Raw genomic sequence first — 224485 nt, 5'->3', positions numbered from 1 at the left:
TCTCGTACTGCGGCGTCTCGGCGTACCCGCCCTGCGAGAGCGGCACCAGGTCGTGCTCGTCCGAGGGCAGGAGGAACAGCCCGGGCGCCTCCTCGGCGTACTGCGCCGCCGTGACGCCCACGACGACGCCGGTCACCGAGTCCGTGCCGCTCAGCAGGAGGGTGGGGTGCGAGGCGACCGGAGGGCGGCCGAGCGTGTCCCAGAGCGCCTCGTTCACGACGACCGCCGGGGCCATCCGCTGGTCGTCGCCCTCGACGAACCAGGATCCCTCGGCCATCGACACCCGGTGCATCTCGCCGTACTCGGGGTCGACGACCTGTGCCGAGACGTCGGTGAGGCCACCGGGCAGCTGGACGGACCTCGTCGTGTAGAGGTTCTCGGACGCCCACGAGATCTGGTAGCGCGACATCGTCGAGCGGAACTCGTCGTCGAGGAGGGCGGGGTCGAGCAGAGTCGCCCCCTGGCTGTAGGCCGAGACCGTGTAGGTGGCGGGTCGCCCGCCGGACTTCTCGGACGACTCGCGCGTGGACTGCTCGGCGAGGCTGCCGAGCCCGACGACGGCGGTCAGCGCGGCGACGGCCACCGCGACCCCGATGAGGCTGAGCAGCACCCGCAGCTTGTTGACCCTCAGCTCGGACCAGGCCTCGACGAACGCTCCCACGACCCCCGACAACAGACTGCTCACGACACGACCTCGACGGGTGCCGGGGCGGAGGAGGAGGGAGCCTCCGAGGCGGAGGCGCCCGCCGGCACGAGGGCCGACGCCCCGGCCAGCCCGCTGCCCAGTCGCGCGGCCGAGAGCACGCCCGCGTCGAGCGAGTAGTGCCGCGCGGCGAGGCCCGCCACGGCCAGGTCGTGCGTGATGGTGACGAGGGCGGCGCCGGTGTCGGACGAGATGTCGTCGAGGAGGCGCATGACCGTCGCCCCCGTCTCGATGTCGAGCGCTCCCGTCGGCTCGTCGGCCAGGATGACGCGCGGGTCGCGCACCAGCGAGCGCGCGATCGCCACCCGCTGCTGCTCGCCGCCCGAGAGGCGGTGCGGCATCGAGTCGACGCGGTGCCCGAGCCCGACCTTCTCGAGCATCTCGGCCGCGATCGCCCGCCGGCGCCAGAAGCGCCGACCGCGGGCGTAGAGCAACGGCGTCATGACGTTCTCGAGCGCCGTGCGCCCCTGCAGCAGGTTGAACTGCTGGAAGATGAAGCCCACCTGCTCGCCGCGGAGCCGGTCGCGGGCCCCCGAGCGCATGCCGCTGACGTCGACGTCGTCGAACCAGTGCGCGCCCGTCGTCGGCGCGTCGATGAGCCCCAGGATGTTGAGCAGGGTCGACTTGCCCGAGCCGGAACGGCCGACGATGCTCACGTGCTCGCCCGCCTCGACCACGAGGTCGACGCCTCGGAGGATGTCGAGCGTCGCGTCGTCGGCGAGGGGGACCGTCTTCGTGACTCCCTCGAGCCGGATCAACGACATCAGCAGTAGACCTCTCCGGTCATCGGGTCGACGCAGCCCTCCTGCGGGGCGACGGCGCCGGGCACGAACTCGAGGACCATGTCGCCCTCGACGAGGCCCCCGGTCACCTCGACGGTCGTGCCGTCGTTGATGCCGAGCGTGATCTCCCGCTCCTCCTCGGTGCCGTCGGCGCCGACCACGGTCACGACGCCCTTGCCCGCGGCGCCCTCGACCGCGGTGAGCGGCACCGTGAGGACGTCGGTCGCGACGCCGGCGGGGATCGTCAGCTTCGTGGCGAGGCCTGCGAAGACCGTGACGTCGCCGGGGACGGCGCACGTCACCGACTGCCCCGAGACGCCCGTGCCCGACGAGTCGCCGGTGTCGCCGGCGGTCGTGGTGCCCGCGCCGGCGCCGGCACCGCCGACCGAGAGACCGGTGCAGGCGAACGGCGCCGGGCCGCCCTGGATGGACGCGGTGCCCTCGGCCGGCCGGCTGACCAGGCGGTAGAGCTGGTCGGCGGCCAGCGCCCCCGTGACGTGGAACGTCGGAGGCGCCACCTTCGCGACCGCGTCGCCCACGGCCACCTCCTGGTCCTTGATGACGGAGAGCTCCGTCACGGTGCCCGCGACGGGCGACGTCACCACCGCGGTCTTGACGATCGGGGCGCGCTCGGTGACGGTGCCGTCGGCCGAGACCAGCGCCTCCTGCGGGGTCTCGGAGCGCAGCGTCGCGATCTTGTCGCCCGCGGCGACGGCCTGGCCCTTCTCGACGACCACGGTCACGACGGTGCCGGCGAGGGTCGCAGGCACGGTCGAGGCGACGTCGGCCTCGACCGTGGCGTCGACCGTCACGTCGTTCGTGACGGTGCCGACGGCCACGGCGATCTGGGGCTCGACGGCCTCGCCAGCCGGGACCGCCACGGAGCCGGTCGCCGCGTCGGGCGCCGCGAAGAACGCGAGCTTGACGAGGGCCACCGCGATCGCGACGAAGATCAGGATGCGGAGGATCGGGAAGATCCAGGTCTTGGCGACGCGCACGGGCGACTCCCCCTTCGGAGCAACGGACGGAACGTGCTCACCATAGGAGGAGGGGGACGACGGAGGCCTCAGCCGTCGGGATGACTTCCCGAGCGAGCTGAGGCCTCGTGCCGAGCCGGGTCAGGCGCCGATGACCACCGGCACGATCATGGGACGACGACGGTGCTGCGTGGCGACCCAGCGGCCCACCGTGCGGCGGACGACCTGGCTGAACTGGTGGGTGTCCCGGGTGCCGTTCTCGGCCGCCTCGGCCAGCGCGGCGAGGATCTTGGGCATGACGTCGTCGAAGACCCGCTCGTCCTCGGCGAAGCCGCGCGACTGGATCTCGGGGCCGACGACGACACGCCCCGTGGTGGCGTCGATCGCGAGGAAGACGGAGATGAAGCCCTCCTCGCTGAGGATGCGCCTGTCCTTGAGGTCGGCGTCGGTGATCTCGCCGACGGTCGAGCCGTCGACGTACACGTAGCCGAGGTCGAGCTGTCCGACGACCTCGGCGACCCCGTCGCGGAGGTCGACGACGACGCCGTCCTCGCCGAGGATCGTGTTCTCGCGCGGCACGCCGGTGCGCTCGGCCAGGGCGGCGTTCGCGTAGAGGTGCCGGTGCTCGCCGTGCACCGGCATGACGTTCTTCGGACGGAGCACGTTGTAGCAGTAGAGGAGCTCGCCGGCCGAGGCGTGGCCCGACACGTGCACCTTCGCGTTGCCCTTGTGCACCACCTTCGCGCCGAGCTTGGTGAGCCCGTCGATCACCCGGTAGACGGCGTTCTCGTTGCCGGGGATGAGGCTCGAGGCGAGGATGACCGTGTCGTCCTGCCCGATCTCGATCTGGTGCTCGAGGTTCGCCATCCGGGCGAGGACGGCCATCGGCTCGCCCTGCGAGCCCGTGCTCATGTAGACGATGCGGTCGTCGGGGAGGTCCTTGGCCTTCTTGGCGTCGATGAGGACGCCCTCGGGCACGACGAGGTAGCCCAGGTCGGCGGCGATGCCCATGTTGCGGATCATCGACCGGCCCATGAACGCGACCCGGCGCCCGTTGGCGTGGGCGGCGTCGAGCACCTGCTGCACGCGGTGCACGTGGCTCGAGAAGCTCGCCACGACGACCCGGCGCGGCGCCCGGCGGATGACGTCGTCGAGGACCGGTCCGATGTCGCGCTCGAGGGCGGTGAAGCCCGGCACGTCGGCGTTCGTCGAGTCGGGGAGGAACAGGTCCACCCCCTCCTCGCCGAGGCGGGCGAAGGCCCGCAGGTCGGTGATGCGGTCGTCGAGCGGCAGCTGGTCCATCTTGAAGTCGCCGGTGTGCAGGACGAGGCCCGCGGAGGTGCGGATCGCGACGGCGAGGGCGTCGGGGATCGAGTGGTTCACCGCGACGAACTCGAGGTCGAACGGGCCGAGGGTCTCGCGCCCGCCCTCCTTCACCGTCAGCGTGTACGGCTTGATGCGGTGCTCCTTGAGCTTCGCCTCGATCAGGGCGAGCGTGAGCTGCGAGCCGATCAGCGGGATGTCCGCGCGGAGGCGCAGGAGGTAGGGCACCGCCCCGATGTGGTCCTCGTGGCCGTGGGTCAGAACGACGGCGAGGACGTCGTCGAGCCGGTCGCGGAGGGGCGAGAAGTCGGGGAGGATCAGGTCGACGCCCGGCTGGTGCTCCTCGGGGAACAGGACGCCGCAGTCGACGACGAGCAGCTTGCCGTCGATCTCGTAGACGGTCATGTTGCGCCCGATCTCGCCGAGGCCACCGACCGGGATGACCCGGAGCGTGCCGTCCTCGAGCTTGCGTGGGGTCTTGATGGTCGTGGGCATCGTGTCCTTCGGGTCGAGGTCGGGGCTCGTGCCCCGGGGATCGAGGTCTCTGTCGACCCGCGCGCCGAGCCGTCGGCACGGCCAGCGGCGTGCCGCGTGGTCAGCGCGTGGTGCCGTGCACCTTGGGCAGGGCGCCGCCGGCCGCCGCGTTGCGGTCGGGGCGGAAGCGGCTGAGGTCGAGCCCGGGGATGTCGCCGACGTGCGAGAGCTCGTCCTCGATGAGCGCCGCCTCGCTGTCCTCCGGGCCGACGAGCGGCAAGCGGACGCGGGGGCTGGAGATGCGGCCGAGGCCGTGCAGGATGTACTTTGCCGCCACCGTGCCGGGCACGTGCGTCATGACGGCGCGCACCAGCGGCTCGAGCATCTGGTGCGCCGCCGTGGCCGTGTGCAGGTCGCCTGCGTTCACGGCGTCGATCATGGTGCGGTACGGCGCGGACACGATGTTCGCCGTCACGCCGATGAGGCCGGAGGCGCCGATCGCCAGGTGCGGCAGCACGTTCGCGTCGTCGCCCGAGAAGTAGAGCAGGTCGGTCTGGTTGATGACGCGGCTGACCTCGGCGAAGTCGCCCTTCGCGTCCTTGACGGCGACGATGTTCGGGTGCTTCGCAGCACGGAGCAGCGTCTCGTACTTGATCGGGATGCCCGTTCGGCCGGGGATGTCGTAGAGGATGACCGGCAGGTCGGTCGCGTCGGCGATCATGCGGAAGTGCGTGAGGACGCCGGCCTGCGTGGGCTTGTTGTAGTACGGCGTGACGATCATGACGCCGTCGGCGCCGGCCTTCTCGCTGGCCTTGTACAGCTGGATGGCGTGGGCGGTCTCGTTCGAGCCGCCGCCCGTGATGATCTTGGCGCGCCCCGCGGCGACCGACTTGCCGACCTCGACGAGCTTGAGCTTCTCGGGGTCGGTCAGGGTGCTGGTCTCGCCGGTCGTGCCCGTGACGACGATGCCGTCGGCACCGGCCGAGACGCAGTCGTCGATGTGCTTCTCGACCGCCGGCCAGTCGACCTCGCCGTCGGCGGTGAAGGGGGTGACGAGAGCGACGAGGACCTGCCCGAAGGGGTTGCTGATGTTCGACACGTCGACCAGCGTACTGTCTCGCCCCGCGCGGATCGCCCCTCGGAGGGTCAGCGTCGACCCGGTCAGGGGGCGACGCGGCCGTTCGTGCCGAAGGCGGCGTAGGTGAGGGGCATGAGCTCGGCCCAGATGTCCTCCATCTTCTCGGCGCACATCTCGATCTCGCGCTGCGGGAACGACGGGAAGTGCGTGCCCTCGCGCTTCGTGCGGAGGCTGAGGAAGTTCATCAGGGACCGCGCGTTCACGGTGACGTACATCGACGAGTAGATGTTCAGGGGCAGGACGATGCGGGCGACCTCGCGGGCGATGCCCTCGTCGAGCATGCGCTTGTAGGCCGCGTAGGCCTCGCGGGAGGTGCGCTCGGTCTCGGACCGGACGAGCTCGCTCTGCTCGGGCGTGCCGGGCAGGAAGTCGTAGGCGCCGGGCTTGCCCACCTGCTGCAGGTTGCGGGTCGCGGCGGGGACGTAGAAGACGGGGTTGAGCTCGCGGTAGCGACCGCTCTCTTCGTTGTAGCTCGCCATGCGGTGCCGCATGAACTCGCGGAACACGAAGATCGGCGCCTGCACGTAGAACGTCATCGAGTTGTGCTCGAATGGCGAGCCGTGCCGGTCGCGCATGAGGTAGTTGATCAGGCCGGCGCCCTTGGTCGCCTGGGCCCCGTCGGCCGAGGCCTGGGCGCCCTCGAGCGTCTGCTCGCCCATCGTCGAGACGCGCGCCGCGAAGAGGACGTCGGAGTCGTGCGCGCTCGAGCGGACCAGCTCGACCGTGACGTCGCTGCGGAACTCGACGGGGTCGGCGGCGGTCTCGGGAGACGAGGAGGCGGGGGTCACGGCGTCGGCATCAGTCACGGCGACGACTCTACCTCCGACCACCGACGAGCCTCGATCGGCGGCAGCCAAGGCCCGGGGGCCGGTGCCCGGGCGACCGGCAGGAGGCGCGGCTACGCTCCCGGGGAGGCGCAGCTCCCCTGCGCCGCACCTCCTCGAGAAAGACCGGGCCCATGACCGCCGACTCCCTCACCGTCCTCGTCTCCGGCGCCTCCGGCCTGGTCGGCACCGAGCTCCGACGTCAGCTGGTGGCCGCGGGCCACACGGTCGTCGCGCTCGTCCGGCGCGAGGCCCGCGACGAGGGCGAGGCGACGTGGGTGCCCGCGGCCGGCATCGTCGACCGAACCCTGCTCGACCGGGCGGACGCCGTCGTTAACCTGAGCGGCGCCTCCCTCGGCCGGCTGCCCTGGACCGCCGCCTACAAGCGCGAGATCCGCGACTCGCGTGTGACGGCCACCGCCACGTTGGCGCACGGCATGGCCGGCGCCGAGCGGCCGCCCGCAGTGTTCCTCAGCGGCTCGGCCGTGGGCATCTACGGCGACCGCCCGGGCGAGCGCCTGACCGAGCAGAGCCCCCGCGGCAGCGGCTTCCTCAGCGACGTCGTCGCCGACTGGGAGGCGGCGACCGCCCCGACGCCCGACGCCACCCGTGTCGTCCACCTGCGCACCGGGGTCGTCGTGGGCCCCGGCGGCGCCATGGCCCCGCTGCTGCCCCTCACGAAGCTCGGCCTCGGCTCGCGCCTCGGCACGGGCGACCAGTTCTGGCCCTGGATCAGCCTGCACGACGAGGCCGCGGCCATCGTGCACCTGCTGACGTCGAGCCTGAGCGGCCCCGTCAACCTCGCCGGCCCCACGCCCGCGACCAGCGACGCCCTGACGCGACGGCTCGCCAAGGACCTGGGACGCCCCTACGCGCTGACGGTGCCCGAGGTCGTCATCAGCACGGCGATGCAGGAGGCGGGTCGTGAGATGCTGCTGCCCAGCCAGCAGGTCGTGCCGGAGGCGCTGCTCGCGGACGGCTTCGCCTTCCGTCACCGCACGGTCGACCAGGCGGTCGACGCGCTCGTCGCCAGCCGCTAGGCCGCGGACCGCATCCGCGACGCCTTGCGGACGGCCTGTCGGGCCCGCCTGCGGTCGCCGCACGCGTCGTAGGCCAGGCCGAGCCGGAACCAGGTACGCCAGTCGTCGGGGGCGTCATCGACTGCCTGGGCCCAGCGCGGGAACGCCGCGTCGGCGGCGGCGCGTTCGTACCGGCCCGAGGCACGGCGCGGGACCTCGTCCACCGGCAGCTCGCCCGCCTCCTCGAGCTCGCGCACCATCTGCTGCGTGTGCACCCCGAAGCGCAGCTCGGCGACCAGGGCGAAGATCCCGAGGACCGGCAGCACGAGCAGCGCCACGCCGAGCACGACGGCCACGGGCTCGCCGGTCATGACGAAGAGGTACGCGCGCTGCGCGACGAGGACGACGTACAGGAGGAGGAACAGCGCCATGACGAGCGCCGCGGTGCGGCCCTTCATCAGTCGAGCGGCAGCACGCTGTCGAGCCCCACGACGACGCCCTCGACCCGGGGCGCCTCGGCCATGGCGACGAGCAGCCCCTGCTCGTAGGCGCGCTGCGAGATCGTGTCGTGCGTCAGGGTGAGCGTCTCGCCCTCGCCCCCGAAGACGACCTCCTGCTTCGCGACGACGCCGCGGAGGCGCATGCTGTGCACCGGGACGCTGGCGACCTGCTGGCCGCGAGCGCGCTGGTCGGAGAAGGGGGCGGAGACCGGGCCCAGCTCGCGGCGCGCCTCGGCGATGAGCTCGGCGGTGCGGACGGCCGTGCCCGAGGGCGAGTCGACCTTGCCCTGGTGGTGCGCCTCCACGATCTCGACGCTCTCGTAGAAGCGGGCCGCCATCGTGGCGAACCGCGTCGCGAGGACGGAGCCGAGGGAGAAGTTCGGGACGACCAGGACGCCGGGGCCGCCGACGTCGGCGACGACGGTGCGGAGCTTGGCCACCCGCTCGGCGTTCCAGCCGGAGGTGCCGACCAGGACGGGCAGGCCCGCCCGGACGACGTGCTCGACGATGCCCGGGCTGACGGCCGGGTGCGTCACGTCGACCACGAGGTCGGCGCCGCGCACGTCGTCGAGGTCGTCGCGGGAGGAGAGGCCGGCGTGCAGCTCGAGGCCGGGGGTGCGCCGGACGAGGTCGACGACGAACGAGCCGAGCGTGCCCGTGGCTCCGACGACGGCGATCTGGGTGGTCATGGGCTCCAGGCTACCCGGCGGCGCCCGGGGGGCCCGCCCGACCTAGCATGGTGCGCATGCCCCGGTTCCGTGCCGTCCCCGTGTCGTCCCCCGCCGCCGCCGACCTGCTCGAGGCGTACTTCGCCGAGCGCCGGGAGACCTTCCCCTCGGGGAAGGGCAGCTACCGCACCGCGTCGCCGTCGGACGCGACCTTCACTCCCCCGGCCGGGTCGTTCCTCGTCGTCGAGGACGACGAGGACGCGGACGCCGGATCAGCCGAGCCAGGCACGGCGCACGCCCTCGCCTGCGGCGGCGTCCGCCGCATCGCCCCGACCGAGGAGGGGCTGGTGCGGTACGAGGTCAAGCACGTCTACGTGCGCCCCGAGGCCCGCGGGCGAGGGCTCGGTCGCCTGCTGATGGCCGCGCTCGAGGAGGTGGCTGCCGACCTGGGCGCGGACCTGGTCGTCCTCGACACGAACGAGAGCCTGCTGGCGGCCGGGGCGCTCTACCGGGCGACCGGCTACCGCGAGGTCGAGCCGTACAACGACAACCCGAACGCGACGACCTGGTTCGCCAAGCCCGTGGCGCCCCGCGAGCCCGTCAGCTAGATCGGCTGCTCGACCGGCAGGCCGGTGCGCAGCTCGACGGGCAGGTGGCCCAGGTCGTTGTGCGTCACGAGCTCCGGCGGCTTCGCCGAGCGGACACGGATGATGGTCAGGCCGGCGTTGGCCTGGTTCACGCCCATCCAGCGCCAGTCGGGAGCCCCGAAGACCTCGCGCACGAACCACCCGATGACGAAGTTGTGCGTGATGAGCAGGTCGTGGCGATCCTCGCGGGAGGGCGTCAGCCACTCGGACACCGCGTCGGCCATCTGCGCCTGGCCCGCCTCGATCTCGTCCTCGGTGACGCCGCCGAAGAACGGCTTGTAGGCGGACGGCATGTCGGCCGTCGGGCCCGAGGGCACGCAGTCGAAGAGCAGGGTGGACGGCTGCGACTCGAGGGCGGGGAGCCGCTCCGTCATGATGCGCGCCGTCTCGGCCGCCCGCTCGAGCGGGGAGTGCCAGGCGGCGGAGAACGGGACTCCACCGAGCCGCTCGGCGAGGAGGCGCGCCTGTCGCTTGCCGCGCTCGGACAGCGGGCCGTCGGGGAGCCCGTGCTCGGCGTCCTGTTGCTCGCCGTGCCGGACCAGGTACAGGTAGTGGGACACCGTCGTCTCCTGACTCATGGGGTGACCGCCGCCGACGTCGTCGTCGGGGGCGTGAAGGAGGATCCGTCGACGTCGCCCACGACCACGGTCGAGAGGGGACCGGACCGGAGCTCGCGAGCGAGGTCGCGCACGTCGTCGAGGCCGACGCGCCCGAGCCGGGCGAGGGAGGCGTCGAGGTCGACGAACTCTCCGGTCGACAGCTCGGCCCGGCCGAGGCGGTTCATGCGGGTGTCGCTGTCCTCGAGCGCGAGGGCGGCGGCGCCGCCGAGCTGGCCGAGCGCCCGCTCCCGCTCGAGCTCGGTGACGCCCGAGTCGGCGACGCGGTCGAGCTCGTCGAGCATGAGCTGCCCCACCATCTCGACGTTGCTCGGCGTGCAGCCGGCGTAGAGGCCGAACAGCCCGGCGTCGGAGTAGCTCGGGGCGAACGAGTAGACCGAGTAGGCCAGGCCGCGCCGTTCGCGGATCTCCTGGAACAGGCGGGACGACATGCCGCCTCCCAGGACCGAGTTGAGGACGGCGAGGGCCGGGCGGCGGTCGTCGGAGGCGGAGATGCCCGGCATGCCCAGCAGGACCGTGGCCTGCTCGAGGGGGCGGCGCACGACGAGGGTCGGCTCGCTGGGCGTCGGCACGACGAGCTCGGTCGAGCGTCGGGGCACGGGAGCGGCTGCCTCGGTCGACCACGGCGACCTCGCGAGCGCCTGCTGGAGCCGCTCGACGACGTGGTCGTGGTCGACGGCTCCGGCGATCGTGACGACGAGGTCGCGGGGCCGGTAGTTCGCCAGGTAGTGCGCGTGCACGTCGTCGCGCCGCGCCTCCTTGATGCTCTCGGGCGATCCTCCGATCGGGCGCCCCAGCGGGTGCTCGCCGAAGACGGACTCGAACAGGCGCTCGCCGGCCACGTCCGCGGGGTCGTCGTCCGCCATCGCGAGCTCCTCGAGGATCACGCCCCGCTCGGTCTCGAACTCGCCGGGCTCGAGGGCGGAGGACGTGAGCATGTCGGCGAGGACGTCGACGGCGTCGTCCAGGTCGACGTCGCGCACCCGGGCGTAGTAGCAGGTGTACTCCTTCGCGGTGGCGGCGTTGTGCTCGCCGCCGACCGACTCGAAGGCGACCGCGATGTCGAGCGCGGAGCGCGTCGCCGTCCCCTTGAAGAGGAGGTGCTCGAGGAAGTGCGTGGAGCCGCGCTCGCCGGGCTGCTCGTCGCGGGAGCCCACGGCGACCCAGAAGCCGACGGTCGCGCTGCGGGCCCCGGGCATCTGCTCGGTGAGGACGCGGACGCCCGTCGGGAGGAGGGTGCGCCGCACGAGTGCGTCGCCCGTCGCGCGGAAGGAGAGCTCGACCGAGTCGAGTGGGAGGGAGACCGGGCCGTTCATCGCGTCGAGCCTACGGGACCGCACCTCGGCACCACCCGACCGTCGGCAGTGGCACCCGAACTGGGGGACGGCCGTGCGGACAAACAGACGGTTCAGTCTGTCCTCCGCGGTGGTAGAGTCGGGGAACCGTCGACGGGACACCCCCCTGCCTCGTCGTCGGCGGCTGGTCGGAGGTCATCCGGCGGCCCGGAGCAGACGTCCCCCGCGCTGCTCCAAGCCGATATGCCTCGAGGAGCCACGCTGTGACGGTCGATTCCCCCCCTCCGGCCGTCCAGCGTCTCCCGGGGCGGCCCCGTGCCGACCAGACGACGCCCGGCGCCCGGGACCGCGTGCTGACGACGGCCGACCGGCTCTTCTACGACGAGGGCGTCCGCGTCGTCGGCGTCGACCGCCTCATCGCCGAGGCGTCCGTGACGAAGGCCACGTTCTACAAGCACTTCGGCGCGAAGGACACCCTCGTGCTCGAGTACCTCCGCGTGAGGCACGAGCGTGCCGTCGCCGGGCTCGAGACCGTCGTCGCCGCGTCCCCGGGCGGCGCCGCGACCGTCCTCGCGGTCGTCGACGAGGTCGTCGCGTCGCTGCAGTCGCCTCGCTTCCGCGGCTCGGCCTTCGCGAACGCCGCCGCCGAGTTCAGCGACCCGACCCACCCCGTCCGCGCCGCCGTGGCCGAGCACCAGGAGTGGCTCACCGACGCTCTCGTCGAGCTGTTCAAGGACGCCGACCACCCGATGCCCGGCGACGCGGCCGACGACTTCCTGCTGGCGCTCGACGGTGCGCTCGTCGGCGCGTACTGCGGCGACGCCATCGCGGCGTCCGCGGCGCTCCGCCGGACGGCCGAGCGCCTCCTGCCGGCCTAGCCCGCCGGTGCCTCCGGGCCCGTCGAACAGATCCGGCCCGTCGGGCTGACCAGGCCCGTCGCACGGACCGGGCTGATCGTTCCGCCAGACGGAGACGCGCCGGGCTGATCGTTCGCTACGCGGACACGCGGTCCAGCTCGAGCACCTGGGTGCGCGTGAGCTTCACCGTGGCCGCCTGCGCGAGCTCGACGACCTGCTTGGCGTTCGTGGCGCTCGCCACGGGCGCCACGACGTGAGGCTTGGCCAGGAGCCAGGCCAGGGCAACGGCCGCCGTCGAGACCTCGTGCGCCGAGGCGACGCTGTCGAGCTCGTGCAGCACGCGCAGCCCCTTCTTCGTCAGGTAGCCGGAGACCCCGCGGCCGCGCTTCGTGCCGGCGAAGTCGGAGCGCGAGCGGTACTTGCCGGTGAGGAACCCGCCGGCCAGGGCGAACCGGGGCATGACCCCGAGGCGCAGCTGAGCGGCGACGCGTGCCAGGCCCTTCTCGTACTCGGTGCGGTGCATGAGGCTGTACTGGTTCTGCAGGGCCACCATCGGGGCCACGCCGAGCATGCCGGCGGCGATGCGCGCCTCGTAGAGCCGGTTGCCCGAGTGGTGCGACCCGCCGAACCAGCGGACCTTGCCGGCGCGGATGAGGTGGTCGACGGCGAGCAGCGTGCGCTCGAAGGCGACCTCGGTGTCGTCGACGTGCAGGTACAACAGGTCGATGTGGTCGGTGCCCAGGCGCTCGAGGGACGCCTCGACGGCGCGCTCGATCGAGCGCGGCGAGAGCCCGGGAGCGTCCGCGCCCTTGCCGACCTTGGTCGAGACGACCATGTCGTCGCGCGATCGGCGCGAGCGCATCCACGAGCCGATCATGACCTCGCTGCGGCCGCCGGCGTAGCTGTCCGCCGTGTCGACGAAGTTGCCGCCGTGGTCGTAGTAGGCGTCGAGGACCGACATGGTGTCGGTCTGGTCGGCCGTCCAGCCGAAGACGTTGCCGCCGAGCGCGACGGGGAAGACCCGAAGGTCGGAGACCCCGAGTCGACGTCGGGGCTGGATGATGCCGAGGTCGACGGGCACGGTCGCGTCTCCGACGGTCTCGGGGAGGCGCGCAGGGAAGTCGACAGGAGGTGCGGAGGGCGTGGTGGGACCGGGGATGCCCGCCGACGTGTTCGTCACTCCGTGCCCTTCGTGGTCGTGGCGTCGTGCGGTCGAGGTGCCGGCCCCTCGCGGCACGATCCTCGGAGGATCGTCGCGGGGGTACGCCGGACGACCACCTCGATGTGCCGCCTGAGATGGCCCGGGAGCACCGTGCTCGCTCCTGGTGCAAGCGTACGTGCTGAGGCCGCCGCGCGCCTGCCGCCGCACCCGATCGTTACGAGATCCGGCACCCCGAGTTCGGGGGCTGCCACGGGACGACGGAGCGCCCGCCCCGACGTGGTCGGGACGGGCGCTCCGGCTGGCTGCCGATCGAGGACTAGACCTCGACGGACTCGTCGTTCGACTGCTCGGCGGCACCGCTCGAGTCGGTGTCCGCCTCCTCGGCGACGACGGGCGCCAGCGACAGCTTGCCGCGGTCGTCGATCTTGGTGATCTCCACCAGGATCTTCTGTCCGACCCCGAGGACGTCCTCGACGGCCTCGACGCGCTTGCCGCCGGCCAGCTTGCGGACCTCGCTGATGTGCAGCAGGCCGTCCTTGCCGGGGAGGAGCGAGACGAAGGCGCCGAACGACGCGATCTTGACGACCGTCCCGAGGAACTGCTCGCCGATCTCGGGGTTGGTCGGGTTCGCGATCGCGTTCACCTGGGCGCGGGCGGCCTCGGCCGAGGGACCGTCGACGGCGCCGATGTAGACCGTGCCGTCCTCCTCGATCGAGATGTCGGCACCGGTGGTGTCCTGGATCGAGTTGATCGTCTTGCCCTTCGGGCCGATCAGCTCGCCGATCTTGTCCTGCGGGATCTGGACCGAGATCACGCGGGGCGCGGTCGGGGCCATCTCGTCGGGCGCGTCGATGGCCGAGTTGAGCACGCTCAGGATGGCGGTGCGCGCCTCCTTGGCCTGCTTCAGGGCGGCGTCGAGGACGGCGGTCGGCAGACCGTCGAGCTTCGTGTCGAGCTGGATGGCCGTGACGAACTCGGACGTGCCGGCGACCTTGAAGTCCATGTCGCCGAGGGCGTCCTCAGCACCGAGGATGTCGGTCAGCGCGGCGTAGCGCGTCTGGCCGTCGACCTCGTCGGACACGAGGCCCATGGCGATGCCCGCGACCGGCGCGCGCAGGGGCACACCGGCGTTGAGCAGCGACAGGGTCGAGGCGCAGACGGAGCCCATCGACGTCGAGCCGTTGGAGCCGAGGGCCTCGGACACCTGACGGATGGCGTAGGGGAACTCCTCACGCGACGGCAGCACCGGCACGAGGGCGCGCTCGGCGAGGAAGCCGTGCCCGATCTCGCGACGCTTCGGCGAACCGACACGGCCGGTCTCGCCGGTCGAGTAGGGCGGGAAGTTGTAGTGGTGCAGGTAGCGCTTCTTGGTGACCGGGCTCAGCGAGTCGATCTGCTGCTCCATCTTCAGCATGTTCAGCGTGGTGACGCCCATGATCTGGGTCTCGCCGCGCTGGAAGATGGCGGAGCCGTGCACGCGCGGGATGACCTGGACCTCGGCGTCGAGCGGACGGATGTCGGCGAGGCCGCGGCCGTCCATGCGGACCTGCTCGGTGAGGATGCGGTCGCGGACGACCTTCTTCGTCGCCGACTTGTAGGCGGCGGAGACCTGACCGGTGGCCTCGGCGGGTAGCTCGCCCGCGTCGACCTTGGCCGAGATCGCGTCCTTGACCTTGCTCTTGAGCACGTCGTCGGCGTCCTGGCGCTCGGTCTTGCCGGCGATCTTGTAGACCTCGGCGAGCTCGGTGCCGGCAGCCTCGGTGACGGCCGCGAGGACCTCGTCCGTGTAGGGCAGGAACACCGGGTAGTCGGCGATCTCCTTGAAGGCCTGCGCGGCCATGGCCGACTGCGCGTCGACGAGCTGCTTGAGGAACGGCTTGGCCGCCTCGAGGCCCTGGGCCACGACGGCCTCGTCGGGCTTGGTGGCGCCGCCCTGGATGAGGCCCCAGGCGTGCTCGGTGGCCTCGGCCTCGACCATCATGATGGCGACGTCCTCGTTGCCCGCGGCGTCGGTGACGACACGACCGGCGACGGTGAGGTCGAAGACGGCCTCCTCGAGCTGCGAGGCCTTGGGGAACGCGACCCACTGGTCGCCGATGAGCGCGAGGCGCACGCCGGCGATCGGGCCGGAGAAGGGCAGGCCCGAGATCTGGGTCGAGGCGCTGGCGGCGTTGATGGCCAGTGCGTCGTAGAACTCGTCGGGCGCGATGCTCAGCACGGTGATGACGACCTGGACCTCGTTGCGGAGACCCTCGACGAACGAGGGGCGCAGGGGCCGGTCGATGAGACGGCAGACGAGGATCGCCTCGGTGGAGGGGCGACCCTCGCGACGGAAGAACGAGCCGGGGATCTTGCCCGCGGCGTACGAGCGCTCTTCGACGTCGATGGTCAGCGGGAAGAAGTCGAAGTTGTCCTTCGGCTTCTTGCTCGCGCTGGTGGCCGAGAGGAGCATGGTGTCCTCGTCGAGGTACGCAGCGACGGCTCCCTGAGCCTGCTGGGCGAGACGGCCGGTCTCGAATCGGATGGTGCGCTTGCCGAACTTGCCGTTGTCGAGGACGGCTTCGCCGAACTTGATCTCTGGACCCTCCATGTGGGGGCTACTCCTCTTTGTTTTGCATCGAGGCCCCGTGTGGGCATCGATGTGCATCGGGAGCGGGCGGCGAGGACGGCGTGAGGACACGCACGTGCAGCAACGCGACGGAGGCGGCGGCACGTCTGGTCAGCGGAAGAAACGGTCGGACCCGCCCCGCGACCCCGTGCCCGGGACTCTCCTGCGTGCACGTGTCGGGGCGTTCCGCCTGTCACCACCGGCGACCAGCAGCCAGACCGGCCTGCTCCGAGGGCGATGGTAGCACCCGGCCCCTCGGCGACCAGGGAGGCGACCCTCTCTCGGGGCGGCGCCCCGGGCCGGAGCCCCGGCTAGGGTCGACGGATGCACGCTCCTCGCCGCCCGCGCCCCGCCAGGACGCGCGCGGCCGGGACGCGCGCGACCTCCGCGGCCGCGATCGCGACCGCGGTCGCCTGCTCGGCCGTGCTCGTGCTCGCCCCCGGCCTGCCCGCCGTCGCCGGGGAGGCGCCGACCGGGGACGCCGCGTCGGTGCAGCAGCAGATCGACACGGTCGTCGGCTCGCTCGACGAGCTGGAGGCCGGCGCCGCCGACGCGAGCGAGCGCGCCGTGGTCGCCGAGGGCGCGAGCACCCGGGCCTCCGACGCCCTCGCTGCGGCTGCGGCTCTCTCGGACCAGCTCGACACGCGGTCCGCCGAGGCCGAGTCGACCGAGGAGGCAGCCCACCGGCAGGCGGGACAGCTCGCCGCGCACCTGGCCCGAGCCGGCAGCGGCGCGTCGACGACCAGCGTGCTGCTCGGCTCGGACCACCCGGACGAGGTGCTGCGCCAGCTCGGCACCCTCACCCAGCTGGGGGACCGCTGGCAGGTCGTGCTGGCGGACGCCACGACGAGCAGCAACGAGCTCGCCTCGCTCCGCGACCAGTCGGAGGCCGCACGCGCGGAACGCGAGCGCCTCGCGACGGAGGCGGCGCAGGAGGCGTCGGCCGCCTCCTCCGCCCAGGCCGCGGCCGACGGCGCGGTCGCGTCGGCGACGAGCCGCACCGACGAGCTCTACTCGCGTCTCGCCGCGCTGCGGCAGAGCACCCCCGACGCCGAGCGCACGGCCCGGCGGGACGCGGCGGTCCGCGCCAGCACCGAGCAGGCGGGCGCCGCAGCGGCGGACCGGGGAGCCGCCTCGAGCGGCAGCGGAGCCGGGACGACGGCACCGCCTGCCGTCGTGCCGGCACCGGCACCGGCCCCAGCGCCCGCGCCAGCGCCGGCGCCCGCACCTGCGCCCGCGCCAGCCCCTGTTCCTGCCCCTGCTCCTGCTCCTGCTCCCCCGGCCGGCGTCGTCAACGACCCGGCGGGCGCGAAGGCCTACGCGGCGTCCAAGATCGGCACGGGGTCCGAGTACACGTGCCTCGTGCAGCTCTGGAACAAGGAGTCGGGCTGGCGGACGAACGCGCAGAACCCCACGAGCGGCACGTACGGCATCCCGCAGGCGAACCCGGGGAGCCTCATGGCCTCAGCAGGGCTGGACTGGCGGACGAACTACCGACCCCAGGTCGACTGGGGCCTCAGCTACATCGCCGACCGGTACGGCACGCCGTGCGGCGCCTGGGGCTTCTTCGTCCGGAACAACTGGTACTGAGCCGGCCTCTCCGGTCTCCGTCGCGTCCGGGCTGCAGGCAGGACGAGAACGGCCCCCGCCCTGCTGAGCAGGACGGGGGCCGGAGTCGAGACTCGGAGGTCGACTAGCGACGCAGGCCGAGGCGACCGATCAGCGTACGGTAGCGCTCGATGTCGACCCTGGACAGGTAGCCCAGGAGGCGACGGCGCTGGCCGACGAGGAGGAGAAGGCCACGACGCGAGTGGTGGTCGTGCTTGTGCTCCTTGAGGTGCTCGGTCAGGTCGAGGATGCGCTGCGTCATCACGGCGATCTGGACCTCGGGGGATCCGGTGTCGCCGGGGTGGGTCGCGTATTCTTCGATGATCCGGGTCTTGACGTCAGGTGCGAGTGCCATTCAGGATCCCCTTCCAGTTCGTTGCGCGGCGCCCGTCACAGGATGTGCGAGCTCTCTTGTTCCGCGGCCGTTCAGACGGCAACCTGGCGAGCTTACCAGACGGGTGCCGGACGAGGTGAGCGACGCCGGGCTCGCGACCGGCGGCTGCTCGGCAGGACGAGACCGACGAACGCGGCACCGATCGCCGCGCCGATCGAGTTCATCAGGATGTCCCGCGGGTCGGAGAACCGCGTCGACGAGAGGGCTGTGGCCTGGTAGAACTCGATGGCGCAGCTCGCGGCGAAGCCGACCACGACGCCGACCCACCAGGCGCGCTTCGGGAGGAGCAGCGCGGGGAACATGCCCATGGGCACGAACATGGCGACGTTCGCCGCAGCCTCGACCCTGGCGAACGTGATCCAGCTCGCCTCCTCGTGCCGGCCGAAGAAGTCGAGGGCGCGCCAGAGCAGCTCCGACGTGCCGTCGCCGTAGACCGACGGGCGCAGCGTCATCCACGCCACCCCGGCGAGGTAGACGAGGCTGAAGAGGAGGAGGACGGCGCGGCGCATCCGTCCATGGTGCGGCACTGCGGCTCGGAACACGCTGCCCGGAGCCGAGGACCATCCTCACGACGGAGGCGGTCGACCCCGGGGAGGGAGGACCGGGAGGCGCCTCCTAGGCTGACGGGATGGACGAGACCACCGCCTCCTTGGCCGCTCTCTGGGCCCGGGTCGCGCAGCGCGCCGACCCGCTCCCCCTGTCGTGGATGCTGCTGGCCGTCGCCGCAGGGGCCGCGCTCGTGCTGCTGCCGGGCACCTGGCACACGGTGCGGCACGCGGTGACCGTCGTGCACGAGGGCGGCCACGGCCTGGCCGCCGTGCTGACCGGGCGGCGGCTGACGGGGATCCGGCTGCACTCGGACACGTCGGGCCTGACCGTCTCACGAGGCCCGCGGTCGGGGCCGGGCATGATCCTCACCCTCCTCGCGGGCTACACCGCCCCGGCGCTGGCCTCGCTGGGCGCCTCCTGGCTGCTCGGCGCGGGCTTCGCCGCCGGGTTGCTCTGGGCGTTGCTGCTGCTGCTCGCGCTGATGCTCGTGCAGATCCGCAACTGGTTCGGCCTGTGGGTCGTGCTCGTGGGCGCGGCCGTCGTCGCGGGCGTCACGTGGCTCGCGCCGGTCGAGTGGCAGCAAGTGTTCGGGCTGGTGCTGGTGAGCGTGCTGGGCCTGGGAGCCCTCCGCGCCTCCGTCGAGCTGCAGTCGAGCCGTCGTCGGGCGGCCCGCCACGGCGCGCGCACGGAGTCGGACGCCGACCAGCTCGCCGGGCTGACGCACGTGCCCGGCGTCCTCTGGGTCGGCGTCTTCGTCGGGGTCGCGGCGGCGTGCCTCGTGGGGGCGTCGCTGCTGCTGTTCCCGGGGTGGCTCGCGCCCTAGGCCCGGCTCGCGCCCTAGGCGGGAGCGCTGCCGAGGGCGTGCACGGGGATGCGCGACGCGAGGCGTTCGCGGCCGGGCAGGCCTTCGAGCTCGAGCAGCACGGCGATGCCGACGACCTCGTAGCCCGCCCGCTCGAGCAGGGTGACCGTCGCGTCGGCCGTTCCGCCGGTGGCGAGCACGTCGTCGACGACCAGCACCCGGGTGCCCGGGGGCAGCTGGCTCGGCCGCAGCTCGAGTGTCGCCTCGCCGTACTCGAGCGCGTAGCTCTCGCTCAGGACCTCGCCGGGCAGCTTGCCGGCCTTGCGCACGGTGAGGACGCCGACGCCCTGCTCGATCGCGATGCCGCCGGCGAGCGCGAAGCCCCGGGCCTCGATGCCCGCCACTGCGGTGAAGGCCCCGTCGAACGGCTCGGAGAGGGCGGCGGTCACGGTGGCGAAGGCGTCCGCGTCGGAGAAGAGCGGCGTGACGTCGCGGAAGAGGATCCCGGGGACGGGGAAGTCGGGGACGACGGCGATCATGCGGTCGACGAGGGCGGAGGCGTCGGAGGCGGTCATCCGGTCGACGCTACCGGCTCGCGGAGGCCGCGCCGCACCTCCTGGGGGCGGCGGTGCCGTGTGGGCCAGCCGCTCGTGACGATCGTGTGAACGGACGGCCCCGATGTCGGAGGCCGGTGACAGAGTCTGTCCATGACCCGCTACATCGTGCCCCCGTACCTGCTCGCCCACCTCGCCGCGGCCGACACCGAGCGCTTCGCACGTGCCCCCGAGGCGGCCCGGCACGGGCTGCTGCAGATCGACGAGGTGCGTGCCGCCCGCAGCGAGGCGCCGCCCGTGCGGCAGGGCGCCGTCGCCCGGGGCGCCGAGGTCGAGCGCACCATCTCCGACGCCCAGGGCACCGAGCAGCTGCCCGGGGTGCGGGTCCGCGGCGAGGGCGAGCCCGCGGGCGACGACGTCGCGGTGACCGAGGCGTACGACGCCCTCGGCGCGACGCACGCGCTGTTCCGCGAGGTCTACGGGCGGTCGAGCATCGACGGCGCGGGCCTGCCCCTCGACGCGACCGTGCACTACGGGCAGGACTACGACAACGCGTTCTGGAACGGCGAGCGGATGGTCTTCGGCGACGGCGACGGCGAGGTCTTCGGCCGCTTCACCGCCTCGGTCAGCGTCATCGGCCACGAGCTGGCCCACGGCGTCACGCAGTACACGGCGAACCTCGAGTACCAGGGCCAGTCGGGCGCCCTGAACGAGTCGGTCAGCGACGTCTTCGGGGCGCTCGTCGAGCAGCACCTGTTCGACCAGACGGCCGAGCAGGCGACGTGGCTGATCGGCGAGGGGCTCTTCACCGAGGCCGTCGAGGGCCGCGCGCTCCGATCGATGTCGGCGCCGGGCACGGCGTACGACGACGACGTGCTCGGCAAGGACCCCCAGCCGGCGCACATGGACGACTACGTCGAGACGACCGACGACAACGGGGGCGTGCACCTCAACTCGGGCATCCCCAACCGCGCGTTCTTCCTCGTCGCCGACGCCCTGGGCGGCCGCGCGTGGGAGCGGGCGGGGCAGGTCTGGTACGACACGCTGGTCGGCGGCGAGCTGTCGCCGACTGCCTCCTTCGCGGAGTTCGCCGCAGCCACGGTCTCAGCGGCGGCGGCCCGGTACGGCGCCGACTCGGAGGAGGCGCGGGCCACGGCCGCAGGCTGGCAGGGCGTGGGCGTGGGCGTCGAGCCGGCAGCCTGAGTCCTGGTCCCCCGAGTGCCGGACCTCACGCCCTCGGCAGCTCGGCGCCGCGGAGTAGCATCGCGGCCATGATGGTGACCGTCCAGAGGTCCGGCGGCTTCGCCGGGCTCACCCGCACCTGGCAGGTCGACGTCGCTGCCGAACCCGACACCGAGTCCTGGCTGGTGCTGCTCGACCTCGTGCCCTGGTCGGAGGCCCCCGCCCCGACCCAGCCGGTGCAGCCCGACCGCTTCGTGTGGGTCATCTCGGCGGAGACGTCGCCGGCGAAGAAGGCCAAGCTGCCCGAGCAACAGGTGACCGGGCCCTGGCGGGAGCTCGTCGACCGGGTGCGCGAGGTGAGCGACGCGGAGGGCGAGGGCGAGCGCGGCGCCGCGCACGACCCCACCGCGCCGGGCCACGGGGCCTAGTCGCGTGCCCTCTCGAGACACCGTCTTCGCGTCCGTGGCCGCACTCGTCGTCATCGGCGGTGCCGTCGGGATCGGGCTGGTCGGATCGGCGCAGCCGTCCCGGGTCGTCGGCGCCCAGAACGCCCCGCCCTGGCCCGTGCCCGCCGTGGGCGACCGGCTCGGCCGTGCCGAGCTCGCGGGCATGCAGAACGTCTGGGGCGAGGACCTCGCGATGCACGTGCACACGCACCTCTCGATCACGGTCGACGGCGAGGCCGTGACGATCCCCGGCGACATCGGGCACGACGCCGACACGAAGCTCGCCGCTCCCCTGCACACCCACGACACATCCGGCATCGTGCACGTCGAGTCGCCCCGACGGGAGTCGTTCGTGCTGGGCCAGCTCTTCACCGAGTGGGACGTGCACCTCGACGCCGTGAGCATCGGCTCGCTCGGACCCGACGACGGCCTCGAGCTGACCGCCTTCGTGGACGGGAGCCGCTGGTCGGGCGACCCGGCCGGCATCCGGCTGAGCGACTTCGAGGACGTCGCGCTCGTGCTCGCGCCCCGGGGCGAGACCGTGACCGCGCCTCCCGCGTTCGGCTGGCCGCCCGACTACCGCTGAGCGTCCCGGCAGAGGTGGCGGCAGGGGCAGGGACGCGGCACGCTGGAGGCATGGACGAGAAAGAGACCCTGCAGCGCTACCTCTCGAAGCAGCGCGCCGACCTGCTGGCGAAGCTCGACGGGCTCGACGAGTACGACGCCCGGCGTCCGCTCGTCGCGAGCGGCACGAACCTGCTCGGCCTCGTCAAGCACGTCGCGAGCGTCCAGCTCGGCTACCTCGGCGAGGTCTTCGACCGGCCGTCGTCGCAGGAGATGCCGTGGCTGACGGACACGAGCGAGCCGGAGGCGGACCTCTGGGCGACCGAGGACGAGACGCGGGAGGCGATCGTCGCGTTCGCTCGGCACTCGGCCGACCACGCCGACGCGACCGTCGCGGCGCTCGACCTGGACTCCCCCGGCGTGGTGCCGTGGTGGCCGGCAGACCGACGCGACGTCACGCTGCACTCCATCCTCGTGCACCTGTGCGTCGAGACCGCGCGTCACGCGGGCCACGCCGACCTCGTCCGCGAGCTCGTCGACGGCAGGCTCGGCAACGGACCGGCCGACCCGAACGTCCCGGACCGGGACGACGAGGGCTGGCGCGCCCATCACGACCGGGTCGAGGCGGCGGCCCGGGCCGCCGGCGCTAGCCGACGACCGTGAGGCGCTGCGTGGGCCGGGTCATCGCGACGTAGAGGCTCGCCGCGCCGCGGGCAGCGCCGGTGCGGATGCCCTCGGGATCGACGAGCACGACGCTGTCGAACTCCAGGCCCTTGGACGTCGCGGGGCTGAGCACCGAGATCGGCCGGGTCAGCGACGCCGTGCCCGGCGCCACCTGCCCGGGGAACAGCGGGTCGAGCCCTGAGACGAGGTCGACCACGAGGTGCTGCGGCGCGATGACCGCGAGCGTGCCCTCGGAGTCGATGCCGCGGTCGGCGGCGACCGCCTCGACGGCCGCGGCGACGAGGGCGTCGTGCGGCGCGCCTCCTCGGCTGACGCCCGCGGCGGCGAGGGCAGGCACCGTGATCTCGCGCACCGGCCACTCGCTCGACCGGACCGACCGGCTCGCCGTGATGGTCAGCCCGTTCTCGACGGCCAGGCGTTCGGCGTGCTCGACGATCTGGCTCGGCGTGCGGTAGTTGACCGTGAGTTCTTCGAGGCGCCAGGGCGCCGTGGTGCCGGCGACGCTCGAACCGCGACGACGGCCGAGCAGGGCCTGGAGCGCCCTGTCCCACGAGGAGGCGGCGGCCGGGCTGGACGCCTGGGCGATGTCGCCGACGACGGTGAACGAGCGCAGCGGGCAGCGGCGGGACAGCAGCCGCCACTGCATGGGCGAGAGCTCTTGCGCCTCGTCGACCACGACGTGCCCGAAGGCCCAGGTGCGGTCGCCCGCAGCGCGCTCGGACGTGGTCATCGACGCGGCGCGCTCGGCGAAGCCGCCGGCGATCTGCTCGGCCGACACCATGCCCTCGACGCCCATGTTCTCGATGGCGCGCTCGGCGTTCTCGATGTCGCGCTTGCGCTGCTGCTTGCGGGCCAGCTTGTCGGGGTCGACCCCGGCCTGGAACTCGCCGAGCAGCTCGGCCGCCTCGTCGAGCAGCGGCACGTCGGAGATCGTGAACTGCGAGCCGCGGGGACGCTGGAGCAGGGCCCGCTGCGCCGGCGTCCAACGCTGGGTGATGGTCGCGAGCCAGTTCGGGCGCGCGAACAGGTCCTCGACGAGCTTCTCGGCCGACAGGGGCATCCACGCGGTGTTGAGCAGCACCCGGACGTCGTGCGACTGCCGGATGTCCTCGCGCAGGACCGCCTCGTCCGACTCGTCGACCGTCGTGCCGTGCTCGCGCATCTGCGACACGAGCAGGCGGGTCAGCGCCGAGAGCGCCGCCTTGTTGAAGGTGACCCGGCCGAGGTTGTGCTGCTTGCCCCGCTCTTGTGCGCGCCGCATGGCCTCGCCGATCAGCTCGGGCTGCACGACGAGCCGCTCGCCGTTGATGTCGATCGTGGTCGCCTGCGTCGGCCGGACCTGCCGCGAGCGCACGGCTCGCTTGATCAGCTCGGCCATCTCGGCCGAGCCCTTGAGCGCCGCGACGTCCGGGGCGTCGTCGACCTGGGTCTCGAGGTCGGGGTAGAGCCCGCCGAGGCTCGACAGCACGACGCCGCTCTCGCCGAGCGACGGGAGGACCTGCTCGATGTACCGCAGGAACGACCGCGACGGGCCGACGATGAGCACGCCGGAGCCGCGCAGGCGGTCGCGGTGCGAGTAGAGCAGGTAGGCGGCGCGGTGCAGGGCGACCGCGGTCTTGCCCGTGCCGGGCCCGCCCTGGACGACGAGGACGCCGTCGAGCTCGGACCGGATGATCCGGTCCTGCTCGGCCTGGATCGTGGCGACGATGTCGGTCATGCGGCCGGTCCGCTGGGCCGTGAGGGCAGCCATCAGCGCGCCCTCGCCCTGCAGCTGCACGTCGTCGCGGTCGAGCAGGTCGGGGTCGAAGACCTCGTCCTCGAGGCGGGTGACGGCGCGGCCGGCGAGCGTGAGGTGACGGCGGGCCCGGACGCCCATCGGCGTCGCCGCGGTCGCCTGGTAGAAGGCGCTCGCGCCGGGCACCCGCCAGTCGAGCAGGATCGGGTGGTGCTGCCGGTCGCGCAGGCCGACCCGGCCGATGTAGCGGAGGGCGCTGCCGGTCTCGTCGGGCCGCTCGAGCTCGAGACGGCCGAACGCGAGCCGCTCGTCGACGGCGCCGAGCTGGGTGATCGTGTCCTCGTAGAGCTTCGCGAACGCGTCCCGCTCGCTGCGGCTCTGGTGGTTGCCGCCCACGGCTTCTCGCCGGGTGCTCTCCAGCCGCACGCGGGCGTCGGCCTTCAACTCGTCCAGACGCGCGTACAGCGTGGCCACGTAGGCGCGTTCGCGCTCGAGCTCAGATGACACCAGGTTTGCTCCACCCCTCGGGAAAAGACGGCACGCCAGTCTACCTGTGCCCGGGCGCGCCTCCGCCCCACCCGCGACGACGCCCGCGCCCTCCGAGGAGGACGCGGGCGTGTCGAGCCGAGCGGGTCGAGACCGCAGGCGGAGCTAGAACTCCTCGTGCGTCTCGGGGTCGCCGTCCCAGAGCCGGCCGCGCTCGAGGCCGCTGATGCGCGCCACCTCGTCGTCGGACAGCTCGAAGTCGAAGACGTCGAGGTTCTCGCGCTGACGGCCGGGGTCGGCCGACTTGGGCACGGGCACGGCGCCGAGCTGGACGTGCCAGCGCAGGACGACCTGGGTGGGCGTCTTGCCGTGGGCTCGGGCGATCTCGGTGACCACCGCCTCCTGCAGCAGCTCGCTCTGCTTGGCGAGCGGGCTCCAGCTCTCGGTGACGATGCCCATGCGCTCGTGCACCGCGCGCATCCCCGCCTGGGGGAAGTACGGGTGCAGCTCGATCTGGTTCACCACGGGCACGACGCCGGTCTCGTCGGCGACGCGCTGCAGGTGCTCCTCGGTGAAGTTCGAGACGCCGACGCTGCCGACGAGGCCGTCCTCCTGCAGCTTGACGAACGCGCGGAACGAGTCGACGTACTTGTCGACCCGCGGCAGCGGCCAGTGGATCAGGTAGAGGTCGACGAAGTCGAGGCCCAGGTTGGCGCGCGTCTCCTCGAAGCTCGCCAGCGTCTCCTCGTAGCCGTGGTGCCGGCCCGGCAGCTTCGACGTCACGACGAGCTCGTCCCGCGGCACGTCGACACGGCGGACGGCCTCGCCGACCGCCGCCTCGTTGCCGTAGTTGAGGGCCGTGTCGAGGAGGCGGTAGCCGGACTCGATCGCCGTGGCGACCTGGCCCGCGCCCTCGTCGCCGTCCATCCCGTACGTGCCGAGGCCGAGGGCCGGGATGGTCCGGCCGTCGGCGAGGCCGATCGAGGGGGCCGTCATCAGCTGACGCCGAGGAGGTCGATGACGAAGATCAGGGTCTTGCCGGAGAGCGGGTGCCCGCCGCCGACGGGGCCGTAGGCGAGGTGGGGCGGGACGACGAGCTGGCGGCGGCCGCCGACCTTCATGCCGGGGATGCCCTCCTGCCAGCCGCGGACGAGGGCCGCGAGGGGGAAGTTGATGGGCTCGCCGCGGCTCCACGACGCGTCGAACTCCTCGCCGGAGTCGAACTCGACACCGAGGTAGTGGACGTTGACGGTCGAGCCGGACTGGGCCTCGTCGCCGTCGCCGACCGTGATGTCAGTGATCTCGAGCTCGGTGGGAGCAGGAGCGGTGGGGGCGTCGATCTCGGGCTTGGTGCTGGGGTCGTGAGTCATGGCTCCATCCAACCACCGCCTCCTCGTGTCGTCGGGAGGAGGCGGGACGTCGACCCTGAACGGTGCGCATCGCGCATGATGGAGCCTTGACCACTCCGACTCCCGCCCCTGGCCCGTCCCGCCGTCCGGTGCTCGTCGACGTCACGCCGCTGCGGCAGAGCCCGGCCTTCGCGCGCCTCTTCGTCGGCAACACCGTCAGCGGCATCGGGACGCAGCTCACCCTCGTCGCCGTCGGGCTCGAGGTCTACGACATCACCCGCTCGACCTTCGCCGTCGCGCTGGTCGGCGTCGTCTCGCTCGTGCCGATGATCGTCGCGGGCCTCTGGGGCGGCATGCTCGCCGACGCGTTCGACCGGCGCAAGGTCGCCCTCGTCGCCGCCGTCTTCGCCTGGCTGTCGACCGCCGCCATCGCCCTGCACGCCTGGCTCGGCCTGCACGAGGTCGGGCTGCTCTACGTGCTGACCTGCGTCAACGCGGTGGCCGGGACGATGATCGCGACGTCGCGCGCCTCGATCGTGCCGCGCCTCCTGCCGGCCTCGCTGCTGCCCGCCGCCGCCGCGCTCGGCGGCATCGGCACGGGGCTGATGCTCACCGTCGGGCCGGCGCTCGCGGGGGTCCTCGTCGCGGGCATCGGCTTCGCCCCCACCTACACGGTCGACGTGGTGCTCTTCTCGTTCGCGTTCCTCGGGATCGTGACGCTGCCGCCGATCCGCCCCGAGGGGAACGCCCAGCGTCCGGGGCTGGCGTCCCTGGTCGAGGGGATGCGGTTCCTGCGGCGGGCGCCGACGGTGCGCACGACCTTCGTCGTCGACATCATCGCGATGACCTTCGGGCAGCCGCGGGTGCTCTACCCCGTGGTCGGGGCGGTGGTGATCGGAGGAGGTGCGGTGACGGTCGGCGTCCTCACCGCCTCCTACGCGGTGGGCGCCCTCCTGAGCAGCGTCTTCTCGGGGCGGCTCGGCCACGTTCGCCTGCAGGGCCGAGCGGTGGACCGCGCGATCACCGTCTACGGGATCTGCATCGCCGCGTTCGGGATCGTGCTGGCGCTCACCTCGCCGCGCGGCGACGGCGGGCTGACGGAGGGGCTGGGACAGGCCGACCTGGTCGCGCTGGGCGCTGCCGCGCTCGCCCTCGCGGGGGCCGGGGCCGCCGACAACGTCAGCTCGATCTTCCGCTCGACCATCCTGCAGACCGCGGCTCCCGACCACATGCGGGGGCGCCTCCAGGGCGTGTTCATCGTGGTCGTGACCGGCGGGCCGCGTGTCGGCGACCTGTTCGTCGGCCTGGTCGCCGCCGCGGGCGTGGCGTGGCCGCCGTTGCTCGGCGGGGCGCTGATCGTCGTGCTCATCGCCGTCGTGGCACGGCTCACGCCGTCGTTCAGGACGTACGACGCGCTCCACCCGACGCCGTAGCGACGGAGGCGGCGCGGCGGCCGTCGGCCTCACCAGCCGGGAGGCGGGAGGGGGCGACCCCAGGGATCGTGCGTGGGCGGGCCGTCCTGCCAGTGGTGCTGCTGGACAGGCTGCTGCGGCACCTGCCGCTGCGCGGGCTGCTGCGGCCAGACCTGTTCGGGCTGCGGCTGCGGCTGCTGCTGCTGCTGCCAGGCCAGCGCGGGCTGCTGCGGCCACCCGACGAAGGCCGCGGGCGGCGCCTGCAGCGCGGACCTGCTCGCGGCGAGCGCCGCCAGCAGGTCGGCCTCGTCGCGGCGTGCGCCCTCGTCGTGTCCGCGCTTGCCCTTGACGAGCCGCTGCCGGGTGAAGGCGAGGCGCGTGGCGTCCGAGACGAAGCGCCGCATGGCGGGCCCCGTCCCGTTCGCGGCCGCCCAGCGGCGTGCTCGACGGCGGCCGGCGCCCGTCGACAGCATCGCGACCTCGTCGGCGCTGAACCAGCCCACCGCGGCGTACTCGGCGAGCCGTGCGTGGGTGACGCGGCGCTCGTTGCGGCGCAGGAAGACGACCAGCAGCACCATCGCGACGAAGATCGGCACCTGCACGAGCAGGTAGTAGACGAAGAAGCCGTCGCCGACGACGACGAGCGCGCCGTTCCAGAGGGCGTGCAGGGCGGCGGCGGGCACGACGCCGAGGGCGAACCAGCCGATCGCGCCGAGCCGGCCGGTGCGTCGAGCCGCCCAGCCGAGCGCGATGCCGGTGCACGCCGTGTACATGACGTGGGCGAACGGCGACATCAGCGCCCGGACGACGAAGACGAACACCAGGCCGTCGCTGCCGAGCGTCAGATCGTCGACGACCTGCAGCGCGAAGTACTGGATGTTCTCGACGAAGGCGAACCCCGCGGCCACGGTCGCGGCGTAGACCACGCCGTCGACGGGGCCGTCGAAGTGCCGCCGGAAGATCCACAGGACCAGCAGCACGCCGAACCCCTTGGCGACCTCCTCGACGATCGGGGCCTGGACGACCGCACCGAAGACCTCTGCGCCTCCTCGCGCCCCGATGCCCACGAGGCCCTGCACCGACCCGACGACGAGGTCGACGATGAGGGCGGTGCCGACCGAGACAGCCGCGCCCCAGAGGAACGCGAACAAGAGCGCGACGCGGGGCTCCGGCTCCCAGCGGTCGACGAGCCAGATGCCCACCATGACGATGGTGAGCGGCACGAAGGCGAGCAGGCTCGCGGCGAGGATCACGCCCGGCGACAGGAAGATCAGGAAATAGACGACCAGGGCGAGGACGAAGACGCCGATCACCGTGAAGCCGACCGCGAGGGCGACACCGCTCGCGACCGGGCGACGTCGCGGCGCAGGCTGCGCGAACACCGGCTGCGCCGGCCACCAGACGGGCTCGGGCGCCCGCGCGGGCTGCCCGGCGATCTGGTGCTGCTGTCCGGAGTCGTCCCACGTCATGCCCCCGACCCTACGGGCCCGCAGGAGGCGCGGGCCGAGGAGGCGCCGGCCGCGACGACGGCCGGGCCCTGGCCGGGCGCCGGCCACGGCGCGCACGGCACGCGCTCCGGCCCCTCCCCCGCTGTACTCTCAGGGGATGTCTGCGACGCGGTCCCTCCCGGAGAACCCGTCGCCGACCCGGTACGTCGTCATGCGGGTGTGGCACGACTTCCTGAGGCACCGCACGATCGACGCCGCCGCCTCCCTGACGTTCTTCTCGACCCTGGCGATCCTGCCGACCGCGCTCGCCCTCGTGTCGGGCGTCGCGCTCTTCCAGGACGGCGAGGCGGCCGTCAACGACATCCTCGAGGTCGCCCGCTTCGTCCTGAGCGCCGACGCGATCGACACCCTGCGGCGACCGCTCGAGCAGATGCTCAGCCTCTCGAACCCGGGCGTCGCCTTCGGCATCGGCCTGTGGCTGACGCTGTGGTCGCTGTCGTCGTACACGACCGCCTTCGGCCGGGCGATGAACACGGCCTACGAGGTCGAGGAGGGGCGGCGCATCTGGAAGTTCCGCGGGCACATGATGATCGTCACCTTCGTGCTGATGGTGTCGTTCGCCGTGATCGCGGCCCTGCTGCTCGTCACTCCGACGCTCTTCGTCGGCATCGGCGAGGCCGCGGGCTTCGGCGAGCCCTGGTTCACCCTCTACAACGTGCTCAAGTGGCCCGTCATCGCCGCCCTCGCGGTGTTCGCCGTCGCGATGCTCTACTACTTCACGCCGAACGTGCGGCCGCCCCGGCTGCGGTGGGTGTCCTACGGCGCCATGTTCGCGCTCGTCATCTGGGCGGTCTGCACCCTCGGCTTCGCCCTCTACGTGTCGACCGTCTCGAACTACGACCGCTTCTACGGCTGGCTCGGCGGCGTCGTGGTGGTGCTGCTCTACTCGTACATCAGCAACTTCGTGCTCGTCATCGGCGGCGAGCTCGACAGCGAGGTGCTGCGGATGCGCCAGCTGCGCCGCGGGGTGAAGGCCGAGGAGGTCATCCCCCTGCCGATGCGCGACACGGCCCGCAACCACATCCTCGCCCGGAACGGCGCGTGGGACGTCCGGGTCGGACGCGCGCTCCGCGAGCGGGCCCTGCGTGAGAACGGGGGCGTGCTCGACGCCGACGAGCTGCGTCACCTGCACGTGCGGGGCGAGCGGCTGCACATCACCGACCGCGACCACGCCCACTCGGCCGCGCTCGAGCTCGACCTGGACGGCGACGGCAGCCGCGAGCCGGAGCGGACGCCCGAGGTCGACGCAGCGCGCTCGCCCGAGGAGTCGGACTCAGCCCGCGCCCCCGAGGTCGACGCCGCCCGCTCCCCCGAGCCTTCCACGCCGTAGCCGCCGCAGGCGTTGCACCCCGTAGTGGACCATGCACCCCCGTCGTCACGGGGTGCATCGTCCACTACGGGGTGTCCCGGCGACGAGGAGGCTCCGGCTCGGGCCACGCCCACTCCGGGAGCAGGGTGCGCAGCGGTGCCGTCCTGCCCTGACCGAGGACGATCGTTGCGTCGATGTTGGACGGGTCGATCTGCCGGATGAACTCGCGGCACCGGCCGCAGGGAGGCAGCACGGTCAGGCGCTCGTCGTCGTCCTGCCAGACGGCCACGATGCGGGCGATCGCGTACTCGCCGCTCGTGACCATGGAGGCGACCGCCGCGTGCTCGGCGCAGAAGCCCGTCCCCGAGCCGGTGTCGATGCAGACGCCCACGTGGATCGCGCCGGTGGTCGTCTCGAGCGCCGACGCGACGTCACCGAAGAGGCGACCGCCCACGCGATGCGGGTTGATGCTGGTCCTGGCGATCTCGATCAGGTCGTCGTGCTCCGTCATCCTCCGAGGATAGGCAGAGCAGCTCTCAGCCCTCAGCCCTCGTCGCGACGACGACACGAGGCCTCCCGCCCCTGGCGACCAGGTGCGACGGATGCGGGAAGATCGAGGCCATGGACTCGGACACGGTGGCGACGACGCCTCGACTGGCGCTGCGCCTCCATCGCTCCAGCGATCTGGACCGGCTCGTGGCGATCCACTCCCGGCCGGACGTCGCGAGGTACCTCCTGCAGGACCCGTGGACCCTCGAGGACGGCGAGGCACAGCTCGAGCGACGCCTGCCCCGGACCGACCTGGCCGAGCCCGTCGGGGCGCTCGCCCTCGTGGTCGAGCGGGAGGGCCTCCTCATCGGCACGGTGTCGCTGTGGCGCACGGAGCAGGAGCGGCGCACCGTCGAGATCGGCTGGACTCTCGACCCCGCGCACGGAGGCGACGGCTACGCGACCGAGGCGGTCGCGGCCGGTCTGCGGATCGCGTTCGGACAGGACGACGTCCACCGCGTCACGGCGCAGCTGGACGCCCGCAACGCGGCGTCCGAACGCCTCGCCGCCCGCGTGGGCATGCGCCAGGAGGCGCACCACCGGCAGGACTTCTGGAGCAAGGGCGAGTGGACGGACACCCTGGTCTTCGCGGTGCTGGCGGACGAACAGCGTCCGAGGCAGGCGCTCGATCGGCGGCCCGACTGACCAGCCCACGACCCGTGCGGGAAGCGGACGCGGGCAGGTGAAGGAGCGGCCGCTCCTCAGGCCGGCAGACGGAGCGCGCCGGTGTAGTCGCGACCGTCAGGGCGAGCTGACGCGAAGAGCCGGAGGTCAGCATGGTCACCTCGACAGACGGCGGCGGCCATCCTGTGGGCGCGCGCGGCGCTGGCGAGCGGTGACCGCCGGCCCTTCTCCGTGCGGACCGCCGCGAGGTCCGCTGCCAGACGGTCGTGGTGTCCCGCGGCGACCTCGAGGCTCCCGCCGGACGACAGGGTGATGCTCGCAGCGAGGCCGAGCTGGGACTGCAGCACCGCGACCGCCTCGTCGTCGCGGCTCTCTGCGGAGAGATCACCGACCAGCACACTGAGAACGCGGATGCGAGCCCACGCCGTGAGCACCGACGTCTCGTCGACGGGGTAGCGCTCGACCAGGCTGGTGATGCGATCGAGGAGCACGTCGGTCATGGGCCGATCCTCGCACGCCGCTGGCCGAGGCTCGGGAACACGGGGACGGCCCGTCGGCCCCCAGACCGCGACCGCCGACGTCGACGTCGACGCGAGGAGGTCCTGACCGGAGTGCGCTGAGAGGATGACCGCATGACGGATCACCTCGGACGACGCATCGAGCACCTCATGACGAGGTACCCGGTCGACGAGTCCTCTCGCCACACAGCCTGGGCTCGGACCACCGCGCTGAGCGAGCTCGTCCGGATCCTCCGGACGAACGAGCCGACCGACGTGGGGGTCGAGACGCTCGAGGCCCAGCTGAGACTGGCGGCGATCATCACCCGCGACTGCGACGGCGACCTCGAGGACGCGGCCGCGCACCACGATCGGCTGGCGTCCGACATCACCGCGGTGCAGCCGGACGCCGACCCCTGGTCCCCCGTGCGGAACGCCGCACGCGCCCACCGGATGGCCGCTGCGATCTGCCGTGGCGACCACTCCGACCTGCGGCTCTTCGCCTCCCCCCGGAAGGACGGGATCGACCGCACCCCGGCACTCCGGCTGCCGTCTGCCGAGGGGTGACCGCCGGCCCCCGCGCGCCGCAGCGGTCCGCCGCTCCGTCAGCACCCGCCGTGCTCGGCCGACGACGTCACGATCGCTCAGGACGGACGCTGTCGGACGTCCTGCCCGCAGCGGGGCGGTCCGGCGAGAAACGATCACCCGAGGCAGGGCTGTAGGCGTACCAGCGGCCACCACCCAGTCTCTCCGTGAAGGCTCGAGCCTCCTCGGCCTGCCGCTCTGCTCGCACGTGCAGGGCCTTCGCCGCCCTGGGGTTGGTCGGCGGCTCCGCAGACCTGAAGACCTGGCGCCCCTCGACCATCAGGTGCACCTCCACGCCGCGCCCGAGCTCGTCGGCGACCCGCCCGGCCAGGGCACCGCCGGTGACGGCGAACTCGTGCTCGTCCTCAGGCGCGTGCGACGGGACGTCCGGATCGAGGCGCGACCGGTGGAACGCGTCCCATGCTCGGAGATCGTCCTGGAGTCCCGGCGACAGGCGGGCATCGTCGAGGTCGACCGCACCGCCGGACCAGAGCACCGTGCCCACGTGATCGGGGAACATCCGCACGATCAGGCGGCCGTCTCGTGAACGCTCGGTCATCCCGAGACCGTATCGTGCCCGCCGGACGGCGCCCAGGGGTTCCCGGCCGGTACCGGGGAGGCGCGGTGCAGGCCGGACCGGAACCCCGCCTCCTGCGGACCGCTCGTCAGCCCGCGGTCTCGTCGCCCGGGTTGCGCACCCCGGTCGCGTTCGCGGCGCGCGCCACGGCGGCCGCCGGGTCGTCCACGTCGATGATCGGGATGGCGCTCGTCACGGCCTCGAGACCGGACAGGCGCGCGGGCGACAGCACCTTCTGCACCTGCTCCTCGCTCATGAGGCCCGCCGCGACGACGAGCCGCGCGATGGGCGCGTTCGTCGTGAGCGCGGTGTGCGCGATCGCGGCGGCGGCCGAGTAGCCGATGTACGGGGTCAGCGCCGTGACGCTGCCGACGTTCGTCTCGACCTGCTGCGTGAGCCGGGCGCGGTTCGCCTCGATGCCGTCGACGCAGTTGACCCGCAGGGTGCGGCACGCGTAGGTCATCCATTGGAGGCTCTGCATCACCGAGTGCGTGATGACGGGCTCGAACGCGTTGAGCTGCAGCTGCCCCGCCTCCGCCGCCATCGTCACCGTCACGTCGGCACCGGCGACGGAGAACGCGACCTGGTTCACGACCTCGGGGATCACGGGGTTCACCTTGCCCGGCATGATCGACGAGCCGGCCTGGCGCGGCGGCAGCGTGATCTCGCCGATGCCGGCCTGCGGGCCCGACGACAGCAGGCGCAGGTCGTTGCAGATCTTCGACAGCTTGATCGCGCTGCGCTTGAGCGCGCCGCTCAGCGTCATGAAGACGCCGGTGTCGCTCGTCGCCTCGATCAGGTCGGGTGCCGTGACGAGCTCCATGCCCGACAGCTCGCTGAGGTGCCGGCGCACGGCGTCCGCGTACTGCGGGTCGGCCGTGATGCCCGTGCCGATGGCCGTGGCGCCGAGGTTGATCTCGCCGAGCAGGGGGATGACGTCGCGCAGGCGCTGCACGTCCTCGCCGAGGGTGTGGGCGAAGCCGACGAACTCCTGGCCGAGCGTCATCGGCACGGCGTCCTGCAGCTGGGTGCGGCCGACCTTGAGCACGTCGTGGAACTCGGCCCCCTTGGTCGCGAAGGCCGTGGCGAGCAGGTCGAGCTCGTCGAGGAGGCGGCGGAGCGTCAGGACCATCGCGATCTTCACCGAGGTCGGGTACGTGTCGTTCGTGCTCTGGCTGCGGTTGACGTCGTCGATCGGGTGCAGGTGCGCGTAGTCGCCCTTGGCGTGGCCCATCAGCTCGAGGGCCCGGTTCGCGATCACCTCGTTGCTGTTCATGTTCGTGCTCGTGCCCGCGCCTCCCTGGATCACCCCGACGGCGAACTCGTCGTGCAGCGCTCCCCCGCGGATCTCGACGCAGGCCTGCTCGATGGCGTCGGCCTTGTGCCGTTCGAGCACGCCGATCTCGACGTTCGCGCGGGCGGCGGCCTGCTTGACGAGCGCGAGCGCGATCACGAGGTCGGGGTAGACGGAGATGGGCCGCTGGCTGATCGGGAAGTTCTCGAGCGCCCGCGCCGTGTGGATGCCCCAGTAGGCGTCGGCGGGGACCTCGCGGCTGCCGAGGGAGTCGGTCTCGGTCCGCGTGCTCGGTCCGGCGCAGCGCCGCCCGCGCGCGGCTGGCAGCTCGCCGGTCTGATCGGCGGGTCGCTCGCCGGGACGCCCGTCGAGGTCGTCGGTGCCGGCACCGTGCTGGTCGTCGGTGCGGGTGCTGTCGGTCGTCACGGTGTCGTGCCTCCGTCGTCGTCGTCGTTCGCCGCCACGACCTCGTGAGCCGTGACGGTCGGCCGCTGCCGAGCCTACCGAGCCGAGGAGGCGCGGGCCGGGCCGAGCGCACATCGTCGACAGGTGTCGACTAGCGTCGCGAACCGTGGGAAGCTTCTCGACGCCGCCCGAGTTGCAGCCTCTGCACCGATGCGTCGCCGCCTTCTCGACGAGCACAGCGGCGACAGAGCATCACCGCAGCGCCACATCCTCGCCGCGCAGGACCGCAGCGCCGCGTGCCGCCCCACCCGACCGCCGCCCCCGGGCCGCCAGCCGAGAAGACGCATGACCACCACGACGCACGACGACGCCCGCCCCGACGCCCCCGAGGGCGACCCTGCTCCCGGAGGCGCCTCGTCGCTCACCCCGGCCGAGCGGCGGCGCCTGACCCGGGCACCCGACCCGCGCGTCGTCACCGCGGTGCTGGCCTTCTCGGGCCTCGTCGCGGCCCTGATGCAGATGCTCGTGATCCCGATCGTGCCGTCGTTCCCCGAGCTGCTCGACGCCGACCCCGCCGACACGACCTGGATCATCACCGCGACCCTGCTCGCCGGCGCCGTCGTCACCCCGATCGCCGGACGCCTCGGCGACCTCATGGGCAAGCGCCGGATCGTGCTCGCCCTGGTCGTCGTGATGATCGTCGGGTCGATCGTCGCCGCCTCCACGTCCGAGCTCGTTCCGCTGATCATCGGTCGTGCGCTGCAGGGCACCGCGCTCGGCATCATCCCGCTCGCGATCAGCATCCTCCGCGACACGTTGCCCGCCGAGCGCCTCGGCGGAGCCGTCGCCCTCGTCAGCGCCACCCTCGGCTTCGGCGGCGCGGTCGGCCTGCCGCTCAGCGCCTGGATCTCGGTCACCTTCGACTGGCACGTGCTCTTCTGGACCGCCGCCCTGCTCGGCGTCGTCGTCTTCGCCCTCGTGGCCTGGCTCGTGCCCGCCAGCACGCTCCGCACCGAGGGCCGCTTCGACCTGCCCGGAGCGATCGGCCTCGCGATCGGGCTCACGGGCGTGCTGCTCGCGGTCTCGAAGGGCAACGACTGGGGCTGGCTCAGCGGCTCGACCCTCGCCTCCGGCCTGACCGGCCTGGCCGTGCTCGTGCTGTGGGGCTTCTACCAGCTGCGGGTCAGCAGTCCGCTCGTCGACCTGCGGGTCGCCGTCCGCCCTGCCGTGCTGCTGACGAACCTCGCGTCGGTCGCGCTCGGCTTCGCGCTCTTCGGCAGCAACGTGTCGCTGCCGCAGCTGCTCGAGCTGCCGGCCGAGACCGGCGTGGGCCTCGGCCAGAGCATCATGGTCGCGTCGCTCTGCCTCGCGCCCTCGGGCGTCGTGATGATGCTGATGGCTCCGGTCGCCGCACGGGCCACCGCCCGCTTCGGCGCGCGCATCTGCCTCGTCGTCGGCGGGTCGATCATCGTCGTCAGCTACGCGGTCGCCGCGGTCGCGTTCGACCAGGTCTGGCAGATCGTGCTCGTGTCGGTGCTGATCGGCTTCGGGATCGGGCTCGCCTACGCGGCCATGCCGACGCTGATCATGCACGCCGTGCCCGCCACCGAGACGGCCGCGGCCAACGGCCTGAACACCCTGATGCGCTCGCTCGGCACGACCAGCGCGTCGGCCGTGGTCGGGCTGCTGCTCACCGCCAACTCGATGCCGTTCGCCGGTGGATCGGTGCCGACCGAGGCCGGCTTCCGACTGACGTTCGTGCTCGGCGGGGCCGTGGCGCTGCTCAGCGTGCTGCTCGCCGTGGCGATCCCGCGACGTGAGCCCGTGTACGCGGACGCGGCACTGCCCACCGGGCCGGTCCGCACGCGCTGACCGGCCGCCGATCGTCAGCGGTGCAGCGCCGGGACGATCAGGTAGATGCCGTAGAGGACGCCGAGGCCGCAGAGCACGAAGCACGCGTAGCCGGCGACCGTGCGGACGACGCTCCGGTCGTCGACCGTGAGGAGGCGGAGGCCCAGCGAGTAGACCGTCACCAAGGCGGCGGCGGAGAACAGCGACACCAGGGCGACGGTGACGAAGGCGGACCAGTCGATGTTCATCGGGTCGTCCCGTCGTCGGTGCGGTCGGTGCGGTCAGCTCGGTCGCCGCGGTCGGCGGTCGTCGTCGCGACGGGCGGGTCGTCCAGCCGGACGAACGGCGCCTCCACTCCCCCGGCGGGCGTGTCGACGCGGCCCTTCTTCTCGGCGCGGCGGGCACGGCGGCGGGACAGGACGCTCGTCGCCGCCACGTCGACCTCCATGGCCGCCGACTGGTCGTGCGGGCGGCGACGCGACAGCAGGAAGATCCCCGCGATGACCGCGACCCCGACGACGGCGTCGACGACGAGCCCGACGATGCCCGCCGAGGCGATGAACGCCGCGACGGCGCCGACCGCAGCGCTCGCGGGCAGGGTGATGAACCAGGCGGCGACGATCTTGCCGGCGGTGCTCCACTGGATCTTGGCGCCGCGACGTCCGAGCCCCGCGCCGATGATCGAGCCGCTCGCGACCTGCGTCGTCGAGAGCGCGAAGCCGAGGTGGCTGGACGCCAGCACGGTGGCCGTGGTCGACGCCTCGGCGGAGAAGCCCTGGGTCGGCTTGACCTCGGTGAGGCCGCCTCCCATGGTCTGGATGATCCGCCAGCCGCCCGTGTACGTGCCGAGCGCGATCGCGAACGCGCAGACCACGACGACCCAGAGGGGCGGGCCCGAGCCTGCTCCGAGGGCGCCCGACGCGATCAGCGTCAGGGTGATGACGCCCATCGTCTTCTGGGCGTCGTTCGTGCCGTGGGCGAGCGCGACCAACGACGACGTGAAGATCTGGCCGTAGCGGAAGCCGCCCCGCTCGCTCTTGTCGTCGCGGCGACGCGTGATCCGGTAGGCGAGCCGGGTGGCCGTGTAGCCGACGAGCCCGGCGATGAGCGGAGCCAGCAGCGCGGGCAGCACGACCTTCGAGAGCACGACCGAGAAGTCGACCGAGCTGAGGCCGGCGCCGACGACGGCGGCGCCGATCAGGCCGCCGAAGAGAGCGTGCGACGAGCTCGACGGCAGGCCGCGCAGCCAGGTGAACATGTTCCAGACGACGGCGCCGATCAGCCCGGCGAAGATCATCTCGGGCGAGATCTGCACCCCGCCGTCGCCCTCGCGGATGATGCCGCCCGAGACGGTCTTGGCCACCTCGGTGCTGAGGAAGGCGCCGACGAGGTTGAGCACGGCGGCCACCGTCACCGCGACCTTGGGCTTCATCGCCCCCGTCGCGATCGGGGTCGCCATGGCGTTGGCCGTGTCGTGGAACCCGTTGGTGAAGTCGAAGAAGAGGGCCAGGACGATGACCAGGACGACGATGAGCGTGAGATCCACCGGGCAACACTCGCACCCCGGTGAACAGCGGTCAACTCGGAGGTGCACGGCCCGCGACGAGGAGGTGGACGGCAGGTGTCCGAGGACGACGCGCGCGGAGTCCGGCACACCCGCTCCGCGCTCTCAGCACGCGGCTCCGACCGGCTCCGTCCGGCTCCGCTCAGACGTGCGGCACGAACTCCTGCCAGGCCCGGCGCCGGTCGCCCCGCGGGTCTTCCTCGACCCGGTCGACGTCGTCGATGACCAGCGTGCGGCGGCGCTCGGGCTCGTAGGTCGGCCAGTCGGCGACCGCCCCGGTGAGGACGAACTCGACCCAGCGTGCGCGCATGCGGGAGGCCGTGCGGAGGAACGCGCGACGACCGCCCAGCAGGCTCATCGCCCAGCCGAACGGCGTGCGCATCCGGTCGTAGAGCGCCCAGAGCTCGAGCCCGTGGAACGCGTCGACCCCGGCGACGCGGAGGATGCGCGGCGCGGCGTCGAAGCGGTAGAAGCGCACCGGCTGGTGGCGCGCGTGGCGCTCGGCGACCTTCACCGACGGGAACCAGAACGCGTAGTCCCCGCCGAAGTCGAGCGCTGCCGGGCGGTCGGGCAGCCCGGGGTAGAGCTTCTTGATCGCCTTGCGGGACGGCTTGGCGGTGGCGGCGAAGATCGCGCGGATGCGCGGCTTGGTCGTCGCGAGGATGTCCCGCCGCCCCGTGAAGACCGAGCCCTCGCGGTCGTTCGTCCCGATGATCAGAGGCACGGGGTGGGCCCGGCCGGCCTTGAAGGCGTCGAGGGGCCGTTCCGGCAGTACGTCGCCGTCGATCACCGGGCAGAAGCAGATCGTGCCCGGCTCCTCGTCCGGGGTGCGGAGCTGCAGCTCGGCCGCCGCCCGCACGATCGAGGCGACCGGCGCCTCCTCGAGCATCTGCGCCGCGTCGTCGAGCGACGTCGACTCGAGGTCGTCGTCGCCGACCTGGTGGCTCAGCAGCTCGAGGAACTCGGCCGCCCAGCGCCGGGTCACCTCGGGCAGGTAGACCGCGTTCGTCGGCGAGCTCTGCGCGATGGCCCGGGCGAAGAGGCCGCGTGCCGACGGCACCGTCATGAGCGTCGTCACCGCGTTGCCGCCCGAGCTCTCGCCCGAGAGGGTGACCGCGCCGGGGTCTCCCCCGAACGCCGCGACGTTGGCGCGGACCCACTCGAGCGCCGCGACCTGGTCGCGCAGTCCCAGGTTCGACTCGACCGGGCGCTCGGGAGTCGACCAGTGCGAGAGGTCGAGCCAGCCGAGCGCGCCCAGCCGGTAGTTGATGCTGACGTAGACGAGCCCGGAGTCGCGCACCAGCGTCTCGCCCTGTCTCGGGTACTCGCGCGACGAGCCGACGCTGTACGCGCCTCCGTGGACGTAGACGAGCACCGGGAGGCGGTCGCCCGGCCGGGAGGCGCGGGGTGCGACGACGTTGACGGTGAGGCAGTCCTCGTCGAGCGGGGTGCGGCGGTCGACGCCGACGAACTGCCCTCGGTCCTGCGGGGCGGCCGGGCCGAACTCGGCGGCGTCGCGGACGCCCGACCAGGGAGCGGCCGGGGCCGGGGCCCGGAAGCGGCGAGCGCCGGTGGGAGCCGCCGCGTACGGGATGCCGCGCCAGGCGAGCACGCCCCGCTCGCGCACCCCGCGGACGAGGCCGCCGGCGGTCTCGCGCAGCAGGGGGTTGTCGTCAGCGGTGCGGGTCACGACCCGACTCTACGAGCAGGAGGCGGAGGCGGCAGACACCGGCGGCGCACCGGTCGCAGGCCCGTCGCGCACCGGTCGTCCGCCCGACGACCGTCGTTCATCCGGAGTTCTCCGAGGTGCCGCCTGAGAGACTGGTGAACGACTTCACACACTGCACTTCTGCACCGACGGAACGGGGACTCACGCCGCATGGAACTCGCCGAAGTGCTGATCATCCTCTCGGGCTCCCTCCTCGTCACCGGCTTCGCGCGCTGGAAGGGCCTGCCGGCCCCGCTGCTCACGGTCGCCGTGGCGCTCGCCGTGTCGTTCCTGCCCGGGGTGCCCGACATCCAGATCGACAGCGAGGTCATCCTCACGGTCGTGCTGCCGCCGCTGCTCTACTCGGCGTCCCTCGACGTGTCGCTGCTGAACTTCCGTGAGAGCCGCGTGCAGATCCAGCGGCTCGGCATCGGCGCGGTCGTCGTCACCGCGTTCGTGGTGGGCGGGGTCGCCTACGTGCTGATCCCCGACATGACGTGGCCGGCCGCCGTGCTCGTCGGAGCCGTCGTCGCCCCGCCCGACGCGGTCTCGGCCGCCGCGATCGGTCGCAAGCTCGGCCTGCCCCGCAAGGTGATGACCGTGCTCTCGGGCGAGAGCCTGATCAACGACGCGGCGTCGCTGACGCTGGTGAAGGTGTTCCTCGCGATCGTGGGGGGCGCCTCATTGACGCTCTGGGAGGACCTCGGCATCTTCGGCCTCGCCATCGGCGTGGGCGTCGCCGTCGGCCTCGTGCTCGGCTTCGTCGCGCACCGCGTGCGGATGCGCATCGACGACCCCGTCATCGAGAACGTGATCGGGCTGCTGCTGCCGTTCATCGCGTACATCACGGCCGAGGAGCTGAGCGGCTCGGGCGTGCTCGCCGTGGTCGCGGCCGGCCTCTTCGTGGGCTTCAACTCGCCCCGCACCGGCTACGCGACCCGCCTGCAGGAGCGCCCGTTCTGGGCCGCCGCCGACGTGCTGCTCGAGGGCTTCGTCTTCGCCCTGATCGGGCTGCAGCTGCGCACGGTCGTCCAGGAGGTGGCCGCGAGCGACCGAGGACTCGGCCAGAGCGTCGGGGTCGCCTTCGTCGTCCTCGCGGTGGTGGTGCTCGTCCGGCCCGCGTTCGTCTTCGCGAGCTACTACGCGGCCCGCGTGCTGCGCTACCTGCTCTTGTCGCGCCTCCTGCGGGGCATGCGCCGGGTGCCGGCGCTGCGACGCGTGCGCTACCACCCGCAGCCGCGGCTGGACTGGCGGCAGCTGAGCGTCATCTCGTGGACGGGCATGCGCGGGGTGGTGACGCTCGCCGCCGTCGTGTCGATCCCCGCCGTGACCGAGAGCGGGGTGCCCGTGCCCGCGCGCGACACCATGTTCCTCATCGCGTTCGTGGTGACCGTGGGGACGCTGCTGCTGCAGGGGCTGACGCTGCCTGCCGTGATCCGCCGGCTCGGCGTCCAGGACACGAGCCAGCGCGACCGCGACCTCGCCGCCCAGCTCGCGCTCTTCGCGACGAGCACCGCCGAGACGCTCGAGCACGTCGAGGCGCGGCGGGCGGCGTGGACGGCGCAGTACGGCCCCGAGCTGACCGAGCGGGCGATCCAGGCGGCCACGGCCAGGCTCGTGCGACAGAACGACGCCCTCCAGCGCGGCGCCGTCGAGGACGCCTCCGACCGCACCGTCACGGGCGCCGAGCGCGACCGCCGACGCGAGGTGCCGCGGGCGATCAGCAAGATCCGGCGCGAGCTGCTCGACAAGCGGCGCGAGGTGGTTCTGCGCGAGCGCGACGCGGGCGCCCTCGACGAGGAGGTCATGCGCCACGTGCTGCTCGGCATCGACGCGGAGGAGCTCGCCATGGACACCAACGCGATGTCGAGCACACGGTCGTGAGGGCCGGGCGTATCGTGACGGCGAGCGAGAAGGAGGACGCGTGACGTCGACGAAGCCCGATCCGGGGCGCTTCCGCCGCTGGTACTCGACACTGCACCCGTCGCTGCAGCTGATCGGGCTGCAGCTCTGGCTGCCGCTGTTCTTCATCGTCGGCTTCTGCCTGTGCTACATCGCCGCGTTCCACGCCCCGCACCCCCACGACGTGCCGATCGCGGTCGTCGGGTCGTCGTCGGAGCTGCAGCAGGCGCTCGACGAGGCGGACCCCGGCGTCTTCGTCGTCCGCGGCGAGACCACCGTCGAGGAGGCGCGCGAGGCCGTCCGCACCGGTCACGCTGCCGTCGCCTGGGACCCGGCCGGCTCGACCATCTACAAGGCGAGCGCGCACCAGTACCAGGTGTCGGCGCTGATCCCCGCGATGCTCACGCCGGTGCTCGAGGCCGGAGGAGCGACGCCCGTCGTCCAGGACCTCGCGCCCTTGCCCGCCTACGACGAGTACGGCACGGTGTCGCTCTACCTCATGCTCGCCTGGTGCATCGGCGGCTACATGGTCGCGATGTTCATCGGCCTGATGGGCGCGCCGCTGCGGCACCGCACCCGGGTGTCGGTGATCGTCGTCGGCGCGCTGCTGATCTCGCTCATCACGAACACCCTTGCCGGGCCGGTGATCGGCGCGGTGCAGGGGCACTACGGCGAGCTGGTGCTGCTCGGCTGGGCCTGGATCACGGCCATCGGCCTGACCGTGAACGGCATCAGCTACTTCGCAGGGCGCTTCGTCGCCCTGCCCGCGATGATCGTCTTCGTCTTCCTGTCGATGCCCGCCTCGGGCGGCGCCTACCCCTCGTGGTTCATGCCGCAGCCCTTCGCCTGGCTGAACACCGTCGTCGTCGGCAGCGGCATCACCGAGATGCTCAAGCGCGTGCTCTACGACGTCGGCCCCGGCTACGGCCGCGGCCTGACGATGCTCGTCAGCTACGCCGTCGCCGGTGTCGTCCTGATGATCGTCGGCAAGGCGTGGTGGGAGCGGCGGCGCATCCGCCGCATCGTCACGGGCCGGACGACCATGTTCGCCGACGCACAGGCCGCGAACCGCGACTTCCTCATCAGCGAGCGCGACGACGTGCTCGCGCGGCACGGGCTCGTCGCGACCGACACGGGCAGCATCGACACGGTGCCCGAGGACGAGCGGAGGCGGTACGAGGCGGGCGCGGACGACGGCTCGGACGTCGACGGCGACGTGCACGGCGACATGTTCCTCGGGGCTCCGGGCGGGCTCGAGGACACGGGGCTCGACACGCGGCCGGTGCGCGTGGTGCCGCGGCGGGACGACGCCGACGGCCGCTAGGTCCCTGCAGACGACGACGGGCCCGTGTGCAGTGCACACGGGCCCGTGTCGCGGTCGGCCGTCGATCGCCTGGTCAGCGGCTCCCGGCAGCGACCGCGGCCGCTCCGCGCCTGGCGAGCAGGGCCTGTTCGGCGGCCCGGTCCGAGTGCGCGAAGCGGACGGCGACGACCGCGAAGCGCGTGAGCACCGCGGCGGTGCCGATCAGGGAGAGTGCGAGTCCCGTGCTCCCCAGCACGGCGCCCACGACGATCGCGGCAACGGCGACGGCCCACCCGAGGGCCACCACCCATCGCGGTGTCGTCAGGGACAACTCGGCCCACCGTCGCGTGCCACCCGTCGTGCGTGTCGCACGGATGGTGACCGCCTGGTGTCCGCTCATGTCGCACTCTCTCCTGATCGTGTTGATCTGTCACCCGAATGACTCGTCTCCATCGACTGTAGGGATCGCGCCCGGAGCGTGCGTCCCCCTCTTGCGGGGGCACCCGAGAGGGGGCAGAACGCGCCGGAGTCCTCCGTTCTGCGGACCGGACGGGGCCTCAGGAGGTGGGCAGCGGCCGGTCGGAGACCACCGTCGCGAGGTCGTCGCCGAAGGTGAACTCGTGGGCCACGTGTCCCCCGACGAGCACGCCGGGCAGCCACTGCCGGGCGTCGTCCCACATCTCGTCGAGGGGCAGGTCGGCCACGTCGTGCCAGGCGGGCACGAGCTCGTCGCTCTCGGCCGGCTCGCCCTGCCAGCGGGTCGTCACGAACACGGACGACCGCTGGCTCCACGACTCGCGGTGGGGGAAGAGGTAGAGCAGCTCGCCCCGGGGGTCGAGGTCGGCAGGGTCGACCGTCACGCCCGCCTCCTCGGCGACCTCGCGGACCGCCGCCTCGACGGCCGTCTCGCCCGGCTCGAGCTTGCCGCCGAGGCCCACGTGGTAGCCGACGCCGAGGCCGGTCTTCTTGCGGCCGAGCAGCACCTGGGCGACCCCGTCGCGCTCGCGCAGCAGGTACGTGACGCAGACGCGGTAGGGCATGCCGCCCAGGGTAGCGACCGGCGGCCCGGCGCCGAGCAGGACCGCGGCACCGGGACGCGGGAGCCGCGCGACGGGCACCGAGGAGGCGTCCAGGGACGCCCCGCGTAGGGTCGTCGTCATGCCCGAGACGCCCGACGCACCCCGCGGCGGCGTGCCGGAGTTCCGCGGCGCCGGCCGGAGCCTCGAGGTGCTGCGGGCCGAGGCGCACGACGAGCTGGCCGCCCTGATCGAGCTGCGCTGCCGCGGAGGCGAGGACCCGTGGGACGTCGTGCCGTCGCTGCCGACCGTCGACGAGCAGGTCGTGATCGGCATCCGCGCCGACGCCCGGGGCGTCGAGGGCGTGCCCGTCGCGGGCGGTCTCGGGGCCGAGGACGAGCTGCGGTTCCTCCGCGGGGTCGCGCTGTGGCACCCGGAGCTGTCGCGCGCCGTCTGGTCGTTGATGGGGCGCATCGACGCGGCGTCGCGCTGAGGGGCTGACCGCGTCTGGGGCGGCGACCTCGCGACGTCTCGTTCTCGGCGTCGCGCTGTCGGGGGTCGCGGCTAGCGTGGCCGCATGATCTGGAGCGACGTCCTCACCGTGACGCTCGGCGCGTTCCTCGGCGCCGGGGCGGCCTTCGCCTCGAACCTGCTCGTGCGGCTGCTCGAGTCGCGTCGGGCCGAGGCCTCGGCCCTCAACGAGCTCGTGACCGAGATCCACTTCCGGCGGGTGCTCCGGCGCATCTCCGCCACGCGCAGCCCCGACGCCGCGACCCGCGACCCCGGCTGGCAGCACGCACGGCGGTCGATCGGCGCGCTGCGGGGCGTGATCCGCGCGGCACGTCGGCGCACGCGTCCGCGCTCGACCGCGTTGCCCGTGCTCAACGAGATGACGCTGGCGTGCAACACGTTCCTCGACGACAGCGAGGACGCTCCCGACCTGTACCGCCTGCACCTCATGCAGCTGCACGCGCGGCTCAACGAGAGCGTCCGACGCCTCCGCGACCCGCGCCGGGCCATCGCCGACCTCGAGCCGGGCGAGGCGCACCTCGCCCCGACCGTCGCGGGGCTGCGGGCCCCGACGACCCTGCTGGCGGACGACGGACTGCGGCCGGGAGGCGCGGGTACCGTCGCCCGCATGACCAGCGACGCGCACGCCGACCAGCCAGCCCCTGCCGACCTGCCCGACCCCGCCGACCTGCCCGACCCCGCAGGCGTGCCCGACGACGACCTGGACGGCCTCGCCACGCTGCCGGGCGTGCGCACCGCCGGCGGCGCCGAGAAGGCCGGCACCCCGGAGGAGGCGGCCGAGATCCGTCGACAGGAGGCGGCCCCCGGCCCCGCCGAGAGCCACGTCGCGTCCGACGAGTACCCCGACGTCCCCGAGCAGGACGGCCTCACGGGGTCCGACCGCGGGGTCTGAGGCGCGAGCCGGAGCACGACGCGGCAGCCTGGCTAGGCTGGCGGGATGGCCTCCCTCACCCCTCCCCGCGCCCCGCAGAAGCCCGTCGTCCGCAGCCACCACGGCCACGACGTCGTCGACGCCTACGAGTGGCTGCGCGACAAGGAGGACCCCGAGGTGATCGCCCACCTCGAGGCCGAGAACGCGTACACGGCCGAGCAGACCGACCACCTGGCCGCCCTGCGCGAGACGATCTTCGAGGAGATCAAGGGCCGCGTGCAGGAGACCGACCTCGGCGTTCCCGTGCGCGAGGGCTCGTGGTGGTACTACTCGCGCACGGCGGAGGGGAAGCAGTACGGCATCCACTGCCGCGCCCCGATCTCCGGGCCGGACGACTGGACTCCCCCGGCGATCGCCGCCGACCGCGCCGCCGAGGGCGAGCAGGTGCTGCTCGACGGCAACGTCGAGGCCGAGGGGCACGACTTCTTCTCGCTCGGCAGCTTCGACGTCTCGGCCGACGGCACCCGCCTGGCCTGGGCCGTCGACACGACGGGCGACGAGCGCTACCTGCTGCGGGTCCGCGACCTCGAGACCGGCCGCGACCTCGACGACCGCGTCGAGGACACCGCTCCCGGCGCCGTGTTCGACGCGACCGGCGAGTGGATCTTCTACCCCACCGTCGACGAGGCGTGGCGGCCCGACACCATCTGGCGGCACCGTGTCGGCACGACGGGCGACGACGTCGTCGTGATGACCGAGCCCGACGAGCGCTTCTGGATCGGCGTCGGCCTCACCCGCAGCCGCCAGTACCTGCTGATCGAGATGGGCTCGAAGATCACCAGCGAGACCTGGCTGCTGGACGCGACCCACCCGACCGGCGAGTTCCGGGTCGTCTGGCCCCGCCGGGAGGGCGTCGAGTACGAGGTGGAGCACGCCGTGATCGCGGGCAGCGACCGCCTCCTGGTCGTCCACAACGACGGTGCCGAGAACTTCGAGCTGGTCGACGTGCCGGCCGACGACCCGACCTCGACGACCGACCGCCAGGTCGTCGTGCCGCACAGCGCCTCCGTCCGACTCGAGTCGGTCGACGCCTTCGCCGGGCACCTCGTCGTCGAGTACCGCCGCGAGGCGCTGCCGCGCTTCTCGGTCGTCCCCCTGGGCCCCGACGGCATCGGCGAGCCGGTCGAGGTCGAGTTCGACGAGCCGCTGTTCTCGGCAGGGGCGTCGGGCGGCCCCGAGTTCGCCCAGCCGACCGTGCGGTTCGTCCACACGTCGTTCACGACGCCCTCGACCGTCGTCGACCTCGACGTGCGCAACGGCGAGCGCCGTGTGCTCAAGCGCCAGGTCGTGCTCGGCGACTACGACTCCGCCGACTACCAGCAGGCCCGCGAGTGGGCGACGGCTGCCGACGGCACCCGCATCCCGATCTCGCTCGTCTGGCGGCGCGACGCCGTCCGCGTCGGCGAGCCGGCTCCCCTGCACCTCTACGGCTACGGCTCGTACGAGCACAGCATCGACCCGGGCTTCAGCGTCGCCCGCCTCTCGATGCTCGACCGCGGCGTGGTCTTCGCGGTCGCGCACGTGCGCGGCGGCGGCGAGATGGGCCGCGCCTGGTACGAGCAGGGCAAGACCCTGTCGAAGAAGAACACCTTCACCGACTTCGTCGACGTCGCCGACCACCTGATCGCTGAGGGACGCACCAGCCCCGAGCTCCTCGTGGCCGAGGGCGGCAGCGCGGGCGGCCTGCTGATGGGCGCCGTCGCGAACATCGCACCGGAGCGGTTCGCCGGGATCGTCGCGGCCGTGCCGTTCGTCGACGCCCTGACGAGCATCCTCGACCCGTCGCTGCCCCTCACCGTGATCGAGTGGGACGAGTGGGGCGACCCCCTGCACGACCCCGAGGTCTACGAGTACATGGCGAGCTACTCGCCGTACGAGAACGTGCGTGAGGGGGCGACGTACCCGCGCATCCTCGCGGTGACGTCGCTCAACGACACCCGCGTGCTCTACGTCGAGCCCGCGAAGTGGGCGGCGCGGCTGCGCGACGTCGGCGCTCCCGTGCTGCTCAAGACCGAGATGTCGGCCGGCCACGGCGGCGTCAGCGGACGCTACGAGTCGTGGCGCGAGCGGGCCTTCGAGCTCGCGTGGCTGCTCGACGTGCTCGGCCGCGCCTAGGCCGACGTGGGGCACCTCGCGCAGGACACGGCCGCGCTCGACCAGGTCGGGCTCGACCACGTCGCGCTGCTGCGCGGGATCAACGTCGGGACGGCGAAGCGCGTGCCGATGGTCGAGCTGCGCGCGGCCGCGGAGGACCTCGGACACCAGCGCGCCGCCACGCTGCTGAACAGCGGCAACCTCGTGTTCTCGGCCGATCGTCCGCTCGGGGCCGAGGACGCCGACGCCCTGCGGGCAGCCGTCCGCCAGCGCACGGGCGTCGACGCCGAGCTCGTCGTGCTCGGCGGCGACGCGTTCGCGCGGATCGCGGCGGCGAACCCGCTGCGCGACGGGTCACGTGAGGCGAAGCTGCTGTCGGTCGCGTTCGCCCAGGCGGGGCGTCCCGTGGTCGAGGAGGCGCCTCCTGCGTCCGACCTCGCCCCCGAGCTGATGGTCGTGACGGGCGAGGCGGTCTACCAGTGGCTGCCCGACGGCGTGCTCGCCAGTCGCGTGCCCGCCGCGTGGTGGCGGTCGCTCGCCGTGCCGGTCACGGCGCGGAACGACGCGACCGTGCGCAAGATCGAGGCGCTGCTCGCCTCCCGCGGCGTCCCCTCCCCCTGACGTCCGTCGCCTGACCTCGAGGGCGCGGGCTCAGGCGGGCTCGGCGCCGAGGCCCCGGGCGAGCTTCGAGCGCGACGTCGAGGGGACGGCGCCGGCGGCGAGCAGGCGCGTCTCGATCGCGTCGAGCAGGGCGTCTCCCGACGGGCCGTCGACGCCGGGGGCGAGCTCCGCCTCCCACTCGCGCCAGCGACGGACGACGGGCTCGGCCCCCTCGCGGCCCGACACGGTCGCCGTGACGACGTCGTCGGCGAGCTCGGCCAGGGGCGCGCCCTCCCGGTCGCGGAGCGTCGTCGCCGTGCGCGTCGTCTCGAGCACGATCACGGGCGCGACCGTCCGGCCGCCGAGCTGCTCCTCGACCCGGGCGAGCAGCTCGGCGGGGACTCCCTCGTCCTCCGAGCCGAGGGGCGCGTGCACCTCGCGCCGCCCCCGGGTGCTGCCGTCGGAGGCTGATGCGGCCGTCGAGTGGTCGGTTCCTGTCCCCTGAGAGGTCTCGGAGGACATCTCCTGACCACTCGAGTCCTCACCACTCGAGGCCGAGCCGGCGGCCGCGGGAGGGAGCTTGAGGTGCCAGCCCTCGTCGTGGCCTCCCGTCCGTCGGCGGAGCGTGATGCGAGAGCCCAGCAGGAGGTGGTCCTCCGTGTCGTGGTAGACGGCACGGAGGTGCGCGGGGGCGGAGCGCTCGACGCGGGCGACCTCGAGGACGGAGCCGGCGCCTCCTGCGGGGTCCGCGACGCTCGAGACGCGGGCGAAGTCGGGGACGACCGCCTCCTCGTCGACGTCGTACTTGCGCTCGATCTCGGTCTGCTCGTTGGTGGTCATGGAGACCGTTCTAACGCACCGGCCTCCGGACCGCCTTCGCCCCGAGCCCGGCGGGTCCGGACCCGCCAGCCTCCGGACTCGCCGGTCTCCGCACCTGCCCGCGGGCGTAGGGTCGGGGCATGAGCGACGTCGCGCCGACCCTTGCCGGATGGATGGCGCGACAGCGCTGGTACGCCACGAAGGGGAGCACGCCCGCGATCCGGGTGATCGGGTCGTTCGAGGCCGACCTCGACGGCGTCCTCGCGATGACGCTGCTCGTGATCGACGAGGCGCCCGAGCTGCCCGTGCTGTACCAGGTGCCCGTGGTCGCGCGCCGCACCCCGCTGCCCGGCGGCGACGCGGCCTTCATCGGCTCGGCCGACGACCTCTACCTCTACGACGCCCCGCACGACCCCGCGTACGCGCGTCACCTCTTCGAGCTGATGTCGAGCCGTGCCCACGTGGAGGGGTCCGACGTCGTCGTCGACGGCACGCCGCTGGTCGAGGCCGGGCGGGTGCGGAGGTCGCGCGTGCTGAAGGGCGAGCAGTCGAACACGTCGATCATCTACGACCTCGAGGGCGGGCCCGTCGAGCACGCCATCGCGAAGGTGTTCCGGGTGCTGCACCACGGCGACAACCCCGACGTCACGACCCAGGCCGCGCTGACCGAGGGCGGCTCGACCAGGGTGCCGACGACGTTCGGGTCGCTGCACGCCACCTGGCCCGACCCCGGCCGCGACCACGGCGAGGCGCGCGGCCACCTCGCCTTCTCGCAGGAGTTCCTCGCCGGAGCCGAGGACGCCTGGCGCGTCGCACTCGACGCCGCCTCCGCCGGCCAGGACTTCACCACCTCCGCCCGCGAGCTCGGGACCGCCGTCGCCGAGGTGCACGCCACCCTCGCCGAGCAGCTCGGCACGGTCGACGCCGACGCCTCGGCCGTCGCCGAGGCCCTCACGAGCATGCGGCGCCGCATCTCGATCGCGGCGCGCGAGGTGCCCGAGATCGCCGAGCACGAGGAGGCGGTCCTCGCGGTCTACGACGCGGCCGAGTCCCTGACGTGGCCGCGCCTCCAGCGGATCCACGGCGACCTGCACCTCGGGCAGGCCCTCCAGTCGCCCAGCCGCGGCTGGACCCTGCTCGACTTCGAGGGCGAGCCTCTCCGGCCGATGCCCGAGCGCTCGCGTGCCGACCTCGTGCTGCGGGACATCGCCGGCATGCTCCGCTCGTTCGACTACGTCGCCGGGTCGCTCGCGCAGCAGTCTCCCCCGGTCGACGCGGCAGCCTGGGCGCACGACTCGCGGGTCGCCTTCGTCGACGGGTACATCGCCTCCTCGGGGGTCGACGTGCGCGCCCAGCGCGCCCTGCTCGACGCGTTCGAGATCGACAAGGCCGTGTACGAGGCCATCTACGAGAAGCGGAACCGGCCGGACTGGATCGGCATCCCGCTCGCTGCGGTCGCTCGACTCGTCGCGCGGTCGGGTCGCCGCGCGGGCTGAGGCCCGCACCGCCGCCTCTGCCTCGCGCCACGCGCGCGGTGGTGACGGAGCGGAGGAGGCGCGGCGCCGGTCCTGGGGACCGGTGCCGCGCCGCCTTCGCGCTGCCGTGCCGGGCCCTACGGCCGCGGCACGTTGCGCAGGTTCGAGCGCGCCATCGACACGACCTCGCCCGCGCCTCCGTTCATGACGATCTTCGACATCGCCAGCGAGAAGCCCTTCACCTGGGCCCCCGTGATCGCGGGAGGCAGCGAGAGCGCCTGCGGGTCGGTCGCGATGTCGATCAGCGCCGGTCCGTCGTGCTCGAACACGGCCTCGAAGCCGTCGCGGAGGTCGCCCGGCTGGTCGACGTGCACCGCGTGGATGCCGATCGACCGCGCGACCGCGGCGTAGTCGACGTAGGGCACGTCGACGCCGAAGTCCGGGTAGCCGTCGACGAGCATCTCGAGCTTGACCAGGCCGAGGGTCGAGTTGTTGAAGACGACGATCTTCACGGGGATCTCGTACATCTTCGCCGTGATCAGCTCGCCCATCAGCATCGAGAGCCCGCCGTCGCCCGACATCGAGACGACCTGGCGGCCGGGGAACGCGAGCTGGGCTCCGAGCGCGTGCGGCAGGGCGTTCGCCATCGAGCCGTGCAGGTACGAGCCGAAGACGCGACGATCGGCCGTCGGCGTGATGTACCGGGCCGCCCACACGTTCGCCATTCCCGTGTCGGCCGTGAAGATCGCGTCGTCGGCGGCGATCTCGTCGAGGATCGACGCCGCGTACTCGGGGTGGATCGGGACGAGCTTCTCGGCCCTCTTCGTGTACGCGCCCACGACGCTGCCCATCAGCTTCTCGTGCTTCTCGAGCGTCTTGTCGAGGAACCGACGGCTCTTCTTGGGCTTCACCAGCGGCTTCAGCATGCGCAGGGTGGGCAGCACGGCACCGTGAACCGGCACGTGCACCGTCGCGCGACGACCGATCACGGCGGCCTCGACGTCGACCTGGGCGACCGTCACCTGGTCGCCGTCGGGCAGGAACTGCGGGTAGGGGAAGTCGGTGCCGAGCAGCACGAGCAGGTCGGCGTCGTGGATGCCCGCGTGCGCGGCCCCGTAGCCGAGCAGGCCCGTCATGCCGACGTCGTAGGGGTTGTCGTGCTGGATGACGTCCTTGCCGCGCAGGCTGTGGCCGATCGGCGCCCCGACGACGCCGGCCAGCTCGATGATCTCGTCGTGGGCGCCGCGGCCTCCCTCGCCGACGAAGAAGGCGACGGTGCCGGCCGCGTTGATCGCGTCGGCGAGGGCCTGCACGTCCTCCTGCGCGGGGACGAGCTCGGGGGCGCGGGTCGTGAGGTGGGGCGGCGTGGCGCCCTGCGCCTCGAGCTCCGCGATGTCGCCGGGCAGCGTCACGACGCTGACGCCGTGCCCGGCCACCGCGTGCCGGATGGCGGAGGCGACGACCGACGGCGACTGGACGGCCGTCGAGATCATCTCGGAGTAGCCCGAGCACTCGACGAAGAGCCGGTCGGGGTGCGTCTCCTGGAAGTAGTCGGTGCCGATCATCGCGCTGGGGATGTGGCTCGCGATCGCGAGCACCTTCGCACGGCTGCGGTGGGCGTCGTAGAGGCCGTTGATCAGGTGCAGGTTGCCGGGGCCGCAGGAGCCGGCGCAGACGGCGAGCTCGCCGCTCATCTGCGCGTCGCCGGACGCCATGAAGGCCGCCGCCTCCTCGTTGCGCACGTGGATCCAGTCGATGCCGCCCTTCGCCGAACCTCCGGTGCGGCGGACCGCGTCGACGATCGGGTTCAGGCTGTCGCCGACGATCCCGTAGATGCGCCGGACCCCGGCGGCGACGAGCTGGGCGATGATCTGGTCGGCGACGGTGTCTGCCACGGTGTGTCCTCCTCGTGTCGTTCCTCCCAGCCAACTCCCCCGTCCCTCACCGCCGACCGGGCATAGCCTGTGCCCATGACCGACACCGCCACCTCCTACGTCCCCGAAGCCGGCTCCATCACGATGTTCAGCACGTCGTGGTGCGGCTACTGCGCCCGCCTGAAGCAGCAGCTCGGCAAGCAGGGCATCGGCTTCACCGAGGTCAACATCGAAGAGGTCGCGGGCACCGCCGAGATCGTCGAGAGCGTCAACGGCGGCAACCAGACGGTGCCGACCGTGATCTTCCCCGACGGCTCGACCGCGACGAACCCGTCGCTCGCCGACGTGAAGGCGAAGCTCGGGCTCTGACAGCCACCAGGCGCACCGGCGCCTGCGACGCGAGAACGCCCCGTCCCTCCCTCAGGAGGCGCGGGGCGTTCTCGTGCGCCGAGTCGCGTCAGCTCTGCGGTGCGGCCGCGAAGAACTCGATCTGGTTGCCGTCGGGGTCCTTGACCATCAGGGTGGTGCCGAAGTCGGGGTCCTCGAGGTCGGACTCGATGCCGACCGACGCGGCGTGCTCCTGCCAGGCGACGACGGCGTCGCGGTCGGCCACGGCGAAGCCGATGTGGTCGAGGCCGGGCACGGTCGGGTCGAAGGGGACTGCCTTGCCCTCGGTGTAGGCGGTCACGCCGAGGATCTGGCCGTTGCCGACCGAGAAGAGGCGACGGTCGAGCCCGTCCAGCACGATCTGCCCGACGGGCGGAGCACCGAGCAGCGACTCGTAGAACGCGAGGCTCGCGTCGAGGTCGGACACGGTGATGGCGACGTGGGCGTAGCCCTGGATCTCGGGCATGGGGTGCTCCTTCGGGTGCGTGCGTGTGGTGGTCACCCGACCCAACTCCCGCCTCCTGGGAGGCGTCCCTCGACGGCGGGCGAGTTCGTCGCAGCCGGGCTGCCATGACGGCCCGGGACCGACGAACTCGCCCGCCGGGGCGGCCGGTGCAGTGTCGAGACGGCAGTCCGGCGCGAGGTGCAGCTACTCGGCGAGGGCCTCCGTGAGGAGGGCGACGAGCGCGCTGAGCTGGATGTCGGTCGAGTCGACCACCTCGCTGTCGTCGCCGTCGAGGGCGCGCGCCGCGAGGCCCGCCTTGCTGTCGATCAGCTCGGCGATCTTCGTGTCGATGGTCTGGGCGGCGATGACGCGCCAGGCGGTGACGGGTTCTTCCTGGCCGATGCGGTGCACGCGGTCGATGGCCTGCGTCTGCTCGGCGTCCGTCCACGACAGCTCGGCGAGCACGACGTTCGACGCGACCTGCAGGTTGAGCCCGACGCCGGCCGCCGTGAGCGAGCAGACGACGACCTCGACCTCGGGGTCGTCCACGAACGCGTCGATCTGGCGCTGGCGCACGGCCGGCGTCTGGTCGCCGCGGATCGACGAGTACTTGATGCCGCGCTTCGCGAAGGTCTGTTCGGCGACGTCCATCACGTCGATGTGCTTGGCGAAGAAGACGACCTTGCCGACGTTGCGGGCGAGCTGCGCGGTGTAGTCCGCGGCGAGCCCGGCCTTGGCCTGGCCGATGCGGCGCACCATGCTGAAGACGTTCTCGCCGTTCTTCGCGGTGGTCGTGTCCTCGAGCTCCCACTTGGCGACCTGGCGCACCAGGTCGTGGTCGATCCCCTCGACCCGGACGCCGGAGGTGCGGGCCGCGAGCGCGGACCGGTACCGGGAGACGAGACGGCGGGCCAGCTCGCGCTCGGCCTCGCGGATGGAGCGACCGGCCTCGTCGTCGAGCTCGACGGGGAGGTCGGCGATGCGGCGGGCCGGGATGTCCGCGGCGACGTCGACCTTGCGGCGTCGGACGATGCCGAGGTCGATGACGATCTCGCGGGCGGACGAGAAGAAGCCGGGATCGGCCGGCGTGAGGCCCGCCTCCTCGAGCTGTTCCATGAGCTCGGCGGCGGGCTTCTTGTCGCCGATCCAGCCGAGGAACTCCCAGATCGCCCGGAAATCTTCGATGTCGTTGATCAGCGGCGTGCCGGTGAGCGCCATCAGCAGCGGGTGCGCCGTGCGCGAGCGGATGCGCTCCGACAGCTGCAGCACGTGCCGTGACCGCTGCGACTCCTTGTTCTTGATGAAGTGCGCCTCGTCGACGATCATGCCCTTGAAGCCGAGGTCGCCCAGCCAGCCGACGTGGCGGTCGAGCACCTCGTAGTTGACGATCACCACGTCGGCGAAGGCGTCGAGGGTGTCGCCGTCGCCGTGGATGACCGTGGCCGTGCGGGTCGGCGTCCAGAGCTGGACCTCGCGGGCCCAGTTCGTCTTGACGACGTTGGGCACGACGACGAGCAGCGGGTAGGCGCCTGCCGCCTGCGCGGCGAGCAGCGACTGGGCCGTCTTGCCGAGGCCGGGCTCGTCGGCGAGCAGGTAGGTGCGGTGGCCCTGGCGGGCGGACTCGACGAGCTGTGCCTGGTGGTGCATGAGAGTCGCGCCGGCCGGGGCGTCGACGGTCGTCGGCTCGGGGAGCGGCATGCACGCGGATCCGCCGCCGGCGCCGTACTCGAACGACTTGAAGAGCGGGCCGAAGAGCTCCCAGTTGGCGAGGCGCACCGGGTGCACCTCGCGGGTGACCTCGGCGAGCGAGAAGTCCGGCGGCAGGAACGGGTTGGCGAGCTGACGCGAGACGACCGACTGCGGCACGACCTGGCGCTCGGAGACGGGCGCGACGGGCGCGGCCTCGCGCACGACGACCTGCTCCTCGGGCGCGAGCTCCATGCCGGCGGACATCTGCATGTCGCGCTTGAGGGCCTTGGCGCTCTCGGACACGACCGCGTCCTCGCCGAGCAGGGCGATGAGCGACGTGTCGCGGGCCGCGGTCTTCGCGAGGATCTGGGCGACGCCGTCGAGGCGCTTCATCTGCTCGGCGCGCTCGGAGTCGCTGATCGCCTTGTCGACCTTGACGCGGGCGCGCTCCTCGCGCATCAGCAGCGCGATGACCTGGAACTTCGTGCGGCTGGAGGGCTTCACCTGCCCGCGCTGGGCGGCGGCCTCCACCTCGCGCACGGCCCGGGCGAGGACGGGGATGAGCCCGTCGTTGTCCACCTCGCGGCGGCGGTGCTTCTGGGGGGCGGTGCGGGTGCCGCCCTGCTGACGCTGGCCTGGTCGAGCCAAGGCTCCTCCTCGTGGTCGACGCGACGGTCGACGGTGCTGTGTCGTCGAGCGACGACGGGTGGTGCTGCGGTGCGGCGCTCCGGCCCGGGGGCTGGCCCCGGCTCTCGTCTGCGCCGGCTCTCGTGTGCCCCGGCCCTCGCCTGCCCCGACGCGACGGACCGCCGCGGTGCGGACACCGGGGCGAGACGAGACACGACCGGACGACTTCGGGTCGGACGGCGGGAAGGCACGGACGGACGGAACCAGCCTCAGACGCGAGGTGCGGAGGAGGCGCGGTGCCGGCGACACGTCACCGGGCCCGTGCAGACCTGGCCGACACGGACCTGGCCGACACAGACCTGCGAGGCGGACGAGCCGCCGCCGGTCGTGTCGGACCCACCGTGTCGGACGACGACACGGACGGTGCTGCGCCCTACTTTACGCGCTCACGCGCCCGCGACGCCACCGGGCGCCGCCGTGTCGCGGGCGGCGGGGGCCGGCCAGCCGCCGAGGGCCCCGGCCGCGGCGCCGAGCAGCTGCTCCGCCTTGCGCCGCCCGGTGTCCGTGCCGAGCGTCGCCTGGCCCCCCGCGTGGGCGAGCAGCTGGGCCGCGGCCGCCGGGGCGAGGCGGTCGGCGAGCTCCGGCGCCGCGCGCGCCCAGGTGCGCGAGAGCTCGTCCGCGAGCCGCTCGCACGCGCGAGCCTCGGACTCGTCGCCGTTGCCGCGGTGCCACTGCCCCGTGACGACGAGGTGGGCGACCAGGGCCGCGGCGTCGCGGGCGGGGTGGCCGAGCCCGGCGGTGTCGATGTCGAGCAGGCCGGTGACGTGCCACGGCCGCTCCGGGTCCACGAAGAGCTGCTCGAGGTGGAGGTCGCCGTGGATGACGGCGAGGGCGTCGCCCGTCCAGGACGACCGCCGACGCTCGATCTCGCCGTACAGGGCGTGGATCTCGGGCGCACGCTGCGGCAGGGCCGTCGACAGCGTGCCGCGGTGCCAGTCCGCGTGGTCGAGGGCGTCCGACTGGGCCCGGTTCGTGATGTGCACGCCGGCGACCAGCCGGCCGAGGTCGACGATCTGCCGCACGAAGCGCGGCTCGTCCGCGAGGTCGGCGACGCGCTGCCCCGCCGGCACGCCGGGGACTCGCTCGAGCACGAGGAGCCCGTCGGGCCGCGACGCGAGCACGCGGGGCACCGGGAGGCCCTGCGCTCGGAATGCCTCGTGCTGGGCGACGATCGGGGCGACGCGGTCGGGGCGGACGACCTTGACGAACACGGTCGTCTCGGGCGAGTCGAGCCGGATGACCGCCCTCTTGCCCGGCCGGTACGCGGCGACGCTGAGGGTCGGCGAGGTGACCACGATGCCGAGCGCGGCCAGCGACTCGGTGACGCGGTCGGGGTAGGTGACGCCGGCGAGTGCCGGGAGGAGCGGGTCGGCCGGGTAGGCCCAGACGGCGAGCTGCTGCCCCGTCGACGGGTCGGTGGTGAGGACGCTCGTCGCGTCCGCCGTCGACACGTCCGTGTCGATGAAGGTCAGGACCGTGTCGGAGGTGCCCGCCTCGTCGACCGTGTCGACCTCGTAGCCGTAGAGGAACCCGTGCCCGGAGGGCTCGACCGAGTGGGGCCGGAAGGCGACGACGGTGAGCCCCGAGCCGGCGAAGGCCGCGGGGAGCACCTCTGCTGAGTTCGGCCACACGCGTTCAGTAAACCCGTCGGAGGCCGCCACCGCGGGCCGACGGCGCGGCACGGTTACCCGATCGTGATGCGGGCGCGACGGTATCCTCGGGAGCGTGCACCTCGTCTCGCGCATCCGTCAGACGCGGCGCACCCCTCTGCTCCAGGTCGCCAAGACGTCCGCCGCGGTCGTCGTCGCCTGGTTCGCGTCGGTCGCGCTGCTGCAGCAGCCCCTGCCGATCTTCGCCGCGATCGCCGCGCTGCTCGTCGTCCTGCCGAGCGTCAACCAGTCGCTCGTGCGCGGGCTCGAGCGGAGCGTCGGCGTGGTCGCGGGCGTGCTGATCGCGTTCGCAGCAGGTCAGCTGTTCGGCGCCTCCACCTGGATCGTCCTCGGCATCGTCGTCGTCAGCCTGCTCGTCTCGTGGGCGCTCCGCCTCACCCCGAGCAGCGCGAACCAGGTGCCCATCTCGGCGATGCTCGTGCTCGCGATCGGGGCGCAGACCCCCGACTACGCGCTCGACCGGGTGCTCGAGACCGTCATCGGCGCCGTGGTCGCCCTGGCGATCAACGCCCTCGTGGTCCCCCCGGTGCTGCTCGCGCCCGCCCACCTGGCGGTCGGCCGCCTCACCCGCGACCTCGCGGCGGTGCTGGACGAGCTCGGCGCCGTGCTCTCGACGCCGAGCGACCGCGACCGTCTCGGCGCCGTGCTCGTGCAGGCGCGAGGCCTGCGAGACCTCCAGGCGAAGGCCGCCGCCGCCGTCGCCGCGGGCGAGGAGAGCCTCATGCTCAACCCGCGCGCGAGCCGGCAGCGGACCGTGCTCGAGGCGGACGCGGCGCTGCTGGTCCGGCTGACGGCGCTCGTGCACCGCGCCGTCGGAATGACCCGCTCCGTGCACGACAACTACGACGTCGAGCTCGTGGACGACCCGGCCGTGGGCCAGATCGCGGAGGAGCTGCACCGGGCGGCACACGACCTGCGGCTCCGGGGACGGAAGGCCGAGGCCGGCTCGGCACCCGCCTCCTCGGGGCCGTCACCGGACGAGCGTCGGCTGCACGGACAGCCCCCGCTCGGCGGCGAGCGCCCGCCGTTCGACGTCGGCGACGCCGACACGAGCCACGACGCCTGGCCCGAGGCCCCCGCCCTGACGGCGCCGGTGCGGGTGCTCCGGCCCGACCCGGAGCACTGGGTGCTGATCGGTTCGCTGCTCGAGGACATCCGCCGGGTGCGCGAAGAGATCATCGACGAGTGACCGGCGACCGGCGGGCGGCCCCCGGCGACCCCTACGCGCCCTTCGGGCTCGACCCCGAGGAGGCGCGCGACCTGGCCGAGGGCGTCGTCGACACCGCCGACGGCCGGGTCGTGCTGCACCGGTCGGCCGTCCTCGACGACGTGGGCGCTGCCGGCGACGCGGCCCGCGCCTCCGCGACGGTGATGCTGCACGGGGCGGCCGGCTCGTGGACGACGTGGCTGCCGCTCCGCCGTGCCGTGCGCGAGGCCGGCGCGGACGCCCCGGCGGCTCTCGCCGGCCCGCTCGTGCTGATCGACCTGCCGGGCTGGGGTGCCAGCCCGGCCCCCGCCGTCGCCCTCGACGTGCACGCGGCGTCCCGGGTCGTCCACGCCGTGGCCGACTCCTGCGGGCTCGACCGCTTCGACCTCGTCGGCCACTCGCTCGGCGCCCTGGTCGCGCTGCACGTCGCCGCCCAGACGCCCGGTCGCGTGCGGTCGCTGGGGCTCGTCTCCCCTACGACGTTCTCCGCTCTCGAGGCCGCGTCGCGGCCGTGGCGCGGGCTGCGGACGGTGCCGGCCCTCGTGCTGCTGCGGGTGGTGTTCCGGGTGCTGCCCCGCGCCTCCGGCCCCCTGCTCGCCGGTGCCGCCAGGGTCGGCCTGCTGCGCACGCTGTCCGCTCCCGTCTTCCGGCACGTGCGTCGGGTGCCCCGGTCGGTGCTCGAGGCGTTCGTCGCCGAGATCCGGCCGCGGGCCTTCGTCGCGGCCGTCGAGTCGGGCGTGGGCTACGACACCGGCACGTGGGCGCGGATCACCTGCCCGGTCGCGGTCGTCGCCGGGGCGGAGGACGCGTTCGCGCGGCCGGACGACCTCGTGCGGCTGCGGGACCTGCTGCCGGAGGCGCGGACGACGGTGCTGGTCGGCTGCGGGCACTTCGCGCACGTCGAGCGACCGCGGGAGACGGTCAGGGCGCTGAGCCCTCGGCGCTGAGGGCGTCGACGGCAGCGTGGGGGTCCTCCCCCTCGACCGCGGCCACGATCATGTCGACGCACGCGGGGTTCCCGAGCGGCCGAAAGTGCCCGTCGACGGGGAACGTCACGTTCTCGGCTCCCGGCAGCTCGCTGCCCTCGGTCACGTGCGCGTCGAAGCCCGAGGCCATCGAGACGATGCGCTCGTTCGCCTCGAGCTGCTCGGCGAGCTGCAGCAGCGCGGCGTCGCTGGGCGAGAACGCCCGCAGCGCGGGGTTCGGCAGCACCCGCGACCAGCGCGTGCCCGAGAACGGGCTGTTGATCGCGACCATCCGCTCGATGCGCCGGTCGACGTCGGTGCCGACCATCATCGACTTGCCGACGAGGCCGCCCTTGCTGTGGGCGACGACGACGACCCCGCGCAGGTCGTGCGCGTCGAGGACGCGCTGCGCCGCCTCCGCGGTCGCCGGGATCGGCTGCCGGTTGTGGCGCATGCCGGGCACGACGACGACCGGGTGCCCGAGGCCGGACAGGCGCTCGCCGATGACCCGGAGGTGCCGCCAGGTCTCGTAGACGCCCGGCAGCAGCAGCACGGGGGCGCGGTCGCCGTGCCGCCACCGTGCGGGGACGACGCGGCCGGACCGCGGCACGAGGTGCACGCGCCAGACGAAGGCGTAGTCGGTCACCACGGTCGCGGCGAAGCGGACCAGGCCGACGCGACGGCGGCCGCGGCCCCGGGACGGTGCAGAGGTCATGGCCCCGACGCTAGGCCGAGGTGCTCAGGCGACGCTGTGCGCCGGAGCCGAGCCGGCAGCGGTCCCGGCGGGCTCGTCGTCGACCCAGACCGGGGCGTCCCGGAACTCGACGGCAGCGCGCGAGGCGGCGAGCGCACGCACCCAGCCGGTGCAGATCGACGCCCACGGCGGCGGGAACTGGGCCGCGTCGTCGAGGAGGCGGAGGGCCAGGCCGGCATGGCCGGCACGGGCTGCGGCGCTGGCCGCGTCGGGCAGCGCTCCGATCACGTAGCGGACGACGAGGACGCGGTGGTCCCACGCCATCTGGTCGATGTCGTCGAACGCGCCCCAGGCGCTCTCGATCTCGCGGCGCAGCCGCGTCACCTCGACGGACTCGAAGCCCTGCGATCCCTCGCTCATGTGCCCCCCTCAGAGCTGGACGGGCGCCGGTGCCCGTCGAAACGCGACCGATCGGTCGCCGTCGAGAAGATACCACGCCACCGGTTTCGAGACGAGGTCGAGGGCTGCAGCGCGCGAGGGCCGATCCGCGCCTGCTCACCTGGGTGTCCCCCGGAAGCTGGACCGCCGCCGGGCGGGACGGGACTACCGTCCACGACGCACCCTCACCGGTGCGACGCAGCGGCTCGACGGCCGCACGCCCCCACGACTGAAGGAGTCCCCGTGTTCCAAGGATCCCCCGCCCTGCGCGAGTCCATGCAGAAGGTCCTCGTCGACCTCATCGAGCTCCACATCCAGGGCAAGCAGGCGCACTGGAACCTGCTCGGCAGCAACTTCCGCGACCTGCACCTGCAGCTCGACGAGATCGTCGACGCGGCCCGCGAGTTCAGCGACGAGGTCGCCGAGCGCATGCGCGCCGTCTACCTCGTGCCCGACGGCCGTTCGAACACGGTCGCGAACGAGACCAGCCTCGTGCAGTTCCCCGCCGGCCCGGTCGAGACCACCTCGGTCGTCGACCTGATCGTCGACCGCATGTACGCCGTCGTCGACACCATGCGCACGGTGCACGACGACGTCGACGACGAGGACCCGACTACGGCCGACGTGCTGCACAGCATCCTCGAGCGCCTCGAGCAGCTCGCCTGGATGACCGGTGCCGAGAACCGCCACCCGGAGAAGGACGCCGCGTCGGCGGACACGCGCGGACGTGACGAGGACGCCATGGCCGAGGGCCAGGACCGCGTCGGCGCCGTCGCCAACTAGCGACCCGCCGCCCGCCCCCCGCCGCCCGCCCCCCGCCGCCCGCCCCCCGCGGGCACCACCGACTGGGCACCGCCCCGGAGATCCCCTACGCGACCTCCGGTGCGGTGCCCTTCCCACGACCTGGAGGCACCACATGACGGACACGAGCGACCGCACCAGCACGGACACCACACCTGACTCCTTCGACCACGTCGTCGTGGGCGGGGGCATGACCGCCGACGCCGCGGCCAAGGCCGTCCACGAGGCCGACCCCGACGCGACCGTCCTGATCGTCAGCGACGACGTCGACGAGCCGTACACGCGCCCCGCGCTCTCGAAGAAGCTCTGGATCGACCCCGAGTACACCGCGTCGGACAACGACCTGGGCACCCGCGAGGCGTCGGGGGCCGAGATCCGCCTGCGCACCTCGGTCACCGCCGTCGACCGCGAGGCCCGCACCGTCACGACCGACGACGGGCGGACCGTGTCGTGGGGGCGCCTCCTGCTGGCGACCGGCGGCACGCCGACCCGGCTCGACCTGCCCGAGGACGACCGCGTCGTGCACTTCCGCACCGCGGGCGACTACCGACGGCTGCGCGAGCTCTCGGGCGAGGGACGCCGCGCCGTCGTCGTCGGCGGCAGCTACATCGGCACCGAGCTCGCCGCGGCGCTCGTGCAGAACGACACCCGCGTGACCCTGGTCACGCCCGACGACGTGCTCGGCGGCTCGGTGTTCCCGGCCGAGATCGCCACGCGCTTCGAGGCGGCCTTCGAGGAGGCGGGCGTCACGCTCGTGAAGGGACGTCGCGTCGAGGGCGGCTCGGCCTCGGACGCCGGGGTGCAGGTCGTGCTCGACGACGGGACGTCGCTCGAGGCCGACGCCGTGGCCGTCGGCCTCGGCATCACGCCGTCGACTGAGCTGGCCGAGGCGGCTGGCCTCGAGGTCGAGGACGGCATCGTCGTCGACGCCTCGCTGCGCACCTCGGACCCGCACGTCTTCGCCGCCGGCGACGTCGCCTCCTACCCGGACCGCATCCTGGGCCGCCGCCGTGTCGAGCACGTCGACAACGCCAAGGAGCAGGGCGCCTTCGTCGGGCGCGTCATGGCCGGGGCCGACGAGACGTACGGGCACACGCCGTACTACTACTCGAGGGTCTTCGACATCTCGTACGAGGCGGTCGGGACGCTCGACGCGTCGCTCGAGACCGTGGTCGACGACAAGGGCGACGGGTCGGCCGTGGCGTACTACCTGTCGGACGGCGCCGTGGTCGGCGTCCTGCTCTGGAACGTCGACGACGCCCGTGACGCCGCCCGCGCCGTCCTGGCCGAGGGCACGGACGTGTCGAGCGAGGGGCTCGTCGGACGGATCTGAGCCGGGACGAGACCGGGCGGAAGGGCCCCGGGGACGCGCACCGCGCCTCCCCGGGGCCCTTCGTCGTGTGTGGACCGTCGGGTCTGGCCTGCGAGCTCAGGCCTGCGGACCGAACAGGAACGGCGCCCGGCCGGCGCGGTCGAGGCCGAGCGCGAACACGCCTCCGCTGAGCGGGTGCTCAGCGAGCTGGTCGTCGTCGAGCCCCTCACGCGCCGACAGGACGAAGAGCGTGCGCAGGTCGGCACCGCCGAACCCGATGCCGGTCAGGAGGGGCACGGGGAACTCGATGCGCTCGACGACCTCGCCGTCGCGGTCGAGGTGGACGACGACGCTCTCGCCGTGGACGGCGCCCCAGAACTCGCCGAGCTCGTCGCGGGCGAGTCCGTCGTGCGACCCGCCCGACGAGAACGGGACGAGCTCGCCGAGCGTCCCCTCGGCGTCCCACGAGGCGCGGTAGATCGTCTCCCGGTCGGTGTCGGTGAGGTAGATCTCGGAGCCGTCGTCGTTCCACTCGAAGCCGTTGGTCGTCGTGAAGTCGTCGCGCAGCATCGTGACGTCGCCGTCGGGCCCGACGCGCCAGAGGCCGGCGACCGGCGCCCCGTCCGGGTCGAGGGCCCCGACGACGAACGCGCCGAACGGGTCGCACTTGCCCTCGTTCAGGCGCATGCCCTCCTTGGCGAGCTCGACGGCCGCGAGCACCTGCAGCGAGCCGCCGTCGTCGTCCGTGAGCACGATCTGGTCCTCGAGGGCGGCGACGAGCCCGCCCCCGCGACGGCGCTGGAAGCTCGGGAGGGGCGGGTCGACCGGCAGGGACCGGTCGCGCAGGCCGTCCGCCGAGGTGCGGTGCAGCAGCCCTGGGGTGATGTCCGTCCAGACGAGTTCCTGTGCGTCGACGTCCCAGACGGGGCTCTCGCCGAGCGTCGCCCTCGCGTCGAGGAACAGGCGGGGGCGGGGTGGGGTGCGCTCGGTCATCCGTCCCGTCTACGCGTCCGGCCTGGCCGCCGCCTCCTCCCCAGGGGTACGGAGAGGTCCCGTTCCGCACAGACCCCTGGCAGCGGCGGGCACGAGGAGGCGCGGGAGAGCACCCTAGACAGCGTGACCGACACCCTCCAGAGCGCCCCCGACGACACCGACGACTTCCACGACGACGCCTGGTCGGCCCCCGACCCCAGGGAGGACGGCTACGTCGCCCTCCGCTCGTACGGGGCGATCGGCGACGGCCGCACCGTCGCGCTGATCGCCCGAGACGGCCAGATCGACTGGCTGCCGTTCCCGTCGCTGCCGAGCGACCCGGTCTTCTCCGGCATCGTCGACTCGGCCGACGGGGGCCGCGTCGAGCTGCGCCCGGTCGACGACGACTTCGAGGTGCAGCGCGCGTACGTGCCCGGCACGAACGTCCTGCGGACCCGGTTCCGCACCTCCGCGGGCACCGTCGAGGTCACCGACGCCCTCGTCACGGGCGTGGCCGGCCGCCTGCCCTGGGGCGAGCTCGCGCGCCGCGTCGACGGCCTCGAGGGCTCCGTCGAGATGCGCTGGGCGGTCGTGCCCGGCAACGCGTTCGGGACGCACCCCATCGTGCGCGTCGACACCGTGCACGGCCCCCTGCTCCGCGCCGCGGACATCAACCTCGCGCTCGTCGGCTTCGAGCACGGCCGCACCGACCCCACCGAGCCCGGCGACGGCCACCCCGACGGTCCCCTCGAGTTCCGCGGGGCGTTCACCACGTCGCCCGGGTCGCGCTCGCTGCTGTGCCTCTGCGGCGTCGAGGACGAGCCGTTGCACCTGCCCGACCCGCACGTGGTCGACGAGGGCATCGACCGCACCATCGAGAACTGGGAGGGCTGGTCGACCGAGTTCAGCTGGGAAGGCCCGTGGGCGGACGCCGTGCACCGCAGCGCACTCGCCCTCAAGCTGCTGATCTACAGCCCCACCGGTGCCATCGCGGCGGCGGCGACCACCGCCCTGCCCGAGAACTTCACGGGCGACAAGAACTGGGACTACCGCTTCGCCTGGGTGCGCGACCTCGCGTACACCGTCGACGCGCTGCTGCGCTTCGGGCTGCGTGAGGAGCCGCACGCCGCCGTCTCGTGGATGCTCAAGGCCCTCAAGGAGAACGGGCGCGAGATGCACATCTTCCTGCGCCTCGACGGGACCGTCTCCGACGGCACGCACGAGACCGGTTCGGAGGGCTGGCGGAGCATCGGCCCCGTCTACAAGGGCAACCCCGCCGGCGACCAGCTGCAGCTCGGCGTCTTCGCCGACATCCTCGCCGTCGCCAGCCAGTACGCCCACGGCGGCAACCTGCTCGACGAGTCCACCCAGGATCTGCTGGCCGGGTTCGCCGACGACGCGTGCCGGCGCTGGCAGGAGAAGGACAGCGGCATGTGGGAGCTGCCGGACGAGCAGCACTACGTCAGCAGCAAGATGGGCTGCTGGCAGGCGATCACCTCGGCCCTCGAGCTGACCGAGCTCGGCCAGATGCACCCCACCGCCGACGACAAGGCCCACTGGGAGGAGAACCGCGACCTGATCGTCGAGTGGATCGACGAGCACGGCTGGTCGGAGGAGCGCGGCGCGTACCTCATGCACCCCGACAGCGACGCCCTGGACGCGTCTGTCCTGCTGCACGCGCCCAGCGGCTTCGACCGCGGCGACCGGATGTCGCGGACCATCGACGCGATCCGCGACGAGCTGGGCGCGGGACCGCTGGTGTTCCGCTACAGCGGCGTCGACGCGGAGGAGGGCACCTTCGTCGCCTGCGCCTTCTGGCTCGCGGGCGCCCTGGCCTGCGTCGGCCGGGTCGACGAGGCAGTGGAGCTGATGGACGAGCTCGTGGTCCAGTCGAACGACGTCGGGCTCTTCACCGAGATGATCAGCGCCGACGACGGGCAGTTCCTCGGGAACATGCCCCAGGGCCTCAGCCACCTCGCCCTGGTCAACGCGGCCATCACCATCGACGAGATGCGCACGGAGCTCGGCATGCAGCCCGGGGACCGACGCGAGGACGCTGGCACGGACCGCCGGACGGAGACCGACGACGACCGACAGGAGAACCGATGACCGACACCACCTCGCCCGCCGCACCCGCCGTGCCCGCGACGCCGGACGACCTCCGGCTCGTCGACGCCTGGTGGCGCGCGGCCAACTACCTGACCGTCGGGCAGATCTACCTGCGCGACAACCCGATGCTCGATCGTCCGATCGCGCGGGACGACATCAAGCCGCGCCTGCTCGGCCACTGGGGCACGTCGCCCGCGCTGAGCCTCGTCTACGCGCACCTCAACCGGGTGATCCGCCGCGACGACCGCGACCTGCTCTACGTCTGCGGCCCCGGCCACGGGGGCCCTGCGATGGTGGCGAACACCTGGCTCGAGCACACCTACTCCGAGCTGTTCCCGCAGGTGCCCCTCGACCGGGACGGCATGCATGAGCTGTTCCGCCAGTTCTCGTTCCCGGGCGGCATCCCCTCGCACGCGGCCCCCGAGACGCCGGGCTCGATCAACGAGGGCGGTGAGCTCGGCTACTCGCTGAGCCACGCCTACGGAGCGGTGCTCGACGACCCCGACCTCGTGGCCGTCTGCGTGATCGGCGACGGCGAGGCCGAGACCGGTCCGCTCGCGACGAGCTGGCACGCCAACAAGCTGCTCGACGCCGTGCACGACGGCGCCGTGCTGCCGATCCTCAACCTCAACGGCTACAAGATCGCGAACCCGACCATCCTCGCCCGCATCCCCGAGGGCGAGCTGCTCGAGCTGTTCCGCGGCTACGGGTACCAGCCGATCGTCGTGTCGGGCGGGTTCGACGGCGAGGACCCGATGGTGGTGCACGCGCAGATGGCCGCGGCGCTCGACGAGGCCTTCGGCCGCATCGACCAGATCCAGCAGGAGGCGCGCTCGGGCGAGAGCACGGAGCGGCCGCGCTGGCCGATGATCGTCCTGCGCACCCCCAAGGGCTGGACGGGCCCGAAGGTGGTCGACGGCAGGAAGGTCGAGGGCACCTGGCGTGCGCACCAGGTGCCGCTGAGCGGTGTCCGCGAGAACGACGAGCACCGCGAGCAGCTCGACGCCTGGATGCGCTCGTACGGCGCCGACGAACTGTTCGACGAGACCGGCGCGCCCGCCGCGTTCCTCGACGAGCTCCGGCCCCGCGGCGAGAAGCGCATGAGCGCGATCCCCGCCTCGAACGGCGGGCTGGTGCGGCGTCCGCTCTCCCTGACCGACTACCGCTCGCACGCCGTCGAGACGAGCGACGACCGACGCACGACGGCCGAGGCCACCCGGGTGCTCGGTCGCTGGCTGACGGACGTCGTCCGCGACAACCCCGCGTCGTTCCGGCTCTTCGGGCCCGACGAGACGGTCTCCAACCGCCTCGACCCGGTCTTCGACGTGACCGACCGCGTGTGGGCGGCCCGCATCGAGGAGGAGGACGAGCACGTCGCGCACGGCGGCCGGGTGACGGAGGTGCTGAGCGAGCACCTGCTCCAGGGCCTCATGGAGGGCTACCTGCTCACCGGCCGCCACGGCCTCCTCAACACGTACGAGGCGTTCGTCCACATCGTCGACTCGATGTTCAACCAGCACGCGAAGTGGCTCGAGAGCTCGACCGACATCGCCTGGCGCGAGCCGATCTCGTCGTTCACGTACCTGCTGTCGTCGCACGTCTGGCGGCAGGACCACAACGGGTTCTCGCACCAGGACCCGGGGTTCCTCGACGTCGTCGTCAACAAGCAGGCGCACCTCGTGCGGATCTACCTCGCGCCCGACGCGAACACGCTGCTCGCGGTCGCCGACCACGCGCTCCGCACGACGGACACGGTCAACGTGATCGTGGCCGGCAAGCAGGAGGCGCCGGCCTGGCTGTCGCTGCCCGAGGCGGAGGCGCACGTCGCCGCCGGCGCGGGCATCTGGGAGTGGGCGGGCACCGAGGGCACGCCCGTCGCGGGCGTCGACCCGGATGTCGTGCTGGCCTGCGCGGGCGACGTGCCGACCCTCGAGACGGTGGCCGCCGCGGACATCCTCCGTCAGCGCCTCCCCGACCTGCGGACCCGCGTCGTCAACGTCGTCGACCTGATGCGCCTGCAGGACGCCGACGAGCACTCGCACGGACTCACCAGCGACGACTTCGACGCGTTGTTCACGACGTCGACGCCGGTGGTCTTCGACTTCCACGGCTACCCGTCGCTCGTGCACCAACTCACCTACCGCCGCACGAACCACGACGGCCTGCACGTGCGCGGCTTCCAGGAGAAGGGCACCACCACCACCCCCTTCGACATGGCGATGCTCAACGACATCGACCGGTACCGGCTCGTGCTCGACGTGCTGCACCGCGTGCCGGGTCTCGCCGAGGCGCACCCCGACCTGGTCGCCGAGTTCGAGGCGAAGCGCGCCGAAGCCCGCGAGTACGCCTACGAGCACGGCGAGGACCTGCCCGAGGTCGTCGAGTGGGAGTTCGGCCGCTAGGTCGTCTCCTGCACGGGGGCGCGCGCCGGTCCTGCCGACCGGTCGTGCGCCTCCGTCGCGGAGTACGGTCTCGGGCATGCCTAAGGACGACACACCCCCGCAGCTGAAGAACCCCGAGATGTACGAAGCCCTGCGCGACGAGGGCAACTCGAAGGAGAAGTCGGCGCGCATCTCCAACGCTGCTGCCCAGAAGGGAAACAGCGAGGAGAAGGTGGCGGCGAAGGGCGGCCGCTCGGGGTCGTACGACGACTGGACCGTCGACGACCTGCGCGGCCGCGCGAAGGAACTCGGGCTCAGCGGCTACAGCGACGCGAAGAAGGACGACCTGATCGAGATGCTGCGCGACCGCTGAGGTCGCGGCCCCTCGCCGAGGCGGGCGTCGTCAGCTCGCCTTCTTCTCCGCAGCGGGCTTGTCCTTCGCCGCGGCGGCCTTCTTCCCGGCCGCAGACTTCTTCGCCGCAGGCTTCTTCGGAGCTGACTTCTTCGCGGCGGGCTTCTTCTCGGCAGCGGGCTTCTTCTCGGCAGGCGCCTTCTCGGCTGCAGGCGCCTTCTTCGCGGCGGGCTTCTTGGCCGGGGCCTTCTTCGCGCCCGACCGACTGCGCTCCACCGACTGGCGGAGCGCCTCCATCAGGTCGATCACCTCGCCGTCGCCGGATCCGTCGCCGTCCTCGTCGTCGTCCCCCGAGCGGCCGAAGGTCGCGTCGGTGTCGAGCGACTCGCCTTCCTCGAGCTTGGCGTCGATGAGCTTCCGGAGCTCCTCCTGGTAGTCGTCGCCGAACTGCGACGGGTCGAAGTCGTCCCCGAGCGACTCGACCAGCGAGCCCGACATGTCGAGCTCCTTTCCGCTGATCCGCACCTTCTCGTCGAGCACGGGGAACCGTGCCTCGCGAACCTCGTCGTCCCAGAGCAACGTCTGCAGCACGAGCACGTCGCCCCGCACGCGCAGCGCGGCGAGCCGGGTCTTCTGCCGCAGCGAGAAGTGCACGATGGCCGTGCGGTCGGTCTCCTCGAGGGTGCGCCGCAGCAGCACGTAGGCCTTGGGCGAGGCGGAGTCGGGCTCGAGGAAGTAGCTGCGGTCGAACATCAGCGGGTCGAGCTGGTCGCTCGGCACGAACTCGAGCACGTCGATCTCGCGCGAGCGCTCCTCGGGCAGGGACTTCAGGTCGTCCGCCGTGAGCACCACCGTGCGGTCACCGTCGTCGAACGCCTTGTCGATGTGCTCGTAGTCGACGACGCGGCCGCAGATCTCGCACTTGCGCTGGTACCGGATCCGACCGCCGTCGGCGTCGTGCACCTGGTGCAGCGAGACGTCGTGGTCCTCGGTGGCGCTGTAGAGCTTCACGGGCACGTTGACGAGCCCGAACGTGATCGCGCCCTTCCAGATCGATCGCATGACGGTCATGTTCCTCCGCATGCGCTCCGAATGACCGACGAGCGGGTACAAGTGCCGGGCACGTCCCCCCGTCTCTCGGGCACCGTGGACCGCATGAGCCAATACGACAAGAAGAGCCCGGTCGACCTGTACCCCGCGCCGCCGTTCCCGAAGCAGGAGCAGTCGCTGCCGGGCGAGGCCTGGAAGATGGACCCGAAGCCCGACCACGGCGAGACCAGCTACGTCGGCAAGGAGCGCCTCGTCGGCTTCCGCGGCATCGTCACCGGCGGCGACTCCGGCATCGGACGCGCCGCCGCGATCGCGCTCAGCCGCGAGGGCGCCGACCTCGTTCTCAGCTACTTGCCGAGTGAGCAGGCAGACGCCGAGGAGGTGCGGGACCTGCTCGAGGGCGAGGGGCGCCGCGTCGTCCTGGTGCCCGGCGACATCTCGGACGAGCAGTACTGCAAGGACCTCGTCGCGAAGGCCGTCGAGGAGCTCGGCGGGCTCGACACGCTCGTCATGGTCGCCGGCCGGATGAAGAGCAACGACGACATCCTCACGCTCAGCACCGAGGACATCGACTCGACCATCAAGACCAACGTCTACTCGCTGTTCTGGCTGTCGCAGGCGGTCATCCCGCACCTCGAGCCCGGCTCGTCGATCGTCACGACCGGCTCGGTGCAGGGCACGCAGCCGAGCCCCGACAAGATCGACTACGCCTTGACGAAGGGCGCCATCGGCGTCTTCACGGCGGGTCTCGCCCAGCAGCTCGCCCCCAAGGGCATCCGCGTCAACCAGGTCTCGCCCGGCCCGGTCTGGACGCCGTTGCAGCCCGGCTCGGACGACGCCGAGACCGTGTCGGAGTTCGGCGGCCAGGCGCCGTACGGCCGCCCCGGCCAGCCGGCCGAGCTCGCCGCCGCCTACGTGCACCTCGTGAGCCCGGAGTCGAGCTACACCTCGGGCGCGACCATCACGATCGCGGGAGCGATGCCGGCGGTCTGACCGGCACCGCACCTCCTCGGCTCCGCTCGCGGCCCGCTCCCCCGCCTCGGCGGGGAGGCGGGCCGTCGCGGTCCGCAGGCGCGGGCGTCCGGGACGCCCCGTACGACGAACGAGCATCATCGAGTCAGGCGAGCAGGCAGACGACACGAGGAGGCGCCGGATGGCCAGCAAGGGACGCGGCGAGCGCGTGCAGGTCGGCGGGCACACGCTGCAGCTCACCAACCTCGACAAGGTGCTCTACCCCGCGAGCGGCACGACGAAGGCGGACGTCCTCGGCTACTACGCCGCCGTGGCGGAGTGGATGCTGCCGCACGTCGAGGGCCGTCCCGCGACGCGGAAGCGCTGGGTGAACGGCGTCGACGGCGAGGTCTTCTTCGAGAAGAACCTGCCCGACTCGGCACCAGAGTGGGTCGCGCGTCACGAGATCGAGCACAAGGACCACGCCAACGTCTACCCGATGGTCAGCGACCTCGCGACGCTGACCTGGCTGGCCCAGGTCGCGGCGCTCGAGGTGCACGTGCCGCAGTGGCGCTTCGGCCCGCGCGGTGCGCAGCGGAACCCCGACCGGCTCGTGCTCGACCTCGACCCGGGCGAGGGCGTGGGCCTGGCCGAGTGCGTCGAGGTCGCCCAGCTGCTGCGGCCCCTGCTCGACGGCATGGGCCTCGAGCTCGTGCCGGTGACGAGCGGCAGCAAGGGCGTGCACCTCTACGCGCGGCTCGACGGGAAGCAGACGAGTGCCCAGGTCAGCGACGTCGCCCACGAGCTCGCCCGGGCCGTCGAGGCCGACCACCCCGACCTCGTGCTGAGCACGATGGGCAAGGCCGACCGCCGGGGCAAGGTGCTGCTCGACTGGTCGCAGAACAACGGCAACAAGACGACGGTGGCGCCGTACTCGCTGCGCGGCCGCGAGCGGCCGACCGTCGCGATGCCGCGCACCTGGCGCGAGCTGGCGTCCAAGAGCCTCGAGCAGCTCGAGTACACCGAGGTCCTGGCCAGGCTGAAGCGCCGAGGAGACCCGCTGGCCGATGTCTCGAGCGGCACGCCCGTGCCGCCGGGTGAGCTCGGCGACGACATGCGCAACACCGAGTCTCCCGAGCACGACCAGACGGCCGACGGCGACGGCGAGACGCGCGAGCGGCGCGACCGCCTCGCGAAGTACCGCTCCATGCGCGACGCGTCGAAGACCGCCGAGCCGGTTCCCGCCGCCGCCCCGCCGACCAGCGACGGCCGCAGCTTCGTCATCCAGGAGCACCACGCCAGCCGCCTGCACTGGGACTTCCGCCTCGAGCACGACGGCGTCCTCGTCAGCTGGGCCCTGCCCAAGGGCGAGCCCGACGACCCCGGCACGAACCACCTCGCCGTGATGACCGAGGACCACCCGCTCGAGTACGGCACCTTCGAGGGCACCATCGCGAAGGGCGAGTACGGCGCCGGCGAGGTCACCATCTGGGACTCAGGCACCTACGACGTCGAGAAATGGCGGGACAGCAAGGAGGTGATCGCCGTGCTGCACGGGGAGCAGCGCGGCACCCGCCGGGTCGCCCTGATCCACACCGGCCACGGCGGCGGCAAGGCCGACCAGAACTGGTTGATCCACCGGATGAAGGACGACGACGCGGGAGGCGCCGACGGGGGCTCCTCGGGCGGTCACGGCACGATGACGGCGAAGAAGGAGGCCGGGAAGAAGTCCAGCAGGAAGGGGCGGACGGTGATCGGCTCGGGGACCGGGTCCGGATCTGCCCGCTCGACCCGCGCCTCCTCGTCGGACCGGTCAGGCGACGATCCCGGCGATGCGCTCGATCCCGTCTCCCCGATGCTCGCCGTCGCGGGCACCGCCGCCGACGTCGACGACGACTGGGCGATCGAGATGAAGTGGGACGGCATCCGCGCGATCGCCGTCGTCCAGGGCGACCGCGTGACGCTGACCAGCCGCAACGGCCACGACCTGACCCCTGCCTACCCCGAGCTGCAGGTGCTGGCAGACCAGGTCGAGAGCGACGGAGGCGCGGTGCTCGACGGCGAGGTCGTGGCCGTCGACGAGGTCGGTCGCCCCGACTTCGGGCTGCTGCAGACGCGGATGGGCCTGACGAAGCCCCGTGAGGTCGAGCAGGCCGCGAAGGGAGCGCCGATCCGGTACCTGCTCTTCGACGTGCTGCACGCCGAGGGCAGGTCGCTGCTGCGGTCGACCTACGACGAACGACGCGAGGTGCTCGAGCGGATCGTGACCTCCGAGGGCCCGGTCGACGTGCCCGCCGTCTTCGACGGCGACCTGGAGGAGGCGATGCGGACCTCGCAGCGCCTCCGGCTCGAGGGGGTGGTCGCCAAGCGCCGCGACGCGACCTACAGCGCCGGCCGACGCTCTCGCGCCTGGATCAAGATGAAGCACCACGCGACGCAGGAGGTGGTGATCGCGGGCTGGCGTCCCGGGAACGGGCGTCGCGCCTCCGGCGTCGGCTCGCTGCTGATGGGCGTGCCCGGCGACGAGGGGCTCGTGTACGTCGGACGGGTGGGCACGGGCTTCCGCGATCGCGACCTCGACGCGCTGCTGACGGAGTTCCGCGGAGTCGAGCGGAAGACCAGCCCGCTCGTCGACGTGCCCGCCGCCGACGCCCGCGACGCGCACTGGATCACGCCGTCACGGGTCGGCGAGGTGTCGTTCGCCGAGTGGACCTCGACCGGCCGCCTCCGCCAGCCGTCGTGGCGCGGCTGGCGCCCCGACAAGTCGCCCGACGACGTCGTCCGCGAGAGCTGACCCGTCTGGCACCCCGGAGTGGACGATGCACCCCGTCGTTGCGGGGTGCATCGTCCACTGCAGGGTGTGAGAGCGGGACCGCGGCCGACACCGGCAGGGAGGAGACTCGGGGGATGACAGACGCCCGCGGCCAGCGCATCGTCCTCGTGGTCGCGGTCCTCGCCTCCTTCGTGGCGTTCCTCGACGGGTCGATCGTGACCGTCGCGCTGCCGGCGATCGCACGAGACCTCGGCGACGGAGGCGCGGGCCCGGCGGGCGGGGCGGACCTGACCCTGCAGCAGTGGGTCGTCGACGCGTACCTGCTCGCCCTCGGCTCGTTGATGCTCGTCGCGGGCTCGCTCAGCGACACGTTCGGCCGGGTGCGGGTGCTGCGAGCCGGCCTCGTCGCGTTCGCGCTGACGAGCGTCCTCGCCGCGCTCGCGCCCGACCCCGGCCTGCTCATCGCCGCCCGCGCGCTGCAGGGCGTCGCGGCGGCCCTGCTCGTCCCGTCGAGCCTCGCACTCATCACGTCGACCTTCAGCGGGCCGGCCCAGGGCCGCGCGATCGGCTCGTGGACCGCCTGGACGGGCGTCGCGTTCCTGATCGGCCCGCTCGCCGGCGGCGCCCTCGTCGACACCCTCGGCTGGCGCTGGGTGTTCGCCGTGGTGGTCGTGCCGGTGGTGCTGACGCTCGCGCTGATGACGCGCCTGCCCGGCGACGCGCACCGGGGCGGGCCCGACCAGCCTGCCCGCGTCGACGTCGGCGGCGCCGTGCTCGCCGCGGTCGGCCTCGCGGGCCCGGTCTTCGCGCTCATCGAGGGCCAGCGCGTCGGGTTCGGCGCCTGGTTCGTCGTCGTGCCGCTCGTCGTCGGCGTCGTCGCGCTCGTCGCCTTCGTCTGGTGGGAGCGGCGGGCGCCGCAGCCGATGATGCCGCTGGATCTGTTCCGCACCCGCGAGTTCGCCGTCGGCAACCTCGCCACCGTCGGCCTCTACGCCGCCATCAACCTCGGCACGCTGACCATCCCCCTCGTCGTGCAGGAGCTCGCCGGCCTCTCGGCCACGCTCGCCGGCCTCGTCACCCTGCCGACGACGATCGTGTCGCTGCTCTTCTCGACGATGTTCGGCACGCTCGCCGCGACGCACGGGCCCCGCCTCTTCATGACGGTCGGGCCGCTGATCACGGCGAGCGGGTTCCTCTGGATGCTGCTCGTCCGTGACCCGATCGACGTCTGGTGGCAGGTCGTTCCCGGGGTCGTCCTCTTCGGGCTCGGGCTCTCCGTCACGGTCGCGCCGCTCACCTCGGCCGTGCTGTCGGGCATCTCGCCGGCCAGGTCGGGCATCGCGTCGGCGGTCAACAACGCGATCTCGCGGGTGGCCGGGTTGGTCGCCGTGGCGTTCCTGGGGGTGATCGCCGGAGGCGCCCTCACGGTCGAAGGGTTCCACCGCGTCGTCGTCGTGGTCGCGGTGCTGCTCGTCGGCAGCGCGCTCGTCTCGTTCGTCGGCCTGCGGGGCACGCGCCGCGCCTCCTAGGGTCGCCGCCCCTGTCGAGCCCTAGACCGGAGGCGGCGGCACCGGCAGCCCGCCGACGAGGTCGCCGAAGCGCCGCCACGACGAGTCCTGCTGCGCCAGCCGCCGGAGCGCCAGCAGCAACGGCTCGACCAGCACCGTGCCCAGCACCACGTACTGCACGGCCGCGTCGACGCTCTCGAGCGGGACACCCGCGATCTCGGCGTCCGCGACGTCGTGCATGGCCCGCGCGTAGCCGTCGAGGCGCTCGGGCGGCAGGTCGAAGCCGGCGGCCTCGAGCCCGTCGACGGCGACCTCGAGCGCGGCGAGCACCGGGCCGTCACCGGGGTCGACGGTCCAGCCCCAGCGCTCGACGAGGCCGCGGGCCCGGGCGTGGTCGACTCCCTCGGGAGCGTCGGGCGTGACCGCGTGCTGGGCGACGCCGAGCACCTCCCCCACCGAGTCGTGTTCCAGGTCGAGGAACTCGAGCACTCCGCGTGCCCGCGCCACGCTCAGCCCGCCGGGGCCGACCAGCGCCCGCACGAGCCTGAGCCGCCGCACGTGCTCGTCGCCGTAGCGGGCCTGCGTCGCCGAGGTGCGCTCGCCCTCGGGCAGCAGCCCCTCGCGCAGGTAGTACTTGATGGTCGCGATCGGGACGCCGCTGACGTCGGCGAGCTCGGAGATGCGCACGGGTCCCCCTTGACATTGGATAGCTGCACTCTCCAAGATGGGAGCGCACTGGAGAGCAACACTATCCAATCACCAGGCACCCACCCGCGCAGACGCGTCGAAGGAGCGAGATCATGGCCCGTGTCATCCCCGGCAGGACGACCCACCGGCACGACGGCGAGCTCGTCGTCTTCCTGATCGGCATGCGCGTCAACAAGGTCTGGCGGCCCGACCAGTGGCTGCCCGTGTTCGCCGCGATGACCCCGATGATCGTCGAGCTGTTCAGGGACAAGGAGTCGGGGCTCCGCGGCCTACGCACCACGATCGGCTCGCGAGGGCCGGTGCTGGTGCAGTACTGGGACTCGCTCGAGAAGCTCTACGCCTACGCCGGCTCGGCCGACCAGGCCCACCGTCCCGCGTGGAGCGCCTTCAACCGCCGTGCCCGCAAGGCGCCGGGCGCGGTCGGCATCTGGCACGAGACGTTCGTCGTCGAGCGCGCCGAGAGCATGTACGTCGGGATGCCCGCCTCCGGCCTCGCCCTGGCGACGGAGGCGGTGCCCGTCGGCCCGCGCGCCGACACGGCCCGCGCGCGCGCCGCCGCCGGACGCACCGCGCCCGGCCCCGCAGCCTGACAGCAGCCGCAGCATGAACCGCGGGTCGGCCCGCAGGAGGCGCGGGTCGGCCGGTCGCCTCCGCTACCGTCGACCCGTGCCCACCACCGACCGTCTCCTCCTCCGCCGCTGGCGCGACGCCGACCGCGAGCCGTTCGCGGCGCTGAACGCGGACCCCGTCGTGATGGAGTTCTTCCCCTCGACGCGCACCCGGGCCGAGTCCGACGCGATGATCGACCGGATCGAGCAGGGCTTCGACGCGGACGGCTTCGGCCTCTGGGCAGTCGAGCGACGCGCCGACCACCAGCTGCTCGGCTTCGTCGGCCTGTCGCGACCGTCGGTCGACGTGGTCGTCGGCGGCCGGCCGCTCGCCGACCAGGTCGAGATCGGCTGGCGCCTGCGCCGTGACGCCTGGGGACAGGGCCTCGCCACCGAGGCCGCGCGCGAGGTGCTCCGCACCGCCCTCGACCCCGACGGGCTCGACCTGCCCGAGGTCGTGAGCTTCACGGCCGCGACCAACCTCCGCTCCCGTGCCTTGATGGAGCGGCTCGGCCTGACGCGCGACCCGGCCGACGACTTCGAGCACCCGGCCCTGCCGCCCGGCCACCGCCTCCGGCCCCACGTCCTGTACCGCGCCACCCGCGCCTCCGGCGCCTGATCGGCAGGCGCATGCCCGATCAGCAGGAGCGCGAACCGACGGGAGAGGTCCTCCCCGAACACGGGCAGGACCTTCTCCGACGGCTCAGGGCGCGCGTGAGGCGGCCGTCGTCAGGCGACGGGCGTCAGGCCGAGCAGGCGGAGCACGTCATCCGCCTCCTCCTCCGGGGTGCGCGTGGCGTCGACGACGACGTGTCGCTCGTCGGCCTGCGGCGGCTCGAGCGTCGCGACCTGCGAGTCGAGCAGCGTCGTCGGCATGAAGTGCCCCGAGCGCTCGGACATCCGGCCGCCGATCAGGTCACCGCTGCCCTGCAGGTAGACGAAGACGACGTTGTGCTCGCGCAGCACGTCGCGGTACTTCCGCTTCAGCGCCGAGCAGGTGATGACGCCGGGCACGCCCTGCATCGCGTGCTCGACGATCCACGACGAGACCGTGTCGAGCCAGGGCGCCCGGTCGTCGTCGTCGAGCGGCTGACCAGCGGCCATCTTGGCGACGTTCTCGTCGGGGTGCAGGTCGTCGCCCTCGGCGAGGTCCCAGCCGAGGCGCTCGGCGACGAGGGCGGCGACGGTCGACTTGCCCGACCCCGACACCCCCATCACGACGAGCACCGGGTCCGAGTCGTGCGCCGGGTGGCGGGCCGACCCCGGCACGAGCGGCGCCGAGGAGGCGGCGCCCGCGTTCTCGAGGGTGGCCATCAGCGAGCCTCGCCCGAGGCCGAGGCCGAGGCGGAGGCGGAGGGGACGGGCGCGGGGCTCGGGGTGGTCATGTCGTGTCCTCTCGAGGTCGCGACCGTGCGATCTCGTCGTCGGATGGGGCTGCGAGCCGACCGGCGACGCAGAGGCGTCGGCGCCGCTCTCGGCCCAATGGTAATACGAATGGGGCGGCGGGTGCCCCCGGCCGCCGGGAGAGGCACCGGCCGGCTGCGCAGGAGACCGTCACCTCGCGTTCACGTGCTCGTCGCTCGCGGGGTGCACGATGCCCGCATGATCGCGATCAGCGCCGAGGTGCGGCAGGCCGACGGCATCGACTCCGTCCGCCAGCTCGAGACGAGCCTGCGGCGGCACTGGGAGAGCATCCCCGTGAAGTCCCACCAGTACCTGCTGCGCTTCTGCGACGGCCCCGTGCTCGTCACCGACGAGCTGCGCTCGCTGCGCCTCGACGTCGTCGTCTCGGACGAGCGCTCCGCCGCGCACTTCGTCGAGTCGTTCCGCAGCGAGATCGAGTCGCGGGTGGTCGGCCGGCCGGTCGACGTCCGCTGGTCACGCCCGGCTGTGGCCCCGCAGCCGCTGCGCTGAGCTCGTGACCACCGCCCTGTTCCCTCCGGCACCGGTGTCGACCTGGCTGGTGCCGCTGGACGACACGGCCGACGGCGTCGTCGCCTCGCTCGGGCTGGCACGGCCGGAGGGCGCCCCGGCGTCGTGGCTCGACGCCGACGAGCGGGCCAGGGCCGCGCGGCTGCACGACGCGACCGACCGCCATCGCTGGCTGGTCTCGCACGTCGCCCTCCGCCTCCTGCTGGGCGCGTCGCTGGAGGTGCACCCGTCGGCGGTCGAGCTCGTCCGTGAGGCGTGCCCGCGCTGCGGCGGCCCGCACGGCCGCCCGGCGCTGGCGTCCGGCCGCCCGCTGCGCTTCTCGCTGAGCCGCTCGGAGGGGCACGCGTTGATCGCGCTCCGCCGCGGGCTCGACGTGGGCGTCGACCTCGAGGCCGCGTCAGCAGGCATCCGCCCGTCAGGCGACCTCGCCCGCTGGGTGCGCACGGAAGCGCTGCTCAAGTCGACGGGCGAGGGCCTGACCCGCGACCCCGACGCGGTGACCCTGCGGCCGACGGCGCCGGGCGTCTGGAGCGAGCAGGTCGAGGGCGACGCTGCCCCGGAGTCGGAGCTCCCCGGCCCGGCCCCCACCGTCGCCGACCTGGCGCTGCCGAGCCCTCTCGTGGCCGCCGTGGCCGGCCCCGGGCTCGACCGCGCGCGCGTCCGCGTTCACCTCCCGGCCACCGCGGCGGCCTAGGTTCCCGAGCGACCACGCCGCCCGCCGCGCGCCGCCCCCACGACCGAGCAGCTCGCTCGATCGATCGGGCAGCCCTCGCCCCGAGCCCACCCGGAGAGCCCGACCGATGCCGGACACCCCCTCGACGCCGACGCCCGACCCGTTCCCCGCCGCGACCTTCCTCCGGTCGCCGCTCGCGGCCGAGCCGCGCACCCTCGTCGACGTGCTGTGGGCGACGACGCTCGCGCACCCCGAGGCCTCGGCCCTCGAGGACGAGCGCGGGGCACTGAGCTACCGCGAGCTCTCGGCGCAGGTCGCGACGGCGGCCGGCGTGCTCGTCGACGCAGGCGTGGGCCGGGGCGACCGGGTCGGCGTGCGGATGCCGTCGGGCGACCGGCGCCTCCACCTCGCGATCCTGGCCGTGCTCACGGCCGGTGCAGCGTACGTGCCGGTCGACGCCGACGACCCCGAGGAGCGCGCCGCGCTGGTCTTCGGCGAGGCCGACGTGGCGGGCGTCGTGGGCGCCGGCGGCGTCTACCGGACGCCCGGGCAGGGCGACCTCGAGGGCGCCGCCCTGTTCAGCGGTCGGGTCCCGCACGCCAGCACGACGACGCAGGGCGTCCCGTCGGTCGCCGCCGCCGCTCCCAGGCCCGCGGACGACGCCTGGGTCATCTTCACCTCGGGCTCGACCGGCACGCCCAAGGGCGTCGCCGCCAGCCACCGGGCAGCGTCCGCCTTCGTCGACGCCGAGGCGCGGCTGTTCCTGCAGGAGGAGCCGCTCGGGCCGGGCGACCGGGTGCTGGCCGGTCTCTCGGTCGCCTTCGACGCCTCCTGCGAGGAGATGTGGCTCGCCTGGCGCAGCGGCGCCTGCCTGGTGCCCGCGCCGCGCAGCCTGGTCCGGTCGGGGGCCGACCTCGGGCCGTGGCTCGTGACGCACGGCATCACCGTCGTCTCGACCGTGCCGACCCTCGCGGCGCTGTGGCCGGCCGAGGCGCTCGAGTCGGTCCGGCTGCTGATCTTCGGCGGCGAGGCGTTCCCGTCCGACCTCGTCGGCCGGGTCTGCGCCGACGGCCGCGAGGTCTGGAACACCTACGGGCCGACCGAGTCCACCGTCGTCGCCACCGGAGCACTGGTCGTGCCGGGCGAGCCCGTCCGCATCGGCGTGCCCCTCGACGGCTGGGACGCGGCCGTCGTGGACGCGGCGGGCCGGCCGGTCGCCGAGGGCGAGGTCGGCGAGCTGATCATCGGCGGCGCGGGACTCGCGCGCTACCTCGACCCCGCGAAGGACGCCGAGAAGTACGCGCCGCACGAGGGGCTCGGCTGGGCCCGCGCCTACCGGAGCGGCGACCTGGTGCGCCTCGAGCGCGAGGGCCTCGTGTTCCAGGGCCGCGCCGACGACCAGGTCAAGGTCGGCGGTCGCCGCATCGAGCTGGGCGAGATCGAGACGGCCCTGCAGGCGCTGCCGGACGTCGCCGGCGCGGCGGCGGCGGTGCGGACGACCGACGCCGGCAACCAGGTCATCGTCGGCTACCTCGCCCTGGTGGCGGGCGCCGCCCTCGACCGCACGGAGGCGCTGGCCCGCCTCCGCACGGAGCTCCCCGCTGCGCTCGTCCCGCTCCTCGCCGTCGTCGACGGCGACCTGCCGACGAAGACGTCGGGCAAGATCGACCGGGAGGCGCTGCCCTGGCCCCTGCCCGAGCAGGGCGCCGCCGAGACGGGGCTGCGCGCCGACGAGGCCGTCCTCTCCGCCGACTGGCAGGCCGTGCTCGGGCTGCCCGTCGTCGACGCGGCCGCCGACTTCTTCGACCTCGGCGGCGGCTCGCTGGCCGCGGCGCAGCTCGTGGCCCGCATCCGCTCGCGCGACCCCGAGTACACCGTGGCCGACGTCTACTCGCACCCGCGGCTCGGCTCGATGGCGGCCGACCTCGCCGCCCGCGCCGAGGAGCGAGGTGAGAAAGGCGGCGGCACCGGAACCGGAACCGGCCGGGACGACTACCGCCGCTCAGCCCCCACGCCGCTGCGCGCGCAGTGGCTGCAGACCCTGCTCGCGCTCCCCCTGCAGACGCTCGGCGGGCTCCGCTGGCTCGTCTGGGCGCTCACCGCGTCGGCGGTTCTGCGGACGGTCGACGGCTTCGAGTTCCTGCCCCGCACCTCCCCCTGGCTCCTGGCCGCCGGCCTCGTCCTGTTCGTGACGCCGCCAGGACGCATGCTGATCTCGGTCGTCGCCGCGCGCCTCCTGCTGCGGGGCGTCCAGGCCGGCGACCACCCGCGCGGCGGCAGCGTTCACCTCCGGCTCTGGGCCGCCGAGCAGGTGCAGGAGCAGGTCGCCGCGGTCGGCCTCGCCGGTGCCCCCTGGGTGAGCTACTACGCGAGGGCGCTCGGCGCACGGATCGCCCCCGACGTCGACCTGCACGCCCTGCCGCCGGTCACGGGCATGCTGCGGGTCGGCCGGGGCGCCTCGATCGAGCCCGAGGTCGACCTCTCGGGCTGGTGGCTCGACGGCGACGTGCTCCGCCTCGGAGCCGTCCGGATCGGCGCGGGCAGCACCGTGGGCATGCGCAGCACGCTGCTGCCCGGCACCCGCATCGGCAAGCACGCCACGGTCGCGCCCGGCTCGGCGGTCTTCGGGCGCGTGCCGGCCGGGCAGGCCTGGTCGGGCTCGCCGGCCGCCCGCAGCGGGCGCGCCAAGGCCTGGTGGCCCGCGGAGCGTCCTCCTCGCGCGACCCGGTGGCTGTGGGCCTACGGCGCCTCGTCGGTGCTGCTGTCGCTGCTGCCCGGGGTCTCGCTCGTGGCCGGCGCCGTCGTGGTCGCGGCCGGCGTGCGCGGCTCGGCGACGCTCGGCGAGGCCTGGTGGCGGGCAGCCGCCTGGATCGTGCCCGGCACGCTCGTCGCCGGCGTCGTCGCCGCCGTCGCGGTCGTCGTGCTGGTCCGTCTGCTCGGCCTCGGCGTGGCCGAGGGGACGTGGCCGGTCCGCAGCCGCGTCGGCTGGCAGGTCTGGAGCACGGAGCGGCTGCTCGACCTCGCGCGGACGTATCTGTTCCCGATCTACTCGAGCCTCGCGACCCCGGTGTGGCTGCGCCTCCTGGGGGCCCGCGTGGGCCGGGACGTCGAGGCGTCGACGGTGCTGCTGCTGCCCGTCATGACGACCGTCCGCGACGGCGCGTTCCTCGCCGACGACACGCTCGTCGCCTCGTACGAGCTCGGCGGCGGGCACCTGCGCGTGGCCCGGGCCGAGATCGGGCGCCGCGCGTTCCTGGGGAACTCGGGCATGGCAGGGCCCGGCCACCGGGTGCCCGACGACGGCCTCGTCGCCGTGCTCTCGGCGGCTCCCCCGAAGTCGCGTCCCGGCTCGTCCTGGCTCGGGTCGCCGCCCGTCCGGCTGCGGCGCACCGTGGCTGCTGCCGACGAGTCGCTCACGTTCCGCCCCCCGACGCGGCTGCGGGTCGCGCGCGCCGCGTGGGAGCTCGGCCGCGTCGTCCCCGTCGTCGTCACCGTGCTGCTCGGCACCGGGGTGCTCTTCGCCCTCGCCGGCCTCGCCGCCGCGTGGGGCCCGCTGCTGGCGGGGCTCGCGAGCGGAGTCGTCCTGATCGCGGCCGGGCTCGTCGCCGCCGTCGTGACCACCGCCTCCAAGTGGGCCCTGATCGGCCGTGTGCGGGCCGGTGAGCAGCCGCTCTGGTCGTCGTTCGTCTGGCGCAGCGAGGTGGCCGACGTCTTCACCGAGATGCTGGCCGCGCCGTGGTTCGCCCGGGCCGCCACGGGGACGCCCGCGCTCGTGTGGTGGCTCCGCAGCCTCGGGGCCCGCATCGGCCGCGGCGTCTGGACGGACAGCTACTGGCTGCCCGAGGCCGACCTGGTCACCCTGGGCGACGGATCGACCGTCGGCCGGGGCTGCGTGGTGCAGACGCACCTGTTCCACGACCGGATCATGTCCATGGACGCCGTGACCCTCGACGCCGGCGCCGCCCTCGGCCCCCACAGCGTCGTGCTGCCGGCGGCCGTGGTCGGCAGCCACGCCACCGTCGGCCCTGCCTCCCTCGTGATGCGCGGCGAGGGCGTGCCCGTCGGCAGCCGGTGGAGCGGCAACCCGATCGGGCCGTGGCGCGAGGTCCGCCACTCCGACTACCACGCGGCCACCTCGTGAGCGGACCGTCCGACGGCACCGCGACCGACGAGAGCGTGTTCGATGGCACTGTGCCCGACGACGCTGTGCCCCGTGACGCTCTGCCCGACCAGTACACGCCGGGCAGCGGCGCTGACGACTTCACCGTCGCCTCCTACGACCTCGAGCTCTCGTACCGGGTCGCCACCAACCGGCTCGACGGCCGGGCGACCGTCTCGGCCGTCGCCACGGCGCCGCTGCGTCGTGCGGTCTTCGACCTCGTCGGCCTCCGCGTCTCGCGCGTGCGCGTCGACGGACACAAGGCCCGCTTCAGCCAGAGCACGACGAAGCTGACGGTGACGCTGCCCCAGGACGCGGAGGCGGGCGCCCGGTTCACCACCGTCGTCGACTACTCGGGCCGGCCGGCCCCACGGCGCGGCCCGTGGGGCGAGGTCGGCTGGGAGGAGCTCACGGACGGGGTCATCGTCGCGGCGCAGCCGGACGGCGCCGCGACCTGGTTCCCGTGCAACGACCGCCCGGGCGACAAGGCCACCTACCGCACCCGGATCGACGTGGAGCACGGCTACCACGTGGTCTGCAACGGCGACCTCGTGTCCCGTCGCTCGAGTCCCGGCAAGGTCACCTGGACCTTCGAGCAGCCCGAGCCGACCTCGAGCTACCTCGCCACCGTGCAGATCGGCCGCTACGAGTCGCGCGAGCTCGCCCTCGGCACCGACGACGCGCCCCTCCGCGGCGCCCTCGTCGGCCCGCCCGACCTGCGCGCGCGGATCGACCACGACTTCGGCGCCGTGCCCGAGATGGTGCGCTGCTTCACGGCCGCCTTCGGCCCGTACCCCTTCGGCGGCTACACGGTGGTGGTGACGGCGGACGACCTCGAGATCCCGCTGGAGGCGCAGGGCGTCGCCGTCTTCGGGGCCAACCACGCCGACGGGCGCTCCGGCAGCGATCGGCTGATCGCGCACGAGCTCGCCCACCAGTGGTTCGGCAACAGCGTCGGCGTCGCCTCCTGGCGGCACATCTGGCTCAACGAGGGGTTCGCCTGCTATGCCGAGTGGCTCTGGTCGGAGTGGTCCGGCGGCGCCTCGGTCGCGACCCACGCCCGCCGCACGCACCTGCGGCTCGCCCTGCCGCCGCACGACATCACGGTCGGCGACCCCGGACCGGACGCGATGTTCGACGACCGCGTGTACAAGCGCGGCGCCCTGACGCTGCAGGCCCTGCGGCTGACGATCGGCGACGACGCGTTCTCCGCCGTGCTCCGCGGCTGGGCCGACGAGAACCGGCACGGCGCCGTGTCGACCGACGACTTCGTGCGGCACTGCGTGCGCGTCAGCGGCCACGACGCCGGCGAGCTCGAGGCGCTCTTCGCGGCCTGGCTCTCCGAGCGCCCGCTGCCGCGCCTGCCCCGCGACTGACCGCCGCGACAGGTGCGGCTCAGGCCTCGGCCGCCGCGATCAGCTTCGCCATGGCGCGGTGCAGCAGCACCAGCTCGTCGCGGGTGACGTCGAGCCGGGTCATCATGCGCTCGGGGATCGACTCGGCCCGTTCGCGAAGGGCGATCCCCGCGCCGGTCAGCTCGATGCTCAGCGCTCGTTCGTCGTCCGCGCTCCGACCGCGGGTCACCAGGCCCTGCACCTCGAGACGCTTCACCAGCGGCGACAGCGTGCCGGGGTCGAGCCGCAGCAGCCGGGCGAGGTCGCGGAGCGCCAGCGGCTGCTGCTCCCAGAGGGCGAGCATCACGAGGTACTGCGGGTGGGTCAGTCCCATCGGCTCGAGCACGGGACGGTAGGCGGACACCACGCTGCGCGAGGCGACGGACAGGGCGAAGCAGATCTGGCTCTCGAGCGCGAGCGGATCGACGGCGGACGGGTCGACCGGCGACGGGTCGACGGCCGACGGGCCGACCGGCGACGGGTCGACCGGCACGGAGGCGCGGGCCGGGCCGCTCACTCGCCTGCGTCCCGCGGGCAGTGCAGCATCGTACGCGGGCCGGAGCGGTCGACGACGTGCTCGTCCATCGGGCGGCCGCAGAGCGGGCACGCTCCGCCGTGCGCCGGGGCCACGACCGGCGCCTCGTCGCGGATGCCGAGCTGCGCGCCGCCGATGTAGGGGCGGAGTCGGGCGTTCATCCGCTCGACCGCGTCGCCGAACCAGCTGCCGTGCTCGTGGTCGGGCTCACGCCCGGCCCGGGAGGATCTCGTCGATGCCATGTCGTGAGTGTACCAACGATTGGTGCCCCACACGATTGTCCAGGAGGCGGTGCGCGCGTACCCCGGCAGGCCCCAGCCCTGAGCAGGCGACCAGCCCGACGGCGTATCACGGGTGCATGACCCGCGATCAGTACACCTTCGACGACCCCCGCACCCGCTATCCCGTGATCAGCCCGGAGGTGCAGCAGCAGCCGGAGCCCGGGCTCCAGTCGCGCATGACGCCCGTCCCCGACCTCGGCGAGGAGACCTACCGCGGCACCGGCCGCCTCACAGGGCGCAAGGCGCTCATCACCGGCGCCGACTCCGGCATCGGCGCGGCCGTGGCCATCGCCTTCGCCCGGGAGGGCGCGGACGTCACCCTCTCGTACCTGCCCGAGGAGGAGGAGGACGCGCGCCACGTCGTGTCGCTCGTCGAGGCGGCCGGGCAGAAGGCCGTGGCCGTCCCCGGAGACCTGACCAGCGCCTCCTTCTGTCGTGAGCTCGTGCAGCAGGCCGTCGACGGCATGGGCGGGCTCGACGCGATCGTCAACGTCGCCGGGGTCCAGGTCTGGCAGGAGTCGATCGACCAGATCACGGACGAGCAGTTCGACCGCACGTTCAAGACCAACGTGTACGCGCCCTTCTGGATCATCAAGGCGGCCCTGCCCCACCTGCAGCCCGGCTCCACGATCGTCAACACGGCCTCGCTCGAGGCCTACACGCCGGCGCCCGACCGCCTCGACTACGCGACCACCAAGGGCGCGATCAACAACTTCTCGAAGGGCCTCGCGCAGCAGCTCGTCGGCAAGGGCATCCGCGTGAACGTCGTCGCTCCCGGGCCGACCTGGTCCGTGCTGCAGGTGACGCAGGGCGTCGACCCCGAGACCCTGCCCGAGTTCGGCTCGAGCGAGTCGCCGATGGGACGCGCCGCTCAGCCCGCCGAGCAGGCGCCCGCCTACGTGTTCCTCACCAGCGCCGAGTCGAGCTTCGTCGCGGGCGAGACGCTGAACGTGAACGGCGGGATGGTCACACCGTGAGGCGGTGACCGTCGGGACGCCCTGACACGACGAAGGGCCCCGCAGATGCGGGGCCCTTCGTCGTCGGTGCACTTCCGGAGGCTGTTGCTAGCCGACCTTGCGACCCTGCGCGAGCACCTGGTGGGCGCGGGCGGAGAGCTCGCCACGGACGAGCACCTCGTAGCGGCCCGCCTCCATCGTCTTGACCGAGGCGAAGTCGCGACGACCACGCGTGGCGGCGTGGCCGACCGCGCCCCACAGGGCGCCCCACAGGGCACCGGCGCCGAGGGCGATGAGCAGGACGCCGATGAACGCGACGCCCGGGGCGAAGATGCTGAAGAGCAGGCCGAGCAGGAGCCCGAACCACGCACCGCCCGCGGCACCGCGCGCCGCGGCCTTGCCGGTGGTCAGGCGGCCGGCGACGTTCTCGACCGTGCGGATGTCGTGGCCGACGATCGACACGCTCTCGACGGGGAAGCCCTCGTCGCTGAGCAGGTCGACGGCGGACTGCGCGTCTTCGTATCGCGTGAAGGTCGCCAGCGTCTGGGGGTGACCCTCGCCGGCGAAGGCGCCGATGCCCTTGGGGCCGGGGGCGCCGGTCGTGGGCGACGACGCGGGCGCGGCCTGCTGCGGGGCACCGTAGGGCGAGCCCTGCTGAGGGGCGTCCTGAGGTGCGCCGGAGGCGACCGGCTGCTGCTCGGACGGCGCGGCGGCACCGCCCGCGGGCGTCGGGGCGTACTCGCCGTACGCAGGACGGGGGCGGTCCGCACCCGTCGGCGTCCCGGAGGCGCGGGTCGCGTCGTCGTCGGGGGCGGGGGTCTGGCCGTGCTGCTCGTTGCTCATGCATGATGTCTACCGCGTCCGCCGCCCGCGTGGAGCCGATGCACAGCGCACGTCCAGACGGTCGGGGCTCTCTGCGGGGGCCGACCCGCGCCTCCTGCGCTCTCGCCTGCTCGGCCCTGACTGGCCTTGCCCCTCATGATCCAGGAGGTGGACCCAGCCGACTCCTGCATCGTGCGCAGCTCAGGACCCGTAGTCCTGCACGACGCAGAGTCAGGCCTCACGTTCCTGAATCGCGGAATACACAGGAACCGTCAGCACAGCAGTCGGCGGCTCAGCAGCGGAACGAAGAATGGCCCCACCCGGAGGTGAGGCCATCTCTACTGTTGTCTTTCTTCTGGTGGATCTGAGGGGACTCGAACCCCTGACCCCCTGCATGCCATGCAGGTGCGCTACCAGCTGCGCCACAGACCCAGATGATGTTGCCGTCTTGCTCGTGTTCCGCTGCCGAAGCAACTCGTCAACCTTACTACAGAATCCAGTGGCGCAAGTACACCCGCCGCCGGGGCCCGCATCGCACTGCGTCGTGCCTCAGAGGTGCCGCAGGTACCGCCCAGGCTCGTCGAGGAACGCCCGCCAGTGCTGCACGAGGTCGAGCTCGCCCCAGGTCGTCCGCTCGATGCCCCGCTCGCCGAGCTGCAGCACCGACGAGCCGGGCAGGGCCGTGAGCACGGGCGAGTGGGTCGCGCAGACGACCTGCCCGCCGGCGTCGGCGACGTCGGCCAGCGTGCCCATCAGCTGGAGGCAGGCCGTGAACGACAGGGCCGCCTCGGGCTCGTCGAGCAGGTACAGCCCCTTCTCGGCGAGCCGGGCATCGAAGGCGTGCAGGAAGCTCTCACCGTGGCTCACGTCGTGGAACCCCGGGTCGCGCTTCTCGTACCGCGCGAACATGTCCAGCGCCGTCTCGGACCGGAGGAAGTATCCCTTCGCCTTGCGGCCGACCATGCGGCTGCCCGTCGGCGTGCGTCCGAGCTCGACCACGGCACCCAGCTCGGACGGCTCGAGCTCGGACGACCACCTGCCGTGCGAGCGACCGCCGCGGACGTCGGCGCCCCACGCCTCGGCGAGGGCCTCGACGATCGTCGACTTGCCGCTGCCGTTCTCGCCGACGAGGAAGGTGACGGGCCCGTCGAGGGACACGCCCGAGCCGACGAGCGCGGCGACGGCCGGGACGGTGAACGGCCACTCGACCGGGTCGGCGACGAGCGCCTCCGGCACGCGGACCCGGTCGATGATCATGTCGACAGGGTCGCACGGACCGCCGACGTCGCGGACGTCATCGACGTCCGGAGACGCGAGGTGCGGGCCTAGGCCTCGGAGGAGGCCGGAGCCGAGGCGACCTCGGCGGAGGAGGCGGTCACCACGTCGAGCGGGATCGCCGGGCAGTCGCTCCACAGGCGCTCGAGCGAGTAGTACTGGCGGTCTTCGTCGTGGAAGACGTGGACGACGACGTCGCCGAAGTCGAGGAGGATCCAACGGCCCTCGGCGCGGCCTTCACGGCGCAGGGTGCGGGCGCCGGCCTCGAGCATCTTGTCCTCGATCTCGCCGGCGATCGCGACGACGTTGCGCTCGCTGCGGCCGGAGGCCAGGAGGAAGATGTCGGTGAGGGCCAGCGGCTCGGAGACGTCGAGCGCGACGAGGTCGTCGGCCTGCTTGTCGTCGGCGGCGCGGGCTGCGATCTGCAGGAGCTCGATGGCACGAGGGGTGGCTGTCACGGATTCCTTCGGGGTGGGTCGCCCCGGGACGGGACGACGGCGGCGTCAACCGCCGAGGATGCCCGTGGCGAACCCGGCGATGACGACACCGATGATACCTGCTCCGAGGATGCCCCCGCCGATCCCGAGGATCAGGGGCAGCTTGCTGGAGGCGGGCTGTGAGGCCGCGAGGACGACCGACCGCGTCGACGTGTGGGTGCTGATGGCCCGGCTGGCCCGGACGGGAGCCGCGTCGGTCTCGGCGCTCTCGGCGTCGCCCTGCTCGAGCAGGCGGTCGATGTCGGAGTTGTCGATGCGGGCCTGCGACCCCGTGGCGCCCAGGCTGCGGGGCAGGTCGATCGAGCCCGTGATGATGATCTCGCCGGTCGCGTTGAGCGCTCCGGTGACGTCCGCGACCTGCTGGTCGGTGAGGATGAGCGCGTTCGTCTGGCCGGTGTGGGTGCCGAGGGCACGACCGGGGGCCGTGTCGTCGTCGGGCTCGTCCGACTGGGTCGTCCAGTGGCCGACGGGCGGCACGAAGCCGCTCGGCTCGGGGACGGACGCGGGCGCGGGCTCGGCGACGGCTGCCGCTGCGGGCGACCCTGTGCCGTCGGGGGCGGCGGCCGACCCGCCGCCGTCGGGGGTCGAGGCCGAGCCGGGACGCGAGCCGCTGAGGTCGAGGGGGAAGACGGAGGGCGCAGAGGTGGGCGCGACCGCAGGCCCGGTGGGCGAGGCAGTCGGCTGCCCCGTGCGGCGCGGGCCGGGCGCGCGCCCGTCGTCGTCGCTGTCCGCGGCGACGCTCGGCACGACGGACGAGTCGTCGCCGACCGGCTGCCGCGCGCTGGCAGGGGCGCTCTCGTCGAGCGGCGCCACGATCTCGTCGACCGTGCTGAGCGCGTCGACCAAGCGGCGACGCGGCTCGGGGCCGGGGGCCTGGAGCGGGACGGGCGCCGACGGCCCCGTCTGCTCGGCGCGCTGGGCCCGCATCTGGCGTCGGGTGAGCCCGTCGGGCCCGGCGACGGAAGCCGGAGGAGGCGTGGGGGCCGAGGCGGGGACCGGTGCCGCGGCCGGGGCGCCTGCAGCCTGCGGGGCCGAGGCCGGCACGGGCGTGGCGGGCACCGGCGTGGACGTGGGGACCGGGGCGGCGGCGGACGCGGACGTCGAGCCCGAGGCGGGTGCGCCTCCTGCGGTGCCCTCGGCGACGGCGCGGCCTGCCTCGCGGGCACGTTCGCGCTCGCGGATCTGGCGCCGCGTCAGCGGCTGCTCGTCGGACGTGCTCATGCGTTGCTCCGATACAGGTGGTGCTTGGAGATGTACTGGACGACCCCGTCGGGGACCAGGTACCACACCGGGAAGCCGCGGCCCACCCGAGCGCGGCAGTCGGTCGACGAGATGGCGAGGGCGGGGACTTCGAGCAAGCTTACGTCGCTCTCCGGGAGGCCGCCGACGCTGAGGTCGTGGCCCGGACGGGTCACGGCGACGAAGTGCGCGAGGTCCCAGAGCTCTCTCACGTCTTTCCAGTCGAGGATCTGCGCGACGGCGTCGGCCCCGGTGATGAAGAAGAGCTCGGAGTCGGGTCGCTGGGCCCGGATGTCGCGGAGGGTGTCGATCGTGTAGGTGGGGCCGTCACGGTCGATGTCGACCCGGCTCACGGTGAACATCGGGTTGGAGGCGGTGGCCACGACCGTCATCAGGTAGCGGTGCTCGCTGTCGCTGACGCCCGATTTCATGTAGGGCTGGCCCGTGGGCACGAACAGGACCTCGTCGAGGTGGAACGACTGCGCGACCTCGCTCGCGGCGACGAGGTGACCGTGGTGGATCGGGTCGAACGTGCCGCCCATGATGCCCACGCGGGGTCGACGACCGGTGACGAACGCCCCGGGGGTGCTCGTCGCAGGCGTCGTGCCGACCATTCTGCGGTGCCGCCGGGTCAGTGCTGCTCGGGGTGCCCGAACTCGTCGATCGGCCCGGCGTGGTGCGCCTGCGTCGACGCCTTGCGGGGCGAGCGGTTCGCGACGTCGCGGTAGCTCCACACGACGAAGCCGAGGAACAAGAAGAACAGGCCGAAGGTGGCGGCGATGACGACGGGGGGCGCGATCAGCGGCGCGAGGTCTTCGTGGGCTGCGGCCAGGAGGGCGACGTCGAGCATGGGTTCTCCGTTCCGAGGGGCGATCCCCGACAGTCTAGCCGCGCGGCCGGGCCTGGCCGCGCACCTGGCCCTGCCCTCGAACGACCCACTTCGTGCTGGTGAGCTCCGGCAGCCCCATCGGCCCCCGGGCGTGCAGCTTCTGCGTCGAGATGCCGACCTCGGCGCCGAAGCCGAACTCGCCCCCGTCGGTGAACCGGGTCGAGGCGTTGACCATGACGACCGCACTGTCCACCTCGTGCAGGAACCGCTCGGCGACCGCGTGGTCGTTCGTCAGGATCGACTCGGTGTGGTGCGTCGACCAGCGCGCGATGTGCGCCATGGCCTCGTCGACGTCGGCCACGACGCGCACGGCCAGGTCGAGGCTCATGTACTCGGCGGCCCAGTCGGCGTCCGTCGCGGGGACCGCGTCGGGGAACGTCCGGACGACGCGCTCGTCGCCGTGCACCGTCACGCCGGAGGCGCGGAGGGCCCCCAGCACCGGCGGCAGCAGGCGGTCGGCCGCGTCCGCGTGCACGAGCAGGGTCTCGAGCGCGTTGCAGACGCTCGGCCGGCTGACCTTGGCGTCGACGACGACGTCGACGGCCATCTCCTCGTCGGCGGACGCGTCGAGGAACACGTGCACCACGCCCGCCCCGGTCTCGATCACGGGGACGGTCGACTCACGCACGACGGTCTCGATCAGCTCGGCGCTGCCGCGCGGCACGAGGACGTCGACGAGCCCGCGAGCCCGCATCAGCTCGGCGGCCCCGGCCCGGCCGTGCTCGTCGACCGTGACGACCGCGTCGGCGGGCAGCCCCGAGGCGACCAGCGCCTCCTGCACGACGTCGACGAGCACCTGGTTCGTCTCGCGCGCCGCGCTGCCGCCCCGCAGCACCGCCGCGTTGCCGCTCTTGAGCGCGAGCGCGGCGATGTCGACCGTCACGTTCGGGCGGGCCTCGTAGATGACCCCGACGACGCCGAACGGCACGCGGACCTGGTCGAGCCGCAGGCCGTTGGGCAGGACCCGGCCCCGGATGCTCTCGCCGACCGGGTCGACGAGGCCGGCGACGAGCCGCACGGCGTCGGCCAGCGCCTCCAGCCGGGCGGCGTCGAGGCGGAGGCGGTCGCGCAGGGCGTCGCCGACCCCCTCGTCGAGCGCCCGCGCCAGGTCGAGCTCGTTCGCGGCCACGATGCGCGGGCCCTCGGCGACGAGGGCACCGGCGACGGCGTGCAGCGCGGCGTCCTTCTCGGCGGCGGTGAGGGTCGCGAGACGGACGGACGCCGCCTTCGCGGCGCGCAGGGTCTCGGTGAACGACGGGGCGACGACGGACGACATCCCAGGAGCCTACGGCGACGGGCTCGCCGTCGCGTCGGGGGCGTGTCAGCGGCGGGGCGCCGCCGAGAAGAAGGTCCCCACCGACGCACCGGACAGGGCCGCGGCGACGTTCGCCGCCGAGGTGACGAGCACGGGGGTGCCGGCCGCGGCCGCGTAGCGCGCGGCGGCCACCTTCGTGCCTGCTCCCCCGGTGCCGACCCCGGCCGCGCCTGCGTCGCCGAAGGTCACCCCGGCCAGGTCGTCGCCCTGGGGCACGTCGTCGATGCGCACGGCGCCCGGTTCGTGCGGCGGGCGGGTGTAGAGCGCATCGACGTCGCTGAGCAGCACGAGCACGTCCGCGCCGATCAGCTCGGAGACGAGGGCGGCGAGGCGGTCGTTGTCGCCGAAGCGGATCTCCTGCGTGGCGACGGTGTCGTTCTCGTTGACGATGGGGAGGATGCCGAGCTCGAGGAGGCGCCCCATCGCCCGCTGCGCGTTGCTGCGCGGCGTCGGGTCGGCCATGTCGCCGGCCGTGAGCAGCACCTGCCCAGCGACGATGTCGTGCCGACGGAGGCTCTGCTGGTACCGGTAGATGAGCACGTTCTGGCCCACTGCCGCGGCTGCCTGCTGCGTCGCGAGGTCGGTCGGCCGCGAGTCGAGCCGCAGGTGCGGCATCCCGGTCGCGATGGCGCCGGACGAGACGAGCACCACCTCGGCGCCGCGGGCGTGGGCGCCGGCGAGGGCGTCGACGAGCGGCTCGATCTGGTGCGCTGCGGCGCCGCTGATCGACGACGACCCCACCTTGACGACGATGCGCCGGGCACGGGCGATGTCGCCCCGGGCGGCGACGACCGGGTCGCCGCCGGCGTGCGGCAGGGCCTCGACGGGACCGTCGGTGCTCATTCCTGCTCGTCGCCCTCCTTGACGAGGAAGCCCTCGTCGTCGGTCCAGAGACCGGCAGCTCGCTCGCGCTGCAGCTCGGCCCGGGCCTCGGCCTTGGCGTCCATGCGCTCGAAGTAGTCCTCGCGGCGCTGGTTGCGGGTCGGGCGGTCGTTCTTGATCAGGCGCGGGTCCGTGCCGCGGGCCGAGGTCATCAGCTCGGCGGTGGAGGTCAGCGTCGGCTCCCAGTCGAAGACGATGCCGCCCTCGGGACCGATGACGACGGTCGAGCCGGCCTGCGCACCCGCCTTGAACAGGGCGTCCTCGATGCCGATGGCGTTGAGCCGGTCGGCGAGGTAGCCCACCGCCTCCTCGTTGTTGAACTGGGTCTGCACGACCCAGCGCTCGGGCTTCTGGCCGAGGATGCGGTAGACGTTGCCGTACGTGCCGCCCTCGACCTTGATGACGAACGGCTTCTCGTTGACCGCGCGGGGGCGCATGACGAGACGAGGAGGCGCGGGCCGGGCCGCGATCTCGGCGCGGCTCTGCTCGACGACCTCGGCGAGGGCGAAGGAGAGGTTGCGGAGGCCCTCGTGGCTGACGGCCGAGATCTCGAAGACGCGGTAGCCGCGGGCCTCGAGCTCGGGCGTGACGAAGTCGGCGAGCTCGCGGCCGTCGGGGACGTCGACCTTGTTCAGCGCGATCAGCTGGGGGCGCTCGAGCAGGGGCGTCTGCCCCTCGGGCACCGGGTACGCCTCGAGCTCGCGGCGGATGATCTCGAGATCGGTCAGCGGGTCGCGGCCGGGCTCGAGCGTGGCGCAGTCGAGCACGTGCAGCAGGGCCGAGCAGCGCTCGACGTGGCGGAGGAACTCGAGCCCGAGGCCCTTGCCCTCGCTCGCGCCCTCGATCAGGCCGGGCACGTCGGCGACCGTGTAGCGGGTCTCGCCCGACTCGACGACGCCGAGGTTCGGGTGCAGGGTCGTGAAGGGGTAGTCGGCGATCTTCGGCTTGGCGGCCGAGAGCGCGGCGACGAGGCTCGACTTGCCTGCCGACGGGTAGCCCACGAGCGCGATGTCGGCGACGACCTTCAGCTCGAGCAGCACGTCGCCCTGCCAACCGGGCGTGCCCAGCAGCGCGAAGCCGGGGGCCTTGCGCTTGGTCGACGAGAGCGCGGCGTTGCCGAGCCCGCCGATGCCGGCCTCGGCGATGACGTAGCGCATGCCGTGCTCGGTCATGTCGATCAGCTCGTCGCCGTCCACCGTCTTGACGACCGTGCCGAGCGGGACCGCGAGCTCGAGCTCCTGGCCCTGGGTGCCGCTGCGGTGGTCGCCCATGCCGGGGCCGCCGTTGTCGCTCGAGCGGTGCGGCGCGCGGTGGAACCCGAGCAGCGTGGTCACACCGGCGTCGGCGACGAGCACGATGTCGCCGCCGTTGCCGCCGTTGCCCCCGTCGGGGCCGGCGAGGGGCTTGAACTTCTCGCGCTTGACGGAGACGCAGCCGTTGCCCCCGTTGCCTGCTCGCAGGTGGAGGGTCACGTGGTCGACGAATGTGGCCATGTATCGATCTCTTCTAGCTCTGGTGCCGGCGCGCGCTGCCCCGGGTCTGTCGCGCACGGGCGACCGGTGTCGGGCCGTGCGGTGGTGCCTCGCCGTCGGCGGACGGAGGCGACGATGGTGTCCCGACAGGCCCTGTGGCCTCGCGGGCTCCCGCGGAGCCGGGCGCACCTGGGCCGGGTGAGCACCAACTTGTGATGATACAGGGCCGGTCGGAGGCGGTCAACGCGACGGCCGCCCGACTAGCATCGGCGCGTGACCATCCTGATCGACGAGCCGATCTGGCCCGCCCACGACACCGTCTGGGCCCACCTGGTCAGCGACGCGTCGTACGACGAGCTGCACGCCTTCGCCGCCGCCCAGGACATTCCCCGACGGGGCTTCGACCACGACCACTACGACGTGCCGGAGTCGCGCTGGCACGACCTCGTCGCCGCCGGGGCCGAGCCGGTCACCGGTCTCGACCTCGTACGACGGCTCGAGCGCAGCGGCCTGCGCGTCTCGCAGCGGGTCAAGCGGGGGCTCTGACCTCAGCCGCTCCTCCTGCTCACCAGGCCGCAGCGTGGCCCGTGAAGCTCGCGACGACGGCCCCGGTCTCGACGTCGACGACCGTCGTGGTCGTCCCCTGCGGCACCGGGTCGATCGTGTAGCTGTAGTCGGTGGAGTCGTCCGCCGAGGCGGTCTCGACGGCCAGGTACTGCCCGTTCGGCGAGACCGAGAACCCCTCGATCTGCGACGACTCGCCCGCGGGGCGGAACAGCACCCGCGCCTCCTGCTCGTCGTCGAACACGATCAGGTTCGTGAAGCTGGCCCCGCCGTCGGCCGGCACGGCCACCTGCTGCACGTACTCGGTCGCGGCGACGGCGACGAGGTCGCCCCGGTAGGGCGTGCCGCCGTCGACCGCCGAGAACGGGATCGGCGTCTGCTCCCCCGTCGCCAGGTCGACGCGGAACGCCTGGAGCGCCGTGGCCGCCACGATGCCCCGGCCGTCGAGCGAGACGCCCTGCAGGGCGACGAACGTGCCGAGGGGACGAGGAGGCGCGGTGCCGGTCAGGTCGTAGACGGCCACCTGCTCGTCGCCCGCCTGGGCGACGAGGCTCGCCTGACCCGGGACGACCGCCCAGTCGAGCACCGACACGGGCTGGCCGGAGAGGGACAGGACGGGGGCGACGGCGCGCTGGCCCTGGAGGGGCAGCGTGTAGAGCAGCTCCTGCTCGGAGCCCTGGGGCCGCCAGGAGAACGCCAGCGTGGTCGTGGCGGCGTCCGCGCCCAGCTGCGTGATCAGCCCCGTCCCGTCGGGCAGCGGCAGGGTCTCCGCGGCGACGCCGTCGTCGGACACGAGGCTCAGGGTCGACTGCTCGCCGTCGTCGGTCACGACCGCGACGGCCGTGTCGAAGGCCTCGAAGGCCTGGATCCGGGGGGCCGACCAGACCGCGGTCCGGTCGCCGCCTCCCAGGAGGGAGGCTCGTTCGAGGACGTCGTCGGTTCCCTCGGCGCCGTGGACGACGCGCCAGGTCACGGCCGGATCGGTGCTGAAGGTCGTGCGGAGCGTCGCGTCGCGAGCCTGGTAGACGCTCGAGACGCCCTGCACCGTGACGGTGTAGTCGGTGCCGTAGCGGAGCCTGTCCGCGAACTCGACCGCGACGACGTCGCCCGACGTCTGCACCCGGAAGTCGGCGGCGGGCGAGATGGTCACCTGCTCGGGGTCGACGTGCGCCACGGGCTGGTTGGCGAACAGGCGGAGCTGCTGGCCCGACCGGCCGACGACGGCCGTCGTGTCGACCTGGGCGTCGGTCAGCTTGGGCCCCTGCAGGTGCGTGAGGACGCCGAACACCGTGCAGACGAGTGCGAGCGCGACGACGAGCGCGACGAAGCGACGCCGCTGCCGGGCGTGCCGGTCCGCCTCGTCGAGATCGCCGTCGGCCGCCCAGAGATCAGTAGAGGTAGGGGTCACTCGGCTGGCCGACCTTCTCGAGCTCGTCGGGCACCAGGGCGATCGGGTCGCTCGACGTGCGGCTCGGGTTCGTCTGGAAGCCGCCGGAGACGTCGAGCCACTCGTCGGCCGACACCTGGCTGCGCCAGTCGACGAGGTGCACCGGCACGCCCACCGGCTGCGCGTCGACGGCGCAGCAGGTGACGACGAAGCGGGACACGTAGAACACGTCGGGATCGTCGCCGGCCGGGACGACGAAGCCGACCACGTCGGCGGTCTTGCCCTCGAAGAACGACAGGTCGCTGGTCTGCCGCAGCAGCCCCGCCCAGTCGAGCACCGAGAACGCCGCGTAGGCGTCGGCGTCCGCGGACGCGGCGTCCTCGACGCTCGTGCCGGCGAGGGAGGCGGTGGACGAGTTCACGTCGCGCTGGCCGGCCGTCGCGCTCGTCAGCGTCGCGGGCGGGAGGACGACGAGCGACACGGCGACGGCGGTGGTGACGAGCGCGCCCCCGGCGACGGCGGCCGTGCGGGCGGCCGCACGGCCACGACGGCGGCGGCGGGGACGCTCGGCCGGGGCACGGAGCTCGTCCGCGTGTGGGTCGTGGTGGTGGCCGTCGTGGCCGTGCCCGTCGTCCTCGGCTCCCGCGTCGCGGGACGACGGCGCGAGGACGAGCACGCCGAGCGAGAACACCATGCCGATCGCGATCATGATCACGGTGAACACGACGTAGCGCGGGTGGATGTAGAGCACGAGCTGCCCCGTGGCCGACAGCCACAGGGTCGAGATGCCGACCACGAGGGTCAGGAGCACGCCCTGCCAGCGATCGGCGAGGCGCGAGACGGCGTCGAGGCGGAGCGGCGTGCGGGCAGCGCCGGGAGCGCGCGTGGAGTCGCGCGGGGAGGAGTCAGGCAAAGTAGTTCACCACCAGTCCGATGGCGGCGCTGGTCAGCGCCACCACGAGGGTCAGCTGCGCGAGGGTGCGCGGTCGGTACGTCGTGCGGAGCAGGGCCAGCATCTTGACGTCGATGATCGGCCCGAAGACGAGGAACGCCGCGATGCCGCCGGGCATGAAGGTCGACGCGAAGGGCAGCACGAAGAACGCGTCGACGTTGGAGCAGAGCGAGATGACGAAGGCCAGGACCATCATCGCGAGCACCGACCAGACGGGGTTGCTGCCCAGGGTGACGAGCACCGAGCGCGGCACCGCGGTCTGGATGCCGCCGGCCACGGCGGCACCGATGAACAGCGCCGGCATCATGGTCGACATCTCACGACGGAACAGCTCGACGCTCTCGCGCAGCTTCGAGGCGCCGCTGTGGCCGTGTTCCTGGGGCAGCGCACACTCGGCCGCGAACGAGCGGGTGAGCAGGCTCTCGGGGTCGGGGTGGCGGCTGTAGAGCCAGCCGATCAGGTTCGCGATGAGGAACCCGCCCGCCAGCCGGGCGACGAGGATGCCGTCGCTCCAGCCGAACGCCTGGTGCGTCGTGATGATCGTGATCGGGTTGAGGATCGGGGCGGCCAGCAGGAACGTCATCGACTCCGAGACGGTGAAGCCCTTGAGGACCAGCCCCCTCGCCAGGGGCACGTTGCCGCACTCGCAGACCGGCAGGAACATGCCGAGGAACGAGATGACGGCCCGGCGCAGCAGCGGCTGTCGAGGCAGCCACGAGGTGAAGAACGCCTGGGGCAGCCAGACCTGCACGATGATCGACAGGACGATGCCCAGCAGCACGAACGGCACCGACTCGACGATCACGCTGATGGTGAGGGTGACGAAGTCCTGGAGCGTGTCGGGCAGCAGCTGCGAGCCGAGCGCCGGGCTGGCGACGCGCAGCACGAGCAGCACCGCCGCGATGCCGATCCCGACCGCGAGCAGCGGTCCGCGCCTCGACCGGCGGGCAGTGGCGTGCTCGTGGGCAGCTCGGCGGAGGGCGTCGCGTTCGCGGAGGGGCGCGCTCACCGGTCGTCCCCGTCGGCGGCGGCCCGGCGGAGGACGTCGCGTTCGCGGAGGGAGGCGCTCACCGGTCGTCCCCGTCGGCGGCGGGGGGCGCGAAGCGCGACCAGTCGTCGGCGGCGGAGGCGCTCCGAGGAGGCGTGGGCCGGGTCGCGGGGGCAGGCTCGCGTGCCGTGTCGTGGACGCGTCCCCGGGGGCCGGCCGGCGCCTCCTCGACGGTCGGGACCTCGACGGGGGCAGGGTGGGGCTCGACCTGGTCGGCGGCGGGCATCTCGTCGCCGCCGGACTCGACGTCGACCGGGTCGCCCGGGATCGTCGCCGCACGGGACGCGTGCCACGCGAGCACCACGCCGACGAGCAGCAGCGCCGTGTCGACGACGCCCGCGGCGAAGGGGATGGTCGTGAGGTAGAGCGCGAGGTTGACCCAGGTGCCCCCGCTCAGCGACGCCGCCACCCCGGGCACGATGCCGACGAGGGCCAGGGCGACGGTGCCCGCGGCACCGGCGACGAGACCGTGGCGCAGCGCCCGGGGCAGCGACAGACCGGCGTCGACGGGGCGCACGAGCAGCAGGACGACGAACGCGACGAGGTAGAACGGGAACGGGTAGAGCACGAAGCTGCCGAGGAACTGGCCGACCGGCGTCGCCGTGAAGTCGCTCGGCCAGGGCGTCACCGAGTAGCCGAGCGCCGAGCCGACGAGCGCCGCGAGACCCAGGGCGAACCGTGCGACGAGCACGACTCCGAGGGCGGTCGCGGCGGAGAGGAGGCGGCTCCGGCCCCGGTCGGACCGCAGGCCTCGGACCTCGGAGGCCGCCCGGCGCACGAACACCGCAGCCCGACGGGACGACCGGTCGGTCGCCGCGCCGGGCTGCGGTGTCGAAGTCACTCCGTCACCCTAGACGAGTCACAGTTCGTCGGAGCTGACCCCCACGCCGAGGATGAACGGTCCGCCCTCGGCCTGCTCGGACGCGTCCGACGACGCGGCTGCCGTCGTCGTGCCCGAGCTCGAGGCCCGGCGCGAACGGCCGCGGCCCTGTCCGGGCTGCTTGGGCTCGGGCAGCGCGCCGAGCACGCTGTCGAGGATCTGCTCGGCGTCGTGCGTGCTCATCTTGCGCGGCTCGCGACGGGTCGCGGCCACCGGGATGTCGAGGATCGCGACGGACGCCTCGGGGGTGACCGTGGCGGTCGACGCCGCACGGCGGCTGCCGCGCTTCGCCGGGGCCGCGGGCTCGGCGGCTGCGGCCGGCTGCTGCGCCGCCGCGGGGGCGACGTCGGCAGCCGGGGCCTCGACGACGGGTGCCGACGTCGGCGCCTCGGCGACCGGGGCCGTCTCGCGGGCCGACTGGTCGTCGGCCTGCGCGTCGCGCTGTCGGCCGCCCTGCTGGCCGCCCTGCTGCTCGCCCTGCTCGGCGTCGCGCGACCGCGAGCCACGACGGCCCTTGCGGCCGCCCCGGCTGCGACGCGGCTCGTCGGACGAGTCGTCCTGGGCCTCGTCGGCTCGCGTGGACGACACCGAGGCCGCGGCGGCGTCGATGGCCGCCTCGACCGCGGCCGCCGCCGTGGCGGCGCTGTCGCTGTCGGCCGGCCGGTCGCCGTCCTCGGCGTGCGCGATGGTCGACGCCGCGATGCGCGAGAGCGCGTTCTTCACGTCGTCGGTGATGGCGTGCGTGCCGGTCGTCGGGTGTGCCGACGAGCCCGCCTGGCCGCCCTGGCCGCGGCCCTGACCGCCGGAGGCGCCCGCCGCGCCGCCCTGCTTGCCGGCCTGGGCTCCGCCACGGCGGCGCTGCTCCTGGCCCTTGCGGGGCTGCTGCTCCTGCACGCGTGCGGCGCTGCCTGCCTCGGCGAACGACTCGGCCAGGCCGAGGCCGAGCTTCTTGCGCGTCATCTGCACGAGGCCGAGCGAGGTGACCTCGGCGACCTGGTGCTTGGTCCGGTCGCGGCTGAGGCACTCGACCAGCCGGCGGAGCACGAGGTCGCGGTTCGACTCGAGGACCATGTCGATGAAGTCGACGACGATGATGCCGCCGATGTCGCGGAGGCGCAGCTGGCGGACGATCTCCTCCGCGGCCTCGAGGTTGTTCTTCGTGACCGTCTCCTCGAGGTTGCCCCCGGAGCCGACGAACTTGCCCGTGTTGACGTCGACGACCGTCATGGCCTCGGTGCGGTCGATGACGAGCGAGCCGCCGGAGGGCAGCCAGACCTTGCGGTCGAGCGCCTTCTCGATCTGCTCGTTGAGGCGGTGCTCGTCGAACGCGTCGCGGTCGCCCTCGTAGCGCTTCACGCGGTCGAGCAGGTCGGGCGCGACGGCCGACAGGTACGACTGGAGGGTGTCGTAGGCGTCGTCGCCGTCGATGACGAGCTCGTGGAAGTCCTCGTTGAAGACGTCACGCACGATCTTGATCAGCAGGTCGGGCTCCGAGTGCAACTGCGCGGGGGCGTTGCCGGCCTCGACCTTGCTGCTGATGTCGGCCCACTGGTTCGTGAGGCGCGTGATGTCGAGGGTGAGCTGCTCCTCCGTGGTGCCCTCGGCCGCGGTGCGGACGATGACTCCCGCGTTCTCGGGCAGCGCCTCCTTCAGGATCTTCTTGAGGCGCGCGCGCTCGGTGTCGGGGAGCTTGCGGCTGATGCCGTTCATCGAGCCGTTGGGCACGTAGACGAGGTAGCGGCCGGGCAGCGAGATCTGGCTGGTGAGACGGGCGCCCTTGTGGCCCACCGGGTCCTTCGTGACCTGGACGAGGACGCGGTCGCCGGGCTTGAGCGCGAGCTCGATGCGGCGGGGCTGGTTGCCGTTCGACAGCGAGTCCCAGTCGACCTCGCCCGAGTACAGCACGGCGTTGCGGCCGCGTCCGATGTCGACGAACGCCGCCTCCATGCTCGGGAGCACGTTCTGGACGCGACCGAGGTAGACGTTGCCGATCAGCGAGACGTTCTGCGCCTTGGCGACGTAGTGCTCGGCGAGGGTGCCGTCCTCCATGACGCCGATCTCGATGCGGTCGCCCGACGAGCGGACGATCATCTTGCGGTCGACGCTCTCGCGGCGGGCCAGGAACTCGGCCTCGGTGATGACGGTGCGTCGGCGGCCGGCGTCACGGCCGTCGCGGCGGCGCTGCTTCTTGGCCTCGAGACGGGTCGAGCCCTTGATGCGCTGCGGCTCGGTGATGAGCTCGACCTGGCGCTGCGGGCGCTCGCGACGGTCGCCGCGGTCGCCGCCCTGGCGCTGCTCGGAGTCGCGCTCTTCCCTGTCCTGCGAGCGGCCGCGCTGGCGACGGCGGGAGGTGCCGCGCTGCGGCTCGTCGCGGTCGTCGTCGTCGCGGTCGTCGTCACGCTGGTCGCGGTCGTCGTCGTCGCGGTCGTCACGGTCGTCGCGGTCGTCCCACTCGTCGTCGTGGCGACGACGCCCCGGCCGGGCCGGCAGGGGGAGGATCTCGGGCGCGTGGAAGATCAGGCTCGTCGTGGTGAGCTGGGCCGGGATGGGACCCGACTCGGCTGCGGAGACGTCGCCCGCGTCGTCGGCCGGGGCCTCGGCACGCGGCGGCGCGACGGCGGCGATGTCGGCCTGGACGGCCTCGGTGTCGACGACGGCCTCGGGCTGGGCGGGGCGGGCGGTGTCGATGCTGGTGCTGCTGGTCGCGGCCTCGGCCCCGACCTCCTTCTCGGTGGTCACGGGGGAAGCCTCCTGGGCGTCGTCGTTCCGGTCGTGGGGGGCGGTGCCGAGCGCGCGGCGCGCGGTCGTCGCCGGTGCGGGCACCTGGCGCGACAGGAGCCCGGCGAACAGGCCCCTCTTCTTCTTCGGCTGGCCGTCTCTGTCGTTGTCGTTCTTGTCCACCACTGCTGGTGTGCTCCTCGACCCGCCGTCGGCATCGCCGTCGCCGGGTGGTCTCGTGTCGTGGCCGGGAGGCGCCGTGCACCTGCCTGCGGCCACCGCGCCCTCTCACGGCGCGCATCGTCAGTGACGTCGCGTTCGGTCAGCCGGAGCCGGCGCCCGTCTCTGCGGGCGTCTCCCCGGATGTCGTTCGTCGACGTCAGGTTCTTCGTTGCTCTGTCCGGAACTGGCTGTCCGGCGGTGGGCGACTGCGCCCTGGCCCGGATCTAGCTGCCACCTGACGGTGCCCGCCCGCGAGGACGGCCACTCGTGGAGGCCGACCTGCCGACGGCCCCGCGGTGCAGCACGGCCCGGAAAGTCTTGATCCCGGGACTCACGCCCCGCGACTGGCTCGATTATCGCACGCCTCACCCGGGACCACGATCGGGACGGTGAGATGATCGTCGTCGTGACCGAGCAAAGAGCGCCTCAGCGCACCCACCCGTCGACGGGGCGACCCGTCGTCGTCCCGGCCGTCCTCCTGGTGATCGTCGGGCTCGTGGGGCTGCTCGGGTCGTTCGCGCTGACCGTCGACAAGTTCCGGCTGCTCGAGGACCCGACGGCCTCGCTCGGCTGCGACGTCAACCCGTTCGTCGGCTGCTCGCCCGTCATCAACAGCTGGCAGGCCTCGCTGTTCGGCTTCCCCAACCCGATCCTCGGCCTCGTCGGGTTCGCGGCCCCCGTCGCCGTGGGCGTCGGGCTGCTCGCCGGCGCACGGTTCGCCCGGTGGTTCTGGGTCGCCTTCACGGTGGGCGTGTTCCTGGCCTGGGTGTTCGTCACGTGGCTGTTCACCCAGACGGTGTTCGTCATCGGGGCCCTCTGCCCGTGGTGCATGCTCGTCTGGTCGGTGACCATCCCGCTCTTCTGGATCCTGCTGGTGTGGGGCCTCGCGCGCGGCGTGACCGTGCCGCACGGGCGGCTCCAGCGGGCCGCCGCGGCGTTCCTGCCGTTCTCCTGGATCCTGCCCGTGCTGAACTACGTCGTCGTCGCCACGGTGATCGTCGTGCAGTTCCCGCTCCTCCTGCCCACACTGCTCCGCTGAGCCGCTCAGCCTCCCCATGGGGAGGTACGAGAGGGTCGACGAGGCCACCGACACCGACGAGCGAGGAACCATGACGCCACCAGCCGGACCAGGAGAGACCAAGCGCGAGCGACGGGAGTCCGCCCGCGAGAAGGCGCGCGTCACGCGTGAGGCGGAGGCCAAGCGCCGACGCCGCAACAAGTGGGCCCTGCAGGGCGGCCTCGTGGTGGGCGTGCTCGCGATCCTCGCCGTCGTGGCACTGGTGATCACGCGATCGCTCGCGCCCGCCGGCCCCGGCCCCCTGAACATGGCCAGCGACGGCATCGTGCTCTCGGGCGACGGCACGACCGTCTCCGCCGTCACGACGGACGCCACGCCCGCCGACGGCTCCCCCACGCCGTCCGCGGCCGGCACGGCCGAGAAGCCGAGCATCGTCGTCTACCTCGACTACATGTGCCCCTACTGCGGCCAGTTCGACACCACGAACGCCGAGCAGCTCGAGACCTGGGTCACCCAGGGCGCGGCCGACCTCGAGATCCACCCCCTCGGGTTCCTCGACAACGCGAGCCTCGGGTCGAAGTACTCGACCCGGTCGGCGAACGCCCTCGCCTGCGTCGCGAACTACCAGCCCGACACGGCGCTCGACGTCAACACCGCCCTGTTCGCGCAGCAGCCGACCGAGAACACGACCGGCCTGACGAACGACGAGCTGGTGACGCTGGTCCAGGGCGCCGGCGCCGACGACCCTGCCGTCGCCTCCTGCATCACCGACGGCGAGTTCACCGACTGGGTCGCGTCCGCGACCGAGCGCGCGCTGAACGAGCCGCTGCCGAACTCCGACCTCGCGGCGGTGTCCGCGACGCCGACCGTGCTGGTCAACGGCCAGCAATACCAGGGCTCGCCCACCGACGCCGCCGCGTTCGCGCAGTTCGTGGCCGAGGTCGCCGGTGGCCAGCCGACCGGCGACACGAGCACGGGCGAGCTGCCCGGGTCGACGGCCACGCCGACCCCCTGAGCGACGCCCGGTCCTGAACGACGAAGGAGGGGCGGGGGGGGGGCCCGGGGCCCCCCCCCCCCCCCCCCCCGGGGGGGGGGGGGGGGGGGCCCCCCCCCCCCCCCCCCCCCCCCCCCCCCGGGGCCCCCCCCCCGGGGGGGGGGGGGGGGGGGCCCCGGGCCCCCCCCCCCGCCCCTCCTCGGTCAAGGGTTCAAAGGGATCAGAACCAGAGAGCGAGCTCGCGCGCGGCGCTCTCGGGGCTGTCGCTGCCGTGCACGAGGTTCTGCTGCACGGCGAGGCCCCAGTCGCGGCCGAGGTCGCCGCGGATCGTGCCGGGGGCCGCAGTGGTCGGGTCGGTCGTGCCGGCGAGCGAACGGAAGCCCGGGATCACGCCGTTGCCCGCGACGCGGATCGCGACGGTGGGGCCGCTCTGCATGAACTCGACGAGCGGCTCGTAGAACGGCTTGCCGACGTGCTCCTCGTAGTGCTGGGCGAGCAGGTCGCGGTCGGCCTGGACGAGGCGCAGGTCGACGAGCGAGTAGCCCTTCGCCTCGATGCGGCGGAGGATCTCGCCGGTGAGGCCGCGGGCGACGCCGTCGGGCTTGACGAGGACGAGGGTCTCTTGGAGGTCGGTCACTGGTGCTCCTTCGTGTGGGGCGGGTGGTGGTTCGGGTGGCTGGTGGGCTGTGGTCGCGGGGCGGCGGCGGCGCGAGCCGTCAGGGCTGCGGGCCGAAGCGCGCCGCGTTCAGGCGGTCGAGCTGGGTGCCCTTGACGAGGCAGTAGGTCCAGATCGCGACGAAGAGGGCCGCGACGACGTACATGACGGGGTCGAGGAGACCGCAGGCGACGAGCCCGAGCTGGACGACCCAGCCGAGCACGATCCCCCACCGCCAGCGCAGGGTGCGCGACACGAGGAGGATCAGGACGATGGCGCCGAGGCCGCCGCCGAAGGCGACGCCCGTGGGCAGCAGGTCGCGTCCGTTGACGACGAGCATGACGAAGAACAGCGACATGGCCTCGAGCACGAGCACGATCGACAGCAGGCTCTCGGCCGCGCCGCGTCGACGCGCGCGACGCGTCGGGCGCGCGCGGCCGGTGGGGTCCGCAGGAGGCGGGGCCTCGGTCACGAGAGCCCGCCCTCGGCCTGCGAGAGCGCGAGCACGTCGCCGACCAGCGTGATCGACCCCGCCACCACGACGCCGCCGGGCTCGTCGCCCTCGGCCTCGTCCGCGAGGTCGCGGGCCGTGCGGAGCGCCGCCACGAGGTCGGTCTCGACCACGACGCGTGCGGCCCCGACGACGCCGACCGCCACGGCCGCGAGCTCGTCGGCGTCCACGGAGCGGTCGGAGCCGCTCTGCGTGACGACGAACTGGTCGACCGTGCCCGAGAGCGCGCGGACGATGCCCGCCGCGTCCTTGTCGGCGAGGACCGAGAGCACCGCGACGACGCGTCCGAACTGGAAGTAGTCGTCGATCGCCTTGGCGAGTGCTCGCGCGCCGTGCGGGTTGTGGGCCGCGTCGACGAGGATGGTCGGCTCGTTGGCCACGATCTGCAGCCGCCCGGGCGACGTCGCCGCGGCGAGCCCCTCGGCGAGCACGTCGTGGTCGAGCGCCTGGCTGCCGCTGCCGAGGAACGACTCGACCGCGGCCACCGCGACGGCCGCGTTCTGCGCCTGGTGGTCGCCGAAGAGCGGCAGGAGCAAGTCCTCGTAGCGGCCGGCCACGCCGCGGATCGTGACGACCTGGCCGCCCACCGCCACCGTCGTGGACTCGACGCCGAAGGCGACGCCCTCGACGGCCAGCGACGACTCGGTGAGCTCGGCCGCGCGCTGCAGCTCGGCCAGCGCCTCCGGCAGCTGGGCCGCGCTGACGACCGACGCGGCCGGCTTCACGATGCCGGCCTTGGTCCGGGCGATGGCCTCGACGGTCGACCCCAGCCGGGCCTGGTGGTCGAGCGCGATCGGCGTGAAGACCGCGACCTGGCCGTCGGCGACGTTCGTGCTGTCCCACTCGCCGCCCATGCCGACCTCGAGCACGACGACGTCGGCCGGGGCGTCGGCGAAGCACGCGAAGGCGAGCGCCGTGAGCGCCTCGAAGAACGTGAGCGTCGGCTCGCCCGCCGCCTCGAGCTCGGTGTCGACCATCGTCAGGTAAGGCTGGATGTCGTCCCAGTTGGCGACGAGGCGCTCGTCGCTGATCGGCTCGCCGTCGACGACGATGCGCTCGTTGAGTCGCACCAGGTGGGGGCTCGTCATGAGCCCGGTCCGGAGTCCGTGGGCGCGGAGGACGCTCTCGATCATGCGGCTCGTCGACGTCTTGCCGTTGGTGCCCGTGATGTGGATCACGGGGTAGGCACGCTGCGGGTCGCCGAGCAGCTCGACGGCCCGGCGCGTGGCCGACAGGCGCGGCTCGGGGGCGGACTCCCCCACGCGGGCCAGCAGCTCGTCGTGCACCCGGGTCGCCTCGGCGGCGAACTCGCCGTCGCCCTGGCCCGCGCCGTCGTCCTTCTTGCTCTTCTTCGGGCTCACGCTCGTCGCACCTCCACCGTCACGGCTGAGCCGGAGCCGACCGCGACCTTCCCGTCGCGTCCCGCGACGTCGTCCTGCACGTCGACGACCAGCTCGGTCGTCAGGGTCTCGGCCTGCACCATGTCGCGGTGCGTCCCGAGCGCCGCGGCCGCGACCGCGTCGGTCGCCACGGTCGTCACGACCCGGTCGGACACGTCGAGGCCCGCGGCCTTGCGTGCCTGCTGCACGGCCCGGACCACGTCGCGGGCCAGGCCCTCGGCCTCGAGCTCGGGCGTCGTGGCCGTGTCGAGCAGCACGAAGCCGCCGTCGCCGACGAAGGCGATCGCCGCCGACGGGTCGTCGACCGCCAGCTCGAGGGTGAACTCGCCCGGCAGCAGCTCGACGCCGCCGACGACGACGTTCTCGCCGACGGGGGCCCAGTCGCCCTTCTTGGCGGCCGGGATGACCTGCTGCACCTGCTTGCCGATGCGGGGCCCTGCCGCACGGGCGTTGACGGTCAGCTTGCGGGTGACGCCCCACTCGCCGAGGCTCTCCTCCGTCAGGGGCGTGAACGCCACCTCCTTGACGTTCAGCTCGTCGCGGAGGATCGAGCCGAACGGCTCGAGGCCGGCCGGGTCGGGCGCGACGACGGTGAGGCGGGCCAGCGGCAGGCGCACGCGCAGGCCGGTCGCCTTGCGGAGCGCCAGGCCCGACGACGCGATCGCGCGGACGGCGTCCATCGAGGCGACGAGGGCGTCGTCCTCGGGGAACGAGGAGGCGTCGGGCCAGTCGGTGAGGTGCACGCTGCGACCGCCGGTGAGGCCCTTCCAGATCTCCTCCGTCACGAGCGGCGCCAGGGGCGCGGCGACGCGCGTGACCGTCTCGAGGACCGTGAAGAGCGTGTCGAAGGCGTCGCGGTCGTCGCCGGCCCAGAAACGGTCGCGCGACCGGCGCACGTACCAGTTGGTGAGCACGTCGGCGAAGTCGCGCAGGGCGGCCGCCGCGAGCGGCGAGTCGAGCGCGTCGAGGTGCCGCTCGACGTCGGTCACGAGGAGGCGCGTCTTGGCCAGCAGGTACCGGTCGAGCACGTCGGTCGAGTCGGTCCGCCAGGTCGCGACCAGGCCGTCCGCGACGTGCCGGCCCTCGCCTCCCGAGCTGCCGCCGTCGGCGGCGTTCGCGTACAGGGTGAAGAAGTAGTAGGTGCTCCAGAGCGGCAGCAGGAACTGCCGGACGCCCTCGCGGATGCCCTCCTCGGTGACGACGAGGTTGCCGCCGCGGATGACCGAGCTGGACATCAGGAACCAGCGCATCGCGTCGGCGCCGTCCCGGTCGAAGACCTCGGAGACGTCGGGGTAGTTGCGGAGGCTCTTCGACATCTTCTGTCCGTCCGAGCCGAGCACGATGCCGTGGCTGATCACGTTCGAGAACGCGGGCCGGTCGAAGAGCGCCGTCGACAGCGCGTGCATGACGTAGAACCAGCCCCGCGTCTGCCCGATGTACTCGACGATGAAGTCGGCGGGGGCGTGCGACTCGAACCACTCCTGGTTCTCGAACGGGTAGTGCACCTGCGCGAACGGCATCGAGCCCGAGTCGAACCAGACGTCGAAGACGTCCTCGATGCGGCGCATCGTGCTCTGCCCCGAGGGGTCGTCGGGGTTCGGCCGGGTCAGGTCGTCGATGTACGGACGGTGCAGGTCGGGCTCGCCCTGCTCGTTCGTCGGCAGGCGGCCGAAGTCGGCCTCGAGGTCGGCCAGCGAGCCGTAGACGTCGGTGCGCGGGAACGCCGGGTCGTCGCTGCGCCAGACGGGGATCGGCGAGCCCCAGTAGCGGTTTCGCGAGATCGACCAGTCGCGGGCGCCCGCGACCCACTTGCCGAACTGGCCGTCCTTCACGTTCTCGGGCACCCAGGTGATCTCCTGGTTGAGGTCGCCCATCCGGTCGCGCACGTCGGTGACGCGGACGAACCAGCTCGAGACCGCCTTGTAGATCAGCGGGTTGCGGCAGCGCCAGCAGTGCGGGTAGCTGTGCTCGTAGCTCGCGAGCCGCACGAGGCGGCCGTCGGCCCGGAGGCGCTGCACGAGCACCTTGTTGGCGTCGAACACCTGCAGCCCGGCGACGCCGAGCTCGTCGAACATCGGCAGGAAGCGGCCGGCCTCGTCGACCGACACGATGACGGGGATGCCCGCGGCGGCGCAGACCAGCTGGTCGTCCTCGCCGTAGGCGGGCGCCTGGTGCACGATGCCGGTGCCCTCGCCGGTCGCGACGTAGTCGGCGACGAGCAGGCGCCAGGCGTTCTCGGTGCCCCACGCCTCCGTGTCGGCGTAGACGTCCCAGACGCGGTCGTACTCGACGCCCTCGAGCTCGGCGCCGGCGAAGGTCGCCGTGACGGCGGCCTGGGCCGCCTCGGGCGACTCGTAGCCCAGGTCCCTCGCGTAGGCCGCGAGGGTGTCGGCGGCGAGCAGGAACACGCTGCCCGTGAGCAGCTGCTGGTCGCCCGTGCGCTCGCCGGGCAGCAGGGCGTGCGGCACCGTCACGTACGAGATGTCGGGCCCCACGGCGAGCGCCATGTTCGTCGGCAGCGTCCACGGGGTCGTCGTCCAGGCGAGCGCCTCGACGCCGGTCAGGCCGAGCGACTCGGCCTTGGCCCCGACGAGGGGGAACGCGACGGTGACCGTCTGGTCCTGGCGCATCTTGTAGACGTCGTCGTCCATGCGGAGCTCGTGGTTCGACAGAGGCGTCTGGTCGTGCCAGCAGTAGGGCAGCACCCGGAAGCCCTCGTACGCGAGCTGCTTGTCCCACAGCTGCTTGAAGGCCCAGAGGACGCTCTCCATGTAGCTGACGTCGAGGGTCTTGTAGTCGTCGTCGAAGTCGACCCAGCGGGCCTGGCGGGTGACGTAGCCCTGCCACTCGTCGGTGTACTGCAGCACCGAGCTGCGCGCCGCGGCGTTGAACGCGCCGATGCCCATGTCGTCGATCTGGTGCTTCTCGGTGATGCCGAGCTGGCGCATGGCCTCGAGCTCGGCGGGCAGGCCGTGGGTGTCCCAGCCGAACCGGCGGTGCACCTGCTTGCCGCGCATGGTCTGGTACCGCGGGAACACGTCCTTGGCGTAGCCGGTGAGGAGGTGCCCGTAGTGCGGCAGGCCGTTGGCGAAGGGCGGGCCGTCGTAGAAGACCCACTCGTCGCTGCCCTCGCGGGCGCGGATCGACTCCTGGAAGGTGTCGTCGCGACGCCAGAAGGCGAGCACGCCCTGCTCGACGTCGGGGAACCGGGGCGATGCGGGTACCGGCTTGTAGGCCATGGGGGCTCCAGGTGCTGCGGATGTCCGTCCACGAGGACGCCTGCCGAGGGTTCTCGGTCGGCGCGGTACCACCTCGCTTGCCGCCCCTGGCGGGACGACCTCTCTGCTGCGGCTGTGACGGGCCTGCCCCGCTCGGGTCTAGTGACGCCTCCTGCCCCGGTGTCGGGACGATCGACGCGTTCTGCCGAGTGCTCCCCGGTGATGGCCGGATCAGTGCTCGTCCATCATACGAGCCGAGGAGGCGGGACGCGATCAGGTGCAGGCAGTGCAGAATCGGCAGCATGACACCAGAGCCCTCCGCGGCGCCGTCCGCGGCGACCGAGCCGCCCACCGAGCCCGGCGCCGGGTCCGCGCCGAAGCCCGAGAGCACGACGACGGTGATCGTGGCGTTCCTCGCGAACCTGCTGATCGCCGTGGCGAAGACCGTCGCGGCGTTCCTCACGGGCTCCGCGTCGATGGTGGCCGAGTCGGCGCACTCGTGGGCCGACACGGGCAACGAGATCTTCCTCTTCATCGCCGACAAGCGGGGCGTGAAGAAGAGGGACGACGACCACCCGCTCGGCTACGGCAAGGAGACCTACGTCTGGTCGATGTTCGCGGCGTTCGGGCTGTTCACCGTCGGCGCCGTGGTGTCGATCCAACACGGCATCTCCCAGCTCGGCGCTGCCGAGGAGGCGGAGGACTACCTCGTCAACTACGTCGTGCTCGGCGTGGCCTTCCTCCTCGAGGGGACGTCGTTCCTCCAGGCCTTCCGCCAGGCCCGCGGCAGCGCCCGGGCCGGGCAGGTGCCCACCCTGCGCTACGTGCTCCGGAGCTCGAACTCGACCCTGCGCGCCGTCTTCGCCGAGGACGCCGCCGCTCTCGTCGGCCTGCTGATCGCGTTCCTCGGCATCTTCCTGCACCAGGTCACGGGCTCGGCGGTGTTCGACGCCGTCGGCTCGATCCTCGTCGGCGTGCTGCTCGGGGTCGTCGCCCTGGTGCTCGTCGACCGCAACCGCAGGTTCCTGGTCGGCGAGAGCCCGAGCGACGAGCTCGAGACCACGGTGCTCGAGCGGTTGCTCGCCCGGCCCGAGATCGCCCGCGTCACCTACCTGCACACGGAGTTCGTCGGGCCGAGCCGCCTCTACCTGGTCGCCGCCGTCGACATGACGGGTGACGACACCGAGGAGCACGTCGCCGTCGCGCTCCGCCGCGTCGAGCGCGAGCTGGAGGAGCACGACGTCGTCGAGGAGGCGGTGCTCACCCTCTCGACGCCGGACGAGCCGAGCCTGCAGCCGCGTCGCTGACGTCTGCTCCGCCACACGGGAGGGCCCGCCTCCGAGCAGGAGACGGGCCCTCCGTGGTGTCCGTGCGTCAGGCGCGCCGCGCTCGACGCCGGGCCACGCCGACTCCGCCGAGGCCCGCGAGCATCAGCCCGAGGCCGAGCGCTCCCGCCCACGGGGTCGCCTCGTCCGTGCCCGTGTGGGCCAGCGAGGACGTCGTCCGCGGGACCACGGCGGCCGGGCGGACGGCACTCGGGGCGACGACGGGCGCCAGCACGACGGGCGCCGGTGCCGAGGGCGCCAGCACGACGGGCGCCGGTTCCGGCCCGACCCGCACGTCGATGCTCGCGAACGCCGACGGCAGCGTCGTGGCGAATCCGTCCTCGTCGTAGGACTGCTGGGCGATGGAGACGCGTGCGAGGCCCACCGGGAGCCACACCGGGGTCGACCAGGTGCCGTCCGCCCCGACGGAGACGGGGTCGTGCCCGTATCCCCAGCCCGTCTCGGGGTCGAGCATCAGGAGCTCGATGTCCAGGAGCTCTCCCGGCGTCCCCGTCCCCGAGACGACGAACCTCCGCGTGTCGGTGTCCCCGAAGGGCACGACGTCCCCGTCCACCTGCGATCCGTCGACGGGCGACGTGATGACGGGAGCGTCGGAGGCCAGCTGCCCGAGCACGAGGACCTCGCGCACGATCGAGCCGAGCGGGCTCCCGTCGGCCGCGGACGCCGTGACCGTCACCTGGTAGTCGACCATGAACGGAGCGGGGTCGATGGCGATCGCCTCGCGGAAGGTCGTCCCCGTGACCGCAGCCCGGAGCGACGTCCCGTTGCTCACGACGATGCTGACGCTGCTGCCCTCCGGGACGGTCCCGGTGACGACGACGCCGCCGCGGAACGCGAGCTCGCCCTCCGCAGTCGGGGACGTGACCTCGAAGCCGGGCGCGGCTGCTGCCTCGTCGGCTGCCGCCTCGTCTTCGACGACCGGCACCTCCGCGGGCGTCAGGACGCCCCCGTCGGCGACCGGTGCCTCGGCGACAGGCGCCTCGACGACAGGAGGCGCGACCTCGCCGTCGGGCACCTCCTCGGCGTCCGGCGCCTCCACGGCGGTCCCTGCGTCGCCCTCCTCCGGGGACGGCTCGGCGGGCGTCGCGTCCCCGACGTCCGACGCGGCATCCGGCTCCGCGGCGACGCTGGGCGCGTCGACCGCGACGGGGGCGGCCGCCCCGTCGGCCTGCTCGACGGGCGCCGTCTCGGCATGTGCCGCGGGCGTCGTCATCAGGAGTCCCCCCAGGGCGATGACGATGGCAGTCGGCAGCGCCACGGCGGCCGACACAGTGTTCTTCATGATCTTCTCTCTCGTGTGAGTCGAGGTGGCCGCCGTGCCCTCGACCCACCCCCGAGCACGGCGCTCCCGGCCTCGTGAGGCCGTCCTCCGCTCACAGTAGGGGCACGTGACGAGCGATCCTCATGCCGTGACCGGACCGTTGCCCTAAGTCATCCTCCCGACCGACCCGCCTCATCTCCCCGACCGACCGGACCACTCGCCTGCGCGGAGGGGACAACGCCCGGCGCCTTCTTAGGGAGCCCCTGTAGCGTCGATCCGTGCGCACGATGATCCGGCTGGCCAAGGCCCACCCCTCCGCCCTCCGCTTCCTCGTGGTCGGCGGCATCGGCTTCGTCATCACCATGGTGATCAACTACGGGCTCAAGCTCTTCGTCATCCCCCAGCACCCCGTGACCGCGCTGTCGCTCGGCATCATCGTCGCGACCGTCGTGTCGTACTGGATGAACAAGAAGTGGTCGTTCGACGACCGCGGCGACCGCCACACCGGCCAGGAGATGCTGCTCTTCGTCGTCGTCAGCGTCATCGGGGTCGCGATCAACTCGGCCCCCTTGTACCTGTCGCGCTATGGTCTCGGCTTCGAGGTGCCCCAGGTCTCGCGCACGACCCAGGAGATCGCGGACTTCGTCAGCGGCCCCGTCATCGGCACGATGCTGGCGATGGTCTTCCGCTACTGGGCGATGAACAAGTGGGTGTTCCCGAAGCGCGCCCAGCTCGACGACGTGCTGTCCCCCGTCTCGCCCTCGACCGCCTCCACCCCCACGGCCTAGCCGTCCGCGAGGCGGTCGGTGCGCGCGAGGCCGTCGGCCACGGGCGCCAGGGCCGCCGCCACCTCCTCGTCGAGTGGTCGTCGGCGCACGCCCGTCCGCGCCCACGTGACGACGGCGGTGGCCGCCGCCGCCAGCAGCGCCGACGCCGCCACCTCGGCCCCCACGTCCCCGCGCGGCGCGCCGGCAGTCTCGCAGAGGAACGACGCGACCGTCGCGCGGATCCGCACGACGCGGACGGCCGCCGACGACACGAGGTCGTCGCCGAGGCCCATCGCGTCCGACTGGGTGAGGGCCCACGGCACACGGTCGGCAGGGTGCGCGGCGGCGAGCTGCACGAGCGCGGCCTCGACCCGCCGCACGGGCGAGGTGCCCGAGGAGGCGCGGAGGGCGTCCCCGAGGCCCGCCGCCGTCGCGTCGAGGTCGAGCCAGAACGTGTCCGCCTTCGACTCGAAGTAGTTGAAGAACGTGCCGCGGCTCACCCCTGCCCGCTGCGCGATCTGGTCCACCGTCGTGCGGGACCAGCCCTGTTCGAGGAACAGCTCGGCCGCGGCGTCGGCGAGGACGTCGGCCGACGACCGTCGCGGCCGTCCCGAGGGCCGGGCGCTGCGGGACGTCGTCTCGTCTGACATGGGGTCAATCATGCCGCTAGACTCGTCCACGGCCTTGTTGTACCCAGTTCAACAAACCAACCCACCTCGCCGCACACCTCCGGAGCCCCATGCGCACGCGCTCACTGCCCCTGCTCGCCCTCGCCTCGGCCGGCGCCCTGCTGCTCGCGGGCTGCGCCCCCGGCGGCGACTCGTCCGACGACGGGACCCCGCGGGCCGGCGGCACCCTGACCTACGCCACGGGCGACGCCGAGCCCACCTGCCTCGACCCCCACGTCGGCGGCAACTACCCTCAGGCTCTCGTCTCGACGCAGTACCTCGAGTCGCTCGTGTCGAAGGACTCGGCGGGCGAGATCGTGCCGTGGCTCGCCGACTCGTGGGAGGAGTCGGACGACGGCCTCAGCTGGACCTTCACCCTGCGCGACGGCGTCTCGTTCACCGACGGCACACCCTTCGACGCGGCAGCCGTCGCCGCGAACGTCGCGCACCTGCAAGATCCCGAGACGCTCTCGTCGACCGGCTACCTCGCCCTGCAGAAGGTCACCGGCGTCGAGGCCGTCGACGCCCGGACCGCCCGCTTCGACCTGAGCGAGCCCGACAGCGCGCTGCTCGAGTCGCTGACGCAGCCGTGGCTCGCCATGGAGTCGCCGGAGGCGCTCGAGCGCTCCCAGGAGGCGAACTGCGAGTCGCCGGTCGGCACGGGCCCCTTCGTGGTCGAGTCCTGGACCAAGCAGGACCGCGTGGTGCTGAGCCGCAACGACGACTACTCGTCGCCGCCCGCCGACGCCTCCCACGACGGCCCCGCCCACCTCGACGAGGTCGTCTGGCGCTTCGTCCCGGACTCCGCCGCCCGCTACGCGGCCCTCCAGGCCGGGCAGGTCGACGTGATCGACAACGTCCAGCCCGACACCCTCGTCGCCGCCGAGAAGGACGACTCGCTCGACGAGATCGACGCGCCCCGCCCCGGCGCCGCGAACCGCATCGAGCTGAACTCGGGCAAGGCGCCCTTCGACGACGAGCGAGTGCGTCAGGCCTTCATCACCGGGGTCGACGTGAACGACGGCATCGACTCGCTCTTCTTCGGCACGGCGGAGCGGTCGTACTCGCCCCTCTCGAGCGTCGAGCCGCTCGCGTACTCGGACGAGTCGCTGTTCGACGTCGACCCCGACGCCGCCGGCGACCTGCTCGACGAGGCCGGCTGGACGGAGCGCGACTCCGACGGCTACCGCACCAAGGGCGGCGAGCGCCTCTCCCTCGAGTTCCCCGTGAGCACGAACCAGTCGATCCCCGCCGAGCAGTCGCTCTTCGAGCAGATCCAGGCCGGCGCGAAGCAGCTGGGCATCGAGGTCGTGCTGTCTCCCCTCGACCTGTCGAGCTGGTACGGCGCCCTCGCCGAGAACGACTACGACCTGGTCAGCGCTCCGTACACGAAGGTCGGACCCGACGTGCTGCGCATCCTCTACGACACGGCCGGCATCACGCCCGCGCCGAGCGGCTACTTCGCCAACCTGGCGCAGCTGAGCGATCCTGACCTCGACCAGCTGTTGACCGACGCCGCGCAGACGAGCGACCCCGACGAGCGGGCCGACCTCTACCAGCAGGCACAGGAGATCGTCCTCGAGAGCTACACGGTGCTGCCGCTCTACGACCAGCAGAACCACTACCTCGTGCGCTCGTCCGTGACCGGCGTCCGCGCCCTGCCGCCGGTCTCGGCCGTCACCCTGTATGACGCTTCCCGTACCGACTGAGCCGGGGCGCGACGCCGCGGCGAGCCGCGCCTCCTCGACCGCTCCCCCCACCACCGACGACGCGTCCTCGCCGTCGCCCGCGGGGACGGAGCGAAGGAGGCGCGGGCGCGCGGCAGCGGCGGCCCGGTGGTTGGCCGGTCGCGTCGTCGGCGGCGTGGTCGTGCTCTGGGCGGTCGCGACCATGGTCTTCTTCGCGATCCGGCTGGTGCCCGGCGACCCCGCCGAGGCGATCCTCGGGGGTCCGGGGTCGCAGGCGTCGGCCGAGGCGCTGGCGTTGGTGCGCGAGCAGTACGGGCTGGACGACCCCCTCCTCCTGCAGTACCTGGCCCAGCTCGGCCGTCTCGCGACCGGCGACCTCGGCACCTCGTACTCGCTCCGCACGGACGTCGGCGCGCTGCTGCTCGACCAGCTGCCCGGCACGGTCGTGCTGGCGGCGTGCGCGCTCGCCGTCGCCTGGCTGATCGCGCTGGGGACCGCCTGGTGGGCCACGCTGGGCGGCCGGGTCGCCGCCGCCGTCTCGTCCGGCCTCGAGGTCGTGGCGGCCGCGGTGCCGCACTTCTGGCTCGGCAGCGTGCTCGTGCTGGTGCTCAGCACCCAGCTCGGCCTCCTGCCCCCGGTGAGCACGGGCACCCCGATCGGCCTCGTGCTGCCGGTGGTGACGCTGGCCGTGCCCGTCGCCGGGTTCCTCGGCCAGGTGACGCGCGACTCCCTGCTCGACGCGGCCTCGTCGCCGTTCGCCCTCTCCGCCCGCGCCCGGGGCGAGTCGACCTCCGGGCTCTTCGGGCGGCACCTGCTGCGGCACGCCGCCCTGCCCGGCCTGGCCCTCTCCGGCTGGGCCTTCGGCTCGCTGCTGAGCGGGGCGGTCGTCGTCGAGTCGGTCTTCGCCCGGCCCGGCCTCGGCCGCACCCTGCTCGGGGCCGTGACGCTGCGGGACATCCCGCTCGTCACCGGCGTGGCCCTCGCCTCCGCGCTCTCGTACGTGGTCGTCGTGGCCCTCGGCGACCTGGCCGAGCGGCTCGTCGACCCTCGGGCGCGGGCGTCGTGAGCGTCGTGTCGAGCACCCGGCCGGCGCGTGGCCGGCTCCGCACCCGATCGCCTCGCCCGCGCCTCCGCGTCCCCGAGGTCGTCGCCGCCGTCGCCCTCGCGCTCGTCGTCGTGGCGGCGATCGCGCCGGGGCTGCTCGCCCCCGCCGATCCCCTGGCCGTCTCGCCGACGGACGCGTTCACGGCGCCCTCGCTCGCGCACCCCCTCGGCACGGACGAGTCCGGCCGCGGCATCTGGACCCGCATCGTCCACGGAGCCGGCGCCAGCCTCGCGATCGGGGCCGCCGCGACGGTGATCGGCACGGGCCTCGGCGTCCTCCTCGGCGTGGCTGCGGGCTTCGGGGGCGGGCGCCTGCCGGGGCGCGTCGCCGACGTGGCGGTGTCACGCCTCCTCGAGGTCATGTTCGCGCTGCCGGGCCTCCTGCTCGCGCTCGTCGTCATCGCGTTCACGGGGCCGGGCGCCCTCCCCGCGACCGTCGCGGTCGGCCTCGCCACCGCGCCGGGCTACGCGCGCATCGTGCGGAGCCAGGTCGTCCGCGTCCGGCGCTCGGCCATGGTCGAGGCCGCGGTCGTGCTGGGCCGCCGCCCCGCGACCGTGCTCTGGCGGCACGTGCTGCCGAACGCCCTCGCGCCCGTCGTCGTGCTCGCGACGCTGGGCCTCGGCCAGGCCGTCGTCTGGGCGTCGTCGCTCAGCTACCTCGGCCTCGGCGCGCCGCCGCCCGCCCCGGAGTGGGGCGCCATGCTCTCGGCGGGCCGCCTGTACGTCACGAGCGCGTGGTGGATGACGGTGTTCCCCGGGCTCGCCGTGGTGCTGACCGCCGCCTCGGCGACGGTGCTCGGCCGGGGGCTCGCGCGCCGGGGCGGAGGAGCCTCGTGACCGCCTCCGTTCCCCTCCTCGTCGTCGACGACCTCCGCGTGTCGTTCGGCTCCGGCACGGTCGTCGACGGGGTCTCGTTCACGCTCGCGGCCGGCGAGTGCGTCGCGATCGTGGGCGAGTCGGGGTCGGGCAAGAGCGTGACCGCGCGCGCGCTGCTCGGGCTCACGGGCGGGACGGTCGCCTCCCGCCGGCTGACGCTCGGCGAGACCGACCTCGCCGGCCTCGGCGAGCGCGCCTGGCGTCGCGTGCGCGGCGCGCGGGTGGGCCTCGTGCTGCAGGACGCGCTCGTGTCGCTCGACCCGCTCCGCCCGATCGGCCGGGAGATCGACGACGCGCTCCGGCTGCACACCCGCCTGACGCCCCGACAGCGGCGGGAGCGGGCCCTGGAGGCGCTGGTCGAGGTGGGCATGCCCGACCCGGAGGCGCGGCTCGGCTCCCGCTCGGGCGAGCTGTCGGGCGGGCTGCGCCAGCGGGCGCTGATCGCGGCAGCCCTCGCCGTCCGGCCCGAGCTGGTCGTGGCCGACGAGCCGACCACAGCGCTCGACGCCGAGGTGCAGCGGGTCGTCGTCGACCGGCTGCGCGCGCTGCGCGACGGGGGGACGGCCGTGCTGATGATCAGCCACGACCTCGGCGTCGTGCGCCGACTCGCCGACCGGGTCGTCGTGATGCGGGCGGGCGAGGTCGTCGAGACCGGGCCGACGGCCGAGGTGCTCGACGCGCCCGAGCACGAGTACACGCGCATGCTCGTCGCGGCCCTGCCTGCCGGGGCGCCCCGCGGCGCGCAGCTGTCCGCGCCGGCTGCCGCGAGCGCCGGCACGCCGCCGGACGCGGATCAGCCCGCGCCAGCCGCCGAAGCGCCGACTCGTGCCGTGTCGTCCTCCGTGAACCGCGTTATGGACGATGAACCGGGACATGTCCCGGTTCATCGTCCGGAACGCAGTTCATCGCGTGCCGAAGCGCAAACGGCGGCGGCACGGGCGCTCGACACGCCGGCCGCGCCCGTCGTGCTCTCCGCGAGCGGCCTCCGCCGCGTGTTCCCGGCGCGCGGCGCGGTGCCCGACCGGGTCGCGGTCGACGACGTCTCCCTCGAGCTGCGCGCGGGCGAGACGCTCGGCCTGGTGGGCGCCTCCGGGAGCGGCAAGACGACGACCGCGCGCCTCCTGCTCGGGCTGGACGCTCCCGACGCCGGCACGGTCGAGCTGCTCGGCGAGCCGTGGACACCGCTGCACGAACGGGACCGCCGTGCCCGACGCCGGCTGCTGGGCGCCGTCTACCAGGACCCGGCGAGCTCCTTCGACCCGCGGCTGCCGGTGGGCAGGCTGCTCGCCGACGCGCTCACGGGCGGCGACCGCACGCGCGTCGGCAGCGGCGCCCTCCGTCGCGACGTGGTCGCCCTGCTCGACCGGGTCGGGCTCGCGGCCGACCTGGCCGACCGGGGCACCGCCTCCTTGTCGGGAGGTCAACGGCAGCGCGTGGCGATCGCCCGCGCCCTGGCCGCACGCCCGAGGGTCATCGTCTGCGACGAGCCGGTGTCGGCCCTCGACGTCTCGGTGCAGGCCCAGGTGCTCGACCTGCTCGACGACCTGCAGCGCGAGGAGGGCCTGGCCTACCTGCTCATCTCGCACGACCTCGACGTCGTCGGGCACATGGCCGACCGCGTCGCGGTGATGCAGCACGGGCGGGTCGTCGAGCAGGGCCGGACGGCCGAGGTGTTCGCGGCTCCCCGGCACGAGCACACGCGGGCCCTGCTCGCGGCGCGCCCCTAGCGCGGGGCCGCCCTGCCGCGCTGCCCCGCGCCGCTGCGCCGACACCCCGAGAACCACGGAGACCCCTCGCCGCGCACGCGGGTGCGCGCGCGTCCGAGGGGTCTCGACGTGAAGGGGGACGCGGGGCGCTATGCCTTCGCGGACGCCTCGTCGTCGGCCGGCGGGCGGACGACCTGGATCGGTCCCGACTCCGCGAACGCGAGCGCCCAGTCCGACTTCGACACGTCGCTCGACTCGTCCGAGTACGCGGCGATCAGCTCCTGGGCCTCGGCGTCGGTCGCGACGGACGGGCCCGAGCCGAGCAGCGGCTCGTTGGCCGTCTCCTTGGTGAACGAGACGGCGACGAGGCCGATCACCGCGGCGGCCATCAGGTAGAACGCGGGGATGTCGTGGGCCCAGCCGAAGCCGCGGCCTTCTGCCCAGACGACCAGCGCCTCCGTGGCGAGGGGGGTGGTCCCGCCGAAGAGCGACACCGACACGTTGAACGCGATCGCGAGGGCGCCGTAGCGGATGATCGTCGGGAACAGCGCGGGCAGCGTCGAGGGCATCGTCGACGTGAAGGTGACGAGCACGAGGCCGAGCACGAGCAGGCCCGCGAACGACAGCACGCCGTTGTCGCTCTGCACCATGCGGAGCGCCGGGAACGACAGCACCAGGAACCCGATGCAGCCGGCGAAGAGCACGGGCCGGCGACCGAAGCGGTCGCTGAGCCGCCCGCCGAACGTGATGACGAGCATCATCAGCACCATCACCACGATGATGAAGAGCAGCCCGCTCGTGGCGTCGCGGCCGAGGGTGTTGGTCAGGTAGGTCGGCATGTACGACAGCAGCATGTAGTCGGTCACGTTGAAGACCAGCACGAGGCCCACGCAGACGATGAGCGCACGCCAGTTCTCACGGAAGAGCGTGAGGAACGGGACCTTCTGGTGCTCGCGCTCCGACGCCTCCGCCTGCTGCTTCTGGAACGCCGGGGTCTCCTCCAGCTTGAGGCGCAGGTAGAGGCCGATCAGGCCGAGCGGCCCGGCGACGATGAACGGGATGCGCCAGCCCCAGCCGAGCAGCGCCTCCTCGCTCAGGCCGAGCTGCAGGGCGGTCACGAGGGAGGCGCCGAGCACGTAGCCGCCGAGGGTGCCGAACTCGAGCCACGAGCCCATGAAGCCGCGGCGCTTGTCGGGCGAGTACTCGGCGATGAAGGTCGCGGCGCCGCCGTACTCGCCGCCGGTCGAGAAGCCCTGCAGGAGGCGCGCCAGCAGCAGCAGGATCGGGGCCCAGATGCCGATGGTCGCGTACGACGGGATGAGGCCGATCGCCAGCGTGCCCGCGGCCATCAGGATCATGGTCATGGCGAGCACCTTCTGCCGGCCGATGCGGTCGCCGAGCGGCCCGAAGAACGCGCCGCCGATCGGGCGGACCACGAAGGCCGCGGTGAAGGTGCCGAAGGTGAAGAGGATGTTGAGGGCGTCGTTCCCGGGCGGGAAGAAGACCTGCGCGATGGTCGTGGTGATGTAGGCGTAGACGCCGAAGTCGAACCACTCCATGGCGTTGCCGAGCGCGGCGGCGCTGACGGCGCGCTTGAGCATCGACTCCTCGACGACGGTGACGTCGTCCGTGGTGAGCTCGCGGCGCGCGGCCTCCGGGCTGTTCTTGCGGGTGTCGTTCTTGCGTAAGGCCATGTGTCGGGATACCTCCGGGTGGTCGGACGGAGCGCGACCACGGTGTCGGGCAAAACCGGACGAGGCTAACAGAGACCGGCATGTCAGATCCAGTGCAGTGGTCGCAACAGTGCCCTGACCGCACTTTTCGTCGACGACGACCATGACGCCTCCTCCGCAGCCGCCCTGTCGCCGCCCCTCGTCGTCGCCCCGGCCGCCGTCCCCGCCGCGCGTACACTGGGGCAGTCCCACAACCAGGCGCCTCCCCACCGACACGGCGCCGCCCACAGAACCGGAGCAGCCCATGACGTCACCGATGCCCGAGAAGCCCGCCCTCGAGGGGCTGGAGGCCCGTTGGGGCCAGGTCTGGGAGGAGTCGGGCACCTACCGGTTCGACCGTGACCAGGCGACCCGCGCCTCCGTGTTCTCCATCGACACCCCGCCGCCGACCGCGTCGGGCAGCCTGCACATCGGCCACGTCTTCAGCTACACGCACACCGACGTCAAGGCGCGTTTCGAGCGCATGCGCGGCGCCAGCGTCTTCTACCCGATGGGCTGGGACGACAACGGCCTGCCGACCGAGCGTCGCGTGCAGAACTTCTACGGGGTGCGCTGCGACCCGTCGCTCCCCTACGACGCGTCGTTCACGCCGCCGTTCGAGGGCGGCGACGGCAAGTCGGCGAAGGCCGCCGACCAGGTGCCGATCTCGCGCCGCAACTTCGTCGAGCTCTGCGAGCGCCTCACCGTCGAGGACGAGAAGCAGTTCGAGGACGTCTGGCGCAAGCTCGGCCTCTCGGTCGACTGGACCCAGAGCTACCGCACGATCGACGACCGCTCGCAGGCGATGGCGCAGAAGGCGTTCCTCCGCAACCTGGCCCGCGGCGAGGCTTACCAGGCCGACGCGCCCACCCTGTGGGACGTCACCTTCCGCACCGCGGTCGCGCAGGCCGAGCTGGAGGACAAGGAGGTGCCGGGCGCGTACCACAAGCTCGCCTTCCACCGCACGGACGGCGAGGGCGACGTGCTGATCGACACGACGCGTCCCGAGCTGCTGCCCGCCTGCGTGGCCCTCGTCGCGCACCCCGACGACGAGCGCTACCAGGCCCTCTTCGGCACCACCGTGCGCTCGCCGCTCTTCGACGTCGAGGTCCCCGTGGTGGCGCACCACCTCGCCCAGCCCGACAAGGGCTCGGGCATCGCCATGGTCTGCACCTTCGGCGACACGAACGACGTGGTGTGGTGGCGCGAGCTGCAGCTGCCGAACCGTGCCGTGATCGGCTTCGACGGCCGCTTCGTCAGCGAGGCCCCGGCCGCGATCGAGTCGGAGGCGGGCCGCGAGGCCTACGCCCAGCTCGCCGGCAAGACGGTCTTCAGCGCCAAGGCCGCCATCGTCGAGCAGCTGACGGCCTCGGGCGAGCTGATCGGCGAGATCCGCAAGATCTCGCACCCCGTCAAGTTCTTCGAGAAGGGCGACAAGCCGCTCGAGATCGTCTCGACCCGCCAGTGGTACATCGTCAACGGCGCCCGCGACGAGGCCCTGCAGCAGTCGCTGCTCGAGCGCGGCCGCGAGGTCGGCTTCCACCCCGACTTCATGCGCGTGCGCTACGAGAACTGGGTCAACGGCCTCAACGGCGACTGGCTCATCTCGCGCCAGCGCTTCTTCGGCGTGCCGCTGCCCGTCTGGTACCCCCTCGACGCCGACGGCAACCCCGTCTTCGACGACGTGATCGTGCCCGACGAGGCGTCGCTGCCCGTCGACCCGTCGAGCGACCCGGCGCCCGGCTACGACGAGTCCCAGCGCGGCGTGCCCGGCGGGTTCCAGGGCGAGCTCGACGTGATGGACACCTGGGCGACCTCGTCGCTCACGCCCCAGCTCGCCGGCGGCTGGGAGGCCGACCCTGAGCTGTTCGAGCTCGTGTTCCCGTACTCCCTGCGCCCGCAGGGCCAGGACATCATCCGCACCTGGCTGTTCTCGACGGCGCTGCGGTCGCAGCTCGAGCACGGCACGGTGCCGTGGACGGACGCCTCGATCTCGGGCTTCATCGTCGACCCGGACCGCAAGAAGATGTCGAAGTCGAAGGGCAACGTCGTGACGCCCGCCGCGATGCTCGACGACCACGGCTCCGACGCGGTCCGCTACTGGGCCGCCTCCAGCCGGCTCGGCACCGACGCGGCCTTCGACCCGCAGAACCCGAAGCAGATCAAGATCGGCCGCCGCCTGGCGATCAAGGTGCTCAACGCGGCCAAGTTCGTGTACTCGTTCGAGCTGCCGTCGGGCGAGTTCTCGATCACCGAGCCGCTCGACCGCGACCTGCTCGCGTCGTTCGCCGCCGTCGTCTCGACCGCCACCGAGGCGCTCGAGGGCTACGACCACGCCCGTGCGCTCGAGGTCACCGAGAAGTTCTTCTGGACCTTCTGCGACGACTACCTCGAGCTCGTCAAGGAGCGCGCCTACGGGGCGACGACGCCGGCCGAGCAGGCCTCGGCCGTGCTCGCCCTGCGCACGACGATCGACGGCCTGCTGCGCCTGCTGGCGCCGTACCTGCCGTTCGCGACGGAGGAGGTGTGGTCGTGGACGCACGACGACTCCGTGCACCGCGCCTCCTGGCCGACGGCAGCCGAGCTCGGCGAGGTGGGCGCGCCCACCGGCCTGCTCGGCCTCGTCGGCGAGGCGCTGATCGGCGTCCGCCGGGCGAAGTCCGACGCCAAGGCCTCGCAGAAGACGCCCGTCGTCTCGGCGACCATCTCGGCGCCGGCCGACCAGCTCGAGGTGCTCCGCGGGGCGGCCTCCGACCTGGCCGCCGTGGGCAAGATCCAGTCGCTGGGCTTCGTCGAGGGCGAGTCGCTGGCGGTGACCGCGATCGAGCTGGGCGAGCTGCCGGAGGCGGCGGTCGCGCCTGCTGCGGCGGCAGCGACCCCGGCTGCGGGCGCCTGATGCAGCTCGGCACGCGCTGGACCGTGGGAAGCGCGGCTCCGGCCAGCCTCCCCGCCCCCGTGCTCGGCGCGGTCGCCCAGGTCGAGCGCGAGCTCGCCGACGAGGGCGTCGACGCGTCGTCCTGGCGCTGGACGCTCACGTACCTCGAGCACCGACCCGTCGTCGAGCTCGACGACGGCACGGTGATCCGTGTGGACGCCGTCACGGGCGAGGCACACGTGCACGCGCCCGATGACGCCCCCGACGAGGACTGACCCGGGCCGGGCGCCCACCTCCGCGTCCTCACCCCCGTGATCCGAGAGGGATCCGCCCCGCCGAGGCCGGTCTGCCCCTGCAGACCGTTCCCGCGGCCGCGGATCCCTCTCGCTCTCCGTGTTCCCCGCCTCTGCCCTGTTCTGCCCCCGACACTGCTCGCACGTCGCCCCTCGCACCCGACACCCCGCACCCCGCACCTCGCACCTCGCACCCCGCACCTTCGCAAACGCCGACCGCGGAGCCTCCTCAGCGTGTGCTGTACCCAGATCTCCCGCTATGGGAGAGGCCGCGGTCGGCATTTGCGGACGGAGCTCGCCGAGACGCGGGTCATGCTCGGGCGACGATCTCGCCGTGCGGCATGAGCAGCCACCCGTCGGGCGCGTCCCGCCACGCGCGCCACGCGTCCGCGATCGCGTGCAGCTCGGCGTCGGTCGCGACGCCCTTCGCGATCGCGTCCCCGTGGAACGCGGACTCCGTCGCGCGCGCGGCCCAGCTGTCGCCCCACCAGGTGCGCTCCTCGTCCGAGGCGAAGCACCACGAGGAGGCGGTGCTGACGACCGCCTCGAGGCCGGCCTCGAGCGCCCAGCCCTTGAGGCGCCTCCCGGCGTCGGGCTCGCCGCCGTTGCCGCGGTGCACCTGCTGGTAGACGTCCATCCACCGGTCGAGGCCGGGCGACTCCGGGGCCCAGATGGTGCCGTGGTAGTCGACCTCGCGCACGGCGACGACTCCCCCGGGCCGGGCGACTCGACGCATCTCGCGGAGCGCCCCGACGGGATCCGCTACGTGCTGGAGCACCTGGTGCGCGTGCACGACGTCGACCGTGTCGTCGTCGAAGGGAAGCTCGTACAGGTCGGCCGTGACGAACTCGATGTTCTCGACCCGGCGCTCGGCTGCAAGCCCGGCGGCCTGCGCGACGATCCCGGCCGCCGCGTCGACCCCGACGACGCGCCCCGGGGCGAGCCGCTCGGCGAGGTCGACGGTGATCGTGCCCGGCCCGCACCCGACGTCGAGCAGCGACAGCCCGGGGCGCAGGTGCGGCACGAGGTAGGCGGCGCTGTTCTCGACCGTGCGCCACGCGTGGCTCCGCAGCACGCTCTCGTGGTGCCCGTGGGTGTACGTCGCGCGCGGTGCGGCGGGTCCGCCCGGTGCGGTCGGCTCGCGCGGTGCGGTCGGTTCGCTCATGTGCCCGACCCTAGCGAGCCTCCTAGTGTGGGCGGATGACGAACCCGTTCCTCGAGCCGAGCTCCCTGCCGTACGCGCTGCCGCCCTTCGCCGAGATCACCGACGACGACTGGCTGCCGGTGTTCGAGGCCGGCCTCGAGCAGCAGCGGGCCGAGCTCGAGGCGATGGCGACGGACCCGACCGAGCCGACCTTCGCGAACACCCTCGAGGCGCTCGAGCACAGCGGGCGGATCCTCGCCCGCGTCGAGCACGCGTTCTTCGACAAGGCGTCGAGCGACTCGAACGACGTCACGGACGCCCTCGAGCTCGAGCTCGCCCCGCGGCTCGCCGAGCACGCCGACGCGATCCGCCTCGACCCCCGACTGTGGCGTCGCCTCGAGGCTCTCGACGCGAGGAGCGACCAGCTCGACCTCACGGCCGAGCAGCGCTACCTGCTCGAGCGCACCGTGGCCGACTTCGGCCGGGCCGGTGCCGCGTTGGGCGACGACGACAAGGAGGTGCTCCGCAGGCTGAACCAGGAGCTCTCGACCCTGACCACCCGCTTCGAGAAGGCGCTGCTGGCCGACACGAACGACCTCGCGGTCGTCGTGCACGACCCTGCCGAGCTGCGCGGCCTCACCGAGGGCCAGCTCGGGGCGGCAGCCGAGGCGGCACGGGAGCGCGGGCTCGAGGACGCCTGGGTCGTGTCGCTCGTGCTGCCCACCGGGCACCCGCTGCTGGCGTCGCTCGACGACCCGGCGCTGCGGGAGCGCGTGATGGCCGCCTCCCTGTCGCGCGGACGGCGGGGCGGCGAGCACGACACCCGGGCGCTCGTGCTCGAGATCGCTCGGCTCCGGGCCCGGCGCGCCGTCCTGCTCGCGTTCCCGGACCACGCCTCCTGGGTGACGGCGGGCGAGACGGCCGGCAGCCCGGCAGCCGTCGCCGAGCTGCTCGGCCGGCTCGCGGTGCCCGCGGCCCGGAACGCCGCCGCCGAGCTCGCCGATCTGCGCCAGCTCGCCTCGAGCGAGGCGGGAAGCGGCAGCGGAAGCGACACCGACGGCGGCGAGGTCCGCGCCTCCGACTGGGCCTGGTGGGCCGAGAAGGTCCGTGCCGAGCGCTTCGACGTCGACACGGCCGCGATGCGCGACTACTTCGAGGCCGACCGCGTGCTGCACGACGGTGTCTTCCACGCCGCCTCCCGCCTCTACGGCCTCGAGTTCGCCGAGCGGCGGGACCTCGTCGGCCCGCACCCGGAGGCCCGGGTCTTCGAGGTGACCGAGGACGGCGGCGCGCCCGTCGGCCTGTACGTGCTCGACCTCTACACCCGCGACTCGAAGCGCGGCGGGGCGTGGATGAACCCGCTCGTGTCGCAGTCGGACCTGCTCGGCCTGCCGCCTGTCGTCGTCAACAACCTCAACGTCTCGAAGCCCGCGGCCGGCTCGCCGACCCTGCTCACGCTCGACGAGGTGACGACGCTGTTCCACGAGTTCGGCCACGCCCTGCACGGCCTGTTGGCCCGGGTCACCTACCCGTCGTTCTCGGGCACGAACGTGTTCCGCGACTTCGTGGAGTTCCCGAGCCAGGTCAACGAGATGTGGATGCTCTGGCCGGAGGTGCTCGAGAACTACGCCGTCCACCACGTCACGGGCGAGCGGATGCCCCGCGAGCTGGTCGAGAAGCTCGTCGCCTCGCGCACCTACGGGGAGGGCTTCGCGACGAGCGAGTACCTCGCCAGCGCCCTGCTCGACCAGGCGTGGCACAGGCTGTCGCCCGAGCAGGCCGACCGGGTCGACGACGTCGAGGCGTTCGAGCAGGAGGCGCTGGCCGCGGTCGGCCTGGACCGCCCGCAGGTGCCCCCTCGCTACTCGAGCACGTACTTCGCTCACACCTTCTCGGGCGGCTACGACGCGGGCTACTACTCGTACATCTGGAGCGAGGTGCTGGACGCCGACGCCGTCGAGTGGTTCGAGGAGAACGGCGGACTGAGCAGGGAAGCGGGCGACCGGTTCCGGGCGCGTCTGCTCGGCGTCGGCGGGTCGAAGGACCCCCTCGAGGCCTACCGCGACTTCCGTGGCCGCGACGCTCGGGTCGAGCCGCTGCTGGAGCGCCGCGGCCTCGCCTGACCCCGTCGACATCGCGGGGACACGCACGCGAACGCCCCGACCAGAGGGGCCGGGGCGTTCAGGAGGCGCGGGGAGGCGGCGGGACTAGGCCGACTTCTCGACGCGCTCGTCCACGAGACGGGGAACGATCGTCGGCGCCGCGTTCTCGAGCACGGAGGCGCGGGTCACGACGACCGTGCCGACGGTGTCGTCGGAAGGGACGTCGAACATGATCGGCCCGAGCACCTCTTCGAGGATCGCCCGGAGGCCGCGGGCACCGGTCTGACGCAGGACGGCGAGGTCGGCGATCGACTCGAGGGCCTCGTGCTCGAACTGCAGCTCGACCCCGTCGATCTCGAACATGCGCTGGTACTGCCGCACGAGGGCGTTCTTCGGCTCGGTGAGGATCTGCATCAGGGCGGCCTGGTCGAGCTGCGTCACCGTCGTCACGACCGGGAGGCGCCCGATGAACTCGGGGATCAGCCCGAACTTGTGCAGGTCTTCAGGGAGGACCTCGCTGAAGAGGGCCGCCTCGTCTTCCTTGCTGTGCAGGGGGGCGCCGAAGCCGATGCCGCGCTTGCCCGCACGGTTGGAGATGATGTCCTCGAGGCCGGAGAACGCCCCGGCGACGATGAAGAGCACGTTGGTCGTGTCGACCTGGATGAACTCCTGGTGAGGGTGCTTGCGACCACCCTGGGGAGGCACGGAGGCGACCGTGCCCTCGAGGATCTTGAGCAGTGCCTGCTGAACGCCCTCGCCCGACACGTCGCGGGTGATCGACGGGTTCTCGGCCTTGCGCGCGATCTTGTCGATCTCGTCGATGTAGATGATGCCCGTCTCGGCGCGCTTGACGTCGTAGTCCGCCGCCTGGACGAGCTTGAGCAGGATGTTCTCGACGTCCTCGCCGACGTAGCCCGCCTCGGTGAGGGCAGTCGCGTCCGCGACGGCGAACGGGACGTTCAGCCGCTTGGCCAGGGTCTGCGCGAGGTAGGTCTTGCCGCAGCCCGTCGGGCCGATCAGCAGGATGTTGGACTTCGAGATCTCGACCTCGTCGGCGAGGGACTCGGCCGCAGTCAGCGTCGACGCGGCGCGGATGCGCTTGTAGTGGTTGTAGACGGCCACGGAGAGGGCGCGCTTCGCGGCGTCCTGCCCGATGACGTACTCCTCGAGGAACGAGTAGATCTCGCGGGGCTTGGGGAGGTCGAACTCGCTCGTGGGCTCGTCGCCCGCCTCAGCCAGGCGCTCTTCGATGATCTCGTTGCAGAGCTCGACGCACTCGTCGCAGATGTAGACGCCGGGGCCGGCGATCAGCTGTTGGACCTGCTTCTGGCTCTTGCCGCAGAACGAGCACTTGAGCAGATCAGCGCTCTCACCGATGCGTGCCATGCCCGGCCTCCCTACGAGATCGTCGTCGCCCCCTGTCGGACGTCGTGCACCGAGCCTAACCCGATCCCCCGACACTCCGGGACCGACCTGCGGCCCGGACGCGACGGAGCCCCGGGCAGCTCGCCCGGGGCTCCGTCGTCGTGCTCGCGACGCGTGGTCGGCTAGCGCGTGAGCGCCGGCTGGTTCTTGCGCGAGGTCAGCACCTGGTCGACCAGGCCGTAGGCCAGAGCCTCGTCGGCGCCCAGGATGTTGTCGCGCTCGATGTCGCGGTTGACCTGCTCGGGCGTCTTGTTCGAGTGCTTCGACAGCGTCTCCTCGAGCCAGGTGCGCATGCGCAGCACCTCTTTCGCCTGGATCTCGATGTCCGACGCCTGGCCGCCGCTGCTCCCGCCGGTCGCGGGCTGGTGGATCAGCACGCGGGCGTTCGGCAGGGCGAGGCGCTTGCCGGGCTGGCCGGCCGCGAGCAGGACCGCGGCCGCCGAGGCAGCCTGGCCGAGGCACACCGTCTGGATCTCCGGACGGATGTACTGCATCGTGTCGTAGATCGCCGTCATGGCCGTGAACGAGCCGCCGGGCGAGTTGATGTAAAGGGTGATGTCGCGATCGGGGTCCATGCTCTCGAGCACGAGGAGCTGCGCCATGATGTCGTCGGCCGAGGCGTCGTCCACCTGCACGCCGAGGAACACGATGCGGTCCTCGAAGAGCTTGGCGTAGGGGTCCTGGCGCTTGTAGCCGTAGGCCGTGCGCTCTTCGAAGCTGGGGAGGATGTACCGGGAGCTGGGGGTCTGCAGTCGGCCCGCGCCGCCCATCATCGGAAGTTCCATGAGTGTGTCTCTTTCTCTGCTGACGATCGGGGAGGGAGGTCTACGACTGGTCCGTGCCGGCGCCGCCGACGACGTCGGTGGCCGAGCCGCGGATGTGGTCGACGAAGCCGTACTCCAGGGCCTCCTCGGCGGTGAACCAACGGTCGCGGTCGCCGTCCTCGTTGATCTGCTCGACCGTCTTGCCCGTCTGGGCAGCGGTGATCTCGGCCAGGCGCTGCTTCATCGAGAGGATGAGCTGGGCCTGCGTCTGGATGTCGGAGCTGGTGCCGCCGAAGCCGCCGTGCGGCTGGTGCAGCAGGACGCGCGCGTTCGGCGTGATGTAGCGCTTGCCCTTGGTGCCGGCCGTCAGGAGCAGCTGGCCCATCGAGGCCGCCATGCCGATGCCCACGGTCACGATGTCGTTCGGCACGAACTCCATGGCGTCGTAGATCGCCATGCCGGCCGTGATCGACCCGCCGGGCGAGTTGATGTAGAGGTAGATGTCCTTCTCGCTGTCCTCAGCGGCGAGGAGCAGGAGTTTCGCTGCGATCTCGTTGGCGTTCTCGTCCCGCACCTCGGAACCGAGCCAGATGATGCGGTCCTTGAGAAGTCGGTCAAAAACACTGTTGGGCAGTGTCACGTCGGCCATGGTGGAGCTCCCATTCGTTGTCGCTTGTCGTCGAATCTATCCGGTGGAACGCACGGGTTCCGGGCTGTTCGCCCACGGCAATAACTTCCGCCCCTCGCTGACCAGACCGAGCCGAGGAGGCGCGGGTGCAGTCCGGGAACGACAGAGGGCCGGGTGCACCAGCACCCGGCCCTCTCGACGTCAGCGCCTCATCGGCGCCGACGCGTCAGCTCAGCTCACGCGTGGTCGTGACCCTCGTGGTCGTCGTCGCCGCCGACGCCCGCGGTGGCGGTGAAGGCCGACAGGTCGACCTCCTTGCCCTCGCCGTCAACGACCTTGGCCTTCGACAGCACGACCGCCAGGGCTTTGCTGCGGGCGACCTCGCCGACCATGGCCGGGATCTGGCCGTTCTGGTCGAGCACCTTGATGAACTCGCCGGGCTCCATGCCGTACTGGGCGGCGCCCTGGATCAGGTACTGGGTCAGCTCGTCCTGCTCGACCTTGACCTCTTCCTTCTCGGCGATCGCGTCGAGGAGGATCTGGTTGCGGAAGGCCTTCTCGCTGCTCTCGGTCACCTCGGTGCGGTGCTCGGCGTCCTCGAGGCGGTTCTCCTGCTCGAGGTGACGGTGCACCTCGTCCTCGACGAGCTTCTCGGGCACGGGGATCTCGACGGACTCGAGCAGCTTCTCGACGACCTGGTCGCGCGCCTGGGCGCCCTGGCCGAACGTCTTCGACTTGGCCAGCTGCTCCTTCAGGTCGCCCTTGAGCTCGTCGATGGTGTCGAACTGGCTGGCGATCTGCGCGAAGTCGTCGTCGGCCTCGGGGAGCTCGCGCTCCTTGACGGCGGTGACGGTGACGGCGATCTGGGCGGTCTCGCCCTCGCGGTCGCCGCCGAGCAGCTTCGACTCGAACGTGGTGCTCTCGTCGGCGGTGAGCGACTCGAGCGCTTCGTCGATGCCCTCGATGAGCTCGCCGGAGCCGAGCTCGTACGACACGCCCTGGGCGGTGTCGACGGTGTCGTCGCCGATGGTGGCGGTGAGGTCGATCTGGACGAAGTCGCCGGTGGTGGCGGGACGGTCGACCGTGACGAGCGTGCCGAAGCGCGTGCGCAGGTTCGACAGCTCTTCCTCGACCTCGTCGTCGCTGATCTCGACCGAGTCGACGGTGAGCTCGATGCCCTCGTAGTCGGGCAGGTCGAAGTCGGGACGGACGTCGACCTCGACGGCGATGGTCAGGTCGCCCGAGAAGTCCTTCACGTCGGGCCAGGAGACGACGTCGGCCTCGGGGCGGCCCAGCACGCGGATCTCGGTCTCGGAGACGGCCTCGCGGTAGAACTTGTCGAGGCTCTCGCTGACGGCGTGGTTCAGGACCTCTTCGCGACCGACGCGCTGGTCGATGATGGGCGGCGGCACCTTGCCCTTGCGGAAGCCGGGGATGTTGATCGACTCCGCGATGTGGCCGTAGGCGTGCGTGACGCTGGGCTTGAGCTCGTCAGGGCTGACGACGATGTTGAGCTTGACGCGCGTGGGGCTGAGCTTCTCAACGGTGGTCTGGACCAATGTGGGGCTTCTCCTGTGTTGGTGGTGCTGAACTCACGTCCGAGACAGCAGGTAGACGATCGTCGGGGCGACAGGACTCGAACCTGCGATCTTCCGCCCCCAAAACGGACGCGCTAGCCACTACGCTACGCCCCGTATATCACCTGGCACGGCGAGCTCCGTTGGTCCCGTTGAGGTCGGGTGGAGACAAGCCTCGAGGGAGTCTAGCCGACCACAGGGCACGCCGTTCGAGCCCCTGGCGGAGATGCTCTATAGTTGTGGACACCCGAGCGGCCCAGGCCGCCCACGGGGATGTAGCTCAATGGTAGAGCCTCAGTTTTCCAAACTGATGGCGCGGGTTCGATTCCCGTCATCCCCTCTCGATCCTTCGACGCCTCCGGCGTCCGGTGCCGCAGGCACCGTGCATGAATCCTCCTCTCGATGTCATTCGTCGCTCGACGCCCTCGACGTTGCATCCCCGAAGAGGGGGCGCGTCCGGTGCCGTCTCGGTACTGGGCGTCTGCCGCGATGCTTCATGATCTGAGGATGGATCGCGCGAAGACCGCCCGGGCCGCGCTCGTGGGCGCGGCCCTCGCCCTCCTCGTGACGGGGTGCAGCGCCGGCGTGACCACCGCCTCCCCCGGGTCGGCCCCGACCGGGGCCCCGCAGGCCGCCGCCTCCGCCGCACCGGGCGACGTCACGGGCGGTGGCGCAGGCGAGGACGACCTGCGCCGTGAGGACGCCGTGCGCGTCGCCATCGTCGGCGACTCCCTGACGGCCGGCGGCGGGCGACTGCTCAGCGACGGCCTCGACGCGAACACCTGGATGACGTACGCGCGCGGCGACGGCGTCGAGTGGGTGGGCGGGTGGGCCAAGGGCGGCAGCACCATCCAGGAGCAGGCCGCAGCGGTGACCCCGGTCGCCGACGTCGACGTCCTCGTGCTGATGTCGGGCACGAACGACGTGCGCAAGGGGATCGGCTTCGCCGCGTCCGCCGCCTCGTACGACGCCGTCGTCGCCACCGTCGCCCCGCGCCACGTCGTCGTCGCGGCGATCCCGCCCTACGACCGGGCGCCCGCCGCCGCCGCCGTGTACCAGAGGGCCCTCGAGCGGTACGTGCTCGACAGGGGCTGGACCTGGACCGACCCCTGGGGCTTCGCCCGCGACGGCCTCGTGTTCGCGGCCGGGACGTCGCCCGACGGCATCCACCCCACGACGGTCGGGTACCAGCGCGTCGGCGAGTCGCTGCGCGAGACGATCCTCGAGGTGGGCGGCACCCGGGGCGACCTGCCCCAGGCCGGCCCTGCGGCGGACGGCACGGACGAGGGCGACCGGTCGCGGACCAGCTAGCCGGTCGACCGCCGCCACGACCTCACCGCTGGAGGAAGGCCAGGACGGCGAGCACCCGGCGGTGGTCGCTGCCGCTGTCCTCGAGCAACAGCTTCTGGAAGATCGAGGTGACGTTCTTCTCCACCGCACCGGTGCCGATGACGAGGGCGGCGGCGATGGCCGCGTTGGTGCGACCCTCGGCCATCAGGCCGAGCACCTCGCGCTCACGGGGCGTCAGCGCGGCGAGCGGGTCGCCTCGCCGGCCGAGCAGCTGCGAGACGACCTGGGGGTCGAGCACCGTGCCGCCGTCGGCCACCCGGCCGAGCGCGTCGCCGAACTCGTCCACGGAGGCGACGCGGTCCTTGAGCAGGTAGCCCACTCCCCCGCTGCCTGCCTCGAGCAGGTCGCGGGCGTACGCCACCTCGACGTACTGCGAGAGCAGCAGGATGCCGAGCCCGGGACGGCGGCGTCGGGCCTCGATCGCAGCGCGGACCCCCTCGTCGGTGTGGGTCGGGGGCATCCGCACGTCGAGCACCGCGACGTCGGGCGCCTTCTCGTCGAGCTCGGCCAGGAGGGAGTCCGCGTCGCCGTAGGCACCGACGACGTCGGCGCCGATCTCGTCGAGGAGGCGGACGAGGCCCTCGCGGAGCAGCACCGAGTCGTCCGCGACGACGACGCGCAGGGCGGGGGTCACAGGTCGCTCGGGCACCCCGCCAGTCTAGGGAGCGGGCGGCGCGGCGGGAGCAGCCGGACCGGTCGCCTAGACCTCCGTGGGCGAGTCGTCGACGAGCGGGATGCTCACCGTCACGATGGTCGGCCCGCCCGCCGGGCTGGAGATGTCGAGGAACCCGCCCAGGCCCACGAGCCTCTCCTGCACGCCGGCGAGCCCGTGTCCGTCGCGGAGGCCCGCGCCGCCCTGGCCGTCGTCGGTGACGACGAGCTCGAGCAGGGTGCCCCGGCCGTCGGGAGCGGTCCGCGTGCGCAGCACGAGGTCGGCCGAGATCGCGGACGAGTGCTTGCCCGTGTTGGTCACGAGCTCGGAGGCGATGAAGTAGGCGTTCCGCTGGATCTCCGCGGGCAGCACGACGTGGGCGGGCACCCGGTCGAGCAGGGTCGTCGGGATGACCGCGCGGTCGACGAGCGACTCGAGCGCCGCGACCAGGCCCCGGTCGAGCAGAAGAGGAGGCGCGAAGCCGCGGGACAGGGCGCGCAGCTCCTCGAGGGCCTCGCGGGACTGGGCCCGCGCCTCCTCGATCAGGGCCTTGCCCTTCTCGGGGTCGGAGTCGACGGCCCTGGCCGCCGCGGCGAGGTCCATCTGCAGGCGCACGAGACGCTGCTGCGGCCCGTCGTGGATGTCTCGCTCGAGGCGACGGAGGGCCGTGCCCTCGGCCGACAGGGCCGCCGTGCGCGAGATCTCTCGGTCGGCGAGCTCGACGGCGAGCTGGTCGCTGCGGAAGCCGCCGAGCATGGCGGCGGCGATCGCGTGGTGCATCACGACGAAGCCGTGCACGACGAAGGGCATCAGCAGCACGACGCCCGCGAGCACGACGGCCCCGAGCAGGAGGAGCAGGAGCCCGCCGCCGCCGCCGACGACCGCGTGCAGGCCGTCACCGCCAGGAACGCTGCCGACGACCACGCCGCCGAAGACGAACAACAGGGCGGGGCCCGCGACGAGCAGCACGACGACCGTGGTCGTGAGGGCGGCCGCAGCCGGGAACACCACGAGGCCGTAGAGCAGGTACAGCCAGTAGTGCGGGTTCGCGAAGGCCGAGAGCGCGCGGACGCCGCGGTTGTCGGAGCGGCCCCAGGTCGTGTTCGGCGTCCAGTCGACGGGACGCACGGGACGGTCGATCGCCCAGCGCAGGCGGATCACCTCGAACGTGCCGAACCAGCGCGCCAGCCACAGGCTCGCGAAGACCACGACCGCGAGGAAGACGAACCCGACGACCGAGTTGTCGGCCTGGCCGAGCGACCGGAAGAAGAGGGTGGAGAGGCCGCCGATCACGACGACCAGCACCGCCGACAGGGCGACGTAGCCGAGCTCGCGCGGCAGCGCACGCCAGCGACGCCCGTAGCCGCCGGGCGGGGGCGGCGGCGAGAGGTAGGGGTTCGTGGGGGCGCTGATGGTGCTCTCCTGGGTCATGCCTCGAGCCTCGCGGAGGCGCGGGCACCGTCCCATGGTGCCAGCGCCCGAGAGGGCGGTGGGGTTATCCCCCGCCCGGGCAGGTGAGGCGAGGCTGGCCTCGGTGAGCCGAGCCTCAGCTTGCTTGCGGAATCCGCTCAGCCCTCTACCGTGGGGTAGATCGTCTAGGAAAGGACACCGACATGACCGACGCCACCACCATCACCGTCCCCCAGGGTTCCGTCGACCCCGACGTCGCCGCCGGCGTCGCCCAGTTCCTCAGCCCGATCGTCACCGACCTCACCGCACTGTCGGTCAACGGCAAGCAGGCGCACTGGCACGTGCGCGGCATCGCGTTCGTCGCCGTTCACGAGCTGATCGACGTGGTCGTCGATCACGCCCGCGAGTGGGCCGACCTCGCCGCCGAGCGCGTCGTCGCCCTCGGCCTGCCCGTCGACGCCCGCATCGAGACCGTCGCTGCCAAGACGAGCATCCCGACGACCTCGCCCGGCTTCAACCAGATCGACCGCACGATCGCCGAGCTGGTCGCCCAGATCGACGCCTCCCTCGTCGCCGTCCGCACGGCCATCGACGAGCTCGGCGAGCTCGACGCGTCCAGCCAGGACGTCGCCATCGAGATCTCGCGGGGCCTCGAGAAGGACCGCTGGTTCCTCGCCGCGCACGTCGCCGGCTGAGTCCGCTCCCTCCTGACGAACGGAGGCCGTCGCCCCTCGGGGCGGCGGCCTCCGTCGTGCGCTGCCCCGTCGCGGGCACGGCAGAGCTGCGCGCCTCAGGGAGTGAGGAGCGTGAGGAGCGTGAGGTGCGTGAGGTGCGTGAACCGTCCCCCGAGCAGGGTCGCCGAGACGACCATCGTGCGCAGGTCGTGGTCAGTCGCGGTCAGCGGGTCGATCTCCGTCACGACCAGGTCGGCCACGGAGCCGACCTCGACGCTCGTCCGGCCCCCGGTCGACGCGGCGAGGGCTGTCCGGGCCGCCAGACGCTGCTCCGGGTGCCACGGGTCGCGGCCGTCCCTCGCGCGCCACACGGCAGCCGCCATCGCGACCCAGGGGTCGAGCGGAGCGACCGGTGCGTCCGAGCCGAGCTGCAGGCGCACCCCGGCCTCCGCGAGGCTCCCCCACGCATAGGACCGCCCGGTGCGTCCGGCCCACAGCCGGTCGGCGACGTCGCGGTCGTCCATGGCGTGCTCGGGCTGGATGCTGGCCACGATCCCGAGCCGGGCGAAACGCTCGACGTCGACCGGGTCGAGCAGCTGCGCGTGCTCGATCGAGCCGCCGCAGCCGACCTCCTCGAGAGCGTCGAGGGCCGACGCGTTCGCCGCGTCGCCGATCGCGTGCACCGCGGGGACCAGGCCCGCCGAGGAGGCACGTTTCAGGTGGTCGACGAGCGCCTCCCTGCCGTACGTCGCCACGCCCCGCGCCGCGGGGTCGCCCTCCATGCCCACGTAGGAGTCGTGGCACCACGCGGTCCGGGTGCCGAGCGAGCCGTCGGTGATGATCTTGGCCGGCCCCATCTCGACGAGTCCGTGCGTGTCGGGGACGACGTCTCCGGTGCGCAGTCCGCGCCCGACGACCTCGTCGAGGTCGGCCGGGTAGACGCCGGCGCGCACGCGGAGGCAGGTCGTGCCCGCCGCCACCCGCCGCGCCCAGCGGTCGACCGAGAGGGTCATCTCGAGGTCGACGATCCCGACGACGCCCCGGGCGGCGGCAGCCTCGGCGGCCTCGCCGACCCACTCGTCGAGCTGGTCCTCCGAGACGGCGCTGACCGCCGTGCTCACGGCGAAGGCGTCCGCCTCGCGCAGCAGGCCCGTCGGGTGGCCGCCGTGGCCGTGGGCCTCGAGGGCGCGGGAGTCGAGCCAGACGGAGTGCAGGTCCTTGCTGACGAGCACGACGGGGACGTCGCCGGAGACGGCGTCGAGCAGTGCCCGCGTCGGCTCGTCGGCCCAGAGCGCGTCCTGGAACCCGTAGCCGATCAGGGGCTGCCCGGGCGCCGGCGGCTGCGAGCGGAGGCGCTCCCCCACGAGCGACGCGGCCGCCGCGGCCGACCCGGCCGACGACACGTCGAGCCGGCGACGCACGAGCGCCCACTGGTCCATGTGCACGTGGGAGTCCCAGAGGCCCGGGCCGAGCCACCGGCCGTCGAGGTCGACGACCTCGGCGCCGTCGGGGACGGCGAGCCCCTGGCCGATCTCGGCGACGACGCCGTCGCGCAGGAGGACGTCGACGCGGTCGGCGTCCTCCGAGCTGTGGACGCCGGTGAGGCGGGCGTTCCTCAGGAGGACGGGAGGCGCCTCCTCGGGGGCAGTGCCGGTGCCCTGCCCAGAGGCGGTCCCGGAGCTCGGCTGGCTGGTGCTCACCGGTCGCGGACCCGGCGCATCTCGGCCGCGAGGGCAGGCTGGGCGTAGTGCTCCCCGTGCTCGAGCTCGTCGACGATGCGGTCGACGACCTCGGGCGCCTTGTTCTGGCTCAGCTTGGCGCGCGCGTCGAACCGGGTGACCCGCAGCCGGATGCCGACCGTGCCCTTGGCGACACGGCGCGAGCCCGCTTCGTCGAGCGTCAGGGTCGACGGCTCGGGCATGACGCGCTCGAAGTGGTCGACGAGCTCGCCGAGCACGCGGAAGTTCTCGTCGTCCGACAGGATCTCGGGCGTGCCCCAGAGGTGCGCCGTGACGTGGTTCCAGGTGGGGATGATCTGCTCGGCGGGGTACCAGCCTGGAGACACGTAGCCGTGCGGCCCCTGGACGATCACCATCACCTCGGCCGCGCCCAGCTCGAGCGACCGCTCGTCGGGCTTGCCCACGTGGCTGACGAGCACGATCGCAGCCGGGTCGGCAGGGTCGTCCTCGAGCACGACGGGGTAGTGCGAGGCGACGATCCCCTCCGCCGTCGAGGCGACGATCGTGGCCCACGGGTTCTCGCGGATGAGCCGCTTGACCTCGTCGACGTCGGACTGCACGAAGTGCGGAGTGTGGCGCATGGGCTCAAGTCTGGTCGACCGGGCACCAGTAGAGCTTCCGACCCGCGGCCATCTCCATCACGATGTTGGTGCCGCAGACCCGGCAGGGCAGGCCCTCGCGGTGGTAGACCCAGTGGCGGTCGGCCCGGCTGCGCAGGGCCTTCGCGTGCTGCGCCTTCGTGAGGCCGTCCATCGTCATCATCTGTCCGAGCTCGACGCCGCTCCGGAGCAGCTTCGTCCAGTCCTTGTAGATCGCCTTCAGCACGTCCTCCGGCACCTGGTTGCCGGGGGTGTGCGGGTCGAGCCGCGCCCGGAAGAGCAGCTCGGCACGGTAGATGTTGCCGATGCCGCTCACGACGCTCTGGTCCATCAGCAGCAGGCCGATCGGGGTGCGCTTCTTCCGCACCGTCGTGACGAAGCGGTCGCTCCCCTTCTTCGGCGAGTCGACGAGAGGGTCGGGGCCGAGCTTGGCGATCGCCGTGTCGACCCCGGCGGCGTCGAGCACCTCGCACTTCGTGGGGCCGCGCAGGTCGCCGACGGCCGTGTCGGTGAGCAGGCGCACCCGCACCTGGCCGACGGGCTCGGGCGGGAACGACTCGATGTCGTCCTCGGCCTTCTCCTGCTCGGCCATCCGGACGCGGCTGCGACGTGGCGCGCCGATGCTCGCCATCGAGTCCTCGCCGTCGTCGTCGGGGGCCGCCTCCGCCTTGCGGGTGCGGGCCCGACGAGTCCGCGACTCGGCCATCGAGTGGCCCGTGGCGATGTCGCCCGCGAAGTCCCACGCGCCGTAGAGGCCGAGGTGCACGTGCAGCCAGAGGCCGTTGTCGAACTCGAGGAACATCTGCTTGCCGACGGCCTTGGCGTCGATCATCGTCGCGCCGTCGAGCTTCTCGGCCCCGGCAGCGAACCGCCCCTGGGGCGAGCTCACCTCGCACCGGCTCCCCACGAAGGTCTGCTCGAACTGGTTGGCGATGCGGTGGACGGAATGGCCCTCGGGCACGGCGGCACCTCACTGGCTGGGTCGATCGGGCGGAGCCGATCCGACGGGGACGACGGAGCGGCGGGGCCCGGAGGTCCCGCTGCTCCCGACGTTACGTCGTCAGTCGACCGGGTGCCCGGCGATCGCGCCGGTGGTCTCGTACTCGCCCACCTGGGCGATGCGACGGACGTGGCGCTCGTCGTGGCTGAAGGGCTCGGCGACGAACGCGTCGATGAAGGCCAGCGCCTCCGCCTCCGTGTGCTGACGGGCGCCGATGGCGATCACGTTCGCGTCGTTGTGCTGACGGGCGAGCTTCGCGGTCGAGTCGTTCCAGACCAGGGCGGCACGGACGCCCTCGACCTTGTTCGCGGCGATCTGCTCGCCGTTGCCCGAGCCGCCGAAGACGACGCCGAGGGCCTCGTGGCCGGCCCGCTGGTCACGGACGACGGCCCGGGCCGCCGCGATGCAGAACGACGGGTAGTCGTCGAGCGGCTCGTAGCTGGTCGGGCCGTGGTCGGTGACGTCGTGGCCGGCGTCGGAGAGGTGACGGATGACGGTCTTGCTGAAGTCGAGACCGGCGTGATCGGTCGCCACGTGGATGCGCATGCTGTCGATCCTAGGACGGCCCCGGCCACGGCCCTGCGTCAGTCGAAGATCGGGCCGACCGTGCGCGTGCGCTTGATCTCGAAGAAGCCCGGGTACGAGGCGGCGGCGACGACGCCGTCCCACAGGGTCAGGGCGATCTCGCCCCTCGGCGCCGGCGAGATGACGGGTCCGAAGAAGGCGGTGCCGTTCACGGCGATCACGGGCGTGCCGACGTCCTGCCCGACGCGGCCGATGCCGTCGAAGTGGCTGGCCCGCATCTGCTCGTCGTACTCGTCCGAGTCGGCGTGGGCGGCGAACTCCGCGGGCAGGCCGACTTCGGCGAGCGCGGCGGGGATGACGACGTCGGCGTCGGTCTCGCCGCCCGGGTGGATGCGGGTGCCGAGCGCGTCGTAGAGGGGCTTCACGATCTGCTGGCCGTGCAGCTCGCCGGCGGCGGTGACGAGGCGCGTGTAGCGCAGCATCCGGGCGAAGGCCGCCCTGTACTCGTCGCTGACGTCGTTGTCCTCGTTGAGCACCGCCAGGCTCATGATGTGGAACGTCACGTCGAGGTCTCGATGCTGGGCGACCTCGTCGACCCAGCGGCTGGTCATCCAGGCCCAGGGGCAGGAGGGGTCGAACCAGAAGTCGACGGAGGTGTGGGGCGCGGGGGCGACGGTGTCGGTCATGCCCCCAGTGAACACCCCGGCGTCGGGGGGCCGGTCTAGGCTCGTCCGGGGACCACGAGTCCCGCATCGTCACCTCAAGAACGACACCTCAAGACGGATGGAGCAAGCGTGCCCGGAGAGAACCTGACCCGACTCGAGGCGCAGGAGCGCAAGAGCGTCGTCGACGTGCAGTCGTACGAGATCGAGCTCGACCTGACCCGGGGGGCCGAGGTGTTCGGCAGCTCGACGACGGTCCGCTTCACCGCCACGCCCGGCGCCTCGACCTTCATCGACGCCCTCACGCGCACCGTGCACTCGGCCACGCTGAACGGCGCCGCCCTCGACGTGGCGGCCGTCGACGACGGCGTGCGGATCCAGCTCGACGACCTCGCCGCCGAGAACGTGCTCGAGGTCGTCGCCGACGCCGAGTACACGAACACCGGCGAGGGCCTGCACCGCTTCGTCGACCCCGTCGACGACGAGGTCTACCTCTACTCGCAGTTCGAGGTGCCCGACAGCCGCCGCGTCTTCGCGGTCTTCGAGCAGCCCGACCTCAAGGCGACGTTCCAGTTCACCGTGACCGCCCCCTCCCGCTGGCAGGTCGTCTCGAACCAGCCGACGCCCGAGCCCGCGGTCGACGGCGAGGTCGCCACCTGGACGTTCTCGCCCACCCCGGTGCTGTCGAGCTACATCACGGCGATCGTCGCCGGCCCCTACGACGTCGTGCGCAGCGAGCTCACGAGCTCGGACGGCCGCACGATCCCCCTCGGCATCTTCACGCGTCGCTCGCTCACCGAGTTCCTCGACGCCGACTACATCTTCGAGAAGACGCGTCAGGGCTTCGCCTACTACGAGGAGAAGTTCCGCTACCCGTACCCGTTCGACAAGTACGACCAGCTCTTCGTGCCCGAGTTCAACGCCGGCGCGATGGAGAACGCAGGCGCCGTCACCTTCGTCGAGACCTACGTGTTCCGCAGCAAGGTGACCGACGCGATCAAGGAGCGCCGGGTCGTCACGATCCTGCACGAGCTCGCCCACATGTGGTTCGGCGACCTCGTCACCATGAAGTGGTGGAACGACCTCTGGCTGAACGAGTCGTTCGCCGAGTGGGCGTCGACCATCTCGACGGCCGAGGCCACCGAGTGGACCGAGGCCTGGACGACGTTCCAGGCGATGGAGAAGAGCTGGGCCTACCGCCAGGACCAGCTGCCCTCGACGCACCCCGTCGTCGCGACGATCAACGACCTCGAGGACGTCCAGGTCAACTTCGACGGCATCACCTACGCCAAGGGCGGCTCGGTGCTGAAGCAGCTCGTCGCCTGGGTCGGGATCGACGCGTTCTACGCCGGCGTCGCCGCGTACTTCCAGAAGCACCACCACTCGAACACCGAGCTCCGCGACCTGCTCGTCGAGCTCGAGGCCACCTCGGGGCGCGAGCTCACGAGCTGGAGCGAGAAGTGGCTCGAGACCGCGGGCGTCAACACGCTGCGTCCCGAGATCGAGACGGACGCCGACGGCGTCATCACCTCGTTCGCCCTCCTGCAGGAGGCGCCGGCCGACTACCCGACGATCCGCCCGCACCGCCTCGCGGTCGGCCTCTACGACTTCGACGGCGACGCCCTCGTGCGGACGCACCGGGTCGAGATCGACGTCGACGGCACCCGCACCGACGTGCCCGAGCTCGTCGGCCAGCGCCGCGGGGCCCTCGTGCTCACCAACGACGACGACCTCGCCTACGCGAAGATCCGCCTCGACGAGCAGTCGCTCGCCACCGCGATCGAGCACCTCGCGGCGATCTCCGACCCGCTGGCCCGCGCCCTCGTCTGGGGCTCCGTCTGGGACGCCACGCGCGACGCCGAGACCTCGCCCTCCGACTACGTCCGCCTCGTGCTGTCGAACATCGCGAGCGAGACCGAGTCGACGACGATCCGCACGACCCTGACCCAGCTGGTGCAGGCCGCGCGCAGCTACGTGGCGCCGTCCCGTCGCGCCGAGGTGCTCGCCGAGGTCGGCGACCGCCTCCTCGAGCTGGCGAAGGAGGCGGAGGCCGGGTCGGACGCTCAGTTCCAGTTCGTGAAGTTCTTCGCCGCCGCTGCGTCGACCCCGGCGCACGCCGACGCGCTCCGTGCCCTGCACGACGGGTCGCTGGCGCTCGACGGGCTCGAGGTCGACACCGACCTGCGCTGGGAGCTGCTCGAGGGCCTCGTGCTCGTCGGCGTCGCCGGCGAGGCCGAGATCGACGCCGCGCTCGAGGCGGACAACACCGCCAACGGCGCCCAGGCCGCCGCCCGCGCCCGCGCGGCGATCCCGACGGCCGAGGGCAAGCTCGCCGCCTTCGCGTCGGTCGTCGACAGCGCCGAGCAGCCGAACGCCATCGTGCGCGCGACCGCCCAGGGCTTCCAGCACACGAACGACCCGGCCGTGCTGCAGCCCGTGGTCGAGCGCTACTTCTCGTCGATCACGGGAATCTGGGAGTCGCGCAGCTACCACATCGCCGACACGCTCGTCTCGGGCCTCTACCCGGCCGGGCTCGCCGACCAGCAGCTGGTCGACGCGACGCGCGCCTGGCTCGACGCGAACCCGGACGTTCCGGCGCTCCGCCGCATCGTGGTCGAGAGCCTCTCGGGCGTCGAGCGCGCCCTGCGCGTGCAGGCGGTCGACGCGCGCTAGTCAGCGGCGCGGGCGTCCCTCGGGGGCCGCGCGCGCCTCCTGCGTCACCGTCGGACGGCGGGCCCTGTTCACAGGGTCCGCCGTTCTCGCGTCCAGGAGGCTCTCGGCCGGCGTCGGCGGCTCGTGCGAAGCTTGACGGGATGATCGACTTCCTCGCTGCGGCCCCCACCGACACCCCTCCCGTCGAGTTCGACTGGGCAGCCTTCTGGGCGATGTGGGGCGTGCCCATCCGCATCCTCGCGATCATCGTCGTCGCGGTGCTGCTGCGGGTCGCGCTGCACTTCATGATCCGCCGCGTGGTCGACCAGGTCGTCAACGGCATCAAGCGCAAGCAGAACGTCGACGACACCCAGGCCCTGATCGCCTCGCCCCTGCAGGCGGTCCGCGTCGTGCAGCGCACCCGCACGCTCGGCAGCGTGCTCAACAACGTCGTCACGGTGCTGATCGCCGGCGTCGCGCTCGTCCTCGTGCTCGGCGAGCTGAACTTCGACGTCGTCGCGATCGTCGGCGCGGCCAGCGTGGTCGGCGCCGGTCTCGCCTTCGGCGCGCAGAACATCGTGAAGGACCTGCTGAACGGCATCTTCATGGTCGCAGAAGACCAGCTGGGGGTCGGCGACGTCGTCGACGTCGGGCCGGCGACCGGCGTCGTCGAGGCGGTTGGCATCCGCGTCACCCAGATCCGCGACGTCAACGGCGTGCTCTGGTTCGTCCGCAACGGCGAGATCCTCCGGGTCGGCAACATGTCGCAGGGCTGGACCCGGGTCGTCATCGACCTCGCGGTGCCCTACGAGGCCGACGTCGACACGGTCCAGGCTGCCATGCTCAAGGCCGCCACCGACATGGCGGCGCTGCCGAAGTGGGGGCGCAGCATGATCGACTCCCCTGAGGTCTGGGGCCTGCAGTCGATCGCCGAGGAGCACGTCGTCATCCGCATCGTGTCCAAGACCCGGTCGTCCGAGCGCGACAACGTCGACCGCGAGCTGCGGTCGCGCCTCAAGAAGGCGACCGACGAGCTGGGCATCACGCTCCCCTCGCTCAGCAGCGTCGTCCTCACGGGCTTCGACGGCGCCTCCTCGGTGCAGGGCGCCCGCCCGCCGCAGACCGTGCCCACCCCGCACGTCCGCCCCACGAAGGGCAAGCGCTCGTGACCGACCTCCCCCTCGGCCCGCCTCCTGCGGGCGCCTCCCAGCCGATCACCCTGCGCAGCGGCGCGGGGCGTGACGACGCTCAGGGCAACTTCTGGCAGCAGATCGGCGGCCGGCCGACCTTCGAGCGGCTCGTCCGCCGCTTCTACGAGGGCGTGCAGACCGATGACGTGCTCTGGCCGATGTACCCGGAGCACGACCTCGAGGGCGCGATCCAGCGCCTCGCCGGGTTCCTCGAGCAGTACTGGGGCGGCCCGACCACGTACAGCGACGAGCGCGGCCACCCGCGGCTGCGGATGCGGCACATGCCGTTCACGGTCACGCCGGAGGCGCGCGACCGGTGGCTGCACCACATGCGCACCGCAGTCGACGAGCTCGAGCTCTCGCCCCTCCACGACGCGACGCTGTGGGCCTACCTCGACCGGGCGGCCCACGCCATGGTCAACGCCCCCGGCGCTTGACCAGCACGTGCCCGCGGCTGGTCGTCAGCCGGGTCCAGGCACCCGTCTCGTAGAGCGAGACCGCCTCGCCGTCACCGAGGAACCCGAGGCTGAGCGCCGCGAACGCGGCCCCGGCCGGGACGGCCTCGACGCCGTCCACCGGGCGCGACCACACCTCGGACCGCACGCGGTGGACGATCTGCTCGCCCGCGTTCTCGGGCAGGGCGGAGGCGATCTCGTCGATGCCCGCCGTCGCCGCGGCGTCGAGCGAGGGAGCGTCGGCGGCGCCCTTCGGCACCCAGCCGCCGCGCGGCGGCGAGATCGCCGCCCAGGTGACCGTCGCGACCTCGATCGGCAGGGTGACCGTCACGGGCGCCGTCGGGTCGACGACGTCGTTCTGCAGCCGGACGAGCCGCTCCTTGAGCGAGCGGACGGGGACCACCGCGTCGAACTCGGGGGCGTCGTCGAGCTGGAAGGTGCGGAGGCCCAGCACCGTCGGGCTCGAGTCGAGCAGCCCCAGCGGGTAGAAGACGGCGGCGTACACCGCGAGGACGCCGGAGCCGGCGACGAGGCGCACGGAGCCGTCCTCGACACGGCCGGCACGGCCCAGGAAGGTCGCGAGGTCGCTGAGGGACAGGGAATCGGGGAGGGCGAATGTACGGCTCATCGGCCCCCTAAACTACATCGGATGAGCGCCGATCCCCTGCAGAACCTGCTCGCCACCCTCGACCTCGCCCCGGCCGGCATCGTCGGCGGGCAGGACGTCTTCACCGGCACGTCGCAGCCCGAGCCGCTCGGCCGGGTCTTCGGCGGGCAGGTCATGGCGCAGGCGCTCGTCGCCGCCCAGCGGACCATCGTCGGCGACCGACCCGTCCACTCGCTGCACGGGTACTTCCTCCGGCCGGGCGACCTCACGATCCCCATCACGTTCACGGTCGACCGCATCCACGACGGTCGGTCGTTCGCCACCCGCCGGACGCAGGCGTCCCAGGACGGACTGCCGATCTTCTCGATGATCGCGTCCTTCCAGACGCCGGACGACGGCCTCGAGCACCAGGTCGCCATGCCCGACGGCCTGCCCGAGCCGGAGGACGTGCCGAGCGACGCCGAGCTGCTCGGCGCCGTCGACCACCCGATCGCCCAGGCCTGGGCGGCCGATCGTGCGTTCGACATGCGTCACGTGCCGTCGCCGGTCTACTTCAGCGTCGAGGGCGCGCGGGTCGAGCACCAGGCCGTGTGGCTGCGCGCGACGGGGACGCTGCCCGACGACCCCGACCTGCACCGCGCCTCCTTGCTGTACGCCAGCGACTACACCCTGCTCGAGCCGATCTACCGGCGCCACGGCGTGCCGCTCGTGACGCCCGGGCTCAAGGTCGCGAGCCTCGACCACGCCATGTGGTGGCACCGCCCGGCCCGCGTCGACGAGTGGCTGCTCTACGTGCAGGAGTCCCCCACTGCCGTCGGCGGCCGCGGGCTCTCCCTCGGGCGCATCTACGACCGCTCGGGGACGCTCGTCGCGAGCGTCGCCCAGGAGGGGATGGTGCGGGTCCCCCGCGCCTGACCCGGCCGAGCGGTCGACGGCCGCGAGCAGCGGCTCAGGGCCCGGATCGACGGCTCACGGGCCGGATCAGCGACGTCGGAACGTCAGCGGGTCCTCGACGAACGGCGTCCAGGCGGCCCGCTCGTCCTCGGTGATGCGTCGCGGCGTCCCCGACGCCGTGTCGACGAGGACGATCGAGGTCGACGCCTTCGTGTAGAGCACGGCAGGCTCGACCGCTGCGGGCGACCAGACCTCGTAGCAGACCTCGAGGCTGGCGCCCCCGAGACGGCCGATCCAGATCTGCACGTCGAGGGGCGCTCGGAGGTACGGCACCGGCACCAGGTACTCGAGCTCCTGTCGCGCGATGAGGGTCATCGTGGCGGCGTCCGGCCGGCCGTCGAGCACGGCCGCGCCCGACGTCTCGCCGACCGTGCCGTCCGAGACCCAGAACGCGTCGATGCGCGCCTCCTCGAGGAGGCGCAGCATCGACGCGTTGTTCACGTGCCGGTACGCGTCCAGGTCGCTCCAGCGGACCCGGGTCGGCACGTGCAGGCGGGTCATCTCAGTCGCGCGTCAGCTTGCGGTACGTGGCGGAGCTGGGCTTCGCCGCGTCGGCGCCGAGACGCTCGATCTTGTTCTCCTCGTACGACTCGAAGTTGCCCTCGAACCAGTACCAGTTGGGGGTGCCGTCGTCGTTCAGGCCCTCCCACGAGAGGATGTGCGTCGCGATCCGGTCGAGGAACCACCGGTCGTGGGTGATGACCACGGCGCAGCCGGGGAACTCGAGCAGCGCGTTCTCGAGGCTGCCCAGGGTCTCGACGTCGAGGTCGTTGGTGGGCTCGTCGAGCAGGAGGAGGTTGCCGCCCTGCTTGAGGGTCAGGGCCAGGTTGAGGCGGTTGCGCTCACCGCCGGAGAGCACCCCGGCCTTCTTCTGCTGGTCCGGGCCCTTGAAGCCGAACTGCGAGACGTAGGCCCGCGAGGGGATCTCCGTCTTGCCGACCGTGATGTAGTCGTGGCCCTCGGACACGACCTCCCACAGGTTCTTGTTCGCGTCGATGCCGCCACGGCTCTGGTCGACGTACGAGATGTCGACCGTCTCGCCGACCCGCAGGTCGCCGCCGTCGAGGGGCTCGAGGCCGACGATCGTCTTGAAGAGCGTGGTCTTGCCGACGCCGTTCGGGCCGATGACCCCGACGATGCCGTTGCGGGGCAGCGTGAAGGTGAGGTCGTCGATCAGCACCCGCTCGCCGAACTGCTTGCGCAGCTTCTTCGCGTCGATGACCTGCGAGCCGAGACGCGGCCCGACGGGGATCACGATCTCCTCGAAGTCGAGGACCCTCGTGCGCTCGGCCTCGGTCGCCATCTCCTCGTAGCGGGCGAGACGCGCCTTCGACTTGGCCTGGCGGCCCTTGGCGTTGCTGCGCACCCACTCGAGCTCGGACGAGAGGCGCTTGGCGAGCTTCGCGTCCTTCTTGCCCTGCACCTGGAGGCGCTCGCCCTTCTTCTCGAGGTAGGTCGAGTAGTTGCCCTCGTAGGGGTAGAGGCGACCACGGTCGACCTCGGCGATCCACTCGGCCACGTGGTCGAGGAAGTACCGGTCGTGCGTCACGGCGAGGACGGCGCCCGGGTACTTGCTGAGGTGCTGCTCGAGCCAGAGCACGCTCTCGGCGTCGAGGTGGTTGGTGGGCTCGTCGAGGAGCAGCAGGTCGGGCTTCTGCAGCAGCAGCTTGCAGAGCGCGACGCGGCGCTTCTCACCGCCCGAGAGGTTCGCGACCTCGGCGTCGCCCGGAGGCGTCCGCAGGGCGGACATGGCCTGCTCGAGCTGGGAGTCGAGATCCCACGCGTCGGCCGCGTCGATCTCCTCCTGCAGGGTGCCCATCTCGGCGAGCAGCGCGTCGAAGTCGGCGTCGGGCTCGGCCATCGCGGCCGACACCTCGTTGAAGCGGTCGAGCTTCTGCTTGATCGGGCCGACGCCCTCCTGCACGTTCTCGAGGACGCTCTTCGTCTCGTCGAGCTCCGGTTCTTGCATGAGGATGCCGACGGTGTAGCCGGGCGAGAGCTTGGCCTCGCCGTTGCTGGGGGTGTCGAGCCCGGCCATGATCTTGAGGATCGTGGACTTGCCGGCACCGTTGGGGCCGACGACGCCGATCTTGGCGCCGGGGATGAACGACATGGTCACGTCGTCGAGGATCAGCTTGTCGCCGACCGCCTTGCGGGCACGGACCATGGAGTAGATGTATTCGGCCATGCCCACCAGTCTATCGGTGAGGCGCCGTCACCAGTCGATCGTGCGGGTGGTGCCGACCAGGCAGGACCCGGTGCCGAGGACGGGCGCGACCTCGCTGGCGAACCCGGTCGCCCCGGTCTGGCCCACGAGGCAGTCGCTGCCCCAGAGCACCGAGAACTGCACGGTGTCGGCCGCGCGCCCGATCGACGTCGAGTCCGGGGTCACCTGCATGGCCGCCTTGTCGAAGCCCGCCGCCGTGAGCGTGTCGACGATCGTGCGGCCGTCGCCGGCTCCGCCGCCGTCGAGGTGGCGCGACACCGTCATGTCGAAGAACGCCTTCGCCTCGTCGGTCGTGGAGTCGGCCGTGAGCGTCGGGTCGGGCACGGGCGTCGCGCCGTCCGTGGTCGGCGCGGGGCTCGGGGCGGTCTCGCCCGACGTGCAGCCGGCGAGCGCGGCGGCGACGAGCACGACGGCGCCCGCGCGCAGGGCGACGAGTGGGAGACGGGTCACGGGGGGCCTTCCTCGGCGGGCCCGGTCAGGGCCGTGACGATCCTACGACGCGGGCCGGGGTCGGATGCCGACGCCCCCGGCGGGTCAGAAGGGCGGCACGCCCACCCGGTCGACGGCGTCGGCGGGTTCGTGGCGCGCAGCCTCTCCGGGGGTGCCGGCCGCCGAGGGGGCCAGCTCGTCGACGGCAGGGCCGCCGTCCGTGGCCCACCCGCCGGACGAGGCGGGCGACTCGGCGCCGGGAGAGGTCGCGGCGTCGCCCGCCGCGCCTCCTGCGGCCGCCTCGGACGGGCCCGAGGGGGCCGCCGCAGCCGACGTCGAGCGGACGAACGCCGAGCGGCCCCAGCGCAGGTCGTGGCCGATCGCGTCCGCGTCGACCTCGACGGTCGTGCCCGACTTGTCGCCGGCCTCCCATGCACGGACGCGGAGGCGGCCGAGGACGACGACCCGCTCGCCCTTGTGGAGGCTCTGCCCCGCGTTGGCACCGAGCGCCCGGAAGGCGGTGACGGTGTACCAGTTCGTGTCGCCGTCGACCCACTCGTCCTTGACGCGGTCGAAGCGCCGGTGGGTGGAGGCGAGCCGGAAGCTGGCGATGTCGAGGCCGGCCTCGGTGGTGACGACGCGAGGGTCGGTGGCGATGATCCCGGTGAGGGTGATGGTGTCTGTCATGCGGGGAGTCTCACGGGACCGGGCCGGTGGGCGAGCGGGCACCGCGCCTCCTTGTGGAGGGAGTGCCCGGCCCGCCGCGACGGGGAGGGACGAAGGCCGCCCCCCAGGGAGATCAGTGCTCGTGGAACTCCGGGTAGTCGGCGCCCGGGCCGAGGGCGGCGAAGAGCGCGCTCTTGGCCACGGCCAGGGTCGGGTACTCGCCGCTCTGCTCCGAACGGGCGGCGAGGCGGACCACGAAGCCGCCCCCGGTGCGCCCGATCGACCCGACGGTCCCCGCGGGGCCAACGGCGACCCAGGTCTGGCCGGCGGAGTCCGCGGCGTCGTTCGTGCTGCTCGTGTCCGTCGTGCTGGTCGTGCTGGTCGTGCTGGTCTGGTCGCTCATCGTCGAGCACCGTCCTCTCTGCAGTGGATCATCGAGCGCGTCGCGCAGCTGCGCGACGCGCGCTCAGGTCGCGAGCACCCACCTCGCGAAGCTCTTGCGGACCTTCGTCACCTTGGGCAGGGCGACCGCGGTGCAGTAGCCCTGGCCCGGGTTCTTCTCGAAGAAGTCCTGGTGCTCGGGCTCGGCCTCGAACCACGGGCCGAGTCGCTCGACCGTGGTGACGACGCCTCCGCCCCACGTCTCGGCCGCACGGTCGTGGGCCGCCTCGAACAGCTCGACCTGCGCGTCGTCGGCGGCGAACATGGCCGAGCGGTACTGCGTGCCGACGTCGGCGCCCTGTCGGTCGAGCTGCCGCGGGTCGTGCAGCGTGAAGAACACGTCGAGCACGACGTCGGCCGGGAGCACCGCAGGGTCGAACGTCACCGCGACCGCCTCGGCGTGCCCGGTCGTCCCCGTGCAGACGTCGTCGTACGAGGGGTGCGCCGTCCGGCCGCCCGTGTAGCCGGACACGACCGCCGAGACCCCGTCGAGGGTGCGGAACACCGCGTCGAGGCACCAGAAGCAGCCGCCGGCGAGCACGAACGTGGTCATGTCGGCGAGGGTACTCCCGCCCTAGGCTGACGACATGAGATCACCCTTCACTCCCTACGTCGCCGACGACGAGCGGTACTCGAAGCTGGACTACGTCCGCACCGGGCGCAGCGGCCTCAAGCTGCCCCGCATCTCCCTCGGCCTCTGGAACAACTTCGGCACCGACCGCGCCCTCGAGACGCAGCGCGACATCGTGCTGCGCGCCTTCGACCGCGGCGTCACCCACTTCGACCTCGCGAACAACTACGGGCCGCCCTACGGCTCGGCGGAGGAGCAGTTCGGCCGCATCCACGCGGCGAACCTCGTGCCCTACCGCGACGAGCTCGTGATCTCCACGAAGGCCGGCTACGACATGCGCCCCGGGCCGTACGGCGACGGCGGCTCGCGCAAGTACCTGCTGAACTCGCTCGAGGCCAGCCTCGAGCGCACCGGCCTCGACTACGTCGACGTCTTCTACTCGCACCGCCCCGACCCCGAGACGCCGATCGAGGAGACGATGGGCGCCCTCGCGACGGCCGTGCACCAGGGCAAGGCGCTCTACGCGGGGATCTCGAACTACGGCCCCGAGCAGACGCAGGCGGCGATCGACGCCCTCGCCGACGAGGGCGTGCCGCTGCTCATCCACCAGCCGCGCTACAACATGTTCGACCGCGCGCCCGAGCAGGGGCTCTTCGACACCCTGCTCGAGAACGGCGTCGGCTCGATCGTCTTCTCGCCGCTCGCCGGCGGCCTGCTGACGAACAGGTACCTCTCGGGCAAGGCCCCGGCCGGGTCGCGCGCCGCCGAGGGGCGCTGGTTCACCGAGGACGCCCTCGACGAGACCTACCTCGAGCGCGTGCGCGGGCTGAACGAGATCGCGGAGGCGCGCGGCCAGTCGCTCGCCCAGCTCGCCCTGACCTGGGTGCTGCGCCAGCCGGCCGTGACCAGCGCGCTCATCGGCGCGTCGTCGGTCGCGCAGCTCGACGACAGCCTCGACGCCCTGCACGGGGCGGCGCTGAGCGACGACGAGATCGCCGCGATCGAGCCGTTCGCGGTGGACGGCACCGACCGCTGAGACGCGGGGTCTTCCCGGTCCGCACCGTCACGCCGCCCGCTCCCCGAGGGAGCGGGCGGCGTCGTCGATGTCGGTGGTCGTCCGTACCGTCGACCTCGTCCTCGACAGCATCGGCCGGATGACCCTCAGGAGCACCACGTGACCCTCACGAGCACCACGATCCTCAGTCCCGACGCCACCCGCGCCGCCACGACGACACCCGCCGTGCCGGCGACGCGCGAGGCCCTCACCGAGACCCGCGGCGGCCTCCGCCTGGTGCAGGTCCGCGACGACCTCGCTCGGGTCACCCGGGCCGGGGGCGAGGTGCTCGGCTACGTCGAGCGGCTCGACGACCCGCTCGGTGACCGCTGGCGCGCCAAGCGCTTCGTCGCCCGCGAGCGTCGGTTCGTCGAGATCGGCGAGTTCTGGAGCCGGTCCGACGCCACGGACTGCTTCCGGTTCGCCTGAGCACGGCACGCTGCGCGCGACACGCTCGGCAGCCTCCCGTCCGTGCCCGCTCGACCTTCGACCTCAGCTGTAGAGTTCGCCGCATGCAGTGGTGGAACAGCTTCGTGGAGTGGGCGTCGTCGGACGCCGGGTGGCGCATCGTCAGCGGGGCCGTCGTGCCCTTCGTGGCCATCGTCCTGGCGGGCGTGCTCGCCGCCCTGATCGGCCGCGCGGCCATGCGCCGCGTGGTCGCGATGCACGACGACGAGGCGAAGGCCACAGCGGTCGCCGGCATCGTCTCGGCCGCTCGCAAGGCGGCGATCTGGAGCTCGCTCGGGCCGGAGGAGCGCGCCTACGCCGACCACCTCGCCCAGGAGAGCGAGGTGCGGCTCCGCCTGCTGCCGGTGTCCGGAGCCGGCACCGCGGCCAGCTGGGCCGAGCACGAGATCGCGGAGCTCAAGCGCAACTCCGCCAGCTTCAGCTACGACTCGGGGCACGCCCTCGACGAGCTGCGCGACCGACTGATCGAGTGGCAGAACAAGCCCGGCCGTGCGAAGAAGCTGTTCCGGGCCGACCTCGAGCGGTGGAGCTACGAGGAGGCGGACGTCGACAAGGGCCTCGACGCACGACAGAAGGCCTGGGACGCTGAGCAAGCAGCCGCGGCCTCCCGCGACGCACGACCGACCACGTCGGCGCAGCCCGCGCAGACCGCCGCGCCGGCCTACGAGCAGTGGCGCGCGCCGGCCTCCCCCGCGACCCGTCCCGCCGACGAGCCGGCCCCGGCTCGCGAGGCCCCGTCCGAGACCCGCACCACGGGGGTCGTGACCCAGTCGCCCGACGACGACACGGACTCCGACCCAGACACGACTTCCTACGGCCAGCAGGTCAGCGCCCAGGACGTCCGTCGTCGGACGACGCCCGACGCGTAGGTGCCCTCGGCAGGAATCGAACCTGCGACCAAGAGATGAGAAGCACCACGTGGATCACGACACGGTGCCCTCGGCAGGAATCGAACCTGCGACCAAGAGATTAGAAGGCTCCTGCTCTATCCGCTGAGCTACGAGGGCGTGCCTCCACGATAGCGCGTGGGTCCGGTCCGCCCGGGCGGCGACGCCGTCAGACGGCGAGGGCCAGTGCGCTCAGCACCTGGTCGAGGCGAGGTGCACCCGCCGCGCGGAACACCTCCGTGCCGTCGTCGGTCAGCACGATCATGGTCGGCGTGCTCGTGATGCCCCGCGCCTCGGCCTGGTCGGCACGCGCGGCGACGTCCGCCTCGTCGACCACGAGGGCAGGGACGAGAGCCTGAGCCTCGGCCACCACGGCGCGGGCCGCGTGGCAGGGAGCACAGAACGCGGACGTGTACAGCTCGAGCTTCATGGCCGGGACAACGAGGAGGCGCGGGGGAATGTTCCCTCGCGCCTCCTCGTGTCGTGCCGGACCGAGCTCAGACGGAGCCGGCCTGGTCGGTACGGTCGCCTCGGTTCTCGAGGTCGTCGACGGGGTCGCTGTCCTTCTCGTCGAGCTCGTAGTGGACCTGGAGCTGGTCCGCGTTCATCTTGGCCTCGCGGGCCGTGTAGACGAAGCCGGTCTCGATGCCCTCGACGAGGACGTAGTCGACGATCTCCTCGTCGTAGGAACCGTTGGTGCTGATGCGCGTGTCGGTCCGGCCGTCGCTCGGGCCGCCCTCGAAGAAGACGACGTACTCGGATCCCTCGGCCACGGTGGGCTTGCTGTCTGTCATGGAGCCGTTCTACCAGGAGGCACCGATCCCGCGTCCAGCTTGAGCGCGCCTCCCCCGGCATCCGCCCCTTCCAATCGCCGAGCCGGTTCACATTGCCAAGCTATATAGATTGGCTATACACTTGCCGGATGACTTCACAGCCGACCGACATCCTGGAGAACCTCCTGACGTCGACCCATCGCCTGACGCGGATCGCCGCGCAGGAGACCGGCCGCACGACCTCGCCCGCCGTCTGGCGCACGCTCTCGATCCTCACGACCGACGGCTCGATGCGCGTCGGCGACCTCGCCAGGACGAGCCGCGTCAGCCAGCCGACGATGACCAAGCTCATCCACGGCCTGGCCGACGACGAGCTCGTCCGCCGCATCGCCGACGTCGACGACTCCCGCGCCTGGCTCATCGCCATCACCCCCAAGGGCACGGAGGCGCTGGCCGAGTGGAAGGGCCAGCTCGCGGCCGCGCTCGGCCACCTCTTCGACGACCTGGACGACGACGAGTGGCGCGTGCTCGACCACGCCGCCCAGCTGCTGAGCACCCGCGTCGCGTCCGAGGCGGTGTCCGCATGAGCGCCGCGAGCCGCGGCCCGGCCGCGAGCACCGGTACCGGCACCGGCACCGGCACCGGCACCGCGAAGCCGAGCATCCTCAAGCAGCCCACCGCCGTCTGGGCGATCGCGTTCGCCTGCGTCGTCGCCTTCATGGGCATCGGCCTCGTCGACCCGATCCTCCCCGCCATCGCCGAGTCGCTGAAGGCGACCCCGACGCAGACCGAGCTGCTCTTCACCAGCTACCTGGCCGTCACCGGCATCGCGATGTTCTTCACCAGCTGGGTCTCGAGCCGCCTCGGCGCCAAGAAGACCCTCATGATCGGCCTCGCCCTGATCGTCGTCTTCGCCGTGCTCGCGGCCACGAGCGGCGACGTGTGGGAGGTCATCGGCTTCCGTGCCGGCTGGGGCCTCGGCAACGCCCTCTTCATCTCGACCGCGCTCGCGACTATCGTGGGCGCCGCCTCCGGGGGCACCGCCTCCGCCATCATCCTGTACGAGGCCGCCCTCGGCCTCGGCATCGCGATCGGCCCCCTCATCGGCGGCCTGCTGGGCTCGGTGAGCTGGCGTGGGCCGTTCTTCGGCGTCACCGTGCTCATGGCGATCGCGTTCATCGCCATCGCGGTGTTCCTCAAGGGCGGCGCGATCGAGAAGCCGACGCCCACGAGGCTCTCGGCGCCGTTCCGCGCCCTGGCCGTGCCGGCCCTCGGCACCCTCGCGGCGACCGCGTTCTTCTACAACATCGGCTTCTTCGTCCTGCTGGCGTACACCCCGTACCCGCTCGGCTTCGGCGCCATGGGCATCGGCCTCACCTTCTTCGGCTGGGGCGTCGGCCTCGCGATCACCTCCGTGTGGGTCGCCCCGCTGCTGACCGCCCGGATGAAGCGGACGACGGTGCTGCGCATCGCCCTCCCCCTGCTCACTCTCGACCTGCTCGCCGCGGCCCTGTTCGTCGGGACGCCCGCGGCCCTCGTCACCTGCGTCGTCGTCGGCGGCCTCGTGCTGGGCGTGCTCAACACGGTGCTCACCGAGAGCGTGATGGAGGCGACCGACCTGCCCCGCTCGGTGGCCTCGAGCGCGTACTCGGCCGTCCGGTTCATCGGCGGCGCGATCGCCCCGCCCGTGGCCACCCTGCTCGCCGACAGCATCGCGCCGAGCGCCGCCTACGTCTTCGCCGCGGCGAGCGTCGCCGTCGGCCTCGTGATCATCCTGGCGGGGCGTCGCGCGCTGCGCCGCGTCGACGACGGACCCGAGTCGACCCGCGTCGAGGCCGAGGCGATCTCGGCCGGCGAGGTCTCGTAGCCGCAGCCCGCCCGCCCTGCCCGGCCCGCGCCTCCTCGATCACCGGACGAGGAGGCGCGGGCCGGGCCGTGCCGGAGGCCCGGACTAGAGTGGCCGCATGGCTACGACGAACGACCGACTGGTGTGGATCGACTGCGAGATGACGGGCCTCGACATCGCCGTCGACGAGCTGGTCGAGGTGGCCGTCGTCGTCACCGACTTCGACCTCGTGCCCGTCCACCCCGGCTTCACGATCGTCATCAAGCCCGACCAGTCCGCCCTCGACAACATGGGCGACTTCGTCACCGAGATGCACACGACCTCCGGGCTGATCGATGAGATCCCGAACGGCGCCAGCCTCGCCGAGGCCGAGTACGAGGTGCTCGAGTACATCCTCAAGTACGTCCCCACCGAGCAGCACGCGCCCCTGGCCGGCAACACCATCGGCACCGACCGTGCGTTCCTCGCCAAGTACATGCCCCGCGTCGACGGCCACCTGCACTACCGCAGCGTCGACGTGTCCTCCATCAAGGAACTGGCACGCCGCTGGTTCCCGCGCGTCTACTTCAACGCGCCGCAGAAGCACGGCGGCCACCGTGCCCTCGCCGACATCCTCGAGTCCATCCGCGAGCTCGAGTACTACCGCCGCGCCGGCTTCGTCGCCGATCCCGGCCCCACCACCGACGACGTCCAGGCGATCTCGAAGGCCGTCGTGGACGAATGGGCGCCCCGGCTGTAGTAGAGTCTTCTCGTTGCGATCGCTCCGGCAGTCGCGCATGGTGGGTATAGCTCAGCTGGTAGAGCGCCTGGTTGTGGTCTAGGAGGCCGCGGGTTCAAGCCCCGTTACTCACCCCCAATGGAAAGGCCCTGCCCTACTCGGCAGGGCCTTTTTGGGGTTCCGTGCCTTCTTGTCTTCGACGCGTTCCGCGTCGAAGACGTCGTAGGTGGCCGGGCGGGTGCACCGCTGGAGGGCAACGTCGCTTCGCTCGTTGCTGCGGCGACGCTGCTCGGAAGCGACAAGGCGACGCGATGTTCCGCGACGGTTCGTCGCTCTTGCGTGGGGACCCGGCGGCCGCCATCGGCGCCCAGGGGGCTGTGGGACGCTGGGCGGGTGGACGACGAGACAGTGGAGGGCGCGGCGGCAGCGGCGGGCATCGACCCGGCGACGCTGAGCCTCGCGCGGTTCGACGAGCTGGTGGTGGCCGAGCTCGACGAGCTGCCCGACGACATGGTCGACGGCCTCGACAACGTCGTCTTCGTGACCGACGACCGCCCCGAGGACGGCTCCCTCGACCTGCTCGGCCTCTACGACGGCGTCGCCCTCACCGAGCGAGGCACCTACGGCTTCGGCGAGCTGCCCGACCGGATCATCCTCTACCGCGAGCCGCACCTCGCCGTCGTCGACACCGAGGACGAGCTCCGCGACGAGATCCACGTCACGCTCGTCCACGAGATCGCGCACTTCTACGGCATCGACGACGACCAGCTGCACGAGCTCGGCTGGGCCTAGCACTCGACGACGGGGCCGCCCAGCCCCGCCGGGCTCAGCCCACGACGTGGAACGAGAAGCGAAGTGCGTCGCCGAGGAGGCCCGCGGGCAGGGCCGTGGCCGTCTCGAGGACGAAACCGTCGGGCGTCGTCGTCACGAAGGCACCCGACGTCGCGGCCCGCGACGTCGCCGGGGTGAGGACGACCACCGGAGGCGCGGCGTAGGGAGCAGCGAAGCGCACCCTGACCTGGCCACCCGCCCGGGGCACCGCGCCCGAGCCGAACGAGAGCGTGCCGCGCATGTCAGATCCCGAGACGGTCGCCTCCGGCGCCCCGAGGCCGTTCCTGCCCTGGACCGACGTGGTGAGGCCCGCCCCGGCGTCGGAACCCCTCAGCCGCCTGCCCACCACCACGTCGCCGGGCGCCGACCACTCGGGTCGTCCGGCCACGGTCCGGCGGTCGGCGACGGCCACGGCGGACCCGACGGCGTCGATGCGGGTGGACGGATCCACCCCGAACCGGGAACCGTAGTCGGGCCCGAGGCTGACGCCCGAGACCGTGAACCGCCCCAGGCGCGTGCCCACCAGCCAGAAGTCGTCGCCCTTCGTGAGGCGCACCAGGGTCTCGCTCGCCGTGACGCGTTCCGGGTCGGCCCCGAGCAGCGCCCCGCCGACGACACGCACGCCGCCGTCGAGCGGCACCCCGCGCCGGCGCTGCTCCCCGTGCTCGATGAGGGGTCCTGGCCCGCCGTAGATCGTCGGGGCCACGAACTCGACCTGCCGCACGTTCCCGATGCGGATCGTCGCGTCGGTGCCGGCCGCCTGCTGCAGCGTCTCGATGTGCGGTGCCACGAGGCGCACGAACTCGACGAAGAAGTCGGACGTCGGACCCCACGCGAGATCGAGGGCGACGTTGGCGCTGCCCTCGATGTGGAGGTTCACGCACGTGAACGTGTTCGTGTTCGTCCCGGGCGCCGTCGGCGACTTCACGACGACGGCCGCCTCGTCGTCCCCGCCGCAGTTGTTGACGAAGAGGTCTGTCCACAGGTTGTTGTTCACCCGGTGCACGAGGAGCGCGGTGCCGGCCACGTTGGACAGATGGACGCGATCGAACCGGGACTCGAAGCCGTTGACGACCTCGAGCAGCGGTGCGGACGACCCGTTCGCCTGCAGGGTGAGGTTCTCGAGGCTCACCCCGTTGCCGTCGACGACGATCATGGGCCGGCCGGACGTGGCGAGGTGACGCAGGTTGACGCCTCCGTCGGTGCTCGCCCCGTAGCGGCTCACGTCGGCCCCCACGCCCACGACCTTGACGAGCAGCGGGACGGTCACGGAGTCGACGACGTAGGTGCCCGCAGGGACGAGCACGCGGCCGCGCACGGCAGCCGCCGCGGCGATCGCCGCGGCGAAGGCCGCGGTGTCGTCGGAGCGGCCGTCGGCCCTCGCCCCGTGGTCGCGCACGTCGACGCCCGTGGACGGATCGGCCACGGAGACGACCGGCCCGCCGGCACCGTCCGCGTCGGCGGCGCTCCGGTCGGCGACGCCCCCGTCAGCGCTGCTGCCCTCCGCGGCGAGCGCCGACGTCGACCGGGACGAGACGGCGAGCGCGCCGGCGGCGAGCGCGCCCGCGGCGAGGAAGCCGCGTCGCGTCCGCACCGGGACGGGACGGTCGCCGGGGAGCGACGGCGGGAGGGTCGGACGGTCGGGTCGAGGGCACATGACCACAATTTATACGCGACTGGGTAATATATGCCTCATCACCATCATCGGAGGACATCCTGTACGCCACCCACCGGAACACGGCCGGACCCGACCAGCACCGCAGGGGCGGACCGCCTGTCGTGCGCCCTGGCCGCCCGCCGTCTGGACGCCCCGGGCTCCGCGACGACGTCCAGGCCCTCCGCGCGGTGGCGGTGGCCGTGGTCGTCGCCGAGCACGTGACCGGACGGCCCACGGGCGGCTTCGTCGGCGTCGACGTCTTCTTCGTCCTGTCCGGGTTCCTCATCACCGGCCTCCTGCTGAAGGAGGCGGACCGCACGGGACGCGTCTCGCTGGGGGCGTTCTGGCGCCGGCGCGCGAAGAGGATCCTCCCGGCGAGCCTGGTCGTCCTCGTCGCCGGGACGGTCGCCTCCTGGGCGCTGCTCGGTCCCGGCCGGACGCCGGGCGTGCTCGTCGACGCGGCCTGGTCCGGGCTGTCGGTCGCCAACTGGCACTTCGCCGCCCAGGGCACCGACTACTTCGCCTCGCAGGGGCCCGTCTCGCCTTTCCAGCACTACTGGTCGCTCGCCGTCGAGGAGCAGTTCTACCTCGTGTGGCCGCTGGTGGTCGTCGTCCTCGTCGCGGGGGCAGGTCGCCGCCGGCGCGGCACGCCGCGCCTCGCCCTCGGTGCCGTCCTCGCGGTCGTGGGCAGCGCCTCCTTCGCGCTCGCGCTCGCCCAGACGGCCCAGGCGCCGACCCTCGCCTACTTCTCGACCGCGACCCGCGCGTGGGAACTCGCGGCGGGCGGCCTCCTCGCGACGTGCGCCGCCGGGGCGGCTCGCCTGCCGGCCTGGTGCCGACCGCTCCTCGCCGTCGTGGGCCTCGCCGGCATCGCCGTCGCCGCGCTCGGCACGGACCCCGCTGCCGGGTTCCCCGCACCCGGCGCCCTCCTGCCCGTGGTGTCGACCCTCCTCGTGCTCGCCGCCGGGACGGGCGCCGCGCGGCCCCCGCGGCTCGGCCCGCTGACGACGCGGCCCGTCCTCGCGCTCGGCGACCTCTCGTACTCCGTGTACCTCTGGCACTTCGTGGTGCTGGTGCTCGCCACGGCCCTGCTCGGCGACGAGCCCTCCACGCTGTGGCCCGTCGTGGTCGTGGCGACCCTCCTGCTGTCGGTGATCAGCTACCACCTCGTCGAGCGGCCCCTGATCGACTCGCCCCTCTTCTCCGCCGACCCGGCAGGCAAGGCCTGGCGCGCCTGGCGGCGACGTCACGCCAGGGTCGGCGTCCGGGGCGGGGTCGCCGTCCTCGTGACGGCTTGTCTCGTGGCGGTCGCCCTCGCCCTCGGGTCGACCGCGCCCGTCACCGCTCCGCCGCCCCTCCTCGAGGTCGAGGAGGCCTCCGCGTCGGGACGGGAGGGAGGTGCCGCCGGCACGGGGCACGAGGCTGCCGACCCCGGGGACGAGCCCGATGCGCCCCTCACGGCCGCGTGGCGGGAGCAGATCCGTGCCGCGCTCCAGGCGACCACGTGGCCGACCCTGCAACCGACCGTCGAGGCCGTCCTCGAGGGGGCCCGCGAGAGCGGCCCCCGACTGGCGTGCGGCGACGCCGAGGCACGGGGGCTCTCGCGGTCGGACTGCACGTTCGGGGCCGCCGACGGGATGACGGTCGTGCTCGTCGGCGACTCGACGGCGATGCACTGGGTCGACGCCCTCGCCGACCTGGCCGAGGCGCCGGGCAGCGGCTGGCAGCTGGTCGTCCAGGCGAAGTTCGCCTGCCCGTTCGTCGATCTGACGATCGAGAACGACGTCGCTCGGAACGTCGAGACCTGTCGAGCGCACAAGCAGGCCGCACGCGCCGTGATCGCCGAGATGCGACCGGACGTGGTGCTCGTGACGAACTCCTACCAGGACTTCGACGAGGTGGGCGCCGGCCCGGTGACGCCGGCCCGCTGGGCAGCGGGCTTCGAGCCCGTGGTCACGGAGCTGGCCGCGTCGGCGGGGTCCGTCGCCGTGCTCGCCCCGCCGCCGGACGATGCCGACATCGCCTCGTGCTACACGCGGGTGAGCACGCCGGCCGACTGCATCAGCCGGCCGTCGTCGACGTGGCACGCCAGGGCCACGTCCGACCGGGCCACGGTCGAGGCCGTCGGCGGACACGTCGTCGACACCCTGCCCGTGACGTGCCTCGGGCAGCTCTGCCCGGCCTTCGTCGGGACCGCCCCCGTCAAGCAGGACAGGGTGCACCTCACGAGGGTCTTCCAGCAGGCCGCGTCCCCGGTGCTCGGCGAGCTGCTCCGTGCGGAGGGCGTCATCCCGTGACCCGTCCCGTCCCGTCCCGGTCGACCACGGCCCCGACCTCGACCTGGACGACGACGTCGGCGAGCTCCCGCGGGGACTCGGCCGCGAGGTGACGTTCCTCCTGTTCGGCCCAGACGTCCCACCACGGCTCGTAGGTCGCGCCGTCGCGCCCCAGCGCACGGGCCCGCCGCGTCTCGTCAACCAGGTCGAGCCAGACACGCAGCGTCGCCAGGGCGGAGGAGGCGCGGGTCAGCGCCCCGGCGCCCTCGACGACCACCGACACAGCCGGGTCGAGCGTCCGCCGCTCCCCCGGCACGCCGTGCTCCCAGTCCCACGTCGTCCACCCCGGGTCCGCCGCCGCGAGGATCGTCGACTCGACCACCCGCGACGCCGCCTCGAGCCCGTGCCACCCCGGGTACACGTCGTCGAGGTGGACGAGCTGGACCGGCCCGAGCCGGTCGACCGGCCACGCATCGACCAGGTGACGCGCCAACGTGGTCTTGCCCGAGCCCGACCGGCCGTCGACCAGCAGCACGACGCGGTCCTGGCCGACCCGCGCCTCCTGCGCCCTCCTCAGCAGGTCGACGACGACACGACGCGCGTCGGCGTCGGGCTGGCCCACGTCGGCCGCCCCCTCCTCAGGCAAGGACGAGCTCCCACGTCCCCGCGAGCACCGCGGCCGTGACGGCAGCCGCCGCGATGAGCACGCCGATCGCGACCAGCACGGCGTCCCGCAGCCCCACGGTCGACGGCCGGGCCCAGGTGCGCGCCGTGTCCGAGCCGAAGCCCTTCGCCTCCATCGCCGTCGCGAGCTTGCTCCCGCGCCGCACCGACAGGACGAGCAGCGCGAACGCCTGCCCGGCGAGGCGACGTGCGGCGGCGACCGGGCCGCGCGCGTCGGCGACGCCGCGCGCCCGACGGGCGAGGGCCAGCTGACGCCAGTCGTCCGCGAAGAGCCCCGCCAGCCGGAGGCCCGCGAGGCCGCCGAGCACGAACCGCGCCGGCAGCCGCAGCACCTGGGCGAGGCCGTCGGCGAGGTCGGTGGGGTCGGTCGTGGCCAGGAGGACGATGCCGGGGATGCCGACCGCGAGGATGCGCAGGCCGATGGCGAAGGCCAACGAGACGGACCCCTCCGTCACGCTGATCCACCAGAACTGCAGCAGCACGGCGCCGTCGTCGCGGCCGTAGAGCACCGTGACGACGACCGACGTCGGCGCGGCGATCCAGAGCGGCGCGGTCCGCCGGAGCAGCTGTCTCGCCGAGAGCCCCGCCCAGGGCAGCAGCAGCAGCTCGAGACCGAGCGCCACCCCCGCCGACACCCAGTCGATCGAGAGCAGCAGCACGACCGACACGACGAGCGCGGCGAGCAGCTTCGCGACGGGGTTGACCCGCCCGACGACGCGGTCGGTCTCGACCGCCTCGAGCAGGCTCATCGTGACCCCTCGGCGACGACGGGCCGCTCGAGGACGACCACGTCGTCGGCCAGCGCGGCGACGAACTCGGCGTCGTGCGTGACCGCGACGACGCTGCGGCCCTCGTCGACGAGCGCCGCCAGCAGAGCCACGAGCTCGCGCCAGGTGCGGGCGTCCTGCCCGAAGGTCGGCTCGTCGAGCACGAGGAGGCGGGGCCGCGAGGCGAGGACGGTCGCCACCGACAGGCGCCGCTTCTCGCCCCCGGACAACGTGAACGGGTTCGCGCCGGCGAGGTGGTCGAGCCGGAGGCGGGCCAGCAGCTCGTCGACGCGCTCGGCGACCTGTGCGGCCGGCTCGCCGAGCGCCTCCGGCCCGACCGCCAGCTCGCGACGCACGGTGGGGGTGAGGAACTGGTGCTCCGGGTCCTGGAACACCGTGCCGATCCGGGTGAGCAGCTCGCGCGAGCGCCACCGCACTGGTGCCTCGCCCGCCCCGGCCGCGAGCTCGGGCGTGGCACGCAGCTCGCCGGAGACCGGGGCGAGCAGGCCGGCGAGCGTCAGGGCGAGCGTCGACTTGCCCGCGCCGTTGGGGCCGGTCACGGCCAGCGTGCGGGCGTCGTGGACCGTCAGGTCGATGTCGGAGGCCACGGCACGGCCGCGCGGGCCGCGGTGGCCCACCGCCAGCCCCGCAGCCTCGAGCAGCGGGGCCCGCGAGGAGACGCGACGCCGGACGGGCGGCTCCGGCACGACCCCGGGGACCCACACCCCCGCCTCCGTGAGCCGTCCGCGCTGCCGGTCGAGCACCTCCTCGGGGGCACCGTCGGCGAGGACTCCCCCGCCGGCCGCCAGCACGACGACGCGGTCGACGACGGGCAACCAGACCGAGACGCGGTGCTCGACGACGACGAGCGTCGCACCGGTCCGCTCGGCCACCCGGGCGACGGCGTCGCGCACCTCGACGACGCCCTCGGGGTCGAGGTTCGCCGTCGGCTCGTCGAGCAGCACCAGCCCCGGTCGCATCGCGAGCGCACCGGCGAGCGCGAGGCGCTGCTTCTGCCCGCCGCTCAGCTGGGCCGTCGGCCACGAGCGAGGCAGGTCGAGCCCGACGGCGTCGAGGGCGTCGTCGACGCGGCGCCACGTCTCGTCGCGCGGGACGCCGATGTTCTCGCAGCCGAAGGCCACGTCGTCGCCGACGCGGGCGAGGACGACCTGCGAGTCAGGGTCCTGCAGCACCAGCCCGACGCGGCCGCGCTGCTCGGCCGGGGGCCGCCCGTCGACGAGCAGCTCGCCGCGGGCGTCGCCCTCGTCGTCGCCGCCCAGCACGCCGGCGAGCCCGGCCAGCAGCGTGGACTTGCCGGCCCCGGAGGCGCCCAGCAGGAGCACGCGCTCGCCCGGCTCGACGACCAGGTCGAGCTCGGACACGGCCGGGAGGATCCGGCCGGCGTGCCGCCACCCCCAGCCGCGGGCGTCGACCCGGGCGCCGGGGGAGGCGGTCACGTCGTCGAGGTCGCGATGCTCAGACGCGTGCCTCGGCCGAGCGGCCGGAGGCGAAGCGGCTGAGCGCGCCGGTGCGGGCGAGCCCCCGGGCGGCGAGCCAGGAGAGCAGGCCGGCCAGGACGACCCCGGAGACGACCGCGCTGATGCCGTAGACGACCTTGAACTCGACGGCGGTCGCGGCGATCGACGAGAACGAGGTGTCGAGCAGGGCGACCGCGACGCCCGCGCCGGCCCCGGCGAGGAGGGCGACGTGGAGGCGGAAGGACGAGTAGAGGAACGCCGCGAAGACGAGCTCGGCGCCGAGCCCCTCGACGACGCCCCAGATCAGGGTCGAGAAGCCCCACTGCGTGCCGATCAGCATCGAGACCACGGCCGCCATCACCTCGGTGTAGACCGCGGCGCCCGGCTTGCGGATGATCAGCCCGCCGAGCACCCCGGCGAAGAGCCAGCCGCCCGACAGCAGGCCCGAGAGGCCGGGCGTGAAGGCCAGCAGGTTGCTGAGCGGCTCCCACGCGAGGCCCCAGGCCCAGAAGACGACGCCGCAGGCGACCCCGATCACGCTGGCCACGACGATGTCGACGACGCGCCAGCGACGCGACGGCCTCGGCGACTTCGGCGACCCCGAGGCTGTGGGGCGATCCTGGCGATCGGGCTGGGCCTCGTTCGCGGACACGGAAACAGACATGTTCTCTCCTCCCTGCGCTGGCATGATCCAGATCAGGTTCGACGGTCGAAGCGTGGATCGCTTCCTCTCAGCCCGGATCACCGGACTCCCGTGTGTGTGCCGCCGATCATACCGCCGCCGCGGCCCGACTGCGTCAGGCGAGCGTGAGCTGGCCGTCGGCACGCAGCCACTCGAGGCCCTCGACGATCGCCTCGACCGACGTCCACCGCGGCGCGTAGCCGAGCAGGCGCCGGGCCTTGTCGATGCTCATCGAGTGGCTGCGCGACAGGTGCTGCCACGACGCGTCCGCCGATTCGGGGCTGCGCTGCGCTCGGAAGTCCTCGAACGAGGCGAACGTGAGCTGCGCCTCCTGCCCGAAGGTCCTCGCGACCTGCTCGGCGAGGCCGCGCAGGGTGACGGCGCGCTCGCTGACGACGTGGAACGACTCCCCCACGGCCCGCGCCGGACGCTCGACGGCCCGCTGGAACGCCTGCGCGACGTCGTCGGCGTGCACGTGGTGGACGGTCTCGAGCCCGAGCCCCGGCATGACGACCTCGCGACCCGCGGCGAGCGCCTCCCACACGTCGAGGTCGAGGTTGCCGACGGCGTTGATCATCGGCCAGCCGGGCCCGGTGATGTGGCCGGGGTGCAGCACGGCGCTCTGCACGCCGCCGGGTCGCCGCGACTCGGCGAGCAGCAGGCGCTCGATCTCGGCCTTCTGCGTGCCGTACTCGCCGACCGGCGTGCGCCGCGCCTCCTCGGTCACCGGCACCTCCGCCGACGGACCGTGCACCCAGATGGTGCCGCAGTGCAGCAGCACCGTGCCGCTGCCGCGCAGCGCCTCGACGAGCGACAGGGCGGAGGCGGGCGTGAAGCAGATCAGGTCGACGACGACGTCCGCGTGCAGCTCGGCGATCGCCCGGCCGAACGAGCCGTCGGCGTCGCCGGCGTCGCGGTCGAGTTGCACGCGCTCGACGCTCGCCCAGGCGGCGTGCTCGCGGTAGGGCGCCGAGGCGCCGCGCGACACGGCGACGACGTCGTGCCCCGCGAGCACGAGCCGCGGCACGAGGTAGCCGCCGACGTGCCCGGTGGCGCCGATCACGACGACCCTCACGACGAGGCCCCGACGAGGAGGCGCGGGCGGGGGTCGAGGACAGCTGCCGTCGTCGGCAGCGCTGCGGTCGTCATGGCCCCGACGCTAGGCGCGGCGGCCCCGGTGCGCCCGCTGCCCGTAGGCTGACGTGGTCCACGACCCGGAGGTCCGATTGCACACCTGGCCAGGCAACCCCTACCCGCTCGGCGCCACCTACGACGGCAGCGGCACCAACTTCGCGATCTTCAGCGAGGCGGCCAGCAAGGTCGAGCTGTGCCTCTTCGACGCCGGCGGCGCCGAGACGCGCGTGCCCCTCACCGAGGTCGACGCCTACGTCTGGCACGCCTACCTGCCGACCGTGCAGCCCGGGCAGAAGTACGGCTACCGCGTGCACGGCGACTACGACCCCGCGACGGGCTCGCGGGCCAACCCCGCCAAGCTGCTGCTCGACCCGTACGCCAAGGCCACCTGCGGCGAGATCGACTGGGACGAGTCGCTCTTCGCGTACCACTTCGGCGACCCCGACTCCCGCAACGACGACGACAGCGGCCCGCACATGATGCTGGGCGTCGTCATCAACCCGTTCTTCGACTGGCAGGGCGACCGCCCCCCGAAGTACAGCTACGACGAGACCGTCATCTACGAGGCGCACGTCAAGGGGCTCACGGAGACGCACCCCGACATCCCCGAGGACGAGCGCGGCACCTACGCCGGCGTCGCCCACCCGGCGATCATCGAGCACCTCAAGAAGCTCGGCATCACGACCCTCGAGCTGATGCCCGTGCACCAGTTCGTGCAGGACAACACGCTGCTCGAGAAGGGCCTCAGCAACTACTGGGGCTACAACACCATCGGCTTCTTCGCGCCGCACGCGGCCTATTCGGCCACGGGCGACATCGGCCAGCAGGTGCAGGAGTTCAAGACGATGGTCCGCGTGCTGCACGCCGCGGGCATCGAGGTCATCATCGACGTCGTCTACAACCACACGGCCGAGGGCAACCACCTCGGGCCGACCCTGTCGTTCAAGGGCATCGACAACGCCGCCTACTACCGGCTGATGGACGGCGACGCCAAGCACTACATGGACTACACGGGCACCGGCAACAGCCTCAACGTCCGTCACCCGCACTCGCTGCAGCTGATCATGGACAGCCTGCGCTACTGGGTGACCGAGATGCACGTCGACGGCTTCCGCTTCGACCTCGCCGCCTCCCTCGCCCGCGAGTTCTACGAGGTCGACCGGCTGTCGACCTTCTTCGAGCTCGTGCAGCAGGACCCGATCGTGTCCCAGGTCAAGCTGATCGCCGAGCCGTGGGACGTCGGCCCCGGCGGCTACCAGGTCGGCAACTTCCCGCCCCAGTGGACCGAGTGGAACGGCAAGTACCGCGACACCGTCCGCGACTTCTGGCGCGGCGAGCCCTCGACGCTCGGCGAGTTCGCGAGCCGCATCACCGGCTCGGCCGACCTCTACGAGCGCGACGGACGCCGCCCGGTCGCGAGCATCAACTTCGTGACGGCGCACGACGGCTTCACCATGCGCGACCTCGTCAGCTACAACGAGAAGCAGAACGACGCGAACGGCGAGGGCGGCGCCGACGGCGAGAGCCACAACCGCTCGTGGAACAGCGGCGTCGAGGGCGAGACCGACGACCCGCAGGTGCGCGCCCTCCGCGAGCAGCGCCAGCGCAGCTTCCTCGCGACCCTGCTGCTCAGCCAGGGCGTCCCGATGCTGCTGCACGGCGACGAGCTGGGCCGCACCCAGCGCGGCAACAACAACACCTACGCCCAGGACAGCCCGATCAGCTGGATCGACTGGGAGGCGGCGGACCGCGAGCTCGTCGAGTTCGTCGCCGAGGTGATCAAGCTGCGGCACGACCACCCCACGTTCCGTCGTCAGCGCTACTTCAACGGCCGTCCCGTCACCCGGGGCGAGGGCGAGCCGCTGCCCGACATCGTCTGGCTCACGCCCGAGGGCGACGCCATGCAGGAGGGCGAGTGGAACGAGTCCTACGCCAAGGCGATCGGCATGTTCCTCAACGGGGACGGCATCCGGGGGCGCGACCAGCGCGGCGGCCGCATCACCGACGTGAACTTCGTCCTGTACTTCAACGCGAGCGCGGAGACGGTCACCTTCGTCCTGCCGCCCGACGAGTACGCGGAGGGCTGGGAGGTGGTGGTCGACAGCACCGTGTCCGCGCCTCCGCCCCCTGCCCAGGCGGCACCGCGCACGCCGACGGCGACGCGGACCGCGACCACCGTCCAGCCCCCCAGCACGCCGCAGATCCCTGCGGCGCTGCTCGCCGGCGACCGGCTCCCCGTGGCGGGCCGTTCCCTCGTCGTCCTCCGAGCCACGGCCGAGGAGCCCGCGTGACCCGACACGACCACCCCCGTTCCACCTACCGGCTGCAGATCAGGGCGGGCTTCGACCTGTTCGCGGCGGCCGACCAGGTGCAGTACCTGCGCGACCTCGGCGCCGACTGGGTCTACCTGTCGCCCGTGCTCGAGGCCGAGCCCGGCAGCGACCACGGCTACGACGTCGTCGACCACAGCCGGGTCGACCCCGACCGCGGCGGCGCGGCGGGCCTCGACGCCCTGTCCGAGCGTGCCCACGGCGCCGACCTCGGCGTGCTCGTCGACATCGTGCCGAACCACGTCGGCGTCGCGACCCCGAAGGCCAGCACCTGGTGGTGGGACCTGCTCACGCACGGTCGGGACAGCACGTACGCCGACGCGTTCGACGTCGACTGGGCCGCCGGCGGCGGCAAGGTGCTGCTGCCCGTGCTCGGCGAGCCCGCGGGCACCGACGGCCGGATCGAGGGCCTCGAGGTCGTCGACGGCGAGCTGCACTACTACGAGAACGTCTACCCGATCGCACCCAGCACGCTCGGCGACGCCGCGGACGGCCCTGCCGACGCCGCCGCTGTGCACGCCCGCCAGTCGTACGAGCTCGTGCACTGGAAGCGCGCCGACACGGACCTCAACTACCGTCGCTTCTTCGCGGTGAACACCCTCGCCGGCATCCGCGTCGAGGAAGGCTGGGTGTTCGACGAGTCGCACGCCGAGATCGGACGCTGGTTCCGTGAGGGCCTCGTCGACGGTCTCCGTGTCGACCACCCGGACGGCCTGGCCGACCCGGGCGGCTACCTCGACCGGCTGGCCGCGCTGACCGGCGGCGCCCACGTGCTCGTCGAGAAGATCCTCGAGGGCGACGAGCGCCTCCCCGAGGACTGGGCGACGGACGGCACCACCGGCTACGACGCCCTCGCCGACCTCGACCGGGTCTTCGTCGACCCCCGCGGCGCCGCCGCGCTCGACGGCCTCGACTCGCGCCTCCGCGCCGACGACGACAGCGCGCACTCGCCCGCGGACGACGACGCCCGCGCGTCGGACGAGGCGGTCGACTGGCACCGCATGATCCTCGGCACCAAGCGCGGCATCGCCGACGGCATCCTCGGCAGCGAGATCCGTCGCCTGGCCCGCCTCGTCTCGGACGACGGACGCGCGGACGACGCCGTCGTCGACGCCCTCGCCGAGCTCGCCGCCGCGTTCCCGGTCTACCGCAGCTACCTCCCGCAGGGCGCCGACCAGCTGGCCCGCGCGGCCGACGTCGCGACCGGGAGCCGCCCCGACCTCGCGGACGAGATCGCCCGCGTCGTCGCCGTCCTGGCCGACGAGTCGCACCCGGCGTCCGTGCGCTTCCAGCAGACCAGCGGCATGGTGATGGCCAAGGGCGTCGAGGACACGGCGTTCTACCGCTACAGCCGTCTCGCCACCCTCACCGAGGTCGGCGCGGACCCCGCCGAGTTCTCGCTGACGCCCGCCGAGTTCCACGCTCGCCAGCAGGCCCGCCTGGCCGAGCGGCCCTTCGGCATGACGACGCTGTCGACGCACGACACGAAGCGCAGCGCCGACGTGCGCTCGCGGATCACCGTGCTCTCCGAGATCGGCGACGAGTGGACGGCGACCCTCGAGCGCCTCCGCGACCTCGCCCCGGTCGGCGACGGCCCGTTCGAGAACATCCTCTGGCAGAGCGTCGTCGGCGCCTGGCCCGCGTCGCGCGAGCGACTGCACGCCTACGCCGAGAAGGCGAGCCGCGAGGCGAGCACCTCGACCACGTGGACCGACCGCACCGCCGACGCGGAGGCCTTCGAGGAGCGCATGCACGCGGCGATCGACGCGGTCTTCGACCACGAGGAGGTGCGGCACGAGATCGAGAGGATCGTCGACGTCGTCCGCGCCCCCGGCCGCAGCAACTCGCTCGGCCTCGCCCTGCTCCAGCTCACCGGCCCCGGCAGTCCCGACGTGTACCAGGGCGGCGAGCTGTGGGACCACTCGCTCGTCGACCCGGACAACCGTCGCGAGGTCGACTTCGCCCTGCGCCGTCGCCTCCTCGACCAGGTCGCGGCCGGCGAGACGCCGCCGGTCGACGAGACGGGCGCGGCGAAGCTGCTCGTCACGCACCGGGCGCTGACGCTCCGTCGCGACCGCCCGGAGCTGTTCACGCGCTACGGCGCCCTGCCGGTGTTCGGCGACCAGGCCGACTCGGCCGTGGCCGCCGACCGCGGCGGCGCGCTGACGATCGCGACGCGCCTGCCCGTCGCCCTCGAGCAGGCCGGGGGCTGGGGCGACACCGTCGTCCTCGTCCAGGGCCGCCGCTGGCGCGACGTGCTCACCGGGCGCGTGCACGAGGGCGGGCGCCTCCGCCTCGCCGACGTGCTCGACACGTACCCCGTCGCGCTGCTCGTCCCTGCGGAAGAGCAGTAAGGACGCCGCAGGGCAGGAACAGCGGACCTCCGCACGACTACCGTCGACCCCCTGCGGGTCGGCGGTTCGTCGTCCTGCCCGCGGCCACCCGACCACCTGCACCTTCCCGACCACCACACCTCCCGAGGAGACCGATGAGCGTCTACGACGTCTGGGCACCCACCGCGACCACCGTGCAGCTGCACCTCGACGGCGACGTGCTGCCGCTCGAGCACGAGGCCTCCACCGGGTGGTGGCGTGCGCCGGCCGACCTCGACCGCTCCCCCGGCCACCGGTACGGGTTCCTCGTCGACGACGGCGAGACGCCGCTGCCCGACCCGCGCTCGCGGCGCCAGCCCGACGGGGTGCACGGCCTCAGCGAGACCTGGGACGGCGACTCGTTCGACTGGACCGACGCCTCCTGGACGGGTCGTCAGCTCGCCGGCGCGGTGGTCTACGAGCTGCACGTCGGCACCTTCACGCCCGACGGCACGCTCGACTCGGCGATCGAGAAGCTGCCGCACCTGGTCGAGCTCGGCGTCGACCTCGTCGAGCTGCTGCCGGTCAACGGCGTCAACGGCCGCTGGAACTGGGGCTACGACGGGGTCGACTGGTTCACGGTGACCGACAACTACGGCGGGCCCGACGCGTACCAGCGCTTCGTCGACGCCGCCCACGCCGCCGGGCTCGGCGTCGTGCAGGACGTCGTCTACAACCACCTCGGCCCCTCGGGGAACTACCTGCCCGCCTTCGGCCCGTACCTGTCGAGCAAGCACGCGAACACGTGGGGCGACAACGTCAACCTCGACGACGAGGGCTCGCACGAGGTGCGCGAGTTCATCCTCGACAACGCGCTGATGTGGTTCGAGCGGTTCCACGTCGACGCCCTGCGGCTCGACGCCGTGCACGCGCTCGTCGACGACAGCCCGGTGCACCTGCTGCAGGAGATGGGCGAGCGCACCGCCGCCCTCAGCGCCCACCTGAGCCGCCCGCTGACGCTCATCGCCGAGAGCGACCTGAACGACGCCCGCCTCGTCACGCCTCGCGACGGCGGCGGCTTCGGCCCCGACCACCGCCAGGGCTACGGCCTCGACGGGCAGTGGAGCGACGACTTCCACCACGCGCTCCACGTCGCCCTGACCGGCGAGACGAACAGCTGGTACGCCGACTTCGCGTCGCTCGACTCGCTGGCGAAGGTCGTCACGAAGGGGTTCTTCCACGACGGCACCTGGTCGTCGTTCCGCGAGGCCGACCACGGCCACCCGGTCGACGTCGAGCACATGCCCGCCTGGCGCCTCGTCGTCGCGAACCAGAACCACGACCAGATCGGCAACCGCGCCGTCGGCGACCGCCTCGCGGCGACCCTCGACGACGGGCAGCTGCAGATCGCCGCGGCGCTGACCCTCACCTCGCCGTACACGCCGATGCTCTTCATGGGCGAGGAGTGGGGCGCCTCGACCCCGTGGCAGTTCTTCACGTCGCACCCCGAGAAGGAGCTCGGCGAGGCCACCGCGAAGGGCCGCATCGCCGAGTTCGCGAAGTCGGGCTGGGACGAGTCGGTCGTGCCCGACCCCCAGGACCCGCAGACGTTCGAGGACTCGAAGCTCGACTGGTCGGAGCTCGGGCGGGGGCGCCACGCCCTGCTGCTCGACGCCTACCAGCAGCTCACGGCTCTGCGCCGTGCCGAGCCCGAGCTCACCGACCCGCGCCTCGGCCTCACCTCGGTCGAGCACGACGCCGAGGCCGGCTGGTTCGTGATGACCCGGGGCACGATCCGGGTGGCCGTCAACTTCGGGACGCAGGAGGCGCGGGTCGACGTGCCCGCCTCCTCCGTGCTCTTCGCCAGCGACGACTCGATCGCGGCCGGCGCCGAGCTGGTGCTGCCGCCGCACTCGGTCGCGCTGGTCCGCTAGCCGGGGCGCTCGACCGAGGCCGGACATGACGACGTCCGCACGGCCGGGGCTGACCACCCCTGCCGTGCGGACGGTGCCGCCTCCCTGCTAGCGCGCCTGCGCGTGGCGCACGACGGGCCCGACCCGGTGCGACGTCGCGCGGACGCTCGGCAGGCGACGGTGTCGCACGACCAGCTCGACGAGGGCACGCCCTCGCCGGCGGAGACCCCAGAGGGTCACCTTGGTCAGCGACTCCCTGACGATCGAGCCGCTCATCTTCGAGGCGCCGTGGACGCGCTCGGTGAACGTGATCGGAGTCTCGACGACCCGGAGGCCCGCCTGGAGGGCGCGCCAGAGCAGGTCGACCTGGAAGCAGTAGCCACGCGACTCGACGGCGTCGAGGTCGATGCGGCGGAGGGCCGAGGCACGGAACGCGCGGAACCCGCCCGTCGTGTCGGCCACGCGGATCCCCAGGGCGCCCCGGGTGTACCAGCTGCCGCCGCGGCTGAGCAGCTCACGCCGCAGCGGCCAGTTCTCGACCTCGCCGCCCGGCACCCAGCGCGAGCCGAGCACGAGGTCGTCGTCGGCGAGCAGCCCGAGAAGACGCGGCAGGTCCTCGGGGTGGTGCGAGCCGTCGGCGTCCATCTCGACGATCGCGTCGTAGCCGCGCTCGAGGCCCCAGGCGAAGCCGGCGAGGTAGGCGGCGCCGAGGCCCGCCTTCTCGGTGCGGTGCATCACGTGCACGCGGGGCTCGCGGGCGGCCCAGCTGTCGGCGAGGTCGCCGGTGCCGTCGGGCGAGCCGTCGTCGACGACGAGCACGTCGACGGCAGCGCCGGACGCGAGGGTCCGGCTGACGATCATGTCGAGGTTGTCCCTCTCGTCGTAGGTGGGGATGATCACGAGCGCGTCGTTCACGGTGGTGGTCCTTTCCGGTCGGGTCGGAGAGAAGGGCGGTGCGGGTCGGGTGAGGTGGTGCGGTGGTGCGGTGGTGCGGTGCGGACCGGACGTGTCGGGTGCGTCGGCCGCGGGGTCGTGTGGCGGAGGGCGTGTGGGGCGTCAGCTCGTCGACACGAGGTCGGCGAAGACGATGAGGTTGTCGACGTAGTGCCCGGTCGAGCGGTCGAACGTGCCGTCGCAGGTGATGAGGCGCAGGCTCGGCGTCGGGGTCGAGCCGTAGACGTCGCTGGTGGGGAACGTCGCCTTGGGGGTCCGCTCGCTGCCCGTGACGCGGAACGTCTCGACCGTGCCGGTCGACAGGGTCACCTGGACCTCGTCGCCGACGGCCAGCTTCGCCAGGTCGACGAACACGGCGGGTCCGCTGCCCGAGTCGACGTGCCCGGCGATGACGGCAGGTCCGACGGCTCCGGGCACGGTGCCGTCGCGGTACCAGCCGGCCGACTCCCACGCCTGCGGCGGGTCGAGCTCGCCGGCGGCGCCGAGGCCGAGGTCCTCGAGGCCCGAGTCGACCCCGATGGACGGGATCTGCACCCGCTCGGGCGTCGCCCCCGCAGGAGGCGCGGTGTACGACGGCGCCGCCGGGTCCTGGAACGAGCCCGCGGCCCCGCTGGCGGGGTCGGCGCCCGGCGAGGCGGACGACGCCGGTGCCGTGGTCGGGGCCGGGCCCTGCGCGTCCGCGCCGGACCCGCCCGGCTGCGCCGCGACGGCGGCGACGGTCGCGCCCCCGGCGAGCAGCAGCACGGCGGCGCCGAGCGCGACCGCGGCACGTCGGTGCGACGAGACGAACTGCGACACGGTCATCGGGACACCGCCAGGGGCGAGCAGGCGCCGAGGGCCGAGCCCTCGTCGTCGAGCTGGAGGGCGGCGAGCGCGGCCCAGGCCGCGCCGTAGTAGGTCGGCGTCGACTGTGCCAGCGCGTCGGCACGACCGAGGTCGGCCGCGGCGGCGTCGGGCTCCCCCGCACTGGCGAGCGCGGCGGCCCGCGCGGCGTAGGCGAGCGGGCTCTGGTCCTGGCCCACCTCCTGGCCGCCCAGGTCGAGCTGCATCGGCAGGTCGGGGTAGCGCTGCAGCACGGGCGCGAGCCGCGCTGCCAGCGCCACGTCGACCGGGTCGCACGACTCGGCGTACCGCAGGGCGAGCCGGCCGGCGTCGTAGCTGTACTGGACCGTGCCCGACGAGCCGTCGGCGCTCGGCAGGGGGACGACGGTGCCGTCCCGCTGCACCTGCGCCCAGTCGCTCGGCAGGGCGGTGGCGGTCAGCACGTTCGTCGTGACCGCGCGGGAGCCCTGCTCGAGCTCGGCCCAGCGGGGGTCTCCGCTGGCCTGGCCGAGCTGCGCGAAAGCGGCCGGCGCGGCGTAGGAGGGGTTGTACGACCACGGGCCGGAGCCGGCGGCCCAGGGACCGGGGAGCAGGATGCGCCCCACGTCGGTGCTCGCCGTCATCTCGTCGAGCACGTGCGTGCCGAGCTGGACTCCCTCGGTGGTCCAGGTGGGTCGGTCGAACGCCGCACCGGCGAACACGAGAGCCCTGGCGGCGTCGACGTCGGCGTCGCTGGCGGGCATGTCGTCGACGACGACGCCGTCGGCCCAGCGCCAGGCGAGCAGTCCGTCCTGACGGACCAGCTCCTCCTTCGTCCAGTCCCAGATGGCGGCGAAACGGTCCTCGTCACCGACGGCCGCGGCGACGAGCATGCCGTAGGCCTGGCCCTCGCTGACGGTGTCGTCGCCCTGGTCTCGTCGGACGACGCGGCCGTCGTCGTCCACCCACTCGTCGAGGAAGTCCTCGCCGATCTGCGTGGCGCTGCGGGCGTCGGGAGTGCTGTCGCCGGTGCCGGGGTCGCTGCTCTCGGCAGGCCCCCCGGCGGTGCGGTCGGGGGCGCCGCCGGGTGCTCCGACGACGAGGAGGGCGATGCCGGCGGTCACGGCCACGGCCGCGACGACCACTGCGGCGAGCAGTGCCTTCGTCTTCTTCGTCATGTCGTTCCTCTGAGGGTCTCGGTGTGGCTCACGGAGCGGGGTCCGTGCGGGGTGCTGCGTGCAGGGTGCTCCGGGGGGATCTCGAGGAGGCGCGGCGACGGTGGTCGCTCACCGCGCCTCCTCGGGAACTCAGGCCCCGAACCAGCTGCGGACGGTGGCCCAGAAGCCGGCGGGCTCGTCCTTCGCCGGGTGCTCGGCCAGGTAGCCGCCGCCCGTCTGGACGCCGCCCACGGGGGCCTGCGCCGTGGCCGCGCTGTCGACCACGGGCACGACGGTGAGCCCGCCGGTCGAGTTGTCGAGCACGAACAGCGTGTTGATGCTGCCGGCCGCGAGGTCGACGTCGCTCGTGCCGGTGACCTTCTGGCCGGTCAGGTCGAGGCTCCAGGGGCCGGCGGCGACCTCGGCGTAGCCGCTCGCGCTGCCGAACGAGGCCTTCGACGCGATGGTCGTGCCCGTCGTCGTCGCGACCGAGACGGTCTTGCTGACGGTCGCGGCCTGGAACAGGCGGACCTTGGCCTGGCCGTCCGTGGGCGGGGTGAGGTCGTCCTTGACGACGCGGGTCTCGAGGTCGTCGTTCGGGCCGTAGGCGAGGGCCGTGATCGGCTGCCCGCTGTCGACGGTGACGTTCGTCGTGATGACCGGCTTCGCGTCGGCGGGTGCGTCGGCGGCGGTCATCGAGACGACGTAGGTGCCGGGCGTCAGCGCCTGGTACGGGCTGACCTGGCCGAACGTGACGTCGTCGAGGTCCATGACGACCTGGCCGCCGGCGAGCGAGGTCAGGGTCACGTCGACCGACTTGGTGTCGGGCGAGAGGTGGCCCACGCGGACCCAGCCGTCGCCGTCGGCGGCGTGCGCCGGCGAGGCGCCGACGAGCGACCCGGCGAGGGCGACGCCGGTCGCCGCCGTGAGCGCGAGGACGGTCACGAGACGGCGCCTCGGGGTGGTGGTCGAGGAGGCGACGGTCACGTCGGCGGTGCGTGCGGTGCTGCTGTGCAGTGGTGCCATGAGGATGGTTCCTTTCCGGTCGGGTGTGCCGCGTCCTGGGGAGCGCGACGGCGGTGAGGAGGGGTGCCGGGGGTCGTGTGGACGACCCCCGGCGCGGTGGTCAGTCGGACAGGACGCCCGACGGGGCGACGGCGGAGAAGGTGATGCGGAGGCCGTCTCCCTGCGGCTCGATCGAGGCCGGCTCGTAGGTGTCGCCGAGTCCGCGGAGGAGCGTGTCGAGCTGCGCGACGGTCTCGCCGCCCTGCGGCGTCACGTCGAACTGACGGAACACGGACTCCTGCTCGCCCGGCAGGGCGGCCGGGTCAGCGACCGAGATCGGCGCCGCGGCCGCGAGCTGGCCGAGGACGATCAGGGCACGCGGGTCGAGGCGGCCGTCGCGCAGGGCCTGGTCGAACGTGGCCGACACCTGCAGGTCCGGGTTCTGGGCGAGCTCGGCACCGGCGGCGGACCGCGCGGCGGCGGCAGCGTCCCCGGAGCGCTGCGCCTCGGCGGCGCCGTCGCTGTCGATCCGGCGGATGTTCACCTGCTGGTCGCCGTCGCCGAAGGAGGCGACGACCGTCGAGCTCTCGAGCGCCGAGCGCACATCGGGCGATCCTGCTCCCGAGGTCCGGACCGACTCGGTCTCGAACAGGTAGTCCGAGTCGCGCCAGCCGTTCGGCGACTGCGCCTGGACGGCGCCGTCGGTGTCGATCTTGTAGAACCAGATCACGTTGTCCCGGGCGAAGCCGGCACGGACCAGGTCGACCCACACCGCGTCGTCGACGAGGAGGCGGCTGTCCTTGGGGACGTTGGTCTCGACCCAGGTCTCGGCGTTGCGCATCGGCGCGTCGAGGTCGGAGTCGAGGAACCCGCGCAGCTGGACGGCCCAGAGGGGCACCAGCGCCACCACGGCGGCGACGGTGAGCGCGATCCACGTGACGGACCCCGTGCGCACAGCGGCCGTCGAGACGGCACCGGCCCGTCGTGCCCGCACCGACTTCACGGCGGCGTCCGTGACCGCGGCGATCAGCAGCGCCGCGAACGGCAGCAGCATGATGACGTACGGCACCGGCAGGTAGCCGCCGGGACGGAACATGAACGCGATCAGGAAGACCATCATCACGGCGATCGGGCGGACCCGCTTCATGAAGAGGCCGACGACGGAGGCGAGGGTGCCGACCACGATCAGCACCTGGTCGAGCTGCCACCACTGCGAGACCGTCGCGAAGAAGAGGCTGCCGGTGTCGAACACCGAGCCGCTCGCCTCACGGGTCGCGAGCTGGAACTGGATGCCCTCGAGGAGGCTGACCCGGCCGGCGCCCGGCAGCAGCTCTCCCTTGACGGCGGCGAGCGCGACGTAGCCGAGGCCGACGAGCACGAGCAGGCTGCCCGCGATCGAGAGCGTGTAGCGACGGGTCGACTTGTCGGCGCCGCGCCACATCATCCAGGCCAGGAACGGCAGGGCGAGCAGGTACGTCTCCTTCGAGAGCACCGCGATGCCGAACGAGACGGAGGCGGCGGCGAAGCCGGCGAGCTGGTAGCGCTTGCTGAGGGCGAAGACGAACGCGGCGAGCAGCCACGGCGTGGCCACGTTGTCGAGGTAGACCGTCCGGTGGAACTGGAGGGCCAGCGGCGACACGGCGAACACGAGGCCGGCGACGGCCGCGGCGGGGCGGCTGAGGCCCAGCTTGCGGGCGAGCAGCCAGAGCAGGGCGACCGCGACGACGGTGAAGGCGAGCATCGCCTCGCGGCCGGCCAGCACCGCGACGTCGTAGCGGTCGAAGGCTCCGGTCAGGGCCGTGTAGGCCGAGATCTGCAGCCAGCCCACCGGGGGGTGGTCGTACCAGTAGGTGTAGTGGGCGAGCTCTCCGAGGTTCTGGACGGCCCAGGCCTGGGCCGTATACGTGCCCTCGTCGTCGATCCGCTGCGGCGAGCCGGCCATGTTGAAGGCCTGCACGACGGCGGCGATCGCCATCAGGGGCAGCAGCCAGACGAGGCTGGCGCCGTGGCGGCGGAGCCACCCCGGCGAGCGTGCGGGGGCAGGCTGCACGGGCGTGCCGGGACGACGCGGCGCCGTGGCGATGCGGTCGTCGACCGCCGTCGGGCGGTTCAGCGTGCTGGTCATCGGTCACCTCCGGTCATGGCGAGGGCGGGCTCCTGCTGGGACGCGCGAGGCGCCTCCTGCGGGGCAGGGGTCTCGGCGGGGCGGTGGGCTCCGGTGTGCTCCGTCTTCTCCCAGGCGTTCATGCCCCGGATCTGACGGAAGACGGCTCGCACGGCGGCGAGGGCGAGGAAGATCTGGTACGGGATGAGGCCCCAGATCAGCCGGAAGTAGTCGCGGGCCCGGACCTTCTGGCCGTAGGTGCGGCCGAACTCCCGGAGGCCGGTGAACTCGACGGCCAGCAGCACCAGGGTCGGCGCCAGCGGGATGAACGAGACGAGCGCGATGGCCGTCGGCACCTTGATCGTGAAGATCAGGATGACGGAGATCGGGATCAGGAGGCCCGTGGCCGCCTGGATGAAGGGCATGGTCAGCAGGTAGCGAGCCATGAGGCGCTGGCGCAGGCGCGGCAGCTTCTTCCACTCGCCCTTGCCGTAGACCTGCATGAAGCCCTGGTTCCAGCGGGTGCGCTGCTTCAGCAGCGAGACGAACGTGCCGGGGGTCTCCTCGCGGGTGACGACCTCGGGGCTGTAGGCGACGACGACCTTCGCGCCGGCGCTCGACAGGCGGACGCCCAGCTCGCAGTCCTCGGCGAGGCACTCGGCGTCCCAGCCCTCGGACCAGTCCAGCCAGTCCTTGCGGACGAAGACGGTGTTGCCGCCGAGCGGGATGAACTTCTCCTTGGCGTGGAAGTGCAGGCGCGAGCGGAACCAGAAGTAGTACTCGAGCACGTTGCGGAGGCTCCACCAGCTCGACTGGAAGTTCATCAGCTGCACGCCGCCCTGGACGACGTCCGCGTCGGTCTCGCTGAAGCGCGAGTCGACGAGCGTCAGGAGGCGGGGGTGCACCTCGTCCTCGGCGTCGAACACGCCGACGATCTCGCCGCGCGAGGTCTGCAGCGCGAGGTTCAGCGCCTTGGGCTTGTTCTTGGGGACGCTCGAGTCGACGACCACGCGGATCAGGTCGGGGTGGCGTGCCGCGGCCTCACGGGCGACGCGCTCGGTGCCCGGGTCGTCGTGGCCGACGATCGCGATGATCTCGAAGTCGGGGTGGTCCTGCAGCGCGAGGCGGTCGAGGGTCTGGCCCATGACCTCCTCCTCGTGCCGTCCGGGGACCAGCAGGGTGAACGAGTGGCGCGCGTCGAGGGGGTCGGAGCTGAACTGGCTGCCCTCGAGGTTGTCCTTCGAGCGCCAGGCGTGCAGCATCCACCACAGCGTCGAGACGGCCACCGCGGTCAGCAGCAGCGACACGAGGACGAGCGACGAGTAGCCGATCCACTCGAAGGGGCTCCAGTCGGGCAGCGAGAAGCCCGAGAGGGCCTCCCCCGCGCCCGACGTGGCGCCGCGGTTGGGCACGAACTGGTCAGGGCTCGTGGGTGCCTGCGGCGTCAGCAGGGGCTGGGGCTCGCCGGCGGCGAGCAGGGAGTGCACGGGGTGCGTCGGGTCAGTCGACACGGTCGTTCTCCTGTCGGGTCAGGGGTGGGAGGTGGTCTCCGGATCGCGACGGTCGGGTGCCGCGAGCGGGATGGTGCCGATGGTGCCGATGGTGCGCAGTGCGGGTGGTGCGCGGTGCAGGTGGTGCGCGGTGCAGGTGGTGCGGTCAGCGGGCGTCGGCCGTGGCCGGCGCGAAGACGAACCAGCGGTAGGCGACGTAGCGGAACGCCGTGCCGAGCACGAGCCCGACGCCGTTCGCCGCGATGTTGTCGGCGAGCTGGCTGGTGTGGCCGAGCACGTAGTGCGACACGAAGAGGCACAGGGAGGCGATGGCCAGCCCCCCGACGTTCACGAGGCCGAAGACGACGGCCTCCTTGAGCACGGCACGGCCGCGGTCGGCACGGAACGTGAGGTAGCGGTTGCCGAGCCACGCGACGGCGGTCGCGATGATCACCGAGATCACCTTCGCGCCGATCGGCTTGTCGTCGAGCAGCGTGACGCGCAGCAGGTTGTAGACGCCCACGTCGACGACGAAGGCGATGCCGCCGACGAGGCCGAAGGTCGCGAGCTCACGGAGGCGGCTCGCCACGCGCACCGAGACGGCGGCGCGGGCGGGCACGGAGGACGTCGCCGAGGAGGCGGCGGCTGGGTCGACGCCGGGAGCGTCGGCCGGTCGGGTGGTCACCCTCTCGTCGAGGGCAGTGGCGTCGGGCATGACACCGGTTCGGGGGCCCCCCGGAAGGGGGTTTGCCCGGGGTACGGCGTTGTGTGCTGGTTGCCAGGTTGGTGTCACGCGTTGTTCACATCGCCCTCGCGGCTGTCGCTCGCCTCCCGCCCGGGACGCGCGTAGCGTGAGCCCATGGAATTCAGATACCTCGGACACAGCGGTCTCAAGATCTCTGAGATCACCTACGGCAACTGGCTGACGCATGCCTCCCAGGTCGAGAACGACGTCGCGACGCAGTGCGTCCGCGCCGCCCTCGACGCGGGCATCTCGACCTTCGACACCGCCGACGCCTACGCGAACACGGGCGCCGAGACGGTGCTCGGCGCGGCTCTCGCCGGCGAGCGGCGCGAGTCGCTCGAGATCTTCACGAAGGTCTACTGGCCGACCGGCCCCGCGGGCCACAACGACACCGGTCTCAGCCGCAAGCACATCCTGGAGTCGATCGACGGCTCCCTGATGCGGCTGGGCACCGACTACGTCGACCTCTACCAGGCGCACCGCTACGACAGCGAGACCCCGCTCGAGGAGACGATGCAGGCCTTCGCCGACGTCGTCCGGCAGGGCAAGGCGCTCTACATCGGCGTCAGCGAGTGGAACGCCGAGCAGATCCGCGCCGGCCACGCCCTCGCCGAGAAGCTCGGCGTGCAGCTCATCTCGAACCAGCCGCAGTACTCGATGCTCTGGCGGGTCATCGAGCAGGAGGTCGTCCCGGCCAGCAAGCAGCACGGCCTGAGCCAGATCGTCTGGTCGCCCGTTGCGCAGGGCGTGCTGACCGGCAAGTACAAGCCGGGCGCCGAGCTGCCCGCCGGCAGCCGCGCGACCGACGAGAAGGGCGGCGCGAACACCATCAAGCGCTTCCTGACCGACGAGGTCCTCACGGGCGTCGCCGCCCTCGAGCCGATCGCCGCCGAACTGGGGCTCTCGATGGCCCAGCTCGCCATCGCGTGGGTGCTGCAGAACGACAACGTCGCCTCCGCGATCATCGGGGCCTCGCGCCCCGAGCAGGTCGCCGACAACGTCAAGGCGGCCGGCGTCACCCTGCCCGCCGAGGTCATGACGGGGATCGACGAGGCGCTCGGCGACCTCGCGGAGCGCGATCCCGCGAAGACGGTCTCGCCCGCCCAGCGCCCAGCCTGAGCCGCGCGCGCGACCTCGGCGACGACGTTCCCGATCTCCTGCCGGAGATCGGGAATGTCGCGCGGGAGGATGCGCTTGCATATACTCGTACCGACCTTCGGTGACACGTCACCGATCTAGATCTCACCGCACGACTCACCACGAAGCCCACAGAACAGCAGGAGAACACCATGGCCATCACCGCAGAGAAGATCCCCGCCGGCACCTGGACCCTCGACCCCACGCACAGCGAGGTCTCGTTCAGCGTCCGCCACCTCGCCATCAGCAAGGTCAAGGGCTCGTTCGAGTCGTTCGACGCCTCGCTCGTCACCGACGAGGACCACACCGCCAGCAAGGTCACCGCGTCCATCGACGTGGCCTCGGTCAACACGAACCAGAAGGACCGCGACGGCCACCTCCAGACCGGCGACTTCTTCCTCGCCGAGGAGCACCCGAAGATGACCTTCGTCTCGACCAGCATCGAGGAGAAGGGCGACGACGCGTTCCTCGTGCACGGCGACCTGACCCTCCGCGGCGTCACCAAGCCCGTCACCCTGAAGAGCGAGCTCGGCGGCCTCGTCGTCGACGGCTACGGCCAGACCAAGCTCGGCTTCTCGGCCACCACCAAGATCGACCGCACCGAGTTCGGCGTGACCTGGAACGCGGCCCTCGAGGCCGGCGGCTTCACCCTCGGCAACGACGTCACCGTCACGCTCGAGATCCAGTTCGTCCTCGCGGCGTAGTCGCACCCGTCGCGGGCGCACGTCGCCCGCGTCCCCGGAGGGCCCGCACCTGCAGTCGCAGGGGCGGGCCCTCCGTCGTGGGTCGCACCTCCTCGTGCCGGCGCCTCCTAGGCCAGCACCCGGCGGAGCACCGCCCGCTCCCCCAGCGTCCACGCCGCGCTCGTCACCATGTACAGGGCGGCGGCGAGCGGGACGAACGCCGCGACGACGACGGTGACGAAGGGCAGCACGCGCGCGACGGTCGCGAGGCCGGGCAGCGCCTCCTGCCCGGGCGTCGCCACGAGCGGGCCGGCTGCCCGGAGATCGGCCCGTCGTCGCAGCTCGACGACGAGCGCGAGCACGACCAGCAGCAGCACGAAGGGCCAGACGGCACCCGCCGCGACGCCCCCGACGACGGGACCGACCGAGCCCACCAGCGAGGCGCCGAGCGCCGCCCCGGCCAGGACGTGCCCGAGCAGGGCGTTGGCGTGCCCGGCGATCACGGGGTGCGAGAACAGCGACCAGACCGCCGTGAGCACCGGTGCCTGGGCGAGCGTCGGCAGGCAGCCCGCCAACGGCGAGACCTTCTCCGACGTGTAGAGCGCCGCCGTCGCTCGCTGCAGCGACTGGGGGTCGCGGATCCGCCGACGCAGGTCGGCGAGGGCGGGCGCCAGGCGGCGACGGCCGATCTCCGCCCGCACCTGCGACACCCCCACGGGCACCAGCAGGACGCGGACGAGCAGGGTCAGGAGCACGACGGCGAGCGCGGACGACGAGGCGCCGGCGATCGGCTCGACGAGGTCGCTCAGCGCGACGACGACGGTGTGCAAGCCGTCGAGGACGACGGCGAGGGGCGGGAAGGCGGACAGGTCCATGGAGGTCCTCACGGCAGAAGGGAAGAGGTCGCTTCTGGCCGTCGGGCGCCGCGGGCGCGGCTAGACGGCCGGGAGGAGCCGTCCCGGCGCCCGGGCGCGCACGTGTCCGTCGGAGTCGGGGTCGCGGGCGAAGACGAGGAGGCGCACGTCGGCGGCCTCGGTCAGCACCGGCCCCGGCACGGCCGCGCCCAGCCCCGCGAGCGCCAGCACCGCGCGGGCGACGACCACGATCGCCAGCACCGCGGCGGCGCCGACGAGGCCGACGACGACCCCCGCGGGCAGCGACCCGGCGTGGCCGACGGTCAGGCCGGTCGCGAGCGCGAGCTCGAGCGGCGCGACGACGCGCACCAGCAGCTCGAGCAGGGAGGTCATGCACCCGACACTAGAGGACACGCCGGGGCGCCCGGTAGGTACGCTGACGGCGGACCTCCGGTGTCGCGGGCGTCCTCGGGAAGGCTCGCGCGCCTCCTGCGTTGTCACCGTCACACCTGCTCCGAGGAGGACCCGCATGACGCACGACTGGATCACCCTGCAGCACCGGGCGCACGCCGAGTTCGCGCGCCGGGTCGAGGCCGTCACCGACTGGGACGCCCCGACGCCCGACACCGAGTGGGCCGTGCGCGACCTCGTGCGCCACGTGACCCGCGAGCAGCAGTGGGTGCCGGTCCTGCTCGAGGGCGGCGACCCGAGCGAGGCGCAGGCCTCGGTCGAGCCGCTCGGCGACGACCTCGTCGACGCCTGGCACCGGTCGTCGCGGGCCGCGGCCGAGGCGTGGCGCGAGGCGGACCCGGAGGCGTCCGTGCGGCTCAGCTCGGACGTCGTGCCCGTGCACGAGTACCTCGCCGAGCAGGTCGCCGACGTCACCATCCATGCATGGGACCTCGCCCGCGCCATCGGCTCGGACGAGGAGCTGGACGACGACCTCGTCGCCGCCGTCTGGTCGGTCTTCGAGCCGCAGCGGGACGCCCTCGAGGCATCGGGCCTGTTCGCCTCGCCCGTGCCGGTCGACGACGACGCCCCGATGCTCGTCCGCCTGCTCGCGCTGACGGGCCGCGACGCGCGCTGACGGAGGGGGCCCGCCCGCTGACGGAGGGGGCCCGCCCGCCGACGGCGACTGCCCCGGCTCGCTGACGCGGGCTGCACCCGCTCGCTGACGCGGGGCATGCGGAGCGGGCGCCCTCGCAGGTCGCCCGGACCTCGGGATGGTTCGATGTCGGCATGACCGCCGACGCCGAGTCCGACGCCCGCCCCTGGCTGCACAGCTACGCCCCGGGCGTCCCCGCCGACATCGAGCCCGTGACGGGCACGCTCGTCGACCTGATCGACGACGCGGTGGCTGCCCACCGCGGCAAGGTCGCCCTCGAGTTCTTCGGGCGCGAGACCACGTATCGCGACCTCGGCGACGAGATCGACCGGGCCGCCGAGGGCCTCCGCAAGCTCGGCGTGACGGCAGGCGACCGCGTGGCGATCCTGCTGCCGAACAGCCCGCAGCACGTGGTGGCCTTCTACGCGACGCTCCGCCTCGGCGCGGTCGTCGTCGAGCACAACCCGCTCTACACCGACCGCGAGCTGCGCCACCTCTTCGAGGACCACGGCGCGAAGGTCGCCATCGCCTGGGACAAGCTCGTCGGGCGCCTCCGCGACCTGCCCGGCGACCTCCGCTTCGACACGGTCGTGTCGGTCGACGTGACCCGCGGCATGCCGCTCGGCACGCGGCTCGCCCTCAAGCTGCCGATCCCGGCCGCCCGCAAGTCCCGCGAGGCGCTCACCGCCCGCGCCGTCGGCGACGTCAGCTGGCCCGACCTCGTCTCGGGTCGCCCGCTGAAGAGGCGCCACCCGCGCCCAGCCCTCGACGACGTCGCCCTGCTGCAGTACACGAGCGGCACCACGGGCTCGCCGAAGGGCGCCGTGCTGACCCACCGGTCGCTCCGCAGCAACGCCGAGCAGGGACGCGCCTGGGTGCAGGGCGCCGTCGAGGGCGAGGAGACGGTGTACGGCGTGCTGCCGTTCTTCCACGCCTACGGCCTGACGCTCTGCCTCACCTTCGCGATGCGGATCGGGGCGCGGCTCGTGCTGTTCCCCAAGTTCGACGTCGACCTCGTGCTGAAGGCCGCGGCGAAGCACCCGCCGACCTTCCTGCCCGCGGTCCCGCCGATCTACCAGCGCCTCGCCGAGGCCGCCGAGCAGCGCGGCGTCGACCTCCGCAGCGCCCGCTTCGCGATCTCGGGCGCGATGAACCTCCCCCTCTCGACCGTCACCGCCTGGGAGCGGGTCACGGGCGGCATGCTCGTCGAGGGCTTCGGCCTCACCGAGACGTCGCCGGTCGCCCTCGGCAACCCGATGGGGCCGACCCGTCGCCCCGGCACCGTGGGGGTGCCGTTCCCCTCGACCGAGGCGCGCGTCGTCGACCGCGACGACCCCGACCCCGAGAGCCCCGTCACGCCGGGCGCCGCCGGTGAGCTGATCCTCCGGGGGCCGCAGGTGTTCCGCGGCTACTGGAACCGCCCCGACGAGACCGCCGAGGCGTTCCTGCCCGGCGGCTGGTTCCGCACCGGCGACATCGTCAGCATGAGCGCCGACGGCTACGTCACGATCGTCGACCGCATCAAGGAGCTGATCGTCACCGGCGGCTTCAACGTCGCCCCCTCCGAGGTCGAGGAGGCGGTGCGCGGCGTCGCGGGCGTGGCCGAGGCCGCGGTCGTCGGCCTCCCCCGCGACGGCGGCGGCGAGGACGTCGTCGCCGCGATCGTCGTCGAGCCCGGCAGCACGGTCGACCCCGAGGAGGTGCGGGACCACTGCCGCGAGCAGCTCGCCGCCTACAAGGTGCCGCGTCGCGTCGTCGTGGTGGACGAGCTGCCCCGGTCGCTGATCGGCAAGGTGCTCCGTCGCGAGGTCCGCGACGCGCTGATCGCCGGTCGCTGACGGGCTGACCCGCTGGCGCGCTGACCCGCTGGCGCCGGCTGCGGACGCTCGCCGCGCCTCCTCGGCCTACAGCACCGCCCAGCGGCCGAGCGGCCAGAAGACGACCGTCGCGCGGCCGACGACGTGGTCGAGCGGCACGAAGCCCTCGTAGGGACCGGTCACGTGCGACCGGGAGTCCGCCGACCGCTCGCGGTTGTCGCCCATCACCCAGAGGGCGCCGTCGGGCACGGTGACGTCGAACGGCGTCAGCGACGCGGGGTCCCCCTCGGGCACGTTCAGGTAAGGCTCGTCGAGCGGCTCGCCGTTCACCCGCAGGCGCCCCTCGGAGTCGCAGCACGAGACGGTGTCGCCGGGCAGCCCGATCACGCGCTTGACGAGGTCGTCGCCCTCGCCTGCCGCCAGCCAGCCGCCCGGGTCCTCGAAGACGACGACGTCGCCCCGGTGCAGATCCATCACACCGGGCACGAGCTCGTTCACGAGGATGCGGTCGCCGATCAGCAGGGTCTGCTCCATCGACGCCGACGGGATGAAGAACGACCGGACGAGGAACGTCCGCACGCCCCACGAGACCAGCAGCGCGACGAGCACGATGACGACGAGGTCGCGAAGCCAGCGCAGTCCGCCCGCCCGCCGGGTCGCAGGAGGCGCGGCGGCGTCGGCAGGATCAGTCACGCCCCCATCCTCCCCCGAAGGACCTACCCCGCGGGCCGACGCAGCCGCTCGAGCCGCGCCAGCGAGTGCTCCTCGGCCACCGGCTTGTCGCCGAGCACGCGGCCGATCGCCCCGAGCATCACGCCCGCGGGCCGGGTGGTCGGCAGGTATACCGGCCCGACGTGCGGCGCGCGCAGGCCGAGCAGCTCGCGGAAGCGCGGCTGAAGCGTCCCCACGGCACCGTTGAACAGCACCGGGTAGCCGACGCGCAGCACCGGGAACAGCGGCGGCCGCTTGATGAAGCCCACCACCTCCTCGGTCCGGGCGGTGCGCTCGAGGATCCCTCGACGGTCGAACTCCATGAGCTGGTCCTGCATCTCGGCGACCGAGCGCGGCGGGTCGACGACGCCCATCAGCTCGCCGGCGGTCGCCCACTCGCGCACGTACGCGTCGGGCCCGCCGGGCACCTCGCCCTCGCCCCACGCCAGGTACGCGGCGAGGAACGAGTCCGCGAAGGCCATGTGCACCCAGCTGAGCAGCTCGGGGTCGTTCGCGGCGTAGTCGTGCGGGACGCCGTTCCGGTCGTCGTAGCTGCCGACGACCTTCGTGTGCAGGCGGCTGACCCACTGGGAGGCGTGGGTCGCCGCCTCCTTGCTGCCGTAAGTCACGGTGTAGATCCAGCGGATCGTGCCGGCCAGGCGGCCGAGCGGGTCCTCGCGGAACCGCGAGTGGTCGTGCACCCCGGCGAGCGCCCCCGGGTGCAGCGCCTGCACGAGCAGGGCGCGCACCCCGGCGAGGATCGCGGTGTTCGAGCCGTGCACGGCCCAGACCGCCGACCCCGGTGCGAAGAAGCCCTCGTCGTCGCCCTTCGCGAGGTCGGTGACCCACTCGGGCGTGCCCGTGTACTGGCCGTTGAAGGTGTACTGCAGGCGGGCACGGAGCGGCTCGGTCAGGGCGGGCATCCTCCGATCATGCGCCGCGGGGGCTGGACGCCTGCCCCCGGCGAGCCCGGGAGTCTCGACGTCGAGGCAGTCGAGGCAGTCGAGACGGTCGAGACGGTCCGGCCGTCCTGCCCGGACGCACCGCGCCTCCTCGTCCCGGTGTCGAGACGAGGAGGCGCGGGCAGAGCAGGCAGGACGGCGTCAGTTGCCGTGCGCCTCCTCGGCGACGGGCTGCCACTCCTCCCACAGCGCGAGGCGCGACTCGTAGTCCTCCTTGGCGATGCCCAGCGGCGCCTTGCCGAAGAAGACGCGGAGCGGCGGCTCGTCGGCGTCGACGACCTTGAGGATCGCCGTACGGGTGGCCGTGGGGTCGCCGGGGTCGGCGGCCGAGGGACGCTTCGACGCGGCCTCGCGGACCTCGGCGTACGCCTCGTTCTCGTCGCTCCGCGAGGCGGACGGGCCGGACCAGTCGGTCGAGAAGCCGCCGGGCTCGACGAGCGTGACCGAGATGCCGAAGCCGGCGACCTCCTGCGAGAGCGACTGGCTGATGCCCTCGAGCGCCCACTTCGACGCGTGGTAGATGCCGACGGTCGGGAACGCGCTGATGCCGCCGATGCTCGAGACCTGGACGATGTGGCCGGAGCCCTGCTCGCGCATGATCGGCAGGGCCGCCTGCGTGACCCAGAGGGCGCCGAAGAGGTTCGTCTCGAGCTGGCCGCGCGCCTCCTCCTCGGTGATCTCCTCGACCATGCCGAAGTGGCCGTAGCCGGCGTTGTTGACGACGACGTCGAGGCGGCCGAAGTGCTCGGCGGCCTGCTGCACGGCGGCCACGTCGGCGGCGCGGTCGGTGACGTCGAGCTGGATCGGCAGGAACGTGTCGGGGTACTGCTCGACGAGCGCGTCCACCGCCTCCAGCTTCCGAGCCGTGCCGGCGACGCTGTCGCCGCGCTCGAGGGCCGCCTCCGCCCACTCACGGCCGAAGCCCTTCGATGCCCCGGTGATGAACCAGACTTTGCTCACGGTGTTCCTCTCGTCGTGTGGTGTCGCGCTGTCGGGAGCGCGGCTCCACTGAACGCCCGGCCTCCCCGACGCGCGCACAGCCCGCTCGGAGGGTGCGCATCTCGGCCTAGAGTGGAGGTCGTGACCATCGACACCGCTCGTCCCTGGCTGGCCTCCTACGCTCCCGGCGTCCCCCACGACATCGAGCCCGTCACGGGCTCCCTCCTCGACATCGTCGAGGGCACGGCCGCCGAGTACCCGAAGTCGGTGGCCCTCGAGTTCTTCGGTGCGACCACCACCTACGCCGAGCTCGTCGACCAGATCTCGCGCGCCGCCGAGGGGCTGCGCAAGCTCGGCGTCCGCCACGGCGACACCGTCGCCCTCGTGTTGCCGAACAGCCCCCAGCACGTGGTGGCGTTCTACGCGGTGCTGCGCCTCGGCGCGATCGTCGTCGAGCACAACCCGCTCTACACGCCGCGTGAGCTGCGGCACCAGTTCGAGGACCACGGCGCGAAGATCGCGATCGCGTGGGACAAGGTCGTCGAGACCCTGCAGGACTTCCCCTCCGACGTCGCCGTCGACTCGATCGTGTCGATCGACGTCACCCGAGGCATGCCCCTCGCGACGCGCACGGCCCTGCGCCTGCCGATCAAGAAGGCCCGCGAGTCCCGCGACCGCCTGACCACGACCGTCCGCGGCACCGTCCCGTGGGAGAAGGTCGTCGGCTCGTCGCGCATCAAGGCGCGTCACCCGAAGCCGGAGACCGCCGACCTCGCCGTCATCCAGTACACGAGCGGCACCACCGGCACCCCCAAGGGCGCCCAGCTGACCCACGCGAACCTGCTCTCGAACGCGGCGCAGTCCCGGGCGTGGGTGCCCACCATCACGCGGGGCGACTGCACCGTCTACGCCGTGCTGCCGATGTTCCACGCCTACGGCCTGACGCTCTGCCTCACCTTCGCGATGAGCATGGGCGCGCGCCTGGTGCTGTTCCCGGCCTTCGACCCGGCCCTCGTGCTCAAGGTGATGAAGAAGCGCCCGCCGACCTTCCTCCCGGCGGTCCCGCCCATCTACACGCGCCTCCGGAAGGCCGCCGACGACGCCGGGGTCTCGCTGAAGGGGGTCGAGGTGGCCATCTCGGGCGCCATGCCCCTCTCCGCCGACGTCGTCGAGCCCTGGGAGGAGCAGTCGGGCGGCTGGCTCGTCGAGGGCTACGGCCTCTCCGAGTGCTCGCCCGTGCTGATGGCCAACCCCGTCGGCCCGACCCGTCGCGCCGGCACCGTGGGCCTGCCCCTGTCGAGCACCGAGGTGCGCGTCGTCGACCCCGAGGACCCGACGGTCGACGTGCCCGCCGGCGAGAGCGGCGAGCTGATCGTGCGCGGCCCCCAGGTCTTCAGCGGGTATTACCGCAAGCCGCAGGAGTCGAGCGAGGTGTTCGTCGACGGCGACTGGTTCCGCACCGGCGACATCGTCACGATCGACCCGGACGGCTTCGTCCGCATCGTCGACCGCATCAAGGAGCTCATCATCACCGGCGGCTTCAACGTGAGCCCGTCCGAGGTCGAGGAGGTGCTGCTGCGTCACGAGGGAGTGGCCGAGGCCGCTGCGGTCGGCCTGCCCTCCCCCGGCGGCGAGCAGGTCGCGGCCGCGATCGTGCTGCACCCGGGTGCCGAGGTCGACGTGCAGGCGCTGCGCGCCTTCGCCCGCCAGCACCTCACGCCCTACAAGGTGCCCCGTCGCATCGTGGTCGTCGACGAGCTGCCGAAGTCGTTGATCGGCAAGGTTCTGCGCCGCAAGGTGCGGGACGAGCTCGCCGACCGCTGACCCGGGCCGACCAGCCGCCGCTGCCGCCGCCGCGGCGTCGCCGACCGGCTCCGGCCGGCCGGCGCTAGCCTCGACGGCATGACCATCGACGCTCTGCCCACCAGCACGCCGTCCGCCGAGGGGATCGACGCCGCCGGCGTCGCGGCCTTCCTCGACGGGCTCGAGTCCACGCCCGGCGTCGAGCCGCACAGCGTCGTGCTGGTGCGTCACGGCTCCGTGGTGACGCAGGGCTGGTGGGCCCCGTACTCGGCCGACCGTGTCCACCTGCTCTACTCCCTGAGCAAGAGCTTCACCTCGACGGCCGTCGCCTTCGCGGTCGACGAGCGCCTCCTCGGCCTCGACGACACCGTGCTCAGCCACTTCCCCGAGCTCGACGCCGACGTGACCGACCCGCGCAGCCGGTCGATGCGCGTCCGCGACGTGCTCGCGATGTCGAGCGGACACCACGCGGAGGCCCTCGGCCGCGCGCTCGAGGCCGACGCGGCCGACCTCGTCCGCGGGTTCCTCCTCACGCCGCCGGAGGCCGACCCCGGCTCGGTCTTCGCCTACAACCAGCCCTGCACCTACGCGGTCGCGGCGATCGTGCAACGCGCCTCCGGCCTGTCGCTCACCGACTACCTGCGCCCGCGGCTGTTCGAGCCGCTCGGCATCGGGCACGCTAGCTGGCAGCGCGACGGCAGCGGCCGCGAGATCGGCTTCAGCGGGCTGCACGCGCAGACCGAGGCCGTGGCCTTGCTCGGCCAGCTGTGGCTGCAGCGGGGCGTGTGGCAGGGCAGGCAGCTGCTCCCCGCCTCCTACGTCGACGAAGCGACCCGGGTGCAGGTCGCGAACCCCGACGAGGCGAACGCGGACTGGAGCCAGGGCTACGGCTTCCAGTTCTGGATGGCCCGGCACGGCTATCGCGGAGACGGCGCCTACGGCCAGTTCTGCGTCGTGCTGCCCGAGCACGACGTCGTGCTCGCGCTCACCGGCCAGACCGTCGACATGCAGGCCGTGCTCGACCTCGCCTGGCAGCACCTCCTGCCGGCCCTCGAGGGCCCGGGCGACGCGGCCGCCGACGACGCGCTGGCCCGCCGCACGGCCGCGCTCGGGCTGGCGACCCTGGAGGACGACTCCGGCGCTGCCGACCTGCGTGCCGCCTCCTTCATGCCGACGTCGTCCAGCGAGCAGCCGTCGTTGACGTCGGTCGAGCTGGCGGGCGAAGGGTCGTCGTGGCGCGTGCTGCTGCACGAGAGCGACGACGTGCTCCAGGCCGAGGTCGTCCTCGGCGCCTGGACCGTCACCGACGCGCTCGCGGTCACCGCCGGCCGCCGGGGCGCGGCGCTGCAGGTCGACGTGGTGTTCGTCGAGACGCCGCACCGCCTGCACCTGGTGCTCGACGGAGGCGCCGCCGACGTCCGGTGGGAGACGACGCCGCTGCACGCACCTGCCCTGCGGCAGCTGCGAGCGCCGCGCCACGGCGAGACGTCCCCGCTCTAGCGACGAGGACGGCAGGCGGCCGGGCCCCGGGAGGCGGGGGTCAGCTCGGCGAGACCCGGTCGCGCAGTCGGCCCTCAGCCAGCCACGCCAGGCGGCGCAGCGTCTCGCGGTTGCGGACGCCGAGCGCCGGGTCGAGCACCGCGTCGGGGACGAGCGCGCCCGGCCCGGTGACCGCCTCCTCCTCCATCACGACGAGGCAGCCGCCCGCGCGGTCGTGCACGGTCAGGGCGACCTGCGCCTCGCCGAAGGGCCAGCCGCGGGCCCGGAAGACGGCCCGGTGCGGCGGGTGCCACTCGAGCACGCTCGTCGTGTCGTCGAGCACGAGCGGCCAGACGCCGAACGAGTGGTGGATCCGCGCCCCGACGGCCGGCCAGGTGAGCTCGACGTCGCGGATGCGGGAGGCGCCCACCACCCAGCTCGGGAACAGCCAGCCGTCGCTCAGCACGTCGAAGACCTCGTGCGGCGACGCCTCGAAGAACCTCTGGTCGCGACTCACGTCGTCGTCCCTCCGTCGGGCCCCAGCCGGGGCAGGTGGTCGATCCCGAACTCGTGGCGCAGGGCGCTCAGCGCCGCGTAGGCACCGCCCATGCCGTGCACCGAGGGGCCGGGCGGCACCGACGACGACGCGAGGTACGTCCCCGCGACCGGGGTGCGCCACGGGTCGGTCGACACCACGGGTCGCGCGATCAGCTGCCGCATCGTGGGGGCCCCCGACGCGATGTCGCCGCCGACGTAGTTCGGGTCGTGCTCCTCGAGGTCGGACGCCGTGTGGGCGCGGGACGCGAGGACGAGGTCGCGGAAGCCGGGCGCGAACCGCTCGATCTGCTGCGTGACCGCCTCGGTCATGTCGACGGTGCTGCCGTTCGGCACGTGCGCGTAGGTCCACAGGGCGTGCTGCCCGGCGGGTGCGCGGGTGTCGTCTACGACGCCCGCCTGCACCGCGAGCACGAACGGCTCGGCGGGGTGCACGCCGCGGGCGACGTCGTGCTCGGCCCGGGCGACGGCCGCACGGTCGCCGCCCAGGTGCACGGTCGGCGTGCGGCGCAGCTCCTCGGCCTGCCAGGGCACCGGGCCGCTGAGGGCGAAGTCCACCTTGGAGGCTCCTCCCCCGTACCGGAACCGCTCCAGCCGGCGACGGTACCCGGCGGGCATCTCCTCGCCGGCGATCGCGATCAGCTGCTTCGGGGTCACGTCGAGCAGCCGCACGGACGCGTCGAGCTGACGGAGGCTGGTCACCTCGACGCCGGTCTCGATCACCCCGCCGTGGGCGACGAGGTCGTCGGCGAGCGCGTCGGCGATGGCCTGGCTGCCCCCGCGGGGCACCGCCCACCCCACGCCGTGCCCGTGCACCGCGAGGGCGAGGCCGGCGGCCGACGCGCTGAGGCTCGGCATGGGCCGGATCGCGTGGGCCATCACGCCTGCGAGCAGTGCCCGCGCCTCCTCGGTCCTGAGCCCTGCGTCCCACCACGGACCCGCCTGGTGCAGGATCCGCAGGCCGAACTCGACCGTGGTGCCGAGGTGGCGCGGCACCTGCAGGATCGGCGACAGCGTGAACTGCGACAGCTCGGGCTCGAGGTCGACGAGGCGGGAGAACATCCGGTGCCAGGTCGGGCCGTCGACGCCCAGGCCGTCGACGGTGCGGTCGAGGTCGCGGTAGGCGACGCCCGCGGTGCCGCCGTCGAGCGGGTGCCCGTACGAGACCTCGGGCACGATCATCTCGACCCGTTGCTGGAGCCCCCACCGCCGGAAGAAGCCGGAGGCCATCGCCATGGGGTGCACCGCCGAGCAGATGTCGTGGCGGAAGCCCGGCAGGGTGAGCTCGGCGGTCCGGGTGCCGCCGCCGATCGTGTCGGCGCGCTCGAGCAGCTGGACGCGGAGCCCTGCCCTCGCGAGCACGACCGCGGCCGAGAGGCCGTTGGGCCCGGCGCCGACGACGACTGCGTCGAACGACGCCGTCACGGGCGGCGCCTGCGGCCGGCGACCGCCCTCACCACCGCCGCGCCGGCACCGAGGGCACCGGCCGCGGCGAGCGCGTAGCTGACGCCGCGGTTGCGCGTGTACCAGACCTGCGGGCTGGTCGAGCGGGCCTGGTCGTCGAAGATGCCGTGGGCGCCGTGGTCGCCGGCGACGGGGCTGTAGAGGTTGTCCGGCCACATCGGCTCGGACTTCTCGGGCGCCTGCTGGCCGCTGTAGCCGGTCTTGGCGAGGTACACGTCGAGCCAGTTGGCCACGAACCGGTTGCCGAGCACCGTCATGACGGTCGGCTCGCCGATCCACGAGCGACGACGCGGCTTGTCCGCGACGTCGGCGATCGCCCGGGCCCCCACTTCGGGCTGGAAGATCGGCGGCACCGGCTTCGGGTGCTCGGGGAGACGCGACCGGACCCAGTTGAACTGGATCGTGTTGAGGGCCGGCATGTCGACGGTCGAGATGACGACGTGGCTCCGGTTGTGGATCAGCTCGGTCGTCACCGACTCGGTGAAACCCTGCACGGCGTGCTTGGAGGCGCAGTACGCGGCCTGCAGCGGGATGCCCCGGTGCGCGAGCGCGGAGCCGACCTGGATCACGTGGCCCGCGTCGCGCGGCGTCATGCGCGACAGCGCCGCGCGGGTGCCGTTGACGAAGCCGAAGTAGTTCACCTGGGTGGCCCGCTCGAAGTCGTCGGGGTCGGTCTCGAGGAACTCGCCGAACACCCCGACCATGGCGCAGTTGACCCAGAGGCCGATGTCGCCGAGCTCGTCCTCGACGCGCGTCGCCGCCGCCTCGACCTGCTCGCGGTCGGCGACGTCGGTGGGGACGCCCAGGGCGCGGCGACCGGCCGCCCGGACGTCGGCGACGGCGCCGTCCAGCCCCTGCTGGCCGCGCGCCAGCACGGCGACGTCCCACCCGCGGTCGGCGAGCTCGCGCACCACGGCCCGGCCGAGCCCCGCGCTGCCCCCCGTCACGACGGCGATGCGAGAGATGGTGGGGTCGAGCTTGCTCATGGGTCTCCTCAGACGGTCTGCGACGGGGTCGTGGGGCGTGGGTGGTCGACGATAGTCCTGGCCAGGGGTCCCGGTCAGATGTCGAAGTCGCCGAAGCCGCCGCCCCCGCCGAGGTCGCCGCCGCCGAACCCGCCGCCGAAGTCGCCGCCCCCGAAGTCGCCTGCCGCGCCCGGGTCGCCGCCGGTGGCGTCGCCGGCGAGCTGCGGGTCGGAACCGCCGTCGGCACCGGCGTCCGCGCCGCCGTCGCCCCCTGCGTCGCCGTCCGCACCGGCGTCGCCCGCGTCGCCGCCGTCGGCCGTCGCGTCCCCGCCGTCGGGCAGGAACGAGCTGACGAGGGCCGAGCCGATCACGTACCCGGCGACCGTGCCGAGCAGCGAGCCGCCGATGATCGAGCCCATGCCCATGCCGGCGCCCTGCCGGCCCTGTGCCTGGCCGACGCCGGCCTGCGCACCCTGCTGGCCGCCTCCCAGGGTCTGCTCGAGGGTGCCGGGACGACGCAGCTCGGAGCGGGTGGCCGCCTGGGCCAGCGAGCCCGCGTCGTCACCGCGGGGCTGCTCGCCCTGGGGCGACTGGCGGCTGAGCTCGTCGAAGACCGTGCGGCGCTGCTCGGGCGTCAGGGTCGCGAACGCCTCGGCGTGCACCTGCTCGATGGTCTCCGGCGGCGCGGTGCGGAGCAGGTAGCGGTAGCGCTCGACCGCGATCTCGTCGTCGGTGCGGCTGCCGGGGCGCTGACCGGTCTGCTGAGGGGCCCGCTGCGGCGCGCCCTGCGGGGTCGCGCCGTCCTGTGGGTCGTCTCGTCCGAGGAGCTTGTCGAGGAATCCCATGGTGTGCCGTTCCTTCCGGTCGCCCCGGGTGCCTCCCGGGCCTCCGACAGTACGGACGACCCGGTCCTCCCGCCTGGACGGACCGTGGGGATCCGCTCCGAGCACGCTCTCGGCACGACGGGACGGATCAGCTCCCGGTGCGCCCGGCCGCACGGCGACGGCGCACCGCCCGGACGACGAGCCAGAGGACGACCCCGGCGATCGCCGCGTAGACGGCGTAGTCGAGGTACTTCGCGTAGCGGTCGATCAGCTCGTACTGGGTGCCGAGGGCGACGCCCAGCCCGATCAAGAGCGTGTTCCAGAGGCCGCTGCCGATGATCGTGAACAGCGAGAAGGTGACCAGCGGCATCCGGTCCGCGCCGGCGGGCAACGAGATGAGACTGCGCACCCCGGGGATGAAGCGTCCGAAGAAGACCGCCGACCGGCCGTGGCGGTGGAACCAGCCCGCGGCGGAGTCGAAGTCCTCGCGGTCGACCAGCGGCAGCTTCGAGAGCCAGCGGATGCTGCGCTCGAGGCCGAGCACGGCGCCGAGCCAGTAGAGCACGAGGGCGCCCACGTACGCGCCGAGCGTGGCCGTGGCCACGAGCAGGACGACGTTCATGTCGCCGCTGCCCGCCAGCGCACCGGCCAGGGGCAGGATCAGCTCGCTGGGGATCGGCGGGAACACCGTCTCGACGAAGGTGAGCAGGCCGACGCCCCACTCGCCGGCGGCGTCGATGACGCGGGAGGCGATGCCGACGATGCCGTCGCTCTCGGTGAGCGAGCCGGGCGAGGCGGAGGCGGCCGAGCCGGAGGCGGTCGGGCCCGAGACGGTCGAGGCGGCGAGGAGGAGCGGGCTGGCGGCGGTGGAGGTCATGGGTCCCTGGGTCGGTTCGTGGCCCGCGAGGGCTCGGATCGGCTCGTCGAGCATGGCAGGGACGGCTGGGCGCAGCCCCGGACGCTGCACGCTCTGCACCGCGGCACCCTCGCCCCCACGCGCGCCCGCCCCCTCGCCCCGGGACACGTCCGGACCAGGGGCGGCCCTGTCGGAGGCGCACGGTAGGTTGTCACCGACCGCTCCGCTCATCCCGAGTCGCGGTCCGGCACGGACGACAGGACTGAACGGGTACCACCATGGGATCGCTGATCTACGGCACGTCGAGCATCGAGATCGACTTCGACGACAGGACGCTCGAGCACCTGCAGATCGTCATCGCCACCAAGCTGCGACGACGTGAGTCGTTCTTCTTCTCGTGGCGCGACACCCAGAAGGTCGGCGACGGCCGCAGCAGCATCTGGCTCGATCCCGGCATTCCCCTCTACTTCAAGTACTCCGGCGGTCGCGTCCCGACGATCAGCCGCGAGTGGCTCGCCGAGCTGACCACCTCCTCCAACAGCTCGTCCGGCCTGGTGCTCACCGACGAGCCGAGCCTCGACAACTCCGCCAAGCGCAAGTAGCCGCTCCGAGCGGCGGTGGGGCGTCGGCCCCCAGGTCGCTCAGCGGCGCGAGCCGCGGGCCCGACGGCGCCGCAGCCTCGCGAGTGCTCGCCAGCCCAGCAAGAAGACCCCGAGCACGGCGACCGTGACGACCACGAAGCTCACCGCCGTGCCCTGACCGCTGATCACCCTGAGCACCATGCCGACGACGACCGTGGCGGGCCACACGACGAGGCCGGAGGCGAGCGCCGGGAGCGCGCGCCCGCGCACCAGCACGAGGGCCCAGCCCACGACGAGCCCCGCGGCGAACGGCCACAGGGTCGTCAGGACACCGGCCAGAGCCGACCCCTCGTCGTGGCTGCGGCGCCCGATCAGGACGAACGCCACCACGAGGACGAGATCCGCGACGAAGGCCCACCACGGGGACCGGCGCGCCGTCATCGTGGCTGCTCCAGGGTGCGCGACAGCTCGGCGAGGAGGTCGTCGACCTGGGGCTCGACGAGGCGCGCCAGGGCCTCCGCGATGCGCTCCCGGTGGCCGGCGACGGCGAAGCAGAGGGCCGTCCCGACCGCCTGGGCGTGCTCGTCGGCGAGCGCGAGCTCGCGACGGAGGGCCTGCTTGGCCTGCTCGGTGAACTCCGGCTCGGCCGCCGCCTCCTCGTCGGTCCCGCCCGCAGGAGGCGCGTCCTCGGCGGCGAGGCCCGCCAGGGTGAACAGGAACGGCTGGGTCGGGTCCGGCTCGGGGTCGACGTCGAGGCCGTCGAACTCGGGCGCGAGGTCGGCCTCCGGGCGGTACCCGTCGGGCTCGCCCGCCGCGGCGCGTCGCAGCTCGCGGTCGACCAGGGGCAGGTTGCGGGCAGTGTAGGTGTCGACCTCGGCGTCGACGATGTACCGGAGGCGGTTGAGCAGCGCGTGCTGGACGGCGTGCGGCACGTCGTGGTCGAGACCGGCGGCGGTGGAGACCGGCGAGCCGAAGCAGGTGCGGCAGACCCGGGTGCGACCGCGCGCCGTGCCGATCCGCCAGCGCGGCAGCCAGCGCAGCCAGGCGTCGACCGCCCCGCGCACCTGCCCCTCGATCGAATCGGCCATGCGACGAATCTAGGGCGCGGAGCCCGTCGGGGGCCGCTGCCGTCGGGCGATTCGCACCTCCGACGTTCCAGGGACCAGGAACGAGCCGTCACGCGGTCCTGATCCGTGCACGGATCAGGACGATCACGCCCCTCCCCGCGCGGATCAGGACACATGTTCCTGAATGAGGAGGTGGCGGGCGGGTCGGGTCAGTCGACGGTGACGAAGTCGATCAGCTGCTCGACGCGGCCGAGCAGGGCGGGCTCGAGGTCGCCGAAGGTCCGTACTCGGCCGAGGATCCGCTGCCAGGCGGCGGCGATGTCGGCCTGGTCGTCGTGGGGCCAGCCGAGGTGCTCGCAGATGCCGTGCTTCCACTCGACCGAGCGCGGCACGGTGGGCCACGCCTCGAGACCCAGGCGACCCGGCTTCACGGCCTGCCAGACGTCGACGAACGGGTGGCCGACGACGAGCACGTGAGCGCCCGACGGCCCGCGGGCGATCGAGTCGGCGATGCGGCTCTCCTTCGACCCGGCCACCAGGTGGTCCACCAGCACGCCGACGCGGCGGCTCGCGGTCGGCCGGAACTCGGCGAGCACCTCGGCCAGGTGGTCGACGCCCTCGAGGTACTCGACGACGACGCCCTCGACCCGCAGGTCGGCGCCCCAGACCTTCTCGACGAGCTCGGCGTCGTGCCGGCCCTCGACGAAGATCCTGCTCTCGCGGGCGACCCGTGCCCTGGCCCCGTCGACCGCGAACGAGCCCGAGGCCGTCCGTGCGCGCCCCTGGGGCGCCGCGCGGGGCACGCGCAGCGCGACCGGGGAGCCGTCGATCAGGAACGACCCGCCGAGGGGGAAGGCGCGGACGCGGCCCTTCCAGTCCTCCAGCTCGACGGTGCCGGCCTCGACCCGCACGACGGCTCCCGTGAAGCCGCTGCGCGCCTCCTCGACGACGAGGTCGCGGACGGCGTCGGTGGGCGTCGGCGCCGGTCGCGACGAGCGCTTCCAGTCGCCGCTCAGCACGTCCTGTCCGTAGCGGTCGTCATCCACGGGGCGGTCCTCCTCGGGTGGGTCGGGTGGGTCGGGGCTGGTAGGGGCGCGGCGGGCCCTTGCCGTCGGGCTCGCCGCCGGCGGGGCGCCCCGTCGTCGGTCGACGCCCTGGCACGGTGCTCGAGGGCGGCGGGCGGGTCGCGCGGGGAGCCACAGCGGGGCCCGTGGCGGAGCCGAGCCCCGACCTGGGCCCGGGGCGGTCGGCAGGCGCGGTGGGGCGTGACGCAGGGTCGGCGCGCAGGGCCGGGGCGGCTGTGGACGACGACGCCGAGGCGGCAGCCCCCGATCGTGCCGGGGCCGTCGCCGCCGAAGCCGTCGGGCCAGCGGATCCGTCCGGTCGGAAGCCGAGCCCGAACGCCCAGGCGAAGCCGCCGAGCACGACGAGGACGTAGAGACCCGACGCGACGAGCGGCAGCCACCAGGCCGCCAGCGGCCCCCCGCTCTGCCCGGCGATCGCGAGGACGACGAGGGCCGTCACGAACCAGACCGCGGCGGCGAAGGCCCGCGCGGCCCAGCGAGCCAGGCGCAGCCGCAGCTCGCGACGGCGGGGCGCCATCTTCCAGTGCGCGGCGTACGGCACGAGCAGGTGCCGAGCCGGCGTCCACGCGAGCGCGGCGGCCGTCACCAGCCACGCCAGCACGAGGCCGACGAGCAGTGAGGAGGCGATCAGCACGAGGTCGGACCGGCTCGCCGCCAGCCCCGTGGCCCCGTCCCGGAGGTGGACCACCGCCACGCGCTCGGGCAGCAGCTGCGAGGCGGTCACCAGGACGAGCGCCGCCGCGACGAGGGCGAGGCCCATCGGCGCGGCGGCACGGAGCAGAGGCGGCACGGTCATCGTGACCGGGCCGCCTCTGCGGCGTCGAGGCGGGTGGTCAGGCCTGCGCCCTCTCGAGCACGAGCTCGCGGACGCGCGCGGCGTCCGCCTGGCCCTTCATCGCCTTCATGACGGCGCCGATGACGGCGCCGGCCGCCTGGACCTTGCCGTCGCGGATCTTCGCCAGCACGTCGGGCTGCTGGGCGAGCGCCTCGTCGATGGCGGCGATGAGCGCTCCGTCGTCCGAGACGACCGCGAGGCCGCGCGAGGCGACGACCTCGGCGGGCGAGCCCTCGCCGGCGACGACGCCCTCGAGCACCTGACGGGCGAGACGGTCGGTCAGCTCGCCGGACTCGACGAGGGCGATCAGCTCGCTGACGTGCAGGGGCGACACGAGCGACGACGGCTCGACGCCGGCCGCGTTGGCGGTGCGGGCGATCTCGCCGGTCCACCACTTGCGGGCCGCCTGGGGCGACGCGCCGGCGGCGACGGTGTCGACGAGCTCCTGCAGGAGGCCCGAGTTGACGACGTCCTGGAACTCCTGGTCGGCGAAGGCCCACTCGGCCTTGAGACGGCGACGCAGGGCCACCGGCGCCTCCGGCAGGGCCAGGCGGAGCTGCTCGACGAGCTCGCGCGACGGGACGACCGGCAGCAGGTCGGGCTCGGGGAAGTACCGGTAGTCGTCGGCGTCGCTCTTCGGGCGCCCGGCGGAGGTGCGCCCGGTGTCCTCGTGCCAGTGGCGCGTCTCTTGGGTGATCGTCCCGCCCGCGGCGAGGATCGCCGCCTGGCGCTGGATCTCGTGGCGGACGGCGCGCTCGACCGAGCGGAACGAGTTGACGTTCTTCGTCTCGGTGCGCGTGCCCAGCTTCTCCTGGCCGTGCGGACGGAGCGACACGTTGGCGTCGCAGCGCAGGTTGCCGCGCTCCATCCGCGCCTCGCTGACGCCGAGGCTGCGGACGATGTCGCGGATCGTCGAGACGTACGCGGCGCCGAGCTCGGGGCCGAGGGCACCCGCGCCGATGATCGGCTTCGTGACGATCTCGACGAGCGGGATGCCCGCGCGGTTGTAGTCGACGAGCGAGTACTCGGCGCCCTGGATGCGACCGGTCGAGCCGCCGATGTGCGTGAGCTTGCCGGCGTCCTCCTCCATGTGCGCCCGCTCGATCGGCACGTGGAACACGGTGCCGTCGGGCAGCTCGACCTCGACCTCGCCCTCGAACGCGATCGGCTCGTCGAACTGGCTGACCTGGTAGTTCTTGGGGTTGTCCGGGTAGAAGTAGTTCTTCCGGGCGAAGCGCGAGCTCTCGGCGATCGAGCAGCCGAGCGCGAGGCCGAGGCTGATCGAGTAGGTCACGGCCTGCTCGTTGACCACCGGCAGCGAGCCCGGCAGCCCCAGGTCGACCGGCGTCACGTTCGTGTTCGGCTCGCCGCCGAAGAAGTTCGGCGCGTCGGAGAACATCTTGGTCTTCGTGCCGAGCTCGACGTGCACCTCGAAGCCGAGCACCACCTCGTACCGGGCGAGCGCCTCGTCGTAGTCCATCAGGTCTGCCTTGGCCATCAGATGACTCCCTCGGTGGCGGCGGTCTGCTCGGTGCTGCTCAGGTCGGGCGCACGCGAGATGAGAGTGTGTCCCCAGCCCCGCTCGAGGAGCTGCTCGACGGCGGCGCCGTAGGTGTAGAGACGCGCGTCCTCGCGGGCGGGAGCCATGAACTGCAGGCCCGTCGGCAGGCCGTCCTCGTCGGCGAGCCCCATCGGCACCGTGATGCCGGGCACGCCGGCGAGGTTCGCGGGGATGGTCGTGAGGTCGTTCAGGTACATCGACAGCGGGTCGTCGAGCTTCTCGCCGAGCGGGAACGCTGTGGTCGGCGCCGACGGCGAGACGAGCACGTCGACCTTCTCGAACGCGGCCGCGAAGTCGCGCTGCACGAGCGTGCGCACCTTCTGGGCGCTGCCGTAGTAGGCGTCGTAGTAGCCCGCGCTCAGCGCGTAGGTGCCGAGGATGATGCGGCGCTTCACCTCCGGGCCGAAGCCGGCCTCGCGGGTGGCGGCCATGACGTCCTCGACGGTGCCGCGGCCCTCGGGCACGACGCGCATGCCGAAGCGCACGGAGTCGAACTTCGCGAGGTTGCTCGAGGCCTCCGCGGGGAGGATCAGGTAGTAGGCGCTGATCGCGTACTCGAAGCTCGGGGCGTCGATCTCGACGACCTCGGCGCCGGCGCCGGTCAGCAGGTCGAGCGCCTCGGCGAAGCGCGCCTTCACGCCTGCCTGGAAGCCCTCGCCGGCGAGCTGCCGGACGACGCCGACGCGCACGCCCTGCAGGGCACCGCCGGCCAGGCCGCGGCGGGCGGCGTCGGCGAACGACGGCCACTCGTCGCGCAGCGAGGTGGAGTCGCGGCGGTCGTGGCCCTTGATGACGTCGTGCAGCAGCGCCGAGTCGAGCACGGTGCGGCTGACGGGGCCGACCTGGTCGAGCGAGCTCGCGAGCGCGATGGCGCCGTAGCGGCTGACGCCGCCGTAGGTGGGCTTGACGCCGACCGTTCCGGTGACGGCGCCCGGCTGGCGGATCGACCCGCCGGTGTCGCTGCCGAGGGCCAGGGGCGCCTCGAAGGCGGCGACGGCCGCGGCCGAGCCGCCGCCCGAGCCGCCGGGCACGCGGTCGAGCGACCACGGGTTGTGCGTCGGGCCGTAGGCGGAGAACTCGGTCGACGAGCCCATCGCGAACTCGTCCATGTTCGTCTTGCCGAGGGGCACGAGATCGGCGGCGCGCAGCTTCGCGACGACGGTCGCGTCGTACGGCGGCACCCAGCCCTCGAGGATGCGGCTGCCCGAGGTCGACGGCATGTCGATCGTGCAGAGGACGTCCTTGACGGCGATCGGCACGCCCGCGAGGGGGCCCATCGCGTCGCCCGCGGCGCGGCGGCGGTCGACGTCGGCTGCCGTCGCCAGGGCCTGGTCGCTGACGTGCAGGAACGCGTGCACGTCGCCGTCGACGGCGGCGATGCGGTCGAGGTGCGCCTGCACGACCTCGACGGACGACACGTCACGCGAGGCGAGGCGGGTGCTGAGGTCGTCCGCGCTGAGGCGGATGATCGAGGAGGCGTCGGCCACGGCTACTGCTCCTCTCCCAGGATGGCGGTCACGCGGAACCGCGAGCCGTCGTGGTCGGGCGCGCCCGAGAGCGCCTGCTCGACCGTGAGGGTCTCGCCGACGACGTCGTCGCGGAAGACGTTCGTCAACGGGATCGGGTGGCTGGTCGCCGGGACGTCGTCGGTCGCGACCTCGGACACCTTGGCGACGTTGTCGACGATCTGCCCGAGCTCCCGGGTCATGGTCTCGATCTCGTCGGGGGTGAGGGCGATGCGGGCGAGACCTGCGAGGTGCTCCACCTGTTCGCGCGTGATTTCAGACATGCTGCTCCGTCACGTGGTTCGTCTGGGGTACCGCGGCTGGGGGTACCCCACGATCTTACGGGGCCGCGCCCGGCCCGGCTGGTCCCGGCGGCTGCTGCCTCGAGGTCGCGTCCGGCGGGCGTCAGTCCCGCACGTAGAGCTCCTGGGGCCGCACGAGCGACAGGTCGGGCGCCTCGGGGGCGACCGGTCGGGGGTCGCCGGGCTCGCCGTCCACCAGGTCGCCGCGGCCGAGCCCGATGAGGGCCGTGCTGCGCAGGGTCTCGGTGCCCGGCACGAGGTAGGAGTTGTGGCCGAGGGCGGCGGCCAGGGCGCGTCCCGTGTAGCCGTCCTCGCCTCCCCCGGTGTGCAGCAGCACGGCGCCGAAGCCGGCGGTGCCGGGGTCGGCGCCGAAGTACGCGCTGCCGGCCACGGGGTCGAAGCTGCCCGCCGCGGCGTAGACGTCGTCGCCGGCGACGTCGAGCATCGACGCGGACGGGACGACGCTGCCGGGCGAGCCGAGCAGCACGAGGGAGTCGACCGAGACGGCCCCGGACGACAGGGCGAGCGTGGCCGTCGTCGACCCGTAGGAGTGGGCGACGACCGTCACCCGGGCAGGCGAGGAGGCGCGGGCCGCGTCGAGCCCCGTGATCGCGTCCCCGAGGCGGTCGGCCCCTGCCCGGGCGAGGTCGAGCCCGTAGACGTTGGTCAGGTCGGGGGTCCGGTAGCCGAGCCACGCCACGACGGCGACCTGGTCGAGCCCGTCGCCGTCGGCCCTCGCCAGGAGGTACGTCCACGACCGCTGTTCGTCGTAGAGCTCGCCGGCCGTGTCGGTCCAGTCGACGAGCTGGCTGCCGACGGTGAAGAACATGCCCGGCACGAGCACGCTGACGTCGTCGGCCGTGTCGAGGTCGCCCACCGAGACGGCGGCCCGGCCCGGCAGCACCGTGTCCAGGACGACGAGGTGCCGCTCAGCGTCGCCGGCCGCGCGGCCCCCGATCGCCGCGGCGACCTGGTCGAGCATCTCGGCGCGGGCGTCGTCGTCGCGCCGTTCGTCCCGGGTGCCCCGACGCTCGTCGATCGCCGTGCGCGCGGCCACGAGGAACAGGCGGTTGGCCTCGTCCCTGGCCGTGTAGGGCACGCCCTCGAGGTTGCCGACCAGGCCGGGAACGCGAGCGACGAGTGTCAGCTGGCGCGAGGGGTCGAGGCCGGCCCACCAGGATGCGACCTCGGAGGCGGTCCGGACGGAGGCGACCGCGTCGACGAGCGCACCGGTGTCGTCGCCGGAGGCGTCCAGGGAGGCGGCCAGGCCCTCGAGCTCGTCCTCGCTCGCCGTCGCGAGGTCGTCGAGGCAGGACGCGGGGACGGCTCCCGCGCAGACGTCGGAGAGGGCCGGGCGGGCAGGCTCGGCCAGGCTCGTGGGCGCGGGCGAAGTCCCCGGGCCGACGGACGTGGCGTGCTCGGACGCGGCTTGGTCCTGGCGAGCTGACGTCTCGGACCCCGTTCGCATATCGGACCCTGTGCGCACCGGGGACACCGTGTGCGCCTCGGCACCCGCTGCCCCAGGCCCGGCGGCAGGCTCGACGGGACCGACGACCACCCCGGTGAGGTGGATCGATGCGGACAGGATGGCTGCGGCGAGGAACAGCACGTCGGGTCTTTCCCTCTCGTGCGCACCCGAGCCACGACCCCCTACAGCCCCGGCCGATGCGCGCCCTCATCTTAAGAGCGCGAGGTGCCGCCTGACCAGGGTTTTCGTCAGCCAGCTGAGGATTCGTCCCCCGAATCGGGGACAGCGAGCCCCGCTGGGCCCTCCTTAAGGAGGACAGCGAACTCGGCGGCGTCGATGATCCGGACGCCGAGCTGCTCGGCCTTCGTCAGCTTCGACCCGGCACCGGGGCCGGCGGCCACGAAGTCGGTCTTCTTGCTCACGCTGTTGCCGGCCTTGCCGCCGGCCGCGAGGATCGCCTCCTGCGCGCCCTCCCGGCTGAAGCCCTCGAGGCTGCCCGTGGCCACCACGGTCAGGCCCGAGAGCACTCCCCCCGCCTCGACGGCCGCGCCGGGCCCCGGGTGGTCGGGCGTCGTCAGCTGGACGCCGGCCGCGGCCCAGCGGTCGACGATCTCGACGTGCCAGTCGACCTCGAACCAGTCGCGCAGGGCGTCGGCGATGATGCCGCCCACGCCGTCGACTGCGGCCAGCTCGTCGCGGGTCGCGGCTCGGATCGCGTCGAGCGAGCCGAAGTGGCCGGCCAGGGCCCGGGCGGCCACCGGCCCGACGTGGCGGATGCTGAGCCCCACGAGGATGCGCCAGAGCGGGCTCGTCTTCGCTGCCTCGAGGTTGGCGAGCATCTCGATCGCCGTCTTCGACGGCACGCTCGTCTCGTCGCCCACGAACTCCGGGGCGTCGGGGTCGAAGGGGCCGTCCTTCTTCGCACGACGCCGCCGGAACGGTGTCACGAGCTTGGGCACGCCGTCGGCCTCGAGCTTCTCCATCCCCGTCTCGGAGTCACGCACGACCACCCGCACGGGGAAGATGTCGCTCATCGTCAGGTCGAACAAGCCCGCCTCGGTGCGGAGCGGCGGCGTCGCCGGCTCGACGGGCTGCGTCAGCGCGGCCGCCGCGACCTCGCCGAGGCCCTCGACGTCGAGCGAGCCGCGCGAGGCGATGTGCTCGACGCGGCCGCGCACCTGCGCGGGGCAGCTCTCGGCGTTGGGGCAACGGAGGTCGACGTCGCCCTCCTTCGCAGGGCGCAGCGTGGTGCCGCACTCGGGGCACTCGGTCGGCATCACGAACTCCCGCTCGGTGCCGTCGCGCAGCTCCACGACCGGGCCGAGCACCTCGGGGATCACGTCGCCGGCCTTGCGCAGCACGACGGTGTCGCCGATCAGCACGCCCTTGGCCTTGACCACCTGCTGGTTGTGCAGGGTCGCCTGGCGCACCTCGCTGCCCGCGACCTCCACCTTGCGCATCACCGCGAAGGGCGTGGCACGGCCCGTACGGCCCACGCTCACGACGATGTCGAGCAGCTCGGTGTTGACCTCTTCTGGCGGGTACTTGAACGCCGTGGCCCAGCGCGGCGCCCGGCTCGTCGCGCCGAGCTCGTCGTGCAGCGCGAGGTCGTCGACCTTGACGACGATGCCGTCGATCTGGTGCTCGACGCTGGACCGTCGTACGCCGTAGTCGTGGATGAACGCGGCGACCTCGGGCACGGTGTCGTACACGCGGTGGTGGGTCGAGATGGGCAGGCCCCACGAGGCGAGGAGGTCGTAGACCTCGCTCTGGCTGTGGACGTCGGTGTCGCGCTCGAGCTCGCGCACGGGCCAGGCGCCGATGCCGTGCACGAGCATCCGCAGGCTGCGGAGCCGGGCGTCCATCAAGGCGCGCTTCTCGGGGCTCTTGCCCTCGGCCTTCTGGCGCAGCGACCCGGCCGCGGCGTTGCGCGGGTTCGCGAAGACGCGCTCGCCCGCCTCGCGCTGGCGGGCGTTCAGCTGGTCGAACTCGGCGACCGGGAAGAAGATCTCGCCGCGCACCTCGACGATCGGAGGGTGGCCGGTGCCCTCGAGACGCTCGGGGATCGTCCCCATGGTGAGGACGTTGCCCGTGACGTCTTCGCCCACGACGCCGTCGCCGCGGGTGGCGGCCGTGATGAGCACGCCCTGCTCGTAGCGGAGGTTGATGGCGAGCCCGTCGATCTTGAGCTCGCAGAGGAAACGGACACGCTCGGCGCCGGCGTCGCGCTCGACCTTGCCGGCCCACTCGGCGAGCTCGTCGTCGCTGAAGACGTTGTCGAGGCTGAGCATGCGCTCGGCGTGCTCGACGGGGGCGAACTGCGTCGTCTCGGCCCGGCCGCCCACGGTCTGCGTCGGGCTGTCCGCCTTGAGCAGCTCGGGGTGCTCGCCCTCGAGCTCGGCGAGACGCCGCACCAGGGCGTCGTAGTCGGAGTCGGACGCCGTCGAGGCGTTGCCCTCGTAGTACTGGTCGCGCAGCTCGAGCACTCGCGACGTGAGCTGCTCGACCTCGTCACGCGCGGCGGCGAGGTCGTCAGGAGTCGCCTCGGGCACGACGGCCTCGGCCGCGTCGCTCACGGCGCGGGGACCGGGACGGCGCTGACCGTCCGGTCGATCGTGCACTGGCCGAGCACGCGGGTGCCGACGTAGACGACGGCCGTCTGCCCGGGGGCGACGCCGCTGAGGGGCTCGTGGGGAGTGATCACGAGCTCCGTTCTACCCTCGACCACCGACACCCGCGCAACGGCGGGGACGGGGTCGGCGTGGGCCCTGATCTGGACGTCGCAGTCGAACGCCGTCGTGGGGTCGACCGGCGCGCGGCCGGCCCACGTGTACGAGCCGCCGGCGATCTCGGCGATGTCGAGCGCCTCCTTCGGGCCCACCACCACCGTGTTGTCGACCGGTCGCACCTCGAGCACGAAGCGGGGCTTGCCGTCGTCCGACGGGAAGCCGACGTTGAGGCCCTTGCGCTGCCCGACCGTGAACGCGTGCGCGCCCTGGTGCGTGCCGATCGTCTCGCCCGAGCGGTCGAGGATGTCGCCCTGCTCGGCGCCGACGCGCTCCGCGAGCCAGCCGCGGGTGTCGCCGTCGGGGATGAAGCAGATGTCGTGGCTGTCGGGCTTCGCCGCGACGCTGAGGCCACGAGCGGCGGCCTCGGCCCGCACCTCGGCCTTCGAGGGCGTGGCCCCGAGCGGGAACATCGAGTGCGCCAGCTGCTCGGCGGTGAGCACGCCGAGCACGTACGACTGGTCCTTGGCCCACGCGGAGGCGCGGTGCAGCTCTCGCTCGCCCTGGTCGTCGGTGACGACGGTCGCGTAGTGCCCGGTGCACACCGCGTCGAAGCCGAGCGCGAGGGCCTTCTCGAGCAGGGCGGCGAACTTGATGCGCTCGTTGCAGCGCATGCAGGGGTTCGGGGTGCGACCAGCGGTGTACTCGGCCACGAAGTCGTCGACGACGTCGAGCTTGAACCGCTCGCTGAAGTCCCACACGTAGTAGGGGATGCCGATGACGTCGGCGGCACGCTGGGCGTCCATCGAGTCCTCGATGGTGCAGCAGCCGCGGCTGCCGGTGCGGAGGGTGCCGGGCATCCGGCTGAGGGCCAGGTGCACCCCGACGACGTCGTGGCCGGCCTCGACCGCCCTGGCCGCGGCGACCGCCGAGTCGACGCCGCCGCTCATCGCTGCGAGGATCTTCATCCGTCAAGTGTAAGCAGCCGCGCCCGGGCCCGGCGGGGCCAGGGCGGTCGACCCCGGCCGAGGCAGGCATAGTGTGGCCGGTGCCATGACGTCGACGCCCTCCCCCGCCTTCTCGTTCCGGTCCGTCGCCCTGTCGGCCTTCCTCCCCGCCGCCTTGTTCGCGATCGGCGAGGGTGCGATCATCCCGATCATCCCGGTCGTCGCCAGCGACCTCGGGGCGACCCTGCCCTTCGCGGCCTTCGTCGCCGCGCTCATCCTGGTGGGCGAGCTGATCGGCGACGTCCCGAGCGGCTGGCTCGTCTCCCGCATCGGCGAGCGCACCGCGATGATCTCCGCCGCGCTCGTGAGCATCGTCGGGCTGCTGACCTGCGTGTGGGCGCCGAACGAGTGGGTCCTGGCCGGGGGCGTGCTGCTGATCGGCCTCTCGACGGCCGTGTTCGCCCTGGCCCGGCACGCGTTCATGACGAGCTTCGTGCCGGTCGAGGTCCGGGCGCGGGCGCTCTCGAGCCTCGGCGGGGTCTTCCGGCTCGGCTACTTCGTCGGCCCGTTCCTCGCGGCCGGCACCATCCACCTCACCGGCTCGACGCAGTCCGCCTTCTGGATCCACGTCGCCGGCTGCCTCGGCGCGGCCGTCGTGCTGCTCGTGCTGCGCGACCCGTCCGAGGTGCTCCGCGAGCGGCGGGCGGCGGCCGCCGTCCCCGTCGACGCCCCGACCGCCGGGGAGGAGGAGGTCGCGAAGGAGGCGGAGGGCCTGTTCCGCACGCTCGCCCGCCACCGCGGCGTACTCGTCAAGCTGGGCAGCGGCGCCGCGCTGATCGGCGCGATGCGGGCCGGGCGCCAGGTGATCCTGCCGCTCTGGGCCGTGAGCATCGGGATCAGCGCGCCGCAGACGGCGCTGATCATCGGCATCGCGGGCGCCGTCGACTTCGCGCTCTTCTACACGAGCGGCCAGATCATGGACCGCTGGGGCCGCCTCTGGAGCGCCGTCCCCTCGATGGTCGGCCTCTCGATCTCGTACCTGGCGTTGTCGCTCACCCACGACCTCGACGCCCGGGGGGGCTGGTTCGTGGCGGTGGCGATGTTCATGTCGCTCGCGAACGGCATCGGCAGCGGCATCCTCATGACCCTCGGCGCCGACCTCGCCGACCGGGCCGACCCTGCGCCGTTCCTCGGCGCCTGGCGGTTCACGGGCGACGCGGGCAGTGCGGCCGCACCGCTGCTCATCTCGGGGCTGACCGCCGTGGTCTCGATCTCGCTGGCGAGCGGGGTGATGGGCGTGCTCGGCCTCGTCGGGGCCGTCATCCTGCTGCGCTACGTGCCGCGGTACTCGCCGCACGTGCCGCGGGAGCTGCGCTGAGCCCAGGCCGCCGCCTCCTCGTGCTCGTGCTCGTGCTCGTGCTCGTGCTCGTGCTCGTGCTCGTCGGTACACTCGGTCCTGCCCGCGGGAGTGGTGAAACTGGCAGACACGCAGGATTTAGGTTCCTGTGCCTTCGGGCGTGAGGGTTCAAGTCCCTTCTCCCGCACGAGTAGCCTGGGCCTCCCGGCACCTCGAGAAAGAGACCCATGCTGCCCCTGGCGACCATCTCGTGGCTCGACCCCGAGTACCTCCTGTCGGCGTTCGGCCCCTGGGCCGTGCTCGGCGTCTGCCTGCTCGTCTTCGCCGAGACCGGGCTGCTGATCGGGTTCCTGTTCCCCGGCGACACCCTGCTCATCATCACGGGCATCCTGGCGGCCACGAACCCCGGCGCCCTCGGCCTGCCGATCTGGCTCATCGCGATCTTCATCGGCATCGCCGCCTTCGCCGGCGGCGAGCTCGGCTACCTGATCGGCCACAAGATCGGGCCGCGCATCTTCGAGCGGAAGGAGAGCGGGCTGTTCAGCAAGGCGAACGTGAACCGGACGAACGCCTTCTTCGAGCGCTTCGGCCCGCTCGCGGTCATCATCGCCCGGTTCGTGCCGGTCGTCCGCACCTTCGCGCCGATCATGGCCGGCGTCGGGCACATGAGCTACCGGCGCTACTCGCTCTACAACGGCATCGGCGCGGTCCTCTGGGGCTTCGGCGTCACCATGCTCGGCTTCGGCATCGGCCACATCCCGCCCGTCGCCGACTTCGTCAGCTCGTACATCGATCTGATCCTGCTGGGCGCCGTGCTCGCGACGCTGATCCCCGTCGCGATCCACTACTTCCACGGCGTGCACACGGCCAAGAAGCACGAGGCCGACGACACGACCCCCGACGCCGAGGTCGACGCCGCGGCAGTCGAGTCGGCGCCCGTCGACTCCCCCACAGGCCAGACGCCCACGCAGGCCTGACCCCCCTCCTCATCCAGGAAGATCGGTCCTGATCCTCGCGGATCAGGTGCCGATCTTCCTGTCTGCTGCAGCGTTCACGAACCCCGTCGAGGCGCTTCCTGAGTTGCCCGCGCGGTCGGGCCCGCGAGGGCTCAGCCAGCCCGCGGGCAACAGCAGAGGCGGTCAGCCCGGGAGGGCCGCGACGTGCGGCGCGATGGCGCGGAACGCCCGCGACCGATGGCTGACCGCGTTCTTCTCGTCCGGGGTGAGCTCGGCCGCGCTGCGGGTCTCGCCCTCGGGCCGGAACACGGGGTCGTACCCGTGTCCGCCCGTGCCGACCCGCGCCTCCAGGACCTCGCCCGGCCACTCGCCCTGCTCCACCAGCTCGCGGGCGGCGACCGTGCCGTCCGCCGACGCGGGCACGACGAGCGCCGCCGCGCACGAGAAGTGCGCCGAGCGGTCGGGCACGCCGACCAGGTTCGCCAGCAGCAGGTCGATGTTGTCGTCGTCGTCACGGGTGCCGGCGTAGCGCGCCGAGTGGATGCCGGGCGCGCCCCCGAGGGCGTGGGCCGAGATGCCGCTGTCGTCGGCGAGCGCCGGCAGCCCGGTGTGGGCCGCCGCCGCGCGTGCCTTGATCAGCGCGTTCGCGGCGAACGTGTCGCCGTCCTCGACGGGCTCCGGGCCGTCGTAGGCGACCAGCTCCACACCAGGTGCGGTCTCGGCGAGCAGCAGCCGCAGTTCTCGGACCTTGCCCTGGTTGTGCGTGGCGATGACGACCTGCGTCACGCGCCCAGCACCTCCGCCTGGAGGGTGGTCAGGTCGGCGCCGCCGGCGACGGCCAGGTCGAGCAGCTCGCCGAGCTCGCGCCGGTCGAAGGGCGCTCCCTCGGCCGTGCCCTGCACCTCGACGAAGAGGCCGGAGCCCGTGACGACGACGTTCATGTCGGTCTCGGCGCGGACGTCCTCGACGTAGGCGAGGTCGAGCAGCGGGACGCCGTCGACGATGCCGACCGAGACGGCGGCGACGCTGTCGGTCAGCGGGGCCGCCTTCTGGGCGATGAACTTCTTCTCGCGGCCCCACTCGATCGCCTGGGCGAGCGCGACGTAGGCGCCCGTGATGGCGGCCGTGCGCGTGCCGCCGTCGGCCTGGAGCACGTCGCAGTCGAGCACGATGGTGTTCTCGCCGAGGGCCTTCGTGTCGACCACGGCCCGGAGGCTGCGACCGATCAGGCGGGAGATCTCGTGGGTGCGTCCGCCGATCTTGCCCTTGACGCTCTCGCGGTCGTTCCGCGAGCCGGTCGCGCGCGGCAGCATGGCGTACTCGGCCGTGACCCAGCCCTTGCCCTTGCCGGCCAGCCAGCGCGGCACGCCGTTCGTGAAGGAGGCGGTGCACAGCACCTTCGTGTCGCCGAACGACACCAGGGCGCTCCCCTCGGCCTGCGCGCTCCAGCCCTTCTCGATGGTGACGCGTCGCAGCTGGTCGGCGCGGCGGCCGTCGGCGCGGACGAGGTCGGTGGTGGTCTCGGTCATGGTGTCTCCCCTGGTCGGGTCGGTCTGGTGTGGTCTGGCGTGGTCTCGTGCAGTGCGGGGCGGTGCGGGGCGGTGCGGAGCGGGCAGGCCGTGGCGGCGCGGTCAGGCGCGCGGACCGCCGGCGCGCAGCCCGCCCGGCAGCTCGATGGCGCCGGTCTCGAGGTGGCCGACGCGCGACACCTCGGGCCCGAGGAACCGCTTCGCCAGCCGCAGGAACGCCGCCTCGTCCGCACCGGTGGCCTCGAACTCGTAGTGCGGCACGCTGCCGGCCGGCGCCTCGAGGTCGTGGTCGACGAGGGTGCGGTAGACGTCGGCGGCCGTCTCGTCCGCGCTGGAGACGAGGCGCACCTCCGGCCCCATCACGTACTGGATGGCGGCCGACATCAGCGGGTAGTGGGTGCAGCCGAGCACGAGCGTGTCGACGCCGGCCTCGCGGAGCGGTGCGAGGTAGCCCGCGGCGACCTCGCGCAGCTCGGGGCTCGAGGTGTCGCCCGCCTCGACGAACTCGACGAACCGCGGGCACGCCTGCGTGAACAGCTGCAGGTCGGAGGCCGCCGCGAAGGCGTCCTCGTAGGCGCGCGAGCGGACGGTGCCCTCGGTGCCGACGACCCCGATGCGCTTGTTCCGCGTCTGGCCCACGGCGGAGCGCACGGCCGGCTGGATGACCTCGACGACCGGGATGCCGGCACCCGTCGTGTAGCGCTCGCGCGCGTCGCGGAGGACCGCGGCCGAGGCGGTGTTGCAGGCGATCACGAGCAGCTTGACGCCCTGGGCGACGAGGTCGTCCATGACGGCGAGCGCGTACTCGCGCACCTCGGCGATGGGCTTCGGGCCGTAGGGCGAGTGGGCGGTGTCGCCGACGTAGAGCACGGACTCGCGCGGCAGCTGGTCGATGATCGCCCGCGAGACGGTCAGGCCGCCCACGCCGCTGTCGAAGACTCCGATGGGTGCGTGCGTCACGGTCGTCGAGCCTACCCGGACGGAGACGCGCCGCACCCGGGCGCCCTGGTCCCGGCCCCCTCCCCCCGCCTAGGGTGGAGAGGTGACCAGTGCCCTGCTGACCGACCGCTACGAGTTCACGATGGTGGAGGCGGCCCTCAAGGCCGGCACCGCCGACCGACGATGCGTGTTCGAGCTCTTCGCCCGCCGCCTCCCCCAGGGTCGCCGCTACGGCCTCGTGGCCGGTACCGGGCGCTTCCTCGCCGAGCTGACGCAGTTCCGGTTCGGCGACGCCGAGCTCGCCTGGCTGCGCGACGGCCGCATCGTCGACGACCGCACCGTCGACTGGCTCGCCGACTACCGCTTCTCGGGCGACATCCGCGGCTACGCCGAGGGCGAGGTGTACCTGCCGGGCTCGCCCCTCCTCGTCGTCGAGTCGACCTTCGCCGAGGGCGTGCTGCTCGAGACGCTCGCCCTCAGCGTCTTCAACTACGACTCCGCCGTCGCGAGCGCCGCGGCACGGATGGTCTCGGCGGCCGACGGCCGGCCGCTGGCCGAGATGGGCTCGCGGCGCACCGGCGAGCGCAGCGCCGTGGCGGCGGCACGGGCCGCCTACGTCGCGGGCTTCGTCGCCACGAGCAACCTGGAGGCAGGACGCACCTGGGGCGTCCCGACGATGGGCACCGCCGCCCACGCCTTCACCCTCCTGCACGACACCGAGCGCGAGGCGTTCGAGGCGCAGGTCGCGAGCCTCGGGCCCGGCACGACGCTGCTCGTCGACACCTACGACATCCCGGAGGCGGTGCGCACGGCCGTCGAGGTCGCCGGCACGGGCCTCGGCGCGGTCCGCATCGACAGCGGCGACCTCCCTGCGCTCGTGTCGCAGGTGCGCGCGCAGCTCGACGATCTCGGCGCCACGGGCACGAAGATCACCGTGACGAACGACCTCGACGAGTACACGATCGCGGCGCTGCGGGCGGCGCCGGTCGACAGCTACGGCGTCGGCACGTCCGTCGTGTCGGGCTCGGGCCACCCGGCGGCCGGGATGGTCTTCAAGCTGGTCGCCCGTCAGGGCACCGACGGCGAGTGGGTGTCGGTGGCGAAGAAGTCCGCGGACAAGGCGACCATCGGCGGCCGCAAGGCACCGGTGCGCGTGCTCGTCGACGGCGTCGCGACGACCGAGCTCGTGCGCATCGGCGACGGGGGCCCGGGCGAGGGCGAGGAGCGACCGCTGCTCGTGTCGCTCGTCACCGACGGCGTGGTCGACGACCGCTGGACCGGGCCGCAGGGCGTGCAGCGCGCGCGGGACCACCGTCAGGCCGCCGTCGACGAGCTGCCGCCGAGCGCGTTCCGGCTCGGCCGGGGCGACCCCGTGCTGCCGACGGTCTACGAGTGAGCGGTGCCTGCCGGGTGACGGACGGGACCTACTCGGACTTCATCTTCTCGTAGACCTCTTTGCAGGTCGGGCAGACGGGGAACTTCTCGGGGTCGCGCCCCGGCGTCCACTTCTTGCCGCAGAGCGCCTTGACGGGCTTGCCGCTGAGCGCGGACTCCATGATCTTGTCCTTCTTCACGTAGTGCGAGAAGCGCTCGTGGTCGCCGGGGTCGACGGCGTCCTCGGTGAGGAGCTTCTCGAGCTCGCGATCCAGGACGTCGAGTCCGCCGCCGGTCTGTGTGTCGCTCATGGCGACCATCGTACGTCAGCTGCGCAGGGTGAAGGCGAGCAGCTCGGGCGCACGACGAGTGAACGTGCGCGAGCCGATCGCGACGCCGACGACGAGGACGACGACGCCGGCGGCGAGCCCCGTGACGAACGACCACATGTCGGCGTCCTGCTGCCCCTGCAGCAGGTAGCGGCCGGCGAACCAGAGCGACGGGGACGTCGCGAGGACAGCTCCTCCGATCATCGTGACCTGGGCCGTCACCGAGGCGCTGCCGTGTGCCTGGGGCTGCTGGAACGGGTCGTCGTGCGGACGCACCGCCGCGTAGGGCATCGCGGCCGAGACGATGCTCGACAGCCCCAGGCCGCTCAGCAGCAGCCCGGCGGACACCCCGATCTCGGGCAGCAGGGCGCCCCGGTCGCCGAAGAGCCACGTGGCGACGAGCGAGCCGAGCACGACGAGCGGCACCCCGATGAGCAGAGGAGGCGCGAGGCGGCCCACGCGGTCCGCGAGGCCCCGCGTGCCGGCCGCGACGTGCAGCCACAGGGCGGTGCTGTCGTACGCGACGTCGTTGTGCGGGAGGAACCCGAGGATGAGGCACATGAGCGGCACCGGCAGGAGCGCGAGCCAGTGCCAGCTGATCCCCGCGATGCCGAGCGGGACGACGAGCAGCGGCAGGATCGGGATGATGACGAGGGACATGCGGTAGCGCGCGTCCCTCATCCAGTAGGTCAGGCTCCGGCCCGCGACGGCACCGGTCGGGCTCGCCCGGACGAACTCGAACCAGCCGAGGCCGGCCGCGTCGTCCGCGACATCGGGCTCGGGCTGGTCGACGAAGGCGCGGGCCACGAGCGCCCGCCACGCGAGCCAGAGGGCGACGAGGGTGACGACCGCCACCACGAGGTCGGCGACGACCCGGCCCGTCTCGCCGACCGCGGCGTGACCCGGGAGGGCGAGGGCGGCGCCGAACGGGGTCCAGGCGAGCACGTCGGCGACGACCCCGCTCGTCCTGCCGCCGGGGAGGGTGGCACGGACCAGGTCGATGACGAGGGGCACGAGCAGCACCGCGACCACCACGCCCCCCGCGACCAGGAACTGACGAGCCCGGCGGGTGGTGAGGACGACGCTGTTGATCGTCGCCGCCACCAGTGACGCGAGGTAGGCCGTGGCACCGGCGAGGACCACGGCGAGAACCGCGAGCGACGCGATGCCCTGGCCCTCGCCCCACGAGCGCACGTAGCCGGGAGCGACCGCGACGAGGGCGAGCACGGGCAGGCCGACCGCTCCGCCGAGGGCGAGTCCGACGGCCGCCGACCCCTCGGGCACGCCCAGGACGGCCAGGCGGCGGGGGTCGCTCCACGGGGGCCGGACCCGCGCGAACGGCAGCACGCTGTAGGCGACGAGGACGAGCGCCCCGGCGCCCACGACGAGCGCACGGACGTCGCTGAGCGGATCGTCGCGCAGCGAGCCCGCGAGGGCGGACACGGCGAAGGAGGCGCCGAGGACGAGGAGGACCGACACGACCGTGACGAGCAGCCGGCGCGGCTCGTGCCGGACGGTGTTCGCGATCGTCTGGAGCCTCAGTCGGAGAAGCTCTGCAACCATTCCATGCCCTCCGTGACGGCTCGGCCGCCGGCCAGCTCGACGAACGTCTGCTCGAGGGATCGGCCGGCCCTGACCTCGTCGACCGTCCCGCTCGCGAGGACGTGGCCGTCGACGATCACCGCGACGCTGTCGCAGATGCGCTCGACGAGGTCCATGCTGTGGCTCGACAGCAGCACCGTGCCGCCGCCGGCGACGTAGCGCTGGAGCACGTCCGTCACCGTGGCCGCCGACACCGGGTCGACCGACTCGAACGGCTCGTCCAGCACGAGCACGCGGGGCGAGTGGATGACGGCCGCCGCGAGGGCGATCTTCTTCGTCATGCCGACCGAGTAGTCGGCGACGAGACGGCCGAGCGCGTCCTGCAGCCCGAAGGCGGCCGCCAGGTCCGCCGAGCGCTTGCGGGCCGTGGCCCCGTCGAGTCCCCTGAGGGTCGCGGAGTAGTAGAGGAGCTGGGCGCCCGTGAGGCGGTCGAAGAGCCGGAGGCGGTCGGGCAGCACCCCGAGGGCGCGCTTGGCGGCCGCAGGGTCGTCCCACACGTCGGAGCCGAGCACCGAGACGGTGCCCGCGTCGGGTCGCAGGAGCCCGGTGACGATCGAGAGGGTGGTCGTCTTGCCCGCGCCGTTGGGGCCGACGATGCCGTAGAACGAGCCGGCCCGCACCTCGAGGTCGACGCCCTCGACGGCGACCGTGCTGCCGTACCTCTTCGCGATCCCCTTGATCGAGAGGACCACGGGTCGCTCCGCGTCGTCGGCAGGAGGCGCGGTCGCCTCGTCGGGGCCCGTCGCGTCGTCCGTGACCACGGCCGGCAGCTCGTCGTCGTCCGTGCCCGCGTCGACCGACCCGGACTCGTCGTCCGTCTCGACCGCCGGCTCGTCGGGCGCGGTCGCCAGTGCGACGACCTCGTCGTCGTCGTCCTGGGCGGGCTCCGCCTCGTCGGGCGCGCCGTCGGCGTCGGCCGGCAGGGCGACGGCGTCGCCCGGCACGCTCTCGTCGACGTCGTCGGACTCGACCACGGCCTGCTCCTCGGCGGCGGGCACGCCGTCGAGTTCGGCCACGGCCTCCTCGGCGACGGCCGCCTCCTGGGCGGCGGCCTCGGCGGCGGCAGCTTCCTCGGCCGCCGCGGCGGCAGCAGCCGCCGCCCGGGCGCGTGCGTTCGCGGCCCGCGTGGCCGCGGCCTTCTTGGCGGCTGCCGACCGGTCGGCAGCCGTCCGGGTCGAGGCGGGCTTGCGACCGGCCGACGTGGTCCGAGGGCTCCTCGGGGCGGGAGACGCGCCTCCTCGGGAGGGGGTCCGCTCGCGTCCCGGCTGCTCCCGCTGGCCCGTCGTGCCCTGGCCGGGCCCGTCGACCGTCGCCACCCCGTCCGGTGCGTCCGTCGGCGTCGCCTCGTCGTCCATCTGATCCCCCCGGTGAAGCACGTCCCCGCCGCTGCGCGTCGCCTCGTCGGGATGCAGGGCACCCTCCTGGTCGTCGCGCGCGGAAGCCATCGCACCACCGTACCAAGCGAGCGAGCCCGGCACGCCCGCCCTGAGGACGATCACGAAAGGGACACGACCTCGACCAGCACCTGCCGCTGAGCGACCGCTCGCTGTAGTCTGGGCGAGCACGACGACGTGTCCGCATCGAGTCCCGAGGGTGAACGCCGCCCGAACACCAGACGGAGGGGCGCCACAGACGGCGCCCGACCGCACCTCCCGGGGCACGACCCAGAAGCACGACCGACACCTGTCCAGACCCGGGGCCCGCCCCACGGATCTCCGATCCGAGGTCCAGGCGGCGCACCGTGACGGCCCTCACCACCGGCCGGCACGGAACGACAGGCAGACAGTCAGCCCCACGAGGAGACAGACGTGAGCAAGACAGACAGCACCGCCCCCCAGATCGTGATCCTGGCCGCCGGCCTCGGCAGCCGCCTCGGTCGTTCGCTCCCCAAGGCGCTCACCGAGCTGAGCGACGGCCGCACCATCATGCAGCAGCAGTTCGACAACATCCGGTCGGCGTTCGGGCCCGACGCCCGCATCACCGTCGTCGTCGGCTACAAGTTCGAGCACATCGTCGAGGCGTTCCCCACCGCCTCCTTCGTCTACAACGAGCAGTACGACCAGACGAACACCTCGAAGAGCCTGCTGCGCGCGCTGCGTGCCAGCACGTCCGGCGGCGTCCTCTGGATGAACGGCGACGTCGTGTTCGACCCCGAGGCGCTGCGCCGCGCCGCGCGTCAGGTCCGCGACGAGCAGTCGTTCGTCGCCGTCAACACCTCGAAGGTCTCCGACGAAGAGGTCAAGTACACGACCACCGCCGAGGGCTACATCGCGCAGCTGTCGAAGCAGGTCGTGGGCGGCCTGGGCGAGGCGGTCGGCATCAACTTCGTCGCCAAGGCCGACAAGGCCGTCCTCATGCGCCAGCTGGCCAAGGTCGACGCGCAGGACTACTTCGAGCGCGGCATCGAGCTGGCCATCGAGCAGGACGGGCTACTCTTTGAGCCCGTGGACATCTCCGACCTCTACGCCGTCGAGGTCGACTTCGCCGAGGACCTGGAGCGCGCGAACCTCTTCGTGTGACCGGGGCCCGCCCCGTCGGCCGGGATGTCCCCCGAGACCGAGGACACCCGTGAGCACAGCCCTGGCCGATCGTCCCCGGCGCACCGGGGCCGCCCGCTACCGGCAGACGCTGTGGCTGCTGACCAGCCGCGACCTCAAGGTCCGGTACTCGACGTCGGCGCTCGGCTACGTCTGGTCGATCCTCGACCCGCTGGTGATGGCGGGGATCTACTTCTTCGTCTTCCAGGTGGTGTTCCAGCGATCGGTCGGCGAGGACCCGTACATCGTCTTCCTGCTGAGCGGGCTCCTCCCGTGGATGTGGTTCAACGGAGCAGTCTCCGACAGCACGCGCGCCTTCATCCGCGAGGCGAAGTTGGTGCGGTCCACGAAGATCCCCCGCACGATCTGGGTGTTCCGCCTCGTCGGCTCCAAGGGCATCGAGTTCGCCCTGAGCCTGCCGGTGCTCGCCCTGTTCGCGGTGCTCGGCCGAGCCGAGCTGCACTGGCAGGTGGTCTTCCTGCCACTCGCCATGGTCATGCAGACCGTGCTCGTCGCCGGCGTGGGGCTGATCGTCGCCCCCCTGGTCGTGTTCTTCCGCGACCTCGAACGCGCGACCAAGCTCGCCCTCCGGTTCCTCTTCTACGCGTCCCCGATCATCTACGGCACCCGCGACCTGCCCGAGAGCCTGCACCTCCTCGCGGCCTTCAACCCGCTGAGCGGGATCTTCGGCCTCTACCGGTCCGCGTTCTTCCCCGAGCAGCTCGACCTGCTCGAGGTCCTCGTCGGAGGCGGCATGTGCCTGCTCCTCCTCGCCGTCGGCCTCGCGGTGTTCCGGGCCAGCGAGCGCGCCGTGCTGAAGGAGATCTGATGACTCCCCCCACCGGCGACCAGCCCGTGATCCGCGTCGAGGGCGTCGGCATCCGGTTCCGCCGCAACCGTCGCGGACGCCGCTCCTTCAAGGACCTCTTCTCCGACTCGAGCCGGCGGTCGCGCCCCGGCGAGTTCTGGGCCCTCCGCGACGTCTCGTTCGACGTCCGTGCGGGCGAGGCGATCGGGGTCGTGGGCCGCAACGGGCAGGGCAAGTCGACTCTGCTCAAGCTCGTGGCTGAGGTCATCCTCCCCGACACGGGGTCCGTCTCGGTCTCGGGAGGCGTCGCCCCCCTCATCGAGATCACCGGCGGCTTCGTCGCCGACCTCACCGTGCGCGAGAACGTCTACCTCACCGCGGGGCTGCACGGCATGCGCCGGGACGAGATCGACGAGCGCTTCGACGAGATCATCGACTTCGCCGAGATCGCCGCGTTCGTCGACACCCCCTACAAGCACCTCTCGAGCGGCATGAAGGTCCGGATCGCGTTCGCCGTCATCTCCCGGCTCGAGGAGCCCGTCATCCTCGTCGACGAGGTCCTCGCGGTGGGCGACAAGGCCTTCCGCGAGAAGTGCTACGGGCGCATCGAGCAGATGCTGGCCGACGGCCGCACGCTGTTCCTCGTGTCGCACAACGAACGCGACCTCAAGCGCTTCTGCGCCCGGGGCCTCTACCTCGACAAGGGCGAGCTGGTCTTCGACGGCCCGCTCGACGAGGCCCTCGCCCGCTATGCCTCCGATCATCCTCCCCGGCCCGCGGCGTAGCATCCGGTGATGCCCGATCGCCACGTCTCGCCCCGTCCCGCCGAGGACGACATCGTCCGCATCGATCCCGCTACCGGGTCTCCCGAGCCGTACCGGGCCGCGTCGCAGGACGGCCAGGTCGTCGACTCGGCGTGGCTGCGTCGTCTCGACCGCCTCCTCGCCGTCCAGCGGCCCGTGGTCGTCAAGCACGTCGCGGCCCTGCGGCGCCGCCACCGCAAGGCGGACCCGGCCAAGCTCATCCGCATCCTCGAGCGCGAGTACCTGACGGCCGTCACGTCCGGCGGGGCGGCCGTCGGGGCGAGCGCGGTCATCCCCGGCGTCGGCTGGGGCATCTCCCTCGCGCTCTCCGGGGTGGAGACCGCGGGGTTCCTCGAGGCGAGCGCCCTGTTCGCCCAGTCCGTCACCGAGGTGCACGGCATCGCCGTCACCGACCCGGAACGCGCCCGGGCACTCGTCATGACGATGATGATGGGCGCCCCCGGCGCGACCCTCGTCCGGCAGTTCGCCGGGGAGGCGCTGGGCACGGCCCCTGCGCGCAGTGCGTTCTGGGGCGAGCTGGTCACGCAGAAGCTCCCCAAGACCGCCATCAGCGGACTGACCGACACCGTCCGCAAGCACTTCGTCCGGCGCTTCGCCGCGTCGCAGACCGCCACGGTCCTCGGCAGGGCCGTCCCGTTCGGCATCGGCGCGGTCGTCGGCGGCACCGGCAACCACCTGCTGGGGCGCAAGGTCGTCGCGAGCGCGAGGGACGCGTTCGGACCGGCTCCCGCCTCCTTCCCGGTCGAGCTCGGGGCCTGACGCACCTGGCGGCCCGACGGACCGCCGCGGCGTCGTCGTGCGGCGCGAGGTCGTTCCTCCCCCGACAGGGCGCACTCCACAGGGCGGAGCGGGAAGGGTCGGGGGTCCGACCTACCGTCACGGCATGACCGTGACAGCTCCCACCGCCTACAGCGTCCCCTTCCGTCTCGACCGCTCGCGCGGGCCGCGGGTCGTCCGCCTCGTCAACGACGGCAGCGAGACCGTGTCGTCCCTGAGGGTCACCTTGCTCGGCTCCGGCCTCCTGGTGCCCGTGAGCACCGGCACCCTGGCCCCAGGGCAGTCCCTCGCCCTGAGCGTCATCGGCCCCGAGCTCGTGGCGAGCTCGATCGCCGTCGTGCGGTGGTTCCGGCCGTCCCGGGAGGAGTACCTCTGGCGGTTCAGCTTCTGACGGCGCGGGCGCGCCGCTCCGCCACGTAGTCGGCAGCCGAGAACGCCTCGAGCACAGGCGGCAGGTGGTCGCCCGACATGCCGCCGACCAGCACGGCCGGGTCGACGCCGAGCACCGCCGCGAGTCGCACGATCGTGTGGAGGACGGGGTTGCCGACGCCGCGCTCGATCTTGCCGTAGTTCGACACGTTCATCCCCGCGAGGTGGGCGACCTCGTCCTGGCTGAGCCCGAGGCGCTGACGCTCGCCGCGGACACGTTCACCGAAGAGCAGGGCGGCGGGCGACGAGGGATCGGGCATGCCTCATGGATACGCCCCTCAGCGATGCGGTGCCAGATTCCAGACGCCTGGATGCCACGGCAACGAGCGCTGCATGCCTCTGACTACGACCGAGGACCGAGCCTAGGAGGCGGTCGTGCCGCCCGAGGACTCGGTGTCCGATGCGTCGATGTCCGCCGCATCGGCGCGTCGGGCGAAGTCGTCCCTCCTCTCGACGAGCTGCAGCACCGCCTCCTCGAACCGCCTCGTGGCGGCGCCGGGAGTCGTGTCGCCGAAATACCGGCGGACCCAGTGCTCGAGGCGTCGACGGGCCTCCGGGTCGTCACGGACGCGGTCCACCACGTCGACGACGTCGCCGGCCTCGGCGGCCTCGAGCCACTCGGCGGCCCCGAGGTAGCCTCGTTCGTCGACGTCGGCCTCGGCGGACGCCGGCCTCGTCACGAGGAGGGGCCGGCCCGTCGCGAGGCGGTCGTAGATCATCGCCGAGACGTCGGTGATCGCGACGTCCGCGGTCGTGAGCTGCCAGCCGAGCTGGGGGCTGGTGTCGTAGACGTGGCCGGCTCCGGGCGTCGCCGCGTTCGCGGCCTCGATCGCCGCGACGACCGCCTCGTGCGCGCGACGGTAGTCACGGTCGACCACCCCGCTGCGAGGGTGCGGACGGTAGACGAGCCGGTGGCGCCCCGACGCCAGCAGCGCTTCGGCCAGACGGACGCCGTGCGTCGCGATCGACCCGTAGGTGGCCGCCGGACGGTCGCCCTCCCAGGTCGGGGCGTAGAGCACGACGATGCGGTCGTCCGGCTCGAACGGGGGCGTCCCCGCAGCGTGGTCGGCCTGGGGCCGGCCGATGGGCACGGCACGGCGGTCGAGGTCGTAGTCCCAGAGGGCGGCCTCGAGCCGTGCCCGGGCGGCGTCGCCTGCGATGAAGGCGTAGTCGTACGCCTTGAACTGGTTCGTGGTCATGTACATCTTGTCGCTCTCGCCGTGGTTGACGAAGACGTGCCACATGCGCCCGTAGCGCATCATCTGGAAGTTCTTGGCGTTCTGGTTCACGTACAGGGTCATGGCCAGGGGATGCGACCCGACGAAGTCCTCGAGGTCGACGACCTGACGGGCGTAGACGACGGGGACGGGCGACTCCTCCAGCAGGGCGAGCATGGCGCCGGGCGAGCGCGCGACGATGGCGACGGGGACGGTCTCGGCGAGATGAGCCAGCGGCGCGTACCACTGCCTGATCTGGTACATGTTCACCGCCGTGTCCGCGAAGTAGACGGCGACGCGGACCGTCCCCGGCGCCGGGCGCCGGCGGTCGTCGCCGAGACGCTCGAGCTGCCGGCGCTGACGCCGCGACTTCCAGGCGCGCGAGGCCAGTCCCCTGGCGAGCGAGAGATCCCGTTTCAAGGGCACGGAGGGTCCTCCTGTGGTGCTGATGTGCCCGACGACCGTCGCGCACCGGGGTGTTCCAGGCTAGATCACCGGGGGTCGACCGGACCTGGACATGCGCAGGACCGTTACCCAACCGATGGACCGACGGCCGCCGGGAGACGTGCGCCAGCCCTCGGCCCAGCCGCCGAACCAGGCCCCGAGGCGGGCCGGCGTCGAGGCCCAGCGCAGCACCTGCACCGCCGTCCAGCTGCCGACGTACACGGGGACGAGCGGCCACGGCAGGTTCCGCTTGGCGAGCCACACCCGGTTGCGGGCGTTGAGCCGGTGGTACTCGGCGTGGCGCGCGGGGTCGATCGCGGGGTGGTGCGCCACGAGTCCGCCCTCGTACCGGACCCG

General features: G+C 72.9%; 208 protein-coding genes, 6 tRNA genes and 1 riboswitch (2 of these 215 cut by a window edge). Of the genes, 86 read left to right on the top strand and 128 right to left on the bottom strand.

The genetic code is table 11. The features are described 5' to 3' along the window. The 6 genes from EDF20_RS11205 to thyX all read right to left on the bottom strand — a co-directional run. Positions 1 to 685, bottom strand: the 5' portion of a protein-coding gene (locus EDF20_RS11205) for an ABC transporter permease (RefSeq protein ID WP_133738678.1). It extends 545 nt beyond the left edge of the window; the window shows 685 of its 1230 coding nt (coding positions 1-685); its start codon is at positions 683 to 685; its stop codon lies beyond the left edge, outside the window. Continuing rightward, entirely contained in the window at positions 682 to 1467 is a 786-nt protein-coding gene (locus EDF20_RS11200) for an ABC transporter ATP-binding protein (protein WP_133738677.1), read from the bottom strand. The genes EDF20_RS11205 and EDF20_RS11200 overlap by 4 nt, the downstream gene beginning before the upstream one ends. Next, positions 1467 to 2483 carry a biotin/lipoyl-binding protein gene (locus tag EDF20_RS11195; RefSeq protein ID WP_133738676.1) on the bottom strand — a complete coding sequence of 339 codons (1017 nt, stop codon included), beginning with the start codon at positions 2481 to 2483 and terminating at the stop codon, positions 1467 to 1469. Before EDF20_RS11195 ends, EDF20_RS11200 begins: the two co-directional genes overlap by 1 nt. A 120-nt stretch (positions 2484 to 2603) precedes the next feature. Further along, entirely contained in the window at positions 2604 to 4280 is a 1677-nt protein-coding gene (locus EDF20_RS11190) for a ribonuclease J (RefSeq protein WP_133738675.1), read from the bottom strand. A gap of 100 nt (positions 4281 to 4380) precedes the next feature. Then, positions 4381 to 5358 (bottom strand): 4-hydroxy-tetrahydrodipicolinate synthase, encoded by a 978-nt coding sequence (gene dapA, locus EDF20_RS11185; protein ID WP_123548693.1) that lies wholly within the window; start codon positions 5356 to 5358, stop codon positions 4381 to 4383. A gap of 62 nt (positions 5359 to 5420) precedes the next feature. After that, on the bottom strand, positions 5421 to 6203 hold the full coding sequence (gene thyX, locus EDF20_RS11180; protein WP_243833450.1) for an FAD-dependent thymidylate synthase: 783 nt from the start codon (positions 6201 to 6203) through the stop codon (positions 5421 to 5423). Between the two features lie 152 nt (positions 6204 to 6355). Between thyX and EDF20_RS11175 the strand changes: the two genes are divergently transcribed. Then, positions 6356 to 7261: a TIGR01777 family oxidoreductase gene (locus tag EDF20_RS11175; protein ID WP_133738674.1), complete on the top strand. Its 906-nt coding sequence runs from the start codon at positions 6356 to 6358 to the stop codon at positions 7259 to 7261. Here EDF20_RS11175 and EDF20_RS11170 read toward each other — a convergent pair. Then, positions 7258 to 7698, bottom strand: coding sequence for a hypothetical protein (locus tag EDF20_RS11170; RefSeq protein WP_133738673.1), 441 nt, complete (start codon positions 7696 to 7698; stop codon positions 7258 to 7260). The two genes, EDF20_RS11175 and EDF20_RS11170, sit on opposite strands and share 4 nt — an antisense overlap. Then, entirely contained in the window at positions 7698 to 8429 is a 732-nt protein-coding gene (dapB, locus tag EDF20_RS11165) for a 4-hydroxy-tetrahydrodipicolinate reductase (RefSeq protein ID WP_133738672.1), read from the bottom strand. Before dapB ends, EDF20_RS11170 begins: the two co-directional genes overlap by 1 nt. Before the next feature lie 56 nt (positions 8430 to 8485). On the opposite strand from dapB, the gene EDF20_RS11160 reads away from it, so the two are divergent. After that, positions 8486 to 9016 carry a GNAT family N-acetyltransferase gene (locus EDF20_RS11160; RefSeq protein ID WP_133738671.1) on the top strand — a complete coding sequence of 177 codons (531 nt, stop codon included), beginning with the start codon at positions 8486 to 8488 and terminating at the stop codon, positions 9014 to 9016. On the opposite strand, the gene EDF20_RS11155 is transcribed toward EDF20_RS11160, so the two are convergent. Further along, entirely contained in the window at positions 9013 to 9615 is a 603-nt protein-coding gene (locus EDF20_RS11155) for a histidine phosphatase family protein (RefSeq protein WP_123548739.1), read from the bottom strand. The two genes, EDF20_RS11160 and EDF20_RS11155, sit on opposite strands and share 4 nt — an antisense overlap. 14 nt (positions 9616 to 9629) lie before the next feature. Next, the gene (locus EDF20_RS11150) at positions 9630 to 10988 is read right to left on the bottom strand and encodes a pitrilysin family protein (protein WP_133738670.1); all 1359 of its coding nucleotides are present in this window, start codon (positions 10986 to 10988) and stop codon (positions 9630 to 9632) included. A 242-nt stretch (positions 10989 to 11230) separates the two neighbouring features. Between EDF20_RS11150 and EDF20_RS11145 the strand changes: the two genes are divergently transcribed. Next, positions 11231 to 11845 carry a TetR/AcrR family transcriptional regulator gene (locus EDF20_RS11145; protein WP_123548688.1) on the top strand — a complete coding sequence of 205 codons (615 nt, stop codon included), beginning with the start codon at positions 11231 to 11233 and terminating at the stop codon, positions 11843 to 11845. Between the two features lie 115 nt (positions 11846 to 11960). Here the strand turns inward: EDF20_RS11145 and EDF20_RS11140 are convergent, their stop codons facing one another. Continuing rightward, positions 11961 to 13004 (bottom strand): aldo/keto reductase, encoded by a 1044-nt coding sequence (locus tag EDF20_RS11140; protein WP_233569199.1) that lies wholly within the window; start codon positions 13002 to 13004, stop codon positions 11961 to 11963. A 298-nt stretch (positions 13005 to 13302) separates the two neighbouring features. Next, positions 13303 to 15576: a polyribonucleotide nucleotidyltransferase gene (locus EDF20_RS11135; protein WP_123548687.1), complete on the bottom strand. Its 2274-nt coding sequence runs from the start codon at positions 15574 to 15576 to the stop codon at positions 13303 to 13305. Between the two features lie 342 nt (positions 15577 to 15918). Here EDF20_RS11135 and EDF20_RS15910 point away from each other — a divergent pair, with 342 nt between their 5' ends. Further along, positions 15919 to 17184 carry a hypothetical protein gene (locus tag EDF20_RS15910; RefSeq protein WP_133738669.1) on the top strand — a complete coding sequence of 422 codons (1266 nt, stop codon included), beginning with the start codon at positions 15919 to 15921 and terminating at the stop codon, positions 17182 to 17184. A gap of 103 nt (positions 17185 to 17287) precedes the next feature. On the opposite strand, the gene rpsO is transcribed toward EDF20_RS15910, so the two are convergent. Together rpsO and EDF20_RS11120 are read right to left on the bottom strand one after the other, a co-directional pair. After that, positions 17288 to 17557 carry a 30S ribosomal protein S15 gene (gene rpsO / locus EDF20_RS11125; protein ID WP_123520309.1) on the bottom strand — a complete coding sequence of 90 codons (270 nt, stop codon included), beginning with the start codon at positions 17555 to 17557 and terminating at the stop codon, positions 17288 to 17290. Between the two features lie 92 nt (positions 17558 to 17649). After that, positions 17650 to 18105 (bottom strand): VanZ family protein, encoded by a 456-nt coding sequence (locus EDF20_RS11120; protein WP_133738668.1) that lies wholly within the window; start codon positions 18103 to 18105, stop codon positions 17650 to 17652. Between the two features lie 119 nt (positions 18106 to 18224). On the opposite strand from EDF20_RS11120, the gene EDF20_RS11115 reads away from it, so the two are divergent. Next, a complete protein-coding gene (locus EDF20_RS11115) occupies positions 18225 to 18968 on the top strand; it encodes a M50 family metallopeptidase (RefSeq protein WP_133738667.1) in 744 nt (247 codons plus the stop codon). A gap of 14 nt (positions 18969 to 18982) precedes the next feature. Here the strand turns inward: EDF20_RS11115 and EDF20_RS11110 are convergent, their stop codons facing one another. Then, positions 18983 to 19522 (bottom strand): adenine phosphoribosyltransferase, encoded by a 540-nt coding sequence (locus tag EDF20_RS11110; RefSeq protein WP_133738666.1) that lies wholly within the window; start codon positions 19520 to 19522, stop codon positions 18983 to 18985. Between the two features lie 132 nt (positions 19523 to 19654). On the opposite strand from EDF20_RS11110, the gene EDF20_RS11105 reads away from it, so the two are divergent. The 4 genes from EDF20_RS11105 (at position 19655) to EDF20_RS11090 (ending at position 22356) form a co-directional block, all read left to right on the top strand. Further along, positions 19655 to 20704 carry a M4 family metallopeptidase gene (locus tag EDF20_RS11105; protein ID WP_133738665.1) on the top strand — a complete coding sequence of 350 codons (1050 nt, stop codon included), beginning with the start codon at positions 19655 to 19657 and terminating at the stop codon, positions 20702 to 20704. Positions 20705 to 20772: 68 nt separating this feature from the next. Further along, positions 20773 to 21111 carry a protealysin inhibitor emfourin gene (locus EDF20_RS11100; protein WP_123548679.1) on the top strand — a complete coding sequence of 113 codons (339 nt, stop codon included), beginning with the start codon at positions 20773 to 20775 and terminating at the stop codon, positions 21109 to 21111. A 4-nt stretch (positions 21112 to 21115) separates the two neighbouring features. Beyond that, positions 21116 to 21715: a hypothetical protein gene (locus EDF20_RS11095; protein ID WP_123548678.1), complete on the top strand. Its 600-nt coding sequence runs from the start codon at positions 21116 to 21118 to the stop codon at positions 21713 to 21715. 50 nt (positions 21716 to 21765) lie between these two features. After that, entirely contained in the window at positions 21766 to 22356 is a 591-nt protein-coding gene (locus EDF20_RS11090) for a DinB family protein (RefSeq protein ID WP_123548677.1), read from the top strand. On the opposite strand, the gene EDF20_RS11085 is transcribed toward EDF20_RS11090, so the two are convergent. The 3 genes from EDF20_RS11085 to EDF20_RS11075 all read right to left on the bottom strand — a co-directional run bounded on the left by EDF20_RS11085 (position 22340) and on the right by EDF20_RS11075 (position 25968). Then, the gene (locus EDF20_RS11085) at positions 22340 to 24622 is read right to left on the bottom strand and encodes a UvrD-helicase domain-containing protein (protein WP_133738664.1); all 2283 of its coding nucleotides are present in this window, start codon (positions 24620 to 24622) and stop codon (positions 22340 to 22342) included. The two genes, EDF20_RS11090 and EDF20_RS11085, sit on opposite strands and share 17 nt — an antisense overlap. Before the next feature lie 141 nt (positions 24623 to 24763). Further along, entirely contained in the window at positions 24764 to 25594 is an 831-nt protein-coding gene (locus tag EDF20_RS11080; protein ID WP_197980652.1) for an aldo/keto reductase, read from the bottom strand. Then, positions 25594 to 25968 carry an FKBP-type peptidyl-prolyl cis-trans isomerase gene (locus tag EDF20_RS11075; protein WP_133738663.1) on the bottom strand — a complete coding sequence of 125 codons (375 nt, stop codon included), beginning with the start codon at positions 25966 to 25968 and terminating at the stop codon, positions 25594 to 25596. The genes EDF20_RS11080 and EDF20_RS11075 overlap by 1 nt, the downstream gene beginning before the upstream one ends. Positions 25969 to 26054: 86 nt before the next feature. On the opposite strand from EDF20_RS11075, the gene EDF20_RS11070 reads away from it, so the two are divergent. After that, positions 26055 to 27380, top strand: a complete 1326-nt coding sequence (locus EDF20_RS11070; protein WP_133738662.1) for an MFS transporter — start codon at positions 26055 to 26057, stop codon at positions 27378 to 27380. Positions 27381 to 27409: 29 nt separating this feature from the next. Here EDF20_RS11070 and EDF20_RS11065 read toward each other — a convergent pair whose 3' ends face one another. Further along, the gene (locus EDF20_RS11065) at positions 27410 to 28828 is read right to left on the bottom strand and encodes a PrsW family intramembrane metalloprotease (RefSeq protein WP_133738661.1); all 1419 of its coding nucleotides are present in this window, start codon (positions 28826 to 28828) and stop codon (positions 27410 to 27412) included. Between the two features lie 136 nt (positions 28829 to 28964). Here EDF20_RS11065 and EDF20_RS11060 point away from each other — a divergent pair, with 136 nt between their 5' ends. Beyond that, a complete protein-coding gene (locus tag EDF20_RS11060; RefSeq protein ID WP_166644803.1) occupies positions 28965 to 30197 on the top strand; it encodes a YihY/virulence factor BrkB family protein in 1233 nt (410 codons plus the stop codon). A gap of 64 nt (positions 30198 to 30261) precedes the next feature. On the opposite strand, the gene EDF20_RS11055 is transcribed toward EDF20_RS11060, so the two are convergent. Further along, positions 30262 to 30687 (bottom strand): cytidine deaminase, encoded by a 426-nt coding sequence (locus EDF20_RS11055; protein ID WP_133738659.1) that lies wholly within the window; start codon positions 30685 to 30687, stop codon positions 30262 to 30264. A 110-nt stretch (positions 30688 to 30797) separates the two neighbouring features. Between EDF20_RS11055 and EDF20_RS11050 the strand changes: the two genes are divergently transcribed. Then, complete coding sequence (locus tag EDF20_RS11050) at positions 30798 to 31370, top strand: GNAT family N-acetyltransferase (protein WP_133738658.1); 573 nt, start codon at positions 30798 to 30800, stop codon at positions 31368 to 31370. Between the two features lie 56 nt (positions 31371 to 31426). Here the strand turns inward: EDF20_RS11050 and EDF20_RS11045 are convergent, their stop codons facing one another. Further along, entirely contained in the window at positions 31427 to 31849 is a 423-nt protein-coding gene (locus EDF20_RS11045) for a hypothetical protein (protein WP_133738657.1), read from the bottom strand. 132 nt (positions 31850 to 31981) lie between these two features. On the opposite strand from EDF20_RS11045, the gene EDF20_RS11040 reads away from it, so the two are divergent. Continuing rightward, a complete protein-coding gene (locus EDF20_RS11040; RefSeq protein WP_133738656.1) occupies positions 31982 to 32413 on the top strand; it encodes a hypothetical protein in 432 nt (143 codons plus the stop codon). A gap of 67 nt (positions 32414 to 32480) precedes the next feature. Here the strand turns inward: EDF20_RS11040 and EDF20_RS11035 are convergent, their stop codons facing one another. Together EDF20_RS11035 and EDF20_RS11030 are read right to left on the bottom strand one after the other, a co-directional pair. Beyond that, entirely contained in the window at positions 32481 to 32990 is a 510-nt protein-coding gene (locus tag EDF20_RS11035) for a hypothetical protein (protein ID WP_133738655.1), read from the bottom strand. A 106-nt stretch (positions 32991 to 33096) separates the two neighbouring features. After that, the gene (locus EDF20_RS11030; protein WP_243833466.1) at positions 33097 to 34629 is read right to left on the bottom strand and encodes an aspartate ammonia-lyase; all 1533 of its coding nucleotides are present in this window, start codon (positions 34627 to 34629) and stop codon (positions 33097 to 33099) included. A gap of 423 nt (positions 34630 to 35052) precedes the next feature. On the opposite strand from EDF20_RS11030, the gene EDF20_RS11025 reads away from it, so the two are divergent. After that, positions 35053 to 36579: an MFS transporter gene (locus tag EDF20_RS11025; protein ID WP_133738653.1), complete on the top strand. Its 1527-nt coding sequence runs from the start codon at positions 35053 to 35055 to the stop codon at positions 36577 to 36579. Between the two features lie 14 nt (positions 36580 to 36593). Here EDF20_RS11025 and EDF20_RS11020 read toward each other — a convergent pair whose 3' ends face one another. The 3 genes from EDF20_RS11020 to EDF20_RS11010 form a co-directional block, all read right to left on the bottom strand. Beyond that, the gene (locus EDF20_RS11020; RefSeq protein WP_123548667.1) at positions 36594 to 36806 is read right to left on the bottom strand and encodes a hypothetical protein; all 213 of its coding nucleotides are present in this window, start codon (positions 36804 to 36806) and stop codon (positions 36594 to 36596) included. Then, positions 36803 to 38104, bottom strand: a complete 1302-nt coding sequence (locus tag EDF20_RS11015) for an inorganic phosphate transporter (protein ID WP_123548666.1) — start codon at positions 38102 to 38104, stop codon at positions 36803 to 36805. Before EDF20_RS11015 ends, EDF20_RS11020 begins: the two co-directional genes overlap by 4 nt. A 160-nt stretch (positions 38105 to 38264) precedes the next feature. Further along, the gene (locus tag EDF20_RS11010) at positions 38265 to 39812 is read right to left on the bottom strand and encodes a carboxylesterase/lipase family protein (protein ID WP_133738652.1); all 1548 of its coding nucleotides are present in this window, start codon (positions 39810 to 39812) and stop codon (positions 38265 to 38267) included. Between the two features lie 189 nt (positions 39813 to 40001). Between EDF20_RS11010 and EDF20_RS11005 the strand changes: the two genes are divergently transcribed. Beyond that, the gene (locus EDF20_RS11005) at positions 40002 to 41714 is read left to right on the top strand and encodes a cation:proton antiporter (protein WP_133738651.1); all 1713 of its coding nucleotides are present in this window, start codon (positions 40002 to 40004) and stop codon (positions 41712 to 41714) included. 40 nt (positions 41715 to 41754) lie between these two features. Further along, positions 41755 to 43056 (top strand): ABC transporter permease, encoded by a 1302-nt coding sequence (locus EDF20_RS11000; RefSeq protein WP_133738650.1) that lies wholly within the window; start codon positions 41755 to 41757, stop codon positions 43054 to 43056. Positions 43057 to 43129: 73 nt separating this feature from the next. On the opposite strand, the gene EDF20_RS10995 is transcribed toward EDF20_RS11000, so the two are convergent. Both EDF20_RS10995 and EDF20_RS10990 read right to left on the bottom strand, forming a co-directional pair. Then, on the bottom strand, positions 43130 to 43435 hold the full coding sequence (locus EDF20_RS10995) for a hypothetical protein (protein ID WP_133738649.1): 306 nt from the start codon (positions 43433 to 43435) through the stop codon (positions 43130 to 43132). Positions 43436 to 43592: 157 nt separating this feature from the next. After that, positions 43593 to 44195: an 8-oxo-dGTP diphosphatase gene (locus EDF20_RS10990; protein ID WP_133738648.1), complete on the bottom strand. Its 603-nt coding sequence runs from the start codon at positions 44193 to 44195 to the stop codon at positions 43593 to 43595. Between EDF20_RS10990 and EDF20_RS10985 the strand changes: the two genes are divergently transcribed. The 4 genes from EDF20_RS10985 (at position 44194) to EDF20_RS10970 (ending at position 48228) form a co-directional block, all read left to right on the top strand. Beyond that, entirely contained in the window at positions 44194 to 44544 is a 351-nt protein-coding gene (locus tag EDF20_RS10985) for a hypothetical protein (protein WP_123548660.1), read from the top strand. The genes EDF20_RS10990 and EDF20_RS10985 overlap by 2 nt on opposite strands. A gap of 84 nt (positions 44545 to 44628) precedes the next feature. Next, the gene (locus EDF20_RS10980) at positions 44629 to 45474 is read left to right on the top strand and encodes a hypothetical protein (protein ID WP_123548659.1); all 846 of its coding nucleotides are present in this window, start codon (positions 44629 to 44631) and stop codon (positions 45472 to 45474) included. 45 nt (positions 45475 to 45519) lie between these two features. Further along, positions 45520 to 47628: a S9 family peptidase gene (locus EDF20_RS10975; RefSeq protein ID WP_133738647.1), complete on the top strand. Its 2109-nt coding sequence runs from the start codon at positions 45520 to 45522 to the stop codon at positions 47626 to 47628. Between the two features lie 6 nt (positions 47629 to 47634). Continuing rightward, positions 47635 to 48228, top strand: a complete 594-nt coding sequence (locus tag EDF20_RS10970) for a DUF1697 domain-containing protein (protein ID WP_133738646.1) — start codon at positions 47635 to 47637, stop codon at positions 48226 to 48228. A gap of 30 nt (positions 48229 to 48258) precedes the next feature. Here the strand turns inward: EDF20_RS10970 and EDF20_RS10965 are convergent, their stop codons facing one another. Next, positions 48259 to 49047: a CYTH domain-containing protein gene (locus EDF20_RS10965; RefSeq protein WP_133738645.1), complete on the bottom strand. Its 789-nt coding sequence runs from the start codon at positions 49045 to 49047 to the stop codon at positions 48259 to 48261. Positions 49048 to 49166: 119 nt separating this feature from the next. Between EDF20_RS10965 and EDF20_RS10960 the strand changes: the two genes are divergently transcribed. Next, on the top strand, positions 49167 to 50522 hold the full coding sequence (locus EDF20_RS10960; protein ID WP_133738644.1) for a phosphotransferase: 1356 nt from the start codon (positions 49167 to 49169) through the stop codon (positions 50520 to 50522). 116 nt (positions 50523 to 50638) lie between these two features. Here the strand turns inward: EDF20_RS10960 and EDF20_RS10955 are convergent, their stop codons facing one another. Continuing rightward, the gene (locus EDF20_RS10955; RefSeq protein ID WP_133738643.1) at positions 50639 to 52396 is read right to left on the bottom strand and encodes a pyruvate dehydrogenase; all 1758 of its coding nucleotides are present in this window, start codon (positions 52394 to 52396) and stop codon (positions 50639 to 50641) included. A 75-nt stretch (positions 52397 to 52471) separates the two neighbouring features. Between EDF20_RS10955 and EDF20_RS10950 the strand changes: the two genes are divergently transcribed. Beyond that, the gene (locus tag EDF20_RS10950) at positions 52472 to 52744 is read left to right on the top strand and encodes a mycoredoxin (RefSeq protein WP_123548654.1); all 273 of its coding nucleotides are present in this window, start codon (positions 52472 to 52474) and stop codon (positions 52742 to 52744) included. A gap of 88 nt (positions 52745 to 52832) precedes the next feature. On the opposite strand, the gene EDF20_RS10945 is transcribed toward EDF20_RS10950, so the two are convergent. From EDF20_RS10945 to EDF20_RS10935, 3 genes are all read right to left on the bottom strand, one after another. Beyond that, the gene (locus EDF20_RS10945) at positions 52833 to 53228 is read right to left on the bottom strand and encodes a VOC family protein (protein ID WP_123548653.1); all 396 of its coding nucleotides are present in this window, start codon (positions 53226 to 53228) and stop codon (positions 52833 to 52835) included. Between the two features lie 183 nt (positions 53229 to 53411). Continuing rightward, complete coding sequence (locus EDF20_RS10940) at positions 53412 to 55544, bottom strand: DEAD/DEAH box helicase (protein WP_123548652.1); 2133 nt, start codon at positions 55542 to 55544, stop codon at positions 53412 to 53414. 425 nt (positions 55545 to 55969) lie between these two features. Beyond that, entirely contained in the window at positions 55970 to 57214 is a 1245-nt protein-coding gene (locus EDF20_RS10935) for an aminoglycoside phosphotransferase family protein (RefSeq protein ID WP_166644802.1), read from the bottom strand. Between the two features lie 94 nt (positions 57215 to 57308). On the opposite strand from EDF20_RS10935, the gene EDF20_RS10930 reads away from it, so the two are divergent. Continuing rightward, positions 57309 to 58442 carry an FUSC family protein gene (locus tag EDF20_RS10930; RefSeq protein ID WP_133738641.1) on the top strand — a complete coding sequence of 378 codons (1134 nt, stop codon included), beginning with the start codon at positions 57309 to 57311 and terminating at the stop codon, positions 58440 to 58442. Beyond that, the gene (locus tag EDF20_RS10925; protein WP_133738640.1) at positions 58439 to 59407 is read left to right on the top strand and encodes an alpha/beta hydrolase; all 969 of its coding nucleotides are present in this window, start codon (positions 58439 to 58441) and stop codon (positions 59405 to 59407) included. Before EDF20_RS10930 ends, EDF20_RS10925 begins: the two co-directional genes overlap by 4 nt. Here the strand turns inward: EDF20_RS10925 and EDF20_RS10920 are convergent. Together EDF20_RS10920 and EDF20_RS10915 are read right to left on the bottom strand one after the other, a co-directional pair. Beyond that, positions 59382 to 60140, bottom strand: coding sequence for an alpha/beta hydrolase (locus tag EDF20_RS10920; RefSeq protein WP_123548648.1), 759 nt, complete (start codon positions 60138 to 60140; stop codon positions 59382 to 59384). The two genes, EDF20_RS10925 and EDF20_RS10920, sit on opposite strands and share 26 nt — an antisense overlap. Before the next feature lie 24 nt (positions 60141 to 60164). Further along, entirely contained in the window at positions 60165 to 60539 is a 375-nt protein-coding gene (locus EDF20_RS10915) for a hypothetical protein (RefSeq protein WP_123548647.1), read from the bottom strand. Between the two features lie 294 nt (positions 60540 to 60833). Here EDF20_RS10915 and EDF20_RS10910 point away from each other — a divergent pair, with 294 nt between their 5' ends. Together EDF20_RS10910 and EDF20_RS10905 are read left to right on the top strand one after the other, a co-directional pair. Then, entirely contained in the window at positions 60834 to 61340 is a 507-nt protein-coding gene (locus tag EDF20_RS10910; protein WP_123548646.1) for a DNA starvation/stationary phase protection protein, read from the top strand. 133 nt (positions 61341 to 61473) lie between these two features. Then, entirely contained in the window at positions 61474 to 62691 is a 1218-nt protein-coding gene (locus tag EDF20_RS10905; RefSeq protein ID WP_133738639.1) for an FAD-dependent oxidoreductase, read from the top strand. A 96-nt stretch (positions 62692 to 62787) separates the two neighbouring features. On the opposite strand, the gene EDF20_RS10900 is transcribed toward EDF20_RS10905, so the two are convergent. Beyond that, entirely contained in the window at positions 62788 to 63663 is an 876-nt protein-coding gene (locus EDF20_RS10900) for an SMP-30/gluconolactonase/LRE family protein (RefSeq protein WP_133738638.1), read from the bottom strand. Between the two features lie 123 nt (positions 63664 to 63786). Between EDF20_RS10900 and EDF20_RS10895 the strand changes: the two genes are divergently transcribed. The 3 genes from EDF20_RS10895 (at position 63787) to EDF20_RS10885 (ending at position 68505) form a co-directional block, all read left to right on the top strand. Further along, on the top strand, positions 63787 to 65751 hold the full coding sequence (locus tag EDF20_RS10895; protein ID WP_133738637.1) for a glycoside hydrolase family 15 protein: 1965 nt from the start codon (positions 63787 to 63789) through the stop codon (positions 65749 to 65751). Further along, the gene (locus tag EDF20_RS10890; protein ID WP_133738636.1) at positions 65748 to 68153 is read left to right on the top strand and encodes a phosphoketolase family protein; all 2406 of its coding nucleotides are present in this window, start codon (positions 65748 to 65750) and stop codon (positions 68151 to 68153) included. Before EDF20_RS10895 ends, EDF20_RS10890 begins: the two co-directional genes overlap by 4 nt. A gap of 76 nt (positions 68154 to 68229) precedes the next feature. Then, positions 68230 to 68505, top strand: a complete 276-nt coding sequence (locus EDF20_RS10885; protein WP_133738635.1) for a Rho termination factor N-terminal domain-containing protein — start codon at positions 68230 to 68232, stop codon at positions 68503 to 68505. Positions 68506 to 68535: 30 nt separating this feature from the next. Here the strand turns inward: EDF20_RS10885 and EDF20_RS10880 are convergent, their stop codons facing one another. Then, complete coding sequence (locus EDF20_RS10880) at positions 68536 to 69546, bottom strand: Ku protein (protein ID WP_133738634.1); 1011 nt, start codon at positions 69544 to 69546, stop codon at positions 68536 to 68538. Positions 69547 to 69639: 93 nt separating this feature from the next. On the opposite strand from EDF20_RS10880, the gene EDF20_RS10875 reads away from it, so the two are divergent. From EDF20_RS10875 to EDF20_RS10865, 3 genes are all read left to right on the top strand, one after another. Beyond that, entirely contained in the window at positions 69640 to 70527 is an 888-nt protein-coding gene (locus EDF20_RS10875; RefSeq protein WP_133738633.1) for an SDR family oxidoreductase, read from the top strand. 160 nt (positions 70528 to 70687) lie between these two features. Next, positions 70688 to 73279, top strand: a complete 2592-nt coding sequence (locus EDF20_RS10870; RefSeq protein WP_133738632.1) for an ATP-dependent DNA ligase — start codon at positions 70688 to 70690, stop codon at positions 73277 to 73279. A 113-nt stretch (positions 73280 to 73392) separates the two neighbouring features. Beyond that, a complete protein-coding gene (locus tag EDF20_RS10865) occupies positions 73393 to 74787 on the top strand; it encodes an MFS transporter (protein WP_133738631.1) in 1395 nt (464 codons plus the stop codon). A 21-nt stretch (positions 74788 to 74808) separates the two neighbouring features. Here EDF20_RS10865 and EDF20_RS10860 read toward each other — a convergent pair whose 3' ends face one another. Beyond that, complete coding sequence (locus tag EDF20_RS10860) at positions 74809 to 75453, bottom strand: MerR family transcriptional regulator (protein WP_123548637.1); 645 nt, start codon at positions 75451 to 75453, stop codon at positions 74809 to 74811. Between the two features lie 113 nt (positions 75454 to 75566). Between EDF20_RS10860 and EDF20_RS10855 the strand changes: the two genes are divergently transcribed. Then, positions 75567 to 76064 (top strand): DUF4188 domain-containing protein, encoded by a 498-nt coding sequence (locus tag EDF20_RS10855; protein ID WP_133738630.1) that lies wholly within the window; start codon positions 75567 to 75569, stop codon positions 76062 to 76064. Positions 76065 to 76140: 76 nt separating this feature from the next. After that, a complete protein-coding gene (locus EDF20_RS10850; protein WP_208292617.1) occupies positions 76141 to 76701 on the top strand; it encodes a GNAT family N-acetyltransferase in 561 nt (186 codons plus the stop codon). 110 nt (positions 76702 to 76811) lie between these two features. Here EDF20_RS10850 and EDF20_RS10845 read toward each other — a convergent pair whose 3' ends face one another. Continuing rightward, positions 76812 to 77297 carry a gluconokinase gene (locus EDF20_RS10845; protein WP_233569201.1) on the bottom strand — a complete coding sequence of 162 codons (486 nt, stop codon included), beginning with the start codon at positions 77295 to 77297 and terminating at the stop codon, positions 76812 to 76814. Positions 77298 to 77684: 387 nt separating this feature from the next. On the opposite strand from EDF20_RS10845, the gene EDF20_RS10840 reads away from it, so the two are divergent. The 4 genes from EDF20_RS10840 to EDF20_RS10825 all read left to right on the top strand — a co-directional run bounded on the left by EDF20_RS10840 (position 77685) and on the right by EDF20_RS10825 (position 84222). After that, positions 77685 to 77996, top strand: coding sequence for a hypothetical protein (locus EDF20_RS10840; protein WP_133738628.1), 312 nt, complete (start codon positions 77685 to 77687; stop codon positions 77994 to 77996). A gap of 4 nt (positions 77997 to 78000) precedes the next feature. Further along, positions 78001 to 78708: a hypothetical protein gene (locus EDF20_RS10835; RefSeq protein ID WP_133738627.1), complete on the top strand. Its 708-nt coding sequence runs from the start codon at positions 78001 to 78003 to the stop codon at positions 78706 to 78708. A gap of 106 nt (positions 78709 to 78814) precedes the next feature. Beyond that, complete coding sequence (locus EDF20_RS10830; RefSeq protein WP_133738626.1) at positions 78815 to 82828, top strand: Pls/PosA family non-ribosomal peptide synthetase; 4014 nt, start codon at positions 78815 to 78817, stop codon at positions 82826 to 82828. 50 nt (positions 82829 to 82878) lie between these two features. Next, positions 82879 to 84222: a M1 family metallopeptidase gene (locus tag EDF20_RS10825; RefSeq protein ID WP_243833449.1), complete on the top strand. Its 1344-nt coding sequence runs from the start codon at positions 82879 to 82881 to the stop codon at positions 84220 to 84222. A 19-nt stretch (positions 84223 to 84241) separates the two neighbouring features. Here the strand turns inward: EDF20_RS10825 and EDF20_RS10820 are convergent, their stop codons facing one another. Together EDF20_RS10820 and EDF20_RS10815 are read right to left on the bottom strand one after the other, a co-directional pair. Then, entirely contained in the window at positions 84242 to 84757 is a 516-nt protein-coding gene (locus EDF20_RS10820) for a MarR family transcriptional regulator (RefSeq protein WP_347876500.1), read from the bottom strand. After that, entirely contained in the window at positions 84754 to 85017 is a 264-nt protein-coding gene (locus EDF20_RS10815; RefSeq protein ID WP_133738625.1) for a hypothetical protein, read from the bottom strand. Before EDF20_RS10815 ends, EDF20_RS10820 begins: the two co-directional genes overlap by 4 nt. 116 nt (positions 85018 to 85133) lie before the next feature. Between EDF20_RS10815 and EDF20_RS10810 the strand changes: the two genes are divergently transcribed. Further along, on the top strand, positions 85134 to 86033 hold the full coding sequence (locus tag EDF20_RS10810) for an SDR family oxidoreductase (protein WP_123548628.1): 900 nt from the start codon (positions 85134 to 85136) through the stop codon (positions 86031 to 86033). An 87-nt stretch (positions 86034 to 86120) separates the two neighbouring features. Here the strand turns inward: EDF20_RS10810 and EDF20_RS16075 are convergent, their stop codons facing one another. The 10 genes from EDF20_RS16075 to obgE form a co-directional block, all read right to left on the bottom strand. Continuing rightward, positions 86121 to 86855 (bottom strand): general stress protein, encoded by a 735-nt coding sequence (locus EDF20_RS16075; RefSeq protein ID WP_243833448.1) that lies wholly within the window; start codon positions 86853 to 86855, stop codon positions 86121 to 86123. 335 nt (positions 86856 to 87190) lie between these two features. Next, a tRNA-Ala gene (locus EDF20_RS10800) sits at positions 87191 to 87266 on the bottom strand. Positions 87267 to 87383: 117 nt separating this feature from the next. Next, a complete protein-coding gene (locus tag EDF20_RS10795) occupies positions 87384 to 88091 on the bottom strand; it encodes an AAA family ATPase (RefSeq protein ID WP_133738624.1) in 708 nt (235 codons plus the stop codon). Positions 88092 to 88159: 68 nt separating this feature from the next. Next, positions 88160 to 88567, bottom strand: coding sequence for a ribosome silencing factor (gene rsfS / locus EDF20_RS10790; protein WP_133738623.1), 408 nt, complete (start codon positions 88565 to 88567; stop codon positions 88160 to 88162). Between the two features lie 45 nt (positions 88568 to 88612). Further along, positions 88613 to 89827: a hypothetical protein gene (locus EDF20_RS10785; protein WP_133738622.1), complete on the bottom strand. Its 1215-nt coding sequence runs from the start codon at positions 89825 to 89827 to the stop codon at positions 88613 to 88615. After that, a complete protein-coding gene (gene nadD / locus EDF20_RS10780) occupies positions 89824 to 90459 on the bottom strand; it encodes a nicotinate-nucleotide adenylyltransferase (protein WP_123548624.1) in 636 nt (211 codons plus the stop codon). The genes EDF20_RS10785 and nadD overlap by 4 nt, the downstream gene beginning before the upstream one ends. A 17-nt stretch (positions 90460 to 90476) precedes the next feature. Beyond that, the gene (locus tag EDF20_RS10775; protein ID WP_123548623.1) at positions 90477 to 90695 is read right to left on the bottom strand and encodes a hypothetical protein; all 219 of its coding nucleotides are present in this window, start codon (positions 90693 to 90695) and stop codon (positions 90477 to 90479) included. Between the two features lie 34 nt (positions 90696 to 90729). Beyond that, positions 90730 to 92010, bottom strand: a complete 1281-nt coding sequence (locus EDF20_RS10770) for a glutamate-5-semialdehyde dehydrogenase (protein ID WP_133738621.1) — start codon at positions 92008 to 92010, stop codon at positions 90730 to 90732. Between the two features lie 45 nt (positions 92011 to 92055). After that, positions 92056 to 92892, bottom strand: coding sequence for a glutamate 5-kinase (gene proB / locus EDF20_RS10765; protein WP_133738620.1), 837 nt, complete (start codon positions 92890 to 92892; stop codon positions 92056 to 92058). Then, on the bottom strand, positions 92889 to 94424 hold the full coding sequence (obgE, locus tag EDF20_RS10760) for a GTPase ObgE (RefSeq protein ID WP_123548620.1): 1536 nt from the start codon (positions 94422 to 94424) through the stop codon (positions 92889 to 92891). Before obgE ends, proB begins: the two co-directional genes overlap by 4 nt. Before the next feature lie 252 nt (positions 94425 to 94676). Here obgE and EDF20_RS10755 point away from each other — a divergent pair, with 252 nt between their 5' ends. After that, positions 94677 to 94949, top strand: coding sequence for a DUF4031 domain-containing protein (locus EDF20_RS10755; protein WP_133738619.1), 273 nt, complete (start codon positions 94677 to 94679; stop codon positions 94947 to 94949). A gap of 19 nt (positions 94950 to 94968) precedes the next feature. On the opposite strand, the gene EDF20_RS10750 is transcribed toward EDF20_RS10755, so the two are convergent. The 5 genes from EDF20_RS10750 to EDF20_RS10730 are packed head-to-tail and all read right to left on the bottom strand — an operon-like array spanning position 94969 to position 102138. Next, the gene (locus EDF20_RS10750) at positions 94969 to 96375 is read right to left on the bottom strand and encodes a hypothetical protein (protein WP_133738618.1); all 1407 of its coding nucleotides are present in this window, start codon (positions 96373 to 96375) and stop codon (positions 94969 to 94971) included. After that, positions 96356 to 97267, bottom strand: coding sequence for a TIGR03943 family protein (locus tag EDF20_RS10745; RefSeq protein ID WP_243833447.1), 912 nt, complete (start codon positions 97265 to 97267; stop codon positions 96356 to 96358). The genes EDF20_RS10750 and EDF20_RS10745 overlap by 20 nt, the downstream gene beginning before the upstream one ends. After that, positions 97260 to 98315, bottom strand: a complete 1056-nt coding sequence (locus EDF20_RS10740) for a permease (protein WP_347876499.1) — start codon at positions 98313 to 98315, stop codon at positions 97260 to 97262. Before EDF20_RS10740 ends, EDF20_RS10745 begins: the two co-directional genes overlap by 8 nt. 58 nt (positions 98316 to 98373) lie before the next feature. Next, positions 98374 to 99195 carry a hypothetical protein gene (locus EDF20_RS10735; RefSeq protein WP_133738617.1) on the bottom strand — a complete coding sequence of 274 codons (822 nt, stop codon included), beginning with the start codon at positions 99193 to 99195 and terminating at the stop codon, positions 98374 to 98376. Between the two features lie 18 nt (positions 99196 to 99213). Beyond that, entirely contained in the window at positions 99214 to 102138 is a 2925-nt protein-coding gene (locus tag EDF20_RS10730) for an Rne/Rng family ribonuclease (RefSeq protein ID WP_133738616.1), read from the bottom strand. A gap of 442 nt (positions 102139 to 102580) precedes the next feature. Between EDF20_RS10730 and EDF20_RS10725 the strand changes: the two genes are divergently transcribed. Beyond that, the gene (locus EDF20_RS10725) at positions 102581 to 103213 is read left to right on the top strand and encodes a vitamin K epoxide reductase family protein (RefSeq protein ID WP_243833446.1); all 633 of its coding nucleotides are present in this window, start codon (positions 102581 to 102583) and stop codon (positions 103211 to 103213) included. A gap of 70 nt (positions 103214 to 103283) precedes the next feature. Next, positions 103284 to 104207: a thioredoxin domain-containing protein gene (locus tag EDF20_RS10720; RefSeq protein ID WP_166644801.1), complete on the top strand. Its 924-nt coding sequence runs from the start codon at positions 103284 to 103286 to the stop codon at positions 104205 to 104207. 199 nt (positions 104208 to 104406) lie between these two features. Here the strand turns inward: EDF20_RS10720 and ndk are convergent, their stop codons facing one another. The 4 genes from ndk to ileS all read right to left on the bottom strand — a co-directional run bounded on the left by ndk (position 104407) and on the right by ileS (position 109991). Next, positions 104407 to 104823 (bottom strand): nucleoside-diphosphate kinase, encoded by a 417-nt coding sequence (gene ndk / locus EDF20_RS10710; RefSeq protein WP_123548247.1) that lies wholly within the window; start codon positions 104821 to 104823, stop codon positions 104407 to 104409. A 79-nt stretch (positions 104824 to 104902) separates the two neighbouring features. Further along, positions 104903 to 105313 (bottom strand): DUF4233 domain-containing protein, encoded by a 411-nt coding sequence (locus EDF20_RS10705; protein WP_133738613.1) that lies wholly within the window; start codon positions 105311 to 105313, stop codon positions 104903 to 104905. Further along, entirely contained in the window at positions 105310 to 106638 is a 1329-nt protein-coding gene (locus tag EDF20_RS10700) for a folylpolyglutamate synthase/dihydrofolate synthase family protein (protein WP_233569174.1), read from the bottom strand. The genes EDF20_RS10705 and EDF20_RS10700 overlap by 4 nt, the downstream gene beginning before the upstream one ends. A gap of 71 nt (positions 106639 to 106709) precedes the next feature. After that, positions 106710 to 109991 carry an isoleucine--tRNA ligase gene (gene ileS, locus EDF20_RS10695; RefSeq protein ID WP_133738612.1) on the bottom strand — a complete coding sequence of 1094 codons (3282 nt, stop codon included), beginning with the start codon at positions 109989 to 109991 and terminating at the stop codon, positions 106710 to 106712. Positions 109992 to 110272: 281 nt separating this feature from the next. Between ileS and EDF20_RS10690 the strand changes: the two genes are divergently transcribed. Beyond that, positions 110273 to 111277 (top strand): cation transporter, encoded by a 1005-nt coding sequence (locus EDF20_RS10690; RefSeq protein WP_123548243.1) that lies wholly within the window; start codon positions 110273 to 110275, stop codon positions 111275 to 111277. A gap of 67 nt (positions 111278 to 111344) precedes the next feature. Here the strand turns inward: EDF20_RS10690 and EDF20_RS10685 are convergent, their stop codons facing one another. Beyond that, on the bottom strand, positions 111345 to 112598 hold the full coding sequence (locus EDF20_RS10685; protein WP_158614680.1) for an LPXTG cell wall anchor domain-containing protein: 1254 nt from the start codon (positions 112596 to 112598) through the stop codon (positions 111345 to 111347). Between the two features lie 266 nt (positions 112599 to 112864). Between EDF20_RS10685 and EDF20_RS10675 the strand changes: the two genes are divergently transcribed. Further along, positions 112865 to 113365, top strand: coding sequence for a GtrA family protein (locus EDF20_RS10675; protein ID WP_123548367.1), 501 nt, complete (start codon positions 112865 to 112867; stop codon positions 113363 to 113365). On the opposite strand, the gene EDF20_RS10670 is transcribed toward EDF20_RS10675, so the two are convergent. Further along, complete coding sequence (locus tag EDF20_RS10670; protein WP_166644800.1) at positions 113362 to 113994, bottom strand: TetR/AcrR family transcriptional regulator; 633 nt, start codon at positions 113992 to 113994, stop codon at positions 113362 to 113364. The genes EDF20_RS10675 and EDF20_RS10670 overlap by 4 nt on opposite strands. Before the next feature lie 89 nt (positions 113995 to 114083). Between EDF20_RS10670 and EDF20_RS10665 the strand changes: the two genes are divergently transcribed. From EDF20_RS10665 to EDF20_RS10650, 4 genes are read left to right on the top strand one after another with little or no spacing between them, the layout of a single operon-like run. Further along, the gene (locus EDF20_RS10665) at positions 114084 to 115721 is read left to right on the top strand and encodes an ABC transporter substrate-binding protein (protein ID WP_123548240.1); all 1638 of its coding nucleotides are present in this window, start codon (positions 114084 to 114086) and stop codon (positions 115719 to 115721) included. Next, entirely contained in the window at positions 115699 to 116766 is a 1068-nt protein-coding gene (locus tag EDF20_RS10660) for an ABC transporter permease (protein ID WP_133738610.1), read from the top strand. Before EDF20_RS10665 ends, EDF20_RS10660 begins: the two co-directional genes overlap by 23 nt. Next, the gene (locus tag EDF20_RS10655) at positions 116763 to 117641 is read left to right on the top strand and encodes an ABC transporter permease (RefSeq protein ID WP_133738609.1); all 879 of its coding nucleotides are present in this window, start codon (positions 116763 to 116765) and stop codon (positions 117639 to 117641) included. Before EDF20_RS10660 ends, EDF20_RS10655 begins: the two co-directional genes overlap by 4 nt. Then, the gene (locus tag EDF20_RS10650; protein WP_133738608.1) at positions 117638 to 119407 is read left to right on the top strand and encodes an ABC transporter ATP-binding protein; all 1770 of its coding nucleotides are present in this window, start codon (positions 117638 to 117640) and stop codon (positions 119405 to 119407) included. The genes EDF20_RS10655 and EDF20_RS10650 overlap by 4 nt, the downstream gene beginning before the upstream one ends. Before the next feature lie 128 nt (positions 119408 to 119535). On the opposite strand, the gene proP is transcribed toward EDF20_RS10650, so the two are convergent. Then, the gene (gene proP, locus EDF20_RS10645; protein ID WP_133738607.1) at positions 119536 to 121080 is read right to left on the bottom strand and encodes a glycine betaine/L-proline transporter ProP; all 1545 of its coding nucleotides are present in this window, start codon (positions 121078 to 121080) and stop codon (positions 119536 to 119538) included. Positions 121081 to 121363: 283 nt separating this feature from the next. Between proP and valS the strand changes: the two genes are divergently transcribed. After that, positions 121364 to 123994, top strand: coding sequence for a valine--tRNA ligase (valS, locus tag EDF20_RS10640; protein ID WP_243833445.1), 2631 nt, complete (start codon positions 121364 to 121366; stop codon positions 123992 to 123994). Further along, positions 123994 to 124248 carry a hypothetical protein gene (locus tag EDF20_RS10635; RefSeq protein WP_133738606.1) on the top strand — a complete coding sequence of 85 codons (255 nt, stop codon included), beginning with the start codon at positions 123994 to 123996 and terminating at the stop codon, positions 124246 to 124248. Before valS ends, EDF20_RS10635 begins: the two co-directional genes overlap by 1 nt. A 328-nt stretch (positions 124249 to 124576) precedes the next feature. On the opposite strand, the gene EDF20_RS10630 is transcribed toward EDF20_RS10635, so the two are convergent. Then, a complete protein-coding gene (locus tag EDF20_RS10630; protein WP_133738605.1) occupies positions 124577 to 125431 on the bottom strand; it encodes a methyltransferase domain-containing protein in 855 nt (284 codons plus the stop codon). 35 nt (positions 125432 to 125466) lie between these two features. Between EDF20_RS10630 and EDF20_RS10625 the strand changes: the two genes are divergently transcribed. After that, entirely contained in the window at positions 125467 to 127533 is a 2067-nt protein-coding gene (locus EDF20_RS10625) for a M3 family metallopeptidase (protein WP_133738604.1), read from the top strand. Between the two features lie 84 nt (positions 127534 to 127617). Here the strand turns inward: EDF20_RS10625 and clpX are convergent, their stop codons facing one another. From clpX to EDF20_RS10600, 5 genes are all read right to left on the bottom strand, one after another. Next, positions 127618 to 128898, bottom strand: a complete 1281-nt coding sequence (clpX, locus tag EDF20_RS10620; RefSeq protein ID WP_123548231.1) for an ATP-dependent Clp protease ATP-binding subunit ClpX — start codon at positions 128896 to 128898, stop codon at positions 127618 to 127620. A 161-nt stretch (positions 128899 to 129059) separates the two neighbouring features. Beyond that, positions 129060 to 129722 (bottom strand): ATP-dependent Clp protease proteolytic subunit, encoded by a 663-nt coding sequence (locus tag EDF20_RS10615; RefSeq protein WP_123548230.1) that lies wholly within the window; start codon positions 129720 to 129722, stop codon positions 129060 to 129062. 40 nt (positions 129723 to 129762) lie between these two features. After that, the gene (locus EDF20_RS10610; RefSeq protein WP_123548229.1) at positions 129763 to 130350 is read right to left on the bottom strand and encodes an ATP-dependent Clp protease proteolytic subunit; all 588 of its coding nucleotides are present in this window, start codon (positions 130348 to 130350) and stop codon (positions 129763 to 129765) included. A gap of 215 nt (positions 130351 to 130565) precedes the next feature. After that, on the bottom strand, positions 130566 to 131888 hold the full coding sequence (gene tig / locus EDF20_RS10605) for a trigger factor (protein WP_123548228.1): 1323 nt from the start codon (positions 131886 to 131888) through the stop codon (positions 130566 to 130568). 62 nt (positions 131889 to 131950) lie between these two features. Beyond that, positions 131951 to 132023, bottom strand: a tRNA-Pro gene (locus EDF20_RS10600). 152 nt (positions 132024 to 132175) lie between these two features. Between EDF20_RS10600 and EDF20_RS10595 the strand changes: the two genes are divergently transcribed. Both EDF20_RS10595 and EDF20_RS10590 read left to right on the top strand, forming a co-directional pair. Beyond that, a tRNA-Gly gene (locus EDF20_RS10595) sits at positions 132176 to 132246 on the top strand. Between the two features lie 167 nt (positions 132247 to 132413). Next, on the top strand, positions 132414 to 133217 hold the full coding sequence (locus EDF20_RS10590; protein WP_166644799.1) for an SGNH/GDSL hydrolase family protein: 804 nt from the start codon (positions 132414 to 132416) through the stop codon (positions 133215 to 133217). 22 nt (positions 133218 to 133239) lie between these two features. On the opposite strand, the gene EDF20_RS10585 is transcribed toward EDF20_RS10590, so the two are convergent. After that, positions 133240 to 133890, bottom strand: coding sequence for a response regulator transcription factor (locus EDF20_RS10585; protein WP_123548226.1), 651 nt, complete (start codon positions 133888 to 133890; stop codon positions 133240 to 133242). Between the two features lie 66 nt (positions 133891 to 133956). Further along, complete coding sequence (locus EDF20_RS10580; RefSeq protein WP_133738602.1) at positions 133957 to 135339, bottom strand: histidine kinase; 1383 nt, start codon at positions 135337 to 135339, stop codon at positions 133957 to 133959. A gap of 182 nt (positions 135340 to 135521) precedes the next feature. On the opposite strand from EDF20_RS10580, the gene EDF20_RS10575 reads away from it, so the two are divergent. Further along, entirely contained in the window at positions 135522 to 136013 is a 492-nt protein-coding gene (locus tag EDF20_RS10575; protein WP_123548224.1) for a DNA starvation/stationary phase protection protein, read from the top strand. A 95-nt stretch (positions 136014 to 136108) separates the two neighbouring features. Here EDF20_RS10575 and EDF20_RS10570 read toward each other — a convergent pair whose 3' ends face one another. From EDF20_RS10570 to EDF20_RS10550, 5 genes are all read right to left on the bottom strand, one after another. Then, a complete protein-coding gene (locus tag EDF20_RS10570) occupies positions 136109 to 137692 on the bottom strand; it encodes an amidohydrolase family protein (RefSeq protein ID WP_133738601.1) in 1584 nt (527 codons plus the stop codon). Beyond that, a complete protein-coding gene (locus EDF20_RS10565; protein WP_133738600.1) occupies positions 137689 to 138312 on the bottom strand; it encodes an FMN-binding negative transcriptional regulator in 624 nt (207 codons plus the stop codon). Before EDF20_RS10565 ends, EDF20_RS10570 begins: the two co-directional genes overlap by 4 nt. A 4-nt stretch (positions 138313 to 138316) precedes the next feature. After that, positions 138317 to 139291, bottom strand: coding sequence for a DNA-formamidopyrimidine glycosylase family protein (locus EDF20_RS10560; protein ID WP_133738599.1), 975 nt, complete (start codon positions 139289 to 139291; stop codon positions 138317 to 138319). A gap of 99 nt (positions 139292 to 139390) precedes the next feature. Continuing rightward, complete coding sequence (locus tag EDF20_RS10555; RefSeq protein WP_123548220.1) at positions 139391 to 139876, bottom strand: ribose-5-phosphate isomerase; 486 nt, start codon at positions 139874 to 139876, stop codon at positions 139391 to 139393. 38 nt (positions 139877 to 139914) lie between these two features. Continuing rightward, the gene (locus EDF20_RS10550) at positions 139915 to 140541 is read right to left on the bottom strand and encodes a DsbA family protein (protein ID WP_133738598.1); all 627 of its coding nucleotides are present in this window, start codon (positions 140539 to 140541) and stop codon (positions 139915 to 139917) included. 108 nt (positions 140542 to 140649) lie between these two features. Between EDF20_RS10550 and pepN the strand changes: the two genes are divergently transcribed. The 3 genes from pepN (at position 140650) to EDF20_RS10535 (ending at position 144796) form a co-directional block, all read left to right on the top strand. Continuing rightward, positions 140650 to 143190 carry an aminopeptidase N gene (pepN, locus tag EDF20_RS10545; protein ID WP_133738597.1) on the top strand — a complete coding sequence of 847 codons (2541 nt, stop codon included), beginning with the start codon at positions 140650 to 140652 and terminating at the stop codon, positions 143188 to 143190. Positions 143191 to 143330: 140 nt separating this feature from the next. Beyond that, positions 143331 to 144338 carry a mechanosensitive ion channel domain-containing protein gene (locus EDF20_RS10540; RefSeq protein ID WP_243833444.1) on the top strand — a complete coding sequence of 336 codons (1008 nt, stop codon included), beginning with the start codon at positions 143331 to 143333 and terminating at the stop codon, positions 144336 to 144338. A 50-nt stretch (positions 144339 to 144388) separates the two neighbouring features. Continuing rightward, the gene (locus EDF20_RS10535) at positions 144389 to 144796 is read left to right on the top strand and encodes a globin (RefSeq protein WP_123548365.1); all 408 of its coding nucleotides are present in this window, start codon (positions 144389 to 144391) and stop codon (positions 144794 to 144796) included. Here the strand turns inward: EDF20_RS10535 and EDF20_RS10530 are convergent. Continuing rightward, positions 144777 to 145442 carry a hypothetical protein gene (locus tag EDF20_RS10530; protein ID WP_123548217.1) on the bottom strand — a complete coding sequence of 222 codons (666 nt, stop codon included), beginning with the start codon at positions 145440 to 145442 and terminating at the stop codon, positions 144777 to 144779. The two genes, EDF20_RS10535 and EDF20_RS10530, sit on opposite strands and share 20 nt — an antisense overlap. A 21-nt stretch (positions 145443 to 145463) precedes the next feature. Here EDF20_RS10530 and EDF20_RS10525 point away from each other — a divergent pair, with 21 nt between their 5' ends. Continuing rightward, entirely contained in the window at positions 145464 to 146336 is an 873-nt protein-coding gene (locus EDF20_RS10525; RefSeq protein WP_133738596.1) for an acyl-CoA thioesterase II, read from the top strand. A 66-nt stretch (positions 146337 to 146402) separates the two neighbouring features. Here EDF20_RS10525 and EDF20_RS10520 read toward each other — a convergent pair whose 3' ends face one another. The 6 genes from EDF20_RS10520 to msrA all read right to left on the bottom strand — a co-directional run bounded on the left by EDF20_RS10520 (position 146403) and on the right by msrA (position 150691). Next, a complete protein-coding gene (locus tag EDF20_RS10520; RefSeq protein WP_133738595.1) occupies positions 146403 to 146876 on the bottom strand; it encodes a thioesterase family protein in 474 nt (157 codons plus the stop codon). 1 nt (position 146877) lies between these two features. After that, a complete protein-coding gene (gene ettA / locus EDF20_RS10515; protein ID WP_123548364.1) occupies positions 146878 to 148563 on the bottom strand; it encodes an energy-dependent translational throttle protein EttA in 1686 nt (561 codons plus the stop codon). Positions 148564 to 148590: 27 nt separating this feature from the next. Next, positions 148591 to 149052 carry a hypothetical protein gene (locus EDF20_RS10510; protein ID WP_133738594.1) on the bottom strand — a complete coding sequence of 154 codons (462 nt, stop codon included), beginning with the start codon at positions 149050 to 149052 and terminating at the stop codon, positions 148591 to 148593. Positions 149053 to 149136: 84 nt separating this feature from the next. After that, on the bottom strand, positions 149137 to 149718 hold the full coding sequence (ssb, locus tag EDF20_RS10505) for a single-stranded DNA-binding protein (RefSeq protein ID WP_133738593.1): 582 nt from the start codon (positions 149716 to 149718) through the stop codon (positions 149137 to 149139). A gap of 112 nt (positions 149719 to 149830) precedes the next feature. Then, positions 149831 to 150100, bottom strand: coding sequence for a methyltransferase (locus tag EDF20_RS10500; RefSeq protein ID WP_199732432.1), 270 nt, complete (start codon positions 150098 to 150100; stop codon positions 149831 to 149833). 63 nt (positions 150101 to 150163) lie between these two features. Then, positions 150164 to 150691: a peptide-methionine (S)-S-oxide reductase MsrA gene (msrA, locus tag EDF20_RS10495; RefSeq protein ID WP_133738592.1), complete on the bottom strand. Its 528-nt coding sequence runs from the start codon at positions 150689 to 150691 to the stop codon at positions 150164 to 150166. A gap of 34 nt (positions 150692 to 150725) precedes the next feature. Here msrA and EDF20_RS10490 point away from each other — a divergent pair, with 34 nt between their 5' ends. From EDF20_RS10490 to EDF20_RS10480, 3 genes are all read left to right on the top strand, one after another. Continuing rightward, positions 150726 to 151745, top strand: coding sequence for an aldo/keto reductase (locus EDF20_RS10490; RefSeq protein WP_133738591.1), 1020 nt, complete (start codon positions 150726 to 150728; stop codon positions 151743 to 151745). 138 nt (positions 151746 to 151883) lie between these two features. Continuing rightward, a complete protein-coding gene (locus EDF20_RS10485) occupies positions 151884 to 152192 on the top strand; it encodes a hypothetical protein (protein ID WP_233569140.1) in 309 nt (102 codons plus the stop codon). Positions 152193 to 152275: 83 nt separating this feature from the next. Further along, the gene (locus EDF20_RS10480; RefSeq protein WP_133738590.1) at positions 152276 to 153100 is read left to right on the top strand and encodes a hypothetical protein; all 825 of its coding nucleotides are present in this window, start codon (positions 152276 to 152278) and stop codon (positions 153098 to 153100) included. Between the two features lie 65 nt (positions 153101 to 153165). On the opposite strand, the gene EDF20_RS10475 is transcribed toward EDF20_RS10480, so the two are convergent. From EDF20_RS10475 to EDF20_RS10465, 3 genes are all read right to left on the bottom strand, one after another. Beyond that, positions 153166 to 153238, bottom strand: a tRNA-Arg gene (locus EDF20_RS10475). 49 nt (positions 153239 to 153287) lie between these two features. Next, positions 153288 to 153548, bottom strand: coding sequence for a thioredoxin family protein (locus EDF20_RS10470; protein WP_123548209.1), 261 nt, complete (start codon positions 153546 to 153548; stop codon positions 153288 to 153290). Between the two features lie 67 nt (positions 153549 to 153615). Then, positions 153616 to 153912, bottom strand: a complete 297-nt coding sequence (locus EDF20_RS10465; protein ID WP_123548208.1) for an oligoribonuclease — start codon at positions 153910 to 153912, stop codon at positions 153616 to 153618. A 128-nt stretch (positions 153913 to 154040) separates the two neighbouring features. Between EDF20_RS10465 and EDF20_RS10460 the strand changes: the two genes are divergently transcribed. The 5 genes from EDF20_RS10460 (at position 154041) to EDF20_RS15715 (ending at position 157247) form a co-directional block, all read left to right on the top strand. Further along, the gene (locus EDF20_RS10460; protein WP_123548207.1) at positions 154041 to 154478 is read left to right on the top strand and encodes a MarR family transcriptional regulator; all 438 of its coding nucleotides are present in this window, start codon (positions 154041 to 154043) and stop codon (positions 154476 to 154478) included. After that, on the top strand, positions 154475 to 155758 hold the full coding sequence (locus tag EDF20_RS10455; protein ID WP_123548206.1) for an MFS transporter: 1284 nt from the start codon (positions 154475 to 154477) through the stop codon (positions 155756 to 155758). Before EDF20_RS10460 ends, EDF20_RS10455 begins: the two co-directional genes overlap by 4 nt. Before the next feature lie 97 nt (positions 155759 to 155855). Continuing rightward, positions 155856 to 156476: an oligoribonuclease gene (gene orn / locus EDF20_RS10450; protein WP_123548205.1), complete on the top strand. Its 621-nt coding sequence runs from the start codon at positions 155856 to 155858 to the stop codon at positions 156474 to 156476. A 39-nt stretch (positions 156477 to 156515) separates the two neighbouring features. Then, positions 156516 to 156593 (top strand) — tRNA-His (locus EDF20_RS10445). Positions 156594 to 156848: 255 nt separating this feature from the next. Beyond that, on the top strand, positions 156849 to 157247 hold the full coding sequence (locus tag EDF20_RS15715) for a metallopeptidase family protein (RefSeq protein ID WP_166644798.1): 399 nt from the start codon (positions 156849 to 156851) through the stop codon (positions 157245 to 157247). 34 nt (positions 157248 to 157281) lie between these two features. Here EDF20_RS15715 and EDF20_RS15905 read toward each other — a convergent pair whose 3' ends face one another. Continuing rightward, complete coding sequence (locus EDF20_RS15905; RefSeq protein ID WP_208292616.1) at positions 157282 to 158943, bottom strand: glycosyl hydrolase family 28-related protein; 1662 nt, start codon at positions 158941 to 158943, stop codon at positions 157282 to 157284. A 122-nt stretch (positions 158944 to 159065) separates the two neighbouring features. On the opposite strand from EDF20_RS15905, the gene EDF20_RS10430 reads away from it, so the two are divergent. Further along, a complete protein-coding gene (locus EDF20_RS10430) occupies positions 159066 to 161240 on the top strand; it encodes an acyltransferase family protein (RefSeq protein ID WP_133738588.1) in 2175 nt (724 codons plus the stop codon). Here the strand turns inward: EDF20_RS10430 and EDF20_RS10425 are convergent. The 5 genes from EDF20_RS10425 to EDF20_RS10405 all read right to left on the bottom strand — a co-directional run bounded on the left by EDF20_RS10425 (position 161230) and on the right by EDF20_RS10405 (position 165893). Continuing rightward, entirely contained in the window at positions 161230 to 161865 is a 636-nt protein-coding gene (locus EDF20_RS10425) for a hypothetical protein (RefSeq protein WP_243833443.1), read from the bottom strand. The two genes, EDF20_RS10430 and EDF20_RS10425, sit on opposite strands and share 11 nt — an antisense overlap. After that, positions 161858 to 162652: an energy-coupling factor transporter transmembrane component T gene (locus EDF20_RS10420; protein ID WP_123548202.1), complete on the bottom strand. Its 795-nt coding sequence runs from the start codon at positions 162650 to 162652 to the stop codon at positions 161858 to 161860. The genes EDF20_RS10425 and EDF20_RS10420 overlap by 8 nt, the downstream gene beginning before the upstream one ends. Next, entirely contained in the window at positions 162649 to 164127 is a 1479-nt protein-coding gene (locus tag EDF20_RS10415) for an ABC transporter ATP-binding protein (protein ID WP_243833442.1), read from the bottom strand. The genes EDF20_RS10420 and EDF20_RS10415 overlap by 4 nt, the downstream gene beginning before the upstream one ends. A gap of 19 nt (positions 164128 to 164146) precedes the next feature. Beyond that, the gene (locus EDF20_RS10410) at positions 164147 to 164812 is read right to left on the bottom strand and encodes an ECF transporter S component (RefSeq protein ID WP_133738587.1); all 666 of its coding nucleotides are present in this window, start codon (positions 164810 to 164812) and stop codon (positions 164147 to 164149) included. Next, a riboswitch (TPP riboswitch) is annotated at positions 164804 to 164914 on the bottom strand. Its footprint overlaps the gene before it by 9 nt. A gap of 31 nt (positions 164915 to 164945) precedes the next feature. Continuing rightward, positions 164946 to 165893: an NAD(P)-dependent oxidoreductase gene (locus EDF20_RS10405; protein ID WP_243833441.1), complete on the bottom strand. Its 948-nt coding sequence runs from the start codon at positions 165891 to 165893 to the stop codon at positions 164946 to 164948. 163 nt (positions 165894 to 166056) lie between these two features. Here EDF20_RS10405 and glgX point away from each other — a divergent pair, with 163 nt between their 5' ends. The 3 genes from glgX to treZ all read left to right on the top strand — a co-directional run bounded on the left by glgX (position 166057) and on the right by treZ (position 172540). Beyond that, complete coding sequence (glgX, locus tag EDF20_RS10400) at positions 166057 to 168255, top strand: glycogen debranching protein GlgX (protein WP_133738585.1); 2199 nt, start codon at positions 166057 to 166059, stop codon at positions 168253 to 168255. Next, complete coding sequence (treY, locus tag EDF20_RS10395; RefSeq protein ID WP_133738584.1) at positions 168252 to 170648, top strand: malto-oligosyltrehalose synthase; 2397 nt, start codon at positions 168252 to 168254, stop codon at positions 170646 to 170648. Before glgX ends, treY begins: the two co-directional genes overlap by 4 nt. 134 nt (positions 170649 to 170782) lie before the next feature. Then, positions 170783 to 172540 carry a malto-oligosyltrehalose trehalohydrolase gene (gene treZ / locus EDF20_RS10390; protein WP_133738583.1) on the top strand — a complete coding sequence of 586 codons (1758 nt, stop codon included), beginning with the start codon at positions 170783 to 170785 and terminating at the stop codon, positions 172538 to 172540. 87 nt (positions 172541 to 172627) lie between these two features. On the opposite strand, the gene EDF20_RS10385 is transcribed toward treZ, so the two are convergent. The 7 genes from EDF20_RS10385 to EDF20_RS10355 all read right to left on the bottom strand — a co-directional run bounded on the left by EDF20_RS10385 (position 172628) and on the right by EDF20_RS10355 (position 180745). Next, positions 172628 to 173434, bottom strand: a complete 807-nt coding sequence (locus EDF20_RS10385) for a polyprenol monophosphomannose synthase (protein WP_255416194.1) — start codon at positions 173432 to 173434, stop codon at positions 172628 to 172630. Between the two features lie 141 nt (positions 173435 to 173575). Further along, complete coding sequence (locus EDF20_RS10380) at positions 173576 to 174277, bottom strand: class F sortase (RefSeq protein WP_133738582.1); 702 nt, start codon at positions 174275 to 174277, stop codon at positions 173576 to 173578. Beyond that, entirely contained in the window at positions 174274 to 175452 is a 1179-nt protein-coding gene (locus tag EDF20_RS10375) for a glycosyl hydrolase family 8 (protein WP_133738581.1), read from the bottom strand. Before EDF20_RS10375 ends, EDF20_RS10380 begins: the two co-directional genes overlap by 4 nt. 129 nt (positions 175453 to 175581) lie before the next feature. After that, entirely contained in the window at positions 175582 to 176457 is an 876-nt protein-coding gene (locus tag EDF20_RS10370) for a DUF4397 domain-containing protein (protein WP_133738580.1), read from the bottom strand. A gap of 100 nt (positions 176458 to 176557) precedes the next feature. Next, on the bottom strand, positions 176558 to 178561 hold the full coding sequence (locus tag EDF20_RS10365; protein ID WP_133738579.1) for a glycosyltransferase: 2004 nt from the start codon (positions 178559 to 178561) through the stop codon (positions 176558 to 176560). Beyond that, the gene (locus EDF20_RS10360) at positions 178558 to 180051 is read right to left on the bottom strand and encodes a glycosyltransferase (RefSeq protein ID WP_243833440.1); all 1494 of its coding nucleotides are present in this window, start codon (positions 180049 to 180051) and stop codon (positions 178558 to 178560) included. Before EDF20_RS10360 ends, EDF20_RS10365 begins: the two co-directional genes overlap by 4 nt. 145 nt (positions 180052 to 180196) lie before the next feature. Further along, complete coding sequence (locus EDF20_RS10355; RefSeq protein WP_133738578.1) at positions 180197 to 180745, bottom strand: GtrA family protein; 549 nt, start codon at positions 180743 to 180745, stop codon at positions 180197 to 180199. 144 nt (positions 180746 to 180889) lie between these two features. Between EDF20_RS10355 and EDF20_RS10350 the strand changes: the two genes are divergently transcribed. Together EDF20_RS10350 and EDF20_RS10345 are read left to right on the top strand one after the other, a co-directional pair. Beyond that, complete coding sequence (locus EDF20_RS10350; RefSeq protein WP_133738577.1) at positions 180890 to 181894, top strand: aldo/keto reductase family protein; 1005 nt, start codon at positions 180890 to 180892, stop codon at positions 181892 to 181894. A 170-nt stretch (positions 181895 to 182064) separates the two neighbouring features. After that, positions 182065 to 182616, top strand: coding sequence for a YceI family protein (locus EDF20_RS10345; RefSeq protein ID WP_123548191.1), 552 nt, complete (start codon positions 182065 to 182067; stop codon positions 182614 to 182616). A gap of 107 nt (positions 182617 to 182723) precedes the next feature. On the opposite strand, the gene yidC is transcribed toward EDF20_RS10345, so the two are convergent. Further along, positions 182724 to 183470 carry a membrane protein insertase YidC gene (gene yidC, locus EDF20_RS10340; RefSeq protein WP_133738576.1) on the bottom strand — a complete coding sequence of 249 codons (747 nt, stop codon included), beginning with the start codon at positions 183468 to 183470 and terminating at the stop codon, positions 182724 to 182726. A gap of 60 nt (positions 183471 to 183530) precedes the next feature. Further along, a complete protein-coding gene (locus EDF20_RS10335) occupies positions 183531 to 183842 on the bottom strand; it encodes a hypothetical protein (protein ID WP_133738575.1) in 312 nt (103 codons plus the stop codon). 136 nt (positions 183843 to 183978) lie between these two features. Here EDF20_RS10335 and EDF20_RS10330 point away from each other — a divergent pair, with 136 nt between their 5' ends. Both EDF20_RS10330 and EDF20_RS10325 read left to right on the top strand, forming a co-directional pair. Further along, positions 183979 to 184536, top strand: a complete 558-nt coding sequence (locus EDF20_RS10330) for a TIGR03086 family metal-binding protein (RefSeq protein WP_123548188.1) — start codon at positions 183979 to 183981, stop codon at positions 184534 to 184536. Between the two features lie 152 nt (positions 184537 to 184688). Then, positions 184689 to 186392, top strand: coding sequence for a long-chain-fatty-acid--CoA ligase (locus EDF20_RS10325; RefSeq protein ID WP_123548187.1), 1704 nt, complete (start codon positions 184689 to 184691; stop codon positions 186390 to 186392). Between the two features lie 66 nt (positions 186393 to 186458). Here the strand turns inward: EDF20_RS10325 and lepB are convergent, their stop codons facing one another. From lepB to EDF20_RS10310, 3 genes are all read right to left on the bottom strand, one after another. Next, a complete protein-coding gene (gene lepB, locus EDF20_RS10320; protein WP_123548186.1) occupies positions 186459 to 187064 on the bottom strand; it encodes a signal peptidase I in 606 nt (201 codons plus the stop codon). Positions 187065 to 187087: 23 nt separating this feature from the next. Beyond that, complete coding sequence (locus EDF20_RS10315; protein WP_133738574.1) at positions 187088 to 188005, bottom strand: oxygenase MpaB family protein; 918 nt, start codon at positions 188003 to 188005, stop codon at positions 187088 to 187090. 180 nt (positions 188006 to 188185) lie between these two features. After that, a complete protein-coding gene (locus EDF20_RS10310; RefSeq protein ID WP_123548184.1) occupies positions 188186 to 189004 on the bottom strand; it encodes an SDR family oxidoreductase in 819 nt (272 codons plus the stop codon). A gap of 120 nt (positions 189005 to 189124) precedes the next feature. On the opposite strand from EDF20_RS10310, the gene EDF20_RS10305 reads away from it, so the two are divergent. Both EDF20_RS10305 and EDF20_RS10300 read left to right on the top strand, forming a co-directional pair. Then, on the top strand, positions 189125 to 190807 hold the full coding sequence (locus tag EDF20_RS10305; protein ID WP_123548356.1) for a long-chain-fatty-acid--CoA ligase: 1683 nt from the start codon (positions 189125 to 189127) through the stop codon (positions 190805 to 190807). A gap of 78 nt (positions 190808 to 190885) precedes the next feature. Beyond that, entirely contained in the window at positions 190886 to 192286 is a 1401-nt protein-coding gene (locus EDF20_RS10300; protein WP_133738573.1) for a serine hydrolase domain-containing protein, read from the top strand. Between the two features lie 40 nt (positions 192287 to 192326). On the opposite strand, the gene EDF20_RS10295 is transcribed toward EDF20_RS10300, so the two are convergent. The 5 genes from EDF20_RS10295 to EDF20_RS10275 all read right to left on the bottom strand — a co-directional run bounded on the left by EDF20_RS10295 (position 192327) and on the right by EDF20_RS10275 (position 196950). Then, positions 192327 to 192782, bottom strand: coding sequence for an SRPBCC family protein (locus tag EDF20_RS10295; RefSeq protein ID WP_133738572.1), 456 nt, complete (start codon positions 192780 to 192782; stop codon positions 192327 to 192329). Then, positions 192779 to 194245, bottom strand: a complete 1467-nt coding sequence (locus EDF20_RS10290) for an NAD(P)/FAD-dependent oxidoreductase (RefSeq protein ID WP_133738571.1) — start codon at positions 194243 to 194245, stop codon at positions 192779 to 192781. Before EDF20_RS10290 ends, EDF20_RS10295 begins: the two co-directional genes overlap by 4 nt. Beyond that, positions 194242 to 195270, bottom strand: a complete 1029-nt coding sequence (locus EDF20_RS10285; RefSeq protein ID WP_243833439.1) for an SDR family oxidoreductase — start codon at positions 195268 to 195270, stop codon at positions 194242 to 194244. The genes EDF20_RS10290 and EDF20_RS10285 overlap by 4 nt, the downstream gene beginning before the upstream one ends. A 74-nt stretch (positions 195271 to 195344) precedes the next feature. Continuing rightward, entirely contained in the window at positions 195345 to 196094 is a 750-nt protein-coding gene (locus tag EDF20_RS10280; protein ID WP_133738570.1) for a hypothetical protein, read from the bottom strand. A 127-nt stretch (positions 196095 to 196221) separates the two neighbouring features. Beyond that, positions 196222 to 196950 (bottom strand): DedA family protein, encoded by a 729-nt coding sequence (locus tag EDF20_RS10275; protein ID WP_133738569.1) that lies wholly within the window; start codon positions 196948 to 196950, stop codon positions 196222 to 196224. 257 nt (positions 196951 to 197207) lie between these two features. On the opposite strand from EDF20_RS10275, the gene EDF20_RS10270 reads away from it, so the two are divergent. Next, complete coding sequence (locus EDF20_RS10270; RefSeq protein ID WP_123548179.1) at positions 197208 to 197531, top strand: ATP-dependent DNA ligase; 324 nt, start codon at positions 197208 to 197210, stop codon at positions 197529 to 197531. A gap of 39 nt (positions 197532 to 197570) precedes the next feature. On the opposite strand, the gene EDF20_RS10265 is transcribed toward EDF20_RS10270, so the two are convergent. From EDF20_RS10265 to mnmA, 10 genes are all read right to left on the bottom strand, one after another. Then, positions 197571 to 197951 (bottom strand): DUF3054 domain-containing protein, encoded by a 381-nt coding sequence (locus EDF20_RS10265; RefSeq protein ID WP_133738568.1) that lies wholly within the window; start codon positions 197949 to 197951, stop codon positions 197571 to 197573. Next, on the bottom strand, positions 197948 to 198598 hold the full coding sequence (locus EDF20_RS10260; RefSeq protein ID WP_133738567.1) for a spermidine/putrescine ABC transporter substrate-binding protein: 651 nt from the start codon (positions 198596 to 198598) through the stop codon (positions 197948 to 197950). Before EDF20_RS10260 ends, EDF20_RS10265 begins: the two co-directional genes overlap by 4 nt. A 188-nt stretch (positions 198599 to 198786) precedes the next feature. Beyond that, positions 198787 to 199623 (bottom strand): DUF3097 domain-containing protein, encoded by an 837-nt coding sequence (locus EDF20_RS10255; RefSeq protein WP_199732431.1) that lies wholly within the window; start codon positions 199621 to 199623, stop codon positions 198787 to 198789. Beyond that, positions 199616 to 200458, bottom strand: coding sequence for a hypothetical protein (locus EDF20_RS10250; RefSeq protein ID WP_133738566.1), 843 nt, complete (start codon positions 200456 to 200458; stop codon positions 199616 to 199618). Before EDF20_RS10250 ends, EDF20_RS10255 begins: the two co-directional genes overlap by 8 nt. Before the next feature lie 37 nt (positions 200459 to 200495). Next, a complete protein-coding gene (gene gatB, locus EDF20_RS10245; protein WP_133738565.1) occupies positions 200496 to 201995 on the bottom strand; it encodes an Asp-tRNA(Asn)/Glu-tRNA(Gln) amidotransferase subunit GatB in 1500 nt (499 codons plus the stop codon). Then, positions 201995 to 203545, bottom strand: a complete 1551-nt coding sequence (gene gatA, locus EDF20_RS10240; RefSeq protein WP_133738564.1) for an Asp-tRNA(Asn)/Glu-tRNA(Gln) amidotransferase subunit GatA — start codon at positions 203543 to 203545, stop codon at positions 201995 to 201997. The genes gatB and gatA overlap by 1 nt, the downstream gene beginning before the upstream one ends. A gap of 2 nt (positions 203546 to 203547) precedes the next feature. After that, the gene (gene gatC, locus EDF20_RS10235; RefSeq protein WP_123548173.1) at positions 203548 to 203847 is read right to left on the bottom strand and encodes an Asp-tRNA(Asn)/Glu-tRNA(Gln) amidotransferase subunit GatC; all 300 of its coding nucleotides are present in this window, start codon (positions 203845 to 203847) and stop codon (positions 203548 to 203550) included. Between the two features lie 121 nt (positions 203848 to 203968). After that, positions 203969 to 205333: an alpha/beta hydrolase gene (locus EDF20_RS10230; RefSeq protein WP_133738563.1), complete on the bottom strand. Its 1365-nt coding sequence runs from the start codon at positions 205331 to 205333 to the stop codon at positions 203969 to 203971. Positions 205334 to 205581: 248 nt separating this feature from the next. Continuing rightward, positions 205582 to 207909 carry an NAD-dependent DNA ligase LigA gene (ligA, locus tag EDF20_RS10225; RefSeq protein ID WP_243833438.1) on the bottom strand — a complete coding sequence of 776 codons (2328 nt, stop codon included), beginning with the start codon at positions 207907 to 207909 and terminating at the stop codon, positions 205582 to 205584. Further along, on the bottom strand, positions 207906 to 209027 hold the full coding sequence (gene mnmA, locus EDF20_RS10220) for a tRNA 2-thiouridine(34) synthase MnmA (RefSeq protein ID WP_133738562.1): 1122 nt from the start codon (positions 209025 to 209027) through the stop codon (positions 207906 to 207908). Before mnmA ends, ligA begins: the two co-directional genes overlap by 4 nt. A gap of 85 nt (positions 209028 to 209112) precedes the next feature. Here mnmA and EDF20_RS10215 point away from each other — a divergent pair, with 85 nt between their 5' ends. The 3 genes from EDF20_RS10215 (at position 209113) to EDF20_RS10205 (ending at position 211340) form a co-directional block, all read left to right on the top strand. After that, positions 209113 to 210384 carry an MFS transporter gene (locus EDF20_RS10215; protein WP_133738561.1) on the top strand — a complete coding sequence of 424 codons (1272 nt, stop codon included), beginning with the start codon at positions 209113 to 209115 and terminating at the stop codon, positions 210382 to 210384. An 84-nt stretch (positions 210385 to 210468) separates the two neighbouring features. After that, positions 210469 to 210550: transfer RNA gene (locus tag EDF20_RS10210), tRNA-Leu, on the top strand. Between the two features lie 40 nt (positions 210551 to 210590). Beyond that, complete coding sequence (locus EDF20_RS10205) at positions 210591 to 211340, top strand: VTT domain-containing protein (RefSeq protein ID WP_123548169.1); 750 nt, start codon at positions 210591 to 210593, stop codon at positions 211338 to 211340. Positions 211341 to 211502: 162 nt separating this feature from the next. Here the strand turns inward: EDF20_RS10205 and rdgB are convergent, their stop codons facing one another. The 3 genes from rdgB to murI all read right to left on the bottom strand — a co-directional run bounded on the left by rdgB (position 211503) and on the right by murI (position 213808). Next, positions 211503 to 212105: an RdgB/HAM1 family non-canonical purine NTP pyrophosphatase gene (gene rdgB / locus EDF20_RS10200; RefSeq protein WP_123548168.1), complete on the bottom strand. Its 603-nt coding sequence runs from the start codon at positions 212103 to 212105 to the stop codon at positions 211503 to 211505. Further along, positions 212102 to 212848, bottom strand: a complete 747-nt coding sequence (gene rph, locus EDF20_RS10195; protein ID WP_123548167.1) for a ribonuclease PH — start codon at positions 212846 to 212848, stop codon at positions 212102 to 212104. The genes rdgB and rph overlap by 4 nt, the downstream gene beginning before the upstream one ends. A 102-nt stretch (positions 212849 to 212950) precedes the next feature. Then, positions 212951 to 213808 carry a glutamate racemase gene (gene murI / locus EDF20_RS10190; RefSeq protein WP_123548166.1) on the bottom strand — a complete coding sequence of 286 codons (858 nt, stop codon included), beginning with the start codon at positions 213806 to 213808 and terminating at the stop codon, positions 212951 to 212953. A gap of 82 nt (positions 213809 to 213890) precedes the next feature. Between murI and EDF20_RS10185 the strand changes: the two genes are divergently transcribed. Further along, positions 213891 to 215183 (top strand): nicotinate phosphoribosyltransferase, encoded by a 1293-nt coding sequence (locus EDF20_RS10185; RefSeq protein WP_133738560.1) that lies wholly within the window; start codon positions 213891 to 213893, stop codon positions 215181 to 215183. A gap of 28 nt (positions 215184 to 215211) precedes the next feature. On the opposite strand, the gene EDF20_RS10180 is transcribed toward EDF20_RS10185, so the two are convergent. The 3 genes from EDF20_RS10180 to EDF20_RS16070 are packed head-to-tail and all read right to left on the bottom strand — an operon-like array spanning position 215212 to position 217853. After that, complete coding sequence (locus EDF20_RS10180) at positions 215212 to 215472, bottom strand: DUF3039 domain-containing protein (protein WP_123548164.1); 261 nt, start codon at positions 215470 to 215472, stop codon at positions 215212 to 215214. A gap of 15 nt (positions 215473 to 215487) precedes the next feature. Then, the gene (locus EDF20_RS10175; protein WP_123548163.1) at positions 215488 to 217053 is read right to left on the bottom strand and encodes an ABC transporter permease; all 1566 of its coding nucleotides are present in this window, start codon (positions 217051 to 217053) and stop codon (positions 215488 to 215490) included. After that, on the bottom strand, positions 217029 to 217853 hold the full coding sequence (locus EDF20_RS16070; RefSeq protein WP_243833462.1) for an ABC transporter ATP-binding protein: 825 nt from the start codon (positions 217851 to 217853) through the stop codon (positions 217029 to 217031). The genes EDF20_RS10175 and EDF20_RS16070 overlap by 25 nt, the downstream gene beginning before the upstream one ends. A 1047-nt stretch (positions 217854 to 218900) precedes the next feature. Between EDF20_RS16070 and EDF20_RS10165 the strand changes: the two genes are divergently transcribed. The 5 genes from EDF20_RS10165 (at position 218901) to EDF20_RS10145 (ending at position 222429) form a co-directional block, all read left to right on the top strand. After that, positions 218901 to 219611 carry a phosphocholine cytidylyltransferase family protein gene (locus EDF20_RS10165; protein ID WP_233569133.1) on the top strand — a complete coding sequence of 237 codons (711 nt, stop codon included), beginning with the start codon at positions 218901 to 218903 and terminating at the stop codon, positions 219609 to 219611. A 49-nt stretch (positions 219612 to 219660) separates the two neighbouring features. After that, on the top strand, positions 219661 to 220458 hold the full coding sequence (locus EDF20_RS10160; protein WP_123548162.1) for an ABC transporter permease: 798 nt from the start codon (positions 219661 to 219663) through the stop codon (positions 220456 to 220458). Continuing rightward, positions 220458 to 221222, top strand: a complete 765-nt coding sequence (locus EDF20_RS10155; RefSeq protein ID WP_123548161.1) for an ABC transporter ATP-binding protein — start codon at positions 220458 to 220460, stop codon at positions 221220 to 221222. The genes EDF20_RS10160 and EDF20_RS10155 overlap by 1 nt, the downstream gene beginning before the upstream one ends. 9 nt (positions 221223 to 221231) lie before the next feature. Then, positions 221232 to 222020, top strand: coding sequence for a hypothetical protein (locus EDF20_RS10150; protein ID WP_233569132.1), 789 nt, complete (start codon positions 221232 to 221234; stop codon positions 222018 to 222020). Positions 222021 to 222144: 124 nt separating this feature from the next. Continuing rightward, complete coding sequence (locus tag EDF20_RS10145) at positions 222145 to 222429, top strand: hypothetical protein (RefSeq protein ID WP_133738559.1); 285 nt, start codon at positions 222145 to 222147, stop codon at positions 222427 to 222429. Here EDF20_RS10145 and EDF20_RS10140 read toward each other — a convergent pair. From EDF20_RS10140 to EDF20_RS10130, 3 genes are all read right to left on the bottom strand, one after another. Beyond that, the gene (locus EDF20_RS10140; protein WP_123548159.1) at positions 222419 to 222727 is read right to left on the bottom strand and encodes a helix-turn-helix transcriptional regulator; all 309 of its coding nucleotides are present in this window, start codon (positions 222725 to 222727) and stop codon (positions 222419 to 222421) included. The two genes, EDF20_RS10145 and EDF20_RS10140, sit on opposite strands and share 11 nt — an antisense overlap. Before the next feature lie 102 nt (positions 222728 to 222829). Continuing rightward, the gene (locus EDF20_RS10135; protein ID WP_233569131.1) at positions 222830 to 224110 is read right to left on the bottom strand and encodes a CDP-glycerol glycerophosphotransferase family protein; all 1281 of its coding nucleotides are present in this window, start codon (positions 224108 to 224110) and stop codon (positions 222830 to 222832) included. Between the two features lie 60 nt (positions 224111 to 224170). After that, positions 224171 to 224485 carry the 3' end of a glycosyltransferase gene (locus EDF20_RS10130; RefSeq protein ID WP_123548347.1) on the bottom strand. The gene runs 573 nt beyond the window's last position, so the window shows 315 of its 888 coding nt (coding positions 574-888); its start codon lies beyond the right edge, outside the window; it ends in the stop codon at positions 224171 to 224173.

Origin of the sequence: Frigoribacterium sp. PhB116 (assembly GCF_004364285.1) — a bacterium.
GTDB lineage: Bacteria > Actinomycetota > Actinomycetes > Actinomycetales > Microbacteriaceae > Frigoribacterium.
The sequence above is the reverse complement of the archived record's forward strand: the minus strand, read 5'-3'. Positions and strand labels throughout refer to the sequence as shown.

What these genes read in the sequence shown, in the direction of transcription:
- EDF20_RS10670 (WP_166644800.1), bottom strand. Translation starts at nt 113,994, where the DNA reads ATGTCAGACGAGACGACGTCCCGCAGCGCCCGGCCCTCGGGACGGCCG.
- nadD (WP_123548624.1), bottom strand. Translation starts at nt 90,459, where the DNA reads ATGGTCGGCACGACGCCTGCGACGAGCACCCCCGGGGCGTTCGTCACC.
- EDF20_RS10300 (WP_133738573.1), top strand. Translation starts at nt 190,886, where the DNA reads ATGACCATCGACGCTCTGCCCACCAGCACGCCGTCCGCCGAGGGGATC.
- EDF20_RS10815 (WP_133738625.1), bottom strand. Translation starts at nt 85,017, where the DNA reads ATGGCATCGACGAGATCCTCCCGGGCCGGGCGTGAGCCCGACCACGAG.
- mnmA (WP_133738562.1), bottom strand. Translation starts at nt 209,027, where the DNA reads ATGAAGATCCTCGCAGCGATGAGCGGCGGCGTCGACTCGGCGGTCGCC.
- EDF20_RS10660 (WP_133738610.1), top strand. Translation starts at nt 115,699, where the DNA reads ATGACGCTTCCCGTACCGACTGAGCCGGGGCGCGACGCCGCGGCGAGC.
- gatC (WP_123548173.1), bottom strand. Translation starts at nt 203,847, where the DNA reads ATGTCTGAAATCACGCGCGAACAGGTGGAGCACCTCGCAGGTCTCGCC.
- EDF20_RS10555 (WP_123548220.1), bottom strand. Translation starts at nt 139,876, where the DNA reads ATGCGCATCCACGTGGCGACCGATCACGCCGGTCTCGACTTCAGCAAG.
- dapB (WP_133738672.1), bottom strand. Translation starts at nt 8,429, where the DNA reads ATGACCACCCAGATCGCCGTCGTCGGAGCCACGGGCACGCTCGGCTCG.
- EDF20_RS10615 (WP_123548230.1), bottom strand. Translation starts at nt 129,722, where the DNA reads ATGGAACTTCCGATGATGGGCGGCGCGGGCCGACTGCAGACCCCCAGC.
- EDF20_RS10885 (WP_133738635.1), top strand. Translation starts at nt 68,230, where the DNA reads ATGCCTAAGGACGACACACCCCCGCAGCTGAAGAACCCCGAGATGTAC.
- EDF20_RS15910 (WP_133738669.1), top strand. Translation starts at nt 15,919, where the DNA reads ATGCACGCTCCTCGCCGCCCGCGCCCCGCCAGGACGCGCGCGGCCGGG.
- EDF20_RS11115 (WP_133738667.1), top strand. Translation starts at nt 18,225, where the DNA reads ATGGACGAGACCACCGCCTCCTTGGCCGCTCTCTGGGCCCGGGTCGCG.
- orn (WP_123548205.1), top strand. Translation starts at nt 155,856, where the DNA reads ATGGCTACGACGAACGACCGACTGGTGTGGATCGACTGCGAGATGACG.
- EDF20_RS11160 (WP_133738671.1), top strand. Translation starts at nt 8,486, where the DNA reads ATGCCCCGGTTCCGTGCCGTCCCCGTGTCGTCCCCCGCCGCCGCCGAC.
- EDF20_RS10180 (WP_123548164.1), bottom strand. Translation starts at nt 215,472, where the DNA reads ATGAGCGACACACAGACCGGCGGCGGACTCGACGTCCTGGATCGCGAG.
- EDF20_RS11100 (WP_123548679.1), top strand. Translation starts at nt 20,773, where the DNA reads ATGATGGTGACCGTCCAGAGGTCCGGCGGCTTCGCCGGGCTCACCCGC.
- EDF20_RS11080 (WP_197980652.1), bottom strand. Translation starts at nt 25,594, where the DNA reads ATGACGGCCCCCTCGATCGGCCTCGCCGACGGCCGGACCATCCCGGCC.
- EDF20_RS10150 (WP_233569132.1), top strand. Translation starts at nt 221,232, where the DNA reads ATGCCCGATCGCCACGTCTCGCCCCGTCCCGCCGAGGACGACATCGTC.
- EDF20_RS10355 (WP_133738578.1), bottom strand. Translation starts at nt 180,745, where the DNA reads ATGCCCGACGCCACTGCCCTCGACGAGAGGGTGACCACCCGACCGGCC.
- EDF20_RS10550 (WP_133738598.1), bottom strand. Translation starts at nt 140,541, where the DNA reads ATGACCGACACCGTCGCCCCCGCGCCCCACACCTCCGTCGACTTCTGG.
- EDF20_RS10215 (WP_133738561.1), top strand. Translation starts at nt 209,113, where the DNA reads ATGACGTCGACGCCCTCCCCCGCCTTCTCGTTCCGGTCCGTCGCCCTG.
- EDF20_RS10315 (WP_133738574.1), bottom strand. Translation starts at nt 188,005, where the DNA reads ATGCCCGCCCTGACCGAGCCGCTCCGTGCCCGCCTGCAGTACACCTTC.
- EDF20_RS10855 (WP_133738630.1), top strand. Translation starts at nt 75,567, where the DNA reads ATGGCCCGTGTCATCCCCGGCAGGACGACCCACCGGCACGACGGCGAG.
- EDF20_RS10490 (WP_133738591.1), top strand. Translation starts at nt 150,726, where the DNA reads ATGAGATCACCCTTCACTCCCTACGTCGCCGACGACGAGCGGTACTCG.
- EDF20_RS10590 (WP_166644799.1), top strand. Translation starts at nt 132,414, where the DNA reads ATGGATCGCGCGAAGACCGCCCGGGCCGCGCTCGTGGGCGCGGCCCTC.
- EDF20_RS10625 (WP_133738604.1), top strand. Translation starts at nt 125,467, where the DNA reads ATGACGAACCCGTTCCTCGAGCCGAGCTCCCTGCCGTACGCGCTGCCG.
- proP (WP_133738607.1), bottom strand. Translation starts at nt 121,080, where the DNA reads ATGGCCTTACGCAAGAACGACACCCGCAAGAACAGCCCGGAGGCCGCG.
- obgE (WP_123548620.1), bottom strand. Translation starts at nt 94,424, where the DNA reads ATGGCCACATTCGTCGACCACGTGACCCTCCACCTGCGAGCAGGCAAC.
- EDF20_RS10770 (WP_133738621.1), bottom strand. Translation starts at nt 92,010, where the DNA reads ATGTCGTCCGTCGTCGCCCCGTCGTTCACCGAGACCCTGCGCGCCGCG.
- EDF20_RS10975 (WP_133738647.1), top strand. Translation starts at nt 45,520, where the DNA reads ATGGCCTCCCTCACCCCTCCCCGCGCCCCGCAGAAGCCCGTCGTCCGC.
- EDF20_RS11120 (WP_133738668.1), bottom strand. Translation starts at nt 18,105, where the DNA reads ATGCGCCGCGCCGTCCTCCTCCTCTTCAGCCTCGTCTACCTCGCCGGG.
- EDF20_RS10205 (WP_123548169.1), top strand. Translation starts at nt 210,591, where the DNA reads ATGCTGCCCCTGGCGACCATCTCGTGGCTCGACCCCGAGTACCTCCTG.
- EDF20_RS10575 (WP_123548224.1), top strand. Translation starts at nt 135,522, where the DNA reads ATGACCGACGCCACCACCATCACCGTCCCCCAGGGTTCCGTCGACCCC.
- EDF20_RS10945 (WP_123548653.1), bottom strand. Translation starts at nt 53,228, where the DNA reads ATGCCCGAGATCCAGGGCTACGCCCACGTCGCCATCACCGTGTCCGAC.
- EDF20_RS11150 (WP_133738670.1), bottom strand. Translation starts at nt 10,988, where the DNA reads ATGAACGGCCCGGTCTCCCTCCCACTCGACTCGGTCGAGCTCTCCTTC.
- rpsO (WP_123520309.1), bottom strand. Translation starts at nt 17,557, where the DNA reads ATGGCACTCGCACCTGACGTCAAGACCCGGATCATCGAAGAATACGCG.
- ettA (WP_123548364.1), bottom strand. Translation starts at nt 148,563, where the DNA reads ATGGCCGAATACATCTACTCCATGGTCCGTGCCCGCAAGGCGGTCGGC.
- clpX (WP_123548231.1), bottom strand. Translation starts at nt 128,898, where the DNA reads ATGGCACGCATCGGTGAGAGCGCTGATCTGCTCAAGTGCTCGTTCTGC.
- EDF20_RS11060 (WP_166644803.1), top strand. Translation starts at nt 28,965, where the DNA reads ATGTCTGCGACGCGGTCCCTCCCGGAGAACCCGTCGCCGACCCGGTAC.
- EDF20_RS10280 (WP_133738570.1), bottom strand. Translation starts at nt 196,094, where the DNA reads ATGGGATTCCTCGACAAGCTCCTCGGACGAGACGACCCACAGGACGGC.
- EDF20_RS10905 (WP_133738639.1), top strand. Translation starts at nt 61,474, where the DNA reads ATGACGGACACGAGCGACCGCACCAGCACGGACACCACACCTGACTCC.
- EDF20_RS10795 (WP_133738624.1), bottom strand. Translation starts at nt 88,091, where the DNA reads ATGATCATCGACCGGGTCCGCGTGCCGGAGGCGCTCGTCGCCGACCCG.
- EDF20_RS10370 (WP_133738580.1), bottom strand. Translation starts at nt 176,457, where the DNA reads ATGGCACCACTGCACAGCAGCACCGCACGCACCGCCGACGTGACCGTC.
- EDF20_RS11190 (WP_133738675.1), bottom strand. Translation starts at nt 4,280, where the DNA reads ATGCCCACGACCATCAAGACCCCACGCAAGCTCGAGGACGGCACGCTC.
- ssb (WP_133738593.1), bottom strand. Translation starts at nt 149,718, where the DNA reads ATGACAGACACCATCACCCTCACCGGGATCATCGCCACCGACCCTCGC.
- EDF20_RS10845 (WP_233569201.1), bottom strand. Translation starts at nt 77,297, where the DNA reads ATGGGGGTGTCGGGGTCGGGCAAGTCGACCGTCGCCGCCCTCGTCGCC.
- EDF20_RS11005 (WP_133738651.1), top strand. Translation starts at nt 40,002, where the DNA reads ATGGAACTCGCCGAAGTGCTGATCATCCTCTCGGGCTCCCTCCTCGTC.
- EDF20_RS11050 (WP_133738658.1), top strand. Translation starts at nt 30,798, where the DNA reads ATGGACTCGGACACGGTGGCGACGACGCCTCGACTGGCGCTGCGCCTC.
- EDF20_RS10890 (WP_133738636.1), top strand. Translation starts at nt 65,748, where the DNA reads ATGACCGACACCACCTCGCCCGCCGCACCCGCCGTGCCCGCGACGCCG.
- EDF20_RS10460 (WP_123548207.1), top strand. Translation starts at nt 154,041, where the DNA reads ATGACTTCACAGCCGACCGACATCCTGGAGAACCTCCTGACGTCGACC.
- EDF20_RS10875 (WP_133738633.1), top strand. Translation starts at nt 69,640, where the DNA reads ATGAGCCAATACGACAAGAAGAGCCCGGTCGACCTGTACCCCGCGCCG.
- EDF20_RS10500 (WP_199732432.1), bottom strand. Translation starts at nt 150,100, where the DNA reads ATGAGCGACCAGACCAGCACGACCAGCACGACCAGCACGACGGACACG.
- ileS (WP_133738612.1), bottom strand. Translation starts at nt 109,991, where the DNA reads ATGGCCTACAAGCCGGTACCCGCATCGCCCCGGTTCCCCGACGTCGAG.
- EDF20_RS10810 (WP_123548628.1), top strand. Translation starts at nt 85,134, where the DNA reads ATGACCCGCGATCAGTACACCTTCGACGACCCCCGCACCCGCTATCCC.
- EDF20_RS10525 (WP_133738596.1), top strand. Translation starts at nt 145,464, where the DNA reads ATGAGCGCCGATCCCCTGCAGAACCTGCTCGCCACCCTCGACCTCGCC.
- EDF20_RS10265 (WP_133738568.1), bottom strand. Translation starts at nt 197,951, where the DNA reads ATGACGGCGCGCCGGTCCCCGTGGTGGGCCTTCGTCGCGGATCTCGTC.
- EDF20_RS10350 (WP_133738577.1), top strand. Translation starts at nt 180,890, where the DNA reads ATGGAATTCAGATACCTCGGACACAGCGGTCTCAAGATCTCTGAGATC.
- EDF20_RS10530 (WP_123548217.1), bottom strand. Translation starts at nt 145,442, where the DNA reads ATGAGCCGTACATTCGCCCTCCCCGATTCCCTGTCCCTCAGCGACCTC.
- EDF20_RS11135 (WP_123548687.1), bottom strand. Translation starts at nt 15,576, where the DNA reads ATGGAGGGTCCAGAGATCAAGTTCGGCGAAGCCGTCCTCGACAACGGC.
- EDF20_RS10345 (WP_123548191.1), top strand. Translation starts at nt 182,065, where the DNA reads ATGGCCATCACCGCAGAGAAGATCCCCGCCGGCACCTGGACCCTCGAC.
- EDF20_RS10870 (WP_133738632.1), top strand. Translation starts at nt 70,688, where the DNA reads ATGGCCAGCAAGGGACGCGGCGAGCGCGTGCAGGTCGGCGGGCACACG.
- EDF20_RS10990 (WP_133738648.1), bottom strand. Translation starts at nt 44,195, where the DNA reads ATGACGACGACCCTACGCGGGGCGTCCCTGGACGCCTCCTCGGTGCCC.
- EDF20_RS10375 (WP_133738581.1), bottom strand. Translation starts at nt 175,452, where the DNA reads ATGACGAAGAAGACGAAGGCACTGCTCGCCGCAGTGGTCGTCGCGGCC.
- EDF20_RS10335 (WP_133738575.1), bottom strand. Translation starts at nt 183,842, where the DNA reads ATGACCTCCCTGCTCGAGCTGCTGGTGCGCGTCGTCGCGCCGCTCGAG.
- EDF20_RS10995 (WP_133738649.1), bottom strand. Translation starts at nt 43,435, where the DNA reads ATGAGCGGACACCAGGCGGTCACCATCCGTGCGACACGCACGACGGGT.
- EDF20_RS10950 (WP_123548654.1), top strand. Translation starts at nt 52,472, where the DNA reads ATGACCGACACCGCCACCTCCTACGTCCCCGAAGCCGGCTCCATCACG.
- proB (WP_133738620.1), bottom strand. Translation starts at nt 92,892, where the DNA reads ATGAGCACCGACGGTCCCGTCGAGGCCCTGCCGCACGCCGGCGGCGAC.
- EDF20_RS11175 (WP_133738674.1), top strand. Translation starts at nt 6,356, where the DNA reads ATGACCGCCGACTCCCTCACCGTCCTCGTCTCCGGCGCCTCCGGCCTG.
- valS (WP_243833445.1), top strand. Translation starts at nt 121,364, where the DNA reads ATGACGTCACCGATGCCCGAGAAGCCCGCCCTCGAGGGGCTGGAGGCC.
- EDF20_RS10910 (WP_123548646.1), top strand. Translation starts at nt 60,834, where the DNA reads ATGCAGAAGGTCCTCGTCGACCTCATCGAGCTCCACATCCAGGGCAAG.
- EDF20_RS11035 (WP_133738655.1), bottom strand. Translation starts at nt 32,990, where the DNA reads ATGACCGAGCGTTCACGAGACGGCCGCCTGATCGTGCGGATGTTCCCC.
- EDF20_RS10420 (WP_123548202.1), bottom strand. Translation starts at nt 162,652, where the DNA reads ATGAGCCTGCTCGAGGCGGTCGAGACCGACCGCGTCGTCGGGCGGGTC.
- EDF20_RS10685 (WP_158614680.1), bottom strand. Translation starts at nt 112,598, where the DNA reads ATGAAGAACACTGTGTCGGCCGCCGTGGCGCTGCCGACTGCCATCGTC.
- EDF20_RS10785 (WP_133738622.1), bottom strand. Translation starts at nt 89,827, where the DNA reads ATGAGCACGTCCGACGAGCAGCCGCTGACGCGGCGCCAGATCCGCGAG.
- EDF20_RS11110 (WP_133738666.1), bottom strand. Translation starts at nt 19,522, where the DNA reads ATGACCGCCTCCGACGCCTCCGCCCTCGTCGACCGCATGATCGCCGTC.
- EDF20_RS11105 (WP_133738665.1), top strand. Translation starts at nt 19,655, where the DNA reads ATGACCCGCTACATCGTGCCCCCGTACCTGCTCGCCCACCTCGCCGCG.
- EDF20_RS10520 (WP_133738595.1), bottom strand. Translation starts at nt 146,876, where the DNA reads ATGACCCGCCTGCACGTGCCGACCCGGGTCCGCTGGAGCGACCTGGAC.
- EDF20_RS10285 (WP_243833439.1), bottom strand. Translation starts at nt 195,270, where the DNA reads ATGAGCAAGCTCGACCCCACCATCTCTCGCATCGCCGTCGTGACGGGG.
- EDF20_RS11075 (WP_133738663.1), bottom strand. Translation starts at nt 25,968, where the DNA reads ATGACTCACGACCCCAGCACCAAGCCCGAGATCGACGCCCCCACCGCT.
- EDF20_RS10140 (WP_123548159.1), bottom strand. Translation starts at nt 222,727, where the DNA reads ATGCCCGATCCCTCGTCGCCCGCCGCCCTGCTCTTCGGTGAACGTGTC.
- msrA (WP_133738592.1), bottom strand. Translation starts at nt 150,691, where the DNA reads ATGACCACGTTCGTGCTCGCCGGCGGCTGCTTCTGGTGCCTCGACGCG.
- EDF20_RS10275 (WP_133738569.1), bottom strand. Translation starts at nt 196,950, where the DNA reads ATGACCTCCACCGCCGCCAGCCCGCTCCTCCTCGCCGCCTCGACCGTC.
- EDF20_RS10900 (WP_133738638.1), bottom strand. Translation starts at nt 63,663, where the DNA reads ATGACCGAGCGCACCCCACCCCGCCCCCGCCTGTTCCTCGACGCGAGG.
- EDF20_RS11055 (WP_133738659.1), bottom strand. Translation starts at nt 30,687, where the DNA reads ATGACGGAGCACGACGACCTGATCGAGATCGCCAGGACCAGCATCAAC.
- EDF20_RS16075 (WP_243833448.1), bottom strand. Translation starts at nt 86,855, where the DNA reads ATGAGCAACGAGCAGCACGGCCAGACCCCCGCCCCCGACGACGACGCG.
- EDF20_RS10565 (WP_133738600.1), bottom strand. Translation starts at nt 138,312, where the DNA reads ATGCGCCACACTCCGCACTTCGTGCAGTCCGACGTCGACGAGGTCAAG.
- EDF20_RS10580 (WP_133738602.1), bottom strand. Translation starts at nt 135,339, where the DNA reads ATGACCCAGGAGAGCACCATCAGCGCCCCCACGAACCCCTACCTCTCG.
- EDF20_RS11045 (WP_133738657.1), bottom strand. Translation starts at nt 31,849, where the DNA reads ATGACCGACGTGCTCCTCGATCGCATCACCAGCCTGGTCGAGCGCTAC.
- EDF20_RS10610 (WP_123548229.1), bottom strand. Translation starts at nt 130,350, where the DNA reads ATGGCCGACGTGACACTGCCCAACAGTGTTTTTGACCGACTTCTCAAG.
- EDF20_RS10230 (WP_133738563.1), bottom strand. Translation starts at nt 205,333, where the DNA reads ATGCGAACGGGGTCCGAGACGTCAGCTCGCCAGGACCAAGCCGCGTCC.
- EDF20_RS10675 (WP_123548367.1), top strand. Translation starts at nt 112,865, where the DNA reads ATGATCCGGCTGGCCAAGGCCCACCCCTCCGCCCTCCGCTTCCTCGTG.
- EDF20_RS10980 (WP_123548659.1), top strand. Translation starts at nt 44,629, where the DNA reads ATGATCTGGAGCGACGTCCTCACCGTGACGCTCGGCGCGTTCCTCGGC.
- treZ (WP_133738583.1), top strand. Translation starts at nt 170,783, where the DNA reads ATGAGCGTCTACGACGTCTGGGCACCCACCGCGACCACCGTGCAGCTG.
- EDF20_RS10480 (WP_133738590.1), top strand. Translation starts at nt 152,276, where the DNA reads ATGCAGTGGTGGAACAGCTTCGTGGAGTGGGCGTCGTCGGACGCCGGG.
- EDF20_RS11020 (WP_123548667.1), bottom strand. Translation starts at nt 36,806, where the DNA reads ATGAACATCGACTGGTCCGCCTTCGTCACCGTCGCCCTGGTGTCGCTG.
- EDF20_RS10775 (WP_123548623.1), bottom strand. Translation starts at nt 90,695, where the DNA reads ATGCTCGACGTCGCCCTCCTGGCCGCAGCCCACGAAGACCTCGCGCCG.
- EDF20_RS11090 (WP_123548677.1), top strand. Translation starts at nt 21,766, where the DNA reads ATGGACGAGAAAGAGACCCTGCAGCGCTACCTCTCGAAGCAGCGCGCC.
- EDF20_RS11040 (WP_133738656.1), top strand. Translation starts at nt 31,982, where the DNA reads ATGACGGATCACCTCGGACGACGCATCGAGCACCTCATGACGAGGTAC.
- EDF20_RS10915 (WP_123548647.1), bottom strand. Translation starts at nt 60,539, where the DNA reads ATGAGCGAGGGATCGCAGGGCTTCGAGTCCGTCGAGGTGACGCGGCTG.
- EDF20_RS10470 (WP_123548209.1), bottom strand. Translation starts at nt 153,548, where the DNA reads ATGAAGCTCGAGCTGTACACGTCCGCGTTCTGTGCTCCCTGCCACGCG.
- EDF20_RS10365 (WP_133738579.1), bottom strand. Translation starts at nt 178,561, where the DNA reads ATGACCAGCACGCTGAACCGCCCGACGGCGGTCGACGACCGCATCGCC.
- EDF20_RS10665 (WP_123548240.1), top strand. Translation starts at nt 114,084, where the DNA reads ATGCGCACGCGCTCACTGCCCCTGCTCGCCCTCGCCTCGGCCGGCGCC.
- EDF20_RS10880 (WP_133738634.1), bottom strand. Translation starts at nt 69,546, where the DNA reads ATGCGATCGATCTGGAAGGGCGCGATCACGTTCGGGCTCGTCAACGTG.
- EDF20_RS10175 (WP_123548163.1), bottom strand. Translation starts at nt 217,053, where the DNA reads ATGGTTGCAGAGCTTCTCCGACTGAGGCTCCAGACGATCGCGAACACC.
- EDF20_RS11170 (WP_133738673.1), bottom strand. Translation starts at nt 7,698, where the DNA reads ATGAAGGGCCGCACCGCGGCGCTCGTCATGGCGCTGTTCCTCCTCCTG.
- EDF20_RS10840 (WP_133738628.1), top strand. Translation starts at nt 77,685, where the DNA reads ATGATCGCGATCAGCGCCGAGGTGCGGCAGGCCGACGGCATCGACTCC.
- EDF20_RS10270 (WP_123548179.1), top strand. Translation starts at nt 197,208, where the DNA reads ATGGGATCGCTGATCTACGGCACGTCGAGCATCGAGATCGACTTCGAC.
- EDF20_RS10155 (WP_123548161.1), top strand. Translation starts at nt 220,458, where the DNA reads ATGACTCCCCCCACCGGCGACCAGCCCGTGATCCGCGTCGAGGGCGTC.
- EDF20_RS10920 (WP_123548648.1), bottom strand. Translation starts at nt 60,140, where the DNA reads ATGACCTCTGCACCGTCCCGGGGCCGCGGCCGCCGTCGCGTCGGCCTG.
- EDF20_RS10260 (WP_133738567.1), bottom strand. Translation starts at nt 198,598, where the DNA reads ATGGCCGATTCGATCGAGGGGCAGGTGCGCGGGGCGGTCGACGCCTGG.
- EDF20_RS11200 (WP_133738677.1), bottom strand. Translation starts at nt 1,467, where the DNA reads ATGTCGTTGATCCGGCTCGAGGGAGTCACGAAGACGGTCCCCCTCGCC.
- EDF20_RS10965 (WP_133738645.1), bottom strand. Translation starts at nt 49,047, where the DNA reads ATGACCACCAACGAGCAGACCGAGATCGAGCGCAAGTACGACGTCGAC.
- EDF20_RS10325 (WP_123548187.1), top strand. Translation starts at nt 184,689, where the DNA reads ATGACCGCCGACGCCGAGTCCGACGCCCGCCCCTGGCTGCACAGCTAC.
- gatB (WP_133738565.1), bottom strand. Translation starts at nt 201,995, where the DNA reads ATGGCCAAGGCAGACCTGATGGACTACGACGAGGCGCTCGCCCGGTAC.
- EDF20_RS10865 (WP_133738631.1), top strand. Translation starts at nt 73,393, where the DNA reads ATGACAGACGCCCGCGGCCAGCGCATCGTCCTCGTGGTCGCGGTCCTC.
- EDF20_RS10540 (WP_243833444.1), top strand. Translation starts at nt 143,331, where the DNA reads ATGATCGACTTCCTCGCTGCGGCCCCCACCGACACCCCTCCCGTCGAG.
- EDF20_RS10985 (WP_123548660.1), top strand. Translation starts at nt 44,194, where the DNA reads ATGCCCGAGACGCCCGACGCACCCCGCGGCGGCGTGCCGGAGTTCCGC.
- EDF20_RS10690 (WP_123548243.1), top strand. Translation starts at nt 110,273, where the DNA reads ATGACACCAGAGCCCTCCGCGGCGCCGTCCGCGGCGACCGAGCCGCCC.
- EDF20_RS10720 (WP_166644801.1), top strand. Translation starts at nt 103,284, where the DNA reads ATGACGCCACCAGCCGGACCAGGAGAGACCAAGCGCGAGCGACGGGAG.
- EDF20_RS11025 (WP_133738653.1), top strand. Translation starts at nt 35,053, where the DNA reads ATGACCACCACGACGCACGACGACGCCCGCCCCGACGCCCCCGAGGGC.
- rph (WP_123548167.1), bottom strand. Translation starts at nt 212,848, where the DNA reads ATGACCGAGACCACCACCGACCTCGTCCGCGCCGACGGCCGCCGCGCC.
- EDF20_RS10630 (WP_133738605.1), bottom strand. Translation starts at nt 125,431, where the DNA reads ATGAGCGAACCGACCGCACCGCGCGAGCCGACCGCACCGGGCGGACCC.
- EDF20_RS10145 (WP_133738559.1), top strand. Translation starts at nt 222,145, where the DNA reads ATGACCGTGACAGCTCCCACCGCCTACAGCGTCCCCTTCCGTCTCGAC.
- EDF20_RS10330 (WP_123548188.1), top strand. Translation starts at nt 183,979, where the DNA reads ATGACGCACGACTGGATCACCCTGCAGCACCGGGCGCACGCCGAGTTC.
- EDF20_RS10960 (WP_133738644.1), top strand. Translation starts at nt 49,167, where the DNA reads ATGAGCGACGTCGCGCCGACCCTTGCCGGATGGATGGCGCGACAGCGC.
- EDF20_RS10410 (WP_133738587.1), bottom strand. Translation starts at nt 164,812, where the DNA reads ATGTCTGTTTCCGTGTCCGCGAACGAGGCCCAGCCCGATCGCCAGGAT.
- EDF20_RS11065 (WP_133738661.1), bottom strand. Translation starts at nt 28,828, where the DNA reads ATGACGTGGGACGACTCCGGACAGCAGCACCAGATCGCCGGGCAGCCC.
- EDF20_RS10380 (WP_133738582.1), bottom strand. Translation starts at nt 174,277, where the DNA reads ATGACCGTGTCGCAGTTCGTCTCGTCGCACCGACGTGCCGCGGTCGCG.
- EDF20_RS10250 (WP_133738566.1), bottom strand. Translation starts at nt 200,458, where the DNA reads ATGACCGTGCCGCCTCTGCTCCGTGCCGCCGCGCCGATGGGCCTCGCC.
- yidC (WP_133738576.1), bottom strand. Translation starts at nt 183,470, where the DNA reads ATGGACCTGTCCGCCTTCCCGCCCCTCGCCGTCGTCCTCGACGGCTTG.
- EDF20_RS10635 (WP_133738606.1), top strand. Translation starts at nt 123,994, where the DNA reads ATGCAGCTCGGCACGCGCTGGACCGTGGGAAGCGCGGCTCCGGCCAGC.
- EDF20_RS10465 (WP_123548208.1), bottom strand. Translation starts at nt 153,912, where the DNA reads ATGACAGACAGCAAGCCCACCGTGGCCGAGGGATCCGAGTACGTCGTC.
- EDF20_RS15905 (WP_208292616.1), bottom strand. Translation starts at nt 158,943, where the DNA reads ATGTGCCCTCGACCCGACCGTCCGACCCTCCCGCCGTCGCTCCCCGGC.
- EDF20_RS10830 (WP_133738626.1), top strand. Translation starts at nt 78,815, where the DNA reads ATGCCGGACACCCCCTCGACGCCGACGCCCGACCCGTTCCCCGCCGCG.
- EDF20_RS10455 (WP_123548206.1), top strand. Translation starts at nt 154,475, where the DNA reads ATGAGCGCCGCGAGCCGCGGCCCGGCCGCGAGCACCGGTACCGGCACC.